The sequence below is a fragment of the Ruegeria hyattellae genome (assembly GCF_041537925.1).
GTDB lineage: Bacteria > Pseudomonadota > Alphaproteobacteria > Rhodobacterales > Rhodobacteraceae > Ruegeria_C.
Genome location: NZ_JBGOSH010000003.1, coordinates 1 through 225,550, shown reverse-complemented (window position 1 = coordinate 225,550; position 225,550 = coordinate 1). Strand labels below are relative to the sequence as shown.

The window sequence follows — 225,550 nt, the reverse complement described above, 5'->3', positions numbered from 1 at the left end:
GCCATGTCGACTGGTCCCCGGACATGGCCCGGGACACGGCCGAAAATCTGCTGGTTGAATATGACAATGGCATCGATGCCTTCATTGCCAACAACAGCGGTCTGGCATTTGGTGTTCTGGCGGCGCTGGCCGATGAGGATATGGCAACGGTCGATCAGGTTTTTGTCGCGGGATCAGATGCGGACCTCAGAAATGTCAGGCTGGTTGCCGATGATGTGCAGGCTCTGGAGGTCTGGAAGCAGATCAAGCCGCTGGCCTATGCAGCCGCCGATGTGGCTGTCAAAATTGCACAATCTCCTGAAACCGACATCACCGATCTGATCACTGATTACAGTCTGATTGATAACGGGTACGCCGAAATCCCGACGATCATCACTCCGGTATTTGCTGTGTCAAAGGATACGATTGATGCCACAGTGATCGAAGGTGGGTTCTATACCAGCGAACAGGTCTATCAGAACTGACGGCTGATCGAGCATTTTCGGGCGGGTTTTCGAACACGAAGGCCGGTCAGTCCAACCAAGATATCAAGCAAGGGGCGCCATGTCTGACAAGATCAACGTTGCCGTACTCGGCCCGATCCCACGGGACAATATCACCAGCTATCAGGGCGAAAACTTTGAAAAGTTTGGCTGCGCGGTTTACACGGCGGTCTGCATGTCATCGCTGGCAGGGCAGGGGTCCAAGATCAATGTCGTCAGCCATGTGCGCAAATCGGATGTCAGCAAGGTCCGTGATTTGCTGTCAGGCTTTCCGCATGTGGATGTGAGCCATGTGACCGGTGATGCCGATCAGGGCGCTGTGATCGACCTGGTCTATGTCGACCAAAACCGGCGCAATGAAACCCAGACCGGTTTCATGAACCCGATCCTGCCCGAGGATATCGGGGATCTGATGGAGTGCGATGCCTTCGTTTTCGTCCCGATCACCGATTTCGAAGTTCCGCTTGAAACCGTGCGCTACATCAAGGCCAACAGCGACGGCCTGATCGTGTTCGACGCACACGGTCCCACCAATGGATGTTCGGCGCATGGCGAGCGGTATCACAAATTCTGGGTCGACAGGGACCGGTGGCTTCCGCATATCGACTTGCTGAAGATGAACCTGGAAGAGGCCCAATGTAGCTGGTTCAAAGGCGAATACGGTTCTGACGAGCTGCACGACATCAGCGAATTGACGATGGACCAACTGCCCAAGTTCGCGCGGCATTGTCTGGATCGCGGGGTCAAGGCGCTGTATGTCACACTCGATCAGCATGGCTGCGCCGTCTACCACAAGGACGACAAAGGCAGGATGCGCGAGCATCTGGTGAAACGGGTGCTGGTCGAGGATGTAGTCGACACTACCGGTTGTGGCGACAGCTTTGCAGGTGGGCTGGCCTTTGGCTATCTCAAGACCCGCGATTTTGTCAAAGCCTGCCAGTTCGGCAATTGCGCGGGTGCGCAGCGCTGCTCCAGCAGCGAACTGGACGTCTATGACACGCTGGACGAAACCGAACGTCAGATTGCCGAAACCTACGGCGGCTGAAATTTCTGCAACATCACCCGAACGGAGTTCCTGACATGCATCCCATGCTAAGCAGTCGCGATTGGCTGATCGAAGAAACACATTTCGACCTGAATGAGGCGAATTTCAAGGAAACCATATTCACGGTTGGCAATGGCTATCAGGGCACCCGGGGATCGCTGGAAGAGGGCCACAAGGGCGAGCTTTCGGGCACCTATCTGGCCGGGGTCTACGATCACCATGATTCCACCGTGACCGACCAAGTGAACGTGTCAACGTGGTTGCCGCTCAGGGTTCGGGTCGAAGGTGAAGTTCTGGATGTGCAGACCTGCAAAGTGGTCGAGCATCGGAGGGTGCTGGATCTGCAGACGGGGTTCCTGCACCGAGATACCGTATTCGAGGACAGCAAAGGGCGTTGCACGAGAGTTTCAAGCCTTCGTTTTACCAGTTTCGCTGATCAGCATATCTGCGGCATTCAGTTGACGGTCACAGCTGAAAACCATTCTTCACAAATCACCGTGGAAAGTGCGCTGGACGCCCGGCGGTACAATCTGGATCGCCTGCCTGCCTATAAGGGCGGCACGGGGTTTCATCCAGAAGTGAAGTGGGAAAAATGGGCCAAGAGCCGACATCTTAAAGTGACTCGTTCGCATGCTTCCAGCGATGCGACCTACATCGAAGCGCTCACGTTGGACACCGGAATTTCCATCGGCATGGCATCGAGCCTGGAACGGCCATCCGACAGCGGTTTTGAGCGGGTGGAGCGGGAGTATGAGCGGGTCTCGCAAACCATTTCGATCGAAGCCGCAAGGGGACAGAGCTATTCCTTCGACAAGCTCGTGTCGGTCTATACATCGCGCGATCTGAACGGCGCTGAACTAGCCGCAAAATGCGAAGCCTCCTTGGAAACTGCACAAGCCAAGGGTTTTTCTGCCTGTCTGAACGAAAGCGCCGCCGTATGGCGCGCAAAGTGGAACGCCTGCGATTGCATTGTGACTGGTGATGAAGAGGCAACGCGCGCAATGCGCTTCAACATCTATCACCTGCTGATCGCCGCCAACGAGAATGATCCGCGCGCCAATATTGGCGCCAAGTCCCTGTCGGGAGAAGGGTACAAGGGGCACGTCTTCTGGGATACCGAAATCTTCTTGCTTCCCTTCTACATCTTCACACAACCCCAGACGGCCAAGGCATTGTTGAAGTATCGCTATTACACCTTGAATGGAGCAATCGAGAACGCCGGGGCGAGCGGATTCAAGGGCGCGCAATACGCTTGGGAATCCGCCGATACCGGGGTCGAAACCACGCCTAAATGGACAGCAGATGGGGCCAATCGGATTTGGACGGGGGAAGAAGAGATCCACGTCACTGCGTGCGTGGCCTTTGGCATCCTCAGCTATGTTGCAGCGACCGGAGATCAGGACTTCCTGCGCGATTTCGGCGCCGAAGTTCTGTACCAGACCAGCCGGTTCTGGATCAGCCGACTGGAAAGGAACGACAGCGAGAACCGGTACGAACTGACTCGCGTGATCGGGCCGGATGAATTTCACGAACATGTGGACAACAACACCTTCACCAACCGGATGGCGAAATGGCACCTGGAGCAATCCGCCCGGGTATTTGGAGAGCTATGTGCAACCGGCTCGCCAGAGCACGATGCACTCCGGAAACGATTGGGACTGGCAGAGGAAGAGGTGCAGAACTGGGCCGAGGTCGCCCAAAAAATCTATGTTCCCTTCGATCCTTCGCGAAACTTGATTGAACAGTTCGAAGGATATTTCCAGCTCGAGGACATCCCGATCACCGAGTGGGATAAGAACCACATGCCACTTTATCCAAGCGGCCATGACCATTTCTCGCTGAACGGGTCGATGCTGCTGAAGCAACCCGATGTGATCATGTTGAACTACCTTTTGCCCGACGAGTTTTCGGACGAGGTCAAAGCGGCGAACTACGCGTTTTACGAACAGCGCACGATGCACAAATCCTCGCTCAGCCCGGCGATTCATTCGATCATGGGGATTGAGGTCGGCGACATGTCCTCGGCGCACCGTTATTTCGAACGATCCGCCTTTGTCGATCTGGCCAACAACCAGGGCAATACACAGGACGGAATGCACATCGCGTCTGCCGGAGGAACCTGGCAGTCGCTCGTATGTGGCTTTGGCGGGTTCCGCGTTAAACACGGCAGGATGACCTTCAAGCCCTGGTTGCCCGAGCAGTGGACCAACATCCGGTTTTCCCTGAAATGGCAGGGTAACGATGTGGCCGTAACGATTACCCCTGATGAATGCTGCTTCCAGTTAACAGCGCCAGCCGGTACGAAAGAGGTCATTGAGGTTCTGGGTCGCCAGGTCACACTGCTCGCGGGTCAGGAGGTGACCTTTGCTCCTGAACTGGTGTGACCTGCCACGAGGTCGCTCCGCTCCGACGGCGCATGCCCTGTAAACTGTCAATCTGCCAGTTGTTCTGAAATTCGCTGATGCAGTTGCTCGGCAGCGGTGTGATCAATGATCAACTCATTGACCAGCCCCCGGCAGATCAATTCAAAGACGGTGTCTCCACGCTCTTTCTGAATGGCGACAACAACGACGCCGCTCTGGCTTGGATCGGAAAACGCCCGGTCCGCGATCGTCTGAACATGTTCCGCCTTGATGCCGGTCCAAAGGCCGTTCAGATCGTCGATCAGGGCTTTCCTTGTCTTTGACAATCCGGTCTTGGGGATCAGAATTCCACCAAGGTCACCGATGATCAGTTGCCTGAGATCATCGGCCCGCATTCCCCCGGCCTGCACCAGCTCTTCGAAGCTGCCCAAGACCGGCGTATTCGAAGACCCCACGCTGGAGATCAGCATGTCCATCTTTCCGATCAGCGCATCCGGCCCGGAAAACACCCGGTGATAGCCGGGCGTGTCGGAAATAAAATGCCAGATCGACCTGCGCATGTTCTCGTCATAATGCCTTGGCACATAGGCCGGAAAGCCGGTCAGTTGCGGGTTTTCTGTCGGCACCTCGTTGAACAGTTCATCGAAGCTCCCCGCCAACCTGCTTGCGGAATATCCATGTTGGGCCAGCGAAACCAATTCGGCGCATACGGCGGCAAATTCGATTCTTCGGGTCTTGCTGATCGGCTGTCGTGAGGCGGCGATCCCCTCGGCCAGAGACTTGATTGTCCGACCCCAGGCGACACCTACGACTGAGGATTTCTCGATCAATTCGATCAGACGCCCCGACGCCGTCCGCCCGAACCGGGTGCGGCGCTGAGCTAAGGCCACCTCGGTATTGCCCGGACCGCTTTCGAACACACCGAGCCTCGGCGTTCCAATACCTTCGCGACGGCAAAACCTGCCCAGATCGGCAGTCAGCCCCGAGGGAGCCAGAAATTCATCCATCTGACGGATCCACTCATCCGAGAAATCCTCTTTGACGAAACGCTGCTCGATCACCAGATAGTTCTGCCGCTCCGCATGTTTCAGCAACCGGGACACATGCGGCTGCGAGAGCCCGCCAAGGATTTTGCCGATCTCCGTCTGCGACATGTTGTGGGTCGCGCGCATATAGGCCGCGCATTGCGCGCGCTCTTCGAAAGGCAGTTTTTTGACGTCTATCATGTGCCCCGACAATGTCTGATGGCAGAAGTGGGTGGCTGTGAATAAGTATGCCAGATACACATTCACATGCCAAGCAATTGCAGATATCTCGGTGCGTGTTACCTGTCTTGGACAAACGCTCTGACCATGGAGATCCGGCATGGCGATCAAAGGACTAATCTTCGACCTCGATGGTGTGCTGGTCGACACCGTGCCGGCACATTTCGCCGCCTGGAAACGTATGTTCGAAGAACATGGCTATACGTTTGGAAGGGCGGAGTATCGCCGCCTTGTTGATGGCCGGCCTCGTTATGACGGTGCTCGTGCGGTCATGACCCGTCACTCTGATAGCGAAGTCAGAATCGCCGCTGACAGCAAGAACGACTATTATGTCGAGATGATTGAACAGGGGGAGTTCCAGGTCTTTGAGGCCGCGGTAAACCTTGTGCGCAAATGCCAGTCAGAGGGGTACGGGCTGGCCGCTGCCTCGAGCAGTGCAAATGTCCGATCCGTACTCGAAAAGGCGGGACTGCTTGATGCCTTCCCGGTTGTCATCGGCGGAGATGACGTGGCGAATGGTAAGCCCAACCCCGATATATTCCTGGCCGCAGCCAGCGGTCTCGGCCTTGCGGTCGAAGAATGTATCGTAGTCGAAGATTCGTCATCGGGGGTCCTGGCGGCAAAGACGGGCGGGTTCTACTGCGTCGGTGTGCGGCACGATGACCACGACGAGGACTTACCCGGCGCGGACCGGGTGGTCTCAACCTTGGCCGAGATTGATATTGATCAGATGGAAGAGCGCTAGCGACAGCGATCATAGAGGGTAGAGGCTCTGATAGAATGGACATCCCCTGATCTCTCATCTGATAGGTTTTGGAGGTGGCAGCCATCAGGAGGTTTGCAAAGTGGCGGATTTGGACCTTGTCGGCATAGATCTTGCGAAGAATGTGCTTCAACTTCATGGCTGCAGCTCTGCAGGAGAGGTGGTTTTTCGCAAACAACTCTGACGCAACAAACTTCTGTCGTTTGTTGCAGAACTGTCAGCGTGCACCATTGTGATGGAGGCTTGTTCCGGGAGCCATTATTGGGGGCGAGAGTTGGAAGCGCAAATCGCACAGCGTGCGCGGGAAGATGAAACATGTCAGAGGTTTACCGCGATACCAGGCGTTGGCCCGGTAGTTGCGACAGCGATTGCTGGACTTGCACCACACCCTTCGACATTCAGACAGGTCCGCGATTTTGCAGCATGGTTAGGCTGAACCCCACTCCAGCATTCAACAGGCGGCTAGCAGCGCCTGGGACGCACAACTTCGATTGGTAAATGGCAAGGCCCCATTCCCGACTTTCGAGCATTTGCGATTGGTCGCAGACGATCCCCGGTTAAGCCAAAAAGGCTATGTCAGAAAATGCACCGAAGTTTTTCGATCCGGATACAACAGACCGAAGCCTGCAAGCCGAACCAGAGTAAATAGGTGATCTTTGCTCGGCATACTCTTGTGTAAAGGAATTAGGTTCCATCTCGGGTTTGCCACCCAATGAGGCTAAAGCACGCGAAAAGAACCGCGGCAACGCAAACGATAGAAGGGCCTGCCGGGGTATCAAAAACATATGCCGCTCTCAAACCAACCACGGACGAAACCGCACCTATCACGGCGGCAATCAAGGCCATCGATTCCGGTGATCGAGCCAGACTACGCGCGGCGGCGGCCGGAATGATCAGCATTGCAGCGATCAGCAGAACGCCCACGACCTTGATTGCGACCGCCACGGTCACCGCGAGGGACACTGTCAGGATCAATTGTTCGCGCTTGGGGTCAAAACCGCTGGCATAAGCCAGTTCTTCGTTCAGTGTTGCAGTCAGCAGTTCAGACCAACGCCATGCGATCAGGGCCACAACAAGAGCTGCACCGCCCCAGATCACGGCCAAATCAGTTCGCGACACAGCAAGAATGTCACCAAAGAGGTACGCCATTAGGTCGATGCGAACACCGGACAGGAACGAGACCGCGACAAGACCGAAGGCCAGCGCGGAATGCGCCAGAACACCCAGAAGCGTATCCATCGCATACCCGCGCCCGGCCAATAATGTCACAGTCAGCGCCATGATCAGTGCTACGGCCAACGCACCTGTGAAAATCGACATCTGAAAAGTCAGTGAGAGGGCAACGCCAAGGATCGCCGCGTGTGCTGTGGCATCTCCGAAATACGCCATGCGGCGCCACACCACGAAACATCCCAGCGGAGCAGCGGCAAACGCAACGCCAACACCCGCGAGCGTTGCACGTGTCATGAAATCATCAAGCATTATTCTGCCGCTTCCTTGGGGTCTTCACCATGGTCATGGTGGTGATCATGATGGTGCCGATAGAGGGCAAGCGCGCCGCCCGTGCCGGTTCCAAACAGGGCCCGATATTCCGGGGCCGAGGCGACGACCGCGGGGGAGCCTTCGCAACACACGTGACCGTTGAGGCAAATGACCCTGTCTGACGCGCTCATGACAACGTGTAATTCGTGGCTGATCATCAATATGGCGCAGCCTGTTTCGCGGCGCACCGTCTCGATCTGTTGGTAGAAGGCTGCTGATCCCCGCTGGTCCAGACCCTGCGTCGCCTCATCCAGCAACAGGACGTCGGGCTGGTTAATCAGCGCTCGGGCCAACAGAACCCGCTGAAACTGCCCACCAGAGAGTTGCGACATCTGGCGTTTCCACAGATCAGGGACGCCGGCAGAGTCGAGTGCATCTGCGCAACGTTGCCGTGACACATGGTTGGTCAGGCGCATGAAGCGTTCAACCGTGATCGGCAAAGTGGGATCGATGTGCAGCTTTTGCGGGACATACCCAATCTTTAGACCCGGTTTCTTTACAACGCCCCCCTCCACCGGCTTGGTCGCGCCTATGATCGCGCGCAGCAAACTGGTTTTGCCGGACCCATTAGGACCGACGATTGTCACGATCTCACCGGGTTCGATTGTCATCACGACATTATGCAGAACGGTATTGGAGCCGTAGCGGACGCTTAGCCCTTCGACAGAAACAAGAGACATCTTTAGGCCTTCTCGGTGCAATCGGGGCAGATGCCTTCGGCTTCCACTACCGTTCGCTCGATCTCAAATCCTACCGCGCGGGCAGCAGCGCCAAATGCGCCTTTAGCTGGGGCAGATTGTGCCTCGGCCACCGCGTCACACTTCCGGCAGATCATAAAGGCAGGCGAATGTATCGCTCCCGGATGTGAGCAGGCAACGAACGCATTCAGACGCTCGATCTTATGCACAAACCCATTCTCGACCAGAAAATCAAGCGCACGGTATGCCACTGGTGGTTGGGATCCGAATCCTTCTTCGCGCAAGCAGTCAAGTATTACGTAGGCACCGAGCGCTCGGTGTTCCTGTAGCAGCATTTCCAACACTTTTCGCCGAACTGGCGTCAGACGTAGCCCTTCCTCACTGCATCGCTCCTCGGCCGTTGCCAAAGCAGTCTCAACGCAGTTCTCGTGGTCATGCTTCTGAAAACCGACCAGCGCTGGGTCATAGGTCGGCATCGGTTGTGTATCACTTGTCATGTTATTCCATATCATGTATGCCGCTCGTAATGTTATACAATCACATAGAGGGTCTGATGTCCAGAAAGCTTCTACCAGTTTCGATCACCGCGGCGTTAATGGGTGGAACGACAATGGCAGATGTTCCGAATGTTGCAGTAGATATTGCACCGGTGCATTCATTGGTGGCGCGTGTCATGGATGGTGTTGGGATACCCGACCTGATTGTGCCTCCGGGCGCCTCGCCCCACGAATACAATCTGCGCCCATCCGAAGCGGCAGCACTGCAAGAAGCGGACCTTGTATTTTGGATTGGTGAGGACCTGACGCCCTGGATGGAAGGCGCGGTTGAAACCCTTGCTGACGGCGCGACTGTCACAACCCTGCTTGAATCTGACGGCACTATCCTTCTGAATTTCCGCGAGGGGTCTTCGTTCGAAGCGCATGACCATGGCGATGAGGACGATCATGGTGATGAGGAACATGCGGAGCATGAAGACAATGATCACGGCAACGAACACGCCAAAGACGAAGAACATGCGCATGACGACGACCAAGAGGAGCATGCACTGGGCGAAGAACATGACGATCATGAAGGCCATGACGATCACGAAGGTCACGACCATGGCGATCATGACCCGCATGCCTGGCTGTCACCTGAAAACGCCAACACATGGTTGAACGTGATCGCTGCTCAACTGTCGTCGGTAGATCCGGACAATGCAGGGGCTTACTTTGCGAACGCTGCGGCGGCACGCGAGGAAATGGATGCGCTATCCGCTGAAGTGGCCGCGACGCTTGAGCCGGTTCGCGGTGGCAGTTTCATCGTATTCCACGACGCCTATCAGTACTTCGAGAACGCCTTTGACTTTCCAGCCTCGGGTGCGATTTCAATCGGGGACGCTTCGGATCCGAGCCCGGCACGCATTGCCGAAATTCAGGCTCGCATTAAGGACGAGCGCGTTGATTGCGTTTTGGCTGAACCGCAATTCAACCCCGGAATTGTCGAAACCGTGCTGGGTGGAACCCAAGCCAAAACCAGTGTGATCGACCCGCTCGGATCTGATCTGGAACCCGGAGCGGCTCTCTACCCACAAGTCATCCGCAATATGGCCAAGACACTGGCCGAGTGCCTTTGATCCGCGCGATCAGCCCGGCCAAAGATGAATCTTCGGCAGGGCTAATTCCGTCAGGGGCGACGCATGTTAACAGTTCCAGTGTTTGGAGTGTTGGCGTTGCCCCAAACGCGCTCAGATTGAGCGCTTCTATTTCGCGTGATCACCACGAATCTTCAGCTTGAGTCGCGACCATGACTTGGGCCGCTTGTCCTTTTAACTGAGAGAATGTAATGATATTACATAATATCACGAAAGGGCTACAGTGATTTCCCGTGCAGCAAATGGCGCCGAGAACACAACGGATCGGCGGATACCCGTTACCGTTCTGACGGGCTTCCTCGGAGCGGGGAAGACGACGCTGTTGAACGCAGTGCTATCCGAGTCTGGAGTCGGAAAAATCGCTGTAATCGTGAATGAATTCGGCGAAGCTGGATTGGACCACGACCTGATTGAATCCGTTGAGGACGAGATCGTGCTGATGCAGTCCGGTTGCCTATGCTGCTCCATTCGGGGAGACTTGTCTGGGACAATTGCGGATCTAATCGAACGGCGGGAGGATGGCGTTCTTCGGTTTGAACGGATCGTCATCGAAACAACCGGGCTGGCGGACCCTGGCCCAATTCTCCAGACGCTCTTGGTCGATTCAGAACTGGCTCGTGCCACCCGCATGGACGGATTGGTCACAGTTGTTGATGCGGTCAACGGACCCGCGACATTGGACGCACAGTTCGAAGCTGTTTCGCAAGTTGCGATGGCCGATCTCATTCTGCTCAGTAAGACAGATCTGGTCACGCCTGCCACAGCGGACGCGTTTGAAATCCGCCTAAGTGACATGAACGCCACCGCACAGATCGAACGAGTGATTGGTGGTCGTTTCAAGCTCAAAAAGCTGTGGGCTCTGAGTGGCCTACGCAAGGACATAGACCCGAAAGATGCGATCGCGTGGACAACACCTGTTCCACCCCCTGAACTTGACCCACTAGTCAACCTCTCAGGCTTCTCCAAGCCCAAGACGTCGCCCATGGTGATTTCGCCACATGATATTCGGATCAGTTCCGCCTCGGTTGTGTTGGACCAGCCGCTGAAAGACGTGGCTTTTGACCTTTGGTTGGACACCCTGATTACGCTCAAAGGCCCGGACATTCTGCGCGTCAAAGGCATCGTATTTCTTGAAGGCATCGAAGCGCCATTCGTCTTCCATGGCGTTCAGCACATATTCGACCCGCCGGTCCCGATGAGGAAGTGGGACGGCGACGACCGCCGCTCGCGCATTGTGGTCATTGCCCGAGATCTCAGCCGTCCCGAGTTGCAGCGAAGCCTCGACATGCTGCGTGCCGATCAACCTGAAATCGCCACAAAAGATGAAGTGTTTCTGACCCATGACTGATACCCGCCTTCCTGTCACCGTATTGTCCGGCTTCCTTGGGGCCGGAAAAACCACCCTGCTGAACCGCGTGCTGAACAACCGCGAAGGCAGACGTGTCGCTGTGATCGTCAACGATATGTCCGAGGTGAATATCGACGCTGACCTTGTGCGCGCCGAAACCAAGCTGAGCCGCATCGACGAGACCCTGGTCGAGATGTCGAACGGTTGTATTTGCTGTACCCTTCGCGACGACCTGCTCGCCGAAGTGCGGCGGTTGGCCATAGAGGGCAGGTTCGACTATTTGCTGATCGAGTCGACCGGCATCTCCGAGCCCTTGCCCGTCGCGGCAACATTTGATTTCCGCGACGAAGACGGTGAGAGTCTGTCGGACCTTACTCGGCTCGACACCATGGTCACGGTCGTGGATGCGGTGAACCTGCTCAACGACTTTTCCAGTCATGATTTTCTGCGTGACCGTGGCGAAACATTGGGGGAAGAGGATGAACGCACGCTCGTCCACCTGCTGACGGACCAGATTGAATTTGCAGATGTCGTGATCCTCAACAAGGTAGACGACGCGGGCCCCGAACGCACCGACGCCGCGCGCAAGATCATCCGCAGTCTGAATGCAGACGCCGAAATCATTGAGACAAACCATTCCGAAGTTGCAAGTTCGGCAATCCTGGACACTGGGTTATTCGATTTCGACGCAGCCCACGAACATCCGATGTGGGCAAAAGAACTCTACGGTTTTGCCGACCATGTCCCCGAAACCGAAGAATACGGTGTGTCGTCCTTTGTGTACCGAGCGCGCCGACCTTTTGTGCCAGAAAAAATTCTTGCAGTATTGAACGGCGAAATGCCCGGTGTGATCCGTGCCAAAGGTCATTTCTGGATTGCATCCAGACCTGAGTGGGTTGCAGAGTTCTCGCTCGCTGGCGCGCTATCAAGCGTCAAACCAATCGGGATCTGGTGGGCATCGGTGCCAAAAGAAAGATGGCCAGAGCACACATCGGCGCAGAACTACATCAAACAGCACTGGATGGAACCCTGGGGCGACCGGCGACAGGAAATTGTATTCATCGGCGCCGACATCGATTGGCCAGCATTGAGTTCCATGCTTGACGCCTGCCTGCTGTCCGAGACCCTTGCCTCAAGCCCGGGCAATCTTCCAGAAGACTTACCTGATCCCTTTCCCCTGTGGCGCCGAGTGGAGGATGCCGCATGAGTTACGTCCAAACTGAAATTAGGAACGCTGCGGTGGGCGTTGGTGTCAGTGACGGACCAGACGGGCTGGCGAGGATTGCAATGCCCGGATGCGCTGCAACAATCTGGCGCCGCCAGCTGGCATCAGATTTTCAAACATGGATCGATGCACTGGATCCTTCGAAGCTGCCCAAGGCGCGGCTCGTTCTGCGCCCCGAAGCAGTGAACGATGCTGTCAGGAACCTATGCAACATCGCAGGTATGGAAGACGTCTCTGAACGCGCTTGGCTTGAAAACGATATCTCCGACCTGGCCACGCGTTTCGCGGAAATGATGCGCGCGCCCTATTTGCGCCTTCGTCTGGATGCGATCAACACAAACGCGTGCAGGAAATTCCACATCGACGCGATCCATGCCCGATTGATCTGCACGTATCGAGGTACGGGAACCCAATATGGAAACTCGACCGATGGCGGGAATCCAAAGCGGGTCTTCACCCTAGGCACTGGAGTGCCAATGGTCATGCGCGGCACGCTCTGGCCCCAGAACCCGCCTTGTGGTCTGCTGCATCGCTCTCCACCCATCGCAGGTACGGGCGAAACACGCTTGGTTCTTGTGCTCGATCCAGTCTTTGACATCGATGAGGTCGATTGATGGGCCGCAACCTTGGCCAAACAAAGCTCCGGACACGACGCCGCAGAGAAGACCCAATGCGCGAATTTGACCGTCTCCCGCCGGTATTGCGTGCTTGGATCTCGCAAGCGGCGTTGCCATGGCGGCCACGTTCAGTCCTGCGTGCCTACAACAATGCGCTTGCTCGGACGGGAGACCAAAACCGCGCACTGGACGTACTGAAGCACCTTGAGGCTGCACTGTTGGCGAAAGATAGCCGGATTGCGACTACACTGTAAATTCTTCAGGGACGGGCATGGAGCACTCAGTTTGTCACCCGCTGATCGCAAACGTGCCCGAGCAAATCGGGCATTAGTAATCAGAGCCGCCAATGGCTATCCATTGCACCTACACGCCAGCAAACTTAGCTCTGTCCATTGATCATGAAGCATGGGTTGGACCCATCGAAGCACCTTGCAGCTAAGAGCGAACACCTTGATTATCCATCCGGACGCCACCTGTCGGGATTGCCTTGAAATTCGGACTAGTCACCAACTCCAGCGCGAAAAAGAATGCGGCCGCGTTGTGCGATCAATTCCGGGTCTCCGGTAACCGGATGAAAATATCCTTCAACACGTTGCCCGTCCGGGTTGGTGCCATAAACCTCCCAACAGCCGCCGTCTTCCTTCATGAAGCGGACAGACCAACCGCTCGCTTCCAGACGCTCTGTAAGCTGGTCTTTGGTCAACCAGTCAGATTTGTCCCTGGCTTCGCATTGATGGATCCCGGTTGCACCTGCGCTGACTGGGAATGACAGTAGGATCAGTAGCGCAAAAGCTCGTTTTTGGATAATCATGTCATGCCGCCTGAGGTCTGGTTGAGCGTTTCCGAAAGTTGTGAAGCACGCGGTATATTTCGAGACCCGCAAGCGGCACGAAATGAACAAGCGCCGGGCCGAAATTGTTGTGAACAAAGATCCAATGCAACAGGGTCGCGACAGCGACGATGTAGACAGTTCGTTGAAGTGTTTTCCAACGCGGGCCTAAGCGCCGGATCGCATCATCGGTGGAGGTGATGGTGAGCGGCACAAAAACCACCATGGCAAGCCAGCCAGTCCAAATGCCAAGCGCCAAGAATTCGCCGAGAATGGCCCGTAGGCTGCCCATATCAACGATGTAAAGAACTGTGTGAAACAGCGCGTAGAAGAAGGCTGCCACACCGAAGTAGCGCCGCCGCTTCATCAACCAGCGTAGAAAACCAGAACCGGGGAAAAGCATCCGCAAAGGGGTGAGCATCATCGCAATGATGAGAAACCTTGCGCTGAACTCACCTGTTGGGTGCAGCAGCATTTCTGTCATTGGCATGCCATTAGGGCCCGGCTGTCCCGATGCCAGAGCACCGATCATCGGAATAGATGGCAGTGCCAGAATTGCCCAAATGAAATAGCGGTGGTCGACAATGCTTTTCGACATTTGGACGTCCCTTAGAAACGGTGCGTTTGAACAACAAACGCAGCGGATCCGATTTTCCGTCGGATTGATTGCAAAAATATTTGTGCTGCTCGCAGTACGGCTAAGGGCGGCGTTGATCCGGTCACATAGGCACAAGAGCTACGAACCAGTTCAAACACGACATCGAGCTCTTCCTTGGTTTGCGGCGTATAGATAATGACAAATCCTTTCCATCCGACGCGCTGATCAGCCCAGGGATGTGCGATGGCCCAGCCGGCCTGAATGACCGCTCGGGTGATTTTCGGATCCAATGATGCGTGCGAACTGGCATCTGGATGCACATGTGAAAATTGCGACCGCCGAAAATTGCTTTGGGTCGCGCCAATTCGACATCCCGGTTCAGTTGAAACCCAGTTGCACCGGGTAGCGAGACACGCGTCGCCCCCAATGCGACGCCCGGAAACTCACTAAATCGTGTTCTGTTTTTTCGATCCACCAGTTGCGAAAAACTTCCTTGCAAACGAATGGTGAGGGATTTCTGGCCACAGTCGAGCCCTTCTTGGATGGTGAAGCGGCTATCGCCAGCCCGATCTGTGGTAGACTAGAAGTGAGGATATTCAAGCAGGAGTTTTGCCGTTGCAACCGAGTTCACTCCGTCTCGCAATTGCTCTCATGATCACTGTCTCCTCGTCGGGGTCACTTGTGACCCGGGCGGATGCGCTATCCGCAGATATCCCCGCTTGGCTGCAAAAGCACGTGGGCACAGGTGATGGTCAAATCGCACCGGTCGTTCTGGAGAGGGCGCGTGCACTCTACCAAAAAAAGAAACGTCAGGGGGCCGTCAGAAACCCCTGCTACCTTGCCAAAGACGCAACGCGTCCAAGCACCGCTTCCAGCGGAAACCCAGGGCGTCGTTTTTACGTCATATGTGAGTCATCGAAATCGTTCCGTGCCGTCTCCTCCGGCTATGGCAATGGTCGAAAATTACAGCGCGCAAATTTTTCGAATGGTCGACAATGCGCGAAGAACTTCAGCAATGCAGAAGGTTCGAAACTGACTGCGGGTGGATCTTATCTGACCGCTGAATCTAGGACGTCTTTCAAAGGCTATTTCAACCAATCAGGCAAGACGACGCCATTCTATCGCACATTTCTGCTGTTTGATGGGCAAGGTGAAACCAGTAATGCCCGAGAGCGTGCCATCGGTGGCCACCCCGCTGTTTTTCTAAAGTGGCAATGTCGCTTCAAAAACACTAAAAGCCCCCATGCCGACAACGAAGGGTATGTACCCTACGGGAAACTGGTGAATTATACCGGCGGTCGCAGCAACGGCTGCACGACTTGGTCACAATCTGCTTCCAAAGAAATACTCGCGCTTGTAGAGGATAACCCGACGACGCTCTACATCTACCCAGAGTCCAAAGATATCAACGCAGTCGCAAAAGCGCTGAAAAAAGGGAAATCCCTTTCACGTGCCGGACTCTACTGGAACGCTTCATGTCTACAGGCAATCGGCTCACCTAGATTCTGGCCCAAGAAGAGTCTCCAGCCGATCATCAATCAATGGAGGGACTCCTTGCCTAAGCAGCCGCCATTGGAATTGCCGATCTGTAGATGAAAGTTGTTGCTATGCCGCTCCCTCGCATCTTTGAAGAACTCGGCATCCTGTTCATTGGCAATCTGGTAGATTTAAGGTTTGCGGCGACCGTATTGCACAGACCGTCGACGTGCCCTAGTCGCTGGCAAGGGGCGGGAAATAGTGAGCGAGCACGAATTGAACCTGATACCAGCTTAAATCACGTACGAAGCCCGGTATATTTCCTTCTATCAAAAGGGCGTAGGCACTCCACTACTTATCGCTTACGGGTAGCTGAATACTTCGCGTACTCTCGGTGAAGCCGTTTATTGGCAACTCCCAAGAAGCACCCGGCCAGAGTAGTGATAGCTTGATGTCTGAAATTCTGTAGACCGCTGTATAAAGCGTGCCAAATCCCGCGTTAAACGCGGTCGAATACAACGGCGGTCGCAGGAAAGTGTCTAGGAAGCGGCTTTCAGATTCAGAATGCAGAGTCAGTCTTTGCAACAAAAACCGTTCGCGTTCGACAGTCGCAGTAAAGCGGGCATGCGACGACCATTCCACCGCAGCTTGGTGATTGGTCGCAACCGGTTGATCGGTGATCACCGCTTCGCGGTCTGGCGCCATATAGACGGTGGCGTAGCGCCCTTTCGAATCAAGCACCGTTACGTTGTAGCTCATATGGCAGGGAATACGGGCCAGCGCTGCCACTGCCTCATCACGCGTTTCGCAGAATTGCAGCACATAGCGTAATATAAGAGGCACGCCGAAGCCGAGTCCGACCTGCGTCCGGCCGCCAAAAGTCAATGATACCACCAGACCGGCATCGTTGATCCCGTCCAGCAATCCCAAAACACCGTCGCTCATCCCCACCACACGACGTCCGGCCCACTCGGTTTTCAGGATCGCAGCATCGAACGTTCGTGGGTGATAATCATAGTTACGGACCAGAAACGGTGTATCGCCGCGCCAAATCGCCTGGCTGCAGCCTGATAAGTACTTTGGCGGGCAATAGAAGCTGAGAAAGCGTGCTTGACTGTCACTGCCGCCTACAAGCTCGACCACCTCTTCGTATAGCGGAAAGATTTCAGGCATGTGCTGCTTTAGCGCGCGAAAGCATTCGCGATAAGTCGGGCGCGCGGAATAGCCTTCACGCGCCCACCATTTACGGTATGCAGGCCAATACTCGCTAAACAGCCCGGCCAGTTTAGGGCCGGGCTGTGATTCTTCGATTGATCGGAAAACAAGCGCCATTAGGCTTTCTACATTATCTTAAAGGCGGGTTCGTCCAACACGTTGGCCGCCGGAAGTGGACGGGCGGAATATGCTGACTTTAGGCCATGGATCCAGCGTTTGGATTGGTCAGTCAGCTTGAAACCCTTGGTCATAGAGCGACCGCGGGTCACAAGGATACCCAGATCCGCTCCTTCATAGCGATAGTCGCCAGCATTGGAAATTCGCAGGAAAAACGCTTCGTTCTCGCCAACCGCACGGCGGTGGTAATCGAACCGGTCAAAAACCACGCGACCATCCTCGAGCATTTTGTAGATTCCAGATTGCGGCGCCTGAGTGATGATGTCGACATTGTCATCAGTGTGTTTGATCACCATCTGAGACCAACTGTCTATCATGTCCGGGTCGGCCCAGCGGGCGTTCAGTTCTTCGACGCCCAGATCGAACGGTTTCTTCGAGAACTCCAGCAGATGGAACAAGAACAGCGGCGCGTCCGCATGGGCAAAGGCCGCGTGGTTGGTCATTGAGCTGGCTCCGGTGATCCGGGGGTTCAATTCACCCAGCCAGAGGTCGCCTGACTTCTTGTCGATCAGGAAATCCAACTCGAAATACCCTCGATAACCGGACTTTCGTAATTCCTCACCGAATTGAAATGTCAGTTGCCGCGCCTGTTCGCGGGCTTTGGGTGGAAAAGCGGTCGCAAAGATCTCGTTGCCACACCAGCCGCCGCGATAGGGCGTCAGTTCCTTGAAGCCCACAAGCTCGGTCATCAACGGGCCAACGATCGTTCCTTCCGAGGTTGCGCACGCCTCGATTGCGGCGCCCCGGCAGTCGATACGTTTCATGATCTTGATCTCGCCCTCGCCGACGATCTCGTGTTCATGCTTCTTGAAGTCAGCCTCGGACTTGATGAAGAACGTCGTGTGACCGCTGTCGCCAAACGCCGATTGCAGCACCAGGTCGTGGCCAAGCTTGGCCTTGTCGCAGATCTTTCTAAGATGATCGTAGCTCTTGACCACACTCAGCGTATTGGGCACCGACGGCACGCCTGCTTTGTTGCCGATGCGCACCGTCTCGATCTTGTTGTCGCATTTTGTGCGAAGTTTGGCCTTCGGGAACCAAAGCTGGCCACCCAGTTCTTTGACTAGCTTTTCAGTTGTCTCGTCAAACATCAGGAAGACAAATTTCGGTTTGCCACCGCGCCGCTTAACCAGGTCGATGACCTCTTTGTGTTGCAACAGATAGTTGTTGATATCCTCGATGGACTGGAATTCGTCATGCGGTATTTCCGAGGGTACGAATACGTTCGGATGTCGCCCGTCAAAACAATCCATGTAGCAGATATAAGTGAAATTCATCACCCATTCATCCAGCCCCAAAAGGTTGAAATTGGTCGCTGATACGAAATAGATCGGGTCCTTGTTGGTATGGAAGTAGCGGCGGATCTCCGAGATGTTCTTAAGCACCTTCTTTGGCATGTATTCCTCCCTGACCCGTTATGGGTTCTTGACTGATTTCAATGCGTCTTCTGTAAAAATGCGCAGGCCCAGATCGGCACGGAATCCGTGGATTTCCGACACGTCCAGTTCCTGCATGAACCTGAGTATCTCGGGACTGATGACCTGCCCCGGAACCAGAATTGGAAAGCCTGGAGGATAAGGGATGACGAAGGTGGCAGAAACCAGCTCTTCGCCAGCTTCCAGCCGTTCAAGCATCTCCTTGTTGGGTTCAACATAGTCACAATTGTCCTCGTCGTAGGACAAGAAAAAAGCGGTCCGGATATCCCCCGCCTCGGTGCCTTTTTCGCATCGGAATGCATCGTGGAACCGACTGAAATCGGGCAACGGAGGGACATTTTCAACTAAGTTCTTAACCCTCCTGTCGAAGGCGAGCTTTTCCATCTTTGATGCGTCGTCCATCAACTCGTCGAGCTCTTTGGCGATCTCGACCAGCACTTCAATCAAATAGGCGACGGAACTGCGGGTAGTGCCGATATTGGTCATGAAAAGCACGGTATTGCGCGAAGTCTTGTTGATCTGGATTCCGTACTTGTCCATCAGTATCTTGGTTTTGAACGTGTCGCCATCCCAGCCCGTCGCGCCCACGTGCAGGGTTATGCGAGTGGCATCCAAAACGAACTCATCTTTGGCCCAGCAATCCCAGACATCGGCCCACCCCTGATCGGGATCGAAGTAGCTTGTCATCCCGCTTTCGCGATATTCCTCAGGAATCATGTCGCCGGCGGTGACCAACCTGAAGTATTTCTTCAGCAGCGGGTGCGTCGATACCGCCCGCCGAATGGCCATCGCACTTTCCACCTGACGTTGAACGAACTCGTATCCTTCGATCTCGACCTGCCGTCGCCCCACATCCAACGAAGCAATGATCTGATAGTTCGGTGAGGTTGACGTATGCGTCATGTAGGCTTCGTGAAAAGCCTCTTCCACCGCTCCTTTGAACTGCTGATCGTAGACATGGATCATTGAGCCCTGCCGCAAGGATGTCAGCGTCTTGTGGGTCGATTGCGTGGCATAGACGCGTACCCGCGCATCCGGCGGTGCTACCAGACGTGTGTTCAACAACACCTCGTCATCCGCGCCCTCTAGAGCGGCTTTCTGTTCGGCATAAGCGTCGGAATGCTCAGTTGTCCGGAATTGTTCACGCAGCAGATTGGCAGATCGCATCGCTGTACGAATCCGCGAATTGGGCGCGAATCTTGCATAGGCGAACCAAGCCTCATCCCATAGGAATACCAGGTCCTTTTTGATCGCCAGACATTCCTGCATCACCCGCTGAACATTGTAGACGATGCCATCAAACGTGCAGTTGGTCAGCAGTACCATGCGCACACGATCCAACTTGCCTTCGGCCCTCAGCGTCAGCAGTTTGTGCTTGATTTCACGAATTGGTACCGCGCCGTACATTGAGTATTCGTGCAATGGATAACTGTCCATGTAGACCACGCTGGCTCCAGCCAAAACCATTCCGTAGTGGTGTGATTTGTGGCAGTCGCGGTCGACCAACACGATATCGCCGGGTCGTACCAAGGCTTGAACCACGATCTTGTTGCAGGTCGAAGTGCCGTTGGTCGCAAAGAACGTCTGTTTTGAACCGAATGCTCGGGCCGCGGCCTCTTGTGCCTCTTTGATCGGGCCTTTGGGTTCAAGCAGCGAGTCCAAGCCGCCAGACGTAGCCGAAGTTTCGGCCATGAAGATATTCGAACCATAAAACGCCCCCATGTCCTGAATCCAGTGACTGCGGCTGATGGATTTTCCGCGGCTGATCGGCATCGCGTGAAACACACCCGTGGGCTGTTTGGAATACTCCTTGAGTGCGGTAAAGAACGGCGTCTTATACCGGCGCTGCACTCCTCGTAGGATGTTGAGATGCAGTTCCAGGAAATCTTCCTGATTATAAAACACTCGACGACACAGCCCCAGATCAAGCCCGGCAATATCCTCAGCCGAGCGATCGGTGATAAGATACGCATCCAATTCCGGGCGCAGTTTTCCGATACGGCGGCACGTTTCGGGCCCATATTCCGATGGCGCCAGCGCTTCAAGATCGGCACCCTCCCCATATAGACTGATATAACGGCCTAACACATTAGTTTCGTTTTTGGATTTCAAACTTAAGCCGGGACGCACGATGACGGCTTGTACATTCTGATTGAACAGCACCCCTATCAGCGCGTCTTCGACACTAGGGACAACCACAATCTCATAAATGAACGGATCTTCGCTGCGGCGCATGCGTTGCAAGCTTGATTGCAAAAACCGTTCCTGCTGCTCGTTGACGTTGTCGACGATCATGACCTCGAAATAGGGGCGGCCCAGTGCACGCGCCTCATGGGTCTGGGTTGATTCGTCTTCGAATTCGTCGCCCTCTGTCTCGTCTGCAATAAGAGGTATTGAGCGGCGGCGATAGGCGCCCGATGTAAGCGCCCTCGAAACCCTACGAACAGCTGTAGAGAAATCAGTAAAATTGCCGTGCTCCAGAAGTCGGCGCAGATAGTCGAAAGCCGATGCTCCCGGAAAGGCAAAATACACTTCGATCGGCGCCAATGCCTGTAGTAAATGTAGGGCCCGATCACGATCTTTCTCACCTCCGGTGTGGCGCAAAGCTTCCGCCGTTTCCCGCAGCGCGCTCCATCTGTCGGCTCTAAGTTGTGAGGCGCTGTAGTAATCCGAGATGGTGTGGAGCTTTTCGCTATCGGAAATGCCGTGCATGAAATTCTATCCTTTCTGCCGATACCGAAAAGCTGCCCAGCATCAGTCTGTGCCTGAACGCCCCTTGTAGAGATAAAGATTGTCGGGCTTTGTCGTAGCGTCGTCGCTGTATCCCAGCGCTGTCCTCGGATCAGATGCAGCTAGTCCGGCTGCATCGCCTTTTTGCGGAATGCTCAGCGGACCCAATGTGTGCAGATAAGCATCCGCCCCGCTGCTGCGGTCATAAACTGGAAAATCCGCCTCACGGTCGCGGAAGCTTTTGAGAACCTGACCAAGCCCCTTTAGTCCAACCTCGCGCTGGCGGCGCACCTGATCAAGATCGATCTCAATCGGAAAGATGTCCTCTTGCCCAGCGGATTGGTGCAGAACGGTGGCCGATGGATCGACCACAATCGAACGCCCAACGCCACCAGCAGCTAACCCGTTCACATCAAACACATAGCACTGAAACTGCGCGGCGGTGGCCTTGGCGATCGATAACTCGGCTTCTCGGTCGGTGGTGCCGGTCAGCACCGGGTGCAGCAACACTTCGACCCCCTGACTGGTCAGGTGGCGCGTGGTTTCCGGGAACCAGATATCATAGCAGATCGACAGACCGAAACGTCCCACATTCGGTACGTCGAAAATACAGAACTCGGTGCCCGAGGCGATATTCTGCTCGTAGGGCTTGAACGGGAACATCTTGGAATATCTTGAGATAATCTCGCCATCAGGGTTGATGACAACAGATGTATTGAAAACCCGCCCGTCCTCGCGCTTTTCAAACATCGAACCGGGTATCAGCCAGATCCCATATCGGCGCGCGGCGTCCTGAAACCGGGCCAGATCTTCGTTTGGAAAGGGTTGGGCAAAACGATCCAGCGGGCCAAACGGCGCCAACTCGCTGAACAAAGCCATCTGGGTCCAGGGGAACCGTGCCATCATCACATCGATCCGATGCAGCATAGCCTCGACATTCGAATGCACCGCGCCAACATGCATCTGGATTCCGGTGATCGCAAAAGGGGTCATTTCTTACTTCTTCTCTATTTCGCGCCGATTGCGAAAGCCGTGTGATCCAGCGTTCTTCATCGGAACATAACAATGTGCCTCAGCGCAAGCCCGGTGTCTTCGGACAACGACTCAATGTGACCGCATCCCTCAGCCGGCCTCTTCCTCGACCGCATCCTCGCCCGGTGTCTCGGCGAAATCTATGTCGTTGCGAACCCAGAAAAATCGGAAGCCGCAGCGACGCAGCCATTTCTCCAGCCGGTCAAGACTGGACCATTCGCGGCGTAACCCTCGGGTGGATTCGACCAACGCCCATTGACCATCGACCAAGAAATAGACTGTCCAAGTGTTAGGATAAGCAGAGTGATTGGCAAACCCGCCGCTCACCACTTCGCGCGTCGTTCGGACGGCCACCGGATAGTCGCCAAGGCGGCTTTCTGCGACCAGAGATGCCAGATCGCTTTGCCGGATCGTGAATGCTGGAAAGGGTGCGTCGCTCATGGATGAGCGCCTCTTGTCGCAGAAACGGCCAGTCCGGATCGTCCGCGATCCACCACTTCTTTAGTCAAGGTGGCAATCACGCTGCCTCGGTCTTCGCTTCAGTGGTTTCCACGCCAGCCAGCGCTTCGTCATACTGCGCGGCCTGAAACAACTCTTTGCGGCGCTCGATGATGTCCTCGGGTTTGAGGTTTTCCATACGTGTTGCTAGCGTCCAGATATGGCCAAACGGGTCGACAACCGAGGCGCAACGCTCGCCCCAGAATGTATCGGCAGCCACTGCAATAAGACTGGCGCCACTTTCCAGAGCGGTAGACAGCACCGCGTCCACATCTTCGACATACATGTACTGACTAACGGGCATGACAGCACCCTGGACTGCGGCGGTATGCGCACCCCAGCCGGCTGTGAGAAACATCACGGAGTTGCCGATTTTGATCACAGCAAAACCAGGCGCTTCATCAGCGTCGCAGTTCTGAACCTTCGCTTCGAAAGCTCTCTTATAAAAAGTCAACGCCGCAGGAACATCAGCGACAGCAAGTGACGCAGTGCAGGTACGATAGCCACGTGGCAAGGTGGCAGGCTTCTTTTTCATTCCAACAATCTCCGGATTGGGCTGGGGATCGCCCCCTTTGGCACGCAGGGAATTTCCTGCATTATGCACCATAGTGTGTATGGTTTTGGCGAACGATGCAACACTATGATGCATAATGCGGCTCTGTATGAAACACTTGCTCAGAATTCCCGCGGTGCGCAGGCACTTACAATCTGATGTTTTCTGGGTCCGCCCTGCCAGAATTGATGCAGTGTGCGATTTTCAAGGTAATGGGCTCCCCGTCTGATTTCCTCTTTACGCGTTTTTTTTGAGCTTCAGAGCAGCTTCGCCTGCACGGACCGAACTCCATGGATCAAATTTGAGGGAAATATGCGCCATACCCCCTTCACTTCAGAAGAGGGATTTATTCGCCGAACGACAGAGAGGTGTCATGCGGTTGAGCGCTTTTTATGCAACTTTCGCTTCAGCCAGTCGTATTGAATCAGCAATCGATTCGATAGAATGGACATAGCCAAAAGAGTAGACAGCGGATCGCTTCAGTGCGGGATGCGCACCGTTCTTGACGTTAGATCAATCGCCCGCACGCCAATCGGGATTGAGAGGTTTCAAGTCCTGTTGGGATCCGCGAAGTCGCTCAGCGCGTAACGCGGCGCGGCGCGCAGCGAGGAAGCTTTTTCTCGTTGTTTTCCAGCCTTGTGGATCGGATGATGAATTGTCACGCGCGTAGCGTCCTCGACCCACCTGGAAAAGGGCAGAGCGCAGGTCGTCCGTCGCACCATCTGGGTGAAATCGCGCCCAATCCTCAAGCGCCGCATATGACCCGCCGAGGTCTCGGCTGCGGATCGCTTTCAGGACCTGGCGAGTTGCAAAGATTTCGGATGCGCGCCAACCGTCCTTCAGTGCGCTTGCCCAACCCGAAAGCAGTGGCCAGACGGCGCGTAATACCAATGCCACAACCGCCGCCGCCGCCACTCCCACGAGGGCTTTCCACCATGTTACCGGCTGGGATCTTCCTTCTGCTTCCTCACCCGGCGCGATGGATAGTGACAGACGCGGGATTTCGACGGTTTCCACCTTGCCGGTTTCGAGGTTGTACCAGTCGAAGCGCACTTCCGGCAGTTCCGCTGGCCCTTCTGCGGTAGCAAGGTAAGTTGTCCGCTCTGTCCGGGTACCGGAGAGTGTCCCGCGATCCTCTTTGTCGGTCACTCTGGGTTCGTCCGGATAGGACCTGAGCCCATCCCCGACGGCTTCCGGTGCGAGCTGCGGGATCAAAATTGGCGTGGTCCCGATGATCGTCGCCTCCAGGGTACGCACGACCGCGCCGCCAACCGCGAGCCCATCCCGCCCTTCGACTTTGGCCTCGAGGATGAAACCGGTCGCTACGATGAGGGGATCAAGATTGTGGGCGGGTTCCGGAACAACAGCATTGAAGGCGATGGGTTCCAGGGCAATATCCTCCGTCACAGGATCACTTCCGCCCGGATTGGCATAGGTAATGCGGACACTCTGGCCAGGTATTTCGAAGCGTCCGGGCTGCAGCGGATAGAGGCGATAGGCGCGCTGAACGCCGGACCAGGTATCTGACCCGACCCGTTCACTGATCGGGCCGCTGGCGCGTTCGGGCAGGCGCACAAGTAGTCCGGGTAAATCGAGGGGCGGGAACTCGGGGGGTTGGGGCAGCCATGTCGGGACCAGCACCTTGATCCGCAGCACCAGAGGTTGGCCGATAACAGTTTCCGTTGCGTCCAGTTCCGCCGTTACCATTGGACCGTCCTGCGCCATCGCCGAAAAAGTGGAAAAAACAGTTATCGCGAGCAATAGCAGCATGCGTCGCATCAGCCATCCCCCGCGTTGTCGAGAAGGAACCTGCTGCGAAGAAAGTCGCCCATGTCGGTGTCGATTGACTGAATCCATTGATCAGCGGTCAGCGGGGCGGCATCTTCATTTGGCGCCTCGATCTGCGTTTCTGCACCACGCGCGGCCTCGTTGTCGAACACCACGTCATCGGCACCGATCCCACTTTCCTCGCCCGTGTCCGATTGCTCTCGCGTGGTCTCGACGTATTCGACGATAGCCATCGCGACTTCGCGATTGCGCGCGGCTTCGGGGAAGTCTGGGCGGCGGACCTGAGCCGTCTCGAACGATCGGACCGCTGGACGATACTGGCGGCTCTTGATCTCGGCCATGCCCTGGGCGAACGCTGCCTCGGCTGTGTCAAGGCGAGCGAAAATCGCAATGGCCTCCTCGTACTGGCCCGATTTGTACTTGGCATAGCCTTTCCACAATGGGTCCTCGAAAAGCTCGCCAGCTTCAGCGAATTCTTTGTCCTCGAATGCAAGTCGGCCCTGCTGATCCGGGGTCAGAAACCAGTCGATCCACCCCCCGGCACGCGCTGATGTCGGGGTATGTATGAACGACAGCGTCAGCAGGGCCAGCACCCAGCGCATGGTCCAGCCGCGCCGAAACCAGAGCGCGCAAAGAAGAGCTGCTGGCCAGGCCAGCCACCAGCCCCGATCATCCCAACGCAAACGATCGTCTGCCGCCAGAGCCGCAGCATGCGCGGACCGTACGCGGCGTTCTATTGCGCCCAGATCGCTGTCGTCAGTCGTGATCTGGACAACAGTCGCGCCTTGAACCTTGTCGAGCTGCGGTAGGTTGGTGCCGGACGGCGCGGCAACGAGAAAGACCAGCGGCGTTGGTGATTCTTCATCACGTGCGTTCATCGCATCCACGTCCGCCGGGTTCAGATCATCGAGCGCAAACAGCACGGCACCGGGGGTCTCGGCAGTTGCGAGGATATCGAGGGCGATTTGCAGCGCGTTTCCGGCGTTGTCCCCATCCACCGGCATCACCGCCGGGGTCAGCCCCTGCAGGAGTGGCCGCAGAATTTTCGGATCTTCGGTCAGCGGCGAAACGCGGTGAGCGGTTCCGGCGTAGGCCACGAGTGCTGTGCGTGCACCGGCGCGGGCTTCGATCAGGTCGAGGATCTTGTACTTGGCGCGTTCCAGCCGCGAGGGTGCCAGATCCGGTGTCTCCATCGATGATGTGACTTTCAAGGCAACGACCAGCGGGGCGGTTTCCGCGACCAGTGGGTTTGGCAGCTTGCTCCAGGTCGGGCCAGCAGCGGCACTAGCTAGTAAAATGCCCAGAAGTGCCACGCCGTCGATTGGATAGATGCGCCGCAGGGCACCGCCTCCGACTTCGAGTGCAGCGGCCAGATGCGGGGCGACGCCATTCTGAGTCTCGCTGGCGCGGGTGTCTTTGGGGCGGATCGCATACCAAAGCGTGACCACCGGGAGTATGGCCAGAAGCCAGAACGGGCGGATCAGGTGAAATGCCTCAAAGACCTCCATCATACCACCGCATTCCGTCGGCGCGAGAAATGGAGCCAGCCGATCGAACCGATCAAGATCGCGAGCGCTAGGGCCAGCGGGATATACGACAGCCCTTCGGTCGGCCGGAAACTGCTGGTTTCCGTGATGCGCGGGTTCAGACGGTCAATCTCCGCATAGACTTGTTCCAGGGCGGCCTGATCGCTGGCGAAGAAATACGCCCCGCCAGTCTGGCTGGCGATTGCCTGTAGTGCGGCGAGATCCACCTTGTCTTCGCCTGAGGCCTCTGGATCGCCAACGCCGACGGTGTGGATTGTCACACCCTTGTCGGCGGCGATGGACGCCGCATTCACCGGGCTCATCCGGCTGCTGGTGTCTGCGCCGTCGCTGAGCAGGATCAAGACTCTCTGTTCAACCTCGCTGGACTCGAACGTACGCACCGACAAGCCGATCGCGTCGCCGAGCGCCGTGTTGGGCCCCGCCATGCCGACAACGGTCTGATCAAGAAAGCCCTGAAGGCTTTTTAGATCTTCGGTGAAGGGAGCCTGCACGTAGGCTCGCGTACCAAAAATGATCAGCGCTATTCTGTCACCGTCGCGAGCGGCGATGAATTCGGACAAAACCTGCTGCACAGCGTCGAGCCGCTGCAGGCGCCTCCCATCTGTGGCGATGAAATCGCGCTCGTCCATCGAACCGGAGATATCGAGTGCGATCACGATGTCGCGCGCCGCGGTTTCGACCACGATGGGTTCACTCAGCCGCTCGGGACGTGCCAGAGCAAGTACCACCAGGATCCAGATGGCCGTCGCTCCGATCATCTGGAAACGCGAGCGGGACAGAACAACGGCCCCTACCTTGCCCTCGATCTGGGCGGCTTCGGCGACCTGCCGGAAGTACGGAATACGCAGTGCGCTGACCTGCTCGCGGTGCGGAGGAGCAAAGCGCCAGATCAGCCAAGGCAGAGGCAGAAGGGCCAACGTCCATGGTGCAGCCAGCGAGAACATCAGGCGACCCCAGCGTCGCGGCGATGGCCCCGGATCCAATCGCGGGCCAGTTTTTTGGCCTCAGGATTGGGCGCGTGCGGCCGGAACGGAGCGGTGGCAAAATCCTTCCCTGCGCCATCCAAAAACCCGGTTCCCTTGAAAGTGCCGTCCAGAAACGCAAGCCAGTCCGAACCGGCAAGCGACGCGACTTCTGCCCGAGGAAAGGCGACCAGTGCAGTTCGCCGTAAGATGGTGGCGACAGCGCCGGGGTCGTCACCGGCCTGCGCCAGCTCGCGCAGTGCGGCGCGGCGGTAGGCTTCCGCCCGATGTCGCCGCAACATCCAATGCAGGAGCAGGAAAAGCAGCGCAGCAGCAACAACGCCCATCACGATCCAACCCGGCGTTTGTGGGGTTAGTGGGATCGCGCGAGGCTCGGGCACCTCTTCAAGAAGATCGATCAGGTCGACCAGACCGAGCCCTTTGAATTCCTCGTTCATCGGGTCCCCCCGAGGTGGCCGAGCAGATGCAGGATCTGGTCGAGCGCTGGGATCTCGGTCGTTAGCGGAAACACCGGTACGCCATACTTGCGGCCCCAGCGGAACACCTCTGCGACTCGACCAGAGGCCATTTCAGCAATTCGTTCGCGGGTCGCGCCCGAGTCCGCATCCAGTTCCGCCTGCAACTCACCATCTGAAACGGTCATTTTCAATCCAGCAGGCAGTTCTTCGGCCATTGGGTCGGACACGTTGAACAGGATCAGGTCGTTCGATCGCGCCAGCGCTGCGACCAGCGGTTCCGTCGCCTCGTCGATTCCGTCGAAATCCGAGAAAACAAGAACCATGCCGTCAGTCTTGGTGATCCGAACCGCAGCCCGCAGCACTTGATTGAGCGGAATCGCCGGCGCTATCGGAGCGTCAGCATTCAGCTGGGTATTTGCATCTGAGATTGAGTTGAGCAGCCGGTTCAGTGCCAGACGACTGCGCCGGGGCCGATGCTCGGCAATCCGGTTGTCCCCAAAGACCAGTCCGCCAACGCGATCCCCCTGCGCGAGCACGCGATGCGCCGCCAGCGCGGCAGCCTCCGCAGCGACGACCGACTTCATATAAACCTTGCTGCCAAAGAACATCGACATTCGCTGATCAACGATCAGCAGGGTCGACCGGTCACGCTCCTCGGTATAGACGCGTACATACGGCTCGCTGGTTCGGGCGGTGACTTTCCAGTCGATGGTGCGGATGTCATCACCGTCGACATAACCGCGCAATTCCTCGAAATCCAGCCCGCGGCCCCGTAGCCGTGAGGCGTGTCGCCCGTTCAGGATCGAACCCGCAGGCTGGCGCGGCAACAGACTGATCGCGCGTGCCTGTCCGCCTAACCGCCGCAAGTGATCGGCGCTCACATGGATCCGCGGGTCGAGATTGGAATCGCTGGTTGGTTGCGCCATTGTCTGGTCCTCAGGGCAATGCCACGAGCTTCAGCATCTCGTCGATGACGGTGTTCGCCGCCACTCCATCGCCCTGCGCTTCGTAGCTGAGCGCCAGACGGTGTCGGAAAACATCATGCGCTACTGCGCGAACGTCGATCGGATCGACGTAGTCGCGGCCATTTAGCCAGGCATGCGCCCGTCCGCATTTATCGAGAGCCAGTGTTGCACGGGGACTGGCCCCGACTTCAATCCAGCGCGCAAGGTCCTCACTCAGAACCTTTGGAGTCCGGGTCGCGTAGACCAGATCGGCCATGTACCGTTCGATCGCGTCCGACACGTGGATCGCCCCGATTTGCCGCCGCGCCTCGAAGACGATGTCTTGCGGGATCGCGGGTGGAGCTTCGGGCTTCGTTGAGCCGCCGTGCGATGCTTTTTCCTCAGCCCGGACTAGCCGGATCACCTCAACCTCGTCTTCTACTGGCGGGTAGTCGATCGTGACATGCATCAGGAAGCGGTCCATCTGCGCCTCCGGCAATGAGTAGGTGCCTTCCTGTTCTATCGGGTTCTGGGTCGCCATCACGATGAACAGCGGCTCCATCTTGTGGGTGGCGCCAGCCACAGTCACTTGCCGTTCTTCCATCGCCTCCAGCAACGCCGCCTGCACCTTGGCCGGTGCCCGGTTAATCTCGTCGGCGAGCACGATATTGGCGAAGATCGGCCCGGGATCGAAACGGAAATCGCCGCCCTCGGCCGTCTGGTGGTAGACTTCGGTTCCGGTTACATCCGAAGGAAGCAGATCCGGGGTGAACTGGATACGGCTAAACTCGGCATCGAGGTTCTTTGCCATCGCCTTTATCGCGCGGGTCTTTGCCAGTCCCGGCAAGCCCTCGATCAGGAGGTTCCCATTCGCTAACAATCCAATGACCAGTCTGTCGATGACATCGCGCTGGCCAATGATGCTCTGGCCCATCTGGTCCTGGAGTGCGTTGATGCCGCCACGTGCGTCGCCTGGTTCCAAGGTGCTCACCTCCTGTCGAATGCCTGGTCAATCTATACTACGAGGTTCTCCGCGCAATTCTGGATTGTACGCCAGCGATGGCGTCACAACTCGTGTCGACGTTTTTCTATGCTGGGGTGCCTCATGAATTGGGATTTCTATCCGCGGTTAGCTGGCATCGCAATGTCTACTCAAGTGCATATGAATCCTAAACCGTGATCAGGCGAAAGCATTCTTTCAGCCCAGGGGGTTTCCAAACAACCAATTCTATCAATTCATATGATCCGGGCTCCCGGCTTCCTGTTCTTTGATCATCCCGATGATCTGCGCTTCCGTGAAACTGCTCTTTCGCATCTGTTTTCTCCTTCGAAATGTTGAGAGAACTCTACACTAGAACACGGGAGGTTTCGGGGAGCAGATCAGATGCAGTAACCTTATCTGTTCGATGAGGCCCAGTTGCGGAAGCGGTCATTGAACCCGACCTCGACGCGCAAATCTCTAGCGGTTGTTTGTTCCGTTGCAATTGAACCGTAAGGGATGATGTTCAACCAAGCCCTCCGGCTCGATGATCCAATAACCCCACCCCTGCCGCTTGCGCGGAACATTCTAGGATCACAGAACCGCAAGCCTTATGGCGTATGCAACAAGTCCAAGAGCTGCAACGCTCAGAAGCCAAAGGGCGACAAACCATGCAAAGCGTCGAAGAGGTTCGAAGCGCATCAGTGATACCCCTCTTCAGGATCGATTTTGCCCCGGAACACCCAGTAGGCGTAGGCGGTGTATCCAAGGATCATCGGTACCAGCACGACCGTTCCCACAAGAGCGAACAGCAGGCTTTCATCCGGGGCTGCGGCCTCGGCTATTGTCAGGCTGGGGGGTACGATGTTGGGATAGAAGCTAATCCCGATGCCGATGAAGCATAAAACGAACAGGGCTAGGGCTGCCAGAAACGGCTGTCCGTCTTTGCTAGCATTCAGGCCTGTGAACAGCGCCCATGTCGCGGCCAGAACCGCACCCGGCATCAAGACACTCAATACGGAGCCAGGCAGATTGAACCACCGCTCAAAATACACCGGGTCCTGAAATGGCGTCAGGACACTGGCGATGCCGATGAACCCAAGTGTTCCAGCGGCCAGCCACCACGCATAGCCCTGCATCTGACGTTGCAGGCTGCCTTCGGTTTTCAGGATTAGCCAGGTGGAGCCGAGCAATGCATACCCGATCACAACCGCAAATCCCGTCAAGATGGAAAATACGCTCAGCCAGTCCCACCAGCCACCGGCATAGGCGCGGTCTGCAACCTCTATACCTTGAACCAAGGCTCCCAGTGCGATGCCTTGCATGAAGGCCGCAATGAGGGAGCCACCGAAGAACGCCACATCCCAAACCGGCTTCCATCGCCCTGTCCGCCAGCGATATTCAAACGCCACGCCGCGGAAGATGAGCGCGAGCAGCATGAGGATGATCGGCATATAAAGCGCGGGCATGATGACGGCGTAGGCGAGCGGGAACACAGCGAAGAGGCCGCCGCCGCCCATGACCAGCCACGTCTCATTCCCATCCCAAATGGGCGCGATGGAGTTCATCATGGTGGCCTTCTCTCGCTCGCTTTTGGCGAAAGGAAACAGGATGCCCACGCCCAGATCGAACCCGTCTAGTATCACATAGGTCAGGACTGCAAAGGCAATGATGCCAGCCCAGATAAATGAAAGTTCAAACATTGTTCTGCTCCTATTTACCAGGGATAGCGTCTGGATTGGTTTGGGCAATTGGGGTGATTCCGGCGGTCCGGATCGGGCCATCGCGCAGACCAAGCTGCGGTGTGGCAGGAGCCTTGTTCATCATCCGCAGCAGGTAAAAAGTGCCCGCCCCGAAGACAAAGAAATAGACCACGATGAAGGCGATCAGCGATGCTGCAATGGCAGGTGCGGCTACCGGGGCCAGGCTGTCGGACGTGCGCAGTACCCCGTAGACGGTGAAGGGCTGGCGGCCAACTTCGGTGGTGATCCAGCCAGCGAGGACCGCGACAAATCCCATGGGGCCCATCACGATTGCAGCACGATGCAGCATTGGCGTATCGTAAAGCCGCCCGCGATACCGCCGCCATGCAGCCCACGCGCCTAGCCCAAGCATAGCAAAGCCAAGTCCAACCATGACGCGGAAACTCCAGAAAACAATTGCAACTGGGGGCTCTTCATCGTCGGGGATTGTATCCAATCCGTCCAATGGGGCGTCCCAGTGGTGCTTGAGGATCATGCTGGACAAATGCGGGATTTCAATCGCGTAATCGATCCGCTTTTTTTCTGGGTTTGGGATGCCAAATAGGATCAGCGGCGCACCATGGGGATGGCTGTCGTAGTGCCCCTCCATAGCCATCACCTTGGCAGGCTGATGTTCCAGCGTGTTGATCCCGTGCATATCGCCCGCGAAAATTTGCAAGGGGGCAACGACAACTAACATCCACATCGCCATGGAGAACATCCGCCGCGCGGGTGCGTCCTCGCGGTTGCGTAACAAATGCAAGCCCCCTACGCCGCCAACAACCAATGCCGTAGTGAGGTAGGCCGCCAGCACCATATGCGTCAGGCGGAATGGGAAGGACGGGTTAAAGACAATCTGCCACCAATCTTCGGGTACGAATTGCCCCAACTCATTGATGCCGTAGCCCGCAGGCGTCTGCATCCATGAGTTCACCGATAGGATCCATGTCGCGGACATCAGCGTTCCAAAGGCGACCATTGCCGTTGCAAACATATGCAACTTGTCACCCACGCGCTCGCGGCCAAAAAGTATGATGCCAAGAAACCCGGCTTCGAGAAAGAAAGCGGACAATACTTCATAGGCCATGAGTGGGCCAAGCACCGGCCCGGTCTTGTCCGAGAATACCGACCAGTTGGTGCCAAACTGATAGGACATCACGATGCCCGACACGACACCCATGCCGAACGCCACGGCAAAGACCTTTTTCCAATAGGTGAACAGAGTCAGATAAGTCTTATCGCGTGTGCGCAACCAAAGGCCGTTTAGCACAGCAAGGTAGCTTGCCAGCCCGATTGAGAACGCGGGAAAGATTATGTGGAACGACACAGTGAACGCGAATTGTATCCGGGCAAGTGTCTCTGCTGTGAAACCATCAAACATTGGCGTGCTCCATCGGGCGGCAAGGGTTAGATTTTGACTTTGCGCAGGTAGGGGCGAAGCGTCTCAAATCCCTGAGGGAAAGCCACCTTCGTATCCGCATCCGAGACAGATGGTGGGATGATCACGTCCTGACCCGGCATCCAATCGGCAGGTGCCGCGATCTTGTGCTTGTCGCCGGTTTGCAGTGCATCAACCACGCGCAGGATTTCAGCAAAGTTGCGCCCTACGCTCATCGGGTACGTCATCGTCAGGCGGATTTTCTTATCCGGGTCGATGATGAAGACCGAGCGTACGGCGGCTGTTTCGCACTCGCTCGGATGGATCATATCATAAAGTTTGGCGATCTTAAGATCCGCATCCGCAACAATCGGAAAACGCAGGTCAGTGTTTTGGATGTCGTACACATCGTCGATCCATTTGACGTGTTCTTCCACCGTGTCAGTGGACAGGCCGATGGCCTTGACGCCTCGCTTTGTGAATTGCTCCGACAGCTGCGACGTCCGGCACATTTCTGTGGTGCAAACTGGGGTGAAATCCGCGGGGTGGCTAAAGAAGAAGGCCCATTCCTCACCAATCCATTCGTGGAACTTGATGGGTCCGGTTGTCGTATCCGCAGAGAAGTCGGGGGCTGCGTCGCCGATACGAAGCGTCATCTCGTATTTCCTATATTTAGAATGGTTCTTTTACGTGACCTAGCGCAGCCTATTTACAAAAGCAATAGTTTGAATATATCTTTTAATGCGGCAACAGGAAGCACCTATGAAACTGACCAGCTACACCAACTATGCAATGCGCTCGCTGCAACTTGCAGCTCTAAAGTCGCCCGACCTCGTGCGCATCGATGACGTGGCCCAAATCCACAACCTGTCGCGCCCGCACATCATGAAGATCGTGTATGAGCTGGGCAAAGCCGGATATCTGGAAACCGTCCGGGGCCGCAACGGAGGCTTTCGCCTGGCCCGCCCACCCGAAGACATCATCGTCGGCGAGGTTGTCCGGCTGACCGAAGGGCCATTGGATGTTGTCGAATGCTTTAACCCCCAAAAAAACACCTGCCCGTTGATGGGAATCTGCATCCTGTCGCGCAAAATGCAGGAGGCGACGGCGGCCTTCATGGCCGTTTTGGATGACCTGACAATCGCAGACATCGCAGCCAATCGCGGCCAACTGATGGACCGCATTTCTCCTCTTGAAATACCGAGAACCGAGACGGTTGCCACATGACCAACTATGCTGATTGGGTCGAACGGTTTCCGGGTCTATCGCGGCTTGATCTGCCGACCAAACAACTACTGACGACGCGAAGTACAATCGTGAGCATCCCCAAAGACACAATGGTTTTCGGCCCCGGTGAATCGCCAGAGAACATGTTGTTCCTGTTGGATGGCACCGTTCGCGTGCAGCAAGTCTCTGAGACGGGCCACCTGATCGTGCTTTACCGGATCGAAGCTGGACAAAGCTGCGTGCTAACAACGGCTTGCCTCTTGGCTTATGACGATTACTCGGCAGAAGGCATCGCGGAATCGGTCGTTAAGGCTGCCGCCATTCCCCGAGAAGTGTTTGACGATTTGGTAGCTGGGTCAAAACCGTTTCGCGATTTCGTTTTTGCCGCCTTTTCCAAACGCATCACCGATCTGTTCTTGATGATTGACGAAGTCGCTTTTCAGAGGCTGGATGTGCGGCTGGCAGATAGGCTCCTTAAATTGTCCGGCGGAGCGGACAAAGTCGCAACCACTCATCAAAAGCTGTCGGTCGAGCTTGGTACGGCACGCGAAGTAATCTCTCGCCAGTTGCAGGAGTTCCAGCGGCGTGGCTGGATCGAACAGGCGCGCGGGAGCGTGTCATTGGTAGACCGCGAACAGCTTCAAACCCTCGCCAATCACAACTCATAAATAAATTCGAATGTTTGGTGACAATGTCACTGAACCATGTCGGTAAAAGGACTATTTAATTTAGATCTTTTATAGGAGACAGCGACATGATGACGAATCTTGGCGATCTTGACCGAATTTTCCGCGCCCTTTTGGGCATCGTCCTGCTGGCCGCACCCTTTGTTAGCGGGCTGGCCATATTCAACGGAACCGCTACGACGATTATCTCGGTCGTAGTGGGCCTCCTGATGCTCGGCACATCGGTAAGGAAGTTTTGCCCGCTCTATCGCATCTTTGGTATTCGGACCTGCAAGCTATGATTTTGGAAACAACTTTCACCCCACTTCAATCGCTTGGTGGCGGTGCCTTGATTGGATTTGCGGCCGTCCTTTTGATGCTGGGCCTTGGGCGCATATTTGGGGCCACGGGTATCCTGTCAGGGCTCGTCTTCTTTGAGAATCGAGAAGAACTGTCTTGGCGTGTCGCGCTGGTGATCGGGATGATCCCAGCCCCCGTCTTGCTCTTTGCCGTCACCGGGTCGATGCCCGCGCTCACCATCCCCGTTAGCCCAGTCATGATCGTCATCGGCGGGATCATTGTGGGCCTCGGCGCAAGCCTTGGGTCAGGCTGTACTTCGGGCCATGGGGTCTGCGGATTGTCGCGTTTTTCGGTCCGGTCACTTGTGGCCGTTCCGACCTTCATGGTGACGGCGACGATCACCGTTTTCCTGATCCGCCACGTGATTGGAAGCTAAGCTATGAAACTGATCTATGCACTTATCACGGGCCTTGTCTTTGGGTTGGGCATTGCGATCTCAGGAATGATGGACCCGACCAAAGTCCTTAACTTCTTCGACTTTGCGGGAGCATGGGACCCCAGCCTTGCCTTTGTCATGGGAGGCGCTCTTGTCGTCACCTCCATTGGCTATCGGCTGGCGTGGAAACGAAGCGCACCGCTGTTCGAAGGGCGATTCCAAGTCCCCACCGGAACCGACATCGACAAAAAACTTGTCGGTGGCTCTGCCTTGTTCGGCATCGGCTGGGGCATCGCTGGGTTCTGTCCGGGTGCCGCCATCCCAGCGCTTGGTACGGGTCGATGGGAAGTCGCACTTTTCCTACTCGCCGTGGTTGTCGGGTTTTTTCTGCGCCGCCTTTTGGCTTCGGCGGGCACGGCAACAGCAACACATTGAAATCGGAGGAAATGAAAATGACGCCTTATCCAGTGAACATGGATGTGAGACCCGCGGTCGAAGCGTTCTTTGACGACGCAACGAACACCATCAGCTACATCGTCAAGGATCCAACGTCGGAAGCCTGCGCAATCATAGATAGCGTCATGGATATCGACTACGCCGCCGGGCGGATCACCTATGATCACGCCGACGCCCTGATCGCGCGCATCACGGAGATGGGCGGCAAGCTGGAGTGGATCATCGAAACCCACGTCCATGCCGATCACCTGAGTGCTGCTCCCTACATCCAGCAAAAGCTGGGCGGCAAGATTGGTGTTGGCGAAAAGATAATGGTCGTGCAGGAAACCTTCGGCAAGGTCTTCAACGAAGGCACCGAGTTTCAGCGCGACGGGTCGCAGTTTGATGCGCTTTTCAAGGACGGTGACACCTACGAAATTGGCAATATGCAGGGCTTCGCAATGTATACACCCGGCCATACGCCCGCCTGTATGGTGCATGTGATCGGCAATGCGGCCTTCGCCGGCGACACGCTCTTTATGCCCGACGGCGGCTCTGCTCGGGCGGACTTCCCCGGCGGTGACGCGGGCGAGCTCTATGACAGCATCCAGAAGGTTTTGACCCTGCCCGACGATATGCGCTTGTTCATGTGCCACGACTACGGCCCCAATGGGCGCGACATTGCCTGGGAAACCTCCGTGGGCGAAGAAAAAGCCCATAACATCCACGTTGGCGGAGGCAAAACCAAAGAAGAGTTCGTCAAATTCCGCACTGAACGGGACGCGCAACTCGCGGTGCCGAAGCTGATCATCCCGTCTTTGCAGGTGAATATGCGTGCGGGTGAAGTGCCGACAGATGACAACGGCAATCCGATGCTCAAAGTGCCGGTTAACGGTCTGTAAGGAGGATCAGGATTATGGATATCAAAACCCTTGCCGCAAACCTGTCTGTAACCCCGCAGATCACCGCATCGGACATGCAGGCGATCAAGGACGCTGGATTTCGCGCTATCATTTGCAACCGTCCTGATGGCGAAGGTGCCGATCAACCAACTTTTGCCGAGATTGAAAAAGCAGCCAAGAAGGTTGGGATAGAAGCGACGTATCAGCCGATAGTTTCGGGCAAAGTGTCCGACGAGGATGCGACCGCTTTTGACACCGCTTCAGCCAATTTGCCCGGTCCAGTGCTCGCCTATTGTCGCACAGGTACACGCTCTGCAACACTCTGGTCCCTGTCTCAGGCTAAGACGCGCAGCGTCGCCGATATCCTCGCTGCAACTAAGGCGGCGGGCTATGATATGAGGGGTGTTGTGCGGCGGATCGTGAACGGCAGCAAAACACCTACTGATACGGCAGATGCCCAATATGACATGGTGATCGTAGGTGCAGGCGCGGGCGGGATCGCCGCTGCCGCCAGCCTGAAAGCTCGCAAGCCAGGGCTTGAGATCGCGATCATCGATCCCGCCGACATTCATTACTACCAGCCAGGCTGGACCATGGTTGGCGGCGGTATCTTTGAGCCGCAGCAGACATCCCGCACCATGGGTTCTCTGATCCCTCAAGGGGTGCGTTGGATCAAAGCTGCTGTTGCGGCCTTTGAACCTGAAAACAACGCCGTGATCCTCGATGGCTGCCGCGTTGTGAAATACACGCGGTTGATCGTCTGCCCAGGGCTGAAGTTGGATTGGAACAAGATTGAGGGCCTTGTCGATACGTTGGGCCAGAACGGCGTGACCTCGAATTACCGCTATGACCTCGCCCCCTACACGTGGGAACTCGTGCAAGGGATGAAGGAAGGTCGCGCTATCTTTACCCAGCCGCCTATGCCGATCAAATGCGCAGGCGCACCGCAGAAAGCGATGTATCTGTCAGGCGATGCCTGGCACCGGCGCGGCGTTCTGAAAAAAATTGACATCCAGTTCAACAACGCGGGCGGTGTGCTGTTTGGGGTCAAAGACTACGTCCCTGCGCTGATGGAGTACGTTAAGAAATACGACGCCAGCCTAAACTTCTTTTATAATCTCGTCGCAGTCGAAGGACCGGCGAAAAAGGCATGGTTCGACGTGGCCAAGCCAGATAACCCGGTCGAGCGGGTTGAGATGGACTTCGACATGATGCATGTGTGCCCGCCGCAGACAGCACCTGACTTCATCCGTGTCTCCGCCCTCGCAGACGCGGCAGGCTGGGTCGATGTTGATCAGGCCACGCTGCGGCACAAGACCTATGATAACATCTGGTCGTTGGGTGATGTGATGAATGCTCCGAATGCCAAGACGGCAGCGGCGGCGCGTATTCAGGCACCGATTGTGGCGGAGAACATTGTGGCTGACATGCGCGGTGGGTCCCCTGTCGCACAATACAACGGCTACGGGTCCTGCCCGCTGACCGTGGAGCGGGGAAAGATCGTGCTGGCTGAGTTTGGTTACGGCGGTGCAATGCTGCCGAGTTTCCCGAAGTATCTGGTTGATGGCACCAAGCCAACGAGAACGGCTTGGTTCCTCAAGGAAAAGATGCTGCCGCCGATCTACTGGAAAGGCATGCTGAAAGGGCGCGAATGGATGGCGAAGCCTGAAAAGATCGCCGCTGAATAATGTCCTCGTCGCCTTGCCTGCAACTGAGCAAGGCGGCCAACACTGTCCGAGACATCAATGACCCTGTCCCAATATTTGCCGATCCTGAGCTGGGGTCGCGACTATACACGCATGGCCCTTTCAAACGATCTGATGGCAGCCTTGATCGTAACGATTATGCTGATCCCGCAATCGCTGGCCTATGCGTTGCTGGCCGGGCTTCCGGCGGAGGCCGGGCTTTACGCGTCGATCGTGCCAATCCTGCTTTATACTGTGTTCGGCACCAGCCGCGCGCTGGCGGTCGGGCCGGTGGCGGTCGTCTCACTGATGACCGCCGCAGCGCTGAGCAACATCGCCGAACAAGGCACGATAGGGTTTGCTGTCGCGGCTCTTTCGCTGGCAGGCCTATCCGGTGTGATGCTGCTGGCGATCGGACTGTTTCGACTGGGGTTCATCGCCAATTTTCTGTCGCACCCTGTGATTGCCGGATTCATCACTGCGTCGGGCATTATCATCGCGGCCAGCCAACTTAAACACATCCTTGGGATCGATGCGCATGGGCACAATTTGCTGGACTTTGTGGTCTCGCTATTTGGCCACCTGTCCCAGACCAATTGGATCACTGCGGTGATCGGGGTGCTCGCCACTGGGTTTCTGTTCTGGGTCCGCAAAGGATTGAAACCGCTCTTGACCCGCCTTGGACTGGGTGCAGGGCTAATAGGTGTATTGGTCAAGACCGGCCCAGTTGTCGTCGTCGTGGCGACGACGCTGGCAGTCTGGGCCTTAGGCCTTGCTGACAGGGGGGTCAAAATCGTGGGCGAGGTGCCGCAAAGCTTGCCGCCTTTCACCTTGCCATCTGTCTCACCCGCGCTCTTGGGTCAGCTTCTGCTGCCTGCATTCCTGATTTCGGTCATCGGTTTTGTGGAGTCGATCTCGGTTGCTCAAACACTGGCTGCCAAGAAGCGCCAAAGGATCGATCCAGATCAGGAGCTCATCGGTCTGGGTGCTGCCAACATTGGCGCATCACTCACCGGCGGTTTTCCAGTCACCGGCGGGTTTTCTCGATCGGTTGTGAACTTCGACGCTGGGGCGGAAACGCCTGCAGCGGGCGCTTTTACCGCCATCGGCCTTGCTATCGCAGCGCTTGCCCTGACCCCGCTTATCTACTTTCTGCCCAAAGCGACGCTTGCGGCCACGATCATCGTCGCGGTCCTGAGCCTTGTGGATTTTTCGATCCTCAAACGCAGCTGGGGTTATTCCAAAGCGGATTTCGCCGCTGTTCTGGCCACGATCCTGATCACCCTCGCCATCGGGGTCGAAGCGGGCGTTTCTGCGGGTGTAGGCCTGTCGATCCTGTTACATCTCTATAAATCGTCCGCGCCGCATATCGCCGAAGTCGGCCAGGTGCCTGGAACCGAACACTACCGCAATATTCTGCGACATGAGGTGATCACAGACCCTAGGGTCGTGACATTGCGCGTTGACGAAAGCCTATACTTCGCCAATGCGCGCTTCCTTGAGGATAAGATCCAAGCGCGGGTCGCGGGGGACAAAGCAATTCGTCACGTGATCCTGCAATGCTCCGCCATCAACGAAATTGATCTGAGCGCATTGGAATCCTTGGAAGCAATTAACGAGCGCCTGCGCGAGATGGACGTGAGCTTGCATTTATCAGAAGTGAAAGGCCCGGTGATGGATCGTTTGAAACGTGCTCATTTCCTGTCTGAGTTGACCGGAAAGGTCTTTCTTTCACAGTTTGAAGGTGCCAGCTATCTCGCTGAGGACGCTTAAAGTTTCAATCGGGATAGAAACATGCTGGAAGAGCGATTTGCACAAGGCGGATATCTTTTTGGAACCGAACCTGTCCCGTTTTTGCAAAAGCACGACGCGTTTTTCCAGGCTGGCCAGTTCGTTTGTCAATTGCGGAGGGCAAAACAGCTCAAAGAGAATTCCTGAAAACAAACCGGATTTGGTCCTCATGGACCAAGGCACCTCGGCACACGCCAGCCATTCGGATAACGCGCGTGCCGAGGTGCCAGTCACACCTGAAATGGTCGAGTTTTGCGTTGCCCTGTGGCCGGAAATCGTACCGCCATCGACAGCCAATCACGCGCTAACCTGATGGCGGTCAAGGGTCAAAAAATCTGCAACAGATCCGCATAACCCTGCCTTTTCTATCGCTTCAAAACCGGCCGCCAACAATTTGGCAATTCCTATTCAAACAACCTGCGCATCTTGACTTTCATATCCCACCTTCAATGCTTGCCGGATACGAGAGGAGACTGCGCGTGAAGGCTGAAGGCTTTGTCAAAGGGTGGCCGCTGACACTGGTGGTGCTGGACTATGGGCTCTTCAAGGTTCATTCCAATGGCCGGATCATCGGTATCTGCGGGTTCCTGATCAGCACAGATAGTGGTGAGAACATCCTTGTCGACACTGGCTTTCCCAAAAAATATACCGTGGATACAGAAGCGGCATCAAAGGAAGACCAGCTATACGAATTTGGCGAAGTTCTTGAATGCGGACCTGAGAACCTGCCCCATGCACAGCTTGCCAAACTTGGGTTGGCCCCTGACGATATTACTCTTCAAATTTGCACTCACACCCATATTGATCACGTAGGCGGGCTAAGTTCTTTTCCTAACGCGCCAATCTTGATTTCAACCAAAGAACGCTCGTTACCACGGCCCTTGTACTGGGGAGGAATTCAACCCTTGGATTGGCCGAATCGCGACTATCTTGAGGTGGAAGGCGATGTTTTGGTTGGACCGGGTCTTAAGGTCTTGGAAGCGCCCGGACACACGCCTGGTCAGATTGCGCTGATGGTCGAGCTACCGTCCGGCGCGATCTTGCTGACCAGCGACGCCATTTCCCGACCGGCGGAAATCGAAGAAGAGTTCGCCGGGTCGTGGGATGAAGCCGCGGCAATTGCCAGCGCAGATCGGCTTATGAAACTGGCTGCACAACGAGATGCATTTGTGATTTATGGGCACAGCCCGGAACAATGGCCCGAGCTAAAAAAGGCGCCCGACGGATACGACTAGCCGCTAAAACAGCGCCGAGGCGCAACATGTTGGCCAAAGTTTGCGATATGTATGGACATCCCCCTCTGGGCAAGATGGATCTTTAGGTTGGCGGTTCGCGTGGCCGGGTGCTGACACGTGATCGACTGGGCGATGCAGGATCCGCCCTCGCGGGCACAGATCTCTAACCCTACACCGTTGGGGCGCAGACAATATGTCGACCTGATAGTTGCCGTTGGTTTTCCTGAAATCCGCGATCTGCCATTACGTGCGCGACAGCGGCAGTATCGCGATTATATTGATGCCGATGTAAATCGCGACGTTGCTGACGTAATGCCCGTTCGCAAACCCTATGCCCTGCGCCTCTTGATCGGCCAGATGGGCGTACGGACCGCGCAGGAGACAAACACATCCCAGCTGGCCAAGTTTGCCAAACTCATGCGTGAGACAGTCGACCAGTGCCTCGACATTCTCATGCGGCTTTCGATGGTGACCAAGCTGAGCGCTTGGATGCCCGGAAAGAGCAAGCGGATATCAAGCAGCCGAAATCCCACTTTGTTGATACCGGCATTGCCGAAGTACTTCCTCGGCTGAACAACAAGTCGTTCGAGCTTGGCAATAGCCCCGTGTCAAGAAACAACCAAGTGTTAAAGAAACTCAACGCCCGCCCATGTCAAACCGCTGAGCGCCCTTTTGGTTCAACAGCCGTCGCGGCCATCTGTTTTACGACGATAGTCAGCGATGTTTCCCTGCGCATCCAGGGAGAAGTCGCAGCAATCTTCAAAGAGCTTGCGCAACTGGCGCCGGCTGGACTGCACCTGGGATTTAAGCGTCGAATAGCTGATGCCAAGCTCTTCCGCATAGTCCTTTTGTGAAGTGTCTTGCAGATCGACCCGGATTAGTAGTCGCCGCATTTCGGCTGGCAGCGCTTCGACAAAGGGTGCGACACAGCCTTCCAGTACATGTGTATCGTCATCGTCCCTGTTATTGTACCAGAGATCTTCCGGGATAACTGCGTCTGAGCGTCCCTTGCTCCGGTAGAAGTCAATGATCGTGTTGTTCGAGATCTGAAACAGCCACGACTTCAGGCTCTCAGCCTTGTCGAGCCTTCCGATACTATGATGAGTCTTGAGCAATATCTCCTGAAGCAGATCGTCGACATCATCGCGATTTGATATCTTAGAGCGGAGGAAGGCAGTCAGGCTGGCGCGGTACTCCGACCAGATACCCTCCAAATCAGGGGCCTCTTGCTTCATTCGATTGACCTCCTCTGTCACTGCGCGGCAGGTAATAAAAACACATTTATTTCAGGTGGTTGTATTTTTTCCTTCCAAACAGTTCGTCTTTTTGCGTCGTCATTCGTCTTACAAGTCGGATCAAACAAGAGGGATTGCAACCATGATCAAGATCGTCAGTTTCAAAATCTGCCCATTCGCACAGCGTGTCACCGCAATGCTGGAGGCGAAACAGATTCCCTATGACATCGAGTATATCGACTTGAAGAACAAGCCCGAGTGGTTTTTGGACATTTCGCCGACAGTTCAGGTGCCAATGCTGATTTCAGAGGCTGGCCAATCGCTCTTCGAGTCTGACGCTATCGTTGAATATATCGACGAGATCTCAGCACCGATTCAATTGGGGCTGACAGCTGAACAGCGCGCGATCAACCGGGCGTGGAGCTATCAGGCCTCCAAGCACTATCTGGTGCAGTGCAGCATGATGCAGAGCGGAGACAAGACTGTGCTGGACGAACGCGAGGCAAAGCTACACAAATCTTTCGAGAAGGCGGAACGCCAATTGGGTGATGGTCCTTATTTCTCAGGGGACGCATTTGGCAACGTGGATCTCGCTTGGCTGCCATTGCTGCATCGGGCGGCGATTGTCGAAGAACACCGCGGCTACGATATGCTAGCCCAATTCCCTAAGGTGAAAGGCTGGCAACAGGTCCTGTTGGAAACCGGCATCCCTGCGAAATCCGTGCCTGAGGATTTTCACCAAAGGTTTTCGGATTTTTACCTGGCCGAACGGACATGGCTTGGGCGCGGCGCTAGTCTGAATGAGCCTCACAGCAAGCCCGAGCACAATAAGGCTGGCGGTTGCTGCGGGTGATTTCATCGATCCCATCCCGCCCGTTTGCCTTAGGCAGATGGGCGGGCGCATAGTTGATTAACTTTGAATGATACCAAAGCGAGGAAAATATGGTTCGTTGGGTTGCCAATGCTATCGCAAAGATCAATGCAGACGCACACAGGTCAGCGGATACGCATCTGTTCAAACTGCCAAATTCACGCCTGGGTAATGTAGACATCTATCTCAAAGATGAAAGCACCCACCCAACCGGTAGTCTCAAACATCGGCTGGCGCGGTCGCTATTCCTCTATGCTCTCTGCAACGGCAAGATCAAAGAGGACACTACGATTATCGAAGCTTCTTCGGGCAGCACGGCGGTATCCGAGGCTTATTTTGCGCGCATGATCGGCGTACCTTTCGTTGCCGTGATCCCGGAAAGTACTGCGCACAGCAAGATTCGTCTGATCGAGTTTTATGGCGGCCAAACACTTTTCGTTTCTTCGGCACCCGAGATGCACGGCACATCAATCGAACTAGCGAAGTCCATTGGTGGTTACTTCATGAATCAGTTCACCTATGCCGAGCGCGCGACCGACTGGCGCGGCAACAACAACATCGCCGAAAGTATTTTTCGACAGATGGAGTGCGAACCGCATCCGGTGCCGGCAATGTTGGTGATGAGCGCCGGCACGGGTGGAACGTCGGCCACGCTAGGTCGGTACATCCGCTACAAGGGATATGATACCGAGCTGACTGTTGTTGATCCAGAGAACTCGGTATTCTTTGAGAGTTACCAGACGGGCGACCGGAGCTTGACGTCCGATGCGTCCAGCAGAATCGAAGGGATCGGTCGCCCTAAGGTCGAGAACTCGTTCCAGCCGGATGTTATCGATCGGATGATCAAGGTGCCCGATGCCGCCAGTGTGGCCACGATGTTGTGGCTTGAAAAGATGATAGGCAGGCGGGCGGGTGCCTCAACGGGCACCAATCTCTGGGGTGCACTAAAAATTGCCAGGGAAATGAATGCCGCCAAAAGAACTGGTTCTATCGTTACGCTCCTGTGTGACAGCGGGGAAAGATATCTGGATACCTACTATGATCCGGACTGGGTCGGCAGCCAATTCGGAGACATTCAACCCTACACCGAAGAATTGGAACGTTGGATGCCCTGATACCGACAATTGCAGCGCTCAGCACGGTGCATGTGACGGCCAGGGGGTGGTGGACCGCCTTGAGGAGAAGTTTGAGCCCAAGATTGAGATCGTTGTTCCCCCGCCGAAGAACGCGGTTCACTCTGCGAATGCACAGCGCAATCAACACATCGAGTCCATCGCCGAACATGGCAGGATGAAGTGGCGACCCGAGACACGATACAATCAAGGATCACAGGTTGAGGCCCAGATCAGCAGGTGGAAACAAGTTATCGGCGATCGCCTGCAAGCGGATGATTTCGACAATCAACGAGCGGAAACGCAAATCGCCTTTAAGACGCTCAACCGCATGACGGCATTCGGTCGTGTGGCGTATGAGCGCGTATTCTGAAGTGATGAGCTATTGGGTCAATCCGCCTCAATCACGTTCCATGCAACACGGTCGTCCAGACTCTGACATTGCTCCTCCATATGCGGCAGCAATTCGCGTCTTGATCAATAGCCGCCAAGCCCAAATGAAACCTTCAGAGTCTCGGGTTTGGCGTGCGGGGGGATCGTGATTGTGTGCTTGGAAATGTTCGGCTCGATGTTTGCAAAGGTTGCGTGTGAAGGTGTTCTTCCCGGGAATGATACGCGCGCGGCTTGGTCAGAGGCATCCAACTGGAATGCGCAACCGGATGCGGAAAACCGTAGGTCAAGCAGAATACCTGTATCTGCACCCATCAGACTTGGCCGCCCGTTTATGTAGAGAGTCCAGCTGTTCTCGCTTCTTGAGATTTCCACCAAACCTAGACTGCATTTGAGCGGCCCAAACTGCCGCTCGACACGTCCGGGATCAATTACCAGCCCGTTCCAAGCAGTCTCTGATACCACCTCTTGAACGGCCAGAACCGGCAAGAGCGCGCCCCAAGTGTAGAAGCAGTCTGCATCAGGTTGATCGGTAATTGCACCAGTAGTGGCACAGTAGTTTTCACCACACTGTCTGTGCGTCCAGTTCTGCGCAAACATCTCCATGCTTTTTTGGGCCAGGTCGCTGGCTTTTTCATTCATGTCGTAGCGTTTAAGCCCCTGATATACCCAGTAATTCAGTGGCCCCCAAACGCGCCCGCGCCAATATACATTGTCTTGAAATGCGGGCTGATCACGGGACGCTGATGGCAGTGTAAAAGCACCACCGAACTTGTCTTCAGGCGTTAGATAATTCTCAACCAACGCGGTCGCCTGATCAGACGTCGCGATCCCTGCAGACATCGGGAAAAAGGATGTCGGCGCCAGAGCGCGGACAAAGCGACCGTTTGTGAGGCGATTGGCAAAAACCCCACGCTCAGGATCCCAAAGATGTGTCTGGATATCATTCTTATGCGCGGCGGTCTTTGCTGATAGCTCATCGGTCTCATCTCGACGTCCGAGATGATCGGCCATGAGCCCAAGTATCTCGCCATCCAGCGCTAGAATGGAATTCAAGCCCACATCAGCAGAGAGTAAAAGCCCGGTTTCCGGGTCGAATTCGGCCTCGTCATGCACAGCCATGTTGTCCATACCGGATTCGTTTCTGGCCCCGAGTTTCGTTCCCTTATAAAGTCCGCTTCCAACATCCGCGCTGGTTCCGAAACCAACAAGACCCAGCCCCGGCAGAACTCGGTGTGACCACCACCATCTGTAGTTCGCCAACAGGCGCGGGTAGGCCCATTTCAAGAACGCTGTGTCCGCAGTGACCTGAAACAGTGACCAGACAACATAGGATGCGATTGGCGGTTGAGATCGGTCAAGCCAGGCATCGTTACCAGTGACAAGACACGGGAAATTGCCAGCTTCTGTTTGCCCGGCAAAAACTGCTTCAATGTTCTCCCGTGCTTTTTTGGGGTCGAACATCACCCACATTAGCGCATGCAGGAGGTTATCATTCATCCACACACCAAAACCACCGAATTTCCGTTGGTCCCAGTTCCGGGTCAGAACCGTGTATGGGCGGTTGTTGACCGGGTCCATCACGTGGTTCCAAGACAAAACGTCATGCACTGCTTGCAAGGCTGATTGCGCAGGTTCAACAGGCGGAGAGTTGTCTACCAGTTCGGGCGTGTGCGGCACGTTTGGTGCCATGCTTAGCTGGGCTGACAAATCAGGTGTTTCATCCAGATTGAAACGCAGTGCAATACACTGTCCCGACACGCCTCTCGAGCCAAGATAGAAATATCCTTTTGAAACGAATTCTTCGATCAACGCCTCTGGGGTTTCGTGAACAGTCACCAATAAAGGTTTTTGTCCGCAAGTCAGGGACATAGTCCAATTGCGGCCCTGTCCTGTAAGAACCCCAGTCATCTCGTCGTAGGAAAACTCGGTTCCCTCTGGGCCGCTTAGACTCAGGTTGACCCAGTAGCGCAGGCCCCACTCACCATGGGATTTGCATTGCCAGTTGAGCGTCAGGTCATCATGCGCCCCGCGATCATACGTCCAGTTGAGCTGCGTATCCTCGTGGATCGACGCGAATTCGATGCGCCCGTCGCGAATTCCCCGACAACCAAGTCGCAGCAAATCACCCGGTGGCAGGCTAGTTGGGTCGGTTGCCCGATCTGAATATAGGATCGGGGTGATCCGCAACCCGGTTGTCAGGTGAGACAGTTCCGCCGGGCGCCCCGCTGCCCAAGTGTTCCAGTTGAATTGAGGGTAAGTCAGCTGCGGCTCCATTCTGCGAGCAGGGTCTGCGTGTCGGTGATGTCGATCTGTTGATCCAGACGCGGATAAACGTGGTCCAGACACATTTGATGCGAGGTTGTATCGCTACTGGCCAACGCATCGCGGGGCAGCATAACCCGAATGCCAAGATCGACCGCTTTTAGCGCTGTCGCCAAGATACATACATCGGTTTCAATGCCATAAAGCACAAGATTGTCGGGCGACTTTTGCCGAATGTAACTTGCGAATGCCGCGCTTTCGAAGGCCCCGTATGTGGCTTTGTCAAACGTACGTTCTGGCACAGCCAGGTGGCGTAGGGTTGTAACGACTTCGATCTGATCCAATCCAGCCTGCGATCCGGTAACCGAAGCCCAACGTTGATAAAATGATTTCCATGCGCCTTGTGCATCATCGACCGCCCAAGCTGGGACAAATCGGGTGAACAGGGCACGATCTGCTGCTGCTTCTGACAGAGCCAGACAATTTGGGATAATCCCCATTGCACCGGGGCATTGCCAGTCACCGGGATCTAGAAACAAGTTTTGCATGTCCACGCACACGAACAGAGTGTTTTGACCTGATAAGCCAAGGCTACTTTCTGAAGCGCACGTATTCACTCAGATTCTTCTTTTCAGGCGTACGGGTCGAGCCGTTTTATCAGCTAACATTGCTGGGGATCGTGATTGTCTTGTTCGCATCCCAGCTCAGCCATACCTGTCCTCCTTCTGGCAGATCCGGAATATCCTGATCGCGTGCGATGACCTTGAACACAGTGCCGTTGCTTTCAAGAACGCAGGTCGCCATGGCCCCCGAGAAAATGCGGCGGACCAGCGCGGCGGGCATTTTGGACAAGCCGTCCTCGTCGGGTTCGGCAGACGTGATGGTCATGTTTTCCGGGCGCACTGCCAAAACGGGGTTTGTTCCGGCGTTGGATGGCAACCTGATGTCCGCACCAGGCGATTGCAAAGCACTCGGCGCGTCGCCCTTACCACTTAGGATATTTGCTTCGCCCAAAAACTCGGCAGTGAAGATATCATGGGGGTTGTTATAGACATCGCGCGGGGGGCCAGCCTGAACCATCCGCCCATCGCGCAAAATGCCGATTTTGTCGGACAGGGTCAGGGCTTCCTCCTGATCATGGGTCACAAAAATTGTGGTGATGCCGATTTCACGTTGAATGCGCTTGAGTTCGACCTGCATGTCAATACGCAACGCCTTATCCAGCGCCGACAGAGGTTCATCCAGCAGTAGCACTTTGGGGTTTGTCACCATGGCACGCGCCAATGCGACACGCTGGCGTTGGCCACCTGACAATTGGTGAGGTTTACGGTCACCATGTTGCCCTAGCTGGACAAGATCCAACGCTTCGCCCACACGCCGCTTCTCCTCGGCTGCACCGACTTTGCGCACTCTCAGCCCGAAACCGACGTTGTCAGCTACGCTCATGTTGGGAAACAGGGCGTAGTTCTGGAACATCATACCAATGTCGCGCTTCTCGACCGGAACATGTTCGACCGATTGATCCCCAATTCGAATTGTGCCTCCGTCGGTGAAAATGAACCCGGCGATCGTGCGCAACAGCGTAGTCTTACCGCTGCCCGATGGCCCCAACAGGGCAAAGAACCCGCCATCAGGAAAATCCATCGTGACATTGTCCAACGCTTTAAGCGACCCGAATTTTTTGGTGACGTTTTGAACGGATACTTCTGCCATTAACGTTCTCCTCCGAAGTTCGAGAACCGCGCGGCGAATAGCATCACGGCCATTGAGACGACAATGATGATTGTCGAGATTGCATTGATTTCCGGGGTAAACCCTTTGCGGATCGAGGTGTAAATCAGAACCGGCAATGTGCTATCGCCGGGTTCGGACAAGAAATATGACACAACAAATTGGTCAAAACTGACGGCAAAGGCGAATAGTGCGCCCGCAATGATGCCAGACGATATCCATGGCAGGGTTACACGGGTAGTAACGGTCCAGCCATTTGCGCCCATGGACCGCGCTGCCTCTTCCAGTGTGACATCAAATGTTGCCAGCCGGGCACTGACCACAACAATTACGTATGGCAGAGCAAGGGCCACATGGCCGATGATCACCGATGGTGTTCCGCGCCCCAAACCAACTCCGAAGAAGAAAATCAACATGGCCGTGCCGGTGATCAGCCACGGGATGGCAATTGGGGGAAAAAGCATGACTTGCAAGAACCGCTTGCCCGGAAAGTCGAACCGGAACAAGGCAACGGAGGCGGCGGTTCCCAGAAGTGTAGCGATGATCGTTGTCACGACTGCAATCATCACAGAGCGGGACGCGGCGTCTATGATCTCGGCATTGGCGGCCAGCTTCTCATACCACCGCATCGAGAACTCGAACGGCAATTGGTAATATTGCGACTCATTGAATGACATCACTGCCATGACAATGATCGGCGCGTATAAAAAGAAAAGGATCAGCGCGAGCCAAAGCTTGCCGAGTTGTGAAAGGAGTTTCCCGCTCATGTCTGTGCCCTTTTCAATACGGGGCTGGCGACTGCAAGGATCACCAGCACAACCGCAAGCAGGATGAAAGACAGCGCCGCACCAAGCGGCCAGTTAAAAACAGCGACAAACTGGTCCTCGATAACAGTGCCGAAATAGGTGCCGACCCGCCCCCCTAGAATGCGAGGCTCCATGAACGAGCCGACCACCGGGACAAAGATCAATACCGCTCCAGCCAATAGGCCAGGTAACGACAAGGGCAGAATGATCCTCCACAAGATCGTCAACTTCCCCGCCCCCATAGAGCGCGCTGCGTCTATCAGGTTGTCATCAATGGCTTGGAGAGCCAAATACGAGGTCAGGATGACGTAGGGCAGATAGGAATGCACCAGCCCGATCACAATTGCATAGGTTGAGAACATCAGATTCACGTCGACCTCGAACGGTAAGATCGCATTCAGTCCCAAATCCAGCACACCATTGCCCCGTAGCACAATGGCCCACGAAAATATCCGAACAAGGGAGTTGGACCAGAACGGCAGGATGACCAAAAGGAACAATGCCTCGCGGGAACGGCCTTTGATGACCTTGGCCAGAACATAGGCACAGGGAAATCCGACAAGCACAGAAACTGCGGTGACCATCAGCCCCAGTTTGAGTGACTTCCAGAGGAGTGTCGCGTAAGTGGTGGTTTGAAAGAATGCCGTGTAATTCTCAGTGGTGTGAAACCACTCTGTCTCTCCATAGGGCACATCGGACAGAAAACTGAAATACAGCATGGCTGACAGCGGCAGGAAAATTGCCACCGTCAACCAAAGATAGGCGGGAGAAAGCAGGCCGAACACCTTCAGTCTTTCTTGTCTTGCGAGCACTGCTGACATGGCTGCTTCCCCCCTTTTGCTAATTTACTGGGCTGCCTTTAGCTCTTGCCACAGTTCAAGATATGCCTTGCGGGTTTCGTCAGAAACAGGCTGCATGAACTGAGTGCGGGCCACCACAGCCGGGTCGCCCAGAACGCGCTTGTTAAAAGCATCGTCAGGCAAGGCTGCGGCTGATTTGGCATTGGAAGGCGCAGGCGCGCCATCTGCTGCCCAATCCGCGTAGAACACAGGATCAATCATCCAATTGATGAATTGATAGGCTGCATCTTTCTTGGCCGATGTTGCAGGGACGGACAGACCATCAAGCCATCCGATCGCTCCTTCGTCGGGGACGACAAATTCAATTGGAAGACCAGCCGCAATAGAACGGCTGGCGGAACCGGACCAATAGGTGGCGGCATCAAATTCACCAGCCGACATGAATTGGTTCCAGTCGTTTTCGGACCCCCAATAGGTTTTTATCTGTGGCATTAGCGCCGTCAGCTTAGCCTTAACGGCCTCAAGGTCTTCGACATTATTAATGTCCTGACCTGTGGCAAGGGCCGCTATCTGGACGGCTTCCATCGCATCATCGCGGATCGACACTTTGCCTTCATTGGCTGGATCCCACAGCACTTCCAACGATGTGGGAATTTCGTCAAATGCGTTGGTGTTGACCGCGAATGAGGTCAATCCCCAGACCCACGGAACTCCATAAAGTTCGCCGGCGGCATTCAGCTGATCGTTTTCTAGCAGGTTCGGTGCGACGTCGGTCAAATTGGCGACGGCAGATTTATCAATCGGACCGATCAGACCTTCTGTCTGCGCCTGCGGCGTGTAAATAGAATTGATGAGTACGACATCATAAGCACCAGGATTGGTGCGCATTTTGGTCAGCATTTCCTGTTCAGAGTTGAAATACTCATGCACAACTGTGTGGCCAGTGGCATTGGTAAAGGCTTCAACGGCCCAACCCAGATCCGTCCCATACCCTTGCCAGTTCAGCACACGAATCTCATCCGCATAAACGGTGGACCCAATGGTGACTGCGGCAAGAGTGCTTGCCAGAAAAAGTTTCCTTTTCATTTTCTTCTCCCTGTTGCTGATATTTTCAGTCGGCCTCGACTAGCCAGCCTCTTTTCTTTCCATGACCTCTAGAACAACGGCACTTGAAGGAGCCGTCGCCGGGCCTTTTTGCGTTGTGGATAGGGCTGCTGCGATATTGGCATATTCGGCGGCCTGAACGCCGGTGTCGCCTTGTGAAATTCTGGCAATGAAGCTGCCAACGTGCGCGTCACCAGCGCCGTTCGTATCAACTGCTCGGACACGGTATGGTGGGATGTGGTGCAGCGCTGATCCAATGGCTACCATACAACCTTCGGCACCGTTCCGTACAACCGCACCCCCTTGGGGCGGGCGTGACGCTGCCAGCGCCGTTGCAGCTTTGCCCGGGTCAGATAGCCCTGTAAGAGTCGTTGCTTCCCGGGCGTTTGCGCTGATCCAGTGCGCGCGATCCAATGCTGCATGAAGCGCTTTTTGAGGGATGGAAGCGACAACAGGGGACGGATCAAAAACCAGATTAGAAATATTCGGTTCCGTTTCAAGCCAGCCGCACAGCGCGTCACGCGATCCGGCGTAATGCAGCGCGTATCCCGACAATAACGTCCATGCGAATTCTGCAAACCCAATTTGCTTAAGATCATCAGGCGCGACATGCCCCTCAGCCCCATCGCTGGCCACAAAGGTCCGCTCGCCGTCCCTGTCGATCAGAACCGAGCAACAGCCCTGATCCCGTTTTAGATCCTGTGTTCGCAGAAACGGAATCTCTTCAGCGTTTAGTCCTTCGCGCACAATACTGGAAAACGGACCTGACCCGATGGATCCGCCATAGCAGACCATCATGCCCGCTCTTTTTGCCGCTACCATGGCATTGAAACCGCCACCCGGAGCGATGGAAAAGCCTAGAACCATGGCCTCTTCTCCTGCGGACGGAACGTGTTCAACCTCATAAAGAAGGTCGGCAACAACACCAGACATCTGCAGAAGGCGTCGGTTCATTACGCTACTCCATCCAAGTCTGGGTGGGCGCGGGCAACAGCCGCGCGTTGTTTTAGCAGGCCGGCTGCTATCGTCTCGATGGGCAGTTCATTGGCTGCACGCACGGTGGCAAGGGCATCCGGCCTGATTGCGTCGATACCACTGCAGGCTCCTGACATGGCTCCGGCAATTGCTCCGATCGTGTCTGTGTCGTCACCGATATTGGCGGCAATCAGTGCGGCTTTCCAAGGATCGCCCCCAGCAAGTCGTACAACGCCAAAGGCAGCGGGGACAGATTCATGCGACGCTACAGAGGTCCCTGATTGATCGGCCAGCTCTTGTTCCGAAACGCCATCCGCCGCAAGCGCCAAGGCGGCCAAGATACGCTGGGACATATCGTTGACGCCTACGTCATAACCCCGGTTTTGTCCCTGATCTGCGGCCTTCAACGCGGTCTCAATAGCGGCATCAAACCCATACCCGCCGATGCCACAGCTGATTACAGCAGCAACTGCCGCGGCAGCAGCAATCGCCTCGCCTGTGTTGTGGGTCATCCGGCTTGCAAGCTCGACGCGATCCAGAAAGGTCGACAGATCATCAACCGAGGTTGCAATCCCGACTGGTGTGATGCGCATCGCGGCCCCATTGGTGGTTCCATTGCGTCCAGTTTCAGAAGCAGGCACCCCAGACAGCATCGCATCAAGCGCAGCTTTGGAGGATGGGCCAAGAAGGTCGCGCAATCCACGTCTGCGCACGTTCGCCTCCCAAGCCAGCAAGTCTTTCGCCCAAAGGGTTTCGTCAATCTGACCCGAACCGTCGATCAGCCGCGCTGCCAGCAAAAGAGCTTGTTCAGTGTCATCCGTGACCTGCCCCGCCTGCAATCCATGGGAAACGGGGTGACCGGCGTATGGGGGTACAAAGGTCGTTATGGTGCCATAATGTCGCGCGATGTCTTCTCGTGTGAGGGTTTGTGACGGCATGCCCAAAGCATCACCAATGGCCATTCCAGCCAAGGCACCGCATGCGCGTTCAAACTGTGGCGTTGAGTTTACCATTTTCTCTCAGCTTTCCATACTCCATCACGACATGGCTGCGATATATTGCCATCAATCAACAAAGGCGCGTTCGACCACATATGTTGCAGGTTTGTTGTTGGCCCCTTCAGTCAACCCAAATCCATCTAATGCGCTACGGGTGTCTTTGAGCATCGCCATCGATCCACAGATCATACCGCGATCGGATTCCGGGTTTATTGGCGGTACGTTCAGATCCTCAAATACCTGACAGGAGGCAATCAAATCCGTGATACGTCCGCGCACAGGATAATTCTCGCGAGTAAGAGTGCAATAATGGCGGAGGTTTTGGGCTATCTCGCCCACCAACGGATCGTCTTTCAACGTGGCGACCAAGTCCTCACCATATTGAAGTTCCGCAACCTCACGACAAGTATGTGTCAGGATAATTTCGTCGAATTTCTCATAGGTTTCTGGATCGCGGATCAGCGATGCAAACGGGGCAATCCCTGTGCCGGTTGAAAACATCCAAAGCCGTTTGCCGGGCAATAGGGCGTCATTGACCAAGGTACCGGTCGGCTTCTTTCGCATCAAAACCGTGTCGCCCACCTGAATTTTTTGAAGGTGCTCGGTCAGCGGTCCGTCCGGTACTTTTATCGAATAGAACTCAAGTTCCTCATCCCAGCTGGGAGAGGCAATCGAATAGGCCCGAAAAACCGGCTTTTCATCATTGGGCAATCCGATCATCACGAACTCGCCAGAACGAAACCGGAAAGAGGCCGGGCGGGTCACGCGAAACTTGAACAGACGGTCCGTATAGTGGGTTACTTCGGTGACAGTTAGGGCAAACACACCCGTGGGCACTGGGAAATCAGGGATCGTCCTGGCTGTGTCTAGCGTCATGGTGTCATCCCAAACCAAGGGTGAAAATATCGTTAGTATGCTAATGAGTAACCGCGCCTCCCGATTCTTGTCAAGCCCGTCGAGCTTGATGCTCCCGCATTGTCGCCGAACTTGACGTCCGCCGTACAATCATTAGTGTACTAATAAATTATCGATATCTATGGGTTGGGAAATCATGTCATCTAAACTGGTCATTCGAAACATAGGCTTGCTTCTGTCAGGCAAGATCGAGATGCCAATTCTGGATGGAAATTGCATCATTGCGATTGACGGCAAGATTTCACAATGGGGGTATGACAAAGACCTCGATACTGAAGACGCCACCACAGAAATCGACGCCCATGGAGTAGCTCTCGCACCTGGTCTGATTGATAGCCACATACACCCTGTTGTCGGTGATTACACGCCGCGACAGCAGCAGTTGCACTGGATAGATTCGACGCTGCATGGCGGTGTGACGACGCTTATTTCAGCCGGAGAGGTCCACATGCCGGGGCGGCCCAAGGATATTGTCGGCCTCAAAGCGATGGCGATTGCAGCACAGCGATGGTACGAAAATTTCCGCCCTTCGGGTGTTAAAGTTCATGCAGGCGCACCGGTCATCGAACTGGGTATGGAAGAAAAGGACTTTAAAGACATGGCCGATGCCGGCGTCACTCTGATGGGAGAGGTCGGACTTGGCACCGTCAAAGATGGCAAGACTGCAAAGCAGATGGTCGACTGGGCGCGCAAATACGGTATCCAAAGCACGATCCACACCGGTGGCCCCTCTATTCCGGGATCCGGGTTGATTGATGCTGCTATGGTGCTGGAAACCGGCACAGATGTGGTCGGACACATCAACGGCGGGCATTCTGCCTTGCCGGATGATCAAATCATTTGCCTATGCGAAAGCTGTAAGGCGGCATTGGAAATTGTTCACAACGGGAACGAGCGTGCGGCGTTGCTGACACTGAATACGGCCCGAGAGCTGGAAAAACTGGATCAGGTTATTCTTGGCACGGACGGACCCGCCGGATCCGGGGTGCAGCCTCTCGGCATCATGCGGATGATCGCAATGTTGTCGTCACTGGGCAATGTCCCCGCCGAGATCGCGTTTTGCTTTGGCAATGGCAACACCGCCCGACAACGCAAGCTGGATACTGGTCTGATTGAAGTCGGGTATTGTGCCGATTTTGTGTTGATGGATCAGGCGCAGCACGCACCAGGGAAAAACATCCTTGAATCAGTGCAGCTTGGCAATTTGCCGGGTGTCGGCATGACGATCATTGATGGCGTTGTGCGCTCACAGCGCAGCCGAAACACGCCACCTGCGACGCGGTTGCCCGAAGTCTTGTAACTTCAGGTCAGTTTGCGAAGCAACGAAAGGAACGTCCGTTGTTCAGACGACTTGAGAGGTTTCAAAGTCTCTGCAGAAATCCGCACTCCAGCTTTTGCCATTCGGGCAAACAGCGAATGCCCCGCCGAAGACAGTGAAATCAAGGTCCGGCGGCGGTCATTTGGATCAGCTTCTGCAATGGTCAGACCTTTTTGCTGCAATCTGTCTACGACACCTTTGATCGTCGCCACATCCATCGCGGCCAGACGACCCAAACGGTTTTGCGAACAACTGCCTTGCTCCGCAATACGCGCCAAGGCCGCAAATTGTGTCGGCGTCAATCCTTCCAGGGTATAGGCTTGAAAGATCGCAGTGTGGCGCTGATTTGCCCGCCGCAACAGATGACCAATCTGATCTTCCAGGCGGTAATCAGTTTCTTCAGATTGTTCCAACTTTTCCATACTCTGCGCCGCTTGATCACCTGACAACACTATACGTTCAGCGCAACCGAGCTCAACGGTTAACTCGGGCAAGGGTCAACGCAGCCCATCTTTGCCTTCAGCATCGAGGTGGCTCAGTCCGCCAACCCGGGGCAGCGGGCGACCGCTGTCAGTAACGGCGACAGCTACCATTACCTCATTGGCGCGGGGGGCGTCATTCAAGCGGACCTCGATCCCATCAAAATGGCTGCGGACGTAGGCGGCATCCTTGTGTCCAAGTGGCACATCGAGTACCTGCCCGGGGCTACCCATCTTCTTTGATGAGGGCACCAACGCTGCTCCTTTTGCCACTTCGGTGCGCAGGGGAGTCCCCAGTTTTGGATGCAGCAAGGCCGCGGCGTGCTCAAGTTCGCCATTCTCGCCCACCATTGCCGACTTTCCATAGCTCTCGGCTTGTTCAGGTGAAATTCCCAGCGCTTCGACGCATTTACGGCCTAGCAAGGCTCCAAGCTCGGCGCCGGTGTCCATCAGAACGGTCAAGTCTTCGACATATTGGCCTGCAAACGGATTTTCGATCACGGCCACAGCCACCGCTTTGCGGGTTGGAGGCGAGATGGTTTTGCCTGCTTCGCTATGGGTTTCTTCCACATTGACTGCAATTTTGCGTATCTTCGTCATCTCAGGCCGTCCTCTCCTTTGATGTGCCACGCCTCAAGCCCGCCTGAGCGCGAATGAACGCGTGCTCCAGTTGTCATCACCAGTGCAAAGGCCAGCTCGTCGGCGCGGGGGGCGTCGTTACACCCGACCTCCATGCTGTCGAAATGTGAGCGCACATAAGAGGCATTGATATGTGTGATGGGCACGTCCAGTCGCGCGCCAACGCCACAAACCTTTTTTGACGAAGGGACAATGGCATTGGCAGTGCCTAGAAGCTGGCGCATCGCATAGCCGCCTGGTGCGTGCCACAGCGCGCCATGCTCCAGTTCTCCGGCTTCGCCAACAAGCGAGCCCTTACCATAACCTTCGATCTGATCTGCGCCCCCAAGTAAATCGATCAACCTTTTGGCCATGTCCAATCCCAGAGGTTTCAGGTCTTCCATAAACCCCAGAATGTCCGGTTCGTAACGGCCAGAAAACGGGTTTCTTATGATGGCAGTTATTGCCGCGCGGCGAGGGGGAGTGCCGGACACAGGGCCGCCTTCGTGGAAGATCTCTTCGCAAGAAGACACGGTCTTTCTAAGGATGACATCAGGCAATCTGTAAACTCCGATCATCATGGTGGGTAAATGGGGATACAGAACCTGCGACTCGGGTCTGCCCACGCAAAAACATTGCGGCCCCATGGATTATTCTTCTGCACGTCATTTTCTCGGCTGCTTCAGCCCCATTGGACAGGGCGCTGTTGATTTCGGCGCCTGTCAAAGACCCACAGTTTTTAGTGACCAATCGAAGGCCTAGGTCACTGTCATCACGCATCTGGTTTGCCGGGCAGCGACTTATGGCAGGATGGTCCGGCAGATTAACTGCGTTGGCGATCAAGGTAGCCGCTACATCGGCCGAAGCCGCATCCGCTGCCAATACCGTCACGCTGTCGGCGATCCCACAGCTCAGGCTGCGTCCACCAAACCCAGAGGTGGCAATCCCACCGATGGCGTCCTTGGTTCGCAGTATTATTCGACCCAGATCGCGTCCATCAGGTGTTGCCATGGCCAGAGTAAAGGTTTCATCCCCGGTCAAAAGCAGAGCAATGTCTCCGCCGTTGTTCACATAAGCACTTTGAAGGTTGGTCGCCCTGCGCATAGCGCTCAGAACCTCATCTGCGACCGCGCCAGCAACCGCCGCCATCGGTGTGACGAACACGTCCGAATGGACACGCGCGGCGGTGTACATCCTGCGCGCGACAGGGCCCTCAGGGTCTGGCACGCCGGTCACGGGCGTCCGTAATATTGGCAGTTCGTCCACTAGCCGATCCAGCAACCCCTCAAAGCAAGAATGCGCGGCACGAAATGCTGTATCCCGATCACCCTTCGCTCCGATAACCAAATCAATCGGCCCGTGTTGCAGGTGCAAACGTGCTCCACAGGGAAGTATGGCGGCCACCGGGCCCATCCTAGTCCTTGGCCCCCTTGTTCCAGCGGTAATTGCTGCGCGCATTCGGGTCGGGTTGGCTTTCACCTTGGCTGACTTTGCGTGTCTGATCCGAGATAATCTCGGTTACCGGTCTGATTTCTTCCGTATAGCCACCCAGCGTTCCATAGTCGCTAATACGCATCGTAAATTCGATTGGGGCGACCAGGGCGGGTGTCGGGACATAACCAAATGAATTGGTTGGCATATCCAGCACGTCGACCATCACCGTGATTCCACCGCCGGGCCAGACATAGGCCTGTGCGCCACCGCAAGATACATAGGTCAGACTGTCCTTTACCGACTTGGTCAATCTCACGGGGTTTTCCGTCACACCCGCACGTAAGGACCCACCGGCACCGCCCATGAACAGTACTGAACAAACCGAAGGCTCGCAATTCTCTGACACGCGGTTAGCAGAGACCTCTAGCGCGTCCGGCATTTCAGCCGGTTGCGGCACCAGATCTTCGTCCAAAACGAAATAGGCATATTGCTCGCCTGTGGTTGAAATCATCATCAGTCGCTGGCCGGGCCAGGCAACATCGGGCTTGAAGTCATCCAGAATGACAAGCGGGTCCTCAATGTTGGTTCCACCCCAGCCGGTCCCGGGTTCAGCCACTTGAAAATAGCGACCCGGAGTAGAGCGGCGCCCCTTAACACGGATACCCGTGGGGGGTACATCCAGCATTTTGCCGGCTTGATGTTCGCTCAACACACCCGTGATGTGGTCATCTACGACCACTACGTCGTCTACATGGGCAAACCACTGTTTGGCAAACATTCCGATAGCAGCCGACCCACAACCGACGCGCATCAGCCTTTCCTCAATTCCGTTGATGATCGGGGCTTTTCCGGCCTGCACCACCAAAGAGGTTTGGTGTTCCTCCTCTCCGATTGTCATTTCAACAGCGTCGCGATTGCACAATCGCAATAACGCATCACAGGTGACACGCCCCTCTTTCTTGGTGCCCCCCGTCAAATGCTCGACTCCGCCCAGTGACAACATTTTTGAACCATATTCTGAGGTCATGACATGACCTATCGGCTCTCCGTTCACTCGAACGACATCGCGCTCGTGGCCTATGTGGCGGTCCGTGTCGATTTTCACCTTCACCCCGCAATAGGAAAAGATGCCTTCGGTCACGACCGTCACCATATCCACGTCTTCAACCTGCTGGCTGACGATAAAGGGGGCGGGTTTATAGTCGGGATATGTCGTGCCTGCACCAACAGCAGTCACAAAGGGACGGTTCTGTTGAACGATGTTACCGTCCCAGTCCTGAGGGTGCCGTTTGTCGGCCAGAAATGGAACCAGCTTCGCGTCCGATCCTTCGATGATCGTCAAGGCATCCAACCGCACCAAGTCGCCCCCGTGATTGGCATAGCGGTCACACGCACCCGATCGACCTTCGGCGATAAAACACAACACCGGACAGGCATCACATCGGATTTTTTCAGGTTTGACGCGTGGTGTGGTCATTGGCCATTTCCTTGATTGCTGTATGCAGACGGGACGGGGTGACCGGGCCAGTGGTCATTCGCACACCACAGGCATGTTTGATTGCGTTCAGCAGCGCCGGTGCTGTGGGGATCAACACATGTTCCCCCAAACCTTTGGCGCCAAAGGGTCCATGGGAATCCGGTTCTTCGATGATGATCGTTTCAATTGGTGGGATGTCGCCAATGGTGGGAATCAGATAATCATGCAGGTTTTCAGTACGTCCGGGCAAATATTCTTCCATCAATGCCATTCCCAGGCCCTGAGCTATGCCGCCCTGTACTTGTCCTTCGACCAACATCGGGTTGATCGCCTTGCCGACGTCATGCGCGGCAACAAACTTCTGCGGCTTGACCGTGCCAAGTCGCAGGTCAACTTCAACCACGGCCAGATGGGCGGCATAGCCAAACTGGGCATAGGGTACGCCCTGACCATTTTCATCCAACGGTTTTGTGGGGGGGTCATAGGATTCCTCGGCCCGCAGGACATAACCTTCGTCATCCACTTCCATCCCCTGTAATGACAGGATATGCGATGCTCCCTGATCTGTGATCGTGATCTGAGCATCCTCAATTGTGAGCACAGCCCGCTCACTGACGTTCACCTTTTTCAAAATCTGCTCACGCAACACTTCGCCTGACAATTTCGCGGCATTGCCGGACACAAACGTTTGGCGCGACGCAGACGTTTTGCCCGCATCAGGTGTAACATCCGTGTCGCCCCCTACCAAAAAGATCTGACGAACCGGAACGCCCAAAGCAGTGGCAAAAATCTGGGCAATCACCGTATTGGACCCCTGCCCGATATCCATCGCCCCCTGATGCAATACCACAGTGCCATCAGCCCGAATGCCTGATTTGATGGTCGAGGGGTTCGGCAATGACGTATTCCCACAGCCATACCAACCCGCTGCGATGCCAACTCCTCGTCTTAGAGTATCGCCATGGGTGTTGAACTCCTCCACCGCTTTGCGTTCCGCGGCCCAGGCTGGCCGCAAGGCTTCAAGACAGGACCGGATTCCCACACCTTGCTCAAACACCTGACCACAGACCGTCGGAATATTATTGTCCAACGCATTCAAAATGCGAAATTCAAGCCGGTCCATATTCAACCGGTCCGCCAGTTCGTCAAAAAGGCTTTCCTGCGCGATTGCGGCCTGCGGCACGCCGAATCCGCGAAATGCGCCAGCGGGCGGGCAATGCGTGTGGATGCCTGTCGCCTCGGCGCGATAGTCCTTTATGACATATGGGCCAGAGGCATGAACAGGCACGCGGTTCGCCACGGTTGGACCCCAGCTGGCATAGGCGCCGGTGTTAAATAAGCCCTGAAAATTGAAGCCACTGATTTTTCCGTCCCGGGTGGCGCCAATGCGCAACTTGATGTCAGATGGGTGTCGCTTGGTCGTCGACTGCATCGATTCAGTTCGCGAATATGCTAGTCGCACCGGTTTACCTGTCTTGAGTGCAGCAAGCGCCAAATACGGCTGAACCGATAAGTCCAGTTTGGACCCAAAGCCCCCACCTGTAGCAGTTGGAATGATCCTTATCCGGTCTCGTTCCATCCCCAAGATTAGAACGAGTGAGTCCTGGTCCATCACCGGGGCCTGTGTGCAGGCGTGAATTTCCACACGGTCCGCAACAACACGGGCAAATCCAGCCTCGGGCTCGATATAGGCATGTTCGACAAACCCGCTAGAGTATTGCCCTTCGACAATCACATCGGCCCGCGACAATGCAGTCTCAACATTGCCACATTGAACAAAGCCACCACACATGACATTTCCATCCCGACCGTCGTGCAACTGCGGCGCATCAGCGTTTCTCGCTTCGCGGCAGTTTTGTACCGAAGGCAATTCCTCCCAGGCGATGGGAAAATTAGCTGGAACGAATGCGTCGATGGCCTCGACAGTGCCTACTACCGCCGCGACCGCCTCGCCCCGAAAACGCGCCTCTTTTTCGGCAAAGACAGGTTGGTCCACAAAGGCTGGGATCACGCCAAAGGCATTCAGGCCTGGGACATCGCTAGCAGTCAGAACCGCTTCAATCCCAGCGGTATCTTCCACAAACTCATCTATATCCCCAAAGCGAAAAGCTGCCCGTGGGTAAGGTGAACGGATTAGCAAAATCCGAAGAGAATCCGGAGGTGCTATGTCATCACCGAATGCCTCGCTCCCCTTTACTTTAGCCATACCGTCAAGCCGTTCAATAGCGTCTCCGATCTGACCGTCGCTATTGGGAGTAGCCAGAGAGGAGCCGGAGGAAAGAACCGCATCAATGATTTTGCGGTACCCCGTGCACCGGCACAACACACCGCCCAAAGCATTCTTGACCTGCTGTTCATCGGGTGCGGAGTTGGCCCGCAACAATGCCACTGCAGACACGATAATGCCGGGGGTACAGATGCCGCATTGGGCCGCCCCAAGGGCCTGAAAACTATGAGTCAAACGTTTGGCCACTGCATCATGTTCCACTAGCCCCGCTAGCGTTTCCACTACATATCCTTGGACCTGCTGTGTAGGAGTCAGGCAGGCGCAGACCGGTTTGCCATTCACCAACACTGTGCAGGCCCCACAATCGCCGGCATTGCAGCCAACCTTGACGTCACGCGCATCCAACCTTTCGCGCAACGTGTCTGACAGCCGTTCCCCGGCAGCAGGCGTCACGCCAGTTGCCGCACCGTTCAGAGTGAGATGAACAACATTTTGATCTACCGGCTTATCCATGTTCCCTCCCGGCCCGCCGTACTGCCCGAAGGCATTGCTCTGTGGCCGCCTCATACCGAAATGCGCTGCTCCCTCTTATGTCATCGATCGGTGTGAGCGAGGCCAAATGTTCTGGCTTCAAACGGCATTCAGTTGGCGATCTGCCGATGAGGTAATCCTCAATCTCCGTTACCCGACAAGCTACCGCCGAGCAGGCCCCAACCGCCACGCGTGCGAAATCTATCAGCCCGTTTTCTCCGACACCGATCACCGCCGAAGTCATACAAATCGAGATCACCAGATACTCTCGTGACCCCAATTTTTCGAAGACTCCCACTGTATGGTCGGGCGGTGATGGGATGATGATCGCGGTCATCATTTCGCCTGGTTCCAGCATCGTTTTGCGCACGCCCAATAGAAACTCTTCCAGTGGCACCTGTCGGGTCGCCCGCAGTGATCGCAATTCCACCCGGGCGTCCAAAGCCAGCAATGGTGGAACGCCATCAGCAGCAGGAGAAGCATTGCAAAGATTGCCACCAATTGTCCCTGCATTTTGGATTTGGACACTGCCCACTTGGACAGCAGCCTGCTGTAAACCCGCAAAGCAGGTTGGCAGATCTGCATTGGCAATATCGCTCCATGTGGCCGCCGCACCGATCCGCCATCCACCTGAAACCATATCTACATCCGAAAGCCCGGCGATCCGTGTTATGTCCAGCAAATCGCGATGGAGTGCACTTGATGTCGTTGACGGATAGACATCCGTGCCACCAGCGATGATCTCTAAGTCCCGACCAGCGCAGAGTTTAAGCGCTTGTTCCAACGTGGTTGGTATTCGATATTCGATGGGTCGACCTCGAATTTAGAAATTTCATTTGCATACTAATGATATTGCAGGCATTTGAAGGGTGTCAACTCTTTCGGGGTCAGGTGTCGCAGGTAGGCCTCGATTTGAAGGTTGTGCCGCAAACTCAGTCGTGAGGCGAAGAGGGCAATTCGACCTGTCAGGAAAGCCTGGCTTAGAGCAGTTTGCAGAGCTCGCGGGATAATCGTGCCACCTGAAGCCTCCCTCTCGCTTCACGACTGAGTTTGCGGCACAACTCCATAAACCATGTTATCCTGCGCGAGAACCATGTCAGGGGAGACATATTGCCGACGGCTGAACTGAACGGCGCGCGTATTCACTTTACCGACACTGGCGGAAAAGGTGCGCCTATCGTGTTTTCGCACGGTCTGCTTTTTAGCGGCGCAATGTTCGAGGCACAAGTAGCGCATTTTAAGGGCCGCTATCGCTGCATTACCTTTGACCATAGAGGGCAAGGAAACAGCGGTGTAACCAAAGTTGGATACGATATCGAAACGCTGACAGATGACGCGGCGGCGCTCATCAATCATTTGGATATTGCACCTTGTCATTTCGTTGGTTTGAGCATGGGCGGATTTATCGGTATGAGATTGGCAGCGCGGAAGCCAGGATTGCTTAGAACACTAACACTGCTCGAGACCTCCGCCGATCCTGAACCGACTGAGAACGCTCCGAAATACCGAATGCTGAATTTCGTGGCTCGCTGGATCGGGCTATGGGCCGTAATCAGCCGCGTCATGCCTATCATGTTCGGCGATACGTTCTTGAACGATCCCGCTCGTGCAAAAGAACGGAAGAGATGGGCGAAGGCAATCACCAGAAATCACCGTATTGGTATCACCCGCGCAGTCATGGGTGTGATCGAAAGGGAAGGCTGTGCTGGCATTTTGGATAGTATTGACATACCAGTTAGCATTGGTGTCGGGGATGAGGACGTCGCAACGGTCCCTGAAAAATCCGAGCGTATACAAAGAAGGATAAAGCGATCAGAACTGGTCGTTTTTGAAGGTGCGGGGCACTCTTCATCCATTGAAACACCTGAGCAAGTGAATGATTTAATCGAGCGAGTGATCCAGCATTAGACCAGCCAAAGCGTCAGTCCGTCGAGGTTCATCGGCAGGTTTTACCCCTACCTGTTTCTTGATGCAAAAATCTTCGCTGCGATCAGTTCTAATGGCAGGTCTTCTCTCTGCAATTCACAACCAGATTTTTGGCAAACGCTGCATTTTGATCGCAACGAGCGCACGCGGCGAGAATCTGCCACTTCTGCTGTGGGCTCGAAGCGGACCTTATCGTCGGCTTTTTGTAGGAACGAAGCGCATCGTCGGGCGTTGTGCGGCTTCACGAAGGGTTTGACGTAGGCTGGCGGGAGGAGCCGGCCTCACGCCCCGGCTTGCCAATCTCACGACCCAAAAATGCGCGCTGCCACAGGTATCCATCGCAACGACGCACGGTGGCAGCTGGCTGAAAACTCCAACATCTGCACTCGCCCTAACTTCTTGCGCAGAACAGACTACCCCGAAGCCTCCGCTACGTGCACCTGAAATACATTCTTCGCCAGATCGAGCCCGAGCGTGACAATCTCCGACATGGCCATCCTCCTTTTGTGGATCGTCGCAGGCTCACCTTGGCACTTCGATGCCGCCGGGGGGAGGCGGTCACACCATCAATGCCAGTGGGTACCCATTCATCCCGCCGAGCTTGATGTGCGGTGACCACAAAAGACTGCTTATTTTGACCCACATTTTTTCTGGCCGCGGTGGGTAGCGCTGAAAGTGATGCCGTTCTCAGGCCGCCTGAACGGGATGCGTCTCGGTCAGAATGGCATAGAGCTTGGCAGGGTCCAGATTGGCCCTGAGCTTGTTGCAGATCGACTGGTCCCGCAAAGTGCGGGAGACCAGTGCCAGCGCCTTGAGGTGGTCGACGCCCGCGTCTTCAGGTGCAAAAAGCGCAAAGGCGATATCGACGGGTGCCCGGTCCACCGCCCCGAAGTCGATCGGTTTTTCCAGCAGAATGAACACGCCCGATACTTGGTCGAGCGTTGACAGGCGGGCATGGGGCAGCGCCACGCCATGCCCAACGCCGGTTGGCCCAAGGCTTTCGCGTTCCAGCAAGGCTTCGACAGTTGTTTCTGGATCTTGCCCAAGTGTGGCGAATGCCAAATCAGCGATCTCCTGAAACAAACGCTTCTTGCTCGAAGCCGTTGAGAATACCCTCACAGCTTCGGGTCTGAGGATGCTTGAAAGCTCCATCTGTGCTTGCTCCACATTTTGTGTCACCGCATGCGGTGACACCTTTGTTCGTTTCTTGCCTATTACGGGTCGATCCAGCCGATATTGCCGTCTTCGCGGCGATACACGACGTTCAACCCGTCTTTGTTCTCGTTCCGAAACACCAGCACCGGGGCGCCCGCCAGTTCCATCTGCATCACCGCCTCACCTACCGACAGGGATGGAATCTGCGTTTCCATTTCCGCCACAATGATGGGTTGCAGCGACGCGGGTTCTGCAGCCTCGCCCGATTCTTCGGAAGCGAGGATATAGGACGATGCCCCGAAAAGTTCAACCGGCTCAGAGCGATCCTTGTGGTGGTCCTTCAACCTGCGCTTGTATCTGCGCAGCTGGGTTTCCATCTTGGCGCAGCATCCCTCAAATGCTGCATAGATTTCAGTAGCATGGGCCTTGGCCTGGGCGGTTAGACCGGTCGACAAATGCACCGTGGTTTCGCATACATATTCATGCGCCGAGCGCGAAAACACGACATTGGCATCGGTTGGGCGCTGGGCATACTTCTGGATGACCTCGCCAAGTTCCGTCTGCACATGACTCTGCAGAGATTCGCCAATATCAATCTGTTTTCCGCTGATCTGGTAACGCATGTGATCTCCTTCACAATTCACGCCCGTGTTCACACCGAAAACCGGTGTGTCGTTACTTACGGGCGGTGGGGTCAGGCATGGCGTGCGGTTCATGAGCGGTTTTCCCCCCGAGGAAGGGACACCTGGAACCCATGATAAAGCACAGCTCTGCCATGTCCCAATTGAGGCAAGAGACAGTCGGAGAGTCAATGGCATCCGGTTCGAAAAGGGCAGATTTCGTCGCTTGATTTCGGCAGACTTTCTCAGATCACGTTATGCGGAAGTTCTCGCCAAGGTAGACTCGGCGCACGTTCTCATTGTCGACCACTTCGGCCGGCGTGCCCGACATCAAAACCTGTCCGTCATGCAGGATATAGGCGCGGTCCACGATCTCGAGCGTTTCGCGCACATTGTGGTCGGTGATCAGAACGCCGATCCCGCGTTTCTTAAGGTCGGCGACCAGATGCCGGATATCTCCGACGCTGATCGGGTCGACCCCGGCAAAAGGCTCGTCCAGCAGCAGGTATTTGGGTTTGGCCGCCAGGCAACGGGCAATTTCGACCCGCCGCCGTTCCCCGCCCGACAGTGCCAGCGCGGGTGCGCGGCGCAGGTGTTCGATCGAGAAATCCGACAGCAGCTCTTCCAGCCGCTCCTTGCGCTTGTGGCCGTGTTTCTCTGCCACGTCGAGCACGGCCGAGATATTGTCCTCGACGCTCAGACCGCGAAAGATCGACATTTCCTGCGGCAGATACCCAATGCCGAGGCGGGCGCGGCGATACATCGGCAGGGTGGTGACGTTCTGGCCATCGATGGTGACGGTTCCGGCCTCGGGAAAGACCAGCCCGGCGATGGCGTAGAACGTTGTTGTCTTGCCCGATCCGTTCGGCCCCAACAGGGCAACCACCTCGGACCGGTCCAGCGACATCGAGACGTCGCGGATCACCGTGCGCTTGCTGTAGGATTTGCGCAGCTTCTCGATCTTGAGGCCGGATTTGCCCTCGGTCACTGTCAGATCGGCCCGTGCCATCAATCGCCTTCCGGTTTCAGGATGGTTTTGACGCGCCCTGCCATCTGCGCCGTGCCGGTCACCAGATTGACCACCATTTCGTTCGAGGTAACCGTGTTCTGGCCTTGCGTCAGCAGCACATCGCCGGTCATGACTATGACGCCGGTTTCAATCGTGTAATCGGCCCGGTCTGCCTGGGCGGCGTCTGGTCCGCTGACCAGCACGACATCACCGGTTGCCTCCATCCGCTGGATGCCGGACTTTTCTTGCTCATAGATCACTAAGACCCGCTTGGCGGAGAGGCGCATCTCGCCCTGCGAGATGAAGACATTGCCGGTGAACTCGGCCGAGCCGTCCTCCTGATTGACATCGAGATTGTCGGCAGTCACCTCGACCGGCAGGCTCGGATCAGCCTTGACCGCGCCAAAGGCGACATTGGCACCCTGTGCCACAGCCGCAGCCCCGAAAAGGGCAAATGACAGGATCAGGAACAGGGTACGCAAATGGTTCACAGCTTATCTTTCGGATTTCTTAGGGTCGTATAACAGCTTAACGCCGTTTGTGAAAAGAACATGGATGGGGCCGCCGACTTTTTTCGGGCCCAACTCCATGCTTCCGGCGGTAAATTCCCCGATCGGGCCGTGGCCCTCGACCTCGCCCGGAGCGCTGCCGGCCACTTCGCGGGTCGAGGTGCTGAGTAGATCCGTCGTCACTTCAAGCCCGTCGGCGGTGGTGATGACCACGTTCCCGGTAAATGTTGCCATCTCGGTTTCCATCGACAGGTGGCCGGTGTTTGAGGTCAGGTTGATATGACCGCCGTTGTTCAGCGTCAGCAGCGCGCGCAGGTTGCGGGCCTCGGCAGGGCTGTAGGTGCCGCCGGGGCTTACCGAATCGGCGGTGAACTGGATCTCCTCACCCTTGTCGGTGACGCCGCTGAAAAACGGTTCGGTGATCTGCTGGTCGCGGATGCGCTCGATCACATCGCCTTCGGCGAAGGGGATTGTGGATTCGGGATCGACACTGTCGGACAGCAGGAAAAGGGTAGACAACAACCCCAATGCCGCAAGCGGCAGCAGCACCTTGAAGAGCTGCACCAGACGGGAATGGCTGTCCACGTTGCCGCCCCTCAGCCCAGACCGACGCGCAAGCAGTCGTGGATCTTGATCAGGCCGCGCGCAGTCTGGTCACGTTCGGGGTCGACCACGAACAGACAGGTGATCGTGCGCTGATCCATGATCGCGACAGCCTCTTCGGCGAGCGACTCCGGCGAGATTGTCGTTGGGTCTTCGGTCATCACGTCGCTGGCCTTGCGGGTTAACAGCCCGTCCATGTGGCGCCGCAGGTCACCGTCGGTAATGATGCCTAGCAGCGCGTTGTCAGACCCGGTCACACCGGCCACACCAAAGCCCTTCTGGCTCATCTCGAGCAGCACGTCGCTCATATTGGTATCCGCCGGGACCAGGGGCAGGTCCTCGCCGGAATGCATCAGATCACTGACCTTGCTCAACCGTGCGCCCAGTTTGCCGCCGGGATGGAAGTCGCGGAAATTCTCGGGCCGGAAATCGCGGTATTTCATCAGGGCAATCGCCAGCGCGTCCCCCATCGCCAGCGTCAGCGTGGTCGATATCGAGGGCACGATGCCATAACCGCAAGCCTCGCCCAACGACGGGATCAGCAAATGCACATCCGCCTCCTTCATCAGCGTGCTTTCCGGCTTGCTGGACAACCCGATCAGCGGAATGCCGAAGCGGCGGGTGAAGGCCAGAAGATTGGCAAGTTCCGGCGCCTCGCCGGAATTCGAGATCGCCAGCACCACGTCGCCCTTCGACAACATGCCCAGATCGCCATGGCTGGCCTCGGCCGGATGCACGAAATAGGCGGGGGTGCCGGTACTGGCCAGTGTTGCCGCGATCTTGTGTCCGATATGGCCCGATTTGCCGATGCCGCTGACGATCACCCTCCCGGTCGCGTCAAGGATCATCTGCACCGCTTGTTCAAAGCGCTCGTCCAGCCCGTCGCAAAGCACTTCAAGCGCTTTCGCTTCATCCAGAATGACTTGCCGTGCGGTGGTCAGAAGGGTTTCGGTCATGAGTGTGCAAAAATATCCGTTTCAGGCCACCCGGCCAGATCCAGCCGGGCGCGGGTGGGAAGAAAGTCGAAGCAGGATTGCGCAACGTCGCTGCGTCCCTCGCGGTCAAGCCGTTCATTCAGCCTGTCGCGTAGCTGATGCAGGTAAAGGACATCCGAGGCCGCATAGTCCAGCTGCGCATCGCTCAGCGTCTCGGCCCCCCAGTCGCTCATCTGCTGCTGCTTCGAGATATCGATGCTCAGCAGTTCCTGACACAGGTTCTTGAGCCCGTGCCGGTCGGTATAGGTGCGGATCAGGCGGCTGGCGATCTTGGTGCAATAGACAGGTGCCGCCAGCGCGCCAAACGCGTGATACATCGCGGCAATGTCGAACCGCCCGAAATGAAACAGTTTCAGTACCTTGGGATCGGTCAGCATGGCGCAGAGATTGGGTGCTTCTGTCTGGCCCTTCTCGACCTGGATGATATGCGCATTTCCATCGCCGCCCGACATCTGAATGACGCAGAGCCTGTCGCGATGCGGGTTCAGCCCCATGGTTTCGCAGTCGATGGCTACCACCGGCCCAAGGTCCAGCCCGTCGGGCAGATCGTTTTTATAGAGATGATTTGCCACCGGCGGGTCCTTCGTTACATACCCGGCCCGAGATAGGGTGTTTTCTCCCCGAACTCAACCGGGCCGATCATTGTCAGACGGGTCTGGATAGGGCAAGTGGCGGCCATGATCGGAAATGATCAGGAAGACGTCCGCCCGGTCTAGCACCGGGGCCAGAGCGCGCGTGGCCTGATGGGTCAGCTGATCAGCCTCGGTGCCCGAGAGAGCTCGGACAGGTTTGAGGTAGATCGCCACCTGGTAGGACCGGCCCAGCTTGCTGAGCGCAAGGTCGATCACCTCGCCCGGCCAGTCCGCCATCACCCCTCGCAAGGCCCGGCGCGCCTTGACGACTTCCGACGGCGGTGCGGTGGCCCCGGCAAGCTCGGCCAGCCCGTTGGTGAAACTGGTCCAGTAGGTAGTGATCGCAAAGCTGCATAACAGAATGACGATCAGTGAGTCTCCGATTGGGGTGATTGGCGCAAGCACGCTGTCACGCAGGTAATAGACAGCGATCAGGCCAATCCCGGCCACCATGGTGACCGCGCCGTCAAAGGCGGCAGAGCTGGCCTCGATCCTCAGCATGCCGCTGACCTTTCCGCCCTTGCGCCAGGCCATGTAGTGAAACGCCCAGAGCGCCAGACATGTGGCACTAATCCCCAGGAAATAGATGATGACCGGCCCCATCTGGACCTCGGGAATGGGCTTGCCGATCAGATAGGCGTAGATCCGCGTGGCCGCCCCGAGGATCGCGAAGATCACCACACCCAGCAGGGATAGGGCGCGGAAGGTGGTAAAGATTGCCTCATCTGCCGCATAGCCCCAGGGACGGTGCCGGTCGGGAATGGCATCGACGCGCTTGCGGATCCGCAGGGCGAAATAGCCTGCAACAAATCCCACCAGCGAGAACAGTCCATCCACCAGTATGGCCTGCGAATTTGACAGCACCGCCGTAATCACTCCGGCGGCGCCCATCAGCAGGTTCGCGACCATGCTGAGGCGAAAGGCGCGGGCCTCGCTGCGCGCGGCGTTCGTGGCGTGAGACATCGGAACCTCTCGGTTGGGCGGGTTTGCCCGTATCAATCCGCGAAACATGCGCCCGGTCAATCTGATAGCGCGTCTGTCGGGCCTGACGATCACGTAAGAATGATGTTGAGTTGCGCGGCTATCTGCCGATGCTTGCCCCATTCCGCTTGAGCCGGTTGCGGTTCGGCGTGATATAACATGGCAGAAACATAGTCCCGCGCCAAAAACTGGCGCACCGAGCAGAAAGTGACCCGTTCCAATGAAAAGCGTAAAGATTACCACCGCAGTTGCCCTTGTCGCCCTAGGTGCCTGTACCGATCCGGCGACCCTGGCGTCGCAATCCGACCCAAACAAGAACACCAAACAAGGCGCCCTGATCGGCGGGATCGTCGGAGCAGGCGTTGGCGCAATCGCCAATGATTCCGATCCGGGCCTTGGCGCGTTGGCGGGCGCCGCCGTTGGTGCCGCCGCCGGTGGTATTGTCGGCAACCAGTTGGACAAACAGGCCGCCGAGCTGCGCCAGCAGCTGGCCAATGACGGCATCACCATCGTCAATCAGGGCGACCGCCTGCTGGTCTCGCTGCCCAGCGACATCACCTTCGACACCGATAGCGCCACCGTGCGCCCCGCCTTGCGGAGCGAAGTGAACAAGGTGGCGCAAAACCTGCTGCGTTACCCTGACTCGACCATTCAGGTCGTCGGCCATACCGACAGTGATGGCGATGCCGGTTATAACCTGAACCTGTCCGAGCGGCGGGCAAACTCGGTCGCCGACATCCTGCAGGCCGGTGGCGTGACCTATGACCGGATCACCATTGTCGGCCGCGGCGAGGAGCAGCCGATTGCCTCAAACCTGACCGCAGGGGGCAAAGCGCAGAACCGGCGGGTCGAGATCTATATCATTCCGCGCAAATCCTGATCGCGGCCCTGCAATTCTCAACATCTGATGCGCGCGGGCAGGGCTTTGGTCTTGCCCGCCTTCGCGCTAAATCAGGGCAAACGCATCTGATGGAGATTAAGCATGTCGACCCCCGTTCTTGTTGGTATTTCCGGATCGTTGCGGCGCGAAGCCACCAATCGCAAGCTCCTGCGCGAGGCGGCGCGGTTGTTTGGCCCCTCCGAGTTTGTCGAGGCTGACCTGAACCTGCCGCTTTATGATGGCGATTTGGAATCTGACGAGGGCATCCCCGAAGCAGTTCAGGTACTGACCGATCAGATCGCGCGGGCCCATGCCATCGTCATCTCGACCCCGGAATACAACAAGGGTCCCTCCGGCGTGCTGAAAAACGCGCTGGACTGGGTCAGCCGAACCAAGGGCAACCCCTGGGCCGACAAACCGGTCGCGGTGATGTCCGCCGCTGCGGGCCGCGCGGGCGGGGAGCGGTCGCAGATGATCCTGCGCAGTTTCCTGGTGCCGTTCCAGCCGCGTCTGATCACTGGTCCAGAGGTTCATCTGGCCAGCAGCTCGGCCGAGTTCCAAGACGATGGTCGGTTGAAGAATGAACGCTATGAGCAAGCACTGCAGGCGCTGATGGAGAAACTGCGCGCCCAGATCGACTGATTGCCCTTGTCAAACACTGATATTTTCGGAACTTCGGCTCCTAAAGCGACTTTTCGGGCCTGAATTCCGCGGGGATCTCGTCTTTGCCCTCGAGCATCAGATCGGTCATCACCTGCGCCACTTTCGGGGCCATGCCGAAGCCGATCTTGAAGCCGCCATTGGCAATGAACTGACCGGCATGCAGCGGATGCGCCCCCAGCATCGGCGCGCGGCTACGCGACCGGGGCCGGACACCGGCCCAACGTTCGATCACCTCGGCTCCGTGCAGGACGGGCAGGGCGCGCGTTGCGCGGTCCAGCACTTCGTCCAGCGCGTCATCCGTCGTGCCGGGGTCGTCATAGTCCCGTTCCGAGGTCGATCCGATTGCGACCGTGCCATCCGCATGGGGCACGACATGCACCGCATCGGCAAAGATCTGCGGCACTTCGCCTGCATTGAACCGCAACAGCGCGGCCTGTCCCTTGACACCATTTCCCACCGTCTTGCGAAAGGCGCGGCTTAACTCTTCCAGCCCATGAACTCCGGTCGCGTGCAGAACCTGACCAGCATCCTCGGCCTCAGTCACGATCTGCGCGCCCAACGCGGTCAGCGCGGCGCTCAGTGCGGCGCAGGCACGGCGGGGGTGCATTCGGGCGGTCAGCGTGTCGTGGATCACGTAACCAGTGGGCGAGGCAGGCGACCAGTTCCCCACCTCGGACACCGGGCGTACCGACCACTCCGCCTTACCTTGCCAAAGTGCTTGGGCCGAGGCCTCGCGCCCGCGCGCCAGGTGCAGCGCTTTGTCATCGGAAATCGGCTGCAAACGCCCCAGCCGCGCATAGCCCGGTGAAACACCGCCTGTCGCCTCGACATCGCGCCAGAACGGCTCGGCCAGCAACAAACTATCGAACTGAAAGCCTTTCTTGGCATTCCAGTTCTCGGGCACATGCGGGGCAAGCGCCCCGACCAGTCCGCCTGACGATCCCGCGCCCGGGCCGTTCGGGTCCACCACCCGGACCTGTGCGCCGCGCCGGGCGCAGATCCACGCGATCGACAGTCCGAAAATGCCCGCCCCGCGAATGGTGATATCGATGCTTGCCAAGATCGCCGCCTTTCTCCAGTGTCGCGCCGTTGCGGACAGCTCCTGAGCGCAATCCGAAAAGTGGGAACCGGTTTTCGGATCAAATTGCGCGCCAAAAAATTTATGCGCAATCCAGAAACTGTGAAACGGTTCTCGGAACAGACTGCGCATCTAGGAACGGGTGGATCATGCCATGAATGACCAGCGTGCGGAACTCAGCTGGACCGAGGCCGGGGTGCCGGTGTCGGAGCGTTTCGACGATCCCTATTTCTCGCTCCAGAACGGGCTGGAGGAAACGCGCCATGTGTTTCTGGCCGGCAATGACCTGCCGGGCCGATTTGCGCCGGGGTTTCATATTGCCGAGTTGGGTTTTGGCTCCGGCCTGAACATGCTAACCGTCTGGTCCGAATGGGAGCGTAGCGGGCAGACCACGCCGCTGCACTTCACCAGTTTCGAAGCATTTCCGATGGCGCAGGCGGAAATGGCACGTGCGCTCACCACCTTTCCAGGACTCGCGCCGTGGACGGATCGGTTTCTAAACGGTTGGGACGGGCAATGTTGCAAACTGGAAACCCTGCACCTGAATGTCATCCATGGCGATGCACGTGAAACGCTTGGCGCGTGGACGGCGCAGGTGGATGCCTGGTTCCTCGACGGGTTCTCACCCGCGCGCAATCCTGAGATGTGGCAACCGGACCTGATGGCGCAGGTGGCAAGGCATACGCGGACCGGAGGCACGGCGGCGACCTACACAGCGGCAGGTTTTGTCCGCCGTGGGCTGGAAGACGCGGGATTCTCCGTCACCCGCACCCAAGGTTACGGTCACAAGCGGCACATGACCCGCGCGGAAAAGGCTTGAGCCAGCAAAACAACATCCCGACGGGCATCGCGCTGATGCTTCTCGCAACTGTCATTTTTGCGCTGCAGGACGGCATCTCGCGCCATCTGGCGGGGGCCTACAATACCTACATGGTGGTGATGATCCGCTACTGGTTCTTCGCTGCGTTTGTCGTGTCGCTTGCTGCTCGCCGGTCCGGCGGCCTGGCAGCGGTGGCGCGCACCGACCAGCCGGGTCTGCAAATCCTGCGCGGGCTGCTTCTGGCCACCGAGGTCTGTGTCGCGGTGTACGGCTTTACCATTCTGGGCCTGATCGACAGCATGGCCGTTTTTATCTGCTATCCGCTGATCATTGCGGCTCTAAGCGGGCCTATCCTGGGCGAACAGGTGGGTTGGCGACGCTGGATGGCGATTGTCATCGGCTGCATTGGCGTGCTGATCATCCTGCAACCGGGGCAGGGTGTCTTCAACATCTGGGCAATTATCCCGTTGATCTCGGCTCTGATGTTTGCGCTCTACGGGTTGTTGACCCGCTACGCCGCCCGCCGTGACAGTGCGGAGACCAGCTTTTTCTGGACCGGTGTTGCGGGCGCTGCTGCCATGACCTGTATCGGGCTTTGGTTCTGGCAACCGATGAGCCCGCTGGACTGGGGCTGGATGGCCACGCTCTGTGTCAGCGGCGTTCTCGGTCATTGGGTGCTGATCAAATGCTATGAGATGGCCGAAGCCAGCGCGGTTCAGCCCTTTGCCTATTTTCACCTGCTCTGGAGCGCGATCGTTGGGATCGTCGTGTTCAATGAGCACCTCAGAACATCCGTTGTGATTGGCGCCGCGCTGATCGTCGCGGCGGGGCTGTTCACACTATGGCGCGAACGCGCTCAGGGTCGATCCCGATAGCTCGGCGGAGAACGGGACTGGTAGCGGGTCCTGCCCCAGTCGCGCGCGATAGACCGGCAGGCTTTCGGTGACACGCATCACATAATTCCGGGTTTCCTTGAAAGGGATGTGTTCGATCCAGTCCACCATATCCACGGAGCTGCGCCGTGGATCGCCGAACCGCCGCATCCACGAGATCGGGCGCCGTGGCCCGGCATTATATCCGGCTGCCATCATCACCACATTGCCGTTGAAATCGCCAGCGAGGCCCGCGAGGTAGTTCGCGCCCAGCTTGGCATTGTATTTCCAGTCAGAGGTCAGCCGGTCGGTCTTGTGCCCGCCCAGAACACCCAGGTCCTTGGCCACCAGCTTGGCCGTGGCGGGCATCACCTGCATTAGCCCACGCGCACCCGCACCGCTGATCACCACCGGATCGAATTCGCTTTCCCGCCGGGCGATGGCAAGGGTCATTTCCTTGGCCATTGGCAGGCTCAGCTTGGCGACCGGATGCACCGGGTAATAGGCCGCATGAAGTACCTGACCGGTTCGCGCTGCGCGTTTCGAAATCATTACCGCCAGATGCGATTCGCCCTTGTCGATGGCCATCTCGCCCAGTTGCGCGGCCTGCACCGGATCGAGGCTTTCAGCCAGATGGGTCAGGAACCGCTCGGCAAGGTCCCGCTCGCCGATCTGTTGCAACAGCAGACCTGCCTCCAGCACACTGGAATTGGTGAATGCAGCATCCTGCCAGGGCGGATGACTGGGTGGGTTCGCCAGATTGGTGTCGAACGGTCGCCCGATCTGCTCGGCCGCCAGCAGCCCGTAGAACGAGGTCTGGTACTCCGCACCCATTGCATAGGCCTCATGCGCCTTGTCTGCATCGCCAGCGGCGGCATAGGCCCGTCCCTTCCAATAACCCGCGCGCCCTTTCGAGATCGGTGACCGGATCGCCGCATCGAAACGCTCAAAGTGCTGCGCAGCTGTGGCGGGGTCGTTCAACCGGCGCAGGGCGATATAGCCTGCAAGCCATTCCAGATCGGCATAGGCATAGCCCATATCCGGCGTCATGTGATGCCGTGCGGCCATGCGATAGGCGCGTTTAGGGTCGCCATTGCGCATTTCCAGCCGGGTCAAACGGCGGCGGCGCTGGGCCCATTGGTCAGGCTCTCCCAAAGCGTCAGCGCTGGAGGAGCGTTCCAGCAACAGATCAATGGCGCTGTCATCCAGTTCCTTGCGGTCGCGCCACACGAACCGCTCATAGGCAAGCCCCGGTGAATCCTTCAGTTCGGCAGGGATCGCCTTGATTTTGCCGTCCACGCCCGGCGCCATGTCACGCAGGGCAATGCGGGCCTCGGCCAGCTTCTGCTGACCCGAACCGACCAGCGGCAGCATCCGCTTGGCGCTGACCATATGCCCGTCCCAGAGCAACCGGTCGAGTCGCGCGCTGTGATGTGGTTTCAGCAAGCGGCCAAAGTTTTCCAGATAGTCCTTCTGCAACCCGCTGCCCATCGGCATGGTGCGCCAGGCCTTGACCAGTTCCGCCTCGGCGTCGCCCTGATGCCCCGCCGACTTCAACGCCACGGCATAGTTTAGTGCCCCTTCGGCGGTCTGCGGCGGCTTTCCGGCATAAAAGCTCAGCACCCGGTCGGGATCGCCATTGGTAAAGCTGGGCTCACTCTTGCGGCGCATCCAGTCCAGCCCCGGCCAATCAGCGCGGCGGTCGAGAAACACCAGCACGTCGCCGGAACTGCCGAACCCGCTACGCAGCCAATGCCAGACGATGACATCGCGCGACACTGACCCACGCTGGCCCGCAACACGCAGCGCTTCGTTCCAGTCGCCCTTGCGCATTTGCGCCAATCCGGCGCGCAGATCCCCGGCGGAATCCGCCCATGAAGGCCCCGAAGCCGAGAAACCAACACCAATTAGAACGACTAGAGCAGACAGAACGCGTGAGATCACTTGCATTTCCCGACAAACCAAGGCTAGAGCCTTTCACGATAAGCAGTGCGCCGCCGGGATCAACTCCCATTTGTGCCGGTGCGCTTGATTGGCGCGCATTCCGTGCGTCGTGACCGAATTCTAGGGAGCGTTCCATGTTCAAAGGCTCGATGCCTGCCCTCGTCACCCCGTTCCGCAACGGCGAGCTTGACCTGGAAACGCTCAAACGTCTGGTCGAGTGGCAGATCAGTGAAGGGTCAACCGGGCTTGTGCCCGTGGGAACCACCGGTGAAAGCCCGACGCTGACCCATGAAGAGCATGAAACCGTGATCGAAGAGGTCGTGCGCACCGCTGCGGGCCGCGTGCCGGTGATCGCCGGGGCTGGATCGAATAACACGATCGAAGCAATCCGCTTTGTCGAGTTTGCGGCCCGGGTCGGCGCGGATGCGGCGCTTGTGGTCACGCCCTATTACAACAAGCCGACGCAGCGGGGCATGGTCGCGCATTACACCGCGCTGCATGATTGCGCCGATGTGCCGATCATCATCTACAACATTCCCGGCCGCTCGATCGTGGACATGACGCCCGAGACGATGGGGGATCTGGCGCAACTGCCCCGTATCATCGGCGTCAAGGACGCGACCGGAGATTTGGCGCGTGTCAGCCAGCAGCGTGCGAGTTGCGGCAAGGAGTTCATCCAGCTCTCGGGCGAGGATGCTACTGCGCTGGGCTTCAACGCCCATGGCGGTGTCGGCTGCATCTCGGTTACCGCAAATGTCGCGCCGCGCCTGTGCGCCGAGTTCCAGCAAGCCACGCTGCGCGGCGACTACGCTGCCGCGCTCGACTATCAGGACAAGCTGATGCCGCTGCACGAGGCGATTTTCACAGAACCCGGACTTGTTGGCGCGAAATACGCCATGAGCAAGCTGGACCTCTGTTCCGAAGAGGTGCGCCTGCCACTAACCGGCCTCGAAGACAGCACCAAAGCGGCTATCGACGCAGCCATGAGACACGCGGGCCTGATCTAAGACCTCTAAGGTCGAGAGGGGGTAGTGCCCCCTCTCCCAAACTGTTCTCAGCGTTTGCCGTAATACAGCCCAACCACATGCTCGGCCTGCGCGAAGAACAGCCAGCGCGAGGTGGCGACGCCCGCCAGATGCGACAGTACTGCAAGCAGCGCAAAGAGATGGTTGAACGGCAGCAGCAGCAGCAGCGCCGGAAGCACGAACGCCAAGCCAAAGGCGATGATCCGCAGTTTGTCGCTATGCTTGCGGCCCACCACATGCACGAATTCGCGCAGCAGGTAATTGGTGCCGGTATGCGGCGGCTCGAACGCGCGCACGCTGCCGCGCGCGCCCAGACCGGTTGCGGTGCCCAGATCGGTTCCCGAGGTCGCCAATGCCCGGTCGCCCATCTGCCAATAGCCCAGCTGCACCAGCGCCGCGATTAGCAGCAATGGAAATGCGAACCCGACCTGTCCGGCGAGCAACGCCCCGCCCGCCAGGCTAAAGGACAGGAACATGGCCGGTGTCAGCTTTAGGTTCCAGCGCGGGATGGTGCGCAGCTGCGTGTAAATCATCGAGGTGGTGAAAACGGTCAGGGCCGAAAAAACAGAGCCTAACAGGCCCAGAAATCCCCATCTCTGGGCCAGAAACACCGGGCCAAGCGCATAGAGGCCCATCAGAACTAGCGCGATCACCGCGCACCAGCCCTCGCGGCTGAGCCAGCTAGACCTCCATTGCGTGAAGGCTTTCATCGCGCGCTCGGGATGCCCCAAATGGAAGGTTGACGCCATCAATCCACCTACCGCCAGCGCATAGGCAATCGCAAAAAAGACAAACGCGACCCAACCGGTGACATCGGGCAAGCCGAGACCCAGAAAGAACAGCAGGCCAAAACCGAGACCCGAGAGTGTCGTGAAGACGATGACGGACGGTGCGGGATGCATCAGCGAGTTCCTCCGGGCATTTTATCGAGCGCCTTGTCGAGCCACCCAAGGAACCCTCCTGCCTCCTCGGCAACCGGTGCCAGCAGCGGCGCAAGAATGTCGATCTGCTCGTCGATCGTATCTTTGGGGCGCGGGGGCAGGTATTTGTTCACCGGTTTGGTGTCCATTTCAGGCATCAGGTCCATGCCGCCTCGCTCGGCGGTCAGTATGCTGACATTGCTGTCGGGATCGGCGAAGTCACCGAAATGCCGCGCTCCTGCCGGGCAGGTACGTACGCAGGACGGCACGCGGTCTTCCTCGGGCAGGTTCTCGTTGTAGATGCGGTCGACGCACAGAGTGCACTTCTTCATCACGCCCTCGGCCTGGTCAAGCTCGCGCGCGCCATAAGGGCAGGACCAGGCGCAGAGGCCACAGCCGATGCAGTCACTTTCATTGACCAACACGATTCCATCCTCGACCCGTTTGTAGCTGGCCCCGGTGGGGCAGACGGTCACGCAGGGTGCATCCTCGCAATGCAGGCAGGATTTCGGGAAGTGGATCAACTGCGCCGGGCCGGTCTCCGGCTGCACCTCATAGGAATGCACGCGGTTCAGGAACGTTCCTGACGGGTCGGCCCCGTACGGGTCCTGATCGCTGAGTGGCGCGCCGTAATTTTCTGTATTCCAGCCTTTGCAGGAAATCACGCAGGCGTGGCAGCCGACGCAGGTGTCCAGGTCTATGACCAGGCCCATCTTGCGCTTGGTATTGGTGGGTAGCTCGGTCATGTGCCTGGCTCCATCTCAAAACAGTGTCGGGCGAATTGTGTAAGATCGGCGTTAAAGCGGTCGGGCTCTTCCCAGAACGGGCTGTGCCCGCAATCCTCATAGACCAGTGTTTTGGCCGTCGGGATTGCGGCTGCCGCCACTTGTCCAACCATTGGCGGCGCGGGACGATCATGCGCGCCCCACAGGACCAGCGCCGGCACGCGCATCTTGCCCAGATAGGGCCGGTAATCCTCGTTCCGTTGACGCGCGGCCTTTCGGATATGCGGCGGGCAGAGCATGTTGAACCCGACCATGCGGGCAAGGTCATCTGCGTTGGGCTGCTGGTGAAAACAGGCTCTGACAAAGGCCAAAGTGGCGGAAACATTGGCGGCCTGATCGGATGAGGTCATCCCGGTGGCCACGACAGCGTCATCCGCCAAACGGGCCACGCGGGCCTCTTCGGCCATATGCGTACCGGTCGTGGCAAAGGAATCCACCAGGCAAAACCCCGAGATCGCCTGATCGCCGAAATGCTTGATATAGTCTCCAGCCACCGCGCCGCCCATCGACCAGCCAACCAGCACAGGCCGCTCAAGCGAGAGTGCGCTTATGATGGCCGCCACGTCCTCGGCCCATGGGGTTGAGTTGTCAAAGGCGCCCGGCGTTTCTGGTTTGTCCGAGGCACCATGCCCACGCAGATCCGGCATGATCAGCCGGAACTCCTCGGCCAGTGGATATTGCCGCTCCCAGCTCAGGTGATGCTGCGACCACCCATGTATCAGCAGGATCGGTGGCGCGTCTTCCGGGCCGAGATCAAAGACCTCCAACCCGACGCCACCATGCCCGGTGATACGGTGCTGCCTCATTTGCCAACTTTCCAGGCCAGAGTATCTGGCCCTTGACCGACCGGAGACTTGATCGGCGCAAATTCGGGTTGGCTTTGCGCGTCGCTCGGACCCGCAACCTTTTCGATCCTTACCTTCAGATCGAACCAGGCGGCCTGCCCGGTGATCGGGTCGGAATTTGCCCAGCGCAGCCCGTCGCCCTTGGGTGGCAGCAATTCGTGGATCAAGTGGTTGAGCAGGAAGCCTTTGGTGGCTTCGGGAGCGTCGTCCGACAGCGCCCAGGCACCTTTGCGTTTGCCGATGGCGTTCCAGGTCCAGATGGTGTTCTCGTTCAGTGAGGCCATCTCCATCACCGGCACGGTGATCGCGCCATGCGGGGACGAGACCCGCGCCCAGTCACCATCCGAAAACCCATGCTCGTGCATCAGCTTGGTCGGCACGTACAGCGGATTGCGCCCGTGCAACTGCCGCAACCAGGCGTTTTGGGTGCCCCAGGAGTGATACATCGCCATGGGACGCTGGGTCAGCGCGTTGACGGTATAGCCCTCGTTGCCGGTCTGGTCGGTTTCATACCAGATCGGCAGCGGGTCCAGAGTAGCCTTGATCCGGTCGCGCAGATGATCGGGGGGCTGACGCTCGCCATGGCCCTCGGCGGCCAACTGGAACTTGCGCATAGGCTCTACATAAAGCTGAAACAAGTAAGGCTGTGGGCTGTCATAGATGCCCATGCCCACTGCCCAATCCTGATAGGCGCTGTTCCACGGCTTGTAGTAATCCGCGCCATCGGGGATATGCGAGACATAGAAGCTGCCGTTTTCGATATAGCGATCCAATTGGTCGGGATTGACCGCGCCCCGCCCTTCCTGATCGCCATTTTCACCCCGGAACCCGGCCAGCGGGCCGATACCCGGCTTGCGCTCATGATTGACGATGTAATCTGCGTAATCGGTGTATTTGGCCGATCCGTCTTCGTTGGTGAAACCCGGCAGCCCCAGCTTGTTGGCCAGTTGCACCAGCACGGTCTGGAACCCACGCACGTCGCGGTCGGGTTCGACCACCGGCCAGCGGATCGCATCCGCTGCCGCATCCGCCTCGCAGATGGGACGGTCCAGCAGCGAGATGCAGTCATGGCGTTCCAGATAGGTGGTGTCCGGCAGGATCAGGTCGGCATAGGCGACCATTTCCGACGAATAGGCATCGGAATAGATGATCCGGGGAATCACATAGTCGCCGTTCTCATCTTTGTCGGTCAGCATCTCCATGACACCTTTGGTGTTCATCGAGGAGTTCCACGACATGTTTGCCATATACATGAACAGCGTGTCGATCTTGTAGGGATCACCCGCATGGGCGTTCGAGATCACCATATGCATCAGCCCGTGGCTGGACATCGGGTTTTCCCAGGTGAATGCCTTGTCAATCCGCGCCGCGCTGCCATCGGGTCTCAGCGCCAGGTGTTCCGGACCGCGCACAAAGCCCAGATGCGGGCCATCGAGTGGTTGGTTTGCCGTCACGCCCACATGGGGCACCGGATGCGCCTCGACCGGTTTGGGGTAGGGTGGTTTGAAGCGGAAGCCACCGGGCACTTCGACCGTCCCGAGCAGGATCTGCAGTACATGCAGCGCCCGACAGGTCTGGAACCCGTTGGCATGGGCCGAAATCCCGCGCATCGAGTGCATCGAGACCGGGCGGCCGATCATCTTGGAATGCGTCTCGCCCCGGAAATCGGTCCACTCCTTGTCCAGCTCGAACGCCTCGTCAAAGGCGACGCGGGCCAGTTCAGCGGCAATCGCGCGGATCTTGCCCGCTGTGATGCCGCAGCGCTCGGCAACCGCCTCAGGCGCGTATTCGTCGCTGAGATAGCGCTCTGCCATCTGGTGGAAGACTGGGCGGTGGGTCACGCCGTCTTTTTCATAAGTGGCCGACAGATCCGGGCGGACGCCCTTCTGATCGAACGGCGTTGGCTTGCCGGTGTTGCGGTCGATGACCAGCGTTTTGCCATCGCCGTCGCGCAAAAACAGACCCTGTTCCGGGCCTTCTGAGGCATTCACCAGCACCGGAGCATTGGTATAACGGCTGAGATAATCCAGGTCGATCTTGCCTGCCTTCATCAGCACATGCACCAGAGCCAGAATGAACAGACCGTCGGTGCCCGGGGTGATCCCCACCCAGTCATCGGCAACCGCGTTGTAGCCCGAGCGGATCGGGTTCACCCCGATCACCCGCGCGCCACGGGCCTTGATCTTGCCAATACCCATCTTGATCGGGTTGCTGTCATGGTCTTCGGCCACGCCGAACAGCATGAAAAGCTTGGTATGCTCCCAATCGGGTTGGCCAAACTCCCAGAAAGCGCCGCCCATCGTATAGATGCCTGCGGCGGCCATGTTGACCGAGCAGAACCCGCCATGGGCCGCATAGTTCGGCGTGCCGAAATTCTGCGCCCAGAAGCTGGTGAAGCTCTGCGACTGATCGCGGCCGGTAAAGAAGGCCAGTTTTGACGGATCATCCTTGCGGACCGGACCCAGCCATCCGGCAGCGATCTCCAGCGCCTCGTCCCAGCTGATCTCTTCGAATTCGCCTGACCCGCGCGGGCCGACCCGCTTCAGCGGAGCGCGCAGACGCGACGGCGCATTGACCTGCATGATCCCGGCTGAGCCCTTGGCGCACAGCACGCCTTTGTTCACCGGATGGTCGCGGTTACCTTCGATATAGGCAACTTTCCCGTCCTTCATGTGCACATTGATCCCGCAGCGGCAGGCGCACATGTAGCAGGTGGTCTTGCGCACCTCGTCAGAAACCTTTGGCGACGTGTCGAGCACTGGCTGGTTCATTTTGGATCCCTGTCGGCTTTTGATCCGATCATTCCCATGTTTGGGTTAACTTCGGAACATTTTTTTCGCTCTTGCCCTGCGTTTCGCGCATTTGTTCCGGGTCTAAGCGTTTTGTGCCTGCACTGCGGTGACGGCAATCATGTGGAGCACATCCTCGGCGGAGCAGCCCCGCGAGAGGTCATTTGCAGGCTTTGCCAGCCCTTGCAGAACCGGCCCGATCGCCTCGACCCCACCAATGCGCTGGGCGATCTTGTAACCCAGGTTGCCCGCGTCGAGGTTGGGGAAGATGAAAACATTAGCCTGACCGCGCAGCGGAGACGCGCTTGCTTTCTTGGCGGCGACCTCGGGCACGAAAGCGGCGTCGAACTGCAGCTCGCCGTCGATCAGAAGATCGGGATCAGCCGCCTTGGCAATCTGGGTCGCCTCAACAACTTTCGAAACCTTCGGGTGGTCGGCGCTGCCCGAGGTCGAGAACGACAGCATCGCCACGCGCGGAACTTCCTGTGTCAGAGCCGCAAATGACGCCGCAGATGCGCGCGCGATTTCGGCCATCTCCTGGGCGTTCGGATCGACTACCAGTCCGCAATCGGCAAAGATATGCGCGCCCTGGACCTCGTGGTGATCCTTGCAGTGAAGCATCAGGAAGAAGCTGGACACCATGGCGGCACCCGGCGCCTTACCAATGATCTGCAGGGCCGCCCGCACCGTGTTTGACGTGGTTTCCACCGCACCGCCGACTGTGCCGTCGGCAAGTCCCTGACGCACCAGCATCGCGGCATAGACCAGGCGCTGCGAGACTTGCTGCCGCGCCTGTTCCGGCGTCATGCCCTTGTGTTTGCGCAGCTCATGCAGAGCCGTCGCAAATTCTTCGGAATGCGGAGACTCCGTCGGATCGTGAATCTCGATGCCTTCCACATCCGCGCCACCGCGTTCCGCCAGAAGCGCGGTGACCTTGTTCCGATCACCTACCAGGATGATCCGCGCCACCCCGTCGGCGCGGGCCTTCAGGGCCCCGTCGACGACGCGCGGATCATCGCCCTCGGCAAGGGCGACGATCTTGTTGGAGCTGGTCGCAGCCCCAAGTATGGCGCGCAGGGGTTTCACGCGATCAGACCCCGGCCTGCGGCTGCATGTCTGCTGCGCTGATGCCGGCAACCTCGACCGGCTTCTTCATTGCGTCGCGGCGGAAGGGATCCCCCAGTTCCTGGTTGATCATCGCTTCGATCAGTGTGGTGATGCCGTTTTTCTGGTCGATGATCGCCTGGTTCAGAGCGGCGGTCAGTTCGTCCATGGTACGGGCCACGACACCTTTCAGACCGCAAGCCTGTGCAATACCGGCATAAGAGACTTCGGTGTCGAGCTCGGTACCGACGAAGTTGTCATCAAACCACAAGGTCGAGTTGCGCTTTTCCGCGCCCCACTGGTAGTTGCGGAAGACGATCTGAGTGATGGCGGGCCATTCGCCGCGGCCAATTGCGGTCAACTCGTTCACCGCGATGCCGAAGGCGCCGTCACCTGCGAAACCCACAACCGGAACATCTGGCTGACCGATCTTGGCGCCGACGATGGCAGGCAGGCCGTAGCCGCAGGGGCCGAACAGGCCCGGTGCCAGGTATTTGCGGCCTTCCTCGAACGCGGGATAAGCGTTGCCGATGGCGCAGTTGTTGCCGATGTCGGACGAGATGATCGCATCTTTCGGCAGAGCGGCCTGGATTGCGCGCCATGCCATGCGGGGGCTCATCCAGTCGGGCTTGGCCGCGCGCGCGCGCTCGTTCCAGGTGGTGCCAGGATCGTCCTGCTCGTGGGTCAGCGAGGTCAGTTCCTGCGCCCAGGCAGATTTCTTCTGGGCGATATTGGCCTTGCGTGCGTCGCGGCCATCATCACCGGCTGTGTCCGAAAGCTGCGCCAGAATGCCGTTGGCCACCTTGGCGGCGTCGCCGACGATGCCGATGCTGACCTTCTTGGTCAGACCAATGCGGTCCGGGTTTATATCAACCTGAATGATCTTTGCATCTGCGGGCCAGTATTCGATGCCATAGCCCGGCAATGTCGAGAATGGGTTCAAGCGGGTGCCGAGGCACAGGACCACATCCGCTTCCGAGATCAGCTCCATCCCTGCTTTCGAGCCGTTATATCCCAGCGGACCTGCAAACAGCGGATGGTTGCCCGGGAAGGCATCATTGTGCTGATAGCCAACGCAAACCGGAGCGGTCAGACGTTCGGCCAGCGCTTTGGACGCCTCGATGCCGCCTTGTGCCAGAACCACGCCAGCCCCGTTTAGAATAACCGGGTTCTTGGCTTCGCTAAGCATCGCTGCAGCTTGCGCGACCGAGTTCTCGCCGCCAGAGGAGCGTTCGAATTCGATGGGTTGCGGAATTTCGATGTCGATCACCTGGGTCCAGAAATCACGCGGAATGTTCAACTGCGCCGGGCCGCTCAGGCGTTTGGCCTGTGCGATCACGCGGGCCAGAACTTCGGCAACGCGGGTGGGATCACGCACTTCTTCCTGATAGGCTACCATGTCTTCGAACAGTTTCATCTGCTCAACTTCCTGGAACCCACCCTGACCGATGGTCTTGTTTGCTGCCTGCGGAGTCACCAGCAGCAGTGGGGTGTGGTTCCAATAGGCGGTTTTTACGGCAGTGACGAAGTTGGTGATGCCGGGGCCGTTCTGGGCAATCATCATCGACACCTTGCCGGTGACGCGAGTGTAGCCGTCGGCCATCATCCCGCCCGAACCTTCATGCGCACAATCCCAGAACGTGATGCCAGCGTCTGGAAAAATGTCAGAGATTGGCATCATTGCAGAGCCGATGATTCCGAACGCGTGCTCGATGCCGTGGGACTGCAGTGTTTTGACAAAGGCTTCTTCGGTCGTCATTTTCATGGGATACGCTCCTGATGGCAAAGAGAATGGGCAGCATGGCGCCGCGAATTGACGTTGGGTTTAGGCCGTCTTGAGACACCCCGTTAGGGCCAAAAATCAACCCCGGTTAGGTCCAAAATCGCAATCAATTGCAATATAATGATAATATGGGTCTCAATAATCGAATAAATTTGTGGCTTCAGCAATATATTTGATGCCAGTGGCGACTTTATTGCTCGCAATCGAGGAATAACCCAGCCGATAATACTCGGTCGGTTCATCCGGACCGCTAAAAAAGACCTTTCCGGGTTCGATAAGAACGCTGCGCTCTATCAGTCGGCGCGACAATTCATAGCTGTCGACCCCGTCGGGGGCCTTCATCCACAGCGAGGACCCGCCATAGACGCCGCGCCCGGCGATGGTCAGGCCATGCTCGGCGATAGCCTTCTCCATCGCTTCGCGCCGTTGTTTCAGCGCGGCGGATACCCGGCGTATCTGAGTGTCATAATGCCCAAGCGACAGGAAATAGGCCGCCGTGCGCTGAATATGCCCGGGCGGGTGGCGCAGGGTCAGCATCCGCAGGGCGCGCACTTCGCGGATGAAGGGTTCCGAGCCGACTATATAGCCAATCCGCAGCCCGGGTGACAAAGACTTGGAGAAGCTGCCGACATAGATCACCCTCCCATCGGTATCCAGCGACTTGAGCGAGGGTGACGGCGCACCCGCAAAGGCCATCTCGAAATCGTAGTCGTCCTCGACGATCATCGCGTCGATCTCATGCGCTCGCGCCAGCAGGTCCCGCCGCCGCTCCAGCGGCATGGTCGCGGTTGTGGGGCTTTGATGGCTGGGGGATGTGAATATCACGTCGGTCTCGTCCGGCACCAGATCGGGCGGCAACCCGTCCGCATCGACATTCAGCGGCGTGATCTGGCAGGGCAAACGCCGCAGCATTTCACTGAGCGCGTAATAGCCGGGGTTCTCGATCGCTGCCCGGCGCCGGTGGTTCAGCAACACCTGCGCCGCCAGCCACAGTGCATTCTGCGCGCCAAGGGTGATCAGGATCTCCTGCGGCCGCGCGGTGATGCCCCGGCGGGGCAGGGTGTGCCGGGCAATGAACTCGATCAGCAGCGGGTCGTCCTGATCGGCATAGTCGGCAGTGAGCGAGGCAAAATCCTTCTGCCCCAGCGCCCGCACTGCGCAAAGCCGCCAGTTGGCATGGTCAAACAGGGTCGGGTCGGTCTGCCCGTAGATGAACGGATAGCTATAGTCGCGCCAGTCATGTGGTTTCAGCAGCATGTCGCCGCCCGAATAGCGCCGGGCGATCGCTCGGCCCCAGTCCACATTTTCTTCGGCGCGTTCTGGTGGCGCATAAGAGGGCGGGACCGGTGCATTCTCTGACACGAAATATCCCGACCGCCCGCGCGAGGTCAGGTAATCGTTCGACAAAAGCTCGGTATAGGCCAAGGTCACCGTGATCCGGCTGACGCCCAGATGTTCGGCCAACTTGCGCGACGAGGGCAGCTTTTCCCCCACGCGGAAGCGGCCCAGCAGAATGCCCTCGGCGATCATCTGCTGAATCTGGGCCTGCAAGGTGCCCTGTGCATCGGGCTTGAGAAAGAATGTGTCTACGGCGATCCCCATGGCGCGACCCTAAACTGGACCGAGCGCGGGTGCAATCTGGACTTAATCGCTGGGGTTACTTCTTTTTTTTCCAGATCGCAAGCGGCCCGTTCAAGCAGTCCATGTCGGGATAGCAGGCCAGATCTTCGGCCAGAGGCGCGATTACATAGGCGCCGGGCCTGAGCGTTTCAACCATCCGCTCTTCCAACTGCCGCTGGATTTCGGGGACGCGGATGGGCCGGTAGGAAAAGATCACATCATACGGTGCGTAATCGAAACTCAGGGCATCGGCGACAAAGATGTCGTCCTTCAGTCCCAGCGCCTTTTGTCCGCGCCGGATCAGATTGACGTCCAGGTCGAACCCCGCATAGGCAGACCCGTTCAGCAACCCCGACAGTTTCGCGATTAGCAGATTGCGCCCGGTGGCGCAGCCGATCTCAAGGAACGATATCGGGCGATAGGGTTCGCCCGGGGCAAAGAAATCGGGGTCATGGGTCAGCATCTGATCGACGACAATCAACTGCCGCACAAAGCCGTCGAGCGGGTGCGGGATATAGCCGTGGGATACCTCGGGCAGCACAAAGCTGCTTTCGTGGTCCTCCTCGGGCAGGGCGCGGACACGTTCGTCGATCAGGCCCTGAAGGGTCTTTTGCAGCGCCGACGCCATCTGCAGCTGGGTGCTGCGCTCGACTTCCAGCGCGGCCTCGTTGCGGTTATGAGAGTGCAGCAGATCCTCGAATCCGTCCAGCCGGGCGCGCAGGGTTTTGAGCCGATCTTCGAACCCCTTCTGAAATCCGGTCAGCGTCTGCTGCAGCGACCGGAATTTGTGCCGGGTCGAGACCAGCAGGCTGTTCGAGGCAACCCCTTTCTGGCCCAGGGCCGACGTGATCAGCTCGGTGATCTGCTTTTCCTGTTTCTGCAGCTTGGAGCGGGTCTTTTCCAAATCCTCCTGCGCCGCCTGCAGCTTTTCCAGCGCCTCGTCCATGCGCAGTGCCGCATGTAGGAGTTTGAATGGTCTTTCGCTCGGCATCTGATCCTCCGCCCCTCAACTCTCTGTGACGTTACAGTAAAACCGGATCAATCAAAGCCCTTGGTCAAGGGGCTTGACGGCAGGTTGTGTCAAATATAACTATAAAACTAGTTTAATGGAGATTCGGAAAATGTGGGAAACAGCAGCGACCGGTTTTGCCGCGATGGGGTCCGAGGCCCGGCTGAAGGTGCTCAGGACCCTCGTGAGGGCGGGCGAGACCGGTTTGACCGTGGGCGAGATACGCGACCGCACTGGGATTGCCCCGTCAACCCTCGCCCACCACCTGAAATTCTTGACCGCGGGTGGTGTGGTAGAACAGAAGAAAATGGGCCGAAATACCATAAACAGAGCCTGTTATGACCAGTTACGAAACCTCGCCGACTTCATTCTCGCCGAATGTTGTGCGGACGATCTGAAGAAGGTGGCAAATGATGGCTGATCTTACACAGAGCCCACGCCCTGGGCGCCGCATTCGGCTGCAGCATCTGAAAACGCCCTGGACGCTGATCGTGCTGATCCTGTTGGCGGTTTTGGCGCTGGACCCGGGCAACTTCGAAACGGTGATACGGTTTGCCATTGGTGCATTGGCAAATACTGCGCCCTATATCCTGTTCGCCGTGTTGCTGCTGGCCTATCTCAAGGCCACAGGTGCCGAGGTGCTGGTGGCAAAAGCCTTCGAGGGGCGCGAAACCCGCATGATCCTGCTGGCGGCCGTGTTCGGTGGGCTTGCGCCTTTCTGCTCCTGCGAGGTCATTCCGTTTATCGCCGGTCTGCTGGCGCTTGGCGCACCATTGTCTGCGGTGATGGCCTTCTGGCTCAGCTCGCCGCTGATCGACCCGCCCACCCTGCTTATCACGGCGGGCGCGCTTGGCTGGCCTTTTGCAATAGGCAAGGCTGTCGCTGCGGTGGCACTGGGCCTGTTCGGTGGGTTCGCGATCAAGGCCCTGATGCGGAGTGGAGCCTTTGCCCAACCGCTTAGGACCTATACACCACCCGGCTGTGGATGTGGCTCTAACAAAGCAGAAACTCCGGTCTGGCAGTTTTGGCAGACAGCAGAGCGCCGGTCGCGGTTCCGCTTGGAATTCGCCACCAACGGTCTCTTTTTGCTGAAATGGCTGTCGCTGGCCTATGTGCTTGAGGCGCTGTTGGTCAGCTACGTGCCGGCCAATCTGATCGCGCAGGTCGTTGGCGGCGAGGGTGTGATCCCGATTGCTACCGCAGCTCTGGTGGGCATGCCCGCCTATCTTAACTCCTACGTCGCGCCACCGCTGCTGGCGGGGCTGATGGAACAGGGCATGAGCGCGGGGGCAGCGATGGCCTTCATGATCGCAGGGGCGGTTAGCTCCATCCCGGCGATGGCGGCAGTCTGGTCCTTGGTCAAACCACGGGTCTTTGCCGCTTATCTAGGTCTTGGCGTTCTGGGTGCGGTTCTTGCGGGGATCTTGTTCCAGATGGTCTGAGGCCGCGCATAAAACCACTCGAAAGGGCGCCACAGGGCGCCCTTTTGCATTTGAAATCAGGGGGTTTCAGGTCCACAATTGGCAGGCACCTTATCTGCCAATCCGAAAAGGGATGATCTTCATGAGACGACTGAGTTCACTGGCCGCAATTCTGTCTCTGTGCCTTTGGTCCGGGCCGGCGCTGGCGCAGGGGTTGATCGACAAAGGCTTCGTACATGGCTGGAACGTGATGGTCGATCCGGCCTTTGGAAATGGCTGCCTGATCCAGACTGTATATCAGGACTTCTCGATCGTGCGGCTGGGCTATGATGCGACCCAAAACCGGGGCTATTTCACCGTGATCAGCAAGGATTGGGGACAGATCAAGAAGGGCGAGACCTATCCGATCGAGTTCGACCTGGATGGGCAGAAATTCGATGCCAATGCGATCGGTTTGAAAACCGACGGCATTCCCGGCGCGGTGGTCTTCTTCACTGACCGCAGCTTTGTCGACGCAATCGCCAAGCGCAAGGTCATGACGGTCTATGGCGCAACCGGGCAGGAGGTGATGGCAATTGATCTGGCCGGAACCGGCAAGGCGCTGGAATATGCGCGCAAATGCCAGGATCAGCAGGGCTGAGATCAGCGAATCGGGTCGAACTGCGCGTCCTTTGCGCGGCAATCGTGGATCACGTCGCGACCACAAGGCACCGGCTCCAGCGATTTCGACATGCACAGGCGCGCCTCCTCGATAAAGCCGTCGCGGCAGGTGATCGTGATCATGTCACGCTCCAGCGCCGGGTTGGCTTGCAGGAAGGCCTCTTCCACCACCGTGGCGGGCAGGGTGACCGACTGATCCAGTTTGCGAAAGACCGGCGGGCGCGTGATTGCGCCGTAGGCCTGCCGGGACAGATCGAAATACTGTGCCGCAGTCAGGCCCGAACAGGTGCCGTGCTTCTTCCATTGATGCCAGGCCAGCCCGGAACTGCCTTGAATATCTGACATTTCCCGCGTCATTCCGCGCGACGGTGGCGCGTGGGTCGTGCGGCAGTAAGATGGCCAACCCAGATGGAATTGCGGCCAGAGCCCGTGCAGGATCCAGCCATGATCCTGCGCGGCATCGCATTGGTCCGCCCCGCGCGCATCGCCCTCGCGCGCACACCAGTTCGGCGACCAGCTCAGCGACAGGACGTAATAGTCGAACTCACCCGCCTTCTCGCCCTCGGCAAGCAGTGGAACGGCGCTCAGGCACCAGACGAGAAACCAGCGCATTCGGCTCTTCCCTTATTGCAATACCGCGACTATATACTGGCCAAGTTCCCCGACAACGGAAACCTGCCCAAGGGCAACCTGGGCCGCCGAATTCCGGCGACGGGAAAGATGTATTCTAAGGAGACACGCTCATGTCGAAACCTCTGATGGCCAAGGCGACCGCCGTATGGCTGGTGGACAACACCACGATCAGTTTCAAGCAGATCGCGGATTTCGTGGGCATGCACGAGCTGGAAATTCAGGGCATCGCTGATGGCGACGTGGCTGCCGGTGTCAAAGGCTTTGACCCCATCGCCAACAACCAACTGACCCAGGAAGAGATCGACAAGGCACAGTCGAACCCGCTGTACCGGCTCAAGCTCAAGTTCAACCCGGCCGCCTCGGGCGAGGAAAAGCGTCGTGGCCCGCGTTACACCCCGCTCAGCAAACGTCAGGACCGCCCAGCCTCGATTCTTTGGCTGGTGAAGTTCCACCCCGAGCTGAGCGACGGTCAAATCTCGAAACTCGTAGGCACTACCAAACCGACCATTCAGGCGATCCGAGAGCGGACCCATTGGAACATTTCCAACATTCAGCCGATCGACCCGGTTGCATTGGGGCTGTGCAAGCAATCCGAGCTGGATGCGATCGTTCAGAAGGCCGCCGCCAAGAAGGCTGCCGAAGGTGGCGTGATGAGCGACGACGAACGCCGCAAGCTGGTATCGACCGAACAATCGCTCGAAATGGATGCCGAGCCCCGCATCCCGACCGCGATCGAAGGGCTTGAAACCTTCACGTTGGGCAGCGCCCCAGAAGAGAAAAAAGAAGAGCCGATCGTCGACGCTGACAGCTTCTTCAACCTTCCCAATAACGACGAGGAAGAGGAAGAAGAAGACAATAGCGACGATCCGCGCTACTGAAATCTGGACAATGACGAACAAAAAGCCACCGGGACGACCGGTGGCTTTTTTTGTTGCCGTGAGTGTGTTCGTCCGGGCGGTCATGGTCGGCTTCAGTAAAATTCGCTACAACCTGAGCGGGTGTTGCGGGGCTTGACCCGCATGGGCGCATGCGTTGAACTGTCTCCGAATTGCACCGCATCGCGGGAAACCCGTCTTGAGGAGGACGCCAAGAATGAGATTGGCCAGATTGTACAGAGGTGTGCTGATCGGGCTTGCGGCAGCGATGCTGGCCGCGATGCCGATCTCCGAGGCTCAGGCGGACCACAAGAAAAAGACCGATGACGCAATCAAGGGCGCGCTGATCGGGGCTGGTGTCGGGGCGCTGATCGGCAAGGGTCGCGGGGCCGCTGCAGGAGCCATTCTGGGTGCCGTTATTGGCGCCAACACGAAATGATCTGCCAGTATTTGGCCCTGACAAGGGCAAACAAGCTTGGGAGTTTCTCCTTGATGTCCAGAAACAGAATTACCAACACGATGCTTGTGGCCCTGCTGATGGCCCCCATCGCCGCCAGCGCCGATGAAGAGGCCGACGCAATGGTGCAGGCTGCGCTTCCGGTCATGCACCATAGCTGCGCCAGCGTCGTCGAAAAGGGTCATCGCGACGAGGCTTTCGTGTATGACGTGGTCGGAAAAATGACCGCCGTTTCGCTCTATAACCGGCAGATAGACATTACCGCCTTTTCCGATAGCGAGGATGATGCGGCGCAGTTGCATGCCGCCTTTGTCGAAGCCTTGGAAGCCGGGTGTTCGGCAGACGAGAACGCGCTGCTGGCCGGTGTGGTCGACAATGCGGTGAAAGTGGCGCTGGGGCTTTGAACCCGAGGCGGCCAGAAACAACGAGCCCGCCAAAATGGCGGGCTCGTTTCATTTGATCGGCGGGGATATTCCCGCCAGCGTCAGTGGACCACGGCATCATCCGGGCGCGGGCGCTCAGAGGTCCCCAGCCGGTCGCCGATGATCAACCCGTCAGGTCCCGAAGTGACCGGGACGGTGTCGCCATCCATGATCTCACCAGCAAGAAGGGCTTCGGCCAGTGGGTTCTGCAGCGCCCGCTGGATCACCCGCTTCAGCGGCCGTGCGCCGAAGACTGGGTCATAGCCCTCGTTGGCAAGCCATTCCCGCGCACCCTCATCCATGGCCAACTCGATCTTGCGACTTGCCAGACGTTTCTTGAGCCGCGCGATCTGAATATCGACGATCCCGTCCATATCGGCCCGTTTGAGTCGGTCGAAGATGATCGTTTCATCCAGACGGTTCAGGAATTCGGGGCGGAAATGTGCCCGCACCGCATCCATCACATCGCGCCGCGCGTCCGAGGCATCGGCTCCCTCGGGTAACTGGCTGAGCGCCTGCGAGCCTAGGTTCGATGTCAGGATGATCAGCGTCTGTTTGAAGTCCACAGTGCGGCCCTGACCGTCGGTCAGCACGCCGTCATCCAGCACCTGCAACAGCACATTGAACACATCCGGGTGCGCCTTCTCGACCTCGTCGAACAGCACGACCTGGTACGGGCGGCGGCGGACTGCTTCGGTCAACACGCCACCTTCGTCATACCCGACATAACCCGGAGGGGCACCGATCAGGCGCGCGACGCTGTGTTTCTCCATGAATTCCGACATGTCGATGCGCACCATCGCGTTGTCGTCGTCAAAGAGGAAATTTGCCACCGCCTTGGTCAGCTCGGTCTTGCCGACACCAGTCGGCCCGAGGAACAGGAACGAACCCAATGGCCGACCTTCGTCATTCAGCCCCGCACGCGCCCGGCGCACCGCGTTTGCCACGGCGGTTACGGCGGCATTCTGGCCGATCACGCGGGCGTGCAGGTCATCCTCCATCCGTAGCAGCTTTTCGCGCTCGCCTTCCAGCATCTTGGCGGTCGGGATCCCGGTCCAGCGTTCCACCACCGCAGCGATCTGCGTCGGTCGCACGGTTTCCTCGGCCATCATGGCGTTGCTTTCGTGGCTTTCGGCATCGGTCAGCTTTTTCTCAAGCTCCGGGATGACGCCATAAGACAGCTCTCCGGCCTTGGCGAGGTTGCCCTCGCGCTTGGCGATCTCCAGATCGGCGCGCGCCTTGTCGAGCTGTTCCTTCAGATCGCGCGCGCCAGCCAGCTTGTCGCGTTCAGCCTGCCATTGCGCGGTCATCTCGGCGGATTTCTCCTGCAGATCGGCCAGATCCTTTTGCAGGGTTTCCAGACGATCCTTGGATGCCGCGTCATCTTCCAGCTTCAGCGCCTCTTCCTCGATCTGCATCTGCAGGATCTGGCGGTCCAGCTGGTCGAGTTCTTCGGGTTTGGAATCCACCTCCATCCGCAGCCGCGACGCGGCCTCGTCGACAAGGTCGATCGCCTTGTCGGGCAGGAACCGGTCGGTGATATAGCGGTGCGACAGGGTCGCCGCCGAGACCAGCGCCGAGTCCGAGATGCGCACGCCATGGTGCAGTTCGTATTTTTCCTTGATGCCGCGCAGGATGCTGATCGTGTCTTCGACCGTCGGTTCAGTGACCAGAACGGGCTGAAACCGGCGCGCGAGCGCGGCGTCTTTTTCGACGTATTTGCGATACTCATCCAGCGTGGTGGCACCGATACAATGCAGCTCACCCCGGGCCAGCGCCGGTTTGATCAGGTTGGCGGCATCCATTGCTCCGTCGGATTTCCCGGCACCCACCAGCGTGTGCATCTCGTCGATGAACAGGATGATCTCACCAGCGGCTTCGGTGACCTCGGTCAGAACGGCCTTAAGGCGTTCCTCGAACTCGCCACGGTATTTGGCACCGGCGATCAGCGCACCCATGTCAAGCGCCAGCAGCTTCTTGTCCTTGAGCGATTCCGGCACGTCACCATTGATGATGCGCAGGGCCATGCCCTCGGCAATCGCGGTTTTGCCCACGCCGGGTTCCCCGATCAGAACCGGGTTGTTCTTGGTGCGGCGCGACAGAACCTGCATCGAGCGGCGGATTTCCTCATCCCGCCCGATAATCGGGTCAATCTTGCCTTCGGCAGCAGCCTCGGTCAGGTCGCGCGCGTATTTCTTGAGCGCGTCATAGCCATCCTCGGCGCTGGCGCTGTCGGCGGTCCGGCCCTTGCGGATATCGTTGATCGCCTCGTTCAGCGATTGGGCCGAAACATGCCCCGCCTCCAGAGCGTCCTTGGCATTGGATTTCACCATGCACAGCGCCATCAGGACCCGCTCGACCGGCACAAAGCTGTCGCCTGCCTTTTTCGCGATTTTTTCCGCCTCGGCCAACACCTTACCAGTCTGACCGTCCAGATAGACCTGTGCGGCATCGCCGCTGACCTTGGGCTGTTTCGAAAGGCTGAGTTCCAGCGCCTCGGCCACGCGACCGGGATTGCCCCCGGAACGGGTGATCAGGTTGCTGGCAAGCCCTTGGTCGTCATCCATCAATGCCTTGAGAATATGCTCGGGCGTGAGCCTCTGGTGACCTTCGCGAATTGCAATGGTCTGAGCGGCCTGCACGAAACCTCGTGCCCGCTCGGTGAACTTGTTCAAGTCCATATTGTTCTCCTTTTCCAAGCGCCCGGTTCTTGCAGCGCCCGCTTGGCGGCACGCTACGGTTTGGGCCTTGCTAGATATTTGGGAAATATCGCAACGGCTTCAAGAGGCTGTGAAGACGAAATCGAATGCCTTGCCCTACCATGGAGCACTGAAAGGTAAGCGTGGCATGCTGCAACTGCGGATGTACCGTTTCTGATGTTCACGCTCGGAGATTCTAACGGCATAACGTGTCGAAAGCAGGTCAGCCCAAGCTGAAGCCTGTGACAGGAAAAGGAACTTGCATGCCTCACGTTTCGATTGAGTTTTCGACTGGCCTTGAGCAGACCTTCGACATCCAAGCGCTATGCGAGCGGTTGTTTGTGGTTCTTTCAGAGCAGGACGTTTTCGATCCGCCGACCATAAAAATTCGCGCAAAACCAGTCGAGTTCTTCCGGATCGGGACCGACCCTCAGACATTTGTCCATGCTACACTCTTGTTGATGGAGGGTCGCGATGAAGTCACCCGGACGCGCCTCAACCAGACGATAGTTGAGGTTGTTTCTCAAGCGATGCCTGAGGTCGGAAGCATAACCGTTCAAGACTTGGAGATGACCCGCGCGTCTTACGCCAAGCAATTGCAGTAAGAACCGCTGGCAATGCCAGCACCTTGATGAGGGTTATGCATTTGAGACCAATTTGCTTGGGTTCCTCGCTCCGGGAAAGTGCGCGCGCATCTTTGGTTAAGGACCTTGCCGGTCTGGGCCTGTGCCTTTAGTAGGGCCGGAGCAAGGAGTTTCCCAATGTCCGATGACCGCCTGATTGTCGCCCTTGATGTCCCCGATGCGCTGGCGGGGCTGAAGCTGGCCGAAGAGATCGGCGATGCGGTGTCGTTCTATAAGATCGGTCTAGGCATGCTGACCGGCGGCGGGCTGGCCCTTGCCAACGAGCTGAAACAGGAACATGGCAAGCGCATTTTTCTGGACATGAAGCTGTTCGATATCGGCGCGACGGTCGAAAACGCGGTCCGGGGTCTGGCGCAGTTCGATCTGGATTTCCTGACCGTGCATGGCGACCCCTACGTGGTACGCGCCGCCAAGGAAGGCGCGGCGGGCAAGGACCTGAAAATCCTTGCCGTCACTATCCTTACCTCGCTGGACCGGGCCGATCTTGACGGCGCGCTGCTGAAACCGGGCGCGGTCAGCGACATGGTCGTCGAACGCGCCGCAAACGCCTTCGCGGCGGGTGCGGATGGCGTCATTGCCTCGCCACAGGAGGCAGCGGCGATCCGCGCGTTGCCCGAGGCCGAAGGGCGTCTGATCGTGACGCCGGGCGTGCGCCCCGCCTGTGCCGACCTGGGCGACCAGAAACGGGTGGCGACACCGGCGAATGCGGTGGCGGATGGTGCCGATCACATCGTGGTCGGACGGCCGGTCTGGCAGGCGGAGAATCCGCAGCAGGCGGTTCTGGATATCCTTTCCGAACTCAACAGCCCGCAAGCCCAAAAGCCCAATCGCTGACCGGCCTACCCACCAAAGTATGATGTGCCCGGAAAGGCACATTCTCGAGGCCTATTTGCACCTCCTGCAATAATCTGCTTGGGAATTCCGGAATTCTGGGTGACTCTCAGCTTGAGACACTCCCCAACGGACCTTCATCTTCCTGTGGTTCGTTACCTCCCCCCGCCAGCTTCGCGGGGGGTCTTTCTTGAGAGGGGTCAAAACGGCGGGCCAATTCGCCCTGTCTGCGTCTCTGTCAGGTAGTCCTGCAGCCGTGTCTTGAACAGGGAAATGCCTTTGGGATGTGATAGATAGGCCTCCGGCGCCATCAGGCGCCAGCTTTGCCCTTCACTCCCTAGCCGAATGTCGGCAATCCGCTGTTTGCCCAGCCGCGTGACAAAGAACCAGTTGGGACCGTATCGCCGCGACCAGATCAAATCGCTTGCCGACAGGGACAGGTTCACCTCTTCCCGCGTTTCCCGCAGCGCGCAGGCTTCGGGCGTTTCGTTGCCTTCCCTGCCGCCGCCGGGGAAATCCCAGCAACCCGGATAGGGGATATGGGCATAGTCGTCGCGCTGGATGACAACCAGGTCCGGGCCCAGAAACAGGGCCAGTTTTGCACCACGAAAACTAGACATTGCGTTCCCACCTTTGCTAACCGAGCCAAACTGACACGGGAAAAGGCGCGCGCCAACATCTTCCACTGTTGCGCGGACAAGAGTAGGTTGCGCCCATGCCTGCCCTGTGCCGAGATTGCCTGTCCGTGCTGGAAACCCAACGTCGCTGCCCGAACTGCGGCAGCCCGAGGGTCAAGGTGCATCCCGAGCTTTTTGATCTGACCATTGCACATATGGATTGCGACGCTTTCTACGCATCGGTCGAAAAGCGCGACAATCCCGAACTTGCCGACAGGCCGGTGATTATCGGCGGCGGCAAACGGGGCGTTGTCTCAACCGCCTGTTACGTGGCGCGCATCCGGGGGGTCCGGTCGGCGATGCCGATGTTCAAGGCGCTGGCGCTCTGCCCCGATGCGGTGGTGATCAAGCCGCGCATGTCGGCCTATGCCGAGGCTTCGAAACAGATCCGTGCGATGATGGATGAACTGACGCCGGTGGTCGAACCGCTATCGCTGGACGAGGCGTTCATGGATCTCGGCGGCACCGAACGGCTGCATGGCGCGCCGCCCGCACTGATGCTGGCGCGTCTGGTGAAGCGCATGAAGGATGAACTGGGCCTGACCGGATCGATCGGGCTGAGCCACAACAAGTTCCTGGCCAAGGTAGCGTCGGATCTCGACAAACCACGCGGGTTTTCGGTGATCGGCAAGGCCGAGACGGCGGCGTTCCTGCACGACAGGCCCGTCCGGTTGATCTGGGGGATCGGCCCGGCTGGGCAGGAGTCGCTGGAAAAGGCCGGTATCCGCACCTTTGCCGACCTACTGCGCTGGGATCAGGAGGCGCTGACCGCACGCTTCGGATCGATGGGCTACCGTCTCTGGCATCTGGCAAGGGGGCAGGACAAGCGCCGGGTATCGGCCCATGATCCGATCAAGTCGATAAGCAACGAGACGACGTTTTTCGAAGACACTGCAAATCCGGATGTGCTGGACGGGCATTTGTGGCGGATGGCCGAAAAGGTCTCGGGCCGGGCCAAGGCGCGCGAGCTGGCAGGGCGCGTGGTGACGCTGAAGCTCAAGCAATCGAACCACAAGATTCTGACCCGCCGTGTGTCGCTGCGCGACGCCACCCAGATGGCGGATACGATTTATCGACAAGCGCGGGCGTTGTTCGATCAACTTGGCGACCGTGGTCCGTACCGGCTGCTGGGCTGTGGGCTGTCGGATCTGTGTTCCGAGGAAGAAGCCGACAAATCCGGCGATCTGCTAGATCCCGGCGCCACGCAAAGATCGGGGGCCGAGCGGGCCACGGATGATATCCGCAGACGGTTCGGCTCGGATGCGATCGTCAAGGGCCGCGCTCTGCGGTGATTCAGTCTGCGCCGGGGTCTTGCAGGTCAAGCACGCGGTAGGCCTCTACCGGATTGGCGATCCCTTTCAACGTCAGGCCTCCCACCGGCTCCACCGACAGATGGCCCTCGACATCCATGAAGGCCCGCTGGCTGATCAGAATCTCGTCTTGCGCTGCGGCGTCGCACAGGCGTGAGGCAATGTTCACCACGCCGCCCACGGCAGTGTAATCGGCGCGCCCCTCGCGGCCAACCAGCCCCATTGTGGCGTGACCGCTGGAGATACCCAGCCCGATCCCCACCGCGTGGCCCATGCGCCGCCAGGGTGCGCAGATCTCAGCAAACTCTGCTCGGATTTCCAGCGCCAGTCTCACCGCGTCACCGACCGGCGCATCACAGGGGACTGGATCGTTGAAATAGATCATAAGCCCGTCGCCCGAGCGAAACCCGATCGTGCCGCCGCTGGCGGCCGCCAGCGCGCCGCTGCGGTCGTGATAGCGTTGCAAGATATCGATGACGTCTTCGGGGTCCAGCGCCTCGGACAGGGCCGTGAAATTGCGGATGTCGCAGAACAAGCAAGCGATATAGCGGCGATGGGTGCGCAGCAGATCCTCGCGCCCGCCATCGACCACCGCCTGCGCGATCTGCGGCGCAAGAAACTCCTTGAGCCGTTCAAGCCGTCCGATCTGACCGGCCTGCCGCTCGACTTTGTTTGCCAGCCGGGCATTCAGCTCGGAAATCTCGGCGGTCTGGGACCGGACCTTGCGGTTGAGCACGCGCAGCAGGAGGTTCTGGTTCATCAGCGTGGCGATGATGAGCAGTACATAGGCCAGGGCCTCGAACCGATGATCGTAGTGAAGGTAAAGCGTTGCGATCAGCACGATATTGGCAAGACCTGCGACGACAAGGGGCAGGGCGCTGCCATGCCGGTCGCGGTCCCGGAACACAAACCCAGTGGCGACAAGGGCCAGCGCCCACATTAGCACCGCCTGCAAATGCGGATTGAAGGCCATGCCCTCGATCCCGAACAGCGCCTCCAGCACCACTCCGACATAACAGGTCACAAGCGAGGCAAAGGCGGCAATCGTCGCAGCCCCGCCTGCGGACATACCTGCACGCACCCCCACCGCCGCGCCCTCGGGGGCGCTGGTTGTCGCATTGCCGGTCATGGTCTGTCGGGATTTCAAGATCGCCCCCTGACTTCAGATCAGGTTAGGCCGGAACGGGCGCATAGGTCAAAACTGTGCTGTGCTGATTATTCTGCCGCCAATTGTGTCCTGTCGGTTCCGATGGCTGCGATATCGGCGATCACGCCACGCAGGACGCGGCGAAACGCGGCGAATTGGTGATTGGGGCGGATATGCGTCTCGTCCATGTAAAGCGAACGGTCGATCTCGACCTGGATGGCATGTTGCTGACGCGACGGGCGGCCATAGGTCTGAGTGACATAAGCGCCGGCAAAAGGCGTGTTGCGTGACACGGTCAGACCTGCGGCGGTGAACGCCGCTTCGACCTGATCGACGATATGGCTGCCGGCGGAAGCGCCAAAACGGTCGCCCAGAACGATCTCCGGTCGCGGCTGCCCGCGCCGGGTGATACCATCCAGCGCTTCGCGCGGCATCGAATGGCAATCGACCAGAATCGCCTGACCGAAGCGGTCGCGCGAGCCTTCCAGCAGCGCCTGCAACCGTGCGTGATAGGGGTGCCAGTGACACTCGATCCGGCGCTGCGCCTCGCGATAGGGCAGCTTGCCGCGATAGATCGCCCGTCCATTGGCAACGACACGGGGAATGACCCCCAGACCCGAGGTGACACGCGGATTGTGGCCCTGCCGCCTGGCGCCTTCGATCACCGCCGGGTCCAGTTCGTCCACACCGCGATTGAGGTCGATGTAGGCGCGTGGAGCCGCCGCCTTCAGCAACGGCGCGCCAAGATCTGGTGCCGCATCAAAAAGAAGGTCGACATAGGCATCCTCGGAAGACCGAATCGCGTGTCGGTCCAGTACCGACTGTCGCAAGAAGTCCAGGGAATAGTCGCTGCCGCTATGCGGAGAGGCAAAAACGACGCAGGACGAGCGGAATTTGGGCTCGGAAAGGTAATATGCTGTGTCGTTCATCGGCGCTCCTTGTTACCGAATACATAAACCGTAAAAGAGTTCTTTCAAAAGCCCTTGATCCCCCCGTCGACTCCTTTTATAGACCCCGCTACCGGCGCGGGGTTCCGCGCCCCATTTCGTTATGGGGCAGGGTTCGCAAAGGTTCGTGGGCGGTTAGCTCAGCGGTAGAGCACTTCGTTGACATCGAAGGGGTCACAAGTTCGATCCTTGTACCGCCCACCATCGTTTCACTGTTTCGGGTCTGACCCGGGGCACCCGCTAACCCAGGCGCTGGCCATTCCTTGAAGAAGGCGCCGCAGATTGGAGACAGGCCATGAAGGTCAAGAACTCGCTCCGCTCGCTGAAGAACCGGCACCGTGATTGCCGGGTCGTGCGTCGCAAAGGCCGCGTCTATGTGATCAACAAGACGCAGCGCAAGTTCAAAGCGCGCCAGGGCTGAGCCCCTCGCACATTGAATAAAAAGGCCGCGCCTTCGGGCGCGGCTTTTTTGTTTTCGGGCGGAATTGTTTTGATGTTTGCGCGAAAGTCGCCAAGCATCAGAGCACAAATTGCTGCCCAACGAGGACCGCATGAGCGCCAAGCCGAACGTTATCCTGATCCTTGCCGACGACCTGGGCTTTGCCGATCTTGGCTGCACCGGCTCTGAAATCCGCACACCCAATATAGATACGCTGGCCGAAAATGGCAGTTTGCTGACCGCCATGTATAACTGCGCCCGTTGCTGTCCGACGCGCGCGTCGCTGCTTACCGGGCTATATCCGCATAATGCGGGGATCGGGCATATGGGGGCCGATCTGGGCACGCCGGCCTATCAGGGGTATCTGCGCAATGATGCGGCCACCATCGCAGAACACCTGCGCGCGGCGGGCTATCGGACCTGCATGTCGGGCAAGTGGCATGTCGGCGGGGATTTCATGGCCCGCGAAGTCGACTGCTGGCGCGTGGGCGATTTGGACCATCCAACGCCGCGGCAACGCGGGTTTGACCGATTCTACGGCATCGTAGACGGGGTCACGCATTTCTTTTCGCCGCATTACATGCTGGAAGATGACAGCCGGGTCGAAACCTATCCCGACGATTTCTATTTTACCGACGCCATCACCGACAAAGCGATCGGGATGATCGAGGAAGCGGTTGATCTGGAGCAACCGTTCTTTCTCTATCTTGCGCATACCGCCCCTCATTGGCCCTTGCACGCGCATTCCGACGACATTGCCCGGTATGACGGAGTTTACGACCGGGGCTGGGATGCGGTTCGGACCTCCAGGCATGAAACCATGAACGCGATGGACCTGTTTCAGGCCAACTGGCAGATCAGCCCGCGTGACCCGGATGTGAGGCCTTGGAGCGCCGAGGTAAACCGTGATTGGGAAGCGCGCAAGATGGCGACCTATGCCGCCATGGTCGACCGGATGGATCAGTCTATCGGGACTCTGATCGCCGCGTTGAAACGGATGGGTCAGTTCGAGGATACGCTGATCTTGTTTCTCAGCGACAATGGCGGCTGTGCCGAATTCATGGCCGAAGATGGTTGGGCCAAGTTTTTCCCCGACATCACCCATGACGGGCGCAAGATCGAAATGGGCAACCGCCCGGATGTGATGCCCGGCGATGCGCAGACCTACCAGAGCTATGACAAGCCCTGGGCCAATGTCTCGAACGCGCCATTCCGGCTGTTCAAGCACTATGTGCACGAGGGCGGAATCTCGACCCCGCTAATCGCGCATTGGCCCGAGGGTTTCGGGCCGCAATCGCCGCGCCATGCACCGTGTCATGTGGTGGATATTCTGCCGACTATCCTGGAAGCAACCGGAACATCGCATCTGCCGGAACTCGGCGGCCATCTCTTGCAGACTCCGCAGGGTGAAAGCCTGTTGGGGGCCTTGCGCGGCGCGGATTGGCACCGCGAGCAACCGATCTTTTTCGAGCATGAGGGGAATTCGGCCATTCGTCTGGGCCAGTTCAAACTGGTACGCCTGCACGGGCAGGATTGGGAACTCTATGACATTGAAGCGGACCGCACTGAATTGAACAACCTCATCACAGGAGAAAAGAAGCGTGCCCGTGCGCTGATCCAGCAATATCAGGACTGGGAAAAAAAGACCGGTGTGCTGGATTGGAATGTTGCCCTGCCTCGCCTGCTGGCAGCCTGGGATATGGACAACGCGGAAGGTTAGCGCACACCCAATTGTCCAAGTAAAATTGTCGGATTTGCTTGCATCCCTAGAAAAATCGTTTAATTGAGCAAATCAGTCGGGAACTTCCCGTGCGCTGATTTTTCTGGAGCACAACATGCTGAAATCTTCATCTGCCATTGCCGCCGCGCTGTTCGCGGCGATGACCTCCGCCGCAGCGGCCGAGGGCGAACTCAACCTCTACTCGTCGCGTCACTACGACACCGATGAGCGTCTCTATACAGATTTCGAAGAGGCGACTGGCATCAAGATCAACCGGATCGAAGGCAAGGCCGACGAGCTGATCGAGCGGATGAAGGCCGAGGGCGCGAACTCTCCGGCGGATGTGCTGCTGACCGTCGACACCTCGCGTTTGGAGCGCGCCAAGGATGCAGGCGTTCTGCAATCCATCGACAGCACCGTTTTGGAAGACCGTATCCCGGCGAACCTGCAGGACAGCGACAACCAGTGGTACGGTTTCTCGCAGCGTGCCCGCATCATCTTCTTTGACAAGAACGACATTGCAAGCCCACCGATGACCTATGTCGATCTGGCCAAGCCCGAATACAAGGGCATGGTCTGCCACCGTTCGTCCTCGAATGTCTACAGTCAGACCCTGTTGGCCTCCGTGATCGAGAACCATGGTACCGAGGCCGCGAAAAGCTGGGCGCAGGGCATGGTCGACAACTTTGCACGCGACCCGCAGGGCGGCGACACCGACCAACTGCGCGGGATCGTTTCGGGCGAATGCGAGATCTCGGTTGCCAACACCTATTATTTTGCGCGCGCGCTGCGCAAGGATGTCAAAGGCCTGACCCCGGATATTGAAATGATCGGCTGGGTGTTCCCGGCGCAGGATGCCGAAGGCGCGCATATGAACCTTTCGGGCGGCGGCGTTGCGGCGCATGCGCCGAACAAGGACAACGCGGTTCTGTTCCTGGAATACCTCGCCAGCGATCAGGCGCAGCAGTATTTCTCGGCCGGCAATGACGAATTCCCCGCAGTTGACGGTGTTGCGCTGGCTGAATCGGTGCAGAAACTGGGTGAGTTCAAGGCAGACGAAGTTGACCTGTCCGCCGTCGCCAAGAACGTTTCCGAGGCCCAGAAGATCTTCAACGAAGTTGACTGGAACTAAGCCCCTTCTTAAGGATGCAAACGGCGCGGGTCATTGGCCCGCGCCTTTCTTTTTTGCAAAGACCTGCTGCGACATTGCCCGACGGCGGGAAAGCCTGATAGTGTCGTTCCAATACCAGCAAATTGGAGCGTCGGGTCGTCCGATATAGAACTGTCATGGCGAAGGCGTGTGTTCTGATTTCCGACATCACCGGCAGCACCAAGCTGTATGATAGCGTCAGCCAGCGCGAGGCGCTGGATCAGATCAGTTTGGTTCTGACACGTATGCGCACCATCATCGAAGCGCATCAGGGTCGTTGCGTGAAATCGCAGGGCGACGATACTCTCAGTTTCTTTGCACATCCCGATCAGGCTTTTCTGGCCGCCAAGCAAATGGTCGAAGAGGACTGGTCGCATGGCATGTCGGTCCATGCGGGCCTGTTCTTTGGCGAGATCCTGAGCATGGACAACGACATTTACGGCGATGCGGTGAACACTTCAGCCCGGCTGGCCGCGCTGTCCAAATCCGGAGAGCTTCTGATCGGTGACGAGGGGTATGACCGGCTGTCACCTGGTCATCAGGCGCATTTTGTGTCGATGGGTGGTCTCAAGCTGAAGGGCAAGAAAGAGGCCACGCGGGTCTATTCCTATATGGCCAGCCAGATCGCTACCCAGACCGTCGTGTTCGGCGCGACCGGGCCACAGATCGGGCGGCGTACTGAGAGCGCCGAGATAGCAGCAAATGGCCAGAGCTGGTCGATCAGCGAAGGCGAGAGCCTGACAGTCGGTCGCTCCGAGGATTGCGACATCACCTTGTCGCATGGTTGGATTTCACGGCAGCATGGCAAGCTGGAGCTGAGGGGCGCGCAACTGGAATACACCGATCACAGCTCCTCGGGCAGTTCGGTGCTGACCTCGGATGGGCAGGAATTCGACGTTCACCGCCGCGCCACATTGCTGAACGGCGAGGGCAGGCTGCTGTTTGGCACACGCGACCGCTCGATCATGGATTCGGCGCTGACCTATGCGACCAACGACCTGATTCCCGACTAAGCGCTATCTGCGTCCGACCTGCCTGCAGATCAGGATCACCGGCAAAAGCCCCACCGCGACAATGACCAGCGACGGAACCGCCGCGCCCTCCAGACGTTCGTCCGAGGCCAGCCGATAGGCCTGCACCGCCAATGTGTCGAAGTTGAAGGGGCGCATGATAAGCGTCGCGGGCAACTCTTTCATCACGTCGACGAAGACGATCAGCAAGGCGGTCAGCAGCGATGGCGTGAGCAGCGGCAGATGCACCCGTCGCAGCGTGCCCAGCGGCGATTGCCCCAGCGATCGCGCGGCCGCGTCAATGTTCGAATGCACCATGCTCTGGCCGCCCTCATAGGCGCTGAGCGCTGCGGCTAGGAACCGCACCATGTAAGCTGCAACCAGCAACCAGATCGATCCTGTGACCAGTAATCCGGTCGAGATGTCGAACGTCGCCCGCATCCACGCGTCAAGGGCGTTGTCGAAAGCGGCAAAGGGCACCATCAGGCCAACTGCGATCACACCGCCCGGCACCGCATAACCAAGCCGCGCCAGATAGGCGGCGCTGGCGCTTTGCCGCCCTGGCTTGACCCGCTTGTAGAACCCGATGCAGGTTGCGGCGGCCACGGTGAGAAACGCGGCGGCCCCGGCTAGGGTCAGCGAGTTTCGGATGAATCCCAGATAGCGCCGCGACAGCAGATCCTGCTCCGAATCCAACCCCATCTCGACCAGCACCAAAACCGGCAGCAGAAACCCGAAGAACACCGGAACCGCGCAGAGCAGAAAGGCGAACAACGCTTTGCCGCCTTTCAACTGCGCGGCGGGGCGCGCGGTCTGGCGCTGGCCTGATTGGTAAAACTTCGATTTTCCACGCTGCATCCGTTCGCTCACCGCTAGTAGCAACGCAAAGCCCAGCAGGCACAGGGCAAGCTGCGCCGCCGCCGCACGGTCGCCCATCGAGAACCAGCTCGTATAGATACCGGTGGCAAAGGTCTGGACTCCGAAATAGGACACCGTGCCGAAATCGGCGATGGTTTCCATCACCGCCAGCAGGACACCTCCGGCAATGGCGGGTCGCGCCATGGGCAGCGACACACGGTAGAAAGCCCACCACGGGCTGGATCCTAGCGCGCGCGCGGCAAGAAACGCAGTCGCACTTTGCTGCAGGAAAGCGGCGCGCGCCAGCAGGTAGACATATGGGTACAGCACCAGGATCAGCATGATCGCCGCACCCTCGGTCGAGCGGATCTCCGGGAACCAATAGTCGCGCGGCCCCCAGCCGGTCACGTGCCTGAGCGTGGTCTGCACGATACCGGGATGATCCAGAATGAAGGTATAGGCATAGGCCAGCACATAGGCCGGAAAGGCCAACGGCAGCACCAGCGCGATCTCCAGCAGGCGCACGCCGGGAAACCGCGTCATGGTCACCAGCCATGCGGCACCTACCCCAAGGCAGAACGTGCCGACCGCCACCAGAGCAACCAGCAACACCGTAGTCCCCAGATACCGGGGCATAACGGTTCCGGCCAGATGCGTGACCGTGTCTGTGCCGCCGGTCAGGGCAGCTAGCACCACGGCCAGCATCGGCAGCAGACAGGCAGCAGCGATACCATAGGACAAAAGGCCCAGCAGCCTTGTGCCCCGCGCATGGCGGTGCCGAGAGCCATTTTCCGAATATTCGATATCTGCCATGCTGTCCGGTCAACAAAGAGGGCGCGCTCAGAAAGACGCCCCGCTTCTATTGGTCAAAACGGCGCAAAACGCCAGAGCGAATGGTCAATCGTAGTTGCGCTGATCCTCGATCACTAACCCGTCTCGGGGCAGGGAACCGGGCGTGACCACCTCGACCGCACCTTTGAGTTTCAGCACTTCGGTCACTGATTTCGCGTAGGCGCGGTCATCGCCTCCGGCGCTTTCGATCTGCACCGTCATCACGTCCATCTCGCCCTGCCGTGCGGCAATGACTCGCGCCTTGACGATCTCGTCATGCTTTTCGACCAGCGCCGCCACCTGCTCGGGGCGCACGAACATGCCCTTGATCTTGGTGGTTTGATCGGCGCGGCCCATCCAGCCCTTGATGCGCAGATTGGTGCGTCCGCAGGGGCTGATGCCGGGCAGGACCGCGCTCAGATCGCCGGTGGCAAAGCGGATCAGCGGGTAATCCGGGTTCAGCGTGGTCACCACCACTTCACCCACGTCGCCGGGCACGACCGGGGTACCGGTGCCTGGGGTAACAATCTCGACGATCACATGTTCGTCGATGATCATCCCCTCCATCGCGGCGCTTTCATAGGCAATATTGCCCAGATCAGCTGTGGCGTAGCATTGCAGGCAGGCGATGCCCCGGTCCTTGTATTCTTGCCGCAGGCTCGGGAACAGCGCCCCGCCGCCAACAGCGGCCTTGGTGAAAGAGAGCGTGACGCCCATCTCATCCGCTTTGTCGAGGATGATTTTCAGATAGTCCGGCGTGCCTGCGTAAGCTGTGCAGCCGATATCGCGCGCAGCCGTCACCTGCAATTCGGTCTGGCCGGTGCCAGCGGGCAACACGGCAGCCCCAACTGCGCGGGCGCCGTTTTCAAAGATCATGCCCGCGGGCGTCAGGTGATAGCCGAAACAGTTCTGCACGATATCGCCCTGCCCGAGGCCCAAAGCATGCAGGAACCGTCCCATCCGCCACCAGTCATGTCCGGTGCCGCCCGGCTCATAAACCGGACCGGGGGACTGGAATATATGGTGAAAACCGTTGGCTGGTTTCACGGTGAAGCCGCCAAACGGGCGCTGAGCCGCCTGTGCCTTTGTCAGATCGGATTTGCGCAGGACAGGCAGGGCCGCCAACGCGTCCATCGACGTGATCGCCAGCGCGTCGACATCAGCAAGCGCCGCCGCATAACCTTGCGCTTTCTGAGCGTGCGCTATCTGCTGCGGCAGCGCCTGCGCCAGATCGGAGGCGCGTTGGTCGGCTGAGCGGGTTTCCAGGTCGTCGAAATGAGTCATGGTCTGATCCCTCATTAGCTCAGCCACCGCTTGCGGCGGCGATAGGAACGCACATCGCGAAAGCTCTTGCGCCCTTCCTCGGACATGCCGAGATAGAATTCCTTGACGTCGGGGTTTTCGCGCAGTTCCGCCGCTGGGCCATCCATTACCACCCTGCCGGATTCCAGAATATATCCGTAGTGGGCAAAGCGCAGAGCCACATTGGTGTTCTGTTCGGCCAGCAGAAACGAAACCCCCTCTTTTTCGTTGAGGTCTTTGACGATGCCGAAAATCTCTTCGACCAACTGCGGCGCAAGCCCCATCGAAGGTTCGTCCAGCAAAATGGTTTCCGGTTTCGACATCAGTGCACGGCCAATGGCGACCATCTGCTGCTCACCGCCCGAGGTGTAGCCCGCCTGGCTTTTGCGGCGCTCCTTGAGGCGCGGGAAATAGGTATAGACCAGCTCGAGGTCCTGCATCATCTGGGCCTTGGCGGCTTTGCGGGTGTAATAACCGGTCAGCAGGTTTTCCTCGACCGTGAGGTGTTCGAAACAATGGCGGCCTTCCATCACCTGAATGACGCCGCGCCGGACCAGATCGGCCGGGTCCGAGCCGTGCACTTCTTTGCCGCGATACTTGACCGAGCCTTTGGTGACCTCGCCGCGCTCGGAATGCAGCAGATTGGAAATGGCCTTGAGCGTTGTCGTCTTGCCCGCCCCGTTGCCACCCAGCAGCGCGGTTATCCCGCCCTTGGGGACGTTCAGGCTGACGCCCTTCAGCACGAGGATCACGTGATTGTAGATCACTTCGATATTGTTGACCTCAAGCAGTGTCTCGGTCTGCACGTCGGTCTGGGTCGCTGTATCCAGCATCAGAGTGTCCTCATGCGGTTATCGGGTCTTGTGGCGGTTGGGCAAGGTGCGGCGGCTAACCGCCGCACCTGTTGGTTCAGCAGTTCGGCGAGATGTTGTTTTCGCCGGCATAGGCACTGGAATCCTCGTCGATCAGCGGACCGATCACGTCACCATCTGTTGCCTTAAACTCGGAGATCATCGACCATGTCTTGTTGGCCGCATCCCACTGGGTCACACCCACAAGGGCGTCCCCGCCGTGGTTTTTACAGTTCACCGAGAATGTCGGGCCGAAATTGGGCAGACCCAGCTCGGCCATCTTGGCCTCAGTGATTTCCAGCGCCTCCATGCCATCGCGCATCTGCGCCGATGTGATGTCGGCGGTGCCGTGGATTTCCTGCGCTTTCTTAGCGGCCTCAGCCGCCAGCATCGCCGCATAGAGACCCCGGTTATAGAGAACCGTGCCAACCTGATCGCCTGCGCCCGCAGCCTTGCCTGCATCGACAACGTATTTCTGAATGTCATCGAAGACCGGGAAGTCGGTGCCCACATTGTGGAAGGTCAGCGCCTTGTAACCGTTCGCCGCATCGCCTGCAGGTGTGACGTCATGTTCAGCGCCGGACCACCAGACGCCGATGAAGTTCTCCATCGGGAACCGAATATTGGCCGCTTCCTGAACTGCAACCTGGTTCATCACGCCCCAGCCCCACATCAGCACATAGTCTGGCTTGTCACGGCGGATTTGCAGCCATTGCGACTTCTGCTCCTGACCGGGATGGTCGACCGGCAGCGCCACCAGCTCAAACCCGTGCTTTGCAGACAGTTCTTCGAGAGTCCGGATCGGTTCTTTGCCATAGGCTGAGTTGTGATAAACCAGCGCGATCTTCTTGCCGTTCAGGTCGCCACCATTCTCGTCCAGCAGGTAGTTCACCGCACCCGATGCACCGTCCCAGTAGTTGGCGGGATAGTTGAAGACGTGGCTGAACACGTCGCCATTCTTGGCCGAGGTCCGGCCGTAGCCCATTGAGTGGATCGGAATGTCGTCAACCGTGGCCTTGGGGATCAACTGATAGGTGATGCCGGTCGAAAGCGGCTGATAGACCAGCGCGCCTTCGCCTTTGGTTGCCTCGTAACACTCGACACCTTTTTCGGTGTTATAGCCGGTTTCACATTCCGGCACGCTTGTCATGACGCCGCCAATGCCACCGTCGCGCTCGTTCAGCAGGGTGAAGTAATCGGCATAGCCGTCAGCAAAGGGAATGCCACCCGCCGCATAGGGCCCGGTGCGATAGCTGAGCGACGGAAAGACAAGATCCGCCATGGCCGGTCCGGCGGCCATCATGACGCCCAGCGCCAATGTGGTAAGTTTGGTTTTCATCGGTTGGTTTCCTCCCTGGTATTGTCCGATGTTTCTGCGCCCCGGTTTCGGTTGGGGCCGTCTGTAGGGCGGGGCCCGCACCCCGCCATCGTATTAATGCGGGAACGGCCACAGCCGCAGTTTCTCTTTCGCCACGCGCCAGAGCTGCGCCAGCCCGTGCGGCTCGAGGATCAGGAACAGGATGATCAGCGCACCAACGATGACCAGCTGCAAATGTGCCACGATATCGGTGGGCCAGCCCAGCATGTCGGCCCCTACGACCTTCAGCACCACAGGTAGCAGCACAAGGAACGCCGCCCCCGCGAAAGACCCGAAAATAGACCCTAATCCGCCGATAATGACCATGAAGAGCACCAGGAATGATTTCTGGATGCCAAAGACCTCACCTACTTCGACCGCGCCCAGATAGATCGCGAAGAACAACGCACCCGAGATGCCTACGAAGAACGAACTTACGGCAAAGGCTGTCAGCTTGGCCTTGAGCGGGTTCACCCCGATGATCTCGGCCGCAATATCCATGTCCCGGATCGCCATCCAGGATCGACCGGTCGTGCCCCGCGTGAGATTGCGCGCGATCAGCGCACAGATGCTCAGGAAGATCAGGCAGAACAAATAGGTGGCCCAGGCCGGCGCATTGGGGCCGGTGATGATGATTCCGAATACATCGCGTTCCGGGGAATTGATCTGGCCCGAGGCCGAGTAGTTGTAGAACCAAGGCACCCGGTTGAAGAGCCAGACAAGAAAGAACTGCGCGGCTAGCGTGGCCACCGCCAGATAGAACCCTTTGATCCGCAGGGATGGCAGGCCGAACAGAACGCCCACCAGCGCGGTTATCCCTCCCGCCAGAAGCACGTGGATGAACATGCTGACATCCGGGAAGGCGGTCATCAGCTTGTAGCAGGCATAAGCCCCCACCGCCATGAACCCACCGGTACCCAGGCTGACCTGCCCGCAATAGCCGGTCAGGATGTTCAGACCGATGGCGGCAATCGCATAGATCAGGAAGGGCAGCAGGATCGCGTTCGCCCAATAATCGTTGATCAGGAAGGGCACCACACCAAACGCCACCGCCAGCACCACGTAATACCGATAGCGGTCAAAGCGGATGGGAAAGGTCTGGCTGTCCTGGCTGTAGGAGATCTTGAAATCGCCGGCTTCACGATAGAACATGTCTTATTTTTCCCATTCCTGCTGCGCTCGCTCGCGGGCAGCGGCGTCCAGTTGGTTAGTGCGTTTGGCATAGCCGCTCACCTCGGAGGCACGCGCGAGCTTCATGTAGGCGAGTATTCCGGTGACCAACCCGGCAAAGGCGAGCAGCGCGGCGATCACCAGTTGTCCATTGGTCAGATCGTCCGACGTCAGTGCGATATAGCCAAACGCCCAGAACCCGGCCCATGCGATCACGTTGATGATGGCGATCAGCTTTTTCACGTGCCGGTTCCGCTGAATTGAGCGGCCTCCCCGGGCCAGTCATCACCCTGTGGATTCACGAGGCAGAACCGGTGCCCGGTGGGGGCTTCCATCACGATCCAGGTCCGCACCCTTGCCACCTCTGTCGCGCCCAGTGCCTTAAGCCGCTGGCATTCCCCATCGAGGTCATCGGTCTCGATATCCAGATGCACACGCGGTTCATGATCCACCGCCTGCAGCAACACCTTCGGGTAACCCTTATGCCCATCGAATGAGGCATATTTTCCGCGCTCATCCAGTTTGGCCTCTTTGCCAAGCATGGCGGACCAGAATCCGGTGGCCTCGGACAGGTCCTCGGTCTTGCAGTCGATGCAGATCACGCCGATACGGGATTTGTGGCTCATCGCTACACCCTCTCGATGATCTTTTCGCCGAACAGACCCTGCGGTCGGAACACCAGAAAGACCAGCGCCAACACGTAGGCGAACCAGTTCTCAGTGGCACCACCCACCAGCGGCCCGATGGCAAACTCGAACAGTTTCTCTCCAACCCCGATGATCAGCCCGCCCACGATCGCACCCGGGATCGAGGTGAAGCCGCCTAACATCAGCACCGGCAACGCCTTGAGCGCGATCAGCGACAGCGAGAACTGCACGCCCGACTTGGTGCCCCACATGATACCTGCCACCAGCGCGACAAACCCCGCAACCGACCAGACCATGACCCAAATGAAGTTGAGCGAGATGCCCACCGACAGTGCCGCCTGATGGTCATCGGCCACCGCGCGCATCGCGCGGCCCTGTTTGGTGTATTGGCTGAACGCCACCAAAGCGATCACCAGCAGCGCGGCCACGACGGTTGCAACAATGTCGAGATTGTCGATGAAGAACCCATAGCCGAAGATGTTGAACGTGGTTTCGTCAATCCACAGGTTGATGCCCTGCGGCAGGCCCACATCCAGCGACTTGATCTCGGACCCCCACATCAGGTCGGCCACGCCTTCGAGGAAATACGCGAGACCGATGGTGGCCATGAACAGGATGATCGGCTCCTGATTGACCAGATGGCGCATCACGAATTGCTGTACGCACCAGGCCAGCAACACCATCACCGCCATCGTCAGCAGGATTGCGATGGCCGCAGGAACCTGCCAGCCGAAATGGGTGATATGCGCCCCAAAGATCGCGTTGATCAGATGGCTGAACGGTACTTGACCGTTCATGATCCCCACCAACGTCATCGCCGCAAACAGCGCCATGACCCCTTGAGCATAGTTGAAAATGCCCGAGGCTTTAAAGATCAGCACAAAACCCAGCGCGACCAGCGCATAAAGCACCCCGGCCATCAGGCCGTTCAGGATGACCTCCATTGCAAAGACAAGTTGTTCAGGCATTGACGGTCCTCTCCGCAAATTTCCTGGAAGAAATTTGCCAAGAATTCTTGAAAATTCTTGGTTCTCCCGGTCGATCAGTCATGCGACACCCCCAGATAGGCGTCGATAACTTCCTGATTGCCGCGCACTTCATCCGGTGTGCCATCACCGATCTTCTTACCGTAATCCATGACAACGACTCGGTCGCTCAGGTCCATTACAACACCCATATCGTGCTCGATAAGCGCGATGGTGGTGCCGAATTCGTCATTCACGTCCAAAATGAACCGGGACATGTCCTCTTTTTCTTCGACATTCATCCCCGCCATCGGCTCATCCAGTAGCAAGAGCTTCGGCTCGGCCGCCAGCGCGCGCGCCAGTTCCACCCGTTTCTTCAACCCGTAAGGCAGGCGGGCAACCGGCGTCTTGCGGATATGCTGGATCTCCAGAAAGTCGATGATCCTTTCGACCGCCGCTCGGTTCAGGGTCTCTTCCTTCTCCGCGCGCCCTTTCCAGAGCGCCTGCTGAAAGATGTTGGTTTTCATGAAGTTCAGCCGCCCTGTCATCACATTGTCCAGCACGCTCATACCTTCGAACAAGGCGATGTTCTGAAAGGTGCGGGCGATGCCTTGACGAGCTACTTCATAAGGTCTCATTGGCGGGCGTTTCGCTCCCCGGAACCAAACCTCACCTTCCTGCGGAACATAAAACCCGGAAATCACGTTCAGCATCGAGGATTTGCCAGCCCCATTCGGTCCAATGATCGCCCGGATCTCACCCTCGCGAATGTCGAAGGAGATATCCTTGATCGCCACCACACCACCAAAGCGCAGGGTAATGTTGCGCATTTCCATCACTACGCCACCGATCTTGCGACCGTCTTCGGTGACATAACCGTCCGAGGCATCAAGCATGAGCCGATCCTTCGCTTCTCAAGTTATTACGGGATGGCGGGCGGGGCGATGGCCGAAGGTCGAGCGGCGAATGATATCCCATCATTCAGCCGCCATCTTTTGGGCAATCGGCATCACCGCCGCGTCGCGGATGTTAAGCGTTGCACTGATCGATCCCTTGCGGCCATCCTCATAGGTTACTTCGGTCACCGTCGAAACACTGTCCGACCCGTCATATAGCGCCGCAATGATATCGGCGAATTTCTCTTCCACGATGCGACGGCGCACCTTGCGGGTGCGCGTCATTTCGCCGTCATCTGCATCCAGTTCCTTATGCAGCACCACAAAGCGATGCACCTGGCAACCCGACAACATGGGATCCTCGGCAACCGAGCGGTTCACCGTCTCCACATGCTCCTGAATCGTCTCTAACACACGAGAATGCCCCGCCAGTTCCTGATAGGAGGCATAGGCGATGTTGTTGCGCTCGGCCCAATTTCCGACCGCTGTCAGATCGATATTGATAAAGGCGACACACCGGTCGCGGCCATTGCCGAACAGTACCGCCTCGAGGATGTCGGGATAGAACTTGAGCTTGTTCTCGACATATTTCGGCGCAAACATCGCGCCATCGGCCATTTTGCCCACGTCCTTGGCGCGGTCGATGATCCGCAGATGACCTGACCCCTCTTCGATGAATCCCGCATCGCCGGTGGCGACCCAGCCCTCAGCATCCTTGGTCGAGGCGGTGGAGTCGGGGTTGTTGTAATACTCGACAAAAACGCCGGGCGACCGGTAGAATATCTCGCCGCTGTCATCGATGCGGATCTCGACATCAGGTGCAGGCACACCGACAGTATCGGGCCGCACCTCGCCATCGGGCTGTACGGTGATGAACACGGTGGCCTCGGTCTGTCCATAGAGCTGCTTCAGATTGATGCCCAGCGAGCGGTAGAACTCAAAAATCTCTGGCCCGATCGCCTCGCCCGCCGTATAGCCGACGCGGACACGGCCCAGGCCAAGCGTGTCCTTGAGCGGACCATAGACCAGCGCGTTTCCGATGGCATATTTCAGGCGATCCATCAGGGCGACCGGCTTGCCATCCAGGATCAGCCCGCCAACTTTTTTTGCATGTGCCATGAAGTGGTGGAACATCCGCTTCTTCAGCTTGCTGGCGTCCTCCATCCGAATCATCACGCTGGTCAACTGTGTTTCGAACACCCTGGGCGGGGCAAAGAAATAGGTTGGTCCGATTTCGCGCAGGTCGGTGATCATCGTGTCGGCGCTTTCGGGGCAGTTCACGCAGAAACCACACCAATAGGCCTGACCGATCGAGAAGATGAAATCGCCGACCCAGGCCATCGGGAGATAGGACAGGATATCCTCGCTGCTGGTCAGCCCATCGAAATCTGAGGCGTTCTTCGCGCTTTCGATCACATTGCGGTTCGACAGGACCACGCCCTTGGGCTTGCCGGTGGTGCCCGAGGTATAGAGCATCACGCAGGTGCTGTCGTAGTTCAGCTTGTCCCGGCGGGTGTGTAGATCGGTGATCCATTCATCGCGCGCGGCACGGCCCTGATCCTGCACATGGCTGAACTGGTGCAACTGGTGGTGGTCGTATTTACGCATCCCGCGCGGATCGAGATAGATAAGATGCTCAAACTGGTGCAGCTGATCCTGAACCTCGATGACCTTGTCGGCTTGTTCCTGATCGCTGACGATCACAAAACGCGCGCCGCAATGGCTCAGCACATAGACCATCTCTTCGGCCACCGCGTCCTGATAGAGCGGCACCGGCACCGCGCCAACCGATTGTGCGGCGACCATCGACCAATACAGATAGGGTCGGTTGCGCCCGATAATGGCGATGAAGTCGCCTTCTCGTACGCCCAGATTGAGCAATCCCAGCGCCAGCGCCTCGATTTCCTGTGCAGTCTCGGACCAGCTCCAGCATTGCCAGATGCCAAATTCCTTTTCGCGATAGGCCGGGGCGGAAGCAAAGGCTTGTGCATTGCGATGAAGCAGCGCCGGAAGAGAGTGCAAACCCCCGGCAGCCGACTGCGTGTTGTCCAAAACTCTTCTCCTCCCGATCCGGTCGGTTCGATTAACCGGAAAGACCGCTTCTTGCGATTCTGCCCCTATAAGGAACGCCGCAAAATCTCGCGGTCAACTTTTACCTGATGTTTTCCCAATTCTTACGAATTGTAACAGCGCCCCCTCGGCGCCGGTTTGCCCCTGTGCCATGCGGCGATCCGATGCTAGGTCTGTGGCCGGAGGGCGTGTTTTGGATCAGGACGACCAGCGAACCAAACGGATGACGACCGCAGGGTTGAACCTGATCGCGCAGGCGCTGTCGATCTATGACAGCGAGTTGAGGCTGGTGCTGTCGAACCGGCGCTTTCAGGAAATGTTCGATCTGCCCGATCAACTGGTCACGCCGGGCGCCGGGTTTGCCGATACGATCCGCTTTATCGCCGCGAAGGGCGAATATGGCCCGGCCGACGATATTGAGGACCTGATCAAGACCCGCGTCGATCAGGCGCTCGCGTTTGAGCCGCATTATCTGGAACGCGAACGGCCCAACGGGCAGGTGATCTCGATAGAGGGGTCGCCGCTGCCGCAGGGCGGCTGGGTGGCGGTCTATACCGACATCACCCGGACCCGGCGGGTCGAAGAGATGCTGCAATCTCGGTCCGAAGAGTTGTCGGATCAACTGCTGGCCCATGCCGAGGAACTGTCCGCGACCAACCGGCAACTGGCGGCCAGCAACACGGCGTTGGAGGAAACCAAACGTCAATTGACCGAAATCGAAGCACGCACCCGTCTCACGACCGAGATGATGCCGGCGCATATAGCCCATGTGAATGCGAGCGGGCATTACACCTATTCGAACCGGCGGCTCAGCGCGGTGATGCCGGGGCGACCGTCGGACATTCTGGGCCTGCATATCTCGGACGCGCTGGGGCACGACGCCTATGTGCGGATCGAGCCTTATTTGACCGACGCTTATAACGGTGAGAATGCCGTGTTCGAATTTACCGAAAACCACGATTCGCGCCGTATTAGGGTCGCTTTTACCCCTGATCAAAGCGGCGGTGTCTTCATTCTGTCGATGGACATCACTGAAGAAACACAGGCCCGCGTCGCGTTGCAGCAATCGCGGCGGAGGGCGCTGGCCGCTCAAATGACCAGCGGGCTGGCGCATGATTTTTCGAACCTGCTCACCATCATTCTCGGGATGCAGGGTAAGCTGGAAAAGATGGAGCTGTCGTCTGACGCCACCGAGTTAGTGACGGCCACCCAGACCACCGCGCGCCGGGGTGGGCGGCTGCTGAATCGGATTGCCGACATGACCGGAACCCGTACGCCGCGGCCCAAGGCGGTAGATATGGGGGGCATTTTGCAAGACCTTAAACTGCTGGCGACACCGTCACTTCCGCGCGGAGTGGGTCTGTCAGTACTGGACCATACCAAGAGCCAGCTTTTGATGCTGGATCCCGGCATGGTTCAGGACGCGCTGCTCAATCTGGTTCTGAATGCGCGCGATGCCTGCGGAGCGACGGGTCAGATCACCGTCAGCGCTCATTGTATCGGGCGGACCTGGCTGGAAATAGCGGTCACGGATACCGGACCGGGGTTCTCGGATGAGGCTCTAAAAAGAGCATTGAACCCGTTTTTTACAACCAAGGGCAGCGAAGGGTCGGGGCTGGGCCTGTCCATGGTTTATGACACGGTTAAACTGGCAGGCGGTGATCTGCAATTGTCCAATACGCCGGTGGGCGCCAGCGTTGTTGTGCGCTTGCCCCTCCGGGTCGCGCCCGACATGAAAGGCGGTTTGGCGTTGCTGGTCGAAGACGATGACGATCTGCGCGCCGGGTTCCGCGATATGCTGGTCGAACTGGGGCATTCTGTGATCGAGGCGACCTCGGTGGACGAGGCCTGCGCGCTGGTCGCCGATCTGGGCGACATCTCGGTGGTTCTGTCCGACATCCGGCTTGAGGGGGATGCGACGGGGCTGGACCTGATGGAGCGGTTGCCCGCCAATCTGCCCTGCATTCTGATGACCTCGCTCCCCGCGTCTGATCCGCTCTATCACGACGCGATTGCGCGCGCGCCGGTCTTGCGCAAGCCGTTCGGAACCGGTCAATTGGCGGCGCTGATCCACAATGAGGCCCGGACGTGACCAACGCATTGGTGACCATTCTCGACGACGAACCCGCGATCCGCCAAATCCTGACTGACGCGCTGGAAGAGGCGGGTTTTCGGACGCAGTGCTTTGCCCGCGCCCGCGAATTCGAAGCCTCGCTAAAGCGGGTGACGCCGGATCTGTGTCTGGTGGACCTGTCGCTGCCTGACACCGACGGGCTGGCTCTGGTGCATCGTTTGGCGCTTGAACAGGGGGCGGCTGTGATCATCATCTCGGGTCGAGCGCAGGTGCAGGACCGCGTCACCGGGCTGGAACTGGGCGCAGACGACTATATCACCAAACCATTCGATCCGGCCGAGGTCGTGGCGCGGGTGCGTGCGCGTCTGCGCGGGCCGAAAACACCCGCGCCTGCAGGCGAGACGGCGCATTTCAATGGTTGGACGGCTCATTTTGATCGCTACGTACTGGAGGACAGCGATAGTGGCGAAACGCCGTTTTCCCATGCCGAGGGCGAGGTGCTGCGGCTGTTTCTGGAAAGCCCCAAGCGGCTGATCAGTCGCGCTCAGATGCAAGAGGCTCTGGGAGGTGCGGCTAGCGAAAGCTTTGACCGAGCAATGGACGTACGCATTTCGCGGCTCAGAACCAAGCTGCGCGAAGACCCCAAGAACCCACGCCTGATCAAGACGATCTATGGCGCGGGGTATATCTTTCTGGGCGACGTGGAATGGCTCTGACAAAGGCCAATCAAGCGATAATCTCGGGCCAGAGCGCCGCATTCGCGCGGGTGAACACTCCCAGATGGCCTACCTTGCGCAACCCGAATGCGGACGGCTCAAGCGGGACAAGCGTGGCGCGCCCGTCAAAGAGCCGTGCCAGCCGTTCGCTGGCGACTGCCGGGCAGACGTCGTCATCGGTAAGAGTGACCATCTTTACAGGCGCGTCGCTGCGTCGCCAGTTGGGCTGCGGCAGGGTCCAACCAGCATCGGGCAAATAGGAATCGCGCGAGGTACACCAGCGCCGCCATTCCCAATACACCCCTGCGGGCAAATCGGGGCCAAATCCGATCAGTCGGCCGGGCAAATAGCCCGCAAGGCGGGTGGCGAGCGGCCCGTGACCGAACCAGAACAGGCGCGCTAGACCCTGATAAGGCCAGGGGTGGTCGCCATGATGTACTAGGCCGGAACAGACACTGATCATGCGGCTAATGTCCTCGATCCCGTCCTGCATCGGCATCGCCATCGCGCCCAGAGAATGGCCGATCACCCAAAGCGACGTACCCGGAAAGCGCCGCCGCACCTCTGCACGCGCGGCGGGCATGTCGATCAGAATCCAGTCCGACATTTTGACCCGTGAGGTCCGTAGTGGTCCGCTGCGCGAAGTCTCGAAATCGCGGTAATCATAGGTCAGGACGGCCATGCCGTGGGATTCGGCCAGCCAGCGCGCGAAGTGGCGGTAATACGACTGTGGCACGCCGGTGGCACTGTTGATCACCACCGCCGCGACAGGGTCACCGATCGGCAGGAACAATTTCCCCGACAGCGTCGCGGGCCCGGCATCAAAGCAGATGTCATGGGTCAGGATGGTTGTCTGCGCATCAAGCATGGGCGCTCTCCCGTTGCTAGACCGATTGGTCTATTGATCATATGTGTGGACCAATTGGTCTAGTCCTGTCAATATCCAAGAGCGATGAAAGAAAAACGTCCTATGCCCACCAAGGATCGGCTGATCCGGACCGCTGCCGAACTGTTCCGGCGCAGCGGCTACAACGGCGTAGGTCTGAACGAGCTGCTGACGGCAGCGAATGCGCCGAAAGGATCGCTGTACCACCACTTTCCGAATGGCAAACCGGATCTGGCACTGGCGGCGGCGACCTGGGCCTCGGACCGAATGCTGCGGATGATCGCCGTGGCCTATGAACCGGCCAGCAGTTTTGCCGAGGGGACGCAGGCCCTGTGCGCGCGGCTGGCAGAAATTTTCGATCGCTCGGGAAAGTGGGATGGATGCCCGATCTCGAGTACCTTGTTCGAAGGGCCCGATAACGAGGCGTTCCGCTCCCATGCCGCGCATCTTTATGAGGGCTGGATTTCCGAAGCGACGCAGCACGCCAAGCGGCTTGGGGTCAAGACGCCGCAGGCTACCGCCGAAGAGTTCTTCATGCTGATCCAGGGCGCTTGGCAATTGTCACGTGCCCGGAGAAGCTCGGCCCCGTTGCGGGCGCTGCCCACCATCGTCAGGCGCGGCGTGGGGACCGGGGACGGAAATTCTTGACAGACTCGGGCGGCAAGGACTAGCGGTTGTGTGATGGTTCTCACACCACATCTGTGGTTGGGATGAAAAGGGAACTCGGTGCGGTCCTGACAAGGCCAAATCCGCGACTGCCCCCGCAACTGTAAGCGGAGAGTGATGCCGTATGACCACTGGCCGAAAGGTCGGGAAGGGCGGCAAAGCGACGACCCGCAAGTCAGGAGACCTGCCATCGGAACTGAAACTCGAACGCGGGCGGGGTGTCCGGTGCGGGTCTGATGGCTGCACTTGGTCACGGACGTTCACAAGCCCCTTCCCGTCAGCGCGGAGGGCGCGATGTGATCTGGACGAAGAACAACCGAACGTTTGCGGAAACCCAATGTCTGATAACCGGCAAACCTTGCCCGGCGCTTGCTCGGATGGTGGATCGGCTGGCCGATGCCATGGCCTCGGCCCGCGCGGTGACGGCGCCGGATTTCGAGATCGACGGCAGCGCGCAGCTTGCCCATTGCGGGCAGGACTGCACGGCGGTCTACCGGGCCAACCATGCGCGAATACGTATGTTCGCCGGTGTTGCCGAGACCGCCGATCTCGACATCATGGAACTTTATGCCAACGCGATGATGGACCCGGAGGGGCAGGGCTTCCCCGCGCCCGACAGCGCGCCGCCCTGCGCCATGATCGAACTGCGCCTACCCTTGATCGAGCATCAGGCACAGGCCGCAGCATGATCCGTCAAGGCACGTTTTCTGTGACCTGATCGGGATGGGCCTCTGCCCATTCCTCCATGATCCGAGTCAATTCTGGGTCGCCGCTTGCCTCTATCAGGTTGCGCCCCAGCGGCGCACACGCCGCTAGCGCGTGCGACAGGCAGGTGGCGTGATCGCGGATATCCCGGTGCGGATTATTGTCCGCACCGTGCAGAATGGTCGACACCAGCCCGCCGCCATAGCCGTTCACATGGCCCAGATCCGGAGACAGCGTAAGAAGATAGATCATCATATCCGGCAACCCCTCCCACCCGGCGACCTGAAGGGCGGTCAGCCCCTCGCGATCGGGTGCCTCGGGGTTCAGGCCAAGGGCGACCAGACGTTTCACATGGTCCAGTTTGCCGGGAAGATGCAGGATCGACCGGATAAGGGTACGGTATTCATCAGGCAGGCTGGCCGCGTCCACAGACGCGCCGGGCAGCAAAGTCCCATCAGCGGCCTGGGCCAGAAGCTGCTCTGCTTGGGTGAGCTGTGGGGCCTTGCCTGTCGCCTCAATTGCGCGGGCAAGCGTCGAATTGCCGAAGACCCGCGCGAAACCATAGGCGGAATAGCCTTTATAGAGCCTGCTTGGATCGCCACCATGGGCAAGCAACAGGTCCACCACCGGCCCATCGCACATACGCCGCGCAGCCTGATGCAGGGCGGGCATGACCCAAGGTTCTTCACCTCCGACAGGGTCATCGTTGAACTCTTCCACCTGAGCGCCATGGTCGAGCAGCAGGCGCACCGCTTCGGGGTCGTTGAAGTCCAACGCCCTCAGCAACGCGTTTGTCCCGCGTGGCTCGGCTCCGGCGGCAAGCAGCATTTGCAGCCCCGTGTGATGCCCCAGCTCGGTCGCGTGATACAGCGACTCACCGTCATTCGGATCGGCACCGTGATCCAGCAGCCATTGGGCGAGGATCATGTTGTCGGCATGTCCAATTGCTCCGTATAGAGCCGAAAGTTGATGTGGACTGCCCGGTTCCGAGGGGTAGCCGTCATTCACATCCGCGCCTGCAGCAAGCAATGCCTCGGCCACAGCAATCATGTCTCGCTCCAGATCAGGGCGGGACTGGAAATACCGGGAAAAGGCCAGATGCAGCATTGGTCTGCGCGGGCCTTGCAACACCTGATCGACGATGCCCGGATCGCGATCCAGCCAATCTCTGACCGCATCGATGCGATAGAGCGCACAGAGCAGCCCAAAGGCGTCATTGGCCAGATCAGGTGTATGGGACAGTAATTGCGCGACCCGCCAGTCCGCCCCCTGAAACAACGCCAGTTTGAGCTGTTGGGCACGTGCGTCGCGTTGCATCGTCGCGGTCTCGATGCTGTATTTCATCTTGGGCCAGCTGTCATACCCGGCCTCTCGGGCGATCACGTGAAGGGCGGCGCTGTGGGTAAGCACCGGGGTTTCACCCAGAACGGTCTGTGCACGCGCGATCGCGCCCGCATCACTGGCCTTGAACGCTTTCTTCAGCTGCTTTGCCTGACGGCGGTGGTGGTCGAGGGGATAGGTCATCGGTTTTCCTCAAACAACCCCGGTGGCCCGCTTGTCGGGGAGAGAAAAAACCGCATATCGCGTTGGTCTCTGATGGGTGCTGATACAGCTGTCCGCGGACCCGGTTGCCGCCCAGTCGGCGCCGGTATCATAAAACGCGTTGGTGATTAGGACAAGGTCGGCTGCGCAGCGGGACGGGCTGCCATGGCCCATTCCATTTGATCCTCGGTTTCCACGGCGCAACGTCGTACGGCGCGTAAGCGGGTCAAAGCAGCCTCGGTCCTTTCGCCACATTCGATCATCAGACGCAGCGCAACCATGCCGGACCGGCCGCAGCCGCCCCGGCAATGCACCAGAACCCGCCCGCCGCCGTTCAGCGCGTGGCGGGCATCGGCGCTGACCTCGGGCCAGGCCTGCTGTATGGCAAAGGGCGGCGCGTTGAAATCCGTCACCGGCAGATGGGCCCATCTGCTGGCGCGGCCCTGAATATCGGGGCCGAACTGCAGCGCGCCGGCCTCGAACATCTCCAACTCGGTGGTCATCGAGATCACAAGCCCCGGTTTCCAATCCGCGATCAGGGCCAGATCACCGTCATAATCGCCCGAGTGCCCCGGCAACGGGGACAATGCAAGCGTCCCGCCGCCTACCGGCAGGTCATGAATAACCGTTTGCGACATAAGGCGGTCCCCCTCAGAGCCGCGAACTCAAAACACTCTTGCAGTGCACCCATGCTATGCGCTGCCCCAAGCTTTCCCAAGGGTTTTCCCGCACGCGCGAGGTGGACGCCGGGGGGGCGGCACTCTAGGCTCCGGCGTCAGGAACGAATCCGCCAGAGCAGACATGACCGACACGCCCAGCCCCGCCTATCAGGTTCTCGCCCGAAAATACCGCCCGGAAACCTTCGCCGACTTGGTCGGGCAGGATGCGATGGTGCGCACGCTGAAGAACGCCTTCGAAGCGGACCGGATCGCGCAGGCCTTTGTGATGACCGGGATTCGCGGCACCGGCAAGACCACCACTGCGCGGATCATCGCCAAGGGGATGAACTGCATCGGGCCGGACGGGTCCGGCGCGCCCACTACCGAGCCGTGCGGCCAATGCGAACATTGCGTGGCGATCATGGAAGGCCGCCATGTCGACGTGATGGAGATGGACGCCGCCAGCCGCACCGGTGTGAACGACATTCGCGAAATCATTGACAGCGTGCGCTACCGCGCGGCTTCAGCACGTTACAAGATCTACATCATCGACGAGGTTCACATGCTCTCGACCAGCGCCTTCAACGCGTTGCTCAAGACGCTCGAGGAACCGCCCGAGCATGTGAAATTCATCTTTGCCACCACCGAGATTCGCAAGGTGCCGGTGACGGTCCTGTCGCGCTGCCAGCGGTTTGACCTGCGCCGGATCGAGCCGGAAGAGATGATCGCGCTGATGCGCAAGATCGCCAAGGCTGAAGAGGCGGAAATTGCCGATGACGCGCTGGCGCTGATTACCCGCGCGGCGGAAGGGTCGGCGCGGGATGCCACTTCGCTGCTGGATCAGGCAATCTCGCACGGCGCAGGCGAAACCACGGCAGAGCAGGTGCGCGCAATGCTCGGTCTGGCCGATCGGGGGCGGGTGCTGGATCTGATGGACATGATCCTGCGCGGCGATGCGGCGGGCGCGCTGACAGAACTCAGCGCGCAATATGCCGAAGGGGCCGATCCGCTGGCGGTGCTGCGCGATCTGGCCGAGATCACCCATTGGGTATCGGTGGTCAAGATCACCCCGGATGCTGCCGAAGACCCGACCGTGTCGCCGGACGAACGCAGCCGCGGCGCACAGATGGCCGAGGCCCTGCCGATGCGGGTGCTGACCCGGATGTGGCAGATGCTGCTGAAAGCGCTGGAAGAGGTGACCGCCGCGCCCAACGCGATGATGGCGGCCGAAATGGCGATCATCCGCCTGACCCATGTGGCCGACCTGCCCACGCCCGAGGAACTGGTGCGAAAGCTCCAGGATTCGCCACCTTCGCCGATGCCAAGCAGTCAAGGTGGCGCGCGCGAGATGCAGCCTGCCGGTGCCCCTGTGGCGCAGGCAGCAGCGATCTCTGCCGCGCCCCGGAGCGGGGCGGGCAATGCCCCCACGGCAGCACTTGCGCAGGATGTGGAACAGGCGCTGGCGCGCTATCCGACCTTCGAGCATGTGGTAGAACTGGTCCGCACCCATCGCGACGTCAAACTGCTGGTCGAGGTGGAAACCGGTGTCAGGCTGATCGCGTACCAGCCGGGCCGTATCGAATTCACCCCCACGGATCACGCCCCCACCGATCTGGCGCAGCGGCTTGGCTCGCGGCTGCAAAGCTGGACGGGAAACCGCTGGGCGGTCTCGGTGGTCTCGGATGGCGCAGCGCCGACAATCGCCGAAATCCGCGACGCCGCCGAGCTGGCACTGAAGCAGGAGGCCGAAGCGCATCCGCTGGTGCAGGCGGTGCTGGCACAATTCCCCGAGGCCAGGATCACCAATATCGAAACCCCCGAACAACGCGCCGCCAAAGTCGAGACCGAAGCGCTGCCCGAGGTCGAGGATGAATGGGACCCGTTCGAAGACGGGTAAGCGACGCCCTTGTGGTGCGCTCGGGTGATGCGTATCTAGGCGACAAATCTAGTTAACGGAGGCACTCGATGCTCAAAGGACTTGGCGGGCTTGGCGATATGGCCAAGATGATGAAATCGGCGCAGGAATTGCAGACCAAGATGACCGACATGCAGGAAGACCTGCATAACATCATGGTGGTCGGCGAATCCGGGGCCGGGCTGGTCAAGGCCACTGCCTCGGCCAAGGGCGAACTGAAGGCGCTCGATATCGACCCGTCGATCTTCAATGGCGATGACAAGGAAGTGGTCGAGGACCTGATCCTGGCGGCCATCAAGGACGCGCAATCCAAGGCCTCGGACCGGTCGCAGGCCGAGATGGCCAAACTGACCGAAGGCATGGGTCTGCCGGCGGACATGAAATTCCCGTTCTGATCCGCTCGTGAGTTCGACCCGTGACATCGACAACCTGATCGAGCTGATGGCCAAGCTGCCCGGGCTTGGCCCCCGCTCGGCCCGGCGCGCGGTGCTGCACCTGATCCGCAAGCGCGCGTTGCTGCTGACCCCGCTCGCGGACCAGATCAGCTTGGTGGCCGAAACCGCGCGCGAGTGCCTCAATTGCGGCAATGTGGGTACCGCCGATATTTGCGACATCTGCGAAAGCGAGAAACGCGCGACCGGCGAACTGTGCGTGGTAGAGGATGTGGCCGACCTCTGGGCGATGGAACGGGCGGCTGTGTTCAAGGGCCGCTATCATGTGCTGGGCGGGACCTTGTCGGCGCTGGACGGGATCGGCCCCGATGATCTGCGCATTCCGCGCCTCAGAAACCGAGTGGAAAGCGAAGGCATCACCGAGGTCATCCTGGCGCTGAATGCCACTGTGGACGGCCAGACAACGGCGCATTACATCGCCGAACAGCTTGAGGGGCAGGTGCGCCTCACCTCGCTGGCCCAAGGCGTCCCCATCGGTGGCGAGCTGGATTATCTGGATGATGGCACGATCACCGCGGCCTTGCGGGCGCGGAAGGAATTGTAGCGGCAGGGCTACACCACCTGTCGTTCCTCCCACGGGTTGCGTTCCTGCCAGATCAGGCGCAGCGCCTCGGATTGGCCGGTGAAATGGTCCTCCAGTGCCTCACAGCACCAGATCCGGTCGCAGCGGAAATGGCGAAATCCGTCGCGCAACTCGCACCAGGCGGCGAGCATGGTGCAGTCCAGATGATAGATCAGAGCGACGGGGCGGACGATGCGCTCTGTCTCGCGGTCTTCGGCGTCGCGATAGGTCAGGCGCAGCTTGCGCTCGTCCCGGATGGCGGCGCGCAAGTTGGCCTTTGACACGCAGCCAAGCGCGGGGTCGTCGGGCGGGGCGCCCCATGGCGCGACCTGCAGCCACTCGGCGGGGTCGTGCAACGCGTCGATCTTTTGGCAGATACGGCTGGCGGCCTGTTGCAGCGCGTTGTCACCGGTGCGCGCCAACATCGAGAGGCCGACGCGCAGCGCCTCGACCTCCTCCTCGTCGAAATTCAGTGGCGGCAGATCATAGCCGCGTCGCATGACATAGCCCAGCCCTGGCGCGCCTTCGATCGGTGTGCGCATGGCCTGAAGCGCCGCGATATCGCGATAGATCGTGCGCTCGGACACTTCCAGCCGGGCGGCAAGTGTTTCGGCAGTCATCGGGTTTTCCGAGGCCCGCAGGATCTGGATCAGTTCGAACAACCGGGTCGAGCGGCGCATAGTCTCTCCTCATGCTCCTGACAGATTAGCACATGATCCTGACAACGGGGTGGCAGGAGCGATGTGGTGTCATGACCTCAGTATTCGAGAACGGAGCAGAGCCATGAGTAGTTATGACCATCTGATCATGATGCAGTTGAAACTGGAGCGCTGGAGCGACCAGAAGCCCCTGCGCACCTATGAGTTGGAGCGCGAATGGCTGGAGAGCAAGAAGGGCAGCGATTACAAGATCGCCAAGCCGCCCCGCAAGCGGTTGCCCTTTTGGCGCCGATTCGGGCGTCAAAGACCTGATCTGGCCGCCTCATAGGCCAAGAGAGCCCGCTTGACCGGTAGCCCCCAGTGATAGCCGCCCAGACCGCCGGACTTGCGCAGTGCGCGGTGGCAGGGGATCAGCCAGCTGATCGGGTTGCGACCGACCGCCGTGCCAACCGCCCGCACCGCGCGCGGTTGGCCGATGGCCTCGGCGATCTCTGAATAGGTTGTGACATGGCCCGAGGGGATACGCAGCAGCGCCTCCCACACCTTGATCTGCAGGGGCGAGCCGATCAGGAAAAGCGGTGTCGGGTCGAGTTTCTCGCTTTCGGCGCCAAAGGCGCTGAGTACCCAGGGGCGCAGCTGCATCGGGTCTTCGATGAACTCCGCCTGTGGCCAGCGCGAGATCAGGTCTTCCATCGCGGTCTCTTCACCTGTTTCAGCCGCAAAGCCGATGCCGCAGATGCCCTTGTCGGTGCCCATCACCAAGGCAGGGCCAAACGGGCTTTCGAACCAACCCCAATAGATCTCCAGACCTTTGCCCTTGCGGGAATATTCGCCGGGGCTCATGGACTCCCAACGCATGAAGAGGTCGTGCAACCGGCCGCCGCCGGACAACCCAACGCTATGGGCGGCTTCCAGCGTGGTGAACCGGTCATGTAGCAGCGCCTTGGCATGGCCGAGTGCCAGATATTGCTGGTATTTCTTGGGCGAGACGCCGACCCAGCGCGAGAACAGGCGCTGGAAATGGGCCGGGCTCATATCCATCTCACGCGCCAGTTGCTCCAGCGACAGTGACTCACCGCCCTGGTCGATCAGCTCGATCGCGCGCCGCATGACGCCGTAGTGATAGCCTTGCTCGCTGGTCTGCATATTCATGGCGAATGCTCCTGTTCCTTTTTGCAGGATAGGAAATTCGCGCCCTGTGTTCGACCCGAATCCTGCGCATTTGATTTCTGAGATACAGGTCGGACGGGGCTTTACGCCCCCGCCGACACGCGGCATTAAGACCGCCGATGGCAAAGCAACTCGACTATCACACGATCCGCGAGATCTTTACCCGCTTTCACGCGGCCGACCCGGAACCCAAGGGCGAGCTAGAGCATGTGAATGTCTATACTTTGGTCGTTGCGGTTGCACTGTCAGCGCAGGCGACCGATGTGGGTGTGAACAAGGCCACGCGTTCCTTGTTCCAGATCGCTGATACCCCGCACAAGATGCTGGATCTGGGCGAAGAGGGGTTGATCGAGCACATCAAGACCATCGGATTGTTCCGGCAGAAGGCCAAGAACGTCATCAAGATGAGCCGCATTCTGGTCGAAGACTATGGGGGCGAGGTTCCGAACTCGCGTGCCGCCCTGCAATCGCTGCCCGGCGTCGGGCGCAAGACCGCCAATGTGGTTCTGAACATGTGGTGGCGCCAGCCCGCGCAGGCGGTGGACACCCATATCTTTCGGGTCGGCAACCGCACCGGCATCTGCCCCGGCAAAGACGTGGACGCGGTCGAACGCGCCATCGAAGACAATATTCCGGCCGATTTCCAGCTTCATGCCCATCACTGGTTGATCCTGCATGGCCGATATCACTGCAAGGCGCGCAAGCCGCTTTGTCGCACCTGTATCATTCGTGACCTTTGTGAATTCGAGGACAAAAACCTATGAAATCCTATCAGATCGTCGGCATCGGCAATGCCGTGGTGGACGTAATCAGCCAATCCGACGATAGCTTTCTCGACCTCATGGGGATCGAAAAGGGTATCATGCAACTGGTCGAGCGCGAGCGCGGCGAAGTGCTTTATGCGGCGATGGAAGGCCGGGTGCAGACACCGGGCGGCTCGGTCGCCAACACCATCGCGGGCGCTGGCGCGCTGGGGCTGGATGCGGCGTTCATCGGCCGCGTGCATGACGATGCGCTGGGCCGGTTTTATGCTGAGGCGATGAAGGATGACGGCGTTGATTTTGTGAACCCGCCGGTGCCGGGCGGCGAATTGCCCACGTCCCGCTCGATGATCTTCGTGTCGCCCGATGGCGAGCGGTCGATGAACACCTATCTGGGGATTTCCTCGGAACTGTCCTCCAAGGATGTTCCGGGGGATGTGGCGGGCAAAAGTCAGATCATGTTCCTTGAGGGCTACCTGTTCGACAAGGAAAAGGGCAAGGCGGCCTTTCTTGAGGCCGCGCGCACCTGTCACAAGGGTGGCGGCAAGGCCGGCATCGCCATTTCCGACCCGTTCTGCGTGGAACGGCACCGGGTCGATTTCCTGCTGCTGATCGAGAATGAGCTGGATTTTTTGATCGGAAACGAGGCCGAGATCAAATCATTGTTTGAAACCGACGATCTGGAAGATGCGCTGGCCAAGACCGCTGCCATCTGCCCGCTGGTTGTCTGCACCCGGTCCGGTGACGGCGTGACGGTGTTGAGCGAGGGCAATCGTATCGATGTGCCGGTCGAGAAGATCGTGCCGGTGGACGCCACTGGGGCGGGCGACCAGTTTGCAGCCGGGTTCCTCTATGGCATGGCCACGGCCCGCGATTACGAAACCTGCGCCAGAATGGGTAATATCTGTGCCCGCGAAGTCATCAGCCATATCGGACCCCGTCCCGAGGCAAACATGCTGAACCTGTTGCGCGAAGACGGATTGCTGTAAGCCCGCTGCGGGCAGGCCCGGCCGAGGTCTGCCCGGCACACCCGGCGATACTGCGCTGTATAGCTCAGGTTTTGTCCTGTTCAGCCGTAGCTTGCAGCACAAGCAGAAAACCGGACAGGAAAATGGCCTCGGCCAGAAGCTTGCAGACTTCCTCAAGGGTGTCGAGCAAGGCGTGCAACGAGTGCGCCGCGCTTTCGGAATTCGTCACCCACAAAGCGAAGCCCAGCCCATTTGAGGCGGCGTCCAGAGCTATGCTTAATGCCAAAACGGCGAACCCTGCGAGCAGGTAGGGGGCAAGGAACCTGTACGGTGTGAGTTCCGAGCGATACACATAGAGCACGAACACGCCAATCAGGGCATAGATGCCGATAATGGCGTCATCCATGCGATCCGAAAGCGACGTTTCGGTCATCTCGCTCATTGCATGAATAGATTTATCGATCCCTTCGTGAATCTTCAGTGCATCGTCCAGCGCAAGGAACAAGAACCCCGATGCGATCAGCAGCCAGACAAGGCTGGGGTGCCTAAGCCAGTTTGCAGCGGTTCGACGTCGCAGAATGAAGATCCTGAAGCAAGTGAACGAGATCGCAAGCAGCAGCAGAACCGAAACAATTGTGCCCGGTTTGCCTTCGCTGAACTGATCGGAGATGTCACCCTTCTGATATCCGATCAGAACGAACAAGAGGCTCAGGATCAACGATGCCCCGACGATGTACTTGGAGGTCATTTTGTTTTGCAGCTTCATCAGGTTTCACATTCGTTAGGTCTTGGGGCCAGCTGATGCATACTTGGCGAAGTATCGATGTGAGTTCGCGCGGCGGTCAAGTTAGGTATGTAGCGAATGCCGCTACCACACGCTCATAGACGTCGCGTTTGAAGGGGACGATTTCCTCGGTCAGCTTTGCAGGCTTCTGCCATTTCCAGCGGGTGAATTCCGGGTGCTCGGTCTTGATGTCGATCTGATCGTCGTGCCCGGCAAAGCGCAGTAGATACCATTTCTGTTCTTGTCCACGATAGCGGCCTTTCCAGATTTTCGGCACGATGTCATGGGGCAGATCGTAGGGCAGCCAGTCGTCGGTCTCGGCGATGATTTCGACCAGGTCCGGCGTCACCCCGGTTTCCTCCGATAATTCGCGCAAAGCTGCGTCGCGCGGATCTTCGCCGGGGTCAACGCCGCCCTGAGGCATCTGCCAGGCCTCAGAATGGCGGTCATTGCGCTGGCCGACAAAGATGCAGCCATCGCCATTGATCATCATCAGCCCGACGCAGGGGCGGTAGGGAAGTTGCGCGATCTGTTCTGGTGTCATGTCAATTCCGAATTGATCCCCTCCGGTGTTTAGCAACGTGGCAGGGGATCTGAAAGCAAGTTACGCTGGGTTTCGCATGACAAGTGCTGCCGAGGACGCTTTTCTACGCGCAGCAACTGACAGGAGCGAAGAATGACCACCTACCCGAACATGCTGACTCCTCTGGATCTGGGGTTCACGACGCTCAGGAACCGCGTGCTGATGGGGTCGATGCATAGCGGGCTGGAAGAGACCAAGGATTGGAACCGGGTGGCCGAATTTTACGCGGACCGCGCGCGAGGCGGGGTTGGCCTGATCGTGACCGGTGGTATCGGACCCAACCTGGAGGGATCGGTTCTGCCGGGAGCCGCGATGATGGCGTCCGAGGAAGATGTCGCGAACCATTCGGTCATCACCGAACGTGTCCACGACGCCGGCGGCAAGATCGCCATGCAGATTCTTCACGCAGGCCGATATGCCTATTCGCCTCATTGCGTGGCGCCAAGCCCTGTCAAATCACCCATTTCGCCCTTCCCGCCAAAAGAGTTGGACGAAGAGGGGATCGAAAAGCAGATATTGGATATCGCGAGCTGTGCGGCGCGAGCCAAAAAGGCTGGTTATGACGGGGTCGAGATCATGGGCTCCGAAGGGTATTTTCTCAACCAGTTTGTCGTGACACATACCAACAAGCGCACCGATCGGTGGGGTGGGTCCTATGAGAATCGGATGCGGTTGCCGGTCGAGGTCGTGCGTCGCGCCCGCGAGGCGGTAGGTGAGGATTTCATCATCATCTATCGTCTGTCGATGATCGATCTGGTTCCGAACGGATCGACCTATGACGAGGTGGTGCAACTGGCGCAGGCGATTGAGGCGGCGGGTGCGACCATCATCAATACCGGCATCGGGTGGCACGAGGCGCGCATTCCTACCATCGCCACCTCGGTTCCGCGCGCCGCCTTTGCCTGGGTGACCAAGAAGCTGATGGGCAAGGTCGGCATCCCGGTCATCACCTCGAACCGGATCAATACGCCCGAGGTGGTCGAACAGGTTCTGGCCGATGGCTGCGCCGATATGGTGTCGATGGCGCGCCCGATGCTGGCGGATGCCGATTTCGTGGCCAAGGCCGAAGCTGGCAAAGCCGCCCAGATTGCGCCTTGCATCGCCTGCAACCAGGCCTGCCTGGATCACACGTTCAACGGCAAGCTGACCTCGTGCCTGGTCAACCCGCGCGCCTGCCACGAAACCGAGCTGGTGATCACCCCAGCCGAACTGCCCAAGACCATTGCGATCGTCGGGGCCGGTCCCGCCGGGCTGTCGACGGCGATCACGGCGGCGGAACGCGGGCACAAGGTGACCATGTTCGACCGCGCCGAAGAGATCGGCGGGCAGCTCAATATGGCCAAGCAGGTTCCGGGCAAGGAAGAGTTCTGGGGTCTGGTCGACTGGTACCGCACCATGATCAAGCTGACCGGCGTTACTGTCGAGTTGGGGCGTGAAGTGGGTGCCGGTGATCTGACAGGATTTGACGAGGTCATCATCGCCACCGGGGTCATCCCGCGCGATCCGCAGATCCCGGGCCAGGATCGCGACAATGTGCTCAACTATATCGACGTGCTGCGCCACAAGGCGCCCGTCGGCAAGTCGGTTGCAGTGATCGGAGCCGGGGGGATCGGGTTCGATGTCTCTGAATTCCTGCTGCATCAGGGCGACAGCCCGACCGAGAACCTGCCGCTGTGGATGAAAGAGTGGGGTGTCGCGGACACCGAACAGTATCGTGCCGGTCTGGCACCCGAGGGGCCGCAGCCAGAACCTTCGGCACGCGAGGTCACCTTGTTGCAGCGCAAGGCGCAGGCACATGGCAAAGGCCTGGGCAAGACCACCGGCTGGATTCATCGCGCCACGCTCAAGATGAAGAAGGTCAACTTCGTCGGCGGCGTGAATTACGAGCGGATCGACGATGATGGGTTGCATGTCAGCTTTGGCGAAGCGCGCGAGAACCCGACCGTGATCGAGGTTGAAACGATCGTGCTCTGTTCCGGCCAGGTATCGGACCGGACGCTGGCCGATGCTTTGATCGAACGCGGGATTGAACCGCATGTGATCGGCGGGGCCGATGTGGCTGCGGAACTGGACGCCAAACGCGCCATCAATCAAGGCACCCGCCTGGCCGCCAGCCTGTAGCTTTTAGCGATCATGTAGGACCCGGCTGTCTGCCGGGGCCTCATCCCTGTCTTCCATGCCATAGTCGCGCAGCACCTGCGCCACGCGCAGCCGGTAGCCCGCAAATATCCCGGCGCGCCCCTTGCTTTGTGCAGCGCGATGCTGCGTCAGGGCGCGCCAGTTCGCCACCGCCTCCTCGTCTTCCCAGAATGACAGTGATAGCAGCTTGTCCGGGTTGGTCAGGCTTCGGAACCGCTCGACCGAGATGAATCCCGGCACCTGATCCAGCAGCGGGCGCAGATCGGCGGCCACATCCATATAGGCGTCGAATTGTCCCTCTGCGGGCTCTACTTCGAAAATGACGGCAATCATGCGCGCGCTCCATGCGGGGTCGAGACCAGCTTCAACCAGGTTCGATCCTCCTGCAACAGGAACTTCTCGCGCTGGGCGAAGGCATAGTTCTCCTGCCCCAGCGGGTCCGCCGCCAGTCTTTCGCGATAGGCCTCATAAGCGGCAAGGTTGGGGATGTTGTAGATGCCATAAGCCAGCGACGTCGATCCTTCATGCGGCGCGAAATAGCCGATCAGGTCGGCCCCGCAGCGCGGAATGGCCTGGCCCCAGTTGCGGGCATAATCTTCGAATTGCGCCCTCTTGGTCGGGTCGATTCTGTAGCGGATGATGCAGGTCAGCATGAACCCCTCCGAGTGTTTCAACAGGCCCGGTATAGCCGCTTTCAATTCGCACATGTTTCGATTATGATCGAAGCATGAAAGACGGACCTGATATCGCCCGCATTGCCGCGCTGATCGGAGATCCGGCGCGGGCCAACATGCTGGCGGCGCTGATGACTGGCAAAGCGCTGACTGCAACCGAACTGGCACACGAGGCTGGGATCACGCCGCAAACCGCCAGCAGCCATTTAAAAAAACTGCTGGAAGGCGGGCTGGTGCGCCTGCGCGGGCAGGGGCGGCATCGCTATTATGCGCTGTCGGGCGCGGATGTGGCCGAGACGCTGGAAAGCCTGATGGGGCTGGCTGCTGGGCGGGGTCATCTGCGCACCCGAACCGGACCGCGTGACGCGGCGCTGCGCAAGGCGCGGGTCTGCTACAATCATCTGGCCGGAGAGCGTGGGGTTACGCTTTATCGGTCGATGATCACCGAAAAGCTGCTGATCGAAACGGATGAGGATGTGGGTCTTACCCCAAAGGGTGAACGGTTTGCCGACGCTTTTGGTATTGATCTGGCGGGCCTAAGATCGAAACGCGCGCCGCTCTGCCGGCCCTGCCTGGATTGGAGCGCGCGCGAACACCACCTTGCGGGGTCATTCGGCCGCGCGATGCTGTCCCAAATGGAGGCACTTGGCTGGCTCACCCGGCAGCCCGAAAGCCGGGTCATCCGCTTCACCGCCAAGGGCGAAGCGGCATTCGACGCCCGCTTTTCGGCGTGAGTCGCGCTATTCGACCGTAATGGTGATCACATCGGACATAACCGGTGTCGCATGCGGAACATGGCCGTAATCGCCAAGCACCAGTTGCAGCGTATGTGGACCCGGCGCAAGCTCCAGTGTGACCTCGGTCTGACCGCCACCGAAATGCATGTGATTGTCATCGGCTGGCAATCCATAGGCCAACTCATCGGCGCCATCCTCGCCTTCGCCCAGCGGCGGGCGGTCGATCAGTAGGTGGTGGTGGCCGGTATTCTCGGCCTCGGTTCCGGCAGGGGCCACGCCCATGCCGCTGAGGCCGAAGGCCACCGTAACCGGTGAAGTGACAGTGTCGCCATCGGCAATATTGACGAAATAAACCGTGGCATCTGCTGGTGCAGGGGTTTCGCCTCCCGCCAGCGCTGGCAAGGCGAACAGGCTGGTGGCCAATGCGATCGCAATCAATTTCATGATTTCCTCCCTTGATGTAACCTTGTCCCGAATACCTAGATCAGGGCGCCGCCCGGGTCGAGCGGATTGGCGTTTATTGCCCTCCGAAGGCCTGTTCGGCGCATGGAAATCCATTGTTTCCCTGTTTCCCTGACGCAAACGATCCCAGACAAAACCGCGATATTATCCCATCCGTGCCCCGATCTCGCCCAGATTGGACGTCATTGCTGGCGATAACAACGGATAAGCCGAGGGAACGGGAATGGATCGACTGACCGAAATGGAGGCCTTTGCCAATGTCGTGGATCAGGGCGGATTCACGGATGCGGCCAAAAAGATGGGCATCTCGAAATCGGCCGTGTCCAAGCACGTATCCAGCCTCGAGGCGCGTCTTGGCGCAAGGTTGCTGAACCGCACCACCCGCCGGGTGTCCCCGACCGAGATCGGGTTGGCCTATTATGACCGGGCGCGTCGGGTTCTCAACGACGCGGGCGAGGCGGACGCGCTGGTGACGTCGATGCAATCGGCGCCGTCGGGCCTGCTGCGGGTCAGCGTGGCGACCGATTTCGGTGTCAACCACCTGTCGCCGGTCTTGTCCGAGTTTCTGTCCGATTTCCCCGACATCTCGATCAACATGGTGCTCAACAACCGCTATGTGGAGCTGATCTCGGAAGGGTTCGACATGGCGCTGCGCATTGGCGAGCTGGACGACAGCACCCTGCGCGCCCGCAAGCTGACCGAAACCACCAAGCGCATGATCGCAGCGCCGTCCTATTTCGAACAATATGGCCGCCCGCAGAAGATCGACGACCTCAACGAGCACAAGCTGTTGCATTATTCCAGCCAGTCCAGCGGCAATGTCTGGCGGCTGACCGCGCCTTCGGGCGAAAAACGTCAGGTCCGCACCAGTGGCTGGCTGAGCGTCAATGACGGCCACTCGCTGCTGAACGCGGCAATTTCGGGTCTGGGGATCGCGTACCTGCCCAGTTATCTCTATGCCGATGCCATGAAAAACGGCCTTGTCGAGGATGCGATGCCGTCGCTGCCGGACGAGGTGCAGGGCGTTTATGCCGTCTACCCGCCGGGCCGGTTCACCCAGCCCAAAGTGCGCGCTTTCATTGATTTCCTGGTCCATGCCTTTGCCGAAAAAGGCCCGATGGACTGGTAAATTTCACCACCTCCCTTGGTGACCTTACCTGCCCGCGCCCCGGCGCGGGTTCTTTTCGCGTGGAAGTTCCGCGCAGTTTTGCGGGTTATGCAGTGGGGATCAGGGCTCCAGTAGCATCACCTCGACCCGGCGGTTGGTCTCGCGCCCTTCGGGGGTAAGATTGGTTGTGAGTGGCGACAGATAACCCATCCCCTCGGCATCAATGCGCCCCGGTGCGATCCCGTGATCACTCAGCAGCCTGTCGCGCACGGCCTCGGCCCGGCGCTTGCTGAGCGCAATGTTTTTGTCCAGCCGACCGACTGTATCGGTGTGGCCTACAATGGCGACCCGCATCTCCGGCGCGCGTTGCATGGCCTCGGCCAGCGCGGCAAGCGAGGCGTAGTTGCCCGCGCTCAGGTTGTTCGATCCGGTGGCGAATTCGAGGTCCGACAGCACCGCGTGGCCGGTCTGGGTAAGCGTTGAAATCAAATCGGGTTGCGCCTGCGGTTCGGTTTCAGGGATGGTCACCGTGTCTTCGGGCGTGGGTTTTGAACGCCCAGCGGGGGTCACCGAAATCGCCTGAACATAGGCGTCCGATTGCGTGCGGCTAACCAGAACGCTGAGCGCCTCGCCCGTGCGGATCGCCGACAAGAACCTGAAATCCTCCAGCGTCACATACATGTCGGGGGCCGGGATCACCTCGGTCGCGAAGCGAAAATCAAAGCCACCGCAGGTTCTTGCAGCGCAATCGAGGACGATCTCGTAGCCAGCCCGGATCAACTGAGCGCGGATCGGGTCCATGATCTGCAGGGTAGAGCCTGCATAGCCGGTCAACTGCCAGGCGCGCCTGTCGACCCTGCCTTCGAAGCCGCGCACTGGCAGCACCCCGTCCGAGATCACGCCCACTGGTAGATCATAGCTGTCCAGCAGATCGATTCGCTCGGTCACCTGGCGGGCCTCGTCCGGCAGGACCGGAACCTGCGCCTGCGCGGCGGTTGCGGTGCACAGGCAAAGAAAAAGCGCGCGCAGACTCATCGGTGCTGTGCGTGATAGTCTTCGTTCGGGCGCATGCCGCTGGCGCTGGCCACCCTGTTCGACATGTTGAAGAACCCGGCCACATTGATGATGTCCCAGATATCGCGGTCAGAAAAGCCAACATCACGCAGCGCCTGCCGGTCAGCCTCGCTGATCTCGGCGCTGGCTTTGGTGACCGTTTCGGCAAAGTCCAGCATCACCCGCTGACGTGGCTCCAAAGAGGCCACGCGATAATTCATCACCAGCATCTCGCCCAATTGCGGATCGCCCGACAATTGCCGCACTGCCGCGCCGTGGGCCACAAGGCAGTAGAAGCATTTGTTGACCGAGGACACGACCACCGCGATCATCTCGCGTTCCAGCTTGCTGAGCCCGCTATCGGCCAGCATCACGTCGTTATACATCGCGGTAAAGGCGTTGAGCTTGTCTATGTCAAAGGCATTTGCCTTCAGGACATTCGGGATCATCCCCAGCTTTTCCTGGCAGATGTCGAAATATTTTTGCGTTTCCTCGGGTAGCGGGTCCAACATGGGCAGGTCCAGCGCGGTGGGGGATGTCGCTTCGGTCAAGTGGGCTCTCCTGTCTGGTTCAGAATGCGGTAATGATAATGGCCCGCGATCTGCATCCCAAGCGAGCGATAGAGCGCATTGGCCCCGGTATTTGCCTTGGTGCAGATCACACTGAGCGTTTCGGCACCATGTTCAAGCGCCCAGAATGCCACCGCACGCATGGCCCATTTGCCCAGCCCGTTGCGTTGATGTTCGGGCAGAATCTCAAGTGCATGCACCATCGCTGTTGTACCGTGGATTGCTGCGAAACCGGCACCGGCGGGCTTGTCCTTGCGGCGGATCAACAGCCCGGTCTTGGGGCCGGGCGCGCGCTGCATGACCGCCCAGCGGGCCGGGCCGATTCCGGCGTGGGCCCAGATTTCGTTCATGATCGCCAGCGGTTCCCACACGGCGAAAACGGTGACGCGGGGCACAGGGGTGTCGGTCAGCATCGCAGCCGTGCAGGAATAGATGTTGACCGGGTCAAGCACAGTGTAGCCGCGCGTGTCCAGTTCCGCGTCCAGTTTCGTGTCACCGGGCCGGATCATGAAGAGGCATCTCTGCCCCATTTCGCGCATCTGCGCCTCGGCCCGGGCGATATCGTCGAGGGTGGTCGCCCCTTGCGCCGTGGCCGCAGACACCCGGCTGCCACCACCTTGTCCCTCGCGCAGCAGAAAGGCACCATCGCGCATGTAACGGGCCGCGGGCCAGGTGCCGTCGATGATGGCGGGCCAGTCGGCGCTCACAGGGCAAGCTCGGCGGCGAGCCGCGTCACGGCGGCGTCGATCCGGGTTCCGTCGGTGCCGCGCACCACCACATTGGCGCCGAACACACCGTTCAACTGGAACGGATAGCACCCCACCGAAAGATCGTCGAAATCCGAGGCCAGTTGCGACAGGGTGTCGGCAATCTCGCCCTCACCCCGGTTGACCCGCAGGCTTTGTGACAAGAGTGGCGCGCCACCGGTCAGGGTGGGTAGCACCGAGGCGACCATGGCCTGAAAGATCGTCGGAATACCCGCCATCACATGCACATTGCCCAGTGTGAAGCCCGGCGCGGTCGAGACCGGGTTTTCGATCAGCGTCGCGCCGTCAGGAATACGCGCCATCCGCAGGCGCGCGGCATTCAGTTCCAGCCCGGTGCGCTCATAGTGCGCCTCAAGCAGGGCGCGGGCGTCGTCACGGATACCGATGGAGACGCCAAAGGCGCGGGCTATGCATTCGGCGGTGATGTCATCATGGGTCGGCCCGATGCCGCCGCTGGTGAACACATAGTCATACGCCTCGGACAGCGCCCGGGCCGCCGTTTCGATCGCAGCACCCGTATCGCCTACAACGCGGACCTCTTCCAGATCGATGCCCAGCTTGGTCAATTCGGTTGCCAGATGGTGCATATTGGCGTCGCGCGTGCGGCCGGAAAGGATCTCATCCCCGATCACGAGCATGGCGGCGGTTGGATTGGTCATGACATCCCTCACTTGAATGGCGCCCATCGCATCTATAGGCCTGCGAACATGCGCTTTCAAACCCCTCTTGTGCCCGCGACGCTGATCAGACGCTACAAACGCTTTCTGGCCGATTGCCGGTTGGAGGACGGGCAGGAGGTAACGGCCCATTGCGCCAATCCCGGCTCGATGATGGGTCTGGCTGATCCCGGCACCAGAATCTGGTTGGAACCGAATGACGATCCGAAGAAAAAGCTCAAATACGGCTGGCGGCTGGTCGATCACGGGGGTGGGCATTTCACAGGTGTAGATACCTCCGTGCCCAACAAGGCTCTCCGTGTGGCTTTGCAGGCAGGCGAGATCGCCGAATTGGCCGCCTACAAGAGCGTTCGGGCAGAGGTAAAATACGGCCAGAACAGCCGCATCGACTTTCTGCTGACCCAGCCCGGTTTGCCGGACGCCTATGTCGAAGTCAAAAGCGTCACCCTGTCGCGCCAGCCCGGCCTGGCCGAGTTTCCCGACAGCGTGACCGCGCGCGGCACCAAACATCTGCTGGAACTGGCGGCCATGGCCCGGGCCGGGCATCGCGCGATCATGTTCTATCTGGTGCAACGCACTGATTGCCAGCGTTTTGCGCTGGCGGCGGATATAGATCCGGCCTACGCGGCGGCATTTGAACAGGCGCGCCGGGCCGGTGTCGAATATCTGACACGAAGCACGCGTATAATGCCCACGGAAATTACCATTGCCGAAGCGCTCTGACCTGTGATAGCGCGCCCTCTGGTTCTTTTTGCGCAAGGGGCGTAAATAGGGGCCAAAGATGCAAATTATGGAGTGCCCTTTGAAAAAGGACCTTCGCGGCCGCCTGACCAAGGACGGCATCCGCATATACGAACAAGGCGATTTCGCCGGGATGCACGCAGCGGGCGCTCTGGCCGCACGCATCCTTGACGATGTTGCTGACCATGTCTTTCCGGGCCAAACCACCGGCGAGATCGATCGCCTGATCACCGCGATGGTGGAAGAGGCTGGCGCGACCTCTGCCACGATCGGCTACAAGGGCTATCAGCATGCCAGCTGTATCAGTGTCAATCACGTGGTCTGCCACGGCATTCCCGGTGACAAGCGGCTCAAGGATGGCGACATCCTGAACGTCGACGTGACCGTGATCGTCGATGGCTGGTTCGGGGATACCTCGCGCATGTATGTGGCGGGCAAGCTGCCGCGTAAGGCCGAGCGGCTTATCCAAGTTACCCATGACGCGCTGTTCAAGGGCATCGAGATGGTCAAGCCGGGCAACACGTTCGGGGATATCGGCCACGCCATCCAGGCTTATGTCGAGGCACACCGGATGAGCGTCGTGCGCGATTTCTGCGGTCATGGTCTGGGCCGGGTGTTCCACGCGCCGCCCAACGTGCTGCATTACGGCCGTCCGGGCACCGGTGCAACGCTGGAAGAGGGCATGTTCTTTACTATTGAGCCGATGGTCAATCTCGGCCGTCCCGAGACCAAGACGCTGGCCGATGACTGGACGGCGGTGACGCGCGACAAATCTCTGTCAGCGCAGTTCGAGCATTCCGTGGGCGTGACGGCGGACGGGGTCGAGATATTTACCTTGTCGCCCGGCGGCAGATTCCACCCGACTTATTCATCCTGATCCTTTTCCGCCTGCCTGCGCAGAAGGGTCAGCAGCATGGTTTCCCCGCCCCATGGGGTCACCGCATCCTGAATGAATACCGACCCGTGGCGCGGCACAGGCTTTTTCCCGGTTGCCGTGTCCGCAGATGATGCCATGGGCGCCATGCGCCCGGTCCAGACGTTCTCCATGTCGCTCAGGGTATCACAGAGCTGTCAGAGCGCCAAAAGCTCCGGAACCTCATGCATGCTGTGGAACACCTCGGCACCCAGCGCGCACAGGTCGTCGCCATTGTCGTGTGCGGCATAGGCTAGGCAGCGCATCCCGGCGCTGATCGCTGCAGTGACACCGCTGCGGCTGTCTTCGATCACAACCGGGGTTTGTGCTCCGAAATGGCCTGCGGCGATACGAAACAGCCCTGGGTCGGGCTTGGCAACGCCATGCACATAGGCCGAGAACATCCGGTTGCTGAAACGATCCCAAAGTCCATTTTGGCCCAGCGTGATCTGCATCTTCGCTTCGTGTCCGTTGGAGGCGACGCAAAAGGGAACATCTTTCGCATCGAGCGCGTCCAACAGCTCGGGAATGCCGCCAACAAGAGGGCAGCCCGCCTGCAGGCGGGCGTACATTTCACCGTAAATCTCATCGAGCCAGTCATCCGGCAGCGCCGCGCCCAATTCACGCGCCTTTTCCATGACGCCTGACATGGTGCCGCCCACGAAAAAGCCGAGCGCATCCTCCAGTCCCAGTTCCAGCCCGTAGCGTGCCAGATTGTCGACCAAGCACTGGTTCGACATGGTCTCACTGTCCACCAGCACGCCGTCGCAGTCGAAAATCACCAGATCGTGCATGTTACCTACTCACCTTCGATGTTTGGTCCCGCCACATTAGCGAGACATGCGTGTCGCCATATTTGCGCTGGTCCTCTAGCGAAAACCCGTCTGGAGCCGGCATGGGCTGGTTTTCTTCCCAGACCACAAGCGCACCCTCGGCGATCCAGCCGCTTCCCAGCGCGGCGGAGAGCGCCTTTTGCCCGAGCCCCTTGCCATAGGGCGGGTCGAGAAAGACCAGATCGCAAGGCGCGTCGGGGTTCGGTGGCAGCCGCAAGGCGTCGCGGCGGAGCAGATGGGTCCGAGCGGCGCAGCGCGTGATCTCGATATTCTTGCGGATCAGGCTTTGCGCGGCGCGTCCGTCATCGACAAAGGTGACGTGAACGGCACCGCGCGACAGCGTCTCGAGCCCCAGCGCACCTGTGCCGGCAAACAGGTCCAGAACATGCAGATCCTCGAAGTCGATCTGATGTGTCAGCACGTTGAACAGGCTTTCGCGGACCCGGTCGGTTGTGGGGCGCAAGTGCGCACCCGCATCGCCCTTGCCGACCGAGGCCAGAGTCCGGCCCCGGAAATCTCCGGCGATGATCCTCACGCTTTCAACAGCGGTTTCAGATCGGTCTCGGGGTCGGCGACAATTGCGGGATCAGCTGTCTTGCCCATGTCGATCAGTCGTTTGCCGACCATATAGGAACGCGGGTCATTCATCGCATCCACCGCCAGCAGCTGATCGCCGCGATAATACCAGAACGACTTTGTCTGGCCGTCCCCGTTGCGGGTGACTACCCGGTCATAGCCGGTGTTCAGGCCGGCGATCTGTAGCTTCACGTCATATTGATCGGACCAGAACCAGGGCTGCGCCACATAGGGTTTTTCCGTGCCCAGCATGTTGGCGGCGACGATCTCGGCCTGGTCGATGGCGTTGGGTACACTTTCCAGCCGAATTCGGTCACCCTGATGCGGGAACGAGGCGCAATCGCCTGCCGCCCAGATATGCGGGTCTGAGGTGCGGCCAAATTCACTGGTATGGATGCCGTTATCGAGGGCCAGCCCCGCTGCCTCGGCAAGCTCTGTTGCAGGGGTGATTCCGACACCGACTACCACAAAATCGACCGCGATCTCGGACCCATCGGACAAGACCGCCGCGGTCACCTTGCCCGCCTCGCCGGTCAGACGGTCCAGCCCGACACCTTCACGAATATCGACGCCGTGGCCACTGTGCAGAGCGCGAAAATAGTCGCTGGTTTCAGGTGCTGCGACCCGCTGTAGGATGCGGTCGGCCATTTCGACAAGCGTCACCGACACACCTTTCTTGGCGCAAACGGCGGCAGCCTCCAGCCCGATATAGCCACCGCCCACGATCAGCACCTGCGCGCCTTCGCGCAGCGCCGGTGCCATTGCATCGATGCCGGCGTGATCGCGCACCACATGCACCCCGTCCAGATCGCCGCCGATGGCAGCGGGCAGGCGGCGCGGGTGCGACCCTGTCGTCAGCGCCAGTTCATCATAGCTCAGCGTTTCGCCTTCCAGCGCCACGGTTTTTGCGACCGGGTCGATCGCGTTTACATGCTGGCCCAGTTTCAGGGTGATATTGTTCTCGGCATAAAAGCTTTCGGGCCGCAGAAACAGACGCTCTTTCTCCATTTCGCCCAACAGATAGGCCTTGGACAGCGGTGGGCGCTGATAAGGCAGGATGGGCTCGGCCCCGATCAGCGTTATGTCGCCGTCGAACCCGTCCTTTCGCAGCCTGGCAACCAGAGACGACCCTGCCTGCCCGGCGCCGATCACGACAATATGGCTCATTTTCCCTCGTCCGATCCGTTTATGATGGTATCACTCTTGCGTCCAGCTATATGCAAGCAAGCGACGTTCCGCAAATCCAACCAAAAGGAAAAGCACGATGATTTCAGTTGGTGACACCCTGCCCGACGCAACCATGACCCGGATCGGGGCCGAAGGGCCCGAGGCGGTGGCCATGTCCGACAAGATCAACGGGCGCAAGGTCGTGGTTTTTGCGGTACCCGGCGCCTATACGCCGACCTGCAGCTCGGCGCATGTGCCCAGCTTCATGCGCACCAAAGCGGCCTTCGACGAGAAGGGTGTCGACGAGATCATCTGCGTGTCGGTGAACGACCCGTTCGTGATGCATGCCTGGGGTCAGGCGACCGGCGCGTCCGAGGCGGGCCTGACCATGCTTGCGGATGCCGAATGTGCCTTTACCGATGCGATCGGCATGCGCTTTGACGCGCCGCCCGCCGGGCTTATCGCGCGGTCCAAGCGCTATGCGATGCTGGTCGATGACGGCAAGGTCGTGGCACTGAATGTCGAGGACAATCCGGGCGTATGCGAAACCTCGGCCGGCGAGGCGCTTCTGGACGAGATGTAAGTGCCAGATTAATTTTTTAGGGGCAGGGGTGAAAACACCCCTGTTTGCCCTCAATCAGCTTGCCAGTCGGGCAAAAGGGCTGTTCTCTGGGCATCAGCACTGGAGGTCAAATGACATGAATCGAACGCTGGCAATTTTTTCAATGCTCGCGATGGGCGTATTGCAGGCCTGCGGACCTGCGGCAACGCCCGAGCAGCAGCGGCAACGGGAACACGAAATTGCCTGTCTCAGCGGCTCGCTTGGCGGCGCGCTGATTGGCGGGGCCATCGGCAGTCAATTCGGCGGTGGGACGGGTCAGACCATCCTGACCGCAGCGGGCGCTGGCACAGGTGCCGTGGCGGGCAACCGCTATGCTTGTGGATAAGGAGGACAGGAACATGACAATAAGCAAAGTCTTTCTGACTGGCATCGCGTTGGGCCTGGCCGGGGTTGCATCCGCCCAGACACCCGAGATCGGCGAGGCCAGCCTTGCCGCCATCGACAAGAATGGGGACGGGATGGTATCCGGCCCAGAGTATCAGGAGTTCTCCAACTACTCTTTCGACCAGATTGATACCAACAAGAACGGCAGCCTGAGCGCGGCGGAACTAACTGCAGCGGGTGCGGGCGAACATATGTCCGGCACCGATGCCAATGGCGACGGCAAGGTTACGAAATCCGAGCTGTCAGAACAGATGGCCAAGGATTTCAACGAGGCGGACAAGGATGGCGACGGGCAGTTGAACTGATCCCGACGCTGAAGATAATTCAGACCGGGCGCAGACCAGCGCCCGGTTTATTTTACCTTGCGGCTATCTCAGATCAGCGAATCCATCTTGCGGGCCAGCTTGGCGTCCAGTGATGAAAGCCCGTCAACGTCATGGGTAGTCAACACCACGTCGACCGTTTTGTAGACATTGCGCCATTCGGGGTGATGATTCCATTTTTCGGCCCAGATCGCCGCCTTGGTCATCCAGCCGAAGGCCTCAACGAAATTGTCGAAGATGAAGGTTTTGGTGATGGCGTCGCGATCCTCGATCAGCGCCCATCCATTGTCGAACAGCGGCTGCAGCAGAGGGCCGCGTGTTTCGTCGCTCAGGCGTTCTGTCATTGCTGTTCCTCCACATCTGGTTTTCTGAATGGGCCATATTCGGTCAGCAGTTCTATCTCATCTGTGATCGCGTCCCGCTCGGCATCGAGATAGCGCGCGATGGCATCGGCGAAATTTGGGTCGCCGACCCAGTGCAGCGAGTGGGTCTGCGTCGGAAGGTAGCCGCGCGCCAGCTTGTGATCGCCCTGCGCTCCGGCCTCGACCCGTTTCAGGCCCTGGGCAATCGCCAGATCGATGGCCTGATAATAGCACAACTCAAAGTGGAGGCACGGATGATGTTCGATGCAGCCCCAATAGCGACCATAGAGTGTCTCGCGCCCGATGAAATTTAGCGCTCCCGCGATGGGCACCCCGTCGCGTTCCGCAAAGACCAGCGCCATATCCCCGGCCATGGTCTGCTGCGCCAGATCGAAGAAGTGCCGGGTCAGATAGGGAGCGCCCCACTTTCGTGCTCCGGTATCCTGATAGAAGGTCCAGAACGCGTCCCAATGACCCGGTCTCAGTTCCGTCCCGGAATAAGTACGGATCTCGCCGCCAAACCTTTGCGCCTGCATCCGTTCCTTGCGCAGATTTTTACGTTTGCGCGAGGACAGTGCGGCCAGAAACCCGTCGAAATCGGCGTAGTTGTCATTGAGCCAGTGAAATTGTTGTGTCGTGCGATGCATGAGGCCCATTTGCGTGCCCGCCTCTGCTTCGGCCTCGGCGCAGAAGGTGATGTGCAGGGACGAGATCTCGTTTTCCGACGCAAGCTGCACTGCGCCCTGGATAAGTGCCGAGATACCGATCGTTTCATATCCAGGCCGGGTCAGAAAGCGGCGGCCGGTGGCAGGTGTGAAGGGCGCGGCGATCTGCAGTTTCGGATAATAGCGCCCGCCTGCGTGTTCATAGGCATGGGCCCAGTTGTGGTCGAAGATATACTCGCCTTGACTGTGTGATTTGGCATACATGGGCGCCGCCGCAACCATCTGCCCGTCGAGATGGACGGTCAGGTATTGCGGCTGCCAGCCGGTGCCCGGACCCACCGATCCACTGTCTTCCAACGCCGACAGGAACCTGTGGGTGGTGAATGGGTCATAGGGTCGGCCACCATCCGAGACCTCAGGGCAGGCGCACGCATCCCACTCCGCTGCCGTCACCTGCGACAGGGATCCAAGAACCCGAGCTTCGACCTGCGCCTGATCCATCCGTCCTCCGCACCTTGGTGTCTATCTGTGTCCCGCGTGGCGTGGTTCAACCCGGATGTGCGGCCAGATACCCTTCGAACGTCACATTGTCGGCCACCTCGCGGGCTTTCGCCTCTTGTGCTTGGCTGCGAATGGTCCAGCACAGAATCGGCACGCCCTGCGCCTTCAACTCCGCAACGCGGGGGCGGTCCAAATCTCCGGCCTCGTGACTGATGAAGCTGGCCTGAACCGCGTCGAAATCGGGAATCTCACGCAGGTGGTCGCGGGTGGTCGCAGACAGCGGCCAGTCTTCGGGACCATAGGAACTGGTGACCAGACCGCGCGCGATGCCGGGGGCTAGTCGCGCCATCTCGGCCACGCTATGTGGATTGAAGGACATTACCGCCACCGGCCCGGAATAGCTGGCCAGCTCCTGCGCCGTAGCCTGTTCCAATGGGCCGATATTGGGTCCCATGCCACCATCCTGATCCTTCAACTCGATCAGCAGCGGCACTTGGCCCGCCACCAGTTCCAGCACCTCGGACAGGCCCGGTATCCCTTCGCCGTCCCCATGCAGGAGCGGCATCGCGCTGGCCTCTGCCGCGACCAGCGACCGGATCACGCCGGGCTGGCCCGCAAGGCGCGCCAGTTCGTAATCGTGAAACACCACCGCCTGATCGTCGCGGGAAAGTTGCAGATCGATCTCGATCCCGTAGCTGGCGGTGATTGCGGCCCGTATGGCAGCCCGGCTGTTTTCCGGGCGGCCCTGACTGACGTCGTGCAGCGCCCGGTGGGTGATCGGGGCGTTCAGAAAGACGGCGGGCAGATCGGGGCGCATCAGCTGACCTCGAAGATGCCTTCGATTTCGACCGCAACGCCGAAGGGCAGAGAGGCGGCGCTGACTGCCGACCGCGAATGGCGGCCTGCCTCGCCCAATGCTTCGGCCATGAAATCCGAGGCACCGTTGATGACCTTGGGCTGGTCACCGAAATCCGCAGTTGAGTTCACAAAGCCGGTCAGCTTGATCACTCGTACCAGCCGGTCAATATCGCCCTCACAAGCCGCCTTGACCTGAGCCAGCAGATTGATCGCGCAGACACGAGCCGCCGCGGCGCCCGCCGCGACGTCCATATCGTCGCCCAGCTTGCCGGTGATCATGCCATCCGCGTTCATCGAGACCTGGCCCGAGACATAGACAATGTTGCCGACTTTCACGAAAGGCACATAATTTGCCGCCGGTGCGGGTGCGTCCGGCAGGGTGACACCAAGGCTTTGCAGCTTTGCACTGAAACTCATGACCCGTGTTCCTCCTGTTGCGGGGCTTGGCCGGACGCTAGCGGTGAAGCGGCACCGGGGGAAGCCCGAAAAACCACGTTGGCACGCGGGAAATCGCGCGCGACATGCCGGGAACAGGCGGTATTGCCCGGCCAGCAGAGGCCTGCGCGCACGATTTCGGCAATTCGGTTTCAAATTCTCGCCACATCACCTATGTAAGCCCGAAAGGCCCATTTGTGGGCCTGCGTTTCATTCGCTAATAAAATCACGGAAACCATTCGAGCGGACCAAGACCAAAATGCGTTACCTGTCTTCTTCCTGTCGGCTGCTTTGCGCGCTGATGCTGGCCTTATTGGTGTCAGCCTGCGCCACCCAAACGCCAGAACAGCGTGCGCGCGGCGAGATTTTTGACCCGTATGAGAACACCAACCGCTCGATCCATTCGTTTAATCGGGGCGTGGACAAGGCCATTTTCCGCCCGGCGTCCAAGGGCTATGTCACGATCGTACCGGCACCGGTTGTAACCGGCTTCAGCAATTTTGCGGAAAACCTGTCCTATCCCGGCCAGACGCTGGATTACCTGCTACAAGGCAATCCGCGCGAGGCTGGTATCGCCGCCGGACGGTTCCTGCTGAACACGACCTATGGGCTGGCGGGCTTCTTCGATCCCGCCTCCGAGCTGCAAATTCCGCGCGTCGATACCAATTTCGGCGAGACCCTGCATGTCTGGGGCTTTGGCGAGGGGGCCTATGTCGAACTGCCGCTCTATGGCCCCAGCACGACCCGGGACGCGGTGGGCGTTGTCACCAATGCCATCACCAACCCGCTGGGCTTCGGCATCGTGCGGCCGGTCGAAAACATCGGCGTCTATGCCGAGGTCCTGCGTCGCATGGGCGATCGCGGCAACTTTTCGGATACGGTCGATTCGATCCTTTACGGCAGCGCCGACAGCTATGCGCAGGCCCGCCTGATCTATCTGCAAAATCGCAGGTTCGAGCTTGCGAATAGCGGCAGCGGTTCTACGTTAGATCTTTATGCCGATCCCTATGCCGAGTTTGACACAGGGACGGACGTGTATGACGACCCTTATGAGGACCCCTATGCGCAGTAATACGATTTCCCGCCGTTCTTTTGTGATGACCGCCTTGGCTGGTGTTGGTACCGCCCTGGTGCCGATGCCCGCCTTGGCGCTGACCGAACAAAGCGCCCGTGCGCTGGTCGATGAGGTGGTGGCCAATATCAACCAGGTCATTGCCTCGGGAAAATCCGAAAACTCGATGATCAAGGATTTCGAACGCATCTTCGTACGGTATGCCGATGTGCCGATCATGGCCCGCTATGCGCTGGGTCCGGATGCGCGTTCGGCCTCCAGATCGCAGATGCGGTCATTCACCAAGGCGTTTCAGGGATATATCTCGCGCAAATACGGTCGCCGTTTCCGCGAATTTGTCGGTGGGCGGGTCGAGGTGAAATCCACCCGTAAAATCAAGGCTGGGTACGAGATCAGAAGCACCGCCTATCTGCAGGGGCAGGCGCCGTTTGAGGTCACGTTCCTGGTTTCGGACAAGTCCGGCAAGGAAAAGTTCTTCAACATGTTCATCGAAGGCGTGAACCTGCTGCTGACCGAGCGCACCGAAATCGGCGCGATGCTGGACCAGCGCAAGGGCAACCTGAACCAGTTGATCAAGGATCTGCCCAGCGCCGGATAAGATGGCTGATGTCGGAGCAGGCCCCGCAGGTGCGGGGCCTTATCTGTTCCCGCCAAAGATATCCTTGAGCAACTTGTCCACCGCCTTGCCGAGGCCCCCCCCGCTGCGCTTTTTCTTGCGCTTGGGCTCTGCCACGCGGGTGGGTTGCACTGGTTCAGCCATGGGCAGCGGTTTGGGCGCGATCCCTTCGTTGACGCGCACCATTGTCTCGCGCCAGATCTCGGTGGGCAGGCCGCCTCCGGTCACACCCGAAAGCGGCGTGTTGTCGTCATAGCCCATCCAGACCCCTGTCACGTAATCGGCGGTGAAACCGATGAACCAGGCGTCACGCGCGGCCTGAGTGGTGCCGGTCTTGCCCGCGGCCTGGCGGTCGGGCAGCTGCGCCCGTTTTCCGGTGCCTTCTGAAACCACTTTCTCCATCATCCAGATCAGTTGCTGTGCGGCCTCGGTGCGGATCACCCGCTCACCGATGCCGCCGGTATTGTCGATCAGCGACTCACTGTCGCCCAGCAGGGTCAGCTTTTCCATGCCATAGGGCGTCACCGAAGAGCCGCCATTGAGAATGCCGGCATATGCCCCGGTCATTTCCAGCAACGTGCTTTCTGACGCACCCAGCGCCAAGGCCGGACCATCAGCCAGCTCGTTGTCGATGCCAAATTCGCTGGCCACATGCCGAACCTTGTCGCGCCCGGCGATTTCGGAAACCTTCACCGCTGGCACATTAAGCGAATCCCTGAGGGCCCGGGCCAACGATACCCGACCATAATGCTTGTGGGTGTAGTTCTTGGGGCACCATTGGCCTGACCCGGGAACGTTCATGCAATAGGGTTCGTCCATCACCGTATCGAGCGGTGAATACCCCAGCTCCAGCGCGGTGGCATAGACAAAGGGCTTGAACGAGGATCCGGTCTGACGCTTGGCCTGCGTCGCGCGGTTGAAGGCACCGTTCACCTTGGTTTCGCGCCCGCCCACCATGGCGCGCACAGCACCATCGGCGGACATGACAACGATGGCCGCCTGCGCCTTGGATCCTTCGCGTACCTTTTCCTGGAACACGAATTGCATCGCCTCTTCGGCCGAGCGCTGGATGCGCGGGTCGAGCGTGGTGCGGATGATCACGTCTTCGGTGGTGTTGCCCCCGAAAAAGCCGGGTAGTTCGCTCATGATCCAGTCGGCGAAATAGCCACCAGCGCGGGCGGCGGCGGCCTCGGACAGGCGCGCGGGGTTGTTGCGGGCGTCATTGGCCTGCGCCGTGGTCAGGTAGCCCTGGTTTTCCATCAGGCCCACGATCAGCCGCGCGCGCTCTTGCGAGCGTTTGAGGTTGTTGGTGGGCGCATAGCGGGAGGGGGCCACCAGTAGCCCGGCCAGCATCGCCGCCTCGGCCGGGTCGACCTCGGCTGCGGATTTCCCGAAATAGCGCTGGCTGGCCGCCTCGAACCCACGCGCCCCGGCGCCCAGAAAGGCGCGGTTCAGATAGATGGTCAGCACCTCATCCTTGGAATACTTGGCCTCCATCGCCATTGCATAGATGGCTTCCTTGGCCTTGCGCCAGAGCGAGCCTTGACGGCAATCGCTTTCATAGGCGGTCTCCGATTCCCACTCCTTTGGATCATAGGGCACACCAAGGCACAGCAGCTTGGCGGTCTGCTGGGTGATCGTTGATCCGCCATGGCCGGAAAGCGGGCCGCGCCCCTCGCGCAGGTTGATGCTGACCGCGCTGGCGACGCCGCGCGGGCTGACACCGAAATGGCGGTAGAACCGCTTGTCCTCGGTCGCGACAACGGCGTTTTTGAGATAGGGCGAGACGGTGTCGGCGGTGATCGCCCCGCCAAACTGATCGCCACGCCAGGCAAAGACGCGCCCGTCCTGGTCCAGCAACGTAACTGAACCGCGCGCGCGCCCGTCCAGCAGCGCGCTGGGCTCGGGCAGGGTAGTATAGACATAGCCCACCGCCAAGGCGATCAGCAGCCCGGCAACCAGCCCGACCCGCCAGGTAAAGCCCCAGATCAGCCGGAACACCCAGCGAAACAGCCGCTGAAACAGCCCGATGATACCACCACGTGTCTTGCGCGCCGTGCGCTGCGACTTGCGCCGCGCCGGTTTCCGTCTGGTCTTTGCCGCAGGCTTTTTCTTCGGGGTGGCCCGCTTTTTTGGCTTCGGCTTGGTTCCCGACGAATACCGCCTGTCCGCAACCAAAGGCGGCTTTCGTCGTTTGGAATCGCTCATGTCTGACTCTGCCCGGTTCTTGTCTTTGCCGCACAATACCCTGCCCGTAACGGCGTGTTGAGGGGATATTGCGCAGAAATTCGACCTTTCATGGGCGCTTAAAAAATAGTCAAACAAGGTAAGTTGTGCAAAAAATGTGCAACTTAACCACCTGAATGCCCTTTCTGACCCGCCCTTGCGTTCCCTGTCCCGGGGAATCCGGGAAGTTTCTGCACATGCAAAATGCCGGATCACACCGGTGGAACGAAGGGGAACACCGTGAAACTCATCATAGCGACAATCAAACCGTTCAAGCTGGAGGAGGTCCGCGAAGCGCTGACCGAGGCCGGTGTGCGTGGGATGATGGTGACGGAAATAAAGGGCTTTGGGTCTCAGTCGGGGCATACCGAGATCTACCGCGGCGCCGAATATGCGGTGAATTTCGTGCCCAAGATCAAGCTCGAGATCGTGGTGACCGCAAACATGGTCGAGCAGGTGATCGACACCATCGCGACCACCGCGAAGACCGGAAAAATCGGTGACGGCAAGATCTTCGTTCTCGACGTGCAGCAGGCGGTCCGCGTCCGCACCGGCGAGACCAACGAAGACGCCCTCTGAGCCAAAGACACTCCAATTCCAGGAACAAGAACATGAACCTTTCAAAATCACTCATTCCTGCCGCCGCGATCTGCGCGGTGCCGCAGCTGGGGCTGGCCCAGGAGGCCACCTCTGGCGAGGCCGCGCAGCACACGCAATACATCCTGACAACGCTGCTGTTTCTGATCGGCGGCTTTCTGGTCTTCTGGATGGCGGCCGGTTTCGCCATGCTTGAGGCTGGTCTGGTGCGGTCGAAAAACGTGGCCATGCAACTGGTCAAGAACATGGGACTCTTTTCCTTCGCCGCCATCATGTACTGGCTGGTGGGTTTCAACCTGATGTATCCGGGCGATGGCTGGACCATTCCGGGTATTTTGGGCGGGTTCGCGCCCACCTCACTTGAACCAGTTGGACTGGACGGCGTGGAAACCGATCTGTCCTATGCCTCGGTCGGGTCGGATTTCTTCTTTCAGCTGATGTTCTGCGCCACAACCGCCTCGATCGTGTCGGGCACAGTGGCTGAACGGATCAAGCTGTGGCCGTTTTTCCTTTTCGTCATCATCCTGACCGGCATCATCTATCCGATTGAGGCGTCTTGGCAGTGGGGCGGTGGCTGGCTGTCCGAGATGGGTTTCAGCGATTTCGCAGGCTCGACCCTGGTGCACGCCGCAGGAGGCTTTGCCGCGCTGGCCGGTGCCATTGTGCTGGGTCCGCGTATCGGCAAATACAACAAGGATGGCAAGGTCGTGCCCATTCCCGGTTCGAACCTGGCGCTGGCCACATTGGGAACGTTCATCCTGTGGCTGGGCTGGTTCGGCTTCAATGGTGGCTCGCAACTGGCCATGGGAACGATCGGAGACGTTGCGGATGTCAGCCGCATCTTTGCCAACACCAACATGGCCGCCGCAGCCGGCGCTGTCGCCGCGCTGATCCTGACGCAGCTAAAGTTTGGCAAGGTCGACCTGACCATGGTTCTGAACGGCGCGCTGGCCGGTCTGGTTTCGATCACGGCCGAACCGCTGGCCCCGTCGCTGTTCCAGTCGCTGATCATCGGGGCTGTGGGCGGTGTGATCGTGGTCTTTGCCGTGCCGATGCTGGACCGGATGAAAATCGACGACGTCGTCGGCGCGATCCCGGTTCACCTGCTTGCCGGTCTTTGGGGTACGTTCATCGTGGCCTGGACCAATGGTGATGCATCTTATGTGACCCAGATTATCGGCTTTGCCGCCATCGGCATCTTCGTGTTCGTGGTCAGCTTCATCCTGTTCGCGATCATCAAGGCCACCGTCGGATTGCGGGTCGGCGAGGAAGAAGAGATCAACGGCCTCGACATGGGCGAGCTGGGCATGGAGGCCTATCCAGAGTTCTCGAAAGGCTGATTTTCTTGCCGCAAGAGTTTGAGGCCCCGGTGTTACTGGGGCCTTTTTTCGTATTGGAGAGGCGAGAGCACAAGCATTTGATTTCTCGGTGGTGACCAAGGCATCCTAGGCGAGCGGGGAGAGAAGGAGCGCACCGATGATTACCGAAGCGCAATACAAGGACTATATCGCGGATTTCAACGGGGCATGCGCCGGAACCGGCATGACCCACTCAGAGTTCTACGACAAATGGTATGAGCCTGGTGCGGTATTCGAATATATCCCGAAGGCCAAGGTCAACAGAGGCAAAGAGTCAGCCGTTGCCTTTTGGACTGGCGTGTCGGAGATCATGTCAGAGACGATCCAACCGCATATCCATTTTGTCACCACACCAACCCTGATCGCGACCGAGGCCCCGATTGATTTCCGCTGCAAGCAGGATCTGGAATGGGTGGGCGTGCAGCACAAGGCGGGCACATCGTTTCGCCTGATGATGTGCGCCTTTTATGAAGTGAGCGAGAATGACAGGTTCAGATATGTGCGGGTCTATTCGATCTATCACCCGCATTATCAGGTCGGCTAGCACCCGGCCGGGCCGGGTGCGCGTTTAGGGTCTCAGACACCGACCTCGACGATCGCCTGCGCCAGGATCGGCACAGTCTGGGCGTTTAGACCCGCGATGTTCATTCGGCTGTCACCGACCATGTAGGTGCCATGGTCAACCCGAAGTTTTTCGACCAGTTCCGGCGCTGCTCCGATCCGCGAGAACATGCCGCGATGCTGCGCGACAAACCCGAACCGGTCCGAACCGGACAGGCGTTGCAACTCGTCTGCCAGTTGCTGGCGCAGGCCCAGCATCGACAGGCGAACCTCTTCCAGCTCTTGCTGCCAGTCGGCGCGCAGGGCGGCATCATTCAGAATCGTGGTCACTACCCGCGCCCCGTGATCGGGTGGGAAGGAATAGTTCTGACGGTTCAGGAAGGCCAGCGTCGACTGGTTCAGCCCGACCTGACCCGCGTTCTGAGAGATCGCCATCAGCAGACCGGTGCGTTCGCGATAGACCCCGAAATTCTTGGAACAGCTTGCCGCAATCAGGCATTCGCTGACCGATGAGGCCACCAGCCGCGTGGCGGCGGCGTCTTCCTCCAGCCCGTCGCCGAACCCCTGATAGGCGATGTCGATCATTGCCACCAGACCCTGTTCGTTGATCAGGTTCACCACTTCCTGCCATTGTACAAGGTTCAGGTTCGCGCCGGTCGGGTTATGGCAACAGCCATGCAGCAGCACCACGTCACCTTGCCGCGCCTGTCTGAGATCCTCGATCATGCCGCCGAAATCGACACCGCGCGATTCGGCGTCGAAGTAGCGATAGGGCACCATCTCGATTCCCAGATAGTTCAGGATCGAGATATGGTTGGGCCAAGTCGGGTTCGAGACGAAAATCCGCGCCGAGGGATTGGCCATGCGGACCAATTCAAACGCCTGACGGCAGGCGCCGGTACCGCCCGGCGTGGCGACGGCAGCGATGTTCTCGCGCGGCACCGCGCCGTTCAGGATCAGGTTGATCATCGCATCCGAAAAGGCCGGGTCGCCGGCAAGGCCGATATAGGCCTTGGATTGCTGTTCTTCCCAGACTTTCTGTTCCGCCGCCTTGACCGCACGCATCACCGGGGTGACGCCCTCGGCGTTCTTGTAGACGCCAACACCCATATCGATTTTCTGGTCGCGCGGGTCTTCGCGATACATCTGCATCAACGCCAGAATCTTGTCGGCGGGCTGTGGCTTGAGATTTTCGAACATCAGGATTCTCCGGTTGCGACGGGCAGGGTGGGGAAGGCGCCCCATTCGGCCCAGGAGCCGTCATAAAGGGAATGGTCGGACTTGCCGATCCGCTCCAGTGCAAGCGACAGGATGGCGGCGGTCACACCGGACCCGCAGGTGGTGATTGCGGGTTTCTTGAGGTCCACTCCGGCAGCTTCAAAAATGGCGCGGCAGGCCTCGGGCGATTTCATCGTGCCATCCTTGTTGAGAAGGCTGGTATACGGCACATTGCGCGATCCCGGAATATGGCCTGACCGCAGCCCCTCGCGCGGTTCGGGATCACTTCCCGCAAAGCGGCCCGGCGACCGGGCGTCGATGATCTCGTGATCGCGCAGCTTGGCGGCGGCTGAGACCTGGGTCACATCCCGGATCAGCTGGTTCTGCACCCGCACGGTCATGTGCCGGTCGCGGACCACGGGGGGCAGATCCTCGATCTCGCGCCCCTCGGCCTGCCATTTGAGAAAGCCGCCATCCAGCACGGCGACGTTCATCTGGCCCATCAGCCGGAACAGCCACCAGACCCGGGCGGCGGACATCAGCCCCGCGCCATCATAGATCACGACCTGGTGGCCATCGCCGACGCCCATAGCCCGCAGGCGGGACATGAACTTTTCCACTGGCGGAGTCATATGAGGCAGATCGGATCGCCGGTCGGAAATGTCGTCGATATCGAAAAACCGCGCACCGGGGATATGGGCCTCTTGGTACTCGGCCAGGGCATCGCGGGCCTGCTGCGGCAGATACCAGGAGCCATCCAGCACCCGCAGGTCGGGATCCTTGAGATGCGCCGCCAACCAGTTGGTGGATACCAGAGTTTTCGGATCGTCCTGCATCAGAGCCTCCGCTGTTATCGCAAATTGGGCTTATACAAGCGGCTACCCTCACGCAAGGCGTGATCAGCCATGATCCTTGAGCAATCGCTGCTTCTGGCGCGACCAATCGCGTTTCGCCTGGGTTTCACGCTTGTCATGGGTTTTCTTACCCTTGGCGACGCCGATTTTCAGCTTTGCGATGCCCTTGTGGTTAAAATAGAGCACCAGCGGCACCAGCGTCATGCCCTTGCGCTGGGTCGCGTTCCACAGATTGGACAGCTCTTTGCGTGAGACCAACAGCTTGCGCCGCCGCCGCTCCTCATGCTTGAAGGATTTGGCCTGCTCATAGGGCGCGATGTAAGAGTTCACCAGCCACAGCTCACCCTCTTCTACGGCGGCATAGCTTTCGGCGATGTTCGACCCACCTACGCGCAGCGATTTGACCTCGGAGCCTTCCAGGATCATGCCGCATTCGATGTCGTCATCGATCGCGTAATCATACCGCGCCCGCCGGTTCTCGGCGATTACCTTGTAATTGGGGTTTGTTTTCTCTTTGGCCATGGGGGGCAGATTTAGGCGTGCTTTTCACCGGGTGCAAGCGATGTCGCATCTGGCACCGATTCGGCACGCTCAGGTCGCAAACCGGCAAGCGGCGGCTGTTTTGGCCTGAAAGTCTGGAGCCATGACCTGTTTGCATATTCCAAAACGACTCGATCGCCGCGCGACCGGCAGTGATCTGGTCGCCTGACGCACGCTTCGGCCGGATGGCCGGTAAACGCGACGGATGACGGCAAGATTTGGAATCACAGATGACACTTCCCCCGAGGCTGCGGCTGGCCATTGATATCGGTGGTACCTTCACCGACACCGTTCTGGTGTCAGGACATGACAGGATCGCAGGTTCCACCAAGACCCTGACCACCCATGAAAACCCAGCGCTTGGCGCGATGGAGGGCGCGAGGCACGTGCTGGCGCAGGCCGGTCACGGTTTGGGTGAGATTGACGGTTTTGTCCACGGCACCACGCTGGCCACCAACGCACTGATCGAAAAGAGCGGTGCGCGGGTTGCCACCATCACCACCGAAGGGTTTCGGGACATCCTGGAAATCGCCTATGAGCGCCGCTATGCGCAATACGACCTGAGCCTTGAGAAGCCCGATTTTCTGGTCCCCCGCGACCGTGCGTTCACCATTCCCGAACGGATGTCAGTCGACGGTCAGGTGTTGCGCCCGCTGGACGAAACCGCCTTCGCACCGTTGCTTGAACAACTCGACGCCTGCAGAGCCGAGGCGGTCGCGATCTGCCTGCTGCATTCCTACGCCAACCCCGCTCATGAGCTTTGCTTGCGGGACAGCCTGCTTGCGGCCCGCCCCGGTCTGACCGTGTCGATCTCGTCCGAGGTCAGCCCGGAGGCGCGCGAATTCGAACGCCTGAGCACCACCGTGGCCAATGCCTTTATCCAGCCTCTGATGGAGTCTTATCTGGACCGATTTCAGGATCTGTTCCGGGCCGAAGGGCTGATATGCCCGATCCTGATGATGACGGCGGGTGGCGGCATGTGCACGCTGGACACCGCCGCGCGCTTTCCGATCCGGCTGGTCGAATCCGGTCCGGCCGGGGGCGCGATACTGGCCGCGCATATCGCGGCGCAGGCTGGGCTGGATCACGTCCTGTCGCTGGATGTGGGCGGCACCACGGCCAAGCTATGTCTGATCGACAAGGCGCAGCCGCAGACCTCACGCCGGTTCGAGATCGCGCGCGCGGCGCGCTTCATCAAGGGCTCGGGGATGCCGGTGCGCATTCCGGTGATCGAGATGATCGAGATCGGTGCCGGGGGCGGTTCGATCGCCAGTGTCGACCGGTTGGGGCGGCTGACGGTTGGCCCAAAGAGCGCCGGGTCAGAGCCGGGTCCGGCAGCGTTCGGGTGCGGCGGCACCGCGCCGACGGTCACCGATGCCGATATCGAGCTGGGGTTCCTGCGACCCGAGGGGTTTGCCGATGGACGGATACGGATCGACGCGCAGGCTGCGCATGTCGCGCTGAGCGACCAGATCGGCGCGCCGCTCGACCTGTCGGCAGCCGAGGCGGCGGATGGGGTCAGTCGGATCGTTCAGGAAAGCATGGCCTCGGCGGCGCGGATGCATGCGGTGGAATCCGGCAAGGATCTGGGCAGCCGCACGCTGATCGCCTTTGGTGGCAACGGGCCGCTGCATGCCAGTCGGCTGGCGAGATCAGCGGGGGTCGCGCGCATCCTGATCCCGCCCAATCCCGGCGTCGGGTCGGCTGTCGGGTTCCTGTTTGCCCCGGTCTCATTCGAGATCGTTCGGTCCCGCTACGCGCGTCTGGGCACGTTGCCCGTTGCGCAGATCAACGCCCTGTTCGATCAGATGCTGGGTGAGGCCGAAGCGGTGGTTGCCCAGGGCGCGGGCGATGCCGAAAGGCTGACAAGGCGCAGCGCGTTCATGCGCTATGCCGGACAGGGCCATGAGATCGAGATCCCCTTGCCCGGTCACCCCCTGACCCAGTCGGATCTGCCCCGCCTCATCGAGGCGTTCGAGGTCGAGTATCGCAGCCAGTTCTCCAGACCGGTTCCGGGGATGGAGATCGAGATCTTGAACTGGTCGCTCAGGGTGTCGACGCAAAGCGCGCCCGTGAGTCAGCAAGCCGAAAATCTCTGCATTAGATCCTATTTTTCCGCTCAAACGACCCCAATTATCTGCGATGTGGATGGGACGCCCAAGCAGGCCGATCTGGTCAAACGCAAAACGCTGCAACCCGGAGACCAGATACAAGGCCCGGCGCTGATCACTGAGCCGCAAAGCACCACACTGGTGTCCAGCGATTTCACGGCGCAGGTCGATGCGATGGGCAATCTGGTGCTTACCCGCCACGCCATAGGAGGTGCCGAATGACAACCGCTCTCTCTCCTGCCCGGTTACAAGTCATGTGGAACCGCCTTCTGGCCGTGGTCGAAGAACAGGGGCAGACCCTGATCCGAGCGGCCTTCAGCCCGATCGTGCGCGAATGCGGTGATATCTCGGCGGGGCTGTTTGATGCGCAGGGCCGGATGTTGGCTCAGGCGGTCACCGGAACGCCGGGTCATATCAACACCATGGCCGAGGCGGTGAAGCACTTGATGCGGCGTTTTCCCACGGCGCAGATGCAACAAGGCGACATCTACATGACCAATGATCCCTGGCTCGCCTCGGGGCATCTGAATGATTTCCTTCTGCTGATGCCCGCCTTCCGGCAGGACCGGGTGGTGGGCTTCACCGCCTGCACCTCGCATCTGGTTGATCTGGGCGGGTTGGGCATGGGGCCGGGGGGGTCTGATATCTACGACGAGGGCCTGCTTATCCCGCCCTGCAAGCTGGTCTCGCAGGGCGCGCTGAACGAAGGACTGATAGAGATCATCCGCGCCAATTGCCGCGAACCCATCGCCAACGAAGGCGACATCTATGCCTTGATCGCCTGCTGCGAGGCGGGTGCCGGGCGTCTTGTCGAAACGATGACGGAGTTCGGCCTCGACGACCTTGAGGCGCTGGCCACCTACATCATCGACACCTCTCGGCGTGGCACGTTGGAGGCCATCGCCGCCGTGCCGAACGGAGTCTATCGCAACATGCTGCGAACGGACGGATACGAGGCCGAGCTGGAGTTGCACGCAGCCCTCACAGTCTCTAACAAAAACATTCACGTGGATTTCACCGGCACTTCGGGATGCTCCAGCAAGGGCATCAATGTGCCGCTCAACTATGCGACGGCCTATACGGTCTTTGCGCTGCGCTGCATTGTTGGGCCGGATATTCCCAACAATGCGGGGTCTTTGGAACCGTTCACCGTAGATGGCCCTGCCGGGTGCATCCTGAACGCGCAGCACCCCGCGCCGGTGGCGATGCGGCACACGTTGGGTCAACTGATGCCGGATCTGGTGTTTGGCTGCTTGCATCATGCGCTGCCCGATCTGGTGCCCGCCGAAGGGGCCTCGTGCATGTTCGATCTGCCGATGCGCCACGCGCCCGAAGTGCTGCGGGAAGGCGGGCGCGGTTTTGCCATCGAGCCTGTGCACAATGGCGGCACCGGCGCACGGCCTTATGCGGATGGCCTTTCGGCCACCGCCTACCCGTCGGGCGTCTTCGGCTCGCAGGTCGAGATCACCGAAGCGGTCGCCCCTGTCACCGTCTGGCGGCGTGAGCTGCGGCCCGATTCCGGCGGCGCGGGCACTTATCGGGGCGGACTGGGACAGCGGATCGAGATGTCCTCGGCCAATGGCGCGCCGTTTCTGGTCTTCCTGTCGGTCGAGCGTCTGAAGCACCCGGCCCTCGGGCGGGCAGGTGGCGCGCCGGGCGCACCGGGTCGCATCCGGCTGCGCGGCGCGGCCGAGGACCTGCCTGGCAAGTGCGAGTTGCGGGTTGGGTCCGAGGATCAGTTGATCTTCGAAACACCGGGCGGCGGCGGATTTGGCCCGCCCGATTTGCGCGACGCGGACGCCATTGCGCGTGATCTCAAGCGCGGGCTTGTCACCGAAGCTGGCGTGATGCGCGACTATAAAGGGGGGTAAACCATGATCCGTCCTGTTCAACATGTAGCGACGATGGCACCTTATGCGCTTGCTGATCTTGGCGGCGATCTTATCTCGATGGCGCAGAATGAAAGTGCCTTTCCGCCCAGCCCAAAGGCGCTGGTCGCCGCACACGAGGAGGCGTCGCAAGCAAGGCTCTACCCCGATCCCGACTGGAGCGATCTACGGCAGGCAATTTCCGAAAAGCACGTGTTAGACCCTAATATGATCCTATGTGGCGCAGGATCGATGGAGTTGATCGGCTGCCTCATCCGCGCCTATTCAGGCCCCGGACGCGTAGTTCTGGGCAGCGCGTACAGCTATGCCTTTGTGGCCACCGCCAGTTTGCAGGCGCAGGCGCCCTACCGGCAGCTGCCGGAGCCCGGTCTGACCGTGTCTGTCGACGCGATCCTCGACAATGTGACCCCTGATCTGGCGGTGGTCTTTCTGTGCAATCCGGGGAACCCCACCGGCACCATGGTGCCAAACGCCGACATCCTGCGCCTGCGCGAGGATCTGCCCAGCGACGTGTTGCTTGTCATTGATCAGGCTTATGCCGAGTTTTGCGATGCCGCACAGGGCCCTTCCGAGATTTTCGCGCTTGCCGGGCGAGGCGATACCGTCGTCTTGCGCACGTTTTCCAAGGCTTATGCGCTTGCAGGTGCGCGGGTTGGCTGGGGCTGTTTCCCACCCGCAATTGCGGGCGAGGTGCGCAAGCTGCTCAATCCCAACAACATCCCGACCGCCTCGCAGAGCATGGCGGCGGCGGCGATGCGCGATCAGGACCATATGCGCAGGATCGTCGCCAGGACCGGGCACATTCGCGATGCATTCTCGGAGAGCTGCCGCGCAATTGGCATCGACGTGCTGCCTAGCAATACGAATTTCGTGCTGCTCCGCTTTGACAGCGCAGACCGGGCGGCGCGGGTCGATCGGGCGCTGCGGCGCTCGGGCCTGCTGATGCGGGGCATGGCGGGATATGGCCTGCCCGACTGCCTGCGCGCCACGATCTGTGACGCACCGGTCATGGAGCGCGCGACCGCTGTCCTGAAGGAGGCGTTATCATGATGGCTGACACTCGCGGGCTGCCTCGGATCGGCGTGCTGGTGCCCTTTACAAATACCAATCTTGAACCTGACCTGATGCGGATGCGTGTGCCTGGCACAACGCTGCATTTTCAACGGATGGGCGGGTATGATGTGGACGAGATACCAGGAGCGGACCAGATGGCTGGTCTGGGGGCCTCTGACATCAGTCATGATCTGCGGATGATCGCCGGGGTACGGCCCGACATCGTGCTGTATGGCTGTACCAGCGCGACGCTCACCCATGGGCCGGAATTCGACACTAACCTGGCCGAAAACATCTCGGATATGTGTGGTGCCCGGTGCGTCACCGCCGCAGGGGCGCTGGTGGCAGCGCTTCAGGCGCTAGGCGTCAGGCAGGTGGGATTCTCATCGCCCTATTTGGGCGAGATCAACCGGCAGGCGGCGCGGTTTCTGCAGAGCCAGGGGATTGAGACCGTGGGCTGTGCCGATATCAGTCGGGAGCTTGGAAATTACGGGCAAGGAGAGTTGCAGCCCGATGAGATCCACGACCTCGCCTGCCGGGCCGACCACGAACAGGCCGAGGCGATCGTCCTGTCTTGTACCGACATGCGGTCGGTCGAGGTGGTCGAGCGGGTCGAAGCGGCGCTGGGCAAACCGGTGGTCACGTCCAATCAGGCGATGATGTTCTGCCTGATGCGGGCATTGAACCTACCCCGGCATTCCATGCTGCCGGGGCGCTTGTTCGATTGCTTGTAAATCCAGCGCCGAGCGATCAGACGGACCCCTGATATTCACCCCGCGCCGGGTAATTGTTGGCGATCGCGAAATCCAACGCGCCCACAAGCTCTGAGAAATGCGGCCGCACAAATGGCATGGTCTGAACCGAGCCGTAGTAGAGGGATTGCTCAGGCGTCACCATGAACAGACCCGGCTCGGAAAACAGCGCGGGTTCCTCGATCCCGATCGACGTCTTGCCACGTGAGGTCGAGATATAGAGCCCCCATTCCCGCGCCTTTTCCAACGACAGGTCATAGCCAAACCGCAGCTTGCTCGATTTGATCTTGTCGGCCATCTCGCGGGTGCGCCTTTCGCCGTCTGAACTGAGCGCCAAAGTCTTCACGCCACGTTCGGCGAAGTCGTCGACGCGCTTTTCCAACTCGGTCAGGTAGGTGGCGCAAAGCGGGCAGTGCAGGCCGCGATAAAAGCAGATCACGGTCCCCTTTTCCGACCCATCCGTGGCCAGATCGAATTCGCCATGATCCAGCGTGGGCACCGTCAGGTCGGGGGTTTTCTGGCGCGGCATCAGCATATTGGTGTCTCCTGTGAGTGGGGCTTGCCGATAGGGATACCTCAAGTTAGTATCATAAAAATAGCAAAAACCTGATCCAAACCCCGAAACCTAATCCGAGCTCCTAATAATGGACCGTCTTTCCGCCCTTATGTCGCGTTTTTCACTCTCCGTGCGTCATTGCGCGGTAGTACAGGCAAATCTTGTGATTGTAGGGGATGCGCAACCTGACTACCTGATCTACGGCGCAAGTGGTCAGATGGCCTTGTTAGAGGCTGATAGGCACGCGGTTCTGCTATCTGCACGGGTCTCCTGGGGCGGGTCCCAGAACCCGCTGCTGGCGGCACTGCCGCCCGAGATCCGGCAAGACCTGATCAATGACCCCGAGATGCGTGCGGTCGTGGATCTGCTGCTTGTCGAACAGGCCGCCGCCCGTTGCGGGTCGGCATCGGTACTGAATCGGCTGGGCGAGGTACTGCTGGTTCGGCTGATGCGGCGCCAGATCGAGCAGGGTCAGATGCAGGTGGGGCTGCTGGGCGGTCTGGCCGACCCCAGGCTCAGCCGCGCCATCGTGGCCATGCACCACCGACCCGGACAGGACTGGCGGGTGGATCTGCTGGCACAGGAGGCGGGCCTGTCGGTCAGCCGTTTTGCCGAACTTTTCCGTCAGGCGATGGGCGTTACGCCGTTGGCCTATCTGCGGAAATGGCGACTGACCCTTGCGCGGCAGGATATCGAACGGGGCGATCGGGTGCAGCGGGTCGCGAACCGCTATTGTTACGGTTCGCCCGAGGCATTGAGCCGTGCCATCTCGCAGGAATATGGACAGACCCCGACCCAGATCAGGAAAGCCGCTGCCGCCGAGGATCAGGCCGTCCCGGCCTTCTGAGCGGGTGGCAATCCGGTCTTGGCGCCGCACCTACGTAGTGCCATATCGGCTCATCATCATGTCAACGGTGTTGTCCACGACGCGGGCCATTTGCGTCTGGTTGAGGATATCGCCGCCCAGGATCACCGGCCAGAAGGCTTTGGATTTGAGCAACGCGATGAACTGTTCGGCGGCTTCTTCGGGTTCGTCCACGTTGAGATGACCGTCGCGGCTCGCATCCCGTAGCATCTCGGTAAAGACCCGCTTCGAATCAATCTTGCCTTGTACCGTGACGGCCAATTGCGGATTGCGCAGGTTTTCGCTGACGACCAGCTTGGCAATGGCCATCACCTCGGGCGAGGTCAGTAGGTGGCCCTCGGCCCAGGCGAGATCGGTCAACTGCTCGCGGATATCGCGGCTCGGATCATAGGCCATGCTCAGTGCATCGGCGAATTTCTCATAAAGGATCCGGACGATCGACTGGTACAGCTTTTCCTTGCTTTCGAAATACTTGTAGACCGTCCGCTTGGACACTCCGGCGCGCGCGGTGATGCGATCCATGCTGGCAGCGGCAAAGCCCTTTTCCTGGAACTCGGCCACGGCGGCATCGATGATCTGCGCTTGCTTGGACGCATTTGTGGTGTCGCAGGTGGTCATGGCATCCACCTATAGAGCCTGGACTCTGGGCTGGTCAAATCTAAGTGTAAACTATCGAGTTTACACTCGCAGATGACAGAAGTATGGTAAACCTGCCAGTTTACCCCGTTTCGGGCAACAAGCGTGAACAGGAGACCCCCCATGGCAATGACGTTGAAACTGAACGGCGCGACGCGAGATGTCGACGCCGAACCGGGCACCCCTCTGCTGTGGGTGATCCGCGATGAACTGAAGCTGACCGGCACCAAATTTGGCTGTGGCGTCGCCTCTTGCGGGGCCTGCACAGTGCATCTGGATGGTGAGCCGGTCCGGTCCTGCCAGACCTATGTCGAGGATGTCGAAGGGGCCGAGATTACCACAATCGAGGGTTTGAACAGCGATGTCTCGACCGCCGTACAGCAGGCCTGGACCGAGCTTGATGTGGTGCAATGCGGCTATTGCCAGTCGGGTCAGATCATGTCGGCGGTTGGCTTGTTGACTGAGAACGCCCAGCCCACGGTCGAAGAGATCGACAGCTATATGGATGGCAATGCCTGTCGCTGCGCCACCTATCAACGCATCCGCGCCGCGATCCAGCGCGCTTCCCAGATAATGGAGGCCTGATATGACCCTAAACACGTCACGCCGAGGGTTCCTCAAAGGTGCCGCCGCCACTGCCGCCGTGCTGTATGTGGGCGCGCGCCCCGATGGGGCGATTGCCGCCGCAAACGCCGAGGGGGCGATGCTGAACCCCTTCGTCAAGATAAGCTCCGACGGGACCGTCACCGCGATCATCAAGCATTTCGAAAAGGGCCAGGGTCCGGCAACCGGCCTGACCACCCTGATCGCCGAGGAAATGGGCGTTCCAATCGAAGATGTCGCGTATGAGTTCGCGCCGTCGGACGCCGGAATCTACAACAACCTGCTCTTTGGTCCGTTCCAGGGCACGGGCGGGTCCACCGCCATGGCGAACTCGTTCATGCAATATCGGCAGGCTGGTGCCGCCGCGCGGGACATGCTGCTGCAAGCCGCCGCAAATGCGTGGAATGTCGAAATGGTCGAGCTGTCGCTGGAGGATGGCATCATCAAAGGGGCCGGGCACGAAGCGCATTTGGCTGAATTTGTCGGGACGGCGGCGCAGATCGCAGCACCGGCAGAGCCGCGCCTGAAAGACCCATCCGAGTTCAAGCTGATCGGCAATGAAGCTGTCCGGCGAAAGGATACGCCGCCCAAGATCAACGGCACCGCGACATATGCGATGGACCTGCATCTGGACAACCAGATGATTGCCTTGATCGCCCATAGCCCGCGCATGGGCGGGCTGGTTGCCGGTTTTGACGATAGTGACGCCAAAGGAATCAAGGGCTTCATCCGGGCGACGGAACTGCCCAACAAGGCCGGCGTTGCGGTGTTTGCGGAAAACACCTGGGCGGCGCTGCAGGCGCGCGAGGCGCTGGTGGTCGATTGGGATTTCTCGGCAGCCGAGGCGCGGTCCTCGGACGAGATTCGCGATCAGTTGCTTGCAGCCGTGAATGCTGATCCGGAATACAACGTGACAGGCACCGATCAGGCGCAGGTTGCCGCCAGCATTGACAGCGCGGCAACCGTGCTGGACGAGACCTTCTACTTCCCGCTGCTGGCGCATGCTCCGATGGAACCTCTGACTTGCACGATTGAAGCAACGGCGGATGGCGGTGTTCTGTTGCATGACGGGTGCCAGATGCCCACCGGCCCGCATATGGCGCTGTCCCAGATCCTGCAGCTGCCAATGGAGAAGGTGCAGATCAACACGCTGTTCGCAGGCGGCTCGTTCGGGCGGCGCGCGACGCCGACGGCGGATTATCAGGTCGAGGCGGCGCTGGCATTTGCGGTCACCGACCGCACGCGTCCGGTCAAACTGGTCTGGACGCGCGAGGATGACATCACTGGCGGCTACTACCGCCCGGCCTTTGCCCATCGCGTGCGCGTCGGGCTGGATGAGGCTGGCACCATCGTTGGCTGGGATCACCGGATCGCAGGTCAGTCGATCATGAAAGGTACTCCGTTCGAAGATTTCGCGGTGCATGACGGTGTCGATCACAGCTCGATCGAAGGCGTGCCCGATTCGCCCTACGCGATACCCGGCCAGTTTGTTGGGCTGACCGATGTAGCCAAGGCGACGACGGTACTGTGGTGGCGCTCGGTCGGGCATACCCATACGGCCTATGTGATGGAAACCATGATCGACATGGCCGCGAAGGCCGCCGGTCGCGATCCGGTCGCGTTTCGTCTGGCCTTGCTGAAAGGTGGCGAAACGGATCAGGCGCGTATTGCCGGGGTCCTGCAACTGGCCGCCGACAAGGGCGGTTGGGGCAAGGCGGCTGACGGGCGAACACAGGGCATCGCGGTGCACAAGTCCTTCGGCAGCTATGTCGCGGAACTGGTCGAGATCTCGGGCAATGCCCATGACGGCGTGCAGATCGAAAAGGTCACCTGCGCGGTCGATTGCGGCATCGCGGTGAATCCCGATGTGATCAAGGCACAGATGGAAGGCGGCATCGGCTATGGTCTGGGTCACGCCATGCGCAATGAGATCACCCTGACCGAAGGCGCGGTCGATCAATCCAACTTCCCGGATTACGAGCCGCTGCGGATCGGTGATATCGGGGCGATCGACGTGCATATCGTGCCCTCGGCCGAATCGCCCACCGGCGTGGGCGAGCCGGGAACGCCGCCCTCGGCCCCGGCGCTGGCCAACGCGATCGCGGCGACCGGGCAGCGGGTCACGTCCTTGCCGATGGTTAATAACGGCGTCAGTTTCTCCTGACCCAAATGGCGCCGCCGGGTCTACCGGCGGTGCTGCTACCCGGCTGTTCTGATGCGCAATGCAATCCCAATACCAGTTCCCACTCTTTGGATTGCGCTCTACCCGCCCAGCGAATGTCGTGAGAGCAGGCGGAACCTGCCATCCTCAGCCTCGCCCATCAGGCACAAATCCGAGATCGGGTAAGGCTGTGGAATGCAGCCCTCGAGATACCGGGTCAGCAGGGGACGTAGCCGGTCCCGTTCTTCTGGCCGCAGCGGCCCGGTCAGGGTCATGTGAAACTGGAACGCGTCCATCACGAACGGGTATCCCCACCGATCCAGTAACGCGCGTTGCTGCGGGCTCAGCCGGTCGGGATTGCGCCGCGCGCGTTCCTCGGCGCTCATGGGCACGCGCCAGCTATCGGTCGCCTCGATGATCCGCGCCGCCAGATCAGTGAGCGGCCCTGTCTCACCAATCGGGCGCAGCGCCAGGAACGGACCCAGCGCAGCCACGGACAACCCATCCAGCGTCACCGGCTGCAAGTTGTGGGCCAGTTCGTCTGTTAATTCTTGAAGTTTGGTGAGGGTCAGACACTGCGCCGGGAGGAAGGGCGGGCGCAGCGTGCCGTGAAACCCGTATTTGCGCGGCCGTGCCGTCAGCTTGCGATTCGATTCGGACAACCCGTCCAACCCGGGAAATTCTGGTGAAAGGCCCGAAACCGGGTTCCACCCGAGCCATTGGGCGGCTTTTTCGGCAAGAATTCCGTCTGGTGGTGTGTGAAATACTGCGTATCTGCGATGATTGTTCATTTCCGCCCTGATGCTGCCGATTGAATTGGTCGGTTAAGCGTTTGTAATTTAAGAAAAACTTGCCAGAGAGGTGCAAGAAATATCCCGACTTACGGGAATCCCCGTATTTTCGACCCGACCCAAAACAGGTTAACACTGTTGTCAGAGGTATCATAAGTGATGCGCCCCCAGCTCACACCTCCCCAAACAGGGACTGATCAATTACCGGTCAGTCCCTGTTGTTTTTTAGAAGGCTGTCTCAAGTGCGTCGCGCGACATCGTCTTGCAGATCCCGGCCTCACACTTCGCCCGACGCGATCACCACATCGGTTCCCCAATCGACGCAGGCCGCACGCAGCTTGGCAGAGATGGGCCTGTCAGTGACAAAACAGCCCAATTCGCCCAGCGTGGTGATCCGCGCCGGAGCGTTGCGCTGCAGTTTGGTGTGATCGGCGACCAGGATCACCTGCCGCGACTGGCGGATGATGCTGCGGCTCACGCCGACCTCGCGGATGTCGAAATCCAGTAGGTCGCCATCCTTGTCCAGCGCCGAGCAGCCGATCACCGCGAAGTCGAACTTGAACTGCTGGATGACATCGGTGGTGATGGTGCCGACCAGCCCGCCATCGGCCCGGCGCAGCGTGCCGCCGGTTACATTGACCTGACAGGCAGGGTTGGCAGCTAGGATGTTGGCCACATTCATGTTGTTGGTCACTACAAGAATGTTCTCGTGACCCAGCAATTGCGCCGCCACAGCCTCGGTCGTGGTACCGATATTGAGGAAGATCGAGCAATCATTGGGCAGCCGGGCGGCACAGGCGCGGGCAATGTCGATCTTGCCGGCGTGGTTCAGCCCGCGCCGCTCTTCATAGCCGATATTGCTGGTGCCGGACGGCAGCACCGCGCCACCATGCACCCGGTCCAGCTTGCCCGCCTCGGCCAGTTCGGTCAGGTCGCGTCTAATGGTTTGCAGCGTGACACCGAAATGCTGCGCCAGCCCGTCAACCGTGACCCGGCCGTCGCGGCGCGCGATTTCGATGATCTCGGGGTGCCGGAATGTCTGGGCCACGTCATTCTCCTGTTGCGCCAATCCGCCCGAACGATTGCAACTCTGCAAGCGGCTTGTCACCGCGTGCTATCATAGCAGGATAAGGAGGAAAGAAAAAAAGAGCCCAAACGAAAATCATTATCTTCCTTTCTATTCGGTTTTTGGGATAGAGCAGCATAGGAATGGATTCAGCCCAGGAGGCGTTGATGCCGAAGGACGGTGATACAGGCGTTTGCGATATTTTTATCATTGGTGGCGGCATCAATGGTTGCGGGATCGCGCGCGATGCGGCGGGGCGCGGCTATTCGGTGACGCTGGCCGAAATGAACGATCTGGCCTCGGCGACGTCGTCGTCCTCGACCAAACTGTTCCATGGCGGTTTGCGCTATCTGGAGTTTTTTGAGTTCCGCCTGGTACGCGAGGCGCTGATCGAACGTGAGACGCTGCTCAGCGCGATGCCGCATATCTCGTGGCCGATGCGTTTTGTGCTGCCATATCACAAGGATATGCGGTTCGAGAGCGAGACGCCGACATCGAAGCTGCTGAACCTCTTCATGCCCTGGATGAAGGGGCGTCGGCCCGCCTGGCTGATCCGCCTTGGGCTGTTCCTTTATGACCATCTGGGCGGGCGCAAGATCCTGCCGGGTACCACCACCGTCCGGCTTGGTGAGGTGCCGGAGGGTCAGCCGCTCAATCCCAAGTTCCAGAAGGCCTATGAGTATTCCGACTGCTGGGTCGAGGACGCCCGGCTGGTGGTTCTGAACGCCCGCGACGCACAGGCACGCGGCGCGCGGATCATGACTCGCACCAAGGTGCTGAGCGCGGAACGCGTCGATGATCTGTGGCAGGTGACTGTTCAGACTGCCTCGGGCGAGACCCGCACCGTGCAGACCAGAATGCTGATCAATGCCGGCGGTCCGTGGGTCGGCGATATCATTCAGAACAAGGTCCGGATCAACAGCCGCGAGGATGTCCGTCTGGTACGTGGCAGCCATATCGTGACAAAGCGGCTCTATGATCACGACAAATGCTATTTCTTTCAGGGCACTGATGGCCGGATCATCTTTGCGATCCCGTATGAGACGGATTTCACCCTGATCGGCACCACCGATGCCGAACATCACGACCCACAGGACAAGCCACGCTGCACGGAGGAGGAGCAGGCCTATCTGCTGGATTTCGCGAACCAGTATTTCAAGGCGCAGCTGAGCGATGCCGATGTGGTCTGGACCTATTCCGGCGTGCGACCGCTCTATGATGACGGGACCAGTTCGGCAACTGCGGCAACGCGGGACTATACGCTCAAGGTGGACGCCACCGGTGGCGCGCCGGTTCTGAATGTGTTCGGCGGCAAGATCACTACCTATCGGCGGCTGGCAGAATCGGCGCTGGAGAAGATCGTGGCGCAATTGCCAAACGACAAAGGCCCCTGGACCGCTGGTGTAGCCCTGCCCGGCGGGGACTTCCCGGTGGACGGCTTTGATCGGCTGGTCAGTGAACTTGAACGGGACTACCCGTTCCTCAGCCCATATCACGCGCGCCGCCTTGTCAGGGCCTATGGCACCGAGGCCGGGCCCCTGCTTGAAGATGCCCGGACCCTTGATGACCTGGGTCAGGATTTCGGCGCCACCCTGACTGAGCGGGAGGTGATCTGGATGATGACCCATGAATATGCCCACCGGGCCGAGGATGTGGCCTGGCGGCGTACAAAGCTGGGGTTGCGGATGAGCGACGTGCAGGTTGAACAGCTTGACGCATGGATGCAGCGCCGCCAGAACGATGAGGTGCCCGGCGACGCCGCATGACGCAGCGGCGCTCCGGCGAAGACCAGACAGGAGCCGGACGCCCCAATGATCGCCAGCTTGATGATGTACCGGCGCCCGGAGCTTGACGGAGCGATTGCCCGGTATTGGGGTCTGATCCGGGCCACTCTTGCCCTATCGGGTGTTACTGCTCCGCAGGTCCTGTCGCAGGAGGCTGAAGAATTCACGGTCTGGAAAGATCCAGATCTGGTTCTGAGCCAGACCTGCGGGATGCCCTATCGTCTCTGGCTGCACGACAAGGTCGAACTGGTCGGAACGCCGGATTTCGGGGTCGACGGCTGCCCGCCCGGCTATTACCGTTCTGTGCTGGTGGTGCGGGCGGACGATGCGCGCTCAGAGCTTCAAGCTTTTCAGGACGCAAGATTTGCCTATAACGAAGTCTTTTCGCAATCCGGCTATGCCGCGCCCTATTCGCATATAGTGGCGAAAGGATTCTGGTTCAAACACCGGTTACGCTCACACGGCCATCTGAATTCGGCCCGATACGTCGCCGACGGCAAGGCTGATATCGCCGCGCTGGACGCGGTGAGCTGGCGGTTGATCCGGGCCTACGAGCCCTTTGCAGAACGGCTGCGCGTGCTTGACGTGACCGAGCCAACCCCGGGCCTGCCGTTGATCACGGCAATGGGGCAACCTGTCGATACGATCTTTGACGCGGTTGCGACCGCCATAGCGCAGTTGGGCGAAACCGACCGGCAGCTTCTGGGGCTGAAAGGGATCACCCGCATCCCGCGCGAGGTTTATCTCTCCATCCCGAACCCGCCTGACCCGGACAGCGACTGAGCACCCTTACACCGGCTCACAGAGCAGCGGCAGCAGATCGGAAACGCGGCTTTCTGACCGTGTTAGGCTCAAAACACGGTCGCGGATTGCCGCCGCGCGAGTCTCGCCAAGGCAGGGCGCAGTAAAACTCATGAATTTCCCGGTGATCTCCGCTTCGGACATCGGCACTTCTACCCCGCCGCGCGCATGGGTGTCGCCCGAAAGCAGAACCCGGCCGTCGCTTGTCTCAATTTGGGCATCGGCAGTGCGATGGGTGGGGAAACGCGCATTGTGCGTGTCGGCTTCGACAACCTCGATCTTTGGCAGAATGGCGGCCACCACCGGGTCGCTCAGACCCGGTCCTGAAATTTGCGCCGTGCCGATCGTTCCGCGCACCATCTGGCTGGCAACGGCAAAGCGCAGTGAATACTGCGCCTGCGACGTTGTCTCGGGCATATCGGGGAACAGGCAGGCGGCTTCGTGGAAACTGTTGATCCGGACGCGGGCGATCTGGTCGTGGGTCAGGTCGTGGGTCTGCATGATGCTGGCGACGGCGTCTATGGCGGCATGGGCCCAACGGCAGATCGGATAGGGCTTGATATATTGCCGCTCCATTTGCCAGACTCGGCCGAGATCGTCCCAATGCAGCGCGGCACTCTCGGCCTCGACCGTGATCGCGGGGGCACCGGTGAAGCCACGTTCGGCGAGGATGGCGGCAGAGATGCCCACCATCGCACCCCAGCCGGACCCGTCATGTAGCATGGTCGGGTTGGCGATCTCGCGCATCATTTGTGAGCGGGGGCCGTGATATTCGGCGATGCCCAATGCTTGGCGCAATTGATCCGGGGAATGCCCGCGCAATCGCGCTGCAACGGCTGCAACTCCAAGGGCATTCCATGCACCCGAGGTGTGATAGTCGCTGACCGAGGCATGCAGCGCCAGTCCCGCCCGCCCGGCAATCTCGTACCCAACGGTGATCGCGGCCAGCGCCTCTGGCCCGCTGAGATCGGGCAGGTGTTGTGCCAGCGCGGCAAGTGCAGGAATGACGGCGACTCCGATATGGCCCTTGACCGGATTGAACCCGTCATGCGCGTCCAGATTGTCGGTTTGCGTTGCTGCGGCATAGGCCACGCCAGCCAGGCTGACGGAGCGCCCGTCAAACAGCATCCGGGCGGCATGGCCGGGATCGTTGCTGGCATAGAGCAGGTCGGCAATGTCGCGCGCGATCGCACCCGCCTCCATCGGGGAAGAGGCCGCGACGATGCCAAGCGTGTCTAGCGTCATCAAAGCCGCCGCCTGCAACGCGCTCTCGGGGATATCCGATCGGCTCTGTTGAAGGGTAAATGCTGCGATTCTGTCGAAACGTTCCGCCATGGTCTGCCTCCTACGATCAGCTGCGCAACCGGATGCCCTCAGGATCGAACGGGGGTACCGCAAGTCGCCGTGCCCGATGCGGTTTGCCCAGAATGAAGATGTCCACTTCGTCACCCGGACCAGCCAGCGCCGGATCGGCAAAACCGATTGCAAGGGACTGTCCCACTGAATAGCCATAAGCGCCCGATGTCACTCGCCCCACCGGGCGGCCATCGGGCAGAAAGATCGGCTCGCCGCCGCTGGCATCGGCGTCATGGACTGCGTCGACCTCGAAAACCGACAGCACCTCGCGCGGCGCGTTTTCCTTGATGCCAAGATAGGCCTCTTTGTTGAGGAAGTCCTTATCGAGCTTGACCAGACGCTCTAGCCCGACCTCTTGCGGCCAGTATTCGGGGCTGTATTCCCGACCCCAGGAGCCATAGCCCTTTTCGATGCGCAAGGACCCCAGCGCACGACCGCCGACCGGCCCGCCGCCAAAGTCGCGCGCAGCCTCCAATAGCGCGGTATAGAGCCTGATTTGATTCTCTTCGGGGCAATGCAGCTCCCACCCCAGATCGCCGGTGAAGCTGACGCGTATGGCAAGGCAGGTGACGCCCGCCACTTCGATCGTTGCCGAGCGCATGAAGCGGAAGGCGTCGTTGGACAGGTCGGTATTGGTCAGCCGCTGAAGCATGTCCCGTGCTTTTGGTCCTGCGACATTGAACCCTGCAATGCGGTTGGTCGCACGGTCCAGCGTGGTGCCCTCGGGCCGGTCCACCATATCGAAGAAGCGCTGGTGATAGCGTTCGGCCATGCCCGAGCCGACCATCATATATGCGTCGGTGTCGGTCTTTGTGATGGTGAAATCCCCCGCGATTCCGCCGCGGATGCCGATCAGCGGGGTCAGACAGGACTTACCCGTTTCGGACGGCACGCGGTTGGCCATCAGCCGGTCCAGCCAGTCCTGCGCACCCGCGCCTTTTACGATGTAGTTGGCGAAGTTCGAGATATCGATGACGCCCACAGCCTCGCGCAGCATCCTGGCCTCGCGACCCACCGGTTCCCACCAGTTCTGTCGGGTGAAGCTGTTGGTGTCGACGGTCCCCGGCTGATCCGCGAACCAAAGCGGGTGTTCCCAGCCGGAATTCAGGCCAAAGACAGCGCCCATGTCCTTTTGCATCGCATAAGCGGGGCGCATCCGTGCCGGGCGACCCGCCTCGCGTTCTTCGTTGGGGAAGTGGATGGCGAACCGGTGGGTGTATTGATCCTGCACACGGGCCTTGGTGAAGGCCTTGTCGGCCCAGTCATCGAAGCGGGCCAGGTCCCAGGCGAACATGTCATATTGCGGCTCGCCCTCGATCATCCACTGCGCGGCCAGCAACCCCAGCCCACCGGACTGCGAGAAACCGGGAATGATGCCGCCGCAGACGAAATAGTTCCTGAGTTCCGGCACCGGCCCCCAGAGTGCGTTGGCATCGGGCGACCAAATCATTGGCCCGTTGATGACGCGCTTGACACCGGCAGTGGCGGCGACCGGCACCCGCTCGGTCGCGCGCATCACGTTGTCCATGATCCGGTCCAGATCATCGGGGAACAGGTCATGGGCGAAATCCAGCGGCGTGCCCTCTTCGGCCCAGAACCGCATGTCTTTTTCATAGGCTCCGATCAGCAGTCCGTTGCCTTCCTGGCGAAAGTAATATTCACCATCGCGGTCGGCGATCGAGGGCAGTCGGCGGCCAAGCGCGGCGACCTCGTCTATCGCGTCGGTGACGAAATACTGATGCTCGGTCGGTTGCAGGGGCAGCTCCAGCCCCGCCATCGCCGCAACCTCACGCCCCCAAAGCCCGGCGGCATTCACAACCCATTGGGTATGAATATCGCCCTTTTCCGTGCGCACGATCCATGATCCGTCAGGCTGCGGATCCGTGCCTAACACGGGGCAAAACCGTTCAATTGTAGCGCCCATCTTGCGCGCGCCGGCGGCATAAGCATGGGTGACGCCCGAGGGATCGACATTGCCGCCATCGGGCTCATACATGATGCAGCGGATGTCATCGAACTGTGCCAAAGGGTGCAATTCCATTGCCTGCTCGCGGCTGAGTTCATGGAAGTTCAGGCCATAGAACCGCGCCTTGGCCTCTTGCAGACGCAGTTGATGCTCGCGTGCCTCGGTCTGTGCCAGATAGAGCGAGCCCGGCTGGAACACGCCGCAGCCCTGACCGGTTTCCTGCTCCAGCTCTTTGTAGAGATTCATCGTGTAGTGCTGGATCCGCGTGACGTTGTTGTTGTCATGCAGCCCGTGAATGCCTGCGGCCGCGTGCCAGGTGGACCCCGATGTCAGCTCGTCCCGTTCCAGCAGGACAACATCGGTCCAGCCAAGTTTTGCCAAATGATAAAGGATCGAGCAGCCGATCAGCCCGCCTCCGATCACGACGGCCTGTGCGTGGGTTTTCATCACTCGCGCGCTCCCTGCTGCTCGTGCTGGGATTCAGAAAGCCACAGGAATCGACCCGCGTATGGCCCGTTCCCGACATGTTGCGTCGGGAACGGGACCGGGTCAGCCGCAGATCGCCTTCATTGCGGCAAGGAACTGCGCCACTTCGTGTGCGCTGTTATAATGACACATGGATACGCGCACGCAGGCATTGCGCCCGAGCGGGGTCAGGATATTGCCCGAATAGTGGTCGGCCTTGCGCAAATGAGTGCGAATGCCCTGTTCGTTGAGCTTCCGAACCACCTCAACCGATTCCTCGCCATCCACCCAGAGTGAGACCAGCCCCTCGCGCGCAGGGTTGTCGATGCCGCCGATGATATGGACCCCGCCCATGTCCTTCAGGCCGGGCAAGTTGCCAGTGCCGTGGATCATCGCATCGGTCAGCGCCTTTTCCTGTGCATGGATCGCCTCACCTGCTGCCACGAAACGTGCCCGGCGATCAGTTTCGCCCGATACCTGCGTGCCGAGCCATTCGAAGTAAGACGCCAGATCCGAAAGCGTCGCGTAAGAGCCGGTGTCGCGCGTGCCCATCTCCCAATTGTCTTCCGGGCCATCGATCAGCGCATTGTGGGGTAGTTCGGTCAGCCGGTCCGAGATCCAGGCCAGCCCGTAGCCGTGGCGTGAAAATACCTTGTAGGGCGAGATCACATAACCGTCGATGTCATAGCTGTCGATGTCGATTCGGCCATGAGCGGCATGCTGGATACCGTCGACGATGATGATTGCCTCGGGTGCGATTGCCCGGATTGCCGCTGCAACCGCCGCCACATCCACGCCCATGCCGGTGACCGGCGATGTGTGGATGATCGTCGCAACGTTGGTGTCTGGTGTCACCACATGCGCATAGGCCGCGGCGGTGATTGTGCCGGTCTCGTCATCGTGCGGGACCAGCACATGGTGCTGCCCGGCGATCCCGGCCCAGCGCGCACAGGCGCTGCGGGTGGCGGGATGTTCCAGTGTAGAGCCTAATACGACGCCCTCTCCGGTGCCAAGGCAGGCATTCATGATCAGCCGAAAGAGCAACTCGGTGCCGCTTTCGCCGACAAAGAACTGCCCGCCACTGGCATTCATGAAAACCCGCATGTCGTCTTTGGCCCGCTCGATGACCCTAACCAGTTCATGGCTGCCGGGATTGTCGCGGCCCTGATTGTCGGGGATGGCCGCATAGCGGGTCGAAGTGTCGACCACCGCGTTCAGGGTCAGCGCGCCCCCGGCGTTTTCGAAAAAGACGCGGGACCCCTGATGCGGGCAGTGGTCGATCTGAGCGAACCGGGTGCGGATCTCGGTCAGAAGTTCCGGGGTGATCGACATCATGGAGGCAATCTTTCCTTGGTTGTGGTCCTGCATACCAGACCTCAGCTTTGGCCGGTTTTCCATCCCTATCGCGACTTGAAACTGTCTCTGCAGCGACGTGATCTTGAATTTGTTCTGGTTTTGTTCTATATACCTTTTGTTAAGGAACAAGGATGTCTCTTATGGTCAACGCTGCCCGTGACACCTGGTTCAATGAGCCAGGAAATGATTATCACCTACTGCCGGTGACGGATCGGCAGATGCAATTCGCAACTGCGATCGCCGCCCGCGCGGCGCTTGAAATCCCGCCCGAGGCCCGGCGTGACCGACGCCGGATGTCGGAATGGATCTCGGCCGATCAGGGGCGGGGCGCCTCGCCCTTCGACAACTACCCCAGCGGGAAACAGGTGTCTTTCGCCGAGCGTCTGTCACGACAGAAACGACGCCCGATCCCGCATGAGTGTTTCCGCGACAAGTCACTGATGTCGAACTGGATCGACCGCAACCGCTAGAGCACGATCCAAAAAGTGGGAACTGGTTTTCGGGTTAAGTTTCGCGTTCAAACAACTGAATAGAGCATCGCGCGCGATTCAGATCAGTTGTGCGATGCTTTTAGGTTCAGCCCTGGTCGTCGCGCTGATGCGTATGGGTATAAGACCCGATGGTCGCCGCCACAAAAAGGCCCAGCAGCACATATCCGGCAATCGCCTCGGTCACCGCAACGGCACGGCACAGCCCGACGGGTTGCAGGTCTCCGTACCCGACTGTGGTAAAGGTCACGTAAGAGAAATAGAGCACATCCGACGGCTTCTCGGCACCAATCACGCAAAAGTCGTCATAGCCAAACGCGCCGTAGACGGCGGCGAACAGGAACGGCACCACCTGGATGAAGGAAATCCCCATGATGATGAGCTGTCGTCGCGGGCTTTCCACAAGGACCACGTGTAGCCAGATCTGAACCAGCAGCCAGATCGCCAGCCCAATGGTGGCGACATTGCCAAAGGCGTCACCCGCCTGCCGTTCGTCGAGATGGGACAGGAAGAAAAAGGCGGCACTGCTGACGCAGACCATGGCTGCGGCCCCCAGCAAGGTCAGCCGGAATTCTTTTTCCAATATGACCATTATAGACATCACTAACCCGTTCTGTGGATTTCCCGAATGAAATCATCACGCTTAGGGGCCCGCTGTGCAAGCCCCGACCGAACCGGCTCTACGCCTGCCCCAGATGTTCTTCGCCGCGTGAATGGGCCAGCGCGATCTGTTTCTGACGCTCGCGGAACCGGGTCTTGTCCGCCTCGCTGGTCTCGTCGATGCACTGGTGGCAGGACACGCCCGCCTCGTATTCTGGCCGCGAGCGGTCCTCGGGTAGGATCGGACGGCGGCAGCCATGGCACAGCTCATGCGGCCCCTCGACCAGCCCGTGCCCGACCGAGACGCGGTTGTCGAAGACAAAGCATTCACCGTCCCAACTGCTCTGCTCTTCCGGCACCTTCTCCAGATAGCGCAGGATGCCGCCCTTGAGGTGGAACACGTCCTCGACGCCCTGGCCAAGCAGGTAATTGGTCGATTTTTCGCAGCGGATGCCGCCGGTACAGAACATCGCGACCCGTTTGTTGTGAAACCGGTCCTTGTTGGCCTGCCACCAATCGGGAAACTCGCGAAAACTGTCGGTCCTGGGATCAATCGCGCCTTCGAATGTGCCGATGGCGACCTCGTAATCGTTTCTTGTGTCAATCACCACAACATCGTCAGACCGGATGAGATCGTTCCAGTCCTCGGGCTCGACATAGTGCCCGACGCGCGCTTTTGGATCGACGTCGGGCTGGCCCATGGTGACGATCTCTTTTTTCAGGCGTACCTTCATCTTGCCAAAGGGAGGATGGTCGCTGGTCGCCTCTTTCCAGTCCAGTTCCGAGCAGCCCGGCAAGGCACGAATATGCGCCAGCACCACGTCGATGCCCGCGCGTGGCCCGGCAATGGTGCCATTGATGCCTTCGCCTGCTAGCAGCAGTGTTCCCTTCACGTGCTGCGCGCAGCACAGATCCAGCAGCGCGGGTTTCAGGGCGGCGAGGTCGGCAAAGCGGGAAAAGTGGTAAAGGGCGGCGATCGTGTACATGCGGGCGGTCCAGGTTGGTTAGGTGCCGGAAGTGAAGGATAGGGTCTGCGTCGAGCGGCGGGCGATCCGGCGGCTTCGATTTAGTCCCGTCGGGCCGCATCTGCAAGACGCCGATTGACGCGGGGCGGTGCGTTACATAGTCATTCAGAAAACGGAGGATGCCATGTCCGAAGCCCTTCTGGTCATCGATGTTCAGAACGATTTCTGCCCCGGCGGCGCGTTGGAAGTGCCCGGCGGTGATGAGGTCGTGCCCGTCATCAACCGGATGATGGAGGGGTTCGGGACTGTCCTGCTAACACAGGACTGGCACCCGGCGGGCCATTCTTCGTTCGCCAGCACGCGAGCCGGGGCCGCGCCCTATGATCTGGTCGAGATGCCCTATGGTCCCCAGGTCCTGTGGCCCGACCACTGCGTTCAGGGCTCGGCAGGTGCCGCGTTTCATGCCGATCTGCGGAGTGACGCCGATCTGATCCTGCGCAAGGGGTTCCGGCCCGCGATCGACAGCTATTCCGCCTTTTTCGAGAATGACCGCGTAACGCCGACCGGGCTGGACGGGTATCTGCGGACGCGCGGGATCACTGATCTGACGCTTGTGGGCCTCGCCACCGATTTCTGTGTGCATTACTCGGCAGTCGATGCGGCTGGGCTGGGTTATGCTGTCGCGGTGCGGATGGAGGCCTGCCGGGCTATCGATCTGGACGGGTCGATGGCAGCCGCGACTGCAGCGATGACCGACGCCGGTGTCCGCCTGCTCTGACATCCGGGGTTGCGAATTCTTAACCTTTGCCGGGCTATCCCTTGCCGGGATGAAACAATTGCCCAAGGCGGGGTCATGTCGCATACCGGGTCGTCGCGGACCGACCAGTTGAGCGGGTTTGAAACCAGGTACAGTCGGCGCGGTATGCTGCGCCGCTATGCGCGTTGGCGCATCGCCAATTTCGGTACCCGGCAGATCGTGACCATCACCGGCGGTATTGCGCTGGTGGTGACGAATGGGCCGGCTTCGGGCCTGATCGCAGTTCTTGCGGCCTTGATCGGAGAGGCAGTGGATTGCCTTTATCTGCGCTCGCTGCCGATGCCGATTCCTGCGGGGCGGGGGTATCGGCGCGCCAAACAATTCAGCACGCTGACAGCAGCGTTTCAAGCGCTGACAATCGCGTTCTGCGTCTATATCGGCTGGACCGGTCCGGTGACCGGGCTGTCGCCGTTTTTTGCAATGGCGTTTCTGACCGGGGCGTCCATTGATGCTGGCCTGACCATGCCTTATCACCGATGCGCATCGATTGTGCGGCTGACCATCTATGGGACAACAGCGCTCACGCTCAACATCGGCACATATCTGACCGGTTCTGCCAACACCGCCGCTCTGGTGCCGAACCTTTCTGCGATCCTGCTTCTGGCGTATATGGTGATGCTCTTTCAGGGGTTTGTGAACCAGAATTTCCAACGCCAGCGCGCCTCGACGCTTGAGTTGCTGCGCAAAAGTCGACGGTTGGCACGGCGGCAACGCGAGGCGCTGCAATTGTCACTTGTGGCCCGCAATGCCAATGACAGCGTGTTGCTTTCTGACGTGCGGGGTCGGATCACCTGGGTCAACGACGCCTTTACCCGGATCACTGGCTACACCGCGCAAGAGGCCATCGGGAAGTACCCCGGTGACCTTTTGAATGCGCCCGAGACCGACCCGGGCACGCTCAAGCGCCTTACTGCGGCAATTGCCGCAGGCAACAAGTTTCGCGGCGAAATTCTGAATGCCTCCAAGACCGGGCAGCGAATCTGGGTCGAAATCAACTTGGTGCCGGTCAAGGCCCCTAATGGCAGGGTCGAAATGTGGGTCGCTGTCGAACGCGATGTCACTGCCGCTCGCGCGCATGCCAGGGAAATAACTGCCGCGCGCGAGGCGGCGGAGCGTGGTGCGCGCGTCAAGGCCGAGTTTCTAGCGACGATGAGCCATGAACTGCGGACGCCCCTCAACGGTGTGATCGGCATGGCGGATGTGCTGCTCGATTCCAAACTAGACGCCGATCAGCGCGAAAACGCCCTGACGATTCGCAGCTCAGCCCGGGCGCTTCTGACCATCATCAACGACATTCTGGACCTGTCCAAGCTTGAGGCGCGCAAGACCGTGCTGCGCCCGGTACGGTTCGACCTGCTGAGTTGTCTGCGCGAAAGCACGCAGTTGCTGACCCCGCAGGCGCGGAGCAAGGACCTGCGACTAACCTTCAGGGCATTGACCTTGGTACCACCGCTGGTGCTGGGGGACGAGGGCCGGTTGCGCCAGATCCTCATCAACCTGATCGGAAACGCATTGAAATTCACCGCCGAGGGCAAGGTCAGTGTTACCCTTTCGGTGGCGGCACGCGATGATGGTCATGCCGTCACGATCAAGGTCTCGGATACCGGTATTGGGATCGCGCCCGACAAGTTCGATCACGTCTTTGACAGGTTCTCGCAGGCGGATGCGGATATCAACCGCACCCATGGCGGCACGGGCCTTGGGTTGACCATCTCGAAAGAACTGGTTGAGGCAATGGGTGGATCCATATCGGTTACCTCCGAGCTGGGGCAGGGGACCTGCTTTCGTATCATGCTGCTGTTCGGTTTCGCCTCTCAGGCCCGATTGCCGGAGGGCAAGGCAGAACGCGGCCCCTGCCTTGAGCTTGACGGAATGCGGCTGCTGGTGGCCGACGACAACAAGGTCAATCGCCTGCTGATCAGCAAGTTCCTCAAAGATGTTCCGTTGAACCTGGAATTTGCCCATAACGGCGCGCAAGCAGTCGAGGCGGTACAGCGCAACCCGCCCGACTTGATCCTGATGGATGTCGCCATGCCGGTGATGAGCGGGCTTGAGGCGGCGCGGATGATCCGCGCCGGCGATGGCGCGCAGCCCAGAATCATCGCGCTGACTGCCAATACCTTTGACAGCGACCGCGCCGCATGTGACGCCGCTGGTATGGACGATTTCCTCAGCAAGCCGATCCGACGCAGCGATCTGATGGAACGGCTGACCCATTATGCGCGGGCATCGGCCTCGGCCCGGCGCGCGGGTCATTGAAATTGCCTTGGCGCAAAACCTGCCGTATCCATGACCGGCAAAAAGCCCGAGGTGTGCCGTGGATATCGCAACGCGCGTCTATAACCACAAATGGAAGATCGATCCGATTGTCCGGTCTCTGATCGACACGGATTTTTACAAGCTGTTGATGTGCCAGTCGGTTTTCCGAAACCGGCCTGATACGCATGTCCGTTTTTCGCTGATCAATCGTACCCTTACGGTCCCCTTGGCGGATCTGATTGACGAGGGCGAGCTGCGCGAACAGCTTGACCACATCCGGTCGTTGCGCCTGAGCCGCGGCGAAAGCACATGGCTGCGCGGCAACACCTTCTATGGCAAACGCCAGATGTTCCGGCCTGATTTCATGGAGTGGTTCGAGGGGCTGCGCCTGCCGCCCTATCACCTGGAACGGCGCGGCGATCAGTATGAATTAACCTTCGAGGGGCTCTGGCACGAGGTCATGCTGTGGGAAATTCCGGCGCTCGCCGTGCTGATGGAACTGCGCTCGCGCGCGGTCATCAACGACATGCGGCGGTTCGAATTGCAGGTGCTCTATGCCCGCGCCATGACCCGCGTCTGGGAGAAGATCGAAAAACTGCGTGCCATTGACGGGCTGGGCATCGCCGATTTCGGAACCCGTCGCCGCCATTCCTTCCTGTGGCAGGATTGGTGTGTGCAGGCGATGATCGAGGGGCTGGGTCCGGCCTTTACCGGCACGTCGAACTGCCTGATCGCCATGCGGCGCGAGGTCGAGGCGATCGGCACCAACGCGCATGAGTTGCCGATGGTCTATTCCGCGCTCGCCGAAACCGACGAGGAACTGGCGCAAGCCCCTTATGACGTTCTCAGCGACTGGCACGAAGAGCATGACGGCAACCTGCGCATCATCCTGCCCGATACCTATGGCACCAGCGGCTTTTTGGATCGCGCGCCGGATTGGCTGGCGGGCTGGACTGGTATCCGGGTCGATAGCGGTGATCCGGCAAAGGCGGCGCAGATTGCCATCGACTGGTGGCGCGCGCGCGGCGAAGACCCGCTTGAGAAACGGATCATCTTTTCCGACGGGCTGGATGTGGACTCGATCGCGTCGCTGCACCGGCAATTTGCGGGGCAGGCGATGATTTCGTTCGGCTGGGGCACGCTGCTGACCAACGATTTCCGCGATCTGGTGCAGGGCAACGGTCTTGCGCCGTTCTCGCTGGTCTGCAAGGCTGTGTCGGCCAATGGGCGGCCCACCGTCAAATTGTCGGACAATCCGGAAAAGGCGATGGGTCCCGCCGACGAGATTGCGCGCTACAAGCGGGTGTTTCAGGTTGGCGCGCAGGAGAAGATCGACGTGGTGGTCTGAGCCGCCTCACCCGTGATAGGCCGCGACGGTTTTCAACTGCGAAAACCCGTAAAGCGCTTCAATCCCTTTTTCGCGCCCATGTCCGGACTTGCCAACCCCGCCAAAGGGCAGTTCCACCCCGCCGCCTGCGCCGTAATTATTCACAAAAACCTGCCCCGAACGCAGCCGCTTCGCCAGTCGCATCTGCCGCGCGCCGTCGCGGGTCCAAATGCCCGCAACCAACCCGTAATCGGTGCCATTGGCGATGGTAAGGGCCTGTTCTTCGGTGTCGAAGGGGATGATGACCTGAACCGGGCCGAAAATTTCTTCCCGTGCCAATGGGTGCCCGACGGGCACATCAGCAAACAGGGTGGGGCGCACGTAATGCCCGGTATCCGGTGCCTCTGGCATGATCTGCCCTTGCGCGATCACACAAAGATCCGAGCCCAGGTCGAGATAGCGCGAAACGATCTCTTGCTGCCGGGCTGAGATCAGTGGCCCGACGCGCGGGTCTGACAAAGCGGGGCCAACAGTCAACTCGCCATACGCCGCTGCCATCCGATCACGCACCGCGTCATAGACACCGCGCTGGACCAGGATGCGCGACGCGGCCGAGCAGGTCTGGCCCGCATTCTGAATGCCCGCATTGACCAGAAATGGCAGCGCGGCTTCCAGATCGGCATCGTCAAAGACAAGCTGCGGAGATTTCCCGCCCAGTTCCAGCGTCACTGGAACCACATTGCCGCCTGCCGCCTGCTGCACCAGTGCACCTGTCGCCACTGACCCGGTGAAGGAGATATGATCGACATCCCCATGCGCGGCCAGCGCCGCCCCGGCCTCGGTCCCCAATCCGGGCACAACGTTTAGGGCACCTGCGGGCAAGCCGGCCTCCTGCGCCAGATGGGCAAAGGCGAGCGCGGTCAGGCAGGCCTCGTCGGCGGGTTTCAGGACCGTCGCGTTGCCCATCGCCAGCGCCGCGCCCACTGAGCGGCCAATGATCTGCATCGGATAATTCCACGGCACGATATGGCCCGTCACCCCATGCGGTTCGCGCAGCGTATAAACGGTGTAGCCGTCGAGATAGGGGATGGTCTGCCCATGCACCTTGTCGGCGGCCCCGCCATAGAACTCGCAATACCGCGCCAGCGCTAGCGCATCGGCACGGGCTTGCGTCAGGGGTTTGCCCACATCCATCGCCTCCAACCGGGCCAGATCTTCGACCCTATCGCGGACCAAACCGGATAGACGAAGCAGGATGCGCCCGCGTTCGGCGGCGGTCATCGCACCCCATTCGCCATCGAGCGCCGCGCGCGCCGCCGCGACGGCAAGGTCCACGTCGCCAGCGCCGCCCCGCGCGATCCGGCACAGCTCGCTGCCGTCGGACGGGTTGGTCAGCGGCAGCGTTTGGCCAGCCGGCCGCCAGTCGCCGCCGATCAGGCAAAGCGTGGGATCAAACCAGATCGGATCAGACATGGGGGTGGCTCCTGTGCTGGGTGTCGATGTCGGGAAGAACCGGCGCAGCGGCAATCAGCGCGCGCGTATAGGGATGGCTCGGGTTCGAAAAGACCTGTTCGGTATCGCCTTCTTCCACGATCCGGCCTGCACGCATCACCAGCACCCGGTCGGTGATCGTGCGCACCACGCTCAGGTCGTGACTGATGAAGAGATAGCTCAGGTCATGGCTCTCACACAGCTCGGCCACCAGATCGAGGATGCGCGCGCGAACCGAGACATCAAGCGCCGAAACTGCCTCGTCGAACAGGATCAGGTCCGGCTTGATGATCAGAGCGCGGGCGATGGCGATTCGTTGCCGCTGACCGCCGGAGAACTCGTGGATGTATTTGTTCGCATCATCTGGCGACAGGCCAACGGCACGCAAGGCATCGGCCACAGCGTCGGCGCGTTCCGTGCCCGAGGGAGGGTTTTCAAGCAGGTGATAGGGTTCAGTGATCAGCCGCGCAACGCGGTGACGGGGGTTGAAACTACCGAACGGGTCCTGAAACACCACCTGCATGCCGCGACGCACGGCAAGATCCGCACCGCGTTCGGTGTAGACCGGTGCGCCGTTCAACAGAATCTGGCCGCCTTGGACTGGTTCAAGCCCCAGTATGGCTCGTGTCAGGGTCGATTTTCCGCAACCGGACTCCCCGACAAGTCCCAATCGCTCACCCTTTCGCAGTGTGAAGCCCACTCCATCGACGGCGCGGTGATACTCGGTTGGCGTGAACAGCTTCGTGCGCGGCAACCTGTATTCGCGCACCACGTCCTGAACCGAGAGCAGCGCCACGGAGCTATGTTTTTCGGGCAGATCGACGCGGTGGCGTGACGCTTCGAACAGCATACGGGTGTATGGGTGGCGCATTTGGGAAAAGAGCTGACGTGTCGGTCCGGTTTCCACACATGCGCCTGCGCGCATCACCACGATGCGATCTGCCATGTCAGAGACAACCGCCAGATCATGGGTGATCATCAACAGCCCCATGTCGAACTCTCTAACCAGCCCTTTGAGCAGGTCGAGGATCTGCGCTTGTGTGGTGACATCCAGCGCGGTTGTTGGCTCATCCGCGATCAGCAGGTCCGGGCGCAGGGCGATGGCCATGGCGATCACCACCCGCTGGCGCTGGCCGCCCGACAATTCATGCGGAAACCGACGCGGTGAGAACTGATCCGGCGGAAGACCGACGCGGTACAACATCTCATGAGCCTGCGCGCGGGCCTGACCCAAGGGTAGTGCGCCATGGATCAGGATGGTTTCGGCCACCTGTTCGCCAATGGTCTTTACCGGGTTCAGCGCGCTCATCGGCTCCTGAAACACCATGCCGATCCGGGCGCCGCGCAGGGCGCAAAGCTGCGCTTCCGGCAGGTCGGTCAGCTCGGTCCCGTCCAGTTGGATCGAACCTGTGACTTTCGCGCTGCCGGGCAGAATTTGTATGACAGAAAACGCGGTCATTGATTTGCCTGAGCCGCTTTCACCGGTGACGGCGACGATTTCACCCTTGTTCACGGACAGATCGACATCGCACAGGATCGGTTTGCCCGCGATGGATAGGGATAGCCGAGTGATCTCAAGCAGGCTCATGCGCGCACCACCCGGATGCGGGGGTCGAGCCAGTCGCGCAGCCCGTCCCCCATCAGGTTCAGACCCACCACGATGCCGATGATCGCAAGGCCCGGAAAGATGGCAATATGTGGCGCGATGGTTACCAAAGTCTGCGCATCGGCCAGCATGCGGCCCAGCGAGGGGGTCGGCGGTTGAACGCCCAACCCGACAAAAGACAGCGCCGCCTCGACTTGAATGCCCAGGGCGAACTGGATGGTGCCCTGCACGATCAGGATGCCGAGGATGTTGGGCAAGATGTGTTCGGCGCTGATCCGCATGCGCGACTTGCCAGCGACGCGCGCTGCAAAGATGAACTCGCGCTCCCACAGGCTGAGCGCGCCGCCGCGCGCGACACGGGCAAAGACGGGGATGTTGAAGATGCCAAAGGCCACGATGGCGTTGGTGGCCGAAGGGCCGAAGACGGCGGTGATCAGAATCGCCATCGCCAGCAGAGGGAAGGCGAAGATGACGTCATTGGTGCGCATGATGATCTCGTCGATCCATCCGCCCTTGCGCTGGCTGGCCAGCAGGCCCAGCGGGATACCGAAGGCAAGCCCGATCGCAACCGCGACCATGGCGACACCCATCGACGTGCGGATCCCGACCATGATCATGCTGAGTATATCACGGCCGAAATGATCGGTGCCCAGCGGATGCGCAAGGCTGGGTGGCAGCAGCTTGTTCGGGATGTCGAGTTGTTCGTAGGAGTAGGGCGTCCAGACCAGCGACACCAGCGCCAGCCCCAGCATAAGGGCGGTCAGACCCGATCCGATCCACAAACCCCGGCTCATGTGCGCGCCCTCAGCCTTGGGTCAACGAAAGCGTAGGTCAGATCGACCAGAAAATTCACTGTGATCACCACAAAGACCAGCAGCATCACGACTGATTCCACAACGATCAGATCGCGAGAGTTGATGGACTGAAAGATCAGCCGCCCCAGACCGGGCAGATAGAACACCTGTTCGATGATGATGGCACCGGCCAGCAGGAACGAGACCTGCAGCCCGATGATGGTCAGAACCGGGATCAGCGCGTTGCGCAGCCCATGCCGCCAAATCGTCTGCCTGCGGCTCAGACCCTTGGCGCGGGCGGTGCGCATGAAATCCTCGCCCAGTACGTCCAACAGGGCAGATCGCATGACGCGCGCAAGGATCGACGCTTGCGGCAGCGCCAGAGAGATCGCGGGCAGAGTCAGCGCGTGCAGACCGGCCCAGACGCCTTTGTCCCACCCGGGAAACCCGCCCGCGTTGAACCAGCGCAGGTTCACCGCAAATACCAGCACCAGCATCATCGCGAACCAGAAATTCGGAATCGCAACGCCCAGCTGCGTGGTGCCCATCATCGCGGCATCCCCCATCCGCCCTCGTTGCGAGGCAGCGTAGATTCCGGCCGGAAAAGCAAGCAGGGTCGAGATTGCCAGCGCATAGAGCGTCAGTGGCAGCGAAACCCAAAGCCGGTCCGCGATCATCCCCGCCACCGGTGTGCGATAAGTGTAGGAGGTGCCGAAATCCCCCTGCAGCATACCGCTGACCCAAGCGAGGTAGCGGACGGGTTTTGAGGCGTTTAACCCCAACTCGCTGCGTAGCGCTGCCAATGTATCAGGCTGCGCGTTCACGCCCAGCATGAACTGCGCCGGATCGCCTGGGGCGATCTCAATCACTGCAAAAATCACAAGCGAGGCGACCATTAGGCTCAGCACAAGCGAAAGCAGGCGTTTCAGGGTGTAGCGCAACATCGGGGCCACGTTAGGCGCGCGCCGGACGTCGGTCCAGCATCTATCACCTGACCAGGAAGTTCAGGATCGCAAAGCCGATTATCGCCGCATAAGATAGCGGATAAATCCATTTGATCGCGTAATTGTCCAGCTTGGCCGCAAACGCCTCGCGCCCAGCCAGTTTCAGCCGTCGTAGCATCACGTTGAACACGATCGCCGCACCGGTGACTACAAACATCCATTGCAGGATGAAATCCAAGAATGTCAGATATCCCAGCTTGGGCAGATCGTCGGAAATGACCCAGTTGAACGCCACGAAAACCAGCAGGTTCGCGCCTGCGATCTCGATTCGTTTGCGATATTCGTCCAGAAAGAACAGCGACCAGCTGACCGAAATCAGCACAAGCATTGGCATGAAAATCCGGATCGCGTAATACAGCACATGTCGCCTACCGGTAAATTCCAGCGCGACCTTGTCACTGTCCATGCCGGACAGGCCGACAACCGTCGATTTCTGCATCCGGGCGTTTCCGAGAATCCATTCCTCTTCGCCCAGCAAATCTCCCAGGCCGGACATGTCTTCGAGGATCGAATAGCGCACGGTCCCCGAGGGGAAGACCGAAACCACCTCGTAATAGAAGCGCTGCGTGTCGAAGGGGTATTTGCGGAAGTCGAAATAGGGGGCCTGCAGGGTCAGCGAGGATTTCTCGAGATAGTTCGCCTCGCCATCGCTGGCCACGGCAATGACCGACTGGTGTATCCAACGGTTTGATTGCTGGTTTTCGATCACGAAGGCGGGGACGATGGCACTGTTTTCCGTGGCGTATTCCAGAAACGCCTCGGTTTTGAACACCCGGACCTCGCGTGGGTAATCGGTAAGCTCGTAAGCCAGTGCGGGGTCTTTCCAGCGAAAGCGCAGCGTGGCTACTGCGCCGTAGTTTTCGGATTTCTGATCGACGAAAGTGATTTGGTCGATATGGATTCCGATGCCCACATCAAGCGGTTTGCCCGGTGTGCCCAAAGCGCGCCCGTGGTCATGCTGCAGCAGCCCCTGTGCCATGGCCGGACTCGTCAGGGTCAGCAGCATCAGCAGGGTTGCCATCAAGGCTGTCAGGGAAAATTGGTGCAAATTCATCGCTTGAAAGTCTTGGTTTCGAAACCGGGCGGCTCACTCGGTTGCTGGACCGCCCCGCTATTCATTCCGACCAGGACATGCCGGTCAGGTCGATGGCCGCGGTGGGTGCGTCGACCCACAGCCCCTTCACCCCGGCTTTGGCGACGCCGAGTTTGGCCCATTGGAACAGGAACCCGTTGACATAGTCCTTGGCGATGATCTCCTGCGCCTTTTTGAGCAGCGCGTCACGTTCCGCCGGATCGGTGGTGGTGTTGAGTGTCTGCATCAAGGTCTGAAACTCGGGGTTGTCATATTGGAAGTAATAGTCGGGCCGCGCGTAGATCCCGATATCCATTGGCTCGGTGTGACTGACGATGGTCAGGCCGAAATTTTTGCCTTTGAAGACCGATTCCAGCCATTGCGCCCATTCCACATTGATGATCTCGGCCGTTATGCCGACCTCGGCCAGTTGAGCCGCGACGATCTCGCCGCCGCGCCGGGCGTAGGAAGGCGGCGGCAGGTGCAGTGTGGTTTCGAACCCGTCCGCGAACCCGGCTTCGGCCAATAGCGCTTTCGACTTTTCGGGGTCGTAGGCCGAGTTGCCGGTCAGATCCACATAGGCCGGGTGATGTGGCGCGAAATGGCTACCGATCGGCGTGCCATAGCCGAACATTGCGCCATCGATGATCGCCTGCCGGTCGATGGCATGGGCGATCGCCTGGCGCACCTTGATATCGTCGAAGGGTGGTTGCTTGTTGTTGGTGCTCAGGATCGTTTCGCCCTCGTTCGAGCCGACCAGCACCTGAAAGCGCGGATCGGCCTCGAATTGCGGCAGGTTTTCCGGGGCGGGGAAGTTGTCGAACACGTCGATATCCTCGGCCATCATGGCGGCAAAGGCGGCGGTGGGGTCCGAGATGAATTTGAACGTTGCGCTCTCCAGTGCCGGGGCATCGCCCCAATAGGCGTCGTTACGGGTCAGGTCGATCCGATCGCCCTGCACCCATTCCGCGAACTTGTAGGCACCGGTACCGACCGGGTTGGTCTTGATGTCGTCGATGCTGGACGGGGACACGATCACCGCGTCGCCCCATGCCAAGTTGAACAGCAGGTTGCCGTTGGGCTCAGTCAGGGTCAGCTGCACGGTAAGCGGGTCCAGCACGGTGACCTCGGCGATCCCGTCAAACAGCGCCTTCTGCGCGTTGGCGCTGTCCTCGGCGCGGGCGCGGTCGAGGCTGAACTTCACGTCCTCGGCACTCATCGGCGCGCCATCGTGGAATGTCACGTCCTCGCGCAGCTTGAACGTATAGGTCTTGCCGTCCTCGGAAATCTCCCAGCTTTCGGCAAGCCCCGGCACGATTGAGCCATCGCCCATGAAGCGGGTCAGCCCCTCGAACACGTTGGTATAGACCACCGAATCGATGGCCTGTGCAGCGGCGCTTGTGGGGTCCAGATGCGGCGGTTCCAATTGCAGCGCGATAGTGATGTCACTCTCGGCATGGGCCGCCGAGCACCACAGGCCCACGACCAGTGCACCGGCCAGTCTCACCGACCGCGTTTGAAAAAATCCCATGGTGTCCTCCGCGAATGTCTCATGGCCTTTGATCGGCCCTTGGCCCAACTCTCCTCGTAAACCCAAGGTCAATCAAGTATATGTTGGCGCAACCGGTCTTCATATGGCGCGCGGCAGTTGGTATTTCCGCGTGAACTGCAACATGTCGAAAGCAAGCTCATGAGCGCCTCAGCCCGTAAGACAGCCCCGAACGCGGATGACATCCTGCGCCAGAAGGGCGGCGACCCGCTGGTCAGCCTGACTGCCTATACCACGCCGATGGCGCAGATGATGGACGGGCATTGCGACTTTGTGCTGGTGGGCGACAGTGTGGGGATGGTCTTGCACGGGCTGACCTCGACGCTGGGGGTCACGATGGAGATGATGATCCTGCACGGACAGGCGGTGGCGCGTGGCCTCAGCCGCTCAATGATGGTGATCGACATGCCGTTCGGCTCTTACGAAGAGGGGCCGGCGCAAGCGTTTCGCAATGCTGCACGGCTAATGTCGGAAACCAATGCTGGGGCGGTCAAGCTGGAAGGCGGGGTCGAGATGGCGGACACCATCCGCTTTCTGGTCCGGCGCGGCATCCCGGTGATGGCGCATATTGGCCTGACGCCGCAATCGGTGAACACGCTGGGCGGCTACAAGGTGCAAGGCCGAGAAGAACAAGCCGAGGCGGTGCTTGGTGACGCGCGCGCTGTCGCGGATGCGGGCGCGTTTTCGGTGGTGCTGGAAAAGGTGCCGAAGACCCTGGCGGACCAGATCACCGCCGAAGTTGCGATCCCGACCATCGGGATCGGTGCGTCGGCGGGCTGTGACGGGCAGATCCTGGTGGTGGACGACATGCTGGGTTTTTTTACTGCGTTCAAACCGAAATTCGTTAAACGCTATGCCGATCTGGGACCGCTGGCCGAGGCTGCGATCGCCGACTATGCCGCCGAGGTGCGCGCCCGCACCTTCCCGGCGGCCGAGCATGTGTTCGCGGATCAAGCCCCGCAAAAGGTCGTCAAAACATGACCCGCATTCTGCGTCGGTTAGATGATCTGCGCGCTCAGACGGCGCATTGGCGCGCGCAAGGCCACAGTATTGGCGTGGTGCCGACGATGGGTGCCCTGCATGACGGGCACCTGTCACTGGTCGAGGCGGCGAAGGCCCAATGCGACCGGATCGTCGTCACGATTTTCGTGAACCCGATGCAATTCAACAATCCCGGCGATCTGACCAGCTATCCGCGGGTCGAGGAGGAGGACGCCGCCATGCTGTCGCCGCTGGGCGTCGATCTGATCTATGCCCCGAGCCCGGACGAGGTCTATCCTGGTGGTTTCGCCACGACCATCTCGGTCGCTGGACTGACCGACATGATGGAAGGCCCGAACCGCCCTGGTCATTTTGACGGGGTGGCCACGGTGGTGGCCAAGCTGTTTCTAAAGACCCAAGCAGACCGTGCCTATTTCGGCGAGAAGGATTATCAGCAACTCATGGTCGTGCGCCGCATGGCGCGGGATCTGAACATTCCGATCGAAGTGGTCGGTTGCGACACGGTGCGCGAGGCCTCGGGCCTGGCCATGTCGTCACGAAACCGGCGGCTGAGTGAGACCGGGCTGCGCCAGGCGGCAGCATTGCACGCGGTCATGGGCGACTTGGCGCAGGCGCTGTCGGAGGGCGCGGAGTTCGCGCCGCTGCAGGCCGAGGCGGTCGGGAGGCTGGAACAAGCGGGTTTTGATCCGGTCGAGTATCTGGAGTTGCGCGATGTGGCGACGCTTGCCCCGCTTGAGGCTGCCACCGCCGATGCGAGGCTGTTCGCGGCCGCCTTTATCGAGGGCGTGCGCCTTATCGACAACATCGCGATACCCGCGCGCTGATAGGGAGTGTCCTAAAGCATCGCTCCCTTTATCTGAATCGCAGGCAATGCTCTTCCCACCTGTTTTGACGCGCTATTTTATCCCATAACCGGTACCGACTTTTTTGGATTGCGCTCTAGCCGGTGGCCGAGATGATGAGGTCCGGCCCGAAAATCCTGTCGGAATAGCTTTCAAGATAGATCTTGAGCCAGGGCGTGAACCGGTCCGGGTGCCGTGCCACCTCGGCTTGCAGGTCGTGATAGTTGATCCAGCGCGTATCCATGACCTCGTCCGGGTTCGGCTTGACCTCGACCGTCTTGCGGGCATGAGCCAGAAAAACATCGACCACCTCATGTTCGACCAGGCCCGAGCCCACGTCGGCGCGGTATTCGAGCTGATGGCGGAATTCCGGGTATAACCCGCTGATCCCCAATTCCTCGTGCAGGCGGCGCACGGCGCAGATGGACGAGGCCTCTTCCCAGTCTGGATGAGTGCAGCATGTATTCGCCCACAGGCCGGGGGTGTGGTATTTGCCCAGCGCGCGCTGTTGAATCAGGATGTTCATGCCGCGGACGACAAAGACCGAAACCGCCTTGTGTTTCAGCCCATGTTGATGTGCTTCAAGCTTGCCATACGGTACCAGCGTACCGTCCACCCAGGCGGGAATTTTCGCTCCCATGCAGATGCCTCCCAACGGCCTGCGGATGCAGGCCCAGTCTTGCGCTGCTCGAACCACCCCCGCTGTTGCTGGTCCAAACAGCTATGCTGCCAACCTGCACAGAACCTACCACAGGTTCAATCGTGCGAAAGGCCGCAGGCATAGCTGCGGCCCTTTTCTGCCTCCAAAAAAAGAGGAGCGGTTTGACTGTTACTCGGCCGCGCTGGCCAGGAAGGCATAGATGTCTTCGCCACCCTTTCTCAGCTTAAACGTCATCTTGGATTTGGCTTTGGGGTCGTCCAGGTAGGTCTGCAGGAATTTCTTGGGGTCTGTTGTGTATTCGACAAAGGTCGCTTCGTCCCAGACCAGCCCGTTTTCGCCCGCCAAAACAAGGCTGTCGCCATATTTGTAACCTTCCTCCGTGCCTGCGGTGCGCCCAATGATGCCGTAAAGATTGGGTCCGGTTTTGCCGCCTTTCACGATGACTTCATCCGACGCCGATACAACCGTGTGGCATGCTTTACACTTGTTGAAAGCCTTCTTGCCTGCTTCTGCGTCACCCTCTGCCAACGCCGGGGTGGCCAGCATGAGGGCGGAGATGGCAGCGTGAATCGAGTATTTCATAATTTCGCTCCGTTTGCGTAGCTACCTCACAAGTGAGCGGGTGCGGTAACTTATGTCAATCGGATAGAATGCCGCGCCGCCCTCGCGCGGCGTTTATGGCTGTGCGCCGTCGTCATTGCCTTGACGAATGTCAATCCAGCAGGGCAGCAGATCACCCGCAGCGGGGCGCGCAAGAAAGACAGCACGCGCGATGGCGCGGCTCAGGCAGAGTGCCGCTGCGTGGCCGACCAGACCCAGCTCGGCATCGGGGCTTTGCGGCGCACGGGTACCGATTGAGACGCCGAATACCAGATCGCCGTCACCGGGGCTGTGCGCGGGCACCACGGCGCGTCCGATCCCGTCATGCGCGGCGATCGCCATCCGCTGACACTGTGCCTTGCTCAGCGTGGCATCCGTTGCGACGATGGCAATTGTGGTATTGGCGCGCGCGGCGCCTTTTGTGGGGGTCAGCACGGATTTGCGGCTGCTTAGGTCGAGGCCCAGCCCGGCACGCCCGTCCGGGCCGACACCACCGAACTCATCGTTCAACTCGAAAGGCGCGGCCCAGAAATGGAGGTCTCCGGGCGTCGTGACACTGCCCAGCGGGTTGGCGGCAACAAGGGCCGCTACCGTAGCGCCCGAGGGCAGGACCAGCGAGGCAGAGCCTAGCCCCCCCTTGAGGTTGCCGCTCAATGCACCGGTACCGGCACCGGCGCTGCCAAGCTTGAATTCCGTGCCAGCCGCCATAAACGCGGCATGCCCCAGTGCAGCGTAGGGATTGTGTTGCCACCCTTTGTCGCCGCCGTTGAGCAAATCGAACAGGATTGCGCCGGGCACGATCGGCACCACCGCCTCCCCGACCCGAAAACCGCGCCCCGAGGAGCGCAGCGCGTCCATCACACCCGAACAGGCATCCAGCCCAAAGGCCGAGCCGCCCGACAGCACCAGCGCATCGACCTGCGAGACGGTCTTGTCGGCGGCCAGCAGATCGGTCTCACGCGTGCCCGGTGCGCCGCCCATCACATGGACCGACGCGGTGAAGGGCGTGTCCGCGGTCAGCACCGTGACCCCGGATTTCAGCGCGTCGTCCTGGGCGTTGCCGACTTTCAGACCGGGGATATCGGTGATCAGGTTTCCGGGTCCGGGGGTCATCGTCAGATACATCGCCCGCCATCCACTTCAAGCGCGGCCCCGGTGATCATCGAGGCCTCGTCCGAGCACAGGAAACAGGCGGCATTGCCCATATCCTGCGGCGTCGAAAAGCGGCCTATCGGGATGGTCGACAGGAATTTCGCGCGCATTTCCGGCGTGTCCTCACCCATGAAGGATTTTAGCAGGGGGGTCTCGCCCGCCACTGGGCAAAGCGCGTTGACGCGAACCCCGGCGGGGGCCAGTTCCACCGCCATTGTCTTGGTGGCGGTGATCATCCAGCCCTTCGAGGCATTGTACCAGTTCAGCCCGGGGCGCGGCGATATCCCGGCGGTCGAGGCGATGTTCAGGATCGTCCCGGCGCCGCGCGCCTTCATCTGCGGCACAAGTGCCCGCGATGTCAGAAAGACCGATTTCATGTTCACCGCAAAGACCCGGTCGAAATCCTCCTCAGTGACCTCATCCAGCGGCGCGGGGAGATGGGTGATGCCGGCATTGTTGACCAGAATGTCGATCTGGCCAAAGGCGGTTTCCGCCATACGCGCCATCGTTGCGACCGACGTCGCGTCAGAAATGTCGGTCTCGCAGACCTTGCCCTCGATCTCATCCGCGAGTTGCTTGGCAGCCTCCCGGTTGAGATCAGCGATCATCACATGCGCGCCTTCGTCTGCGAACTTGCGCGCGATGCCCGCGCCGAACCCCGACGCACCGCCGGTGACGATGGCGGATTTGCCCTCCAGTCGCATGACCGCAACTCCTCCCCTTTGTGCATTGCCCGAACCCTAGCAGCGCGCGAACCGGATGCCAGCCCAAAGCGTCTTAGTCGTCGCTGATCCGCCCTCGCAGCGCCTTGACTGCGCCGCGTGCCTTTTTGGTGTCCAGCCTGCGTCGCACCGATCCGTAGGTGGGTTTGGTGGGCACCCGGCGCTTTGGCTTGACCAACGCGCGGGTCACCAGTTCGACCAGCCGCTCGCGCGCAATGTCGCGGTTACGCGCCTGCGAGCGGGTCTCGTCGCACTGGATGACAATGGCGCCGTCCTTGGTCCACTTCCGGCCCGCCAGCCGTTTCAGCCGCGCCTTGACCGGGTCAGGCAGCGAGGGCGAGCGCGCCGCCTCGAACCGCAATTCCACGGCGGTGGCCACCTTGTTCACATTTTGCCCGCCCGGCCCCGAGGCCCGCATGAAGCTTTCGGTAAGCTCCCAGTCGTGAATGGTTATGGTGTCGCCGATCCTGAGCATGCGACGACCTTACCGGGGTGGCAAAGAAACAAAAAGGCCGCCCCGACGGGACGGCCTGACTTGCGTGTCGTTTATGCGATTAAGCGTGCTGTGCGGACGCCGTCAGGCGTGCCACGATCAGGCGGAACGGCACCAATGCCACCAGGGCCAGCGCTAGTTTGACCAGCCAGTCGGCAAAGCCCAGCGTCACCCAGAGCGGTGCTTCGGGGCCGGTGAGCAGGAAGGGAACCGGCTCCCACGCCCAAGAGATCGCGGCATCGGCATTTGCGCCGAAGAACATAACCGAGGCCGAGAAGGCGATGGTGAAGAACAAAGCGGTGTCCAGCGCCGAGCCGACCAGTGTCGAGACCAGCGGCGCGCGCCACCAGCGGCCCGCACGCAGGCGGTCAAAGAGTGCCACATCTGTCAGCTGGGCGATCAGGAAGGCGGTGCCCGAAGCCACGGCGACGCGCAGCGGCACGGCAGGGCCGAACTCCAGCATGATCTGGCTACCGATCAGCGAGCAGAGAATGCCGGTGACGAAACCGGCGAGCACAACCTTGCGCGCGGCCTGCACGCCATAGACGCGGTTCATGATGTCGGTGACGATGAAGGCACAAGGGTAAGTGAACGCGCCCCAGGTCAGCAGCCCGTCGAGGATCAGGAATTGAACCAGAATGTTGGATGCCACCACAATGGCGGCCATGGCAAGAATGCCGGGAAGGTAGGTACGTGTCATATCTTGGTGCCCGTTTTGACAAGGTAGCGGCGACTTGGCCCGATTCAATTCAGGCAGGCCGCGCTGATAGCCGCTGTTTGCGGCTTTGGCAAGTCATTCCGGCAGGGTATATTCCACGATTTCGGTTCGGAGGAAGAACACAAAATTGTCGTCCGAGATCATTGTCGCGCGCAGCTTGCCCTTCGCGTCTCGCCAGACCGAGACCCCTTCGAGGTTCTCATGCGTGCCAGATCGTGTGTCGAGCACGGTTTCTTCGTTTGTGGCCGCCGTGTCAGTCACCGTCCAGCGCCGCAGACGGCTGCGGAACCCCAATGTCCCGGTCGCGCGTTCCAGCACGTATAGCCGCCCATCCGGTCCGAAATCAGCCCCTACCGGCAGGTAGTCACCGCGATGCGGCAGCTTGAACGGGGTCGACCAGTGTCGCCCGTCCCAGCGATAGACCGGGATGGTGCCATCCGCCGCGCGGCTGCTTTCGGGCATTGTATAAAGCCGCCCCTTTGCGTCGATAGCAAGCGGCTCGAACGAACCATTTTTGGCGAGTTTCTTGAATGCCTTTGGACGTGGCAGCACTTTGGAGCGGCTCTCGGGGTTGGCAAAATGGGCAAGGCGATGCACGCCTTCGAACGAGATATAGTGGCTGCCATCGGGCGCCACGGCCAGACCTTCGGAATCGCCCGCCCGCCCGATCATGCGCTTGTTCCTGCTGGAGCGGACCCAATGGGCCGAAGTGACATCGACACCGCTGACGCGTCCATCCGTACGCTGCAGTTTCGCTGACACAAGGATCGACCGGTCGCTGAGCGCAAGCATCGACATGCCGTCATCCGACAGCTCAAGCCCGGAAAACCCGCCGAACCACGGGGCCTTGGCGGTCCATTGATAGCTGCCGGCGGGAATCGCACCGGATCGTTCCACCGCATGAACGCTGCCCGTCAGCGCCAGGGCGCAGATTACTGCGATTGCAGAACGGCGGCGCATTGTTGAGGCAGGTCCGAGAGGATGTATTCCCGGCGCTTCTTGGGTGCCGGCGCGTTTGGATCACGCGGTTTGGGTGGCGGCGGGTTCAGGATGTTGTTGACCCATTGCTGTGCCTCGGCGCAGCCGTCCCCCTTTGGCGGCGGATCCTGATTGACGCAGCCGCGCACGCCTTTGGGGCAGCTCAGTCGGACATGGAAATGATAGTGGTGGCCCCACCAAGGGCGAATCTTGCGCAGCCATTTGCGGTTGCCCTTGGCGTTCTTGCACATCTCGACCTTGGCGCCGGGAAAGACAAAGATCCGCGCGACACGCCTGTCCTTGGCTGCCGCTTTCAGGATTTCCTGATGCTGTGGTGTCCAATTGGCATTCACGAACGCTCCTTCGGCACGGCGCATCGAGATTGACGAGATGTTTTCGCGATTGCGACGTGACAGGTTCAGTTTGCTGGCCGGGCGCATCCAGATGTCGATATCCAGCCCAATCTGATGGCTGCGATGTCCACTCAGCATCGGGCCGCCGCGCGGCTGGCTGATGTCGCCAATATAGAGCCCGTCCCAGCCGGGCTGTTTTGCGGCGAACCGGCTCAGATCCTGGATGTAATCGATCGTCTCGGGGTGGCCCCAGTTGCGATTGCGCGACAGGCGCATTGCCTGCCAGGTCGGGCCGGTCTCGGGCAGTTGCACCGAGCCTGCGGCGCAGCCCCGCGAATAGCTGCCATAAGCGGCGGATTTCTGCCGGGAGCCTTGATTGTGCGCCCCGAACAGCTCTTTAGCCAGTGGTGCTGCGTTGGTGCTGGCGGCCATTCCCGCCAGCGCGGCAATCGTCACAAGTATCCGTAAAATCATCAGGCCTGATCCCCTTCCGGTCTTACCCATCGCAACAATATGAGCCCCAGAATAAACAACCCGATCACCGGGGAAACCCCCAATCTGGCATCTCCGAATACGGTAGTGGCCACGCCGATTAGCATGGGCGCCAGAAAGGCGGTCGCGCGGCCCGACAGGCCATAAAGCCCGAAGCTTTCGGTCGGGTGGTCAGGGGATGTGTGGCGCACCATGAGCGACCGGCTGGCCGATTGTAGAGTGCCGCCCATGCCGCCGATCAAGATACCGCAACCAAAGAACAGCGTGTCGGGCAGTGATGAGCCCTCAGCCAGCGCGATGCCGAAAATCTGGGTGCGATCCATGCCGACGATCAGGGCGCAGACCAGGATCAGGATGCAGATGCACATCACGATCACCGGTTTCGGCCCTAGCCGCTTGTCCAGTTTGCCGCCGAAATAGACAAAGATCGCCGAGGCCAGAACGCTGACGATGCCAAAAACGCCGATCTTGATCAGGTCCCATTCCAGCACCAGACGCGCATAGACGCCACCAAAGCTGTAAAGTCCGTTCAGCGCATCGCGATACAGCATCGAGGATCCAAGATAGGCCGACAGGCTGTACCGGTGCCGCAAATCCGCAATCGTGTGGCCCAATAGTTGCAGCGCACCGGAAAGTGAGCCCTTCTTGCCGGTACGCGGCCCGTCCCGCACCCACAGGAAATAGGGCACCATGAAAAGGATGTACCAGGCGGCGGTCATCGGTCCGACGAAACGGGTGCCCTCCATCTGCGCAGCGTTCAGGCCAAAAGCCGGATCGAGGCCGATCAGGGTTTTGCCATTGGGCTGTTCGACAAAGAACAGCAGCATGATGGCCAGCGAGATCAGCCCGCCGAAATAACCGAAGGCGAAGCCGCTGCCCGAGACCTCGCCCACATCCTCTTTATCGCTGATATCGGGGAGTTGCGAGTTGATGAAGATCAGCGCGTATTCCGCGCCGACAAAGCCAAGCCCGAAGGCCGACAGCATCAGCCACATGTTCGACCCGTCAGGCAGTGTGAACCAAAGCGCGGCGGACCCCACCGCATACATCACCGAAAAGGCGAAAATCCACGGCATCCGGCGACCGGTGACATCAGCGAAGGCACCCATCAGCGGCGCGCCGAAGGCGATGATCAGCCCGGTGATGGTCAGGCAATTGGCCCAGACAACCTGCGCCCGCGCGGCTGCGGCCTGATCGGAAAGTCCGGTTGTTGCGAAATATTCGGCGGCCACTCCAGCGAAATAGGGGCCAAAGATGAAGGTGACCAAAAGCGAGTGATAAGGCTGGCTGGCCCAGTCGAAAAACCACCAGCCCCAGACGCGTTTACGCGCGGAAATCTCTGCCATGCCCGTCCTCAAGTGCTTTGCCTTGATAAGACGGGCTGCGGGCGCGTTACACAAGCTTTTCCTGCATCGGTGGCCAGGGCCGCAGCGCATCCGCTGCGCACCAGGCCGCAAGCCATTCGGGCATCATCGGCGATGTGGCGCCCTCATACCCCATCTCGCGCAGCACCTCGGTAGGCGGAACGATTCCGTTGTCACCGGTGACCGCAGATCGGAACATCACGTGGCTGGCGCATTCGCCGTTTCGTTTCCACATGCTCTGTTCGAGATAGATGAATTTGTCATCCCAGCAAACTGCGCGGCTGCGCATCTCGAACCGTTCGAACCCGCGGATGCGACGGCGGAAACGCACGGTGGATCCGGCCATCGTCATTCCCCACCGCCGCTGCCTGATTGCCCTGATGAGGCCCACGCGCTGTGCCGTCATTGTGCGCCCGAGATCATATAGTGTCATGGCGCGGCCGTTGTTCAGCTCCAGCCAGAAATCCAGATCCCAAGGCCAGCAGATATGGTTCGAGACATGGGTCCCGGTCATTTCCAGCGGCGGCATGCGGCGGGCGATCAGCAGGTCTTTGATCAAACGGACGATCGGGAACATCGGACACTCCATGGCAGGTTGTCCGCCCTGATGCCAAAAGTGACGCAAAGGTCAAGCACGACGGCGCGGCATCCTTGCGCTTTTGCATATCAGCGACTACCTGTCGGGCAGACCAAAAGGAGAGACCTGACGATGATGGCAATCTACGGACCGCTGCAGCTGATCCTCAGCGTGGTTTACTTCTTCATCATCGTGCATGTGATCATGAGCTGGCTAATCAATTTCAACGTTCTCAACGTGCATCAGCAACTTGTCGGACAGATCTGGTACGGGCTGAACCGGTTGCTGGAGCCGATCTATCGCCCGATCCGCAGCATCCTGCCCGATACCGGTGGTCTGGACCTTGCGCCGCTGGTGGCGTTCATCGTCGTGATCTCGCTGCAGAATTACATCCTGCCGACGCTCTTCGGCTTCATGTAGACGCCACGCCCTCTTGTTCACTGATTCTTAGTGTGGGACACTGTTTGTTAAGAGCAGACAAACAACACTGAGAACAGGATCACCTGCCCATGCTGGACGCAGCGCCGCTTTTGCGGGACGTCTTTGGATTCGACGCCTTTCGCCCCGGGCAGGAAGAGATCGTCGATGCGGTGACCTCTGGCGAAAACGTGCTGGCCATCATGCCCACGGGGGGTGGTAAATCACTGTGTTTCCAACTGCCCGCCCTGATGCGCGAGGGGGTAACGGTGGTGATCTCGCCGCTGATCGCGCTGATGCGCGATCAGGTCCGCGCACTGCAAGAGGCGGGTGTGGCGGCGGGCACGCTGACCTCGGGCAACACGCCGGAAGAGAATGATCAGGTCTATGCCGCACTCGAGGCGGGCGACCTCAAGCTTCTGTATATCGCGCCGGAGCGACTGGCGGCGGGCTCGGCCATGGGCATGCTGCGCCGGATCGGCGTCAGCCTGATCGCGGTGGACGAGGCGCATTGCGTTAGCCAGTGGGGCCATGACTTCCGCCCAGACTACCTGCGCATCGGTGAACTGCGCCGCGCGCTGGGCGTGCCGCTGGCCGCCTTCACCGCCACGGCGGATGCCGAAACCCGCGACGAGATCGTCACCAAGCTGTTCGAAGACCGGCCACCGCGCATCTTTCTGCACGGATTCGATCGGCCGAACCTGCATCTGGCTTTTGCGGCCAAGGACGGGCCGCGTCGTCAGGTTTTGGATTTCGCCGATGCGCGGCGCGGGCAGTCGGGCATCGTCTATTGCGGCACCCGCAACAAGACAGAAGCTCTGGCCGCCGCCCTGCGCGAACAGGGCCACAACGCCTGCCACTATCACGGCGGGATGGAGGCCGGGGACCGGCGGCAGGTTGAGATCCGCTTTGCCCGCGAGGACGGATTGATCGTGGTGGCGACTGTGGCCTTTGGAATGGGCATCGACAAGCCCGACATCCGCTGGGTCGCCCATGCCGACCTGCCCAAATCCATCGAAGCTTACTATCAGGAAATCGGCCGCGCCGGACGCGATGGTGCCCCTGCTGAAACGCTGACGTTGTACGGGCCGGACGACATCCGCCTGCGGCGCGCGCAAATCGACGAGGGGCTGGCCCCGCCGGAACGGCGCGTGGCCGATCATGGTCGCCTCAATGCATTGCTGGGTCTGGCCGAAGCGCTGGACTGCCGCCGCAAGACCCTGCTGGGTTATTTCGGGGAAGAGGCCGAAAGCTGTGGCAAATGCGATCTCTGCACCCAGCCCGCCAAGGTGATGGACGGCACCGAGCCGGTGCGCATGGCTCTGTCGGCGATCCTGCGCACCGAGGAATGGTTCGGCGCGGGGCATTTGATCGACATACTCGTGGGCAACGAAACCGACCGCGTGCGCGACCGGAGGCACAATCAGTTGCAGACCTTCGGCGTCGGGCGGGCGCATAACAAGCAGCAGTGGCAGGCGATCTTTCGGCAGATGATGGGCTATGACCTGATCCGCCCCGATCCGGAACGCCATGGCGCCCTGCGTATGACCGAGGCCGCGCTGCCGATCCTGAAAGGCCAGGCCAGCATCCGTCTTCGGCAGGATACGATCAAGGCGGCGGGGCGGCGCCCAGCGGTCAAGGCGATGGTTTCGGACGAAGACGCGCCGTTGCTCTCAGCCCTCAAGGCCAAGCGCCGCGCGCTGGCCGAGGCCGCCAAAGTGCCCGCCTATGTGATCTTCCCCGACCGCACCCTGATCGAGATGGCCGAGAAACGGCCAAGCACGCTCGACGACATGGCGCGCATCGGCGGGGTCGGCGCAAAAAAGCTGGACCGCTATGGCACGATGTTCCTGCAGGTGATCACAGGGGCCGAAGACAGCCACCACCCGCAGCAGCGCAAACTCGCGGGGTCGGGACGGGCGGCAGTGTTCGATCAACTGCTTGAGGTTCAGACTGAACTGACGCGCGGTACCGATGGCACCCACAAACCGCTCAGCTGTTCGGCGGCGCAACTGGCAAAGGTTGCTCAGTTGCAGGCCGATGACCAGAACGGGCTGCAGCGGGTGCTGGGTGAAAGCCGGGCCGAACGATTTGGCCCGGCGTTTCTGGACGTGCTGCGCGCGGCAGGCTAGGTCTGAACGAGGACATGGGAAGGGGCAGTTATGCTTGTAGTGATTTCTCCGGCCAAGCGGCTGGACTGGGCAGAGCGCGACATCGCGCCGACGCAGCCTGATTTTCAGGATGACGCCATCCGGCTGGCAAAAACAGCGCGCAACCTGACACTGGGCGATCTTCGCAAGCTGATGGGGTTGAGCGATGATCTGGCCCGCCTGAACCGCGACCGGTTCCGGTTCTTTGCCGAAGACCCAGCAGCAGATATGACGCGCCCGGCGGTGTTGGCCTTTGCCGGGGATACCTATCAGGGGCTGGAGGCCGCTTCGTTCGACGCGGACGAGATGCGCTGGGCGCAGGATCACCTGCGCATCCTGTCGGGGCTTTATGGCGTATTGCGGCCTTTGGACGCGATCCAGCCCTACCGGCTGGAAATGGGCAGCAGGCTGAAGACCCGGCGCGGCAAATCGCTTTATGATTACTGGCGCGACCAGTTGAGCAAAGCGCTGAACGCACAAGCCTTCGAGACCGGGACAGACACACTGATCAATTGCGCCAGTCAGGAATATTTCGGCGCCGTAGCACCTGCCGCGCTCAAGCTTCGGGTGATCACGCCTGTCTTCATGGAGGACAAGGCCGGCTCCCCCAAGATCGTCAGTTTCTTTGCCAAAAAAGCGCGCGGGGCGATGGCGCGCTACATCATCCGCAATCGTCTGACCGATCCGGCGGGATTGCTGGAGTTTGACACTGGCGGGTATAGCTACCAGCCCGAGATGTCCGATCCCGACCGGCCTGTTTTCCTGCGGCCCTATGCCGTCGCTGCCGACGCTCAAACCGCGCAGAAGCTTGACGCGTAAGGTCGGCTGACCGAAGCGTCAGTTCAGATCGGCGCGATGACGGGCAAGGTCTGACCGGTGGCGCGCCGCAACTCGTCAACGGCGCGGGCCAGTGCCGGGCCGACACGGTCGTGAATTCGGTCATCGCTCAGCGCGTCCGATGTTGCGCCGCTGAAGAACGACACGGGCGCGCCAAATTCTGAAGGGCGGTAAGGAGTCGCCAGCGCATTGATGGACCGCGCAAAGCGCTCCGACCCGCTGACAAAAGCATAGCCATGGGCCAGCAACTGCTCGCGTGCCTGTTCGGTCAGCCTTGCCAGCGCTTCCCCCTGATCTTCGGGCAAGAGCGTCGCCAGCTTGGCCGTCTCTTCATTGGTCAGCGCTCCGACATAGGCCGCGCCCGAGGAAGAGGACAGCATCGGCATACGATACCCCACATCCAGCCAGATCGAAGGCGAGCCCGCTGGCCGCCAGGTCTTCACCATCAGCATCTTGCCGTCATCCTGAATCGCCACCCCGATCAGAGTGGCTGTCTCATCTGCAAGGCGCTGCATGATCGGCGTGGCGATCTCGACAAACGAGAAGGACGCCGCCGCGATATTGCCAAGCGCCAGTGCGGCGGGGCCAAGCCTGTATTTGTCATGATGACGACCATGGGTCAGATATCCCAGAGCACAGAGTGTGAAGGTCAGCCGCGACACGGTTGACCGAGGGATGCCGGTACGCTCGGAAAGGTCCAGATTGCCCAGCCCGTTATCAGTGGGGCGAAAGGCCCGCAAGATGCACAACCCACGCGCCAATGTGTTGGCATAGCGTTTGTCACTATCCTGCATTGGCGTCTTTCTCGGTTGCATCAGGACCGCCGCTGAACGAGATGAAGCGCTCCAGATGGTGATCCACATCGCCAAAAAGGTGATCGATCATGGTCAGGCGACGGGCGTAGTAGGACAGGGCATATTCGTCGGTCATGCCAATCCCGCCATGCATCTGGATGCACTCTTCGGCAACCAGCGTACCGACCCGCCCTATCAGGTTCTTGGTCGCGCTCACATGGCGTTCGCGAGTGAGGCGCTCGTCTTCCAAATGACTGGCAAGATTGACCACCGCCGAACGCGCCTGCTCGATCTCGATCAGCATATCGGCCAGCCGGTGCTGTAAGGCCTGAAAGCTGCCGATTGGAACGCCGAACTGCTTGCGCTCTTGCAGATATTCCACCGTCAGGGTCTTGGCCGCCTCCATCGTGCCGAGCGCCTCGGCGCAGACTGCCAGAATTGCGCGTGCGTGGGCTGCCTCCAAGGTCGCATATGCTTTACCGGGTTGCCCAACTCGCTGGCTTTGATCAACAGACACGGCATCCAGAGTGATGCGGGCCGAGGATGTGCCATCGACATTGATATGGCCGGTACAGGTTAGACCCACCGACGTCGAGGGGATCAGGAACAGAGAAATTCCTCCCTCGTCGAACGCGTCGCCACTTTCGCGCGCAGAGACCAGAATCCTCCCGGCTTGCGCACCATTCAGGACATGCGCCTTGGTGCCATTCAGCACGAATTGCCGGTTTTTGACCTGCGTGCACACATGGCTCAGGTCATAGCGCGATTGCGGTTCGGCATGGGCAAGTGCGAGGATAGTTTCTCCGGCAATGATCTGTTGTATCAGCGCGCTATTGCCGTCCGCCTCCAGAGCGGCTAGCAGACCACCCGCCAGAACCGCCGACCCCAGAACCGGCTCGATCACCCCGGCCCTGCCTAGTTCCTCGAACACCACCATCAGATCGGTGCCGGTGCCGCCATAACCGCCATGATCTGGCGCGAAGACGGCCCCGATAATGCCCAACTCGGCCAAGTCTGCGAACATGGCGGGGTCATAGGCCTGACCCGAGTCCAAAACCGCGCGCCGTGCCTCGTGGTTGTAGCGATCGTTCAGGAATCGCCGCAGCATGTCGCGCAGCATTACCTGGTCTTCACTCAACTCGAAATCCATCTGCGTATCCCGTCAGAGCCCAAGCGCCGACTTGGCGATGATCGTGCGCTGAACCTCGTTCGAACCGCCGAAAATCGACAATTTGCGCATGTTGAAATACCCCGGCGCGGCGGCGGGCGCGTGGTCCGGCCCCAGCGGGTCCGCATTGTCTCCGCCATCCAAAAAGTCGGGCAGATAGGGCATCGCGTCCGGCCCCACCGCGCGGCGCAGCAGTGCGCTTAACTCCTGCCGCAGCAAGGTGCCCTTGACCTTGAGCATGGAGCTTTCTACCCCCGGTGCCTGACCTTTGGCGGCCGCGCTTATCATCCGCAGATTGGTGGTGCGCATCGCCATCATATCGATCTCGACCTGCGCCATGCGGGCGGCGAAATGCGGGTTCTGGTCCAGTGGCCTGCCGCCTGTCATTGTTTGCGCGGCGACATGTTTCAGCGTCGCAAGCGCGGCGTCGGAAAACCCGACCCCTGCAATGTTGGTACGTTCATGGGTCAGTAGGTATTTGGCATAGGTCCAGCCCTTGTTTTCCTCACCAACAAGGTTTTCGGCAGGCACAAGGACATTGTCGAAGAACACTTCGTTCACTTCCGCCTCGCCATCGATCAGCACGATGGGGCGGACGGTGACGCCGGGGGTATTCATGTCGATCAGCAGGAAAGAGATCCCCTCCTGCTTCTTGGCCTGGGGGTCGGTGCGCACCAGACAGAAGATCCAGTTGGCGTGCTGGCCCAGCGTGGTCCATGTCTTTTGCCCGTTAACCACGTAATGGTCGCCCTCGCGCACCGCGCGGGTTCTGAGCGATGCCAGATCGGATCCCGCGCCAGGTTCGGAATAGCCCTGACACCACCAGTGTTCACCGCTCAGGATCGGCGGCAGAAAGCGTTGCCGCTGCTCTTCGCGGCCGAACTTGAACAGCACAGGCGCGAGCATCTTCAACCCAAAAGGCACGACACGCGGTGCGTGGGCTCGAGAGGCCTCTTCTTCGAAGATCTGGCGCTGTACGGCATCCCACTCAGCACCGCCATATTCGCGAGGCCAGTTCATCGCCAGCCAGCCCTGCGCATTCAGCATCGCGTGCCAGTCCTGCATCTCGACCTTTGTCAGCCGCTTGCCCAGTCGCACCTTGTCGCGGGTCCGCTCGGGCAGGTTTTCCGCGAGAAAGCGGCGTAACTGCGCGCGAAATTGTTCTTGCTCGGGTGTATAGGCGAGATCCATCAGAAAATCTCGAACAGGCCGGCAGCTCCCTGACCGCCACCGATGCACATGGTCACCACGCCCAGCTTTGCACCCCGGCGCTTGCCTTCAAGCATCAGATGCCCGGTCATGCGCGCGCCGGTCATACCGAACGGATGCCCGATCGAGATCGAGCCGCCATTGACGTTGCAGATCGCAGGATCAATGCCCAGCCGGTCGCGGCAATAAAGCGCCTGGCTGGCGAAGGCTTCGTTCAATTCCCAGAGGTCGATATCCTGCACGCTCAACCCGTGGCGCTCCAGCAGGCGGGGCACTGCAAAGACCGGCCCGATGCCCATTTCGTCGGGCTCACAACCGGCAACGGCAAAGCCCTTGAACGCACCCAGAGGCGTGACGCCTTCGCGTGCGGCCACGTCCTCGTCCATCAGAACCAGTGCCGCCGCCCCGTCGGAAAGCTGCGAGGCGTTGCCTGCAGTGATGAACTGCCCCTCGCCGCGTACGGGGGCGAGGCCAGCCAGCCCCTCCAGCGTAGTGTTCGGCCGGTTGCAGTCATCCATGGCAAATGTCACCTCCTTGCGAGTGACCTCGCCGGTTTCGCGATCCTTGAGGGCCTGTGTCACCGTGATCGGTACGATCTCGTCATCGAACTTCCCTGCTGCCTGCGCCGCGGCGGTGCGCTGCTGGCTTTGCAGCGCCAGCTCATCTTGCGCCTCGCGGCTGACATTGTAACGCGCGGCCACGATGTCAGCGGTTTCGATCATGCTCAGGTAGAGGTCGGGCTTGTGCTCGGTGATCCGCGGCTCCTGCGCTTGCGGCGGGCGCGACGGGGGCATCTGGCTGATGCTTTCGACCCCGCCCGCTATGGCAGCCGGTGCCTTTTCCATCGTGATCGCATGCGCCGCCATCGCAACCGCCTGCAGCCCGGATGAGCAGAACCGGTTTACCGTCGCCGCCGCCACTGTGACCGGCAACCCGGCCCGGATCACCGCTTGCCGGGCGATATTGCCACCGGTCACGCCTTCGGGATAGCCACAGCCGACCAAGGCGTCTTCCAACAGGCCCGTGTCGATACCCGCGCGGGCCACCGCATGTTCGATCGCATGGCCCGCCATCGTCGCCCCGTGGGTCTCGTTGAATGCCCCGCGATAGGATTTGGCCAACCCGGTACGGGCTGTCGAGGCTATGACGGCTTGTTTCATGGCAGTTATCCTTATGTGTTCAGGCTAGAGAATGTCTTGCCTTCGGCCACCAGCCGCTGCAGCAGCGGCGCGGGCTGCCAGAGAAAATCGTCTTCGGCAGCAAATGTTGTGATGTTGCGCAGGATCTTGTCCAGCCCGACGGTGTCGGCATGATACATCGGGCCACCGCGCCAGCGCGGATAGCCATAGCCATTCAGCAAGGTGACATCGACATCTAGCGGGCGCCGGGCGATGCCTTCTTCGATCACGCGTGCGGCCTCGTTCACCATGGCCGCCATGTAGCGGTCGACGATCTCTTGCGCCGAGAGCGGGCGGGCCTTGATGCCCTTGGCGGCGCGTTCTGCTGCAATGATCTTTTCGACCTCGGGGTCCCGTGCGGGGCGACCATCGGTGTAGAGGTAATAGCCCCGGCCGGTTTTGCGGCCAAAGCGGCCCAGCTCGCACAGACGGTCCGCGAACTCGGCGTAGGCTTCGCGCTTGTCGCGGGTGGGGGCCAAGCGTTTGCGGGTGGCCCAGCCTATGTCCAGCCCGGCCAGATCGCTCACCGCGTATGGTCCCATCGCCAGCCCGAACTCGACCAGCGCGCTGTCGACATCATAGGGGCTGGCCCCGGCGATCACCGCACCGTCCAGAGCCTTGCGATAATGCGACAGGATGCGATTTCCGATGAACCCGTCGCAGACGCCCGAACGGACTGCCACTTTGCCCAGCATCTTCGCCAGCGCAAAACCGGTGGCAGTCACTTCGGGCGCGGTGTTGTCGGCGACCACGACCTCTAGCAGTTTCATGACATGGGCGGGCGAGAAGAAGTGCAGGCCGATCACGTCCTGGGGCCGCACCGTCATGGCCGCGATGGCGTTCACATCGAGATACGAAGTGTTGGTGGCCAGTATCGCGCCCGGTTTGCAGACTGCATCCAGCTTGCCAAACACTTCTTTCTTCACATCGAGGCTTTCAAATACTGCTTCAATTACCAGGTCAAATGGCGCAAAATCTGCGTAATCTGTTGTGGTTTTGAAGCATTCCGCCTTGATTTGGCCATATTTCGCCTCAGACAGCTTGCCCCGCGTCACCGCACTTTCCAGCAGGCCGGTCACCGCCGTGCGCGCCCGCTCTGCGGCTTCTGAATTGCGTTCGACAAGGGTAACGTTCAGGCCGGACAGCAAAGCGCTGGTCGCAATGCCCGCACCCATGGTTCCGCCGCCGACCACGCCGATGGACTGGATCGCGCGCGGGGCAAGGCCCTTAATCTCGTCCAGCTTGCCGACCTGCCGCTCGGAAAAAAACGCATGGATCATCGCGCCGCGCTGATCCGAGTTCATCAACTCGTGAAACAGCGCACGTTCCTGCGCCAGTCCTTCGGCGAAGGGCAGGTCAACCGCGCCCTGCAGCGCGTCCAGGGCCTTTTGCGGCGCGATCTGACCACGCGCGGATTTCGCCAACCTGCTGCGTGCCGCGTCGAGCGCGCCCGGCTCCGGCGGATTGCAGGGCAGGGCGCTTGTGGGGCGCGGCGGTTGGCCTGCCTCGATCAGTGCTTTGGCATAGTCCAACCCGGCGCTGCGGGTGTCTTCCCCTTCGGCGATCTTGTCAATCAGCCCCAGGTCCAGTGCTTTTGCGGCACCGATCTGGCGGCCAGTGGTGATCATGTCGATCGCGCCCGAGATCGGCACCAGACGCGGCAGTCGCTGTGTGCCGCCCGCGCCGGGCAGCAGGCCCAGCGTCACCTCGGGCAATCCGAACCGGGCTGAGGCCAGCGCAACGCGGTAATGGCCACCCAGCGCCAACTCCAACCCGCCGCCCAGGGCCGTCCCATGCAGGGCGATCACCACCGGCTTGGCGGTGGCCTCGATCTGGTTGATCACCTCCGGCAGGGATGGGGGCATCGCCGGTTTGCCGAACTCTCGGATATCGGCGCCTGCGATGAAGGTCCGGCCTGCGCAGCAGATCACGATGGCTTTGACATGATGGTCGGCGGCGGCTTGCGCCACGGTTTCGGACAGCCCGGCACGCACAGGCTGGGACAACGCATTGACCGGTGGGTTCGAGACCTCGATGACGGCAAGGTCGCCGAGACGTTCCATCGTGACTGGATTGGTCAAATTCGGTCCCTTTCCGGCGGGTTTTCGCGATGTCTTGAGGGATAGTCCGCCCCGACAGAAATTTCAATATGTAGAATTTCGTGCCTGTATGTGGAATACTTGACCGGCGCTTAGTGGCGACCTTCGCGCAGCCAGCCGGCCAATATGAAGCCCGCCGCCAGGAACAGCACCAGCCAGGGCGGCAGCAGCGCGGTTTGGGTCACGTCGCGGGTTTCATAGGCCCCGCGCGGTGTCAGTCCGATCCAGCCCCGCCCGGCAGCGGGCCGCCCCTCGCGCACCGACCGGATCGACGGCAACCCGTCCTCCAGGCGCATCACGCCGCCGCGCATGGTGGCAAGGATCGGATCGAGGATGTCTCCCGTGGCGATGGTCTGTTCGAACTCCCTCGGCGCGGCGGGACCAAGTCCGATCACCGCATGTCGGTCGCCCTCCTGCAACCGGTAGAGGCCGATCTCTGGGCCGGAATACAGTGCCTCGTAGCGACCGGGCGAGACCTCCTGCAAGGTGACAGTTTCGGACTCGCCATTGGGGCGGGTGATGGTCACCGGACCAACTTCTTCCTCCAGCGTGCGGCGGATGATGCGCATGGTGCGGCCCTGTGCGTCGGCCCAGAGCGCCTCTTCCTCGAGCTCGGGCTCCTTCATCATCCAATGGGCCAGCCGCCGCAGCAATTCCAGTTGCGGCCCGCCGCCGTCATAGCCCCGGCTCCAGAGCCAGGCGTGATCTGAAGCCAGCAGCGCGACCCTCCCTTCGCCAACCCGGTCGAGGATAAGAAGCGGGCGCTCATCAATGCCGCTCATCACAACGTTGCCCGACCTGGGAAAGACATCCACCTGGCGCAGCCACGCGCCCCAGTCCTCGGGGCCGCCCAGATCGGCGGTGACCGGGTGGCGTTGGCCCAGATCGGTCACAACGGGCGTGTAACGGTCTTCGATCACGCGGGCGGTAGGCTGCGCTGGCAGCGTTGGCCCAAGCGGCGAGCGGTATATACTGTCGGCAGCGGCGAAATCGGGACCCGCGGCGACCAGAACTGCGCCGCCATCGGCGACATATTGCGAGACATTGTCCAGATAGATCGCGGGCAAGATCCCGCGCCGCTTGTAGCGGTCAAAGATGATCAGGTCGAAATCGTTGATCTTTTCCAGGAACAGCTCACGCGTGGGGAAGGCGATCAGCGACAGCTCATCCACCGGCACCCCGTCCTGCTTTTCGGGCGGGCGCAGAATGGTGAAATGCACCAGGTCAACGGCGCTGTCAGATTTCAGCAGGTTGCGCCAGGTGCGCCCGCCCGGATGGGGCTCGCCCGAGACCAACAGCACCCGCAGCCGGTCGCGCACGCCGTTCATCTGGATCAGCGCAGTGTTGTTGCGGTCAGTCAATTCCCCCTCGGCGGCAGGGACGGTGAACTGGATCACGTTGCGCCCGCCATGGGTGAGCGTCACCGGCAGGTCGATATCCTGTCCGATCGGCACGGTGAATAGATCCGGCTCGGCCCCATCCACCGAGATTTGCAGCGGTGCCGACCGCTGGTCCGGTGGTGACGCGCCGCTATCCTCGATCCTCAGCGTCAGAGTGACCGGCTCGTCGATGATGGCAAAGGCCGGGGCGTTCTTGACGATGAGGCGGCGATCCCAGTCGTCGAAGGTCCCGGACAGCAGCAAATGCATCGGTGCGGGAAGCTGGGGCGCCATGTCGGCATCATGCACGCGGCCATCCGAGAGCGCGATGATTCCGGCAACCCGCGCGCGCGGCTCTTCTGCCAAAACCTCAGACAGCGCGCTCATCAACTGGGTGCCGGCGTCCCCTTCGCCATCGCCGACGCGGACACGCCGCAGCTCGGTGTTGTCGCGGGCCTCGATCGTGGTTGCAAGCGCCTCGGCTGCGTCCTCGTTCTGTTGCGCGCGGTCGGCGAGGGTCTGGCTGGCGCTGTGATCTTCCAGCAGGATCACGATGTCGCTTAGCGGGGACCGGTCCTCGATCTGATAGGCCGGGCCTGCTAGCGCGCCCAGTAGAACGAGCGCCGCGAGGCCCCGCAACGCCCAGCCCGACAGGCCGCGCCAGAGTGCCAGTATGACCCCGGCAGCGGCAAGAAACGCCAGAACAGCCAGGGCCGGCCAAGGGATCAGCGGATCAAAGACGATGGTTCCGGTCATTGGCCCAACCTGTCCAGCAACGCAGGTACATGCACCTGGTCGGATTTGTAATTGCCGGTCAGCACATGCATCACCAGATTGACGCCAAAGCGATAGGCAAGTTCGCGCTGCCGCTCGCCGGTAAATCCACGACCGACCGGCAGAAGGGGGCGGCCATTGCGGTCAATAGCCCATGCCGCAGCCCAGTCATTGCCGCCGATGATCACCGGCGTGACCCCGTCATTGAGGTTGCGGAACGGCATGCCCTCGATCTGCTCAGCGTCGGGTGGGGCAGCTTCGACCCAGACATCGGTGCCCTGATGGCGACCCGGAAAATCCTGCAGCAGGTAGAAGGTGCGGGTCAGCACGTGATCGCGTGGCACCGGTTCGAGTGGCGGCACATCCAAAGGCGCCGCCAGTTGCTGTAGTTTGCGACCGTTGGGGCTGCCTGTTCCGAACCGTGCGATATCGGCGTCCCGCGTGTCAAAGAGGATCATGCCGCCTGATCTAAGATAGGCGTTCAGTTTGGCATAGGCCGCGTCCGAGGGTAGTGGTTGCTCTGGCGAGATCGGCCAGTATAGGAAGGGAAAGAAGGACAGCTCATCGCGCTCAAGATCTATGCCGACCGGCTCGACCGGTTCTACCGATGTGCGATAGCTGAGTGTTTCGCTGAGACCTCGCAATCCGGCCTGTGCCACATCGTCGACGTTGCGGTCGCCGGTCAGTACATGGGCCAGCACCAGTTCCGCAGTGGCGGCCAGCGCGAAGCCGGTATCTTCGGCCTCCTGCGCCTGTGCCTGTGCCTCGGGTGCTATCAGGGATACCAGCAACAGCGGGGACAGCGCGGCCATCCGCAAGCGCCCCGAAAGCGCCAGCGAGGCGATCACGTCGAGCAGCAGCAGCAGAATCGCGAGACTCAGCAAGGGGCCGCCCAGAGGTGTCTCACGTTCGACCGAGAGACCCTCGACCGGGATATCGGCAGGCCAGATCGCAGGGATCAGATCGGCATCGGCGGTCAGCACATTGCGCGCCAGTCGCCTGTCTTCGCTGGCATAAATACCTGGTCGCAGGTCAGGGCCAAGCGGGTCTTCGACCAGCGCGGCCCCTTCGACACCCGGCAGGTTGCCCGCATCCTTGAACGCGCCGAACCCGTCCAACACCTGCACCGGGGTCCATGTGGTGCCCGCCAGATCCTCGGCCTCGGGCGGTTTGGCCGAGGACGAAACGGCAAGCCGTTCCAGCATTTCAACGAAGAGCCCGGAGAGCGGCAGGCTCGACCACTCGGCGTTGGCAGTGACGTGGAACAGCACGATCTGCCCCTGGCCCAGCGGTTTGCGGGTGACCAGCGGCGTGCCGTCGCTGAGCGCGGCGATCACCCGATCGGCGAGTGTCGGATCGGGCTGCGCCATCACTTGCGCGGTGACCCGGACATCGTCAGGGACCGGCAGGCCGAAAAACGGCGAAGTATCGGGGAAGGGGGCCAGCGCCTTGGGCTCGCCCCAGCTCATCGCGCCCCCCACGGATCGCCCGCCAGAGCGCAGGCGCACCGGCATCAGCGGGTGTTCGTCATTGCGGCTGACCTCGCTCGCGGCAAGGCGCGGCCCGGCGAAGCGCAGCAGCAGGCCGCCTTCTTCGACCCATTCGGTAAGAGCGGTTTCCTCGGCACCAGACAGCGTGGCCACATCGGCCAGCACGATGACATCGGGTTTGGCGGGCAGGATATCGGTGAGCGCGCCGTTCAGCAGTTCGGCGGTGGGCTGCAGCGCCTGCTCCAGATAATGCAACGGCGACAGCAGCTCCAGCCCCTCGCGATCCTCGCGTCCTGCGATCAACGCGACTTCGCGCCGGCGCAGGCTGTCATCGGCCAACGTCACAGCACCGGCGGAGCGTTGTCCCTGCACTTCGAACCGGGTTATCCGCGCGCGCAGTTCCGAGGGCAGCGACAGGGCGGTTTTGGCATGGGTTTCACTACCCGGGAAGCTCGCAGTGGCCGAGGCCAGAACCCGCGCCGTGCCGCCCGGATCGCGGCCGTGGGCCAGAATCGTAGCCTCTTGCGGCAGGTCCGATGGGCTGCGGATCGCATGCAGCTGGATCGCGCCATCCTCGAAGAAAGAGGGTAGCATGCCCAGAACCGGTTTCTCGGTCTGGTAGACGCTGATCGGGCCAGCGCGGTCCAGCGCCGCAAGAATGCGATCGCGGCCGGCATAATCCAACCCGTCGCTGAACCAACGCGTCTCGAAGCTTTCCTCGATGGACTCGATGGCGCCTTCGGCACTTTCGATCTGCGCGGCGGCGGGCTGCCAGGGCATCGGACCTAGCCCGGCCAAGCGGTTGCGCCAGACATCGGCGCTCTGGAATACGGGTTGTTCCGGCGCACTCAGACGCAGGATCGAGACCGGCCTGCTGGTGCGCCCCGCTTCGCCAAGCTGTGCATTCAGCAGCGCCATTTTGTCAGGCCAGCCGGTCGCCCCGGCCCAGCTGGCATCCAGCACGATCAGCAGCGGCCCGGTGCCGCTGGCCTCGCGTGAGGGGTTCAGCACAGGTCCGGCAAGGCCGACGATCACCGCGGCCACGGCCAGCATTCGCAGCAACATAAGCCACCACGGTGTCCGGTCCGAGACGCTTTCGTCGTCGCGCAGTCCGAGCAGCAGGGTGACAGCGGGAAACAGGCGGCGGATCGGTGCGGGCGGGACTGCGCGCAGGATCAGCCACAGAACCGGCAGCGCCAGCAGACCCAGCAACAGCCAGGGTGCGGTAAAGCCTATGCCGCCAATCACGGTCACCGATGGCCACCATCAAGCGCGCGGTATAGCCACAGCAGCGCCGCCTGGGCGCTGTCCCCCGTATGATGCAGCCCGAACTGCCATCCGGTCGCGTGACACAGGTGTTTCAGCCTGTCCTTCCTTTCCGCCAGCCTGGCAATGTAACGCGGCTTCAGGTCCCCGGCTTTCAGGGTTTCGTGGCGCAACGTGCCGCCGACGCTTTCGAAGATGGTCCGCCCCTGATATGGGAACTCTTCTTCGGTGGGATCAAGGGTCATCATCAAAACCCCGCGCACGCCGCGATCGGCGGCTTTGGTCAGCGCCAGCTCCACCTCGTCTAGATCGCCCAGAAAATCCGACAGGAACACGGCGCGCGCATGGGGGATCATGGCGCGGTGTTCGGGCGGCTGGTAATCGGGCTCGGCATCCTGCGCCCAGGCCTCGGCCAGTCGGATGATCTGCGCATTGCCACGACGCGGTGGCAGTGTAGTGCCGGTCAGCCCGACCCGCTCGCCGCCTCGGATCAGAAGGATTGCGATGGCCAGTCCGACCAGCCGTCCACGGTCGGCCTTGGTCGGCAGGGCCTTGTCCGAGGCAAATCGCATCGACGCCCCCTGATCAACCCAAAGCATCACCGATTGCGCGATCTGCCACTCGCGCTCGCGCACGAATTGCTGGTCGCCGCGCGCCGACCGGCGGTGATCGATCAGACGCTTGCTGTCGCCGTGTTGTGCCGGGCGGTATTGCCAGAAATCATCGCCCAACCCGGCGCGGCGGCGACCGTGATCGCCCAACAGGACGGTGCCCGCCAGATGCTCGGCCCGCGCCAGCAGGGGCGGCAGGCGCGATGCTTCGGCCTCGGATCGTTCCCTGAGGGTCAGGGCAGGTGTCACGCGGCGGCCTCGGTCCGGCTGAGGCCCTGCGCGGTGCTGTCGATCAGATCGGCCAGGCGGTCACCGCGTGCACGGGCGGCAAAGTTCAACGCCATACGGTGGCTGAGAACCGGGCGCGCCATGTCCAGCACATCCTCGGCATTGGGCGCCAGACGACCCTGCAGCAACGCGCGCGCGCGCACCGTCATCATCAGGGCTTGTGCGGCACGCGGACCGGGGCCCCAGGCCACGGTTTCGGCCACTTGTTCAGACACGCCCGCCTCATCAGGCCGGAAGGCGCGCACCAGATCGAGGATGAGATCGACCACCGACTCGCCCACCGGCATCCGCCGCAGCAGGGTCTGGGCGGCCAGCAATTCGTCGCGGGTAAAGACCTGGGTTGCCTCGGCCTCTTCCACGCCGGTTGTGGCGAGCAGAATGTCGCGCTCGGTGTTGCGGTCAGGATATTCCACGTCGACCTGCACCAGGAACCGGTCAAGTTGTGCTTCGGGCAGGGGATAGGTGCCCTCCTGCTCGATCGGGTTCTGCGTGGCCAGTACGTGGAATGGTTCTCCCAGCATGCGATCCTCACCGGCGACGGTCACCGTCTTTTCCTGCATCGCCTGCAGCAGCGCCGATTGCGTCCGCGGGCTGGCGCGGTTGATCTCATCTGCCATTAGCAATTGGCAAAAGACCGGACCGGTCACGAAGCGGAAATGACGCGATCCGTCCTCCGCGGTATCCAGAACCTCGGAGCCCAGAATGTCCGCAGGCATCAGGTCGGGTGTGAACTGGATGCGATTGCCCTTCAGCCCCATCACTGTCGACAGCGTTTCGACCAGCAGGGTCTTGCCCAGACCCGGCAATCCGATCAGCAACGCATGGCCGCCACAAAGCAGCGCGGTCAGCGTCAGGTCCACCACTCGCTCCTGCCCGATGAAGCGGCGGGTGATCGAGGCCTTGGCCTGCTGAAGCTTCTCTTCCAGCGCTTCGATCTCGGCGACAAGGTCGGTCGGATCAGACATGACATTCCTTTCTGTGGGCGTATATGGTTGTGAGTGTATCTCTCTCACCGGAAATGGCAAAACCAATGAGCGAACAAAAGAGCGTTACACCCTCGGCGGATGGCATTGCGGCATCGGTCCGGGAGGCTGGCAAGCGCGGATTGCCTCCGGTGCATCTGTGGAATCCGCCCTTTTGCGGAGATCTGGACATGCGCATCGCGCGGGACGGGACGTGGTATTATCTTGGCACGCCCATTGGTCGGCCAGAACTGGTACGGCTGTTCTCGTCGGTGCTCAAGAAAGAGGATGGTAGGTATTTCCTGGTGACGCCGGTGGAAAAGGTTGGCATCACCGTGGATGACGCGCCCTTTCTTGCGGTGGATTTCGAGGCGATCGGCAGCGGCACCAATCAGGTGCTGGAATTCATCACCAAGACAGAAGACAGCGCCATTGCCGGGCCTGACCATCCGATTCGGGTTGAGCGTGACCTCGAAACTGGCGAGCCGTCGCCCTATATCCACATACGCACCGATCTTGAGGCGCTGATCGACCGCAAGAGCTTTTACAGGCTGGTCGAGATTGGCGCCCATTCCGACGGCTGGTTCGGCGTCTGGTCCGCTGGTCAGTTTTTTCCCATTATCCCGTCCGAGGAATTGAACGCTTGAACGTTAGATGCGGGGTTTGTTGACAGGCGCGGCTTCATCGATTTATTTTCCGCGCAAAAATAATAACGGGAGAATGCCGTGTATCTGGGACTTGATCTGGGCACGTCCGGGCTACGCGGGCTGCTGACCGAAGAGGATGGCCGCGTCGTCGGCTCGGCCGAGGCCACTTATACCAACCCGCATCCGGCGCCGGGCTGGTCCGAACAGGACCCCGCAGACTGGATCAGGGCCTGTCAGGCTGTCATGGCCACGCTTTCGGAGGCGTATCCACGGGAAATCAGTGCGTTGCGGGGCATTGGGCTGAGCGGTCATATGCATGGCGCGACGCTGCTGGGATCGGATGACGCGGTTTTGCGGCCTTGCATCCTGTGGAATGACACAAGGTCCGCGGATCAGGCAAAATGGCTGGATGCGCAGCCAGGTATTCGCGAAAGCTCGGGCAATATTGTGTTTCCCGGCTTTACCGCGCCCAAGCTGCTCTGGGTCGAAGAGCACGAGCCGGAGGTGTTCTCAAAAGCGGCCAAAGTGTTGCTACCTAAAGATTATCTGCGCCTGTGGCTGACCGGAGACCATATCAGCGACATGTCCGACAGCGCCGGGACTACCTGGCTGGACGTGGGCGCGCGCGACTGGTCCGGGTCCGCGCTGGAGGCCAGCCACATGCGGCGGGAACAGATGCCCGATCTGGTCGAGGGCAGCACGCCCGGTGGGCAGCTGCGCGCGGCGCTTTGCACCGAATGGGGCATCACCGGGCCGGTGATCGTCGCAGGGGGAGGCGGCGACAATGCGGCTGCGGCCTGCGGGGCGGGTTGTTTTGCTGAAGGCACCGGCTTTGTCTCGTTGGGCACCTCGGGCGTGCTGCTGGCAGCGCGCGACAGCTTTGCACCTGCACCGGAAACGGCGGTGCATTCGTTCTGCCACGCGGTACCGGGGCGCTGGTACCAGATGGGGGTGATCCTCGCGGCCACCGATTGCCTGAACTGGCTGTCGCGCAGTGTCGGTCAAAGCCCCGAGGCGCTTGCCGGGGCTTTGTCGGGCAGGATTTCGGGGCCGGGTGCGCTGACCTTCCTGCCGTATCTGTCGGGCGAGCGGACACCGCATAACGATGCAGAGATGCGTGGGGCCTTTGTTGGACTCGATATAGGGATGGGCAGCGACGCCCTGACCCGCGCTGTCATGGAGGGGGTCGCCTTCGCCCTGCGAGACAGTCTTGAGGCACTGCGCAAGACCGGTGCCAAACTGGAAACGGTGCTTGCGGTTGGTGGCGGCACGAGGTCGCGATTCTGGCTGGAAACGCTGGCCTCGACCCTTGGTTTGTCGCTGGCCCTGCCTGCGGGTGGAGAGTTCGGGGCTGCTCTGGGTGCGGCCCGTCTGGCGATCTGTGCTGAAAGCGGTGCCAACCCGGATCAGGTCATGACTGCGCCCGAGGTCTCGGAAACCATCTCCCCGCGCACCGAGCTGACCACTCTCTATGACGAGGCATACCTGTCGTATCGCAGGCTTTACCCCGCCCTGCGTCAGGCCGGTAAATGACCCGGTGGGCGCAATCCCTGTCTGCGGTCCTTTTGCTGGCAAGCGCCAGTGTCGCCGGTGCCGATATCCCCAATCTGGGCCCCGCGCCGGTTTTCACCGAGCCTGACATCGAGCGGGCCGCACTGGGCCAGTTGCTGTTTTATGACCCGATCCTGTCCGGCAACCGCAATATTTCCTGCGCGAGTTGTCATCATCCCCGGTTCGGCACTTCGGACGGGGTGTCGCTGTCGCTGGGCGAGGGGGGAATAGGGCTGGGTCCCGACCGGCACCCCGACCCCGCGAACCTGCCCGAGCAACGCTTGCCGCGGAACGCGCCTGCGCTGTGGAATCTTGGCGCAAGCGAATTCACGGTGATGTTCCATGACGGACGGCTAGAGGTCGCCTCGCAGGAACCAAACGGCATCCGCACGCCGCTGGGTGAGGATATGACCGCAGGCTTCGATTCCGTCCTGTCGGCGCAGAGCATGTTTCCAGTCCTGTCCGCCGACGAGATGGCCGGTCATTACTCGGAAAACGAGATCAGCCGCTCCGTGCGGCTGGGCCTGCTCAGCCAACAGGGCGGTGCCTGGGACCAGCTTGCCGCCCGCGTTCAGGCCATTCCCGCCTATGCCGATGGGTTGCAGATGGTGCGGCGCGTGGAGGAAAGCGACGGATTTCCGCTGATCTCGAACCTGATCGCCGATTTCATCCGCTTTGAGTGGCGGGCCGACAACAGCGCCTTCGACCGCGCCATGCGTGGCGATGGGGTCCTTGACCCTGCAGCGCAGCGCGGTATGGAGTTGTTTTATGGCAAGGCAGGATGCGCGGAGTGTCATTCCGGCTGGTTCCAAACCGATCACGCCTTTCATGCCATCGCCATGCCGCAAATCGGTCCCGGAAAATCGGCCCGTTTCGAGAGCCACGCGCGCGATGAGGGCCGGATGCGGGTTACCGGCGATGCGGCGGATGCCTATGCCTTCCGCACCCCTTCGCTGCGCAATGTCACGCTGACCGCGCCTTACGGGCACAATGGGGCTTACACCGATCTGGACTCGGTGATCCGTCACCATCTGGATCCGGTTGCGGCACTGGAGAGCTATCGGATGGAACAGGCCCTGTTGCCCGCCCTGAAAGATGCCAAGGATACAAGCGCTTTGCATGATCCGCAGGAGCTGGCACGTATCGCGGCGGCAAGTGATCTTGCGCCGCTGGCGTTGGGTGATGCCGAGATAGCGGACCTGATTGCATTTCTGGGGGCGCTGACGGATGACGCCAGGCGACTCGGTGTGCCCGAAACCGTGCCCAGCGGATTGCCAGTAGACCGCTAGCTATTGTGGTGAAGCGTAATCTGGGTGTTGGCCGCAACACTCCGCCAGTCCGAGCTTGATCCGTCCGGCCAGATCACCCGGATGTCAGCCGTTTCATCCGCGCCCAGCCCGAAATGTAGCGGCCCGGCACTGCCGCCGGCATGGCCACCGCCGACTGTGACTTCTCGGGTCTGCACACCTCGGGCGCTGCGCAGTTCGACAAACGCCCCAACCGCTTGCCGGTTCGGCGCGATGCTAGTGACCTCCACCATCAGCCAGTTGCCTTGCGCGCCGGTGTTTTCGTACAGCTCCATCGGTGCACGCCGGTTCACCACCGCAAGATCCAGCGCGCCGTCCAGGTTCAGGTCAATCAGTGCCGCGCCGCGCGACCGCGCCATCGAGGCGATCCCGGCCTCTGCCGCCGTCTCGACAAACCGCCCGCCAGCTTGCTGCACCAGCAGCGTGTTGGGGTCTTTCATGGCCGCATCCGGCATCTGCTCGACATTGCCCTTGGCCACGAAGATATCGTCGCGCCCGTCGCTGTTCACATCGCCAAATGCCGCATGCCATCCGGTCGAAGGTCGCCCGTCGTCGCCCGTATGCGGGCGATGAGCCGTGGTGCCCCGGTCATAGGTGGCATCGCGCCAGACGGGTCCGCCCGGGGCGGGGTCGAAACTCTGGAATTTCTGGTCGCCCATCGAGGTCAGATAGATCTCGGGGAAACCATCGCCGGTCAGATCGCGCGAGGCAATGCCCATGCCCCAGAGACTGTAGGGCTGCCATCCCTCACCTTCGGTATAAAGACGCGGGGTGTCTTCCATCGCCCACATCTGCTCCTGCCCGCCGCGCACGTAATAGTGCCGATCATTGCTGACCCGCAGGTCGGCGCGACCTGTGCGGCCCCAGTCGGAAAACAGCATCGACAGCGCGCAGAAACCTGGCTCCAAGCGTTCTGGCGGACCATAGCGGTTGCCGTCGGGGCGATAGAGCAGCGTGGCGTCGCAGGCCTCGAACGGGCCTTTGGGATCAGCGCGGTCCACATAGGTTCCGAAGGCCAGCGTCGGCAGGCTCTGCCCGGCCTCCCAGGTGGCGGAGAACGCGGTGGTCCAGTGATCGCCCGAGGTGAGTCCCATCCCCTCGAAAGGCGTGAACGTGCAATCGCCTTGACCCCGTAGCAGCAGGTCCGGCCCGACCCGCAAAATGGCAAGGTCGAGCTCCTCATCACCGTCGATCTCAACCGGATAGGCCCCGGTGACGCCGATGAGGGACAGGGCGTCCGGCGTGTCTTCCTCAAACTGTAGCGCGCCGCCCGGGCCTCCGGTTCGATTGCGCATCAGGCGGGAAGGGGCCTCGCCACCGGCGGCGTACAGCTCGGGCAGGTCATCGCCATCGCAATCGAACGCGGCCACACCGCCACCCACGAAATGTTCCCAGCCCCCTTCATAGATATGGTGAGGTATCGGCCGGGCCTCGAACGCGACCGGGTCGGCATGGCACGGCAGGGTAAGCAACAACAGCGGCAGCGTCTTAAACAGGTGCATTGACCACCTCTCGGGCGGCGCGGGCCGAGACCTGTTCGATCCCGTAGGCGGCGGCGCCTTTGGCCCACATCAGGTCGCCCCAGTGATGCACTTTGATTTCGGGCAGCGGTGCGTCGACCTCGACAACCGAGCGTTTCACGCTGTCCAGCACCCGCTCTTCGTACAGGTGATCAAAGGCGATCTGCGCGCCGGACAGCACAATCAGTTGCGGGTCGAAGATATTGATCAGGTTCGACAGGCCCATGGCAAACATTTGGCCGGCCCGGTCCAGCACCGATTGCGCCAGCCGGTCGCCCTCTCGTGCGGCGGCCAGAACATCTGCCACGCTGCGCGGTCGGTCGCCCAGGGTCTGGATGTTGGCCTCGCGCAGCAGTGCGTAATCGCCCACATAAGCTTCAAGGCAGCCACGCTGACCGCATTGGCACAGCGCGCCGCCATTTTGCACCTTGGTGTGGCCGAACTCGGCCCCGCAGCCGCGCGCGCCACGGTAAAGCTTGCCATCCAGAACGATCCCCATCCCGACCCCATGCTCGATGGTGACCACGAGGAAATCGCGATAGCCCTGACCGTCGCCAAAAAGCTGCTCGGCGATGGCCACCAGATTGGCGTCATTGTCGATGAAGACGGGGCTGGAGAGTTTGCGGGACAGGATCTCGCCGAACTCGACATTGCGTTCGGTCAGCGACGAGGACCAGTGCACGAAGCCTTTGGGAGCGTCGATCTGACCGGGCAGGCCGATGGCAATGCCCGACAGGCTGGGATTTTCCAAGTCTGCCTGTGCGCAGGTATCCGCGATGGCGGTCTTGATCTCGTCTGCCAGTTCCTCGCCGGTCATGCGGGCGCTGCGCAGATCGTGCTTATGCAGGGCGATCTCGGTCCCGTTGAAATCCACCAGCAGCACGGTGATGTTCTTTTGCGACACCTTCAGCCCTGCGATTCTGTGTGCTTCACCTCTGAGTTTGAGCAACACACGGGGGCGGCCACGCTTGGCCTTGGTGCCCGCCGTGCCTGCGTCCTGGCTGATTTCCTCGATTAGCCCCTCATCCAACATGTCGGCGGTAATCGCGGTCACGGTCGCCGGGCTGAGCCCCGTGGCCGAGGCGATGTCGATGCGCGCGATCCGGTTTGCCGCACGGATTTCTTCGAGGATTCTCAACCGGCTGACCTCTCGCTGGTCGGCTGCCGCAGGGGTGGGTCTGGGCGCATTCATGG

At 59.8% G+C, this 225,550-nt stretch carries 224 protein-coding genes, 1 tRNA gene, 1 pseudogene and 1 riboswitch (1 of these 227 cut by a window edge); of the genes and pseudogenes, 89 read left to right on the top strand and 137 right to left on the bottom strand.

What is annotated here, in order from left to right; all coding sequences use genetic code 11:
• The 3 genes from AB1E33_RS08570 to AB1E33_RS08560 all read left to right on the top strand — a co-directional run.
• Positions 1-464: the 3' end of a substrate-binding domain-containing protein gene (locus AB1E33_RS08570; RefSeq protein ID WP_372576850.1), read on the top strand. Its footprint begins 604 nt before the window's first position; only the last 464 of its 1,068 coding nucleotides appear in the window; its start codon lies off the left edge, out of view; its stop codon occupies positions 462-464.
• Positions 465-543: 79 nt separating this feature from the next.
• Entirely contained in the window at positions 544-1,527 is a 984-nt protein-coding gene (locus AB1E33_RS08565; protein ID WP_372576849.1) for a carbohydrate kinase family protein, read from the top strand.
• 35 nt (positions 1,528-1,562) lie between these two features.
• Positions 1,563-3,911 (top strand): glycoside hydrolase family 65 protein, encoded by a 2,349-nt coding sequence (locus tag AB1E33_RS08560; RefSeq protein WP_372576848.1) that lies wholly within the window; start codon positions 1,563-1,565, stop codon positions 3,909-3,911.
• A gap of 47 nt (positions 3,912-3,958) precedes the next feature.
• On the opposite strand, the gene AB1E33_RS08555 is transcribed toward AB1E33_RS08560, so the two are convergent.
• Positions 3,959-5,116: a sugar-binding transcriptional regulator gene (locus tag AB1E33_RS08555; RefSeq protein WP_372576847.1), complete on the bottom strand. Its 1,158-nt coding sequence runs from the start codon at positions 5,114-5,116 to the stop codon at positions 3,959-3,961.
• A 139-nt stretch (positions 5,117-5,255) separates the two neighbouring features.
• Between AB1E33_RS08555 and AB1E33_RS08550 the strand changes: the two genes are divergently transcribed.
• Positions 5,256-5,900, top strand: coding sequence for an HAD family hydrolase (locus tag AB1E33_RS08550; RefSeq protein ID WP_372576846.1), 645 nt, complete (start codon positions 5,256-5,258; stop codon positions 5,898-5,900).
• Positions 5,901-6,153: 253 nt separating this feature from the next.
• The gene (locus AB1E33_RS08545; RefSeq protein WP_372576845.1) at positions 6,154-6,354 is read left to right on the top strand and encodes a transposase; all 201 of its coding nucleotides are present in this window, start codon (positions 6,154-6,156) and stop codon (positions 6,352-6,354) included.
• Positions 6,355-6,602: 248 nt separating this feature from the next.
• Here the strand turns inward: AB1E33_RS08545 and AB1E33_RS08540 are convergent, their stop codons facing one another.
• Genes AB1E33_RS08540 through AB1E33_RS08530 form a run of 3 tightly spaced genes read right to left on the bottom strand, consistent with a single transcriptional unit; the run spans position 6,603 to position 8,655 of the window.
• Positions 6,603-7,400, bottom strand: a complete 798-nt coding sequence (locus tag AB1E33_RS08540) for an iron chelate uptake ABC transporter family permease subunit (RefSeq protein WP_372576844.1) — start codon at positions 7,398-7,400, stop codon at positions 6,603-6,605.
• Complete coding sequence (locus AB1E33_RS08535; RefSeq protein WP_372576843.1) at positions 7,400-8,140, bottom strand: metal ABC transporter ATP-binding protein; 741 nt, start codon at positions 8,138-8,140, stop codon at positions 7,400-7,402. Before AB1E33_RS08535 ends, AB1E33_RS08540 begins: the two co-directional genes overlap by 1 nt.
• Before the next feature lie 2 nt (positions 8,141-8,142).
• On the bottom strand, positions 8,143-8,655 hold the full coding sequence (locus AB1E33_RS08530) for a transcriptional repressor (RefSeq protein WP_372576842.1): 513 nt from the start codon (positions 8,653-8,655) through the stop codon (positions 8,143-8,145).
• A gap of 56 nt (positions 8,656-8,711) precedes the next feature.
• Between AB1E33_RS08530 and AB1E33_RS08525 the strand changes: the two genes are divergently transcribed.
• From AB1E33_RS08525 to AB1E33_RS08505, 5 genes are all read left to right on the top strand, one after another.
• Positions 8,712-9,773 (top strand): zinc ABC transporter substrate-binding protein, encoded by a 1,062-nt coding sequence (locus AB1E33_RS08525; protein ID WP_372576841.1) that lies wholly within the window; start codon positions 8,712-8,714, stop codon positions 9,771-9,773.
• A gap of 241 nt (positions 9,774-10,014) precedes the next feature.
• On the top strand, positions 10,015-11,139 hold the full coding sequence (locus tag AB1E33_RS08520; RefSeq protein WP_372576840.1) for a CobW family GTP-binding protein: 1,125 nt from the start codon (positions 10,015-10,017) through the stop codon (positions 11,137-11,139).
• Positions 11,132-12,346 carry a GTP-binding protein gene (locus AB1E33_RS08515; protein ID WP_372576839.1) on the top strand — a complete coding sequence of 405 codons (1,215 nt, stop codon included), beginning with the start codon at positions 11,132-11,134 and terminating at the stop codon, positions 12,344-12,346. The genes AB1E33_RS08520 and AB1E33_RS08515 overlap by 8 nt, the downstream gene beginning before the upstream one ends.
• Positions 12,343-12,978: a DUF1826 domain-containing protein gene (locus AB1E33_RS08510; RefSeq protein WP_372576838.1), complete on the top strand. Its 636-nt coding sequence runs from the start codon at positions 12,343-12,345 to the stop codon at positions 12,976-12,978. The genes AB1E33_RS08515 and AB1E33_RS08510 overlap by 4 nt, the downstream gene beginning before the upstream one ends.
• The gene (locus AB1E33_RS08505; protein WP_372576837.1) at positions 12,978-13,235 is read left to right on the top strand and encodes a DUF6525 family protein; all 258 of its coding nucleotides are present in this window, start codon (positions 12,978-12,980) and stop codon (positions 13,233-13,235) included. Before AB1E33_RS08510 ends, AB1E33_RS08505 begins: the two co-directional genes overlap by 1 nt.
• A 245-nt stretch (positions 13,236-13,480) precedes the next feature.
• On the opposite strand, the gene AB1E33_RS08500 is transcribed toward AB1E33_RS08505, so the two are convergent.
• The 3 genes from AB1E33_RS08500 to AB1E33_RS08490 are packed head-to-tail and all read right to left on the bottom strand — an operon-like array spanning position 13,481 to position 14,698.
• On the bottom strand, positions 13,481-13,792 hold the full coding sequence (locus AB1E33_RS08500) for a PepSY domain-containing protein (RefSeq protein WP_372576836.1): 312 nt from the start codon (positions 13,790-13,792) through the stop codon (positions 13,481-13,483).
• A gap of 1 nt (position 13,793) precedes the next feature.
• Positions 13,794-14,408, bottom strand: a complete 615-nt coding sequence (locus tag AB1E33_RS08495; protein WP_372576835.1) for a protein-methionine-sulfoxide reductase heme-binding subunit MsrQ — start codon at positions 14,406-14,408, stop codon at positions 13,794-13,796.
• 11 nt (positions 14,409-14,419) lie between these two features.
• Positions 14,420-14,698 (bottom strand): luciferase domain-containing protein, encoded by a 279-nt coding sequence (locus AB1E33_RS08490; RefSeq protein WP_445758219.1) that lies wholly within the window; start codon positions 14,696-14,698, stop codon positions 14,420-14,422.
• 361 nt (positions 14,699-15,059) lie between these two features.
• On the opposite strand from AB1E33_RS08490, the gene AB1E33_RS08485 reads away from it, so the two are divergent.
• Positions 15,060-16,004, top strand: coding sequence for a hypothetical protein (locus AB1E33_RS08485; RefSeq protein ID WP_372576833.1), 945 nt, complete (start codon positions 15,060-15,062; stop codon positions 16,002-16,004).
• 231 nt (positions 16,005-16,235) lie between these two features.
• On the opposite strand, the gene AB1E33_RS08480 is transcribed toward AB1E33_RS08485, so the two are convergent.
• From AB1E33_RS08480 to AB1E33_RS08405, 16 genes are all read right to left on the bottom strand, one after another.
• On the bottom strand, positions 16,236-17,216 hold the full coding sequence (locus tag AB1E33_RS08480) for a C45 family autoproteolytic acyltransferase/hydrolase (RefSeq protein WP_372576832.1): 981 nt from the start codon (positions 17,214-17,216) through the stop codon (positions 16,236-16,238).
• A gap of 8 nt (positions 17,217-17,224) precedes the next feature.
• On the bottom strand, positions 17,225-18,673 hold the full coding sequence (locus AB1E33_RS08475; protein WP_372576831.1) for a biotin carboxylase: 1,449 nt from the start codon (positions 18,671-18,673) through the stop codon (positions 17,225-17,227).
• Between the two features lie 18 nt (positions 18,674-18,691).
• Positions 18,692-21,424, bottom strand: a complete 2,733-nt coding sequence (locus tag AB1E33_RS08470; protein WP_372576830.1) for an aminotransferase class I/II-fold pyridoxal phosphate-dependent enzyme — start codon at positions 21,422-21,424, stop codon at positions 18,692-18,694.
• A 42-nt stretch (positions 21,425-21,466) separates the two neighbouring features.
• Positions 21,467-22,435: a carbon-nitrogen hydrolase family protein gene (locus AB1E33_RS08465; protein WP_372576829.1), complete on the bottom strand. Its 969-nt coding sequence runs from the start codon at positions 22,433-22,435 to the stop codon at positions 21,467-21,469.
• A gap of 129 nt (positions 22,436-22,564) precedes the next feature.
• Positions 22,565-22,915, bottom strand: a complete 351-nt coding sequence (locus tag AB1E33_RS08460) for a hypothetical protein (protein WP_372576828.1) — start codon at positions 22,913-22,915, stop codon at positions 22,565-22,567.
• Between the two features lie 76 nt (positions 22,916-22,991).
• Positions 22,992-23,621 carry a VOC family protein gene (locus AB1E33_RS08455; protein ID WP_372576827.1) on the bottom strand — a complete coding sequence of 210 codons (630 nt, stop codon included), beginning with the start codon at positions 23,619-23,621 and terminating at the stop codon, positions 22,992-22,994.
• Positions 23,622-24,038: 417 nt separating this feature from the next.
• Complete coding sequence (locus AB1E33_RS08450; protein ID WP_372576826.1) at positions 24,039-25,304, bottom strand: hypothetical protein; 1,266 nt, start codon at positions 25,302-25,304, stop codon at positions 24,039-24,041.
• Entirely contained in the window at positions 25,304-26,824 is a 1,521-nt protein-coding gene (locus tag AB1E33_RS08445) for a VWA domain-containing protein (protein ID WP_372576825.1), read from the bottom strand. Before AB1E33_RS08445 ends, AB1E33_RS08450 begins: the two co-directional genes overlap by 1 nt.
• Positions 26,821-27,804 carry a VWA domain-containing protein gene (locus AB1E33_RS08440; RefSeq protein WP_372576824.1) on the bottom strand — a complete coding sequence of 328 codons (984 nt, stop codon included), beginning with the start codon at positions 27,802-27,804 and terminating at the stop codon, positions 26,821-26,823. Before AB1E33_RS08440 ends, AB1E33_RS08445 begins: the two co-directional genes overlap by 4 nt.
• Positions 27,804-28,280 (bottom strand): DUF4381 domain-containing protein, encoded by a 477-nt coding sequence (locus tag AB1E33_RS08435; RefSeq protein WP_372576823.1) that lies wholly within the window; start codon positions 28,278-28,280, stop codon positions 27,804-27,806. Before AB1E33_RS08435 ends, AB1E33_RS08440 begins: the two co-directional genes overlap by 1 nt.
• Positions 28,277-29,227, bottom strand: a complete 951-nt coding sequence (locus tag AB1E33_RS08430) for a DUF58 domain-containing protein (protein ID WP_372576822.1) — start codon at positions 29,225-29,227, stop codon at positions 28,277-28,279. The genes AB1E33_RS08435 and AB1E33_RS08430 overlap by 4 nt, the downstream gene beginning before the upstream one ends.
• A 10-nt stretch (positions 29,228-29,237) precedes the next feature.
• Positions 29,238-30,236: an AAA family ATPase gene (locus AB1E33_RS08425; RefSeq protein WP_445758218.1), complete on the bottom strand. Its 999-nt coding sequence runs from the start codon at positions 30,234-30,236 to the stop codon at positions 29,238-29,240.
• Between the two features lie 582 nt (positions 30,237-30,818).
• Entirely contained in the window at positions 30,819-30,926 is a 108-nt protein-coding gene (locus tag AB1E33_RS08420) for a DUF2474 family protein (RefSeq protein WP_372576820.1), read from the bottom strand.
• Positions 30,926-31,927: a cytochrome d ubiquinol oxidase subunit II gene (gene cydB / locus AB1E33_RS08415; protein WP_372576819.1), complete on the bottom strand. Its 1,002-nt coding sequence runs from the start codon at positions 31,925-31,927 to the stop codon at positions 30,926-30,928. The genes AB1E33_RS08420 and cydB overlap by 1 nt, the downstream gene beginning before the upstream one ends.
• Positions 31,928-31,937: 10 nt before the next feature.
• Positions 31,938-33,347, bottom strand: a complete 1,410-nt coding sequence (locus AB1E33_RS08410; RefSeq protein WP_372576818.1) for a cytochrome ubiquinol oxidase subunit I — start codon at positions 33,345-33,347, stop codon at positions 31,938-31,940.
• A gap of 26 nt (positions 33,348-33,373) precedes the next feature.
• Positions 33,374-34,000, bottom strand: a complete 627-nt coding sequence (locus AB1E33_RS08405; protein ID WP_372576817.1) for a peroxiredoxin — start codon at positions 33,998-34,000, stop codon at positions 33,374-33,376.
• A gap of 106 nt (positions 34,001-34,106) precedes the next feature.
• Here AB1E33_RS08405 and AB1E33_RS08400 point away from each other — a divergent pair, with 106 nt between their 5' ends.
• From AB1E33_RS08400 to AB1E33_RS08365, 8 genes are all read left to right on the top strand, one after another.
• Positions 34,107-34,571 carry an RrF2 family transcriptional regulator gene (locus tag AB1E33_RS08400; RefSeq protein WP_372576816.1) on the top strand — a complete coding sequence of 155 codons (465 nt, stop codon included), beginning with the start codon at positions 34,107-34,109 and terminating at the stop codon, positions 34,569-34,571.
• A complete protein-coding gene (locus AB1E33_RS08395) occupies positions 34,568-35,239 on the top strand; it encodes a Crp/Fnr family transcriptional regulator (protein ID WP_372576815.1) in 672 nt (223 codons plus the stop codon). Before AB1E33_RS08400 ends, AB1E33_RS08395 begins: the two co-directional genes overlap by 4 nt.
• Positions 35,240-35,325: 86 nt before the next feature.
• Positions 35,326-35,538, top strand: coding sequence for a YgaP family membrane protein (locus AB1E33_RS08390; protein ID WP_372576814.1), 213 nt, complete (start codon positions 35,326-35,328; stop codon positions 35,536-35,538).
• Between the two features lie 2 nt (positions 35,539-35,540).
• Positions 35,541-35,972, top strand: coding sequence for a YeeE/YedE family protein (locus tag AB1E33_RS08385; RefSeq protein ID WP_372577266.1), 432 nt, complete (start codon positions 35,541-35,543; stop codon positions 35,970-35,972).
• A 3-nt stretch (positions 35,973-35,975) separates the two neighbouring features.
• Positions 35,976-36,407 (top strand): DUF6691 family protein, encoded by a 432-nt coding sequence (locus AB1E33_RS08380; RefSeq protein ID WP_372576813.1) that lies wholly within the window; start codon positions 35,976-35,978, stop codon positions 36,405-36,407.
• Positions 36,408-36,424: 17 nt separating this feature from the next.
• Positions 36,425-37,309: an MBL fold metallo-hydrolase gene (locus tag AB1E33_RS08375; RefSeq protein ID WP_372576812.1), complete on the top strand. Its 885-nt coding sequence runs from the start codon at positions 36,425-36,427 to the stop codon at positions 37,307-37,309.
• Between the two features lie 14 nt (positions 37,310-37,323).
• Positions 37,324-38,997 carry a bifunctional protein tyrosine phosphatase family protein/NAD(P)/FAD-dependent oxidoreductase gene (locus tag AB1E33_RS08370; protein WP_372576811.1) on the top strand — a complete coding sequence of 558 codons (1,674 nt, stop codon included), beginning with the start codon at positions 37,324-37,326 and terminating at the stop codon, positions 38,995-38,997.
• Between the two features lie 57 nt (positions 38,998-39,054).
• Entirely contained in the window at positions 39,055-40,767 is a 1,713-nt protein-coding gene (locus AB1E33_RS08365; RefSeq protein ID WP_372576810.1) for a SulP family inorganic anion transporter, read from the top strand.
• On the opposite strand, the gene AB1E33_RS08360 is transcribed toward AB1E33_RS08365, so the two are convergent.
• Entirely contained in the window at positions 40,726-41,082 is a 357-nt protein-coding gene (locus AB1E33_RS08360; protein WP_372576809.1) for a hypothetical protein, read from the bottom strand. The two genes, AB1E33_RS08365 and AB1E33_RS08360, sit on opposite strands and share 42 nt — an antisense overlap.
• 182 nt (positions 41,083-41,264) lie before the next feature.
• On the opposite strand from AB1E33_RS08360, the gene AB1E33_RS08355 reads away from it, so the two are divergent.
• Positions 41,265-42,020 carry an N-acyl homoserine lactonase family protein gene (locus tag AB1E33_RS08355; RefSeq protein ID WP_372576808.1) on the top strand — a complete coding sequence of 252 codons (756 nt, stop codon included), beginning with the start codon at positions 41,265-41,267 and terminating at the stop codon, positions 42,018-42,020.
• A 117-nt stretch (positions 42,021-42,137) separates the two neighbouring features.
• Complete coding sequence (locus AB1E33_RS08350) at positions 42,138-42,593, top strand: DUF8612 domain-containing protein (RefSeq protein ID WP_372576807.1); 456 nt, start codon at positions 42,138-42,140, stop codon at positions 42,591-42,593.
• A gap of 104 nt (positions 42,594-42,697) precedes the next feature.
• Here AB1E33_RS08350 and sigZ read toward each other — a convergent pair whose 3' ends face one another.
• Positions 42,698-43,255: an RNA polymerase sigma factor SigZ gene (gene sigZ / locus AB1E33_RS08345; RefSeq protein WP_372576806.1), complete on the bottom strand. Its 558-nt coding sequence runs from the start codon at positions 43,253-43,255 to the stop codon at positions 42,698-42,700.
• Between the two features lie 4 nt (positions 43,256-43,259).
• Here sigZ and AB1E33_RS08340 point away from each other — a divergent pair, with 4 nt between their 5' ends.
• The 3 genes from AB1E33_RS08340 (at position 43,260) to AB1E33_RS08330 (ending at position 45,611) form a co-directional block, all read left to right on the top strand.
• On the top strand, positions 43,260-44,108 hold the full coding sequence (locus AB1E33_RS08340; RefSeq protein ID WP_372576805.1) for a glutathione S-transferase family protein: 849 nt from the start codon (positions 43,260-43,262) through the stop codon (positions 44,106-44,108).
• Between the two features lie 89 nt (positions 44,109-44,197).
• Positions 44,198-45,241 (top strand): PLP-dependent cysteine synthase family protein, encoded by a 1,044-nt coding sequence (locus tag AB1E33_RS08335; RefSeq protein WP_372576804.1) that lies wholly within the window; start codon positions 44,198-44,200, stop codon positions 45,239-45,241.
• 49 nt (positions 45,242-45,290) lie between these two features.
• Positions 45,291-45,611, top strand: coding sequence for a hypothetical protein (locus AB1E33_RS08330; protein WP_372576803.1), 321 nt, complete (start codon positions 45,291-45,293; stop codon positions 45,609-45,611).
• A 104-nt stretch (positions 45,612-45,715) separates the two neighbouring features.
• Here AB1E33_RS08330 and AB1E33_RS08325 read toward each other — a convergent pair whose 3' ends face one another.
• From AB1E33_RS08325 to AB1E33_RS08285, 9 genes are read right to left on the bottom strand one after another with little or no spacing between them, the layout of a single operon-like run.
• Positions 45,716-47,905, bottom strand: coding sequence for an MGH1-like glycoside hydrolase domain-containing protein (locus AB1E33_RS08325; RefSeq protein ID WP_372576802.1), 2,190 nt, complete (start codon positions 47,903-47,905; stop codon positions 45,716-45,718).
• Positions 47,890-48,510: a cysteine hydrolase family protein gene (locus tag AB1E33_RS08320; RefSeq protein WP_372576801.1), complete on the bottom strand. Its 621-nt coding sequence runs from the start codon at positions 48,508-48,510 to the stop codon at positions 47,890-47,892. The genes AB1E33_RS08325 and AB1E33_RS08320 overlap by 16 nt, the downstream gene beginning before the upstream one ends.
• A gap of 40 nt (positions 48,511-48,550) precedes the next feature.
• A complete protein-coding gene (locus AB1E33_RS08315) occupies positions 48,551-49,606 on the bottom strand; it encodes an ABC transporter ATP-binding protein (RefSeq protein ID WP_372576800.1) in 1,056 nt (351 codons plus the stop codon).
• The gene (locus AB1E33_RS08310; RefSeq protein ID WP_372576799.1) at positions 49,606-50,391 is read right to left on the bottom strand and encodes an ABC transporter permease; all 786 of its coding nucleotides are present in this window, start codon (positions 50,389-50,391) and stop codon (positions 49,606-49,608) included. Before AB1E33_RS08310 ends, AB1E33_RS08315 begins: the two co-directional genes overlap by 1 nt.
• Positions 50,388-51,251, bottom strand: a complete 864-nt coding sequence (locus AB1E33_RS08305; RefSeq protein ID WP_372576798.1) for an ABC transporter permease — start codon at positions 51,249-51,251, stop codon at positions 50,388-50,390. The genes AB1E33_RS08310 and AB1E33_RS08305 overlap by 4 nt, the downstream gene beginning before the upstream one ends.
• Positions 51,252-51,275: 24 nt before the next feature.
• Complete coding sequence (locus tag AB1E33_RS08300; protein ID WP_372576797.1) at positions 51,276-52,316, bottom strand: ABC transporter substrate-binding protein; 1,041 nt, start codon at positions 52,314-52,316, stop codon at positions 51,276-51,278.
• A 39-nt stretch (positions 52,317-52,355) separates the two neighbouring features.
• Positions 52,356-53,267, bottom strand: a complete 912-nt coding sequence (locus AB1E33_RS08295) for a PfkB family carbohydrate kinase (RefSeq protein WP_372576796.1) — start codon at positions 53,265-53,267, stop codon at positions 52,356-52,358.
• A gap of 20 nt (positions 53,268-53,287) precedes the next feature.
• A complete protein-coding gene (locus AB1E33_RS08290; RefSeq protein ID WP_372576795.1) occupies positions 53,288-54,322 on the bottom strand; it encodes an ADP-ribosylglycohydrolase family protein in 1,035 nt (344 codons plus the stop codon).
• A gap of 51 nt (positions 54,323-54,373) precedes the next feature.
• On the bottom strand, positions 54,374-55,183 hold the full coding sequence (locus AB1E33_RS08285; RefSeq protein ID WP_372577265.1) for a ferredoxin--NADP reductase: 810 nt from the start codon (positions 55,181-55,183) through the stop codon (positions 54,374-54,376).
• Positions 55,184-55,358: 175 nt separating this feature from the next.
• Here AB1E33_RS08285 and AB1E33_RS08280 point away from each other — a divergent pair, with 175 nt between their 5' ends.
• On the top strand, positions 55,359-56,522 hold the full coding sequence (locus AB1E33_RS08280) for an amidohydrolase family protein (protein ID WP_372576794.1): 1,164 nt from the start codon (positions 55,359-55,361) through the stop codon (positions 56,520-56,522).
• Between the two features lie 2 nt (positions 56,523-56,524).
• Here AB1E33_RS08280 and AB1E33_RS08275 read toward each other — a convergent pair whose 3' ends face one another.
• From AB1E33_RS08275 to AB1E33_RS08245, 7 genes are all read right to left on the bottom strand, one after another.
• Positions 56,525-56,962: a MarR family winged helix-turn-helix transcriptional regulator gene (locus AB1E33_RS08275; RefSeq protein WP_372576793.1), complete on the bottom strand. Its 438-nt coding sequence runs from the start codon at positions 56,960-56,962 to the stop codon at positions 56,525-56,527.
• Between the two features lie 75 nt (positions 56,963-57,037).
• On the bottom strand, positions 57,038-57,619 hold the full coding sequence (locus tag AB1E33_RS08270; RefSeq protein ID WP_372576792.1) for an amino acid synthesis family protein: 582 nt from the start codon (positions 57,617-57,619) through the stop codon (positions 57,038-57,040).
• Complete coding sequence (locus tag AB1E33_RS08265; RefSeq protein WP_372576791.1) at positions 57,616-58,197, bottom strand: amino acid synthesis family protein; 582 nt, start codon at positions 58,195-58,197, stop codon at positions 57,616-57,618. Before AB1E33_RS08265 ends, AB1E33_RS08270 begins: the two co-directional genes overlap by 4 nt.
• Entirely contained in the window at positions 58,190-59,050 is an 861-nt protein-coding gene (locus AB1E33_RS08260) for a UPF0280 family protein (protein WP_372576790.1), read from the bottom strand. Before AB1E33_RS08260 ends, AB1E33_RS08265 begins: the two co-directional genes overlap by 8 nt.
• A 1-nt stretch (position 59,051) precedes the next feature.
• Positions 59,052-60,548: a 6-hydroxynicotinate reductase gene (locus AB1E33_RS08255; protein WP_372576789.1), complete on the bottom strand. Its 1,497-nt coding sequence runs from the start codon at positions 60,546-60,548 to the stop codon at positions 59,052-59,054.
• Positions 60,523-63,288: a molybdopterin-dependent oxidoreductase gene (locus AB1E33_RS08250; RefSeq protein ID WP_372576788.1), complete on the bottom strand. Its 2,766-nt coding sequence runs from the start codon at positions 63,286-63,288 to the stop codon at positions 60,523-60,525. Before AB1E33_RS08250 ends, AB1E33_RS08255 begins: the two co-directional genes overlap by 26 nt.
• The gene (locus AB1E33_RS08245; RefSeq protein ID WP_372577264.1) at positions 63,281-64,102 is read right to left on the bottom strand and encodes an FAD binding domain-containing protein; all 822 of its coding nucleotides are present in this window, start codon (positions 64,100-64,102) and stop codon (positions 63,281-63,283) included. Before AB1E33_RS08245 ends, AB1E33_RS08250 begins: the two co-directional genes overlap by 8 nt.
• Before the next feature lie 314 nt (positions 64,103-64,416).
• On the opposite strand from AB1E33_RS08245, the gene AB1E33_RS08240 reads away from it, so the two are divergent.
• Positions 64,417-65,214, top strand: a complete 798-nt coding sequence (locus AB1E33_RS08240; protein WP_372576787.1) for an alpha/beta fold hydrolase — start codon at positions 64,417-64,419, stop codon at positions 65,212-65,214.
• A 216-nt stretch (positions 65,215-65,430) separates the two neighbouring features.
• Here the strand turns inward: AB1E33_RS08240 and AB1E33_RS08235 are convergent.
• The 9 genes and pseudogenes from AB1E33_RS08235 to AB1E33_RS08195 all read right to left on the bottom strand — a co-directional run.
• Positions 65,431-65,723, bottom strand: a pseudogene (locus tag AB1E33_RS08235) (IS110 family transposase); the annotation flags it as partial.
• 196 nt (positions 65,724-65,919) lie between these two features.
• Positions 65,920-66,384, bottom strand: a complete 465-nt coding sequence (locus AB1E33_RS08230) for a PTS sugar transporter subunit IIA (RefSeq protein ID WP_372576786.1) — start codon at positions 66,382-66,384, stop codon at positions 65,920-65,922.
• A gap of 62 nt (positions 66,385-66,446) precedes the next feature.
• A complete protein-coding gene (hpf, locus tag AB1E33_RS08225; protein ID WP_372577263.1) occupies positions 66,447-67,010 on the bottom strand; it encodes a ribosome hibernation-promoting factor, HPF/YfiA family in 564 nt (187 codons plus the stop codon).
• A gap of 247 nt (positions 67,011-67,257) precedes the next feature.
• A complete protein-coding gene (lptB, locus tag AB1E33_RS08220) occupies positions 67,258-68,016 on the bottom strand; it encodes an LPS export ABC transporter ATP-binding protein (RefSeq protein WP_372576785.1) in 759 nt (252 codons plus the stop codon).
• Complete coding sequence (gene lptA / locus AB1E33_RS08215) at positions 68,016-68,507, bottom strand: lipopolysaccharide transport periplasmic protein LptA (RefSeq protein ID WP_372576784.1); 492 nt, start codon at positions 68,505-68,507, stop codon at positions 68,016-68,018. The genes lptB and lptA overlap by 1 nt, the downstream gene beginning before the upstream one ends.
• A gap of 3 nt (positions 68,508-68,510) precedes the next feature.
• Positions 68,511-69,110, bottom strand: a complete 600-nt coding sequence (gene lptC, locus AB1E33_RS08210; protein ID WP_372576783.1) for an LPS export ABC transporter periplasmic protein LptC — start codon at positions 69,108-69,110, stop codon at positions 68,511-68,513.
• A gap of 11 nt (positions 69,111-69,121) precedes the next feature.
• On the bottom strand, positions 69,122-70,084 hold the full coding sequence (locus AB1E33_RS08205; protein ID WP_372576782.1) for a KpsF/GutQ family sugar-phosphate isomerase: 963 nt from the start codon (positions 70,082-70,084) through the stop codon (positions 69,122-69,124).
• Complete coding sequence (locus AB1E33_RS08200) at positions 70,081-70,695, bottom strand: ribonuclease D (RefSeq protein WP_372576781.1); 615 nt, start codon at positions 70,693-70,695, stop codon at positions 70,081-70,083. Before AB1E33_RS08200 ends, AB1E33_RS08205 begins: the two co-directional genes overlap by 4 nt.
• A gap of 54 nt (positions 70,696-70,749) precedes the next feature.
• Positions 70,750-71,718, bottom strand: a complete 969-nt coding sequence (locus AB1E33_RS08195; RefSeq protein ID WP_372576780.1) for a cation efflux transmembrane domain-containing protein — start codon at positions 71,716-71,718, stop codon at positions 70,750-70,752.
• Positions 71,719-71,956: 238 nt separating this feature from the next.
• Between AB1E33_RS08195 and AB1E33_RS08190 the strand changes: the two genes are divergently transcribed.
• Both AB1E33_RS08190 and AB1E33_RS08185 read left to right on the top strand, forming a co-directional pair.
• A complete protein-coding gene (locus AB1E33_RS08190; protein WP_372576779.1) occupies positions 71,957-72,616 on the top strand; it encodes a YiaD family glycine zipper/OmpA-like lipoprotein in 660 nt (219 codons plus the stop codon).
• Between the two features lie 102 nt (positions 72,617-72,718).
• The gene (locus tag AB1E33_RS08185; protein ID WP_372576778.1) at positions 72,719-73,258 is read left to right on the top strand and encodes an NADPH-dependent FMN reductase; all 540 of its coding nucleotides are present in this window, start codon (positions 72,719-72,721) and stop codon (positions 73,256-73,258) included.
• Between the two features lie 40 nt (positions 73,259-73,298).
• Here the strand turns inward: AB1E33_RS08185 and AB1E33_RS08180 are convergent, their stop codons facing one another.
• The gene (locus AB1E33_RS08180; protein ID WP_372576777.1) at positions 73,299-74,339 is read right to left on the bottom strand and encodes an NAD(P)/FAD-dependent oxidoreductase; all 1,041 of its coding nucleotides are present in this window, start codon (positions 74,337-74,339) and stop codon (positions 73,299-73,301) included.
• 172 nt (positions 74,340-74,511) lie between these two features.
• On the opposite strand from AB1E33_RS08180, the gene mnmC2 reads away from it, so the two are divergent.
• Both mnmC2 and AB1E33_RS08170 read left to right on the top strand, forming a co-directional pair.
• Entirely contained in the window at positions 74,512-75,177 is a 666-nt protein-coding gene (mnmC2, locus tag AB1E33_RS08175) for a tRNA (5-methylaminomethyl-2-thiouridine)(34)-methyltransferase MnmC2 (protein WP_372576776.1), read from the top strand.
• Complete coding sequence (locus tag AB1E33_RS08170) at positions 75,174-76,052, top strand: DMT family transporter (RefSeq protein ID WP_372576775.1); 879 nt, start codon at positions 75,174-75,176, stop codon at positions 76,050-76,052. Before mnmC2 ends, AB1E33_RS08170 begins: the two co-directional genes overlap by 4 nt.
• On the opposite strand, the gene AB1E33_RS08165 is transcribed toward AB1E33_RS08170, so the two are convergent.
• The gene (locus AB1E33_RS08165) at positions 76,017-77,999 is read right to left on the bottom strand and encodes a lytic transglycosylase domain-containing protein (protein ID WP_372576774.1); all 1,983 of its coding nucleotides are present in this window, start codon (positions 77,997-77,999) and stop codon (positions 76,017-76,019) included. The genes AB1E33_RS08170 and AB1E33_RS08165 overlap by 36 nt on opposite strands.
• 128 nt (positions 78,000-78,127) lie before the next feature.
• On the opposite strand from AB1E33_RS08165, the gene dapA reads away from it, so the two are divergent.
• Positions 78,128-79,000 (top strand): 4-hydroxy-tetrahydrodipicolinate synthase, encoded by an 873-nt coding sequence (gene dapA, locus AB1E33_RS08160; RefSeq protein WP_372576773.1) that lies wholly within the window; start codon positions 78,128-78,130, stop codon positions 78,998-79,000.
• Between the two features lie 47 nt (positions 79,001-79,047).
• Here the strand turns inward: dapA and AB1E33_RS08155 are convergent, their stop codons facing one another.
• From AB1E33_RS08155 to AB1E33_RS08120, 8 genes are all read right to left on the bottom strand, one after another.
• Positions 79,048-79,920, bottom strand: a complete 873-nt coding sequence (locus AB1E33_RS08155; protein ID WP_372576772.1) for a dimethyl sulfoxide reductase anchor subunit family protein — start codon at positions 79,918-79,920, stop codon at positions 79,048-79,050.
• A complete protein-coding gene (locus AB1E33_RS08150; protein WP_372576771.1) occupies positions 79,920-80,684 on the bottom strand; it encodes a 4Fe-4S dicluster domain-containing protein in 765 nt (254 codons plus the stop codon). Before AB1E33_RS08150 ends, AB1E33_RS08155 begins: the two co-directional genes overlap by 1 nt.
• A complete protein-coding gene (locus tag AB1E33_RS08145) occupies positions 80,681-81,529 on the bottom strand; it encodes an alpha/beta fold hydrolase (protein WP_372576770.1) in 849 nt (282 codons plus the stop codon). Before AB1E33_RS08145 ends, AB1E33_RS08150 begins: the two co-directional genes overlap by 4 nt.
• Positions 81,526-84,339 (bottom strand): molybdopterin oxidoreductase family protein, encoded by a 2,814-nt coding sequence (locus AB1E33_RS08140; protein ID WP_372576769.1) that lies wholly within the window; start codon positions 84,337-84,339, stop codon positions 81,526-81,528. Before AB1E33_RS08140 ends, AB1E33_RS08145 begins: the two co-directional genes overlap by 4 nt.
• 102 nt (positions 84,340-84,441) lie before the next feature.
• Entirely contained in the window at positions 84,442-85,443 is a 1,002-nt protein-coding gene (gene pta / locus AB1E33_RS08135) for a phosphate acetyltransferase (protein ID WP_372576768.1), read from the bottom strand.
• 4 nt (positions 85,444-85,447) lie between these two features.
• Entirely contained in the window at positions 85,448-87,226 is a 1,779-nt protein-coding gene (xsc, locus tag AB1E33_RS08130) for a sulfoacetaldehyde acetyltransferase (RefSeq protein ID WP_372576767.1), read from the bottom strand.
• A gap of 153 nt (positions 87,227-87,379) precedes the next feature.
• Complete coding sequence (pdxR, locus tag AB1E33_RS08125) at positions 87,380-88,846, bottom strand: MocR-like pyridoxine biosynthesis transcription factor PdxR (RefSeq protein WP_372576766.1); 1,467 nt, start codon at positions 88,844-88,846, stop codon at positions 87,380-87,382.
• A 55-nt stretch (positions 88,847-88,901) separates the two neighbouring features.
• Positions 88,902-89,855: a class I SAM-dependent methyltransferase gene (locus AB1E33_RS08120; RefSeq protein WP_372576765.1), complete on the bottom strand. Its 954-nt coding sequence runs from the start codon at positions 89,853-89,855 to the stop codon at positions 88,902-88,904.
• A gap of 130 nt (positions 89,856-89,985) precedes the next feature.
• Here AB1E33_RS08120 and AB1E33_RS08115 point away from each other — a divergent pair, with 130 nt between their 5' ends.
• The 3 genes from AB1E33_RS08115 to AB1E33_RS08105 all read left to right on the top strand — a co-directional run bounded on the left by AB1E33_RS08115 (position 89,986) and on the right by AB1E33_RS08105 (position 91,934).
• The gene (locus AB1E33_RS08115) at positions 89,986-90,294 is read left to right on the top strand and encodes an ArsR/SmtB family transcription factor (RefSeq protein ID WP_372576764.1); all 309 of its coding nucleotides are present in this window, start codon (positions 89,986-89,988) and stop codon (positions 90,292-90,294) included.
• Positions 90,287-91,315: a permease gene (locus AB1E33_RS08110; RefSeq protein WP_372577262.1), complete on the top strand. Its 1,029-nt coding sequence runs from the start codon at positions 90,287-90,289 to the stop codon at positions 91,313-91,315. Before AB1E33_RS08115 ends, AB1E33_RS08110 begins: the two co-directional genes overlap by 8 nt.
• A 121-nt stretch (positions 91,316-91,436) precedes the next feature.
• Complete coding sequence (locus tag AB1E33_RS08105; RefSeq protein WP_372576763.1) at positions 91,437-91,934, top strand: hypothetical protein; 498 nt, start codon at positions 91,437-91,439, stop codon at positions 91,932-91,934.
• Positions 91,935-91,936: 2 nt separating this feature from the next.
• Here AB1E33_RS08105 and AB1E33_RS08100 read toward each other — a convergent pair whose 3' ends face one another.
• Positions 91,937-92,566: a ribonuclease T2 family protein gene (locus AB1E33_RS08100; RefSeq protein ID WP_372576762.1), complete on the bottom strand. Its 630-nt coding sequence runs from the start codon at positions 92,564-92,566 to the stop codon at positions 91,937-91,939.
• A 131-nt stretch (positions 92,567-92,697) separates the two neighbouring features.
• On the opposite strand from AB1E33_RS08100, the gene AB1E33_RS08095 reads away from it, so the two are divergent.
• The 3 genes from AB1E33_RS08095 (at position 92,698) to AB1E33_RS08085 (ending at position 94,323) form a co-directional block, all read left to right on the top strand.
• A complete protein-coding gene (locus tag AB1E33_RS08095) occupies positions 92,698-93,465 on the top strand; it encodes a DUF1013 domain-containing protein (protein ID WP_372576761.1) in 768 nt (255 codons plus the stop codon).
• A gap of 214 nt (positions 93,466-93,679) precedes the next feature.
• A complete protein-coding gene (locus tag AB1E33_RS08090) occupies positions 93,680-93,901 on the top strand; it encodes a YMGG-like glycine zipper-containing protein (protein WP_372576760.1) in 222 nt (73 codons plus the stop codon).
• Between the two features lie 53 nt (positions 93,902-93,954).
• Positions 93,955-94,323 (top strand): hypothetical protein, encoded by a 369-nt coding sequence (locus tag AB1E33_RS08085; protein ID WP_372576759.1) that lies wholly within the window; start codon positions 93,955-93,957, stop codon positions 94,321-94,323.
• An 80-nt stretch (positions 94,324-94,403) separates the two neighbouring features.
• Here the strand turns inward: AB1E33_RS08085 and clpB are convergent, their stop codons facing one another.
• Positions 94,404-97,022 (bottom strand): ATP-dependent chaperone ClpB, encoded by a 2,619-nt coding sequence (gene clpB / locus AB1E33_RS08080; RefSeq protein WP_372576758.1) that lies wholly within the window; start codon positions 97,020-97,022, stop codon positions 94,404-94,406.
• A 281-nt stretch (positions 97,023-97,303) separates the two neighbouring features.
• Between clpB and AB1E33_RS08075 the strand changes: the two genes are divergently transcribed.
• Both AB1E33_RS08075 and pyrF read left to right on the top strand, forming a co-directional pair.
• The gene (locus AB1E33_RS08075; RefSeq protein ID WP_372576757.1) at positions 97,304-97,645 is read left to right on the top strand and encodes a 5-carboxymethyl-2-hydroxymuconate Delta-isomerase; all 342 of its coding nucleotides are present in this window, start codon (positions 97,304-97,306) and stop codon (positions 97,643-97,645) included.
• Positions 97,646-97,801: 156 nt separating this feature from the next.
• Positions 97,802-98,518 (top strand): orotidine-5'-phosphate decarboxylase, encoded by a 717-nt coding sequence (gene pyrF / locus AB1E33_RS08070; protein WP_372576756.1) that lies wholly within the window; start codon positions 97,802-97,804, stop codon positions 98,516-98,518.
• Between the two features lie 197 nt (positions 98,519-98,715).
• On the opposite strand, the gene AB1E33_RS08065 is transcribed toward pyrF, so the two are convergent.
• Entirely contained in the window at positions 98,716-99,135 is a 420-nt protein-coding gene (locus AB1E33_RS08065; RefSeq protein WP_372576755.1) for an NUDIX hydrolase, read from the bottom strand.
• Between the two features lie 95 nt (positions 99,136-99,230).
• On the opposite strand from AB1E33_RS08065, the gene AB1E33_RS08060 reads away from it, so the two are divergent.
• Positions 99,231-100,484, top strand: a complete 1,254-nt coding sequence (locus tag AB1E33_RS08060) for a DNA polymerase IV (protein ID WP_372576754.1) — start codon at positions 99,231-99,233, stop codon at positions 100,482-100,484.
• A gap of 1 nt (position 100,485) precedes the next feature.
• Here the strand turns inward: AB1E33_RS08060 and AB1E33_RS08055 are convergent, their stop codons facing one another.
• Positions 100,486-101,649 carry an adenylate/guanylate cyclase domain-containing protein gene (locus AB1E33_RS08055; protein WP_372576753.1) on the bottom strand — a complete coding sequence of 388 codons (1,164 nt, stop codon included), beginning with the start codon at positions 101,647-101,649 and terminating at the stop codon, positions 100,486-100,488.
• A gap of 68 nt (positions 101,650-101,717) precedes the next feature.
• The gene (locus AB1E33_RS08050; protein WP_372576752.1) at positions 101,718-102,578 is read right to left on the bottom strand and encodes an N-formylglutamate amidohydrolase; all 861 of its coding nucleotides are present in this window, start codon (positions 102,576-102,578) and stop codon (positions 101,718-101,720) included.
• Between the two features lie 147 nt (positions 102,579-102,725).
• Here AB1E33_RS08050 and AB1E33_RS08045 point away from each other — a divergent pair.
• From AB1E33_RS08045 to AB1E33_RS08025, 5 genes are all read left to right on the top strand, one after another.
• Positions 102,726-102,800, top strand: a tRNA-Val gene (locus AB1E33_RS08045).
• Between the two features lie 91 nt (positions 102,801-102,891).
• Entirely contained in the window at positions 102,892-103,017 is a 126-nt protein-coding gene (gene ykgO, locus AB1E33_RS08040) for a type B 50S ribosomal protein L36 (RefSeq protein WP_005648635.1), read from the top strand.
• A 130-nt stretch (positions 103,018-103,147) separates the two neighbouring features.
• On the top strand, positions 103,148-104,755 hold the full coding sequence (locus tag AB1E33_RS08035; protein WP_372576751.1) for an arylsulfatase: 1,608 nt from the start codon (positions 103,148-103,150) through the stop codon (positions 104,753-104,755).
• A gap of 115 nt (positions 104,756-104,870) precedes the next feature.
• Positions 104,871-105,887, top strand: coding sequence for an extracellular solute-binding protein (locus AB1E33_RS08030; RefSeq protein ID WP_372576750.1), 1,017 nt, complete (start codon positions 104,871-104,873; stop codon positions 105,885-105,887).
• 155 nt (positions 105,888-106,042) lie between these two features.
• A complete protein-coding gene (locus AB1E33_RS08025; protein ID WP_372576749.1) occupies positions 106,043-106,918 on the top strand; it encodes an adenylate/guanylate cyclase domain-containing protein in 876 nt (291 codons plus the stop codon).
• A 3-nt stretch (positions 106,919-106,921) separates the two neighbouring features.
• Here the strand turns inward: AB1E33_RS08025 and AB1E33_RS08020 are convergent, their stop codons facing one another.
• The 10 genes from AB1E33_RS08020 to AB1E33_RS07975 all read right to left on the bottom strand — a co-directional run bounded on the left by AB1E33_RS08020 (position 106,922) and on the right by AB1E33_RS07975 (position 117,844).
• On the bottom strand, positions 106,922-108,586 hold the full coding sequence (locus tag AB1E33_RS08020) for an ABC transporter permease (protein WP_372576748.1): 1,665 nt from the start codon (positions 108,584-108,586) through the stop codon (positions 106,922-106,924).
• Positions 108,587-108,670: 84 nt separating this feature from the next.
• On the bottom strand, positions 108,671-109,888 hold the full coding sequence (locus tag AB1E33_RS08015; RefSeq protein WP_372576747.1) for a phenylacetate--CoA ligase family protein: 1,218 nt from the start codon (positions 109,886-109,888) through the stop codon (positions 108,671-108,673).
• A 14-nt stretch (positions 109,889-109,902) separates the two neighbouring features.
• Positions 109,903-110,739, bottom strand: coding sequence for an ABC transporter ATP-binding protein (locus AB1E33_RS08010; protein WP_372576746.1), 837 nt, complete (start codon positions 110,737-110,739; stop codon positions 109,903-109,905).
• 76 nt (positions 110,740-110,815) lie between these two features.
• Positions 110,816-112,096, bottom strand: a complete 1,281-nt coding sequence (locus AB1E33_RS08005; protein WP_372576745.1) for an ABC transporter substrate-binding protein — start codon at positions 112,094-112,096, stop codon at positions 110,816-110,818.
• A gap of 93 nt (positions 112,097-112,189) precedes the next feature.
• Complete coding sequence (locus tag AB1E33_RS08000; protein WP_372576744.1) at positions 112,190-113,266, bottom strand: branched-chain amino acid ABC transporter permease; 1,077 nt, start codon at positions 113,264-113,266, stop codon at positions 112,190-112,192.
• 3 nt (positions 113,267-113,269) lie between these two features.
• Positions 113,270-113,527, bottom strand: a complete 258-nt coding sequence (locus AB1E33_RS07995; protein ID WP_372576743.1) for a hypothetical protein — start codon at positions 113,525-113,527, stop codon at positions 113,270-113,272.
• Positions 113,524-113,910: a VOC family protein gene (locus AB1E33_RS07990; RefSeq protein ID WP_372576742.1), complete on the bottom strand. Its 387-nt coding sequence runs from the start codon at positions 113,908-113,910 to the stop codon at positions 113,524-113,526. Before AB1E33_RS07990 ends, AB1E33_RS07995 begins: the two co-directional genes overlap by 4 nt.
• A 2-nt stretch (positions 113,911-113,912) precedes the next feature.
• Positions 113,913-114,899 carry a branched-chain amino acid ABC transporter permease gene (locus AB1E33_RS07985; RefSeq protein ID WP_372576741.1) on the bottom strand — a complete coding sequence of 329 codons (987 nt, stop codon included), beginning with the start codon at positions 114,897-114,899 and terminating at the stop codon, positions 113,913-113,915.
• Between the two features lie 74 nt (positions 114,900-114,973).
• The gene (locus tag AB1E33_RS07980; protein WP_372576740.1) at positions 114,974-115,792 is read right to left on the bottom strand and encodes an ABC transporter ATP-binding protein; all 819 of its coding nucleotides are present in this window, start codon (positions 115,790-115,792) and stop codon (positions 114,974-114,976) included.
• An 81-nt stretch (positions 115,793-115,873) separates the two neighbouring features.
• A complete protein-coding gene (locus AB1E33_RS07975; protein ID WP_372576739.1) occupies positions 115,874-117,844 on the bottom strand; it encodes an AMP-binding protein in 1,971 nt (656 codons plus the stop codon).
• 241 nt (positions 117,845-118,085) lie between these two features.
• Between AB1E33_RS07975 and AB1E33_RS07970 the strand changes: the two genes are divergently transcribed.
• Together AB1E33_RS07970 and AB1E33_RS07965 are read left to right on the top strand one after the other, a co-directional pair.
• Positions 118,086-119,954 carry a PAS-domain containing protein gene (locus tag AB1E33_RS07970; protein WP_372577261.1) on the top strand — a complete coding sequence of 623 codons (1,869 nt, stop codon included), beginning with the start codon at positions 118,086-118,088 and terminating at the stop codon, positions 119,952-119,954.
• On the top strand, positions 119,951-120,652 hold the full coding sequence (locus AB1E33_RS07965; protein WP_372576738.1) for a response regulator transcription factor: 702 nt from the start codon (positions 119,951-119,953) through the stop codon (positions 120,650-120,652). The genes AB1E33_RS07970 and AB1E33_RS07965 overlap by 4 nt, the downstream gene beginning before the upstream one ends.
• Before the next feature lie 10 nt (positions 120,653-120,662).
• Here AB1E33_RS07965 and AB1E33_RS07960 read toward each other — a convergent pair whose 3' ends face one another.
• Complete coding sequence (locus AB1E33_RS07960; protein ID WP_372576737.1) at positions 120,663-121,520, bottom strand: alpha/beta hydrolase family protein; 858 nt, start codon at positions 121,518-121,520, stop codon at positions 120,663-120,665.
• Between the two features lie 102 nt (positions 121,521-121,622).
• Here AB1E33_RS07960 and AB1E33_RS07955 point away from each other — a divergent pair, with 102 nt between their 5' ends.
• Both AB1E33_RS07955 and AB1E33_RS07950 read left to right on the top strand, forming a co-directional pair.
• On the top strand, positions 121,623-122,186 hold the full coding sequence (locus AB1E33_RS07955; protein ID WP_372576736.1) for a TetR/AcrR family transcriptional regulator: 564 nt from the start codon (positions 121,623-121,625) through the stop codon (positions 122,184-122,186).
• 18 nt (positions 122,187-122,204) lie between these two features.
• Positions 122,205-122,410: riboswitch (cobalamin riboswitch) on the top strand.
• Positions 122,411-122,500: 90 nt separating this feature from the next.
• A complete protein-coding gene (locus AB1E33_RS07950) occupies positions 122,501-122,893 on the top strand; it encodes a hypothetical protein (RefSeq protein ID WP_372576735.1) in 393 nt (130 codons plus the stop codon).
• Positions 122,894-122,897: 4 nt separating this feature from the next.
• Here AB1E33_RS07950 and AB1E33_RS07945 read toward each other — a convergent pair whose 3' ends face one another.
• Both AB1E33_RS07945 and AB1E33_RS07940 read right to left on the bottom strand, forming a co-directional pair.
• Complete coding sequence (locus tag AB1E33_RS07945) at positions 122,898-124,433, bottom strand: ankyrin repeat domain-containing protein (RefSeq protein ID WP_372576734.1); 1,536 nt, start codon at positions 124,431-124,433, stop codon at positions 122,898-122,900.
• A 146-nt stretch (positions 124,434-124,579) separates the two neighbouring features.
• Entirely contained in the window at positions 124,580-125,089 is a 510-nt protein-coding gene (locus tag AB1E33_RS07940; RefSeq protein ID WP_372576733.1) for a protein-tyrosine phosphatase family protein, read from the bottom strand.
• Positions 125,090-125,252: 163 nt separating this feature from the next.
• On the opposite strand from AB1E33_RS07940, the gene AB1E33_RS07935 reads away from it, so the two are divergent.
• From AB1E33_RS07935 to recR, 3 genes are all read left to right on the top strand, one after another.
• Entirely contained in the window at positions 125,253-127,007 is a 1,755-nt protein-coding gene (locus AB1E33_RS07935; RefSeq protein WP_372576732.1) for a DNA polymerase III subunit gamma/tau, read from the top strand.
• Positions 127,008-127,075: 68 nt separating this feature from the next.
• Positions 127,076-127,420, top strand: a complete 345-nt coding sequence (locus AB1E33_RS07930) for a YbaB/EbfC family nucleoid-associated protein (RefSeq protein WP_372576731.1) — start codon at positions 127,076-127,078, stop codon at positions 127,418-127,420.
• Between the two features lie 7 nt (positions 127,421-127,427).
• Positions 127,428-128,021, top strand: a complete 594-nt coding sequence (recR, locus tag AB1E33_RS07925; protein ID WP_372576730.1) for a recombination mediator RecR — start codon at positions 127,428-127,430, stop codon at positions 128,019-128,021.
• Between the two features lie 8 nt (positions 128,022-128,029).
• Here recR and AB1E33_RS07920 read toward each other — a convergent pair whose 3' ends face one another.
• On the bottom strand, positions 128,030-128,719 hold the full coding sequence (locus tag AB1E33_RS07920; RefSeq protein ID WP_372576729.1) for a helix-turn-helix transcriptional regulator: 690 nt from the start codon (positions 128,717-128,719) through the stop codon (positions 128,030-128,032).
• A 103-nt stretch (positions 128,720-128,822) separates the two neighbouring features.
• Here AB1E33_RS07920 and AB1E33_RS07915 point away from each other — a divergent pair, with 103 nt between their 5' ends.
• A complete protein-coding gene (locus AB1E33_RS07915) occupies positions 128,823-129,026 on the top strand; it encodes a hypothetical protein (RefSeq protein ID WP_372576728.1) in 204 nt (67 codons plus the stop codon).
• On the opposite strand, the gene AB1E33_RS07910 is transcribed toward AB1E33_RS07915, so the two are convergent.
• A complete protein-coding gene (locus AB1E33_RS07910) occupies positions 128,999-129,850 on the bottom strand; it encodes a methylated-DNA--[protein]-cysteine S-methyltransferase (protein ID WP_372576727.1) in 852 nt (283 codons plus the stop codon). The two genes, AB1E33_RS07915 and AB1E33_RS07910, sit on opposite strands and share 28 nt — an antisense overlap.
• A 137-nt stretch (positions 129,851-129,987) precedes the next feature.
• Between AB1E33_RS07910 and nth the strand changes: the two genes are divergently transcribed.
• Together nth and AB1E33_RS07900 are read left to right on the top strand one after the other, a co-directional pair.
• On the top strand, positions 129,988-130,632 hold the full coding sequence (gene nth / locus AB1E33_RS07905; protein WP_372576726.1) for an endonuclease III: 645 nt from the start codon (positions 129,988-129,990) through the stop codon (positions 130,630-130,632).
• Positions 130,629-131,618 (top strand): adenosine kinase, encoded by a 990-nt coding sequence (locus AB1E33_RS07900; protein WP_372576725.1) that lies wholly within the window; start codon positions 130,629-130,631, stop codon positions 131,616-131,618. The genes nth and AB1E33_RS07900 overlap by 4 nt, the downstream gene beginning before the upstream one ends.
• A gap of 64 nt (positions 131,619-131,682) precedes the next feature.
• On the opposite strand, the gene AB1E33_RS07895 is transcribed toward AB1E33_RS07900, so the two are convergent.
• Entirely contained in the window at positions 131,683-132,363 is a 681-nt protein-coding gene (locus AB1E33_RS07895; RefSeq protein WP_372576724.1) for a DUF8692 domain-containing protein, read from the bottom strand.
• A 76-nt stretch (positions 132,364-132,439) separates the two neighbouring features.
• Positions 132,440-132,925 carry an RNA pyrophosphohydrolase gene (locus AB1E33_RS07890; protein ID WP_372576723.1) on the bottom strand — a complete coding sequence of 162 codons (486 nt, stop codon included), beginning with the start codon at positions 132,923-132,925 and terminating at the stop codon, positions 132,440-132,442.
• Between the two features lie 132 nt (positions 132,926-133,057).
• Between AB1E33_RS07890 and AB1E33_RS07885 the strand changes: the two genes are divergently transcribed.
• Entirely contained in the window at positions 133,058-135,085 is a 2,028-nt protein-coding gene (locus AB1E33_RS07885) for an FAD-dependent oxidoreductase (RefSeq protein WP_372576722.1), read from the top strand.
• A 3-nt stretch (positions 135,086-135,088) separates the two neighbouring features.
• Here the strand turns inward: AB1E33_RS07885 and AB1E33_RS07880 are convergent, their stop codons facing one another.
• Complete coding sequence (locus AB1E33_RS07880; protein WP_372576721.1) at positions 135,089-135,436, bottom strand: antibiotic biosynthesis monooxygenase family protein; 348 nt, start codon at positions 135,434-135,436, stop codon at positions 135,089-135,091.
• A complete protein-coding gene (locus tag AB1E33_RS07875) occupies positions 135,433-135,756 on the bottom strand; it encodes an NIPSNAP family protein (RefSeq protein WP_372576720.1) in 324 nt (107 codons plus the stop codon). Before AB1E33_RS07875 ends, AB1E33_RS07880 begins: the two co-directional genes overlap by 4 nt.
• A 74-nt stretch (positions 135,757-135,830) precedes the next feature.
• Here AB1E33_RS07875 and AB1E33_RS07870 point away from each other — a divergent pair, with 74 nt between their 5' ends.
• Positions 135,831-136,511, top strand: a complete 681-nt coding sequence (locus AB1E33_RS07870) for an ArsR/SmtB family transcription factor (RefSeq protein WP_372576719.1) — start codon at positions 135,831-135,833, stop codon at positions 136,509-136,511.
• A 6-nt stretch (positions 136,512-136,517) separates the two neighbouring features.
• On the opposite strand, the gene AB1E33_RS07865 is transcribed toward AB1E33_RS07870, so the two are convergent.
• Entirely contained in the window at positions 136,518-136,958 is a 441-nt protein-coding gene (locus AB1E33_RS07865) for a DUF4399 domain-containing protein (RefSeq protein WP_372576718.1), read from the bottom strand.
• A gap of 241 nt (positions 136,959-137,199) precedes the next feature.
• On the opposite strand from AB1E33_RS07865, the gene AB1E33_RS07860 reads away from it, so the two are divergent.
• Complete coding sequence (locus AB1E33_RS07860; RefSeq protein ID WP_372576717.1) at positions 137,200-138,105, top strand: LysR family transcriptional regulator; 906 nt, start codon at positions 137,200-137,202, stop codon at positions 138,103-138,105.
• A gap of 99 nt (positions 138,106-138,204) precedes the next feature.
• Here AB1E33_RS07860 and AB1E33_RS07855 read toward each other — a convergent pair whose 3' ends face one another.
• The 4 genes from AB1E33_RS07855 to AB1E33_RS07840 are packed head-to-tail and all read right to left on the bottom strand — an operon-like array spanning position 138,205 to position 141,132.
• Positions 138,205-139,119 (bottom strand): OmpA family protein, encoded by a 915-nt coding sequence (locus tag AB1E33_RS07855; protein ID WP_372576716.1) that lies wholly within the window; start codon positions 139,117-139,119, stop codon positions 138,205-138,207.
• Complete coding sequence (locus AB1E33_RS07850) at positions 139,116-139,688, bottom strand: peroxidase-related enzyme (RefSeq protein WP_372576715.1); 573 nt, start codon at positions 139,686-139,688, stop codon at positions 139,116-139,118. The genes AB1E33_RS07855 and AB1E33_RS07850 overlap by 4 nt, the downstream gene beginning before the upstream one ends.
• On the bottom strand, positions 139,685-140,413 hold the full coding sequence (locus AB1E33_RS07845; RefSeq protein ID WP_372576714.1) for a GNAT family N-acetyltransferase: 729 nt from the start codon (positions 140,411-140,413) through the stop codon (positions 139,685-139,687). The genes AB1E33_RS07850 and AB1E33_RS07845 overlap by 4 nt, the downstream gene beginning before the upstream one ends.
• On the bottom strand, positions 140,410-141,132 hold the full coding sequence (locus tag AB1E33_RS07840; RefSeq protein ID WP_372576713.1) for a competence/damage-inducible protein A: 723 nt from the start codon (positions 141,130-141,132) through the stop codon (positions 140,410-140,412). Before AB1E33_RS07840 ends, AB1E33_RS07845 begins: the two co-directional genes overlap by 4 nt.
• A 48-nt stretch (positions 141,133-141,180) precedes the next feature.
• Between AB1E33_RS07840 and sfsA the strand changes: the two genes are divergently transcribed.
• Together sfsA and map are read left to right on the top strand one after the other, a co-directional pair.
• Positions 141,181-141,873, top strand: a complete 693-nt coding sequence (gene sfsA / locus AB1E33_RS07835; protein ID WP_372576712.1) for a DNA/RNA nuclease SfsA — start codon at positions 141,181-141,183, stop codon at positions 141,871-141,873.
• A gap of 79 nt (positions 141,874-141,952) precedes the next feature.
• Positions 141,953-142,768, top strand: a complete 816-nt coding sequence (gene map / locus AB1E33_RS07830; protein ID WP_372576711.1) for a type I methionyl aminopeptidase — start codon at positions 141,953-141,955, stop codon at positions 142,766-142,768.
• Here map and AB1E33_RS07825 read toward each other — a convergent pair.
• The 4 genes from AB1E33_RS07825 to AB1E33_RS07810 are packed head-to-tail and all read right to left on the bottom strand — an operon-like array spanning position 142,756 to position 145,380.
• Positions 142,756-142,905 (bottom strand): hypothetical protein, encoded by a 150-nt coding sequence (locus tag AB1E33_RS07825; RefSeq protein ID WP_372576710.1) that lies wholly within the window; start codon positions 142,903-142,905, stop codon positions 142,756-142,758. The two genes, map and AB1E33_RS07825, sit on opposite strands and share 13 nt — an antisense overlap.
• Positions 142,906-142,962: 57 nt before the next feature.
• Positions 142,963-143,598 carry an HAD family hydrolase gene (locus AB1E33_RS07820; RefSeq protein WP_372576709.1) on the bottom strand — a complete coding sequence of 212 codons (636 nt, stop codon included), beginning with the start codon at positions 143,596-143,598 and terminating at the stop codon, positions 142,963-142,965.
• Between the two features lies 1 nt (position 143,599).
• A complete protein-coding gene (gene rsmD / locus AB1E33_RS07815) occupies positions 143,600-144,172 on the bottom strand; it encodes a 16S rRNA (guanine(966)-N(2))-methyltransferase RsmD (protein WP_372576708.1) in 573 nt (190 codons plus the stop codon).
• Positions 144,169-145,380 (bottom strand): NAD(P)/FAD-dependent oxidoreductase, encoded by a 1,212-nt coding sequence (locus tag AB1E33_RS07810; protein ID WP_372576707.1) that lies wholly within the window; start codon positions 145,378-145,380, stop codon positions 144,169-144,171. The genes rsmD and AB1E33_RS07810 overlap by 4 nt, the downstream gene beginning before the upstream one ends.
• Before the next feature lie 97 nt (positions 145,381-145,477).
• On the opposite strand from AB1E33_RS07810, the gene AB1E33_RS07805 reads away from it, so the two are divergent.
• The 3 genes from AB1E33_RS07805 to AB1E33_RS07795 all read left to right on the top strand — a co-directional run bounded on the left by AB1E33_RS07805 (position 145,478) and on the right by AB1E33_RS07795 (position 146,691).
• A complete protein-coding gene (locus tag AB1E33_RS07805; protein ID WP_372576706.1) occupies positions 145,478-145,963 on the top strand; it encodes a peroxiredoxin in 486 nt (161 codons plus the stop codon).
• A gap of 115 nt (positions 145,964-146,078) precedes the next feature.
• Positions 146,079-146,327: a glycine zipper 2TM domain-containing protein gene (locus tag AB1E33_RS07800; RefSeq protein WP_372576705.1), complete on the top strand. Its 249-nt coding sequence runs from the start codon at positions 146,079-146,081 to the stop codon at positions 146,325-146,327.
• A 13-nt stretch (positions 146,328-146,340) separates the two neighbouring features.
• Positions 146,341-146,691 carry an EF-hand domain-containing protein gene (locus AB1E33_RS07795; RefSeq protein WP_372576704.1) on the top strand — a complete coding sequence of 117 codons (351 nt, stop codon included), beginning with the start codon at positions 146,341-146,343 and terminating at the stop codon, positions 146,689-146,691.
• A 68-nt stretch (positions 146,692-146,759) separates the two neighbouring features.
• Here AB1E33_RS07795 and AB1E33_RS07790 read toward each other — a convergent pair whose 3' ends face one another.
• The 4 genes from AB1E33_RS07790 to AB1E33_RS07775 are packed head-to-tail and all read right to left on the bottom strand — an operon-like array spanning position 146,760 to position 149,512.
• Positions 146,760-147,053, bottom strand: a complete 294-nt coding sequence (locus tag AB1E33_RS07790) for a 4a-hydroxytetrahydrobiopterin dehydratase (protein ID WP_372576703.1) — start codon at positions 147,051-147,053, stop codon at positions 146,760-146,762.
• Entirely contained in the window at positions 147,050-148,237 is a 1,188-nt protein-coding gene (locus AB1E33_RS07785; RefSeq protein WP_372576702.1) for a GNAT family N-acetyltransferase, read from the bottom strand. The genes AB1E33_RS07790 and AB1E33_RS07785 overlap by 4 nt, the downstream gene beginning before the upstream one ends.
• Positions 148,238-148,283: 46 nt before the next feature.
• Positions 148,284-149,054, bottom strand: a complete 771-nt coding sequence (locus AB1E33_RS07780; RefSeq protein WP_372576701.1) for a glycerophosphodiester phosphodiesterase family protein — start codon at positions 149,052-149,054, stop codon at positions 148,284-148,286.
• The gene (locus AB1E33_RS07775; protein WP_372576700.1) at positions 149,054-149,512 is read right to left on the bottom strand and encodes a RidA family protein; all 459 of its coding nucleotides are present in this window, start codon (positions 149,510-149,512) and stop codon (positions 149,054-149,056) included. The genes AB1E33_RS07780 and AB1E33_RS07775 overlap by 1 nt, the downstream gene beginning before the upstream one ends.
• A gap of 319 nt (positions 149,513-149,831) precedes the next feature.
• Here AB1E33_RS07775 and AB1E33_RS07770 point away from each other — a divergent pair, with 319 nt between their 5' ends.
• Complete coding sequence (locus AB1E33_RS07770) at positions 149,832-150,602, top strand: MlaA family lipoprotein (protein ID WP_372576699.1); 771 nt, start codon at positions 149,832-149,834, stop codon at positions 150,600-150,602.
• Entirely contained in the window at positions 150,592-151,200 is a 609-nt protein-coding gene (locus AB1E33_RS07765) for an MlaC/ttg2D family ABC transporter substrate-binding protein (RefSeq protein WP_372576698.1), read from the top strand. Before AB1E33_RS07770 ends, AB1E33_RS07765 begins: the two co-directional genes overlap by 11 nt.
• Before the next feature lie 39 nt (positions 151,201-151,239).
• Here AB1E33_RS07765 and AB1E33_RS07760 read toward each other — a convergent pair whose 3' ends face one another.
• The gene (locus AB1E33_RS07760) at positions 151,240-153,426 is read right to left on the bottom strand and encodes a transglycosylase domain-containing protein (RefSeq protein ID WP_372576697.1); all 2,187 of its coding nucleotides are present in this window, start codon (positions 153,424-153,426) and stop codon (positions 151,240-151,242) included.
• A 258-nt stretch (positions 153,427-153,684) separates the two neighbouring features.
• On the opposite strand from AB1E33_RS07760, the gene AB1E33_RS07755 reads away from it, so the two are divergent.
• The 3 genes from AB1E33_RS07755 to AB1E33_RS07745 all read left to right on the top strand — a co-directional run bounded on the left by AB1E33_RS07755 (position 153,685) and on the right by AB1E33_RS07745 (position 155,943).
• Positions 153,685-154,023, top strand: a complete 339-nt coding sequence (locus tag AB1E33_RS07755) for a P-II family nitrogen regulator (RefSeq protein WP_372576696.1) — start codon at positions 153,685-153,687, stop codon at positions 154,021-154,023.
• A gap of 32 nt (positions 154,024-154,055) precedes the next feature.
• The gene (gene amtB, locus AB1E33_RS07750) at positions 154,056-155,381 is read left to right on the top strand and encodes an ammonium transporter AmtB (RefSeq protein WP_372576695.1); all 1,326 of its coding nucleotides are present in this window, start codon (positions 154,056-154,058) and stop codon (positions 155,379-155,381) included.
• 136 nt (positions 155,382-155,517) lie between these two features.
• A complete protein-coding gene (locus AB1E33_RS07745; RefSeq protein WP_372576694.1) occupies positions 155,518-155,943 on the top strand; it encodes a hypothetical protein in 426 nt (141 codons plus the stop codon).
• Positions 155,944-155,975: 32 nt separating this feature from the next.
• Here AB1E33_RS07745 and AB1E33_RS07740 read toward each other — a convergent pair whose 3' ends face one another.
• The 3 genes from AB1E33_RS07740 to smpB form a co-directional block, all read right to left on the bottom strand.
• Positions 155,976-157,160, bottom strand: coding sequence for an amino acid aminotransferase (locus AB1E33_RS07740; RefSeq protein ID WP_372576693.1), 1,185 nt, complete (start codon positions 157,158-157,160; stop codon positions 155,976-155,978).
• Positions 157,160-158,014 (bottom strand): 3-mercaptopyruvate sulfurtransferase, encoded by an 855-nt coding sequence (sseA, locus tag AB1E33_RS07735; RefSeq protein WP_372576692.1) that lies wholly within the window; start codon positions 158,012-158,014, stop codon positions 157,160-157,162. Before sseA ends, AB1E33_RS07740 begins: the two co-directional genes overlap by 1 nt.
• A gap of 63 nt (positions 158,015-158,077) precedes the next feature.
• The gene (gene smpB, locus AB1E33_RS07730) at positions 158,078-158,554 is read right to left on the bottom strand and encodes an SsrA-binding protein SmpB (RefSeq protein WP_372576691.1); all 477 of its coding nucleotides are present in this window, start codon (positions 158,552-158,554) and stop codon (positions 158,078-158,080) included.
• 248 nt (positions 158,555-158,802) lie between these two features.
• On the opposite strand from smpB, the gene AB1E33_RS07725 reads away from it, so the two are divergent.
• The 4 genes from AB1E33_RS07725 to AB1E33_RS07710 are packed head-to-tail and all read left to right on the top strand — an operon-like array spanning position 158,803 to position 164,359.
• Complete coding sequence (locus AB1E33_RS07725) at positions 158,803-160,905, top strand: hydantoinase/oxoprolinase family protein (RefSeq protein ID WP_372576690.1); 2,103 nt, start codon at positions 158,803-158,805, stop codon at positions 160,903-160,905.
• Positions 160,902-162,554: a hydantoinase B/oxoprolinase family protein gene (locus AB1E33_RS07720; protein ID WP_372576689.1), complete on the top strand. Its 1,653-nt coding sequence runs from the start codon at positions 160,902-160,904 to the stop codon at positions 162,552-162,554. Before AB1E33_RS07725 ends, AB1E33_RS07720 begins: the two co-directional genes overlap by 4 nt.
• 3 nt (positions 162,555-162,557) lie before the next feature.
• Positions 162,558-163,622, top strand: coding sequence for a pyridoxal phosphate-dependent aminotransferase (locus AB1E33_RS07715; RefSeq protein ID WP_372576688.1), 1,065 nt, complete (start codon positions 162,558-162,560; stop codon positions 163,620-163,622).
• Positions 163,619-164,359, top strand: coding sequence for a maleate cis-trans isomerase family protein (locus AB1E33_RS07710; RefSeq protein WP_372576687.1), 741 nt, complete (start codon positions 163,619-163,621; stop codon positions 164,357-164,359). The genes AB1E33_RS07715 and AB1E33_RS07710 overlap by 4 nt, the downstream gene beginning before the upstream one ends.
• Before the next feature lie 16 nt (positions 164,360-164,375).
• Here the strand turns inward: AB1E33_RS07710 and AB1E33_RS07705 are convergent, their stop codons facing one another.
• Positions 164,376-164,912, bottom strand: coding sequence for a peroxiredoxin-like family protein (locus tag AB1E33_RS07705; RefSeq protein ID WP_372576686.1), 537 nt, complete (start codon positions 164,910-164,912; stop codon positions 164,376-164,378).
• Positions 164,913-165,021: 109 nt separating this feature from the next.
• On the opposite strand from AB1E33_RS07705, the gene AB1E33_RS07700 reads away from it, so the two are divergent.
• Positions 165,022-165,780, top strand: coding sequence for a helix-turn-helix domain-containing protein (locus tag AB1E33_RS07700; RefSeq protein ID WP_372576685.1), 759 nt, complete (start codon positions 165,022-165,024; stop codon positions 165,778-165,780).
• Between the two features lie 30 nt (positions 165,781-165,810).
• Here AB1E33_RS07700 and AB1E33_RS07695 read toward each other — a convergent pair whose 3' ends face one another.
• A complete protein-coding gene (locus AB1E33_RS07695) occupies positions 165,811-166,416 on the bottom strand; it encodes a TetR/AcrR family transcriptional regulator (RefSeq protein ID WP_372576684.1) in 606 nt (201 codons plus the stop codon).
• A gap of 141 nt (positions 166,417-166,557) precedes the next feature.
• Between AB1E33_RS07695 and AB1E33_RS07690 the strand changes: the two genes are divergently transcribed.
• Both AB1E33_RS07690 and AB1E33_RS07685 read left to right on the top strand, forming a co-directional pair.
• The gene (locus tag AB1E33_RS07690) at positions 166,558-167,019 is read left to right on the top strand and encodes a (2Fe-2S)-binding protein (protein WP_372576683.1); all 462 of its coding nucleotides are present in this window, start codon (positions 166,558-166,560) and stop codon (positions 167,017-167,019) included.
• Position 167,020: 1 nt separating this feature from the next.
• Entirely contained in the window at positions 167,021-169,201 is a 2,181-nt protein-coding gene (locus AB1E33_RS07685; RefSeq protein ID WP_372576682.1) for a xanthine dehydrogenase family protein molybdopterin-binding subunit, read from the top strand.
• Positions 169,202-169,299: 98 nt separating this feature from the next.
• On the opposite strand, the gene AB1E33_RS07680 is transcribed toward AB1E33_RS07685, so the two are convergent.
• Together AB1E33_RS07680 and AB1E33_RS07675 are read right to left on the bottom strand one after the other, a co-directional pair.
• The gene (locus tag AB1E33_RS07680) at positions 169,300-169,989 is read right to left on the bottom strand and encodes a DUF1045 domain-containing protein (RefSeq protein ID WP_372576681.1); all 690 of its coding nucleotides are present in this window, start codon (positions 169,987-169,989) and stop codon (positions 169,300-169,302) included.
• A 277-nt stretch (positions 169,990-170,266) separates the two neighbouring features.
• Complete coding sequence (locus tag AB1E33_RS07675) at positions 170,267-171,037, bottom strand: DeoR/GlpR family DNA-binding transcription regulator (RefSeq protein WP_372576680.1); 771 nt, start codon at positions 171,035-171,037, stop codon at positions 170,267-170,269.
• A 185-nt stretch (positions 171,038-171,222) separates the two neighbouring features.
• Between AB1E33_RS07675 and glpD the strand changes: the two genes are divergently transcribed.
• Entirely contained in the window at positions 171,223-172,821 is a 1,599-nt protein-coding gene (gene glpD, locus AB1E33_RS07670) for a glycerol-3-phosphate dehydrogenase (RefSeq protein ID WP_372576679.1), read from the top strand.
• 45 nt (positions 172,822-172,866) lie between these two features.
• On the top strand, positions 172,867-173,622 hold the full coding sequence (locus AB1E33_RS07665; protein WP_372576678.1) for a phosphate/phosphite/phosphonate ABC transporter substrate-binding protein: 756 nt from the start codon (positions 172,867-172,869) through the stop codon (positions 173,620-173,622).
• Positions 173,623-173,628: 6 nt separating this feature from the next.
• On the opposite strand, the gene AB1E33_RS07660 is transcribed toward AB1E33_RS07665, so the two are convergent.
• From AB1E33_RS07660 to AB1E33_RS07650, 3 genes are all read right to left on the bottom strand, one after another.
• A complete protein-coding gene (locus tag AB1E33_RS07660) occupies positions 173,629-174,975 on the bottom strand; it encodes an MmgE/PrpD family protein (RefSeq protein WP_372576677.1) in 1,347 nt (448 codons plus the stop codon).
• Between the two features lie 16 nt (positions 174,976-174,991).
• The gene (locus AB1E33_RS07655) at positions 174,992-177,409 is read right to left on the bottom strand and encodes a GcvT family protein (protein ID WP_372577260.1); all 2,418 of its coding nucleotides are present in this window, start codon (positions 177,407-177,409) and stop codon (positions 174,992-174,994) included.
• Between the two features lie 102 nt (positions 177,410-177,511).
• Positions 177,512-178,762 carry an aminotransferase class V-fold PLP-dependent enzyme gene (locus AB1E33_RS07650; protein WP_372577259.1) on the bottom strand — a complete coding sequence of 417 codons (1,251 nt, stop codon included), beginning with the start codon at positions 178,760-178,762 and terminating at the stop codon, positions 177,512-177,514.
• Positions 178,763-178,914: 152 nt separating this feature from the next.
• Here AB1E33_RS07650 and AB1E33_RS07645 point away from each other — a divergent pair, with 152 nt between their 5' ends.
• The gene (locus AB1E33_RS07645; protein ID WP_372576676.1) at positions 178,915-179,253 is read left to right on the top strand and encodes a hypothetical protein; all 339 of its coding nucleotides are present in this window, start codon (positions 178,915-178,917) and stop codon (positions 179,251-179,253) included.
• 106 nt (positions 179,254-179,359) lie between these two features.
• On the opposite strand, the gene AB1E33_RS07640 is transcribed toward AB1E33_RS07645, so the two are convergent.
• Entirely contained in the window at positions 179,360-179,872 is a 513-nt protein-coding gene (locus tag AB1E33_RS07640; RefSeq protein ID WP_372576675.1) for an ion channel, read from the bottom strand.
• A 79-nt stretch (positions 179,873-179,951) separates the two neighbouring features.
• The gene (gene trhO / locus AB1E33_RS07635; RefSeq protein WP_372576674.1) at positions 179,952-180,857 is read right to left on the bottom strand and encodes an oxygen-dependent tRNA uridine(34) hydroxylase TrhO; all 906 of its coding nucleotides are present in this window, start codon (positions 180,855-180,857) and stop codon (positions 179,952-179,954) included.
• Positions 180,858-181,020: 163 nt separating this feature from the next.
• On the opposite strand from trhO, the gene pncA reads away from it, so the two are divergent.
• From pncA to pncB, 3 genes are all read left to right on the top strand, one after another.
• The gene (pncA, locus tag AB1E33_RS07630; RefSeq protein WP_372576673.1) at positions 181,021-181,614 is read left to right on the top strand and encodes a bifunctional nicotinamidase/pyrazinamidase; all 594 of its coding nucleotides are present in this window, start codon (positions 181,021-181,023) and stop codon (positions 181,612-181,614) included.
• 75 nt (positions 181,615-181,689) lie between these two features.
• Positions 181,690-183,912, top strand: coding sequence for a hybrid sensor histidine kinase/response regulator (locus AB1E33_RS07625; RefSeq protein WP_372576672.1), 2,223 nt, complete (start codon positions 181,690-181,692; stop codon positions 183,910-183,912).
• 58 nt (positions 183,913-183,970) lie between these two features.
• Positions 183,971-185,260, top strand: a complete 1,290-nt coding sequence (gene pncB, locus AB1E33_RS07620; protein WP_372576671.1) for a nicotinate phosphoribosyltransferase — start codon at positions 183,971-183,973, stop codon at positions 185,258-185,260.
• Between the two features lie 6 nt (positions 185,261-185,266).
• Here the strand turns inward: pncB and AB1E33_RS07615 are convergent, their stop codons facing one another.
• The 6 genes from AB1E33_RS07615 to AB1E33_RS07590 form a co-directional block, all read right to left on the bottom strand.
• On the bottom strand, positions 185,267-186,712 hold the full coding sequence (locus AB1E33_RS07615) for an aldehyde dehydrogenase family protein (RefSeq protein ID WP_372576670.1): 1,446 nt from the start codon (positions 186,710-186,712) through the stop codon (positions 185,267-185,269).
• A complete protein-coding gene (locus tag AB1E33_RS07610) occupies positions 186,705-188,318 on the bottom strand; it encodes an ABC transporter ATP-binding protein (protein WP_372576669.1) in 1,614 nt (537 codons plus the stop codon). The genes AB1E33_RS07615 and AB1E33_RS07610 overlap by 8 nt, the downstream gene beginning before the upstream one ends.
• On the bottom strand, positions 188,315-189,130 hold the full coding sequence (locus AB1E33_RS07605; protein WP_372576668.1) for an ABC transporter permease: 816 nt from the start codon (positions 189,128-189,130) through the stop codon (positions 188,315-188,317). Before AB1E33_RS07605 ends, AB1E33_RS07610 begins: the two co-directional genes overlap by 4 nt.
• Positions 189,127-190,074 carry an ABC transporter permease gene (locus AB1E33_RS07600; protein ID WP_372576667.1) on the bottom strand — a complete coding sequence of 316 codons (948 nt, stop codon included), beginning with the start codon at positions 190,072-190,074 and terminating at the stop codon, positions 189,127-189,129. The genes AB1E33_RS07605 and AB1E33_RS07600 overlap by 4 nt, the downstream gene beginning before the upstream one ends.
• A 43-nt stretch (positions 190,075-190,117) precedes the next feature.
• Positions 190,118-191,155 (bottom strand): ligand-gated ion channel, encoded by a 1,038-nt coding sequence (locus tag AB1E33_RS07595; protein ID WP_372576666.1) that lies wholly within the window; start codon positions 191,153-191,155, stop codon positions 190,118-190,120.
• A gap of 94 nt (positions 191,156-191,249) precedes the next feature.
• A complete protein-coding gene (locus AB1E33_RS07590; protein ID WP_372576665.1) occupies positions 191,250-192,737 on the bottom strand; it encodes an ABC transporter substrate-binding protein in 1,488 nt (495 codons plus the stop codon).
• A gap of 159 nt (positions 192,738-192,896) precedes the next feature.
• On the opposite strand from AB1E33_RS07590, the gene panB reads away from it, so the two are divergent.
• Both panB and panC read left to right on the top strand, forming a co-directional pair.
• Positions 192,897-193,736, top strand: a complete 840-nt coding sequence (gene panB, locus AB1E33_RS07585; protein WP_372576664.1) for a 3-methyl-2-oxobutanoate hydroxymethyltransferase — start codon at positions 192,897-192,899, stop codon at positions 193,734-193,736.
• Positions 193,733-194,581: a pantoate--beta-alanine ligase gene (panC, locus tag AB1E33_RS07580; protein ID WP_372576663.1), complete on the top strand. Its 849-nt coding sequence runs from the start codon at positions 193,733-193,735 to the stop codon at positions 194,579-194,581. Before panB ends, panC begins: the two co-directional genes overlap by 4 nt.
• A gap of 115 nt (positions 194,582-194,696) precedes the next feature.
• Here panC and idi read toward each other — a convergent pair whose 3' ends face one another.
• The 10 genes from idi to AB1E33_RS07530 form a co-directional block, all read right to left on the bottom strand.
• Positions 194,697-195,239, bottom strand: coding sequence for an isopentenyl-diphosphate Delta-isomerase (idi, locus tag AB1E33_RS07575; RefSeq protein ID WP_372576662.1), 543 nt, complete (start codon positions 195,237-195,239; stop codon positions 194,697-194,699).
• A 189-nt stretch (positions 195,240-195,428) separates the two neighbouring features.
• Positions 195,429-195,842 (bottom strand): c-type cytochrome, encoded by a 414-nt coding sequence (locus tag AB1E33_RS07570; RefSeq protein WP_372576661.1) that lies wholly within the window; start codon positions 195,840-195,842, stop codon positions 195,429-195,431.
• Between the two features lie 93 nt (positions 195,843-195,935).
• Positions 195,936-196,973, bottom strand: coding sequence for a P1 family peptidase (locus AB1E33_RS07565; protein WP_372577258.1), 1,038 nt, complete (start codon positions 196,971-196,973; stop codon positions 195,936-195,938).
• A 2-nt stretch (positions 196,974-196,975) separates the two neighbouring features.
• Positions 196,976-197,716, bottom strand: coding sequence for an SDR family oxidoreductase (locus tag AB1E33_RS07560; protein WP_372576660.1), 741 nt, complete (start codon positions 197,714-197,716; stop codon positions 196,976-196,978).
• Between the two features lie 73 nt (positions 197,717-197,789).
• Entirely contained in the window at positions 197,790-198,209 is a 420-nt protein-coding gene (gene arfB, locus AB1E33_RS07555) for an alternative ribosome rescue aminoacyl-tRNA hydrolase ArfB (RefSeq protein WP_372576659.1), read from the bottom strand.
• A 79-nt stretch (positions 198,210-198,288) separates the two neighbouring features.
• A complete protein-coding gene (locus tag AB1E33_RS07550) occupies positions 198,289-198,927 on the bottom strand; it encodes a queuosine precursor transporter (RefSeq protein ID WP_372576658.1) in 639 nt (212 codons plus the stop codon).
• A 93-nt stretch (positions 198,928-199,020) separates the two neighbouring features.
• A complete protein-coding gene (locus AB1E33_RS07545) occupies positions 199,021-199,905 on the bottom strand; it encodes an esterase-like activity of phytase family protein (RefSeq protein WP_372576657.1) in 885 nt (294 codons plus the stop codon).
• The gene (mepA, locus tag AB1E33_RS07540) at positions 199,878-200,750 is read right to left on the bottom strand and encodes a penicillin-insensitive murein endopeptidase (protein ID WP_372576656.1); all 873 of its coding nucleotides are present in this window, start codon (positions 200,748-200,750) and stop codon (positions 199,878-199,880) included. Before mepA ends, AB1E33_RS07545 begins: the two co-directional genes overlap by 28 nt.
• Positions 200,750-202,114 carry an MFS transporter gene (locus AB1E33_RS07535; protein ID WP_372576655.1) on the bottom strand — a complete coding sequence of 455 codons (1,365 nt, stop codon included), beginning with the start codon at positions 202,112-202,114 and terminating at the stop codon, positions 200,750-200,752. Before AB1E33_RS07535 ends, mepA begins: the two co-directional genes overlap by 1 nt.
• Positions 202,115-202,160: 46 nt before the next feature.
• Positions 202,161-202,709, bottom strand: coding sequence for an acyl-CoA thioesterase (locus tag AB1E33_RS07530; protein WP_372576654.1), 549 nt, complete (start codon positions 202,707-202,709; stop codon positions 202,161-202,163).
• Between the two features lie 132 nt (positions 202,710-202,841).
• Here AB1E33_RS07530 and AB1E33_RS07525 point away from each other — a divergent pair, with 132 nt between their 5' ends.
• The 3 genes from AB1E33_RS07525 (at position 202,842) to yaaA (ending at position 206,095) form a co-directional block, all read left to right on the top strand.
• Positions 202,842-203,129: a YggT family protein gene (locus AB1E33_RS07525; protein WP_249706555.1), complete on the top strand. Its 288-nt coding sequence runs from the start codon at positions 202,842-202,844 to the stop codon at positions 203,127-203,129.
• Between the two features lie 89 nt (positions 203,130-203,218).
• Positions 203,219-205,258, top strand: a complete 2,040-nt coding sequence (recQ, locus tag AB1E33_RS07520) for a DNA helicase RecQ (protein WP_372576653.1) — start codon at positions 203,219-203,221, stop codon at positions 205,256-205,258.
• Positions 205,259-205,288: 30 nt separating this feature from the next.
• Positions 205,289-206,095, top strand: coding sequence for a peroxide stress protein YaaA (gene yaaA, locus AB1E33_RS07515; RefSeq protein WP_372576652.1), 807 nt, complete (start codon positions 205,289-205,291; stop codon positions 206,093-206,095).
• A 23-nt stretch (positions 206,096-206,118) separates the two neighbouring features.
• Here yaaA and AB1E33_RS07510 read toward each other — a convergent pair whose 3' ends face one another.
• The 9 genes from AB1E33_RS07510 to AB1E33_RS07470 form a co-directional block, all read right to left on the bottom strand.
• Complete coding sequence (locus tag AB1E33_RS07510; RefSeq protein WP_372576651.1) at positions 206,119-206,907, bottom strand: IclR family transcriptional regulator; 789 nt, start codon at positions 206,905-206,907, stop codon at positions 206,119-206,121.
• Complete coding sequence (locus tag AB1E33_RS07505; protein WP_372576650.1) at positions 206,897-208,057, bottom strand: acyl-CoA dehydrogenase family protein; 1,161 nt, start codon at positions 208,055-208,057, stop codon at positions 206,897-206,899. Before AB1E33_RS07505 ends, AB1E33_RS07510 begins: the two co-directional genes overlap by 11 nt.
• 12 nt (positions 208,058-208,069) lie before the next feature.
• Positions 208,070-209,266 (bottom strand): acyl-CoA dehydrogenase family protein, encoded by a 1,197-nt coding sequence (locus tag AB1E33_RS07500; protein ID WP_372576649.1) that lies wholly within the window; start codon positions 209,264-209,266, stop codon positions 208,070-208,072.
• Complete coding sequence (locus tag AB1E33_RS07495) at positions 209,266-210,444, bottom strand: acetyl-CoA C-acyltransferase (RefSeq protein WP_372576648.1); 1,179 nt, start codon at positions 210,442-210,444, stop codon at positions 209,266-209,268. The genes AB1E33_RS07500 and AB1E33_RS07495 overlap by 1 nt, the downstream gene beginning before the upstream one ends.
• Before the next feature lie 11 nt (positions 210,445-210,455).
• The gene (locus tag AB1E33_RS07490; RefSeq protein ID WP_372576647.1) at positions 210,456-212,543 is read right to left on the bottom strand and encodes an FAD-dependent oxidoreductase; all 2,088 of its coding nucleotides are present in this window, start codon (positions 212,541-212,543) and stop codon (positions 210,456-210,458) included.
• Positions 212,544-212,653: 110 nt separating this feature from the next.
• On the bottom strand, positions 212,654-214,696 hold the full coding sequence (locus AB1E33_RS07485; protein ID WP_372576646.1) for a hypothetical protein: 2,043 nt from the start codon (positions 214,694-214,696) through the stop codon (positions 212,654-212,656).
• Complete coding sequence (locus tag AB1E33_RS07480) at positions 214,693-217,458, bottom strand: DUF4159 domain-containing protein (RefSeq protein ID WP_372576645.1); 2,766 nt, start codon at positions 217,456-217,458, stop codon at positions 214,693-214,695. Before AB1E33_RS07480 ends, AB1E33_RS07485 begins: the two co-directional genes overlap by 4 nt.
• On the bottom strand, positions 217,455-218,330 hold the full coding sequence (locus AB1E33_RS07475; RefSeq protein WP_372576644.1) for a DUF58 domain-containing protein: 876 nt from the start codon (positions 218,328-218,330) through the stop codon (positions 217,455-217,457). Before AB1E33_RS07475 ends, AB1E33_RS07480 begins: the two co-directional genes overlap by 4 nt.
• A complete protein-coding gene (locus tag AB1E33_RS07470; RefSeq protein ID WP_372576643.1) occupies positions 218,327-219,334 on the bottom strand; it encodes an AAA family ATPase in 1,008 nt (335 codons plus the stop codon). The genes AB1E33_RS07475 and AB1E33_RS07470 overlap by 4 nt, the downstream gene beginning before the upstream one ends.
• A 65-nt stretch (positions 219,335-219,399) precedes the next feature.
• Between AB1E33_RS07470 and AB1E33_RS07465 the strand changes: the two genes are divergently transcribed.
• The 3 genes from AB1E33_RS07465 to AB1E33_RS07455 all read left to right on the top strand — a co-directional run bounded on the left by AB1E33_RS07465 (position 219,400) and on the right by AB1E33_RS07455 (position 222,818).
• Positions 219,400-219,978 carry a DUF1285 domain-containing protein gene (locus tag AB1E33_RS07465; RefSeq protein ID WP_372576642.1) on the top strand — a complete coding sequence of 193 codons (579 nt, stop codon included), beginning with the start codon at positions 219,400-219,402 and terminating at the stop codon, positions 219,976-219,978.
• Between the two features lie 78 nt (positions 219,979-220,056).
• A complete protein-coding gene (gene xylB, locus AB1E33_RS07460; RefSeq protein ID WP_372576641.1) occupies positions 220,057-221,511 on the top strand; it encodes a xylulokinase in 1,455 nt (484 codons plus the stop codon).
• Positions 221,508-222,818 (top strand): cytochrome-c peroxidase, encoded by a 1,311-nt coding sequence (locus AB1E33_RS07455; protein ID WP_372576640.1) that lies wholly within the window; start codon positions 221,508-221,510, stop codon positions 222,816-222,818. The genes xylB and AB1E33_RS07455 overlap by 4 nt, the downstream gene beginning before the upstream one ends.
• Here the strand turns inward: AB1E33_RS07455 and AB1E33_RS07450 are convergent.
• Complete coding sequence (locus AB1E33_RS07450) at positions 222,815-224,338, bottom strand: CRTAC1 family protein (protein ID WP_372576639.1); 1,524 nt, start codon at positions 224,336-224,338, stop codon at positions 222,815-222,817. The genes AB1E33_RS07455 and AB1E33_RS07450 overlap by 4 nt on opposite strands.
• Positions 224,325-225,548: an ROK family transcriptional regulator gene (locus AB1E33_RS07445; protein WP_372576638.1), complete on the bottom strand. Its 1,224-nt coding sequence runs from the start codon at positions 225,546-225,548 to the stop codon at positions 224,325-224,327. Before AB1E33_RS07445 ends, AB1E33_RS07450 begins: the two co-directional genes overlap by 14 nt.
• Positions 225,549-225,550: the final 2 nt, after the last annotated feature.

Bases quoted from the DNA above. Each gene is read 5' to 3' on its own strand.
- panB (WP_372576664.1), top strand. From the start codon at position 192,897: ATGAGCGCCTCAGCCCGTAAGACAGCCCCGAACGCGGATGACATCCTG.
- AB1E33_RS07805 (WP_372576706.1), top strand. From the start codon at position 145,478: ATGATTTCAGTTGGTGACACCCTGCCCGACGCAACCATGACCCGGATC.
- AB1E33_RS07720 (WP_372576689.1), top strand. From the start codon at position 160,902: ATGACAACCGCTCTCTCTCCTGCCCGGTTACAAGTCATGTGGAACCGC.
- AB1E33_RS08530 (WP_372576842.1), bottom strand. From the start codon at position 8,655: ATGACAAGTGATACACAACCGATGCCGACCTATGACCCAGCGCTGGTC.
- AB1E33_RS07530 (WP_372576654.1), bottom strand. From the start codon at position 202,709: ATGTTCCCGATCGTCCGTTTGATCAAAGACCTGCTGATCGCCCGCCGC.
- AB1E33_RS07890 (WP_372576723.1), bottom strand. From the start codon at position 132,925: ATGACACCAGAACAGATCGCGCAACTTCCCTACCGCCCCTGCGTCGGG.
- AB1E33_RS07985 (WP_372576741.1), bottom strand. From the start codon at position 114,899: ATGCCTGAACAACTTGTCTTTGCAATGGAGGTCATCCTGAACGGCCTG.
- AB1E33_RS07810 (WP_372576707.1), bottom strand. From the start codon at position 145,380: ATGAGCCATATTGTCGTGATCGGCGCCGGGCAGGCAGGGTCGTCTCTG.
- AB1E33_RS08470 (WP_372576830.1), bottom strand. From the start codon at position 21,424: ATGCACGGCATTTCCGATAGCGAAAAGCTCCACACCATCTCGGATTAC.
- AB1E33_RS07915 (WP_372576728.1), top strand. From the start codon at position 128,823: ATGAGTAGTTATGACCATCTGATCATGATGCAGTTGAAACTGGAGCGC.
- cydB (WP_372576819.1), bottom strand. From the start codon at position 31,927: ATGTTTGAACTTTCATTTATCTGGGCTGGCATCATTGCCTTTGCAGTC.
- AB1E33_RS08065 (WP_372576755.1), bottom strand. From the start codon at position 99,135: ATGTCTAGTTTTCGTGGTGCAAAACTGGCCCTGTTTCTGGGCCCGGAC.
- mepA (WP_372576656.1), bottom strand. From the start codon at position 200,750: ATGATTTTACGGATACTTGTGACGATTGCCGCGCTGGCGGGAATGGCC.
- AB1E33_RS07650 (WP_372577259.1), bottom strand. From the start codon at position 178,762: ATGATGTCGATCACCCCGGAACTTCTGACCGAGATCCGCACCCGGTTC.
- AB1E33_RS08545 (WP_372576845.1), top strand. From the start codon at position 6,154: ATGGAGGCTTGTTCCGGGAGCCATTATTGGGGGCGAGAGTTGGAAGCG.
- AB1E33_RS08020 (WP_372576748.1), bottom strand. From the start codon at position 108,586: ATGGCAGATATCGAATATTCGGAAAATGGCTCTCGGCACCGCCATGCG.
- AB1E33_RS07725 (WP_372576690.1), top strand. From the start codon at position 158,803: ATGACACTTCCCCCGAGGCTGCGGCTGGCCATTGATATCGGTGGTACC.
- AB1E33_RS07785 (WP_372576702.1), bottom strand. From the start codon at position 148,237: ATGGATCAGGCGCAGGTCGAAGCTCGGGTTCTTGGATCCCTGTCGCAG.
- AB1E33_RS07695 (WP_372576684.1), bottom strand. From the start codon at position 166,416: ATGACCACCTGCGACACCACAAATGCGTCCAAGCAAGCGCAGATCATC.
- trhO (WP_372576674.1), bottom strand. From the start codon at position 180,857: ATGTACACGATCGCCGCCCTTTACCACTTTTCCCGCTTTGCCGACCTC.
- AB1E33_RS07705 (WP_372576686.1), bottom strand. From the start codon at position 164,912: ATGCTGATGCCGCGCCAGAAAACCCCCGACCTGACGGTGCCCACGCTG.
- AB1E33_RS07665 (WP_372576678.1), top strand. From the start codon at position 172,867: ATGATCGCCAGCTTGATGATGTACCGGCGCCCGGAGCTTGACGGAGCG.
- AB1E33_RS08185 (WP_372576778.1), top strand. From the start codon at position 72,719: ATGTCGACCCCCGTTCTTGTTGGTATTTCCGGATCGTTGCGGCGCGAA.
- AB1E33_RS08195 (WP_372576780.1), bottom strand. From the start codon at position 71,718: ATGTCTCACGCCACGAACGCCGCGCGCAGCGAGGCCCGCGCCTTTCGC.
- AB1E33_RS07450 (WP_372576639.1), bottom strand. From the start codon at position 224,338: ATGCACCTGTTTAAGACGCTGCCGCTGTTGTTGCTTACCCTGCCGTGC.
- AB1E33_RS07680 (WP_372576681.1), bottom strand. From the start codon at position 169,989: ATGAACAATCATCGCAGATACGCAGTATTTCACACACCACCAGACGGA.
- AB1E33_RS08305 (WP_372576798.1), bottom strand. From the start codon at position 51,251: ATGTCAGCAGTGCTCGCAAGACAAGAAAGACTGAAGGTGTTCGGCCTG.
- AB1E33_RS08435 (WP_372576823.1), bottom strand. From the start codon at position 28,280: ATGAACGAGGAATTCAAAGGGCTCGGTCTGGTCGACCTGATCGATCTT.
- arfB (WP_372576659.1), bottom strand. From the start codon at position 198,209: ATGCTCAGGATCGGCGACACCATAACCATTCACGACTGGGAGCTTACC.
- AB1E33_RS08230 (WP_372576786.1), bottom strand. From the start codon at position 66,384: ATGGAGCTTTCAAGCATCCTCAGACCCGAAGCTGTGAGGGTATTCTCA.
- AB1E33_RS07935 (WP_372576732.1), top strand. From the start codon at position 125,253: ATGACCGACACGCCCAGCCCCGCCTATCAGGTTCTCGCCCGAAAATAC.
- AB1E33_RS08255 (WP_372576789.1), bottom strand. From the start codon at position 60,548: ATGACCACACCACGCGTCAAACCTGAAAAAATCCGATGTGATGCCTGT.
- AB1E33_RS07565 (WP_372577258.1), bottom strand. From the start codon at position 196,973: ATGACCCCCGGACCCGGAAACCTGATCACCGATATCCCCGGTCTGAAA.
- AB1E33_RS08090 (WP_372576760.1), top strand. From the start codon at position 93,680: ATGAGATTGGCCAGATTGTACAGAGGTGTGCTGATCGGGCTTGCGGCA.
- AB1E33_RS07700 (WP_372576685.1), top strand. From the start codon at position 165,022: ATGGACCGTCTTTCCGCCCTTATGTCGCGTTTTTCACTCTCCGTGCGT.
- AB1E33_RS07820 (WP_372576709.1), bottom strand. From the start codon at position 143,598: ATGCACGATCTGGTGATTTTCGACTGCGACGGCGTGCTGGTGGACAGT.
- AB1E33_RS07960 (WP_372576737.1), bottom strand. From the start codon at position 121,520: ATGCTTGATGCGCAGACAACCATCCTGACCCATGACATCTGCTTTGAT.
- AB1E33_RS08050 (WP_372576752.1), bottom strand. From the start codon at position 102,578: ATGAACGACACAGCATATTACCTTTCCGAGCCCAAATTCCGCTCGTCC.
- AB1E33_RS07990 (WP_372576742.1), bottom strand. From the start codon at position 113,910: ATGAGCCACAAATCCCGTATCGGCGTGATCTGCATCGACTGCAAGACC.
- AB1E33_RS08260 (WP_372576790.1), bottom strand. From the start codon at position 59,050: ATGGGCCCGGTGGCCGCCATACTTCCCTGTGGAGCACGTTTGCACCTG.
- AB1E33_RS07885 (WP_372576722.1), top strand. From the start codon at position 133,058: ATGACCACCTACCCGAACATGCTGACTCCTCTGGATCTGGGGTTCACG.
- nth (WP_372576726.1), top strand. From the start codon at position 129,988: ATGGCAAAGCAACTCGACTATCACACGATCCGCGAGATCTTTACCCGC.
- AB1E33_RS08475 (WP_372576831.1), bottom strand. From the start codon at position 18,673: ATGCCAAAGAAGGTGCTTAAGAACATCTCGGAGATCCGCCGCTACTTC.
- AB1E33_RS07825 (WP_372576710.1), bottom strand. From the start codon at position 142,905: ATGGCATCATCTGCGGACACGGCAACCGGGAAAAAGCCTGTGCCGCGC.
- ykgO (WP_005648635.1), top strand. From the start codon at position 102,892: ATGAAGGTCAAGAACTCGCTCCGCTCGCTGAAGAACCGGCACCGTGAT.
- AB1E33_RS07625 (WP_372576672.1), top strand. From the start codon at position 181,690: ATGTCGCATACCGGGTCGTCGCGGACCGACCAGTTGAGCGGGTTTGAA.
- AB1E33_RS08465 (WP_372576829.1), bottom strand. From the start codon at position 22,435: ATGACCCCTTTTGCGATCACCGGAATCCAGATGCATGTTGGCGCGGTG.
- pyrF (WP_372576756.1), top strand. From the start codon at position 97,802: ATGTCCGATGACCGCCTGATTGTCGCCCTTGATGTCCCCGATGCGCTG.
- amtB (WP_372576695.1), top strand. From the start codon at position 154,056: ATGAACCTTTCAAAATCACTCATTCCTGCCGCCGCGATCTGCGCGGTG.
- AB1E33_RS07560 (WP_372576660.1), bottom strand. From the start codon at position 197,716: ATGCGACTGGAGGGCAAATCCGCCATCGTCACCGGCGGTGCGTCGGGG.
- AB1E33_RS07640 (WP_372576675.1), bottom strand. From the start codon at position 179,872: ATGTCTATAATGGTCATATTGGAAAAAGAATTCCGGCTGACCTTGCTG.
- AB1E33_RS07455 (WP_372576640.1), top strand. From the start codon at position 221,508: ATGACCCGGTGGGCGCAATCCCTGTCTGCGGTCCTTTTGCTGGCAAGC.
- AB1E33_RS08000 (WP_372576744.1), bottom strand. From the start codon at position 113,266: ATGTTCTATCGTGAAGCCGGCGATTTCAAGATCTCCTACAGCCAGGAC.
- AB1E33_RS08390 (WP_372576814.1), top strand. From the start codon at position 35,326: ATGATGACGAATCTTGGCGATCTTGACCGAATTTTCCGCGCCCTTTTG.
- AB1E33_RS08420 (WP_372576820.1), bottom strand. From the start codon at position 30,926: ATGCGCTTCGAACCTCTTCGACGCTTTGCATGGTTTGTCGCCCTTTGG.
- AB1E33_RS08250 (WP_372576788.1), bottom strand. From the start codon at position 63,288: ATGGATAAGCCGGTAGATCAAAATGTTGTTCATCTCACTCTGAACGGT.
- AB1E33_RS08370 (WP_372576811.1), top strand. From the start codon at position 37,324: ATGGATATCAAAACCCTTGCCGCAAACCTGTCTGTAACCCCGCAGATC.
- AB1E33_RS07510 (WP_372576651.1), bottom strand. From the start codon at position 206,907: ATGCAGGATAGTGACAAACGCTATGCCAACACATTGGCGCGTGGGTTG.
- AB1E33_RS07495 (WP_372576648.1), bottom strand. From the start codon at position 210,444: ATGAAACAAGCCGTCATAGCCTCGACAGCCCGTACCGGGTTGGCCAAA.
- xsc (WP_372576767.1), bottom strand. From the start codon at position 87,226: ATGAAAATGACGACCGAAGAAGCCTTTGTCAAAACACTGCAGTCCCAC.
- AB1E33_RS08495 (WP_372576835.1), bottom strand. From the start codon at position 14,408: ATGTCGAAAAGCATTGTCGACCACCGCTATTTCATTTGGGCAATTCTG.
- AB1E33_RS08035 (WP_372576751.1), top strand. From the start codon at position 103,148: ATGAGCGCCAAGCCGAACGTTATCCTGATCCTTGCCGACGACCTGGGC.
- AB1E33_RS08430 (WP_372576822.1), bottom strand. From the start codon at position 29,227: ATGGCGCAACCAACCAGCGATTCCAATCTCGACCCGCGGATCCATGTG.
- AB1E33_RS07655 (WP_372577260.1), bottom strand. From the start codon at position 177,409: ATGAAAACCCACGCACAGGCCGTCGTGATCGGAGGCGGGCTGATCGGC.
- AB1E33_RS07545 (WP_372576657.1), bottom strand. From the start codon at position 199,905: ATGCGCCGCCGTTCTGCAATCGCAGTAATCTGCGCCCTGGCGCTGACG.
- AB1E33_RS07780 (WP_372576701.1), bottom strand. From the start codon at position 149,054: ATGCGCCCCGATCTGCCCGCCGTCTTTCTGAACGCCCCGATCACCCAC.
- AB1E33_RS08325 (WP_372576802.1), bottom strand. From the start codon at position 47,905: ATGGAGCCGCAGCTGACTTACCCTCAATTCAACTGGAACACTTGGGCA.
- AB1E33_RS07690 (WP_372576683.1), top strand. From the start codon at position 166,558: ATGGCAATGACGTTGAAACTGAACGGCGCGACGCGAGATGTCGACGCC.
- AB1E33_RS08565 (WP_372576849.1), top strand. From the start codon at position 544: ATGTCTGACAAGATCAACGTTGCCGTACTCGGCCCGATCCCACGGGAC.
- AB1E33_RS07855 (WP_372576716.1), bottom strand. From the start codon at position 139,119: ATGAGTCTGCGCGCGCTTTTTCTTTGCCTGTGCACCGCAACCGCCGCG.
- AB1E33_RS07770 (WP_372576699.1), top strand. From the start codon at position 149,832: ATGCTGGCCTTATTGGTGTCAGCCTGCGCCACCCAAACGCCAGAACAG.
- lptB (WP_372576785.1), bottom strand. From the start codon at position 68,016: ATGGCACGGGCCGATCTGACAGTGACCGAGGGCAAATCCGGCCTCAAG.
- AB1E33_RS07940 (WP_372576733.1), bottom strand. From the start codon at position 125,089: ATGTCGCAAACGGTTATTCATGACCTGCCGGTAGGCGGCGGGACGCTT.
- AB1E33_RS08400 (WP_372576816.1), top strand. From the start codon at position 34,107: ATGAAACTGACCAGCTACACCAACTATGCAATGCGCTCGCTGCAACTT.
- AB1E33_RS08410 (WP_372576818.1), bottom strand. From the start codon at position 33,347: ATGTTTGATGGTTTCACAGCAGAGACACTTGCCCGGATACAATTCGCG.
- AB1E33_RS07550 (WP_372576658.1), bottom strand. From the start codon at position 198,927: ATGACACGTACCTACCTTCCCGGCATTCTTGCCATGGCCGCCATTGTG.
- AB1E33_RS07465 (WP_372576642.1), top strand. From the start codon at position 219,400: ATGAGCGAACAAAAGAGCGTTACACCCTCGGCGGATGGCATTGCGGCA.
- AB1E33_RS08455 (WP_372576827.1), bottom strand. From the start codon at position 23,621: ATGCATCATAGTGTTGCATCGTTCGCCAAAACCATACACACTATGGTG.
- AB1E33_RS08190 (WP_372576779.1), top strand. From the start codon at position 71,957: ATGAAAAGCGTAAAGATTACCACCGCAGTTGCCCTTGTCGCCCTAGGT.
- AB1E33_RS08365 (WP_372576810.1), top strand. From the start codon at position 39,055: ATGACCCTGTCCCAATATTTGCCGATCCTGAGCTGGGGTCGCGACTAT.
- AB1E33_RS07740 (WP_372576693.1), bottom strand. From the start codon at position 157,160: ATGTTCGAAAATCTCAAGCCACAGCCCGCCGACAAGATTCTGGCGTTG.
- pncA (WP_372576673.1), top strand. From the start codon at position 181,021: ATGTCCGAAGCCCTTCTGGTCATCGATGTTCAGAACGATTTCTGCCCC.
- AB1E33_RS07535 (WP_372576655.1), bottom strand. From the start codon at position 202,114: ATGGCAGAGATTTCCGCGCGTAAACGCGTCTGGGGCTGGTGGTTTTTC.
- AB1E33_RS08290 (WP_372576795.1), bottom strand. From the start codon at position 54,322: ATGGTAAACTCAACGCCACAGTTTGAACGCGCATGCGGTGCCTTGGCT.
- AB1E33_RS07870 (WP_372576719.1), top strand. From the start codon at position 135,831: ATGAAAGACGGACCTGATATCGCCCGCATTGCCGCGCTGATCGGAGAT.
- glpD (WP_372576679.1), top strand. From the start codon at position 171,223: ATGCCGAAGGACGGTGATACAGGCGTTTGCGATATTTTTATCATTGGT.
- sfsA (WP_372576712.1), top strand. From the start codon at position 141,181: ATGCGCTTTCAAACCCCTCTTGTGCCCGCGACGCTGATCAGACGCTAC.
- AB1E33_RS08480 (WP_372576832.1), bottom strand. From the start codon at position 17,216: ATGGCGCTTGTTTTCCGATCAATCGAAGAATCACAGCCCGGCCCTAAA.
- AB1E33_RS07760 (WP_372576697.1), bottom strand. From the start codon at position 153,426: ATGAGCGATTCCAAACGACGAAAGCCGCCTTTGGTTGCGGACAGGCGG.
- AB1E33_RS08555 (WP_372576847.1), bottom strand. From the start codon at position 5,116: ATGATAGACGTCAAAAAACTGCCTTTCGAAGAGCGCGCGCAATGCGCG.
- AB1E33_RS07895 (WP_372576724.1), bottom strand. From the start codon at position 132,363: ATGAAGCTGCAAAACAAAATGACCTCCAAGTACATCGTCGGGGCATCG.
- AB1E33_RS07900 (WP_372576725.1), top strand. From the start codon at position 130,629: ATGAAATCCTATCAGATCGTCGGCATCGGCAATGCCGTGGTGGACGTA.
- AB1E33_RS07790 (WP_372576703.1), bottom strand. From the start codon at position 147,053: ATGACAGAACGCCTGAGCGACGAAACACGCGGCCCTCTGCTGCAGCCG.
- AB1E33_RS08115 (WP_372576764.1), top strand. From the start codon at position 89,986: ATGTGGGAAACAGCAGCGACCGGTTTTGCCGCGATGGGGTCCGAGGCC.
- sseA (WP_372576692.1), bottom strand. From the start codon at position 158,014: ATGCAGGACGATCCGAAAACTCTGGTATCCACCAACTGGTTGGCGGCG.
- AB1E33_RS08095 (WP_372576761.1), top strand. From the start codon at position 92,698: ATGTCGAAACCTCTGATGGCCAAGGCGACCGCCGTATGGCTGGTGGAC.
- AB1E33_RS07445 (WP_372576638.1), bottom strand. From the start codon at position 225,548: ATGAATGCGCCCAGACCCACCCCTGCGGCAGCCGACCAGCGAGAGGTC.
- AB1E33_RS08380 (WP_372576813.1), top strand. From the start codon at position 35,976: ATGAAACTGATCTATGCACTTATCACGGGCCTTGTCTTTGGGTTGGGC.
- AB1E33_RS08300 (WP_372576797.1), bottom strand. From the start codon at position 52,316: ATGAAAAGGAAACTTTTTCTGGCAAGCACTCTTGCCGCAGTCACCATT.
- sigZ (WP_372576806.1), bottom strand. From the start codon at position 43,255: ATGAAGCAAGAGGCCCCTGATTTGGAGGGTATCTGGTCGGAGTACCGC.
- AB1E33_RS08005 (WP_372576745.1), bottom strand. From the start codon at position 112,096: ATGAAAACCAAACTTACCACATTGGCGCTGGGCGTCATGATGGCCGCC.
- AB1E33_RS07645 (WP_372576676.1), top strand. From the start codon at position 178,915: ATGTCTCTTATGGTCAACGCTGCCCGTGACACCTGGTTCAATGAGCCA.
- AB1E33_RS08335 (WP_372576804.1), top strand. From the start codon at position 44,198: ATGGTTCGTTGGGTTGCCAATGCTATCGCAAAGATCAATGCAGACGCA.
- AB1E33_RS08105 (WP_372576763.1), top strand. From the start codon at position 91,437: ATGAGACGACTGAGTTCACTGGCCGCAATTCTGTCTCTGTGCCTTTGG.
- AB1E33_RS07840 (WP_372576713.1), bottom strand. From the start codon at position 141,132: ATGACCAATCCAACCGCCGCCATGCTCGTGATCGGGGATGAGATCCTT.
- AB1E33_RS08275 (WP_372576793.1), bottom strand. From the start codon at position 56,962: ATGGAAAAGTTGGAACAATCTGAAGAAACTGATTACCGCCTGGAAGAT.
- AB1E33_RS08280 (WP_372576794.1), top strand. From the start codon at position 55,359: ATGTCATCTAAACTGGTCATTCGAAACATAGGCTTGCTTCTGTCAGGC.
- AB1E33_RS08155 (WP_372576772.1), bottom strand. From the start codon at position 79,920: ATGCATCCCGCACCGTCCGTCATCGTCTTCACGACACTCTCGGGTCTC.
- AB1E33_RS08110 (WP_372577262.1), top strand. From the start codon at position 90,287: ATGGCTGATCTTACACAGAGCCCACGCCCTGGGCGCCGCATTCGGCTG.
- AB1E33_RS08440 (WP_372576824.1), bottom strand. From the start codon at position 27,804: ATGTTCTCGCTGGCTGCACCATGGACGTTGGCCCTTCTGCCTCTGCCT.
- AB1E33_RS07795 (WP_372576704.1), top strand. From the start codon at position 146,341: ATGACAATAAGCAAAGTCTTTCTGACTGGCATCGCGTTGGGCCTGGCC.
- AB1E33_RS08075 (WP_372576757.1), top strand. From the start codon at position 97,304: ATGCCTCACGTTTCGATTGAGTTTTCGACTGGCCTTGAGCAGACCTTC.
- idi (WP_372576662.1), bottom strand. From the start codon at position 195,239: ATGGGAGCGAAAATTCCCGCCTGGGTGGACGGTACGCTGGTACCGTAT.
- AB1E33_RS08485 (WP_372576833.1), top strand. From the start codon at position 15,060: ATGATCACTGTCTCCTCGTCGGGGTCACTTGTGACCCGGGCGGATGCG.
- AB1E33_RS07500 (WP_372576649.1), bottom strand. From the start codon at position 209,266: ATGGATCTCGCCTATACACCCGAGCAAGAACAATTTCGCGCGCAGTTA.
- AB1E33_RS08205 (WP_372576782.1), bottom strand. From the start codon at position 70,084: ATGACCGAAACCCTTCTGACCACCGCACGGCAAGTCATTCTGGATGAA.
- AB1E33_RS08445 (WP_372576825.1), bottom strand. From the start codon at position 26,824: ATGATGGAGGTCTTTGAGGCATTTCACCTGATCCGCCCGTTCTGGCTT.
- AB1E33_RS07615 (WP_372576670.1), bottom strand. From the start codon at position 186,712: ATGTCTGATCCGATCTGGTTTGATCCCACGCTTTGCCTGATCGGCGGC.
- AB1E33_RS08100 (WP_372576762.1), bottom strand. From the start codon at position 92,566: ATGCGCTGGTTTCTCGTCTGGTGCCTGAGCGCCGTTCCACTGCTTGCC.
- panC (WP_372576663.1), top strand. From the start codon at position 193,733: ATGACCCGCATTCTGCGTCGGTTAGATGATCTGCGCGCTCAGACGGCG.
- smpB (WP_372576691.1), bottom strand. From the start codon at position 158,554: ATGGCCAAAGAGAAAACAAACCCCAATTACAAGGTAATCGCCGAGAAC.
- mnmC2 (WP_372576776.1), top strand. From the start codon at position 74,512: ATGAATGACCAGCGTGCGGAACTCAGCTGGACCGAGGCCGGGGTGCCG.
- AB1E33_RS07970 (WP_372577261.1), top strand. From the start codon at position 118,086: ATGACGACCGCAGGGTTGAACCTGATCGCGCAGGCGCTGTCGATCTAT.
- AB1E33_RS07945 (WP_372576734.1), bottom strand. From the start codon at position 124,433: ATGACCTATCCCCTCGACCACCACCGCCGTCAGGCAAAGCAGCTGAAG.
- AB1E33_RS08405 (WP_372576817.1), bottom strand. From the start codon at position 34,000: ATGACGCTTCGTATCGGCGACGCAGCCCCCGACTTCTCTGCGGATACG.
- AB1E33_RS08310 (WP_372576799.1), bottom strand. From the start codon at position 50,391: ATGAGCGGGAAACTCCTTTCACAACTCGGCAAGCTTTGGCTCGCGCTG.
- AB1E33_RS08395 (WP_372576815.1), top strand. From the start codon at position 34,568: ATGACCAACTATGCTGATTGGGTCGAACGGTTTCCGGGTCTATCGCGG.
- AB1E33_RS07910 (WP_372576727.1), bottom strand. From the start codon at position 129,850: ATGAATATGCAGACCAGCGAGCAAGGCTATCACTACGGCGTCATGCGG.
- AB1E33_RS07745 (WP_372576694.1), top strand. From the start codon at position 155,518: ATGATTACCGAAGCGCAATACAAGGACTATATCGCGGATTTCAACGGG.
- AB1E33_RS08315 (WP_372576800.1), bottom strand. From the start codon at position 49,606: ATGGCAGAAGTATCCGTTCAAAACGTCACCAAAAAATTCGGGTCGCTT.
- AB1E33_RS07685 (WP_372576682.1), top strand. From the start codon at position 167,021: ATGACCCTAAACACGTCACGCCGAGGGTTCCTCAAAGGTGCCGCCGCC.
- AB1E33_RS08085 (WP_372576759.1), top strand. From the start codon at position 93,955: ATGTCCAGAAACAGAATTACCAACACGATGCTTGTGGCCCTGCTGATG.
- AB1E33_RS07590 (WP_372576665.1), bottom strand. From the start codon at position 192,737: ATGGGATTTTTTCAAACGCGGTCGGTGAGACTGGCCGGTGCACTGGTC.
- AB1E33_RS07860 (WP_372576717.1), top strand. From the start codon at position 137,200: ATGGATCGACTGACCGAAATGGAGGCCTTTGCCAATGTCGTGGATCAG.
- AB1E33_RS08540 (WP_372576844.1), bottom strand. From the start codon at position 7,400: ATGCTTGATGATTTCATGACACGTGCAACGCTCGCGGGTGTTGGCGTT.
- AB1E33_RS07605 (WP_372576668.1), bottom strand. From the start codon at position 189,130: ATGAGCCGGGGTTTGTGGATCGGATCGGGTCTGACCGCCCTTATGCTG.
- AB1E33_RS07485 (WP_372576646.1), bottom strand. From the start codon at position 214,696: ATGACCGGAACCATCGTCTTTGATCCGCTGATCCCTTGGCCGGCCCTG.
- AB1E33_RS07865 (WP_372576718.1), bottom strand. From the start codon at position 136,958: ATGAAATTGATTGCGATCGCATTGGCCACCAGCCTGTTCGCCTTGCCA.
- AB1E33_RS08120 (WP_372576765.1), bottom strand. From the start codon at position 89,855: ATGCCGAGCGAAAGACCATTCAAACTCCTACATGCGGCACTGCGCATG.
- AB1E33_RS07765 (WP_372576698.1), top strand. From the start codon at position 150,592: ATGCGCAGTAATACGATTTCCCGCCGTTCTTTTGTGATGACCGCCTTG.
- AB1E33_RS08500 (WP_372576836.1), bottom strand. From the start codon at position 13,792: ATGATTATCCAAAAACGAGCTTTTGCGCTACTGATCCTACTGTCATTC.
- AB1E33_RS08295 (WP_372576796.1), bottom strand. From the start codon at position 53,267: ATGTCTGGTGTTGTTGCCGACCTTCTTTATGAGGTTGAACACGTTCCG.
- AB1E33_RS07920 (WP_372576729.1), bottom strand. From the start codon at position 128,719: ATGCGCCGCTCGACCCGGTTGTTCGAACTGATCCAGATCCTGCGGGCC.
- yaaA (WP_372576652.1), top strand. From the start codon at position 205,289: ATGCTTGTAGTGATTTCTCCGGCCAAGCGGCTGGACTGGGCAGAGCGC.
- AB1E33_RS07980 (WP_372576740.1), bottom strand. From the start codon at position 115,792: ATGCTTGATGCCTCGGACGGTTATGTCACCGAAGACGGTCGCAAGATC.
- AB1E33_RS07955 (WP_372576736.1), top strand. From the start codon at position 121,623: ATGCCCACCAAGGATCGGCTGATCCGGACCGCTGCCGAACTGTTCCGG.
- AB1E33_RS08525 (WP_372576841.1), top strand. From the start codon at position 8,712: ATGTCCAGAAAGCTTCTACCAGTTTCGATCACCGCGGCGTTAATGGGT.
- pdxR (WP_372576766.1), bottom strand. From the start codon at position 88,846: ATGGGGATCGCCGTAGACACATTCTTTCTCAAGCCCGATGCACAGGGC.
- AB1E33_RS07710 (WP_372576687.1), top strand. From the start codon at position 163,619: ATGATGGCTGACACTCGCGGGCTGCCTCGGATCGGCGTGCTGGTGCCC.
- AB1E33_RS07570 (WP_372576661.1), bottom strand. From the start codon at position 195,842: ATGAAATACTCGATTCACGCTGCCATCTCCGCCCTCATGCTGGCCACC.
- AB1E33_RS07715 (WP_372576688.1), top strand. From the start codon at position 162,558: ATGATCCGTCCTGTTCAACATGTAGCGACGATGGCACCTTATGCGCTT.
- AB1E33_RS07470 (WP_372576643.1), bottom strand. From the start codon at position 219,334: ATGTCTGATCCGACCGACCTTGTCGCCGAGATCGAAGCGCTGGAAGAG.
- AB1E33_RS08165 (WP_372576774.1), bottom strand. From the start codon at position 77,999: ATGCAAGTGATCTCACGCGTTCTGTCTGCTCTAGTCGTTCTAATTGGT.
- AB1E33_RS08060 (WP_372576754.1), top strand. From the start codon at position 99,231: ATGCCTGCCCTGTGCCGAGATTGCCTGTCCGTGCTGGAAACCCAACGT.
- AB1E33_RS08010 (WP_372576746.1), bottom strand. From the start codon at position 110,739: ATGCTGGATACAGCGACCCAGACCGACGTGCAGACCGAGACACTGCTT.
- AB1E33_RS07505 (WP_372576650.1), bottom strand. From the start codon at position 208,057: ATGGATTTCGAGTTGAGTGAAGACCAGGTAATGCTGCGCGACATGCTG.
- recQ (WP_372576653.1), top strand. From the start codon at position 203,219: ATGCTGGACGCAGCGCCGCTTTTGCGGGACGTCTTTGGATTCGACGCC.
- AB1E33_RS07525 (WP_249706555.1), top strand. From the start codon at position 202,842: ATGATGGCAATCTACGGACCGCTGCAGCTGATCCTCAGCGTGGTTTAC.
- AB1E33_RS08270 (WP_372576792.1), bottom strand. From the start codon at position 57,619: ATGACGAAGATACGCAAAATTGCAGTCAATGTGGAAGAAACCCATAGC.
- dapA (WP_372576773.1), top strand. From the start codon at position 78,128: ATGTTCAAAGGCTCGATGCCTGCCCTCGTCACCCCGTTCCGCAACGGC.
- AB1E33_RS07800 (WP_372576705.1), top strand. From the start codon at position 146,079: ATGAATCGAACGCTGGCAATTTTTTCAATGCTCGCGATGGGCGTATTG.
- AB1E33_RS08560 (WP_372576848.1), top strand. From the start codon at position 1,563: ATGCATCCCATGCTAAGCAGTCGCGATTGGCTGATCGAAGAAACACAT.
- AB1E33_RS08515 (WP_372576839.1), top strand. From the start codon at position 11,132: ATGACTGATACCCGCCTTCCTGTCACCGTATTGTCCGGCTTCCTTGGG.
- AB1E33_RS08460 (WP_372576828.1), bottom strand. From the start codon at position 22,915: ATGAGCGACGCACCCTTTCCAGCATTCACGATCCGGCAAAGCGATCTG.
- AB1E33_RS08025 (WP_372576749.1), top strand. From the start codon at position 106,043: ATGGCGAAGGCGTGTGTTCTGATTTCCGACATCACCGGCAGCACCAAG.
- AB1E33_RS07875 (WP_372576720.1), bottom strand. From the start codon at position 135,756: ATGCTGACCTGCATCATCCGCTACAGAATCGACCCGACCAAGAGGGCG.
- AB1E33_RS07610 (WP_372576669.1), bottom strand. From the start codon at position 188,318: ATGAGCCTGCTTGAGATCACTCGGCTATCCCTATCCATCGCGGGCAAA.
- hpf (WP_372577263.1), bottom strand. From the start codon at position 67,010: ATGCGTTACCAGATCAGCGGAAAACAGATTGATATTGGCGAATCTCTG.
- AB1E33_RS08550 (WP_372576846.1), top strand. From the start codon at position 5,256: ATGGCGATCAAAGGACTAATCTTCGACCTCGATGGTGTGCTGGTCGAC.
- AB1E33_RS07595 (WP_372576666.1), bottom strand. From the start codon at position 191,155: ATGGCAACCCTGCTGATGCTGCTGACCCTGACGAGTCCGGCCATGGCA.
- AB1E33_RS07930 (WP_372576731.1), top strand. From the start codon at position 127,076: ATGCTCAAAGGACTTGGCGGGCTTGGCGATATGGCCAAGATGATGAAA.
- AB1E33_RS08535 (WP_372576843.1), bottom strand. From the start codon at position 8,140: ATGTCTCTTGTTTCTGTCGAAGGGCTAAGCGTCCGCTACGGCTCCAAT.
- AB1E33_RS08030 (WP_372576750.1), top strand. From the start codon at position 104,871: ATGCTGAAATCTTCATCTGCCATTGCCGCCGCGCTGTTCGCGGCGATG.
- AB1E33_RS07600 (WP_372576667.1), bottom strand. From the start codon at position 190,074: ATGTTGCGCTACACCCTGAAACGCCTGCTTTCGCTTGTGCTGAGCCTA.
- AB1E33_RS08285 (WP_372577265.1), bottom strand. From the start codon at position 55,183: ATGACGCTAGACACAGCCAGGACGATCCCTGATTTCCCAGTGCCCACG.
- AB1E33_RS08505 (WP_372576837.1), top strand. From the start codon at position 12,978: ATGGGCCGCAACCTTGGCCAAACAAAGCTCCGGACACGACGCCGCAGA.
- clpB (WP_372576758.1), bottom strand. From the start codon at position 97,022: ATGGACTTGAACAAGTTCACCGAGCGGGCACGAGGTTTCGTGCAGGCC.
- AB1E33_RS08510 (WP_372576838.1), top strand. From the start codon at position 12,343: ATGAGTTACGTCCAAACTGAAATTAGGAACGCTGCGGTGGGCGTTGGT.
- AB1E33_RS08375 (WP_372576812.1), top strand. From the start codon at position 36,425: ATGACGCCTTATCCAGTGAACATGGATGTGAGACCCGCGGTCGAAGCG.
- AB1E33_RS07660 (WP_372576677.1), bottom strand. From the start codon at position 174,975: ATGGCGGAACGTTTCGACAGAATCGCAGCATTTACCCTTCAACAGAGC.
- AB1E33_RS07775 (WP_372576700.1), bottom strand. From the start codon at position 149,512: ATGAGTTTCAGTGCAAAGCTGCAAAGCCTTGGTGTCACCCTGCCGGAC.
- AB1E33_RS07880 (WP_372576721.1), bottom strand. From the start codon at position 135,436: ATGATTGCCGTCATTTTCGAAGTAGAGCCCGCAGAGGGACAATTCGAC.
- AB1E33_RS08450 (WP_372576826.1), bottom strand. From the start codon at position 25,304: ATGCGACGCATGCTGCTATTGCTCGCGATAACTGTTTTTTCCACTTTT.
- AB1E33_RS08150 (WP_372576771.1), bottom strand. From the start codon at position 80,684: ATGACCGAGCTACCCACCAATACCAAGCGCAAGATGGGCCTGGTCATA.
- AB1E33_RS08140 (WP_372576769.1), bottom strand. From the start codon at position 84,339: ATGAACCAGCCAGTGCTCGACACGTCGCCAAAGGTTTCTGACGAGGTG.
- AB1E33_RS08145 (WP_372576770.1), bottom strand. From the start codon at position 81,529: ATGAGGCAGCACCGTATCACCGGGCATGGTGGCGTCGGGTTGGAGGTC.
- AB1E33_RS08015 (WP_372576747.1), bottom strand. From the start codon at position 109,888: ATGACTCATTTCGACGACCTGGAAACCCGCTCAGCCGACCAACGCGCC.